This window comes from Streptomyces sp. NPDC107517, assembly GCF_055582645.1.
Genome location: NZ_JBVJPM010000001.1, coordinates 284,013 through 512,587, shown reverse-complemented (window position 1 = coordinate 512,587; position 228,575 = coordinate 284,013). Strand labels below are relative to the sequence as shown.

The window sequence follows — 228,575 nt, the reverse complement described above, 5'->3', positions numbered from 1 at the left end:
GTGAGGGTGATGATCAGGTAGCCGACGGCGATCCAGAAGAAGGTCCAGATGATGTTGTAGCCCAGCTCGCTGAGAGTCTTGTAGGTGCCGAGCAACTCGTTGACGCTGAACGCGCCGGCGATCGCCGAGTTCTTGGCGAGGGCGATGAGGGTCGAGCCGACGGGCGGGATGACGGACCGGAAGGCCTGCGGGAGCACCACCATCGACAGCGTCTGGCCGAACGTCATGCCGAGGCTGCGGGCCGCCTCGCCCTGCCCCCTCGGGACGGTGTTGATGCCGGAGCGCAGCGCCTCGCAGATGAACGCGGAGGTGTAGCAGCCGAGCGCGAGGATCGCGAACACCTGGAAGGGCAGCACGAGTCCGAAGCGCGGCAGGCCCAGCAGCACAGCGAAGAACAGCAGGGTCAGCGGGGTGTTGCGCAGGACCGTGACCCAGACCGTGCCGAAGGCCCGGAGGGATCCGACGGGCGCGACCCGGAACGACGCCATCACGAAGCCGAGGACGAGCGCGAGGATCGAGGCGTAGACGGTCAGTTCGACCGTCCCGAGGAACCCCTTGGCGAAGGTGGAGAAATTGCTGGTCAGTACGTCCACGAGGCCTCCTCAGCTCGCCGGGTAGCGGTCGATGGGGGGCGGGGTGGGCGCGGGCACGCCGGATTGGCCGAGCGTCGCCTCGAAGGCCCTCTTCCAGTCGCCGTTCTTCTCGCGGGCCTCCAGAGCGTCGTTGAGCGCCATCCGCAGCGCGTTGTCGCTGCGCCGCACACCGATGCCGTACGGCTCCTCGGAGAACGGCTCGCCCACGACCCTGAGTTGGTCGGGCACCTTCGCCGCGAAGCCGATCAGGATCGCGTCGTCGGTGGTGACGGCGTCGACCTGGTAGGTGAGCAGGTTGTCGACGCAGACCGAGTACGTGTCGTACGCGACGAGCGTCGCCTTCGGGTAGTCGGTCTTGATGCGCTGGTAGGGGGTCGAACCGCTCGCCGAGCAGACGCGTTTGCCGGCCAGGTCCTGCGGGCCGTGGATGTCGTTCTCGTCCTTGCGTACCAACAGGTCCTGACCTGCCAGGAAGTACGGGCCCGCGAAGCCGACGAGCTTCTTGCGCATGGCGTTGATCGTGTAGGTGCCGACGTAGTAGTCAATCTGACCGTTCTGCAGGGCGGTTTCGCGGTTGGCCGAGGCGATCGTCTTGAAGTGGATGGTCTTCGGGGGGAAGCCGAGCGAGGCGGACATCATCCTGGCGATCTCGATGTCGAAGCCTGAGAAGAGGCCGGTCGCCGGGTCCCTCTCCCCCAGGTACGGCTGGTCCTCCTTGGCGCCGACGATGAGGTAGCCGCGTTTCTCGGCGCGCTCCCAGGTGGGCGAGGAGGGCAGTCGGAAGTCTTTCGCCACTTGGTAGGTGGGCAGCTTGTCGGGGGCCGGGCCCTTGGTCGGCGGGCTGCCCTCCTTGCCGCAGGCCGCCGCGGCCAGGGCGGTGAGGGCGAGGGCGGCGACGGCGCGGAACACACGTGTCTTGCGCAGCATGGATCGGTCCACCCCCGTCAGTGCTTGAGGATCTTGGAAAGGAAGTCCTTGGCCCGCTCGCTGCGCGGGTTGGTGAAGAAGTCCTCGGGGGTGCGGTCCTCGACGATGCGGCCGTCGGCCATGAACACGACGCGGTTGGCGGCGGAGCGGGCGAAGCCCATCTCGTGGGTGACCACGACCATGGTCATGCCCTCGCGGGCGAGCTGCTGCATCACCTCCAGGACCTCGTTGATCATCTCCGGGTCGAGGGCCGAGGTCGGCTCGTCGAAGAGGAGGGCCTTGGGGTCCATGGCGAGGGCGCGGGCGATGGCCACGCGCTGCTGCTGGCCGCCGGAGAGCTGGGCGGGGAACTTGGCCGCCTGTGAGGCGAGCCCCACCCGGTCCAGGAGTTCACGGGAGCGCTTGTCGGCCTCGTCCCTCTTGCGGCCCCTGACCTTTATCTGGGCGAGGGACACGTTCTGCAGGACCGTCTTGTGCGCGAAGAGGTTGAAGGACTGGAAGACCATCCCCACCTCGGCCCTCAGATGGGCGAGGGCCTTGCCCTCCTCCGGAAGCGGTTGCCCGTCGAGTCGGATGTTGCCCGACTGGATCGTCTCGAGCCTGTTGATCGTCCGGCAGAGCGTCGACTTCCCCGACCCCGAGGGGCCGATGACCACCACCACCTCCCCCTTGCCGACGGTGAGGTTGACGTCCTGGAGGACATGCAGCTCCCCGTAGTACTTGTTGACGTCGCGCAGCTCGATCAAAGGATCGACGGCCATGGCAAGACCTGCCCACTCTCAGCTGTGTCGGTCCGCGCAAACTACCCACGTCAATTTGGGACTTGACCGGCGACACGCACGTATGGCCATTAACCGTATTTGCGCTCCTACGTCTCCGAGGCCTCGGCGTAGAACTGCGACAGCTCGGGCGCCCCGCTGATCGCCCATTCGTGGCCCGCGGCGACGACGTCGACCTCGCGGCCGGAGGGGAGCCGTACCACCGGCTGCCCGTTGGGCCAGATCGCCCAGGTCGCCCCCGATACCTGGCGGACGAGGACCGTACCGAGGTACAGGCCCGCGTCGTTGCCGAGCCACGGCAGCGCTTCCTCGTCCTCGCGCCAGCGCGGCACCAGTTGGTCGAGCGCCTCCAACGACGCGACGGTGTCGTCCAGTTCGACCCCGGCCTCGTGCGCCTGCGAGCGCAGCAGCTCGCACTCGGAGAGAAGTTCGGCGATCCCCTCGGCCCCGCCGTCACCCTCGGTGAAGACGGCCACGCCGAAGGCGGAGCCGTGCTTCCTGCGCCAGTTGTCCAAGAAAGGGATGTTCATACCACTCACCCTGACATCCCCGCAGGCTGTCGCACCACAGGGCGCGCTGAGCTCCATTACGGAGAGTTCGGGCCACATGCGCACGCGGCTCATTGACGCGAACCTGTCTGCTCTTTAGCTTCATGGCTCACCTGTCACGTCTCACCCACAAGTGGAGGGAGTCGGTCGTGCGCCGACGCGTCTGGGGAACGGCAGCTGTACTGGCGCTCTTTACGGGCCTCGCCCCGACCGCCGTCGCGCAGGCCGCTCCGCACAGACCCGGGCCGCTCCCCCTGGAGCGGCTCTTCGACAACAGGGCGGTCAGCCCCGACGACCGGGCCGGGGAGGCCGACTTCGACGGCTCGGGCAGCTCGCTGTCCGCAGGTGACCTGTCGGCGGCCGGCTGGACTCCCGGGCGCGCCCTGGGTGTTGAGGGCGCCCGCCTCACCTGGCCGCGCACGGCGGGGACCGGGCCCGACAACGTGCGAGCCGACGGCCAGCCCGTCCGCGTGCACGGCCGGGGCGACGCGCTCGCCTTCCTGGTGGCCGGAACGGGCGGCGACGCGGCCGGTGGCGGCACCGTGCGTTACCGGGACGGCTCGCGCTCCACGTACCGCCTCACCGCGCCCGACTGGCGCACGGGCCCGCTCGCCACCAAGTCCGTGGCGCTCCCCCACCGCAACACGCCCGGCGGCCAACTCGCCGAACGGACACGGCTGTACGTCGTCACGGTGCCGGTCGCCAAGGGCCGCGAGATCGCCTCCGTGGACCTGCCCCGGGACCCGGGCACCCCCGATCTGCATGTCTTCGCCCTGTCGGTGCGCTCGCCCGCGCCGGGGTGGACCGGCACCTGGTCGGCGTCCACCGCCGGATACGCGGCCGTCGGCCCCTGGGCGGACCGCACGGTGCGGCTCGTCGTGCACACCAGCGCGGGCGGGCCGCGCGTGCGGATCCGGCTCGACAACACGTTCGCGTCGGCGCCGGTGCGGGTCGGGAGCGCGACGGTGGCCGTGCAGGACACGGGCGCCGGGGCCAAGGGCGAGCCGGTGGCGCTGAGGTTCCGCGGCGCGGCGGGTACGACGATCCCCGCGGGGGCGCAGGCGTTCAGCGACCCGGTGGGCTTCGAGGTGCCGGCCGGGGCGAATCTGCTGGTCAGCTTCCATCTTCCGGAGGCGGTCGCCACGGCGCCGGTGCACAGCCAGGCGATCCAGCGTTCGTACGTGAGCCTGCCGGGCGATCACGCGGCGGAGGCGTCAGCGGCCTCGTACACGTCGACGATCACGTACTGGCCGCTGCTCACCGGTGTCGACGTGAGCGGCGGGCCCGGGTCGGTCGTTCTGCTCGGCGACTCCATCACGGACGGCGTGAAGTCGACGCCCGACGCGAACCACCGCTGGCCCGACGTGCTCTCCACCCGGCTGCGCGAGCAGGACGCGGTGCCGCACTACGGCGTCCTGAACCAGGGGATCTCGGCGAACCGGGTGACGGGCGACCGCTATCCGGGGGACGGCGTCTCCACGGACACGGGCGGCGTGAGCGCGCTGCACCGCCTCGACCGCGACGCGCTGTCCCAGACGTCGGCGCGCACGGTCGTCGTCTTCCAGGGCGTCAACGACGTACGGGCCGGCTTCAGCGGGGCCCAAGTCGTGGCCGGGCTACGGGAGATCGCGGCGCGCGCCCACGCGCGGGGCCTGCGCGTGGTCGGGGCGACGGTCACTCCGTGCGAGGGCGAGACCCTGTGCACAGCCACGGCGGACCGGGAGCGGGAGATCGTCAACGCGTATGTGCGGGACAGCGGGGGCGACTTCGACGCGGTGGTCGACTTCGACGCCGTGGTGCGCGATCCGGCGCATCCCGCGCGGATGCGGCCCGAGTACGACAGCGGGGATCATCTGCACCCGGGCGACGCGGGGCTCGACGCGATGGCCCGGGCGGTGGATCTGGGGGCGCTGGAGCCGTAGAGCTCCGGCCCAGCCCCCCTCGGATCGCAGAGGGCCTAGACCTCCAGGTCAACGACCACCGGGGCGTGGTCCGAGGCGCCCTTGCCCTTGCGCTCCTCGCGGTCCACGTACGAGTCCTTCACGGCCCCCGCGAACGCCGCGTTCCCGTAGACGAGGTCGATGCGCATGCCGCGGTTCTTGGGGAAGCCGAGCTGGCGGTAGTCCCAGTACGTGAAGGGGTGGTCGTACTTCAGGGGCCGCGGGACCACGTCGGACAGGCCCGTCTCACGGAGCGCGGCGAGCGCGGCGCGCTCCGCCGGGGTGACGTGCGTGGCGCCGTCGAAGAGGGAGATGTCCCAGACGTCGTCGTCCGTCGGCGCCACGTTGTAGTCGCCCATCACGGCGAAGGGGCGGGAGCCCGCCGCGTCGCCCGCGACGGCCGCCTTGAGCGCCTCGAACCACTGGAGCTTGTAAGCGTAGTGCGGGTGGTCCACCTCGCGGCCGTTCGGCACGTACACCGACCAGACGCGCGCCGGGCCGCACGTGGCGGAGATCGCGCGGGGCTCGTGGGCGCCTTCGTAACCGGGGTCGCCGGGCAGGCCGGTCACGACGTCCTCCAGGCCGACGCGGGAGATCAGCGCCACGCCGTTCCACCGCCCGGTCGCGTTCACCGCGGACTCGTAGCCCAGCTCGCGCAGCTCGTCCGCGGGGAACTGCTCGGCCGTGCACTTGGTCTCCTGGACGCACAGCACGTCCGTCCCGGTGTTCTCCAGCCAGGCGAGGAGCCTGGGCAGCCGGGCGGTGATCGAGTTCACATTCCAGGTAGCAATCCGCATGCCCACAACCTACCGGGCGGGTACGACAACGCCCGCCGAACCCGGGGCGGCCACCGGCGGGGCGCGATGGGCAGCAGGCGGCGGCATCAGACAATGGGCGCTATAGGCAGGTTACCTTGCAAGTTTCCCTGTTTGAAAGTTAGCCTGTCGAAGCATCTCCCCCGGATCCGCAAGGAGCACCCCCCATGCCCGCCACCACCCTCGACGACCGCACCGCCCTCGTCCTCATCGACCTCCAGAACGGCATCCTCGGCCTGCCGACCGTCCACCCCGCCGACGCCGTCCTGAAGAACGGGGCCGCGCTCGCGGACGCCTTCCGCACCAAGGGCCTGCCCGTCGTGCGGGTCCGCGTCGCCTGGTCCCCCGACGGCGGTGACCTGCCGGTGAGCCGGTCCGCCGCCCCCGGGCTCACCCAGGCGCCGCCCGCCGCGTTCTCCGAGTTCCCGGACGAGCTGGGCCCGCTCGGCGACGACATCGTGATCACCAAGCGGCACTGGGGCGCGTTCACGGGGACGGAGCTGGACCTCCAGCTGCGCCGCCGCGGAGTGACGCAGATCGTGCTCGCGGGGATCTCGACCTCGATCGGCGTCGAGTCCACCGCCCGCTCCGCCTTCGAGCTGAGCTACCACCTCACGGTGGTCGAGGACGCGACGACCGACACGGACGCCGCGTCCCACGAGCACAGCTTCGGCAAGATCTTCCCGCGGATCGCGGAACTCGCCACGACCGAAGAGATCATCGAACTCCTCGGCCGGTAAAGGGAGTTCACCGGGAGTCGACAGCCCGCGGGGGCGCTCAGAGCGTCGCGTACTCCTCCGGCGTCAGCCGCAGGTGGTCCGTCCCGCCGAGCGCCCCGATCTGCCCTTCGTAGATGGGCCAGGCCAGGTCGGTCAGCAGCGCGTCATGGATGTCGTACGCGCGCTGCGGGCCGACCTCGCGGAGGTAGTCGATGACCTCGGCGATCTTGTTCCAGGGGGCCATCACGGGCACCAGGAGCGTCTCGACCGGCTGGTCGGGGACGGTGAACGCGTCGCCGGGGTGGAAGACGCGGCCGTGGTCGATCAGATAGCCGACGTTCGTGATGCGGGGGATGTCCGGGTGGATGACGGCGTGCAGTTCGCCGTGGACCTGGATGTCGAAACCGGCCGCCTCGAACGTGTCGCCGTGCCCGACCGTGTGCACCCGGCCCGGGAACGCCGTCGAGATCTTGTCGGCCACGGACTTCAGGGTCCAGATCTCGGTGGCCGGGTCGGCTTCGAGGGCCACCCGCAGCCGGACCTCGTCGAAGTGGTCGGGGTGCTCGTGCGTCACGAGGATCGCCTCGGCGCCGACTGCCGCGTCCTGTTCGCAGAAGCCGCCCGGGTCGATGACGAGCGTCCGCCCGTCCTTCTCCAGGCGGACGCAGGCATGGATCTTCTTCGTGAGCTTCATAGGAACCATCCTGCGCTCCCGGCCCGCGTCCGGCCCGTCCCGGCACCCGGTCGTCTACTCCTGCGGCGTGGTCTCCTCCCGGATCACGGCCTGGGCCACCTTGAACGCCGAGTTCGCCGCGGGCACGCCGCAGTACACGGCGGCCTGGAGCAGCACTTCCTTGATCTCGTCGGCGGTGAGGCCGTTGCGCAGGGCGGCGCGGGTGTGGAAGGCCAGCTCTTCGAGGTGACCGCCCGCGACGAGCGCGGTGAGCGTGACGCAGCTGCGCATGCGGCGGTCGAGGCCGGGCCGGCTCCAGATCTCTCCCCACGCGTACCGGGTGAGGAACTCCTGGAAGTCGCCGGAGAAGGCATCCGCCGAGGCCAGCGCCCGGTCGACGTGCGCGTCGCCGAGCACCTCGCGGCGCACCTTGAGACCGATGTCGTGCCGGTCGGTCCGGACCTCCGCCTCGGGCTGGGCCTCCATGGGCCCGATCTCCGCCACGGGGGCGACCGGCGGGGGCGGCGGCGCGAGGACGGGCTTGACGGGGGCGGCGGGGATCGCGTGCTGCCCGGTCTCGTACGCGGGCTGCCAGGCGGTGGAGAAGTGCCGTACGAGGAGGTCGGTGACGGCGGCGGGCTGCTCGACCGGCGCGAGGTGCGAGGCGGCGGGTACGACGGCGAGCCGCGCGTCCGGTATGCCGGCGACGAGTGTGCGCGCCTGGGCGGGGCCCGTCACCTGGTCGTCGGAGCCGACGAGGACGAGCGTCGGGACGCCGATGGAGCCGAGCTCGGCCCGTACGTCGAAGGACGCGAGCGCCTCGCAGGCGGCGATGTAGCAGCCCGGGTCCGTGGTGCGCACCATCTGCACGGCCCAGTCGGTGATCGCGGGCTGGGCGGCCGCGAAGCCACTGGTGAACCAGTGCTCCGGGGACGTGCGGGCGATGGGGTCGAGGCCGTTGCTGCGGACGATCACGCCGCGCTGGCGGAACTCGTCGGCGGTGCCGAAGCGGGGCGAGGCCGCGATCAGCGCGAGGGAGGCCACGCGCTGCGGGTGGCGCAGCGCCAGCTCCGCGCCGATGGCGCCGCCCAGGGAGCAGCCCGCGTAACCGAAGCGCTGCACGCCGAGTTCGTCGAGCGTGGCCAGGAGCCGCGCGGCGAGGTCGGCGACGGAACCGGCCGGGTGGGCGGGGGCGCCGCCGTGTCCGGGCAGGTCGAAACGGAACACCCGCCACTGCCGGGCGAGCTCGGGTACCTGCCGGTCCCACATGTGCCAGGTGGTACCCAGTGAGGGACCCAAGATCAGGACTGGGGCGTCTTCTGGCCCGTCAAAGCGGTATTGCAGGGTGTTCTTCGGTGTCTCACTCACGCCCTGCACGGTCTCACATCTCGCAATTTCTCACACGACCGGGTGGACACCCCGTGCAGGCCGTCCCACGTTGTGGAGGCTTCGCGAAGATCCTCCGCGTCCGGCTTGACTACCACCGCGCGGCGGTCGGCACGGGGGCCACCACGGCTGGTGAAAGACCATCGGACGGAGCCGACCGGCACCCTTGGTTGACCTTCACCTTGGGGGAGGCCACAGCATCGGTGGAGCCGGGCGATGTGCTCGGCATGAGTGAGGAGTGGGCATGGGGTTGCTGACCATCGGGGCGTTCGCGAAGGCGTCGCGGCTGTCACCGAAGGCGCTGCGTCTTTACGACGAGCTCGGTCTGCTGCCCCCCGCCCACGTCGACCCGGTGACCGGCTACCGCCTCTACGCGCCTGAGCAACTGGACCGGGCTCGACTGGTCGCCTGGCTCCGGCGTCTGGGGATGTCCCTGGCCCGCATCCAGCACGTCTGCACGCTGGAGGCGGGCCCGGCGGCCCAGGAGGTCCGCGCGTTCTGGGCCCAGGTCGAGGCCGACACCGCCGCACGGCGGGACCTGGCCACCTTCCTCATCAACCACCTGTCCGGGAAGGACCCTGCCATGTCCCCGACCACCAAGCCCCTGGGAATCCGCTACGCCGCACTGTCCGACACGGGCCTCGTCCGTGAGAGCAACCAGGACACGGCCTACGCCGGGTCCCGCCTGCTCGCCGTCGCCGACGGCTACGGCAGCCAGGGAGCCCCCGCGAGCGCGGCCGCCGTCGACGCACTCAAGCACCTCGAAACCGACAGCGTCCCGGCGGGCGATCTCCTCAACGTCCTTGAAGACGCCGTCGAACAGGCCGAACGGGCCGTGCACGGCGTCGCCGGGACCGGTTCCTCACCCGAGGAGGCCGGCACGACACTCACCGCGATGCTCTGGACCGGATCACAGCTGGCCCTCGTCCACATCGGCGACTCCCGCGTCCACCTGCTGCGCGACGGAGAGCTGTTCCAGATCACGCATGACCACACCATGGTGCAGTCGATGGTCGACGAGGGCCGCCTCAGCCCGGAAGAGGCCGCCTCCCACCCCCAGCGGTCGCTGCTGGTACGAGCCCTGGGCCGAGGAGCCGACGCCACCCCCGAGCTGCGCCTCCACGACGCCCGGCGGGGAGACCGATACCTGCTCTGCTCCGACGGTCTGTCGGCCGTCGTGCCGACGGCAGAGATCCACCGGGTTCTCTCCGAGACCAGGGAGCCCGAGCAGGCGACCCGCGAACTCGTCGCCCTCGCCAACGGCTCCGGCGGTCCCGACAACGCCAGCTGCGTGGTCGCCGACGTCATCGAGCTCCCGCAGTAGGAGCGTGCGGCATGCGCGTCGAGTCGCGCCGGATCCGCTCTCAGCAGCTCATCGGTGACGCCGACAGACACCGACTCGCCCGCCTGTTGCGGGAGGGAGAGCGGCACAGCCGGCCGGTGGCGGCACAGCGTGCGGGGCTCACCGTGTTCGCGCCGCTCGTGGTGGGCGGTACGTGGTGGATCACGCGCTCGCCGGCGCCCCCTACCCGCGGGGAGGGGGCGCCGCCGAGCGCGGCCCGCGCTACGGCGTCGTCGTCGACACCACGTACACGAAGGGCTTCGCGGGGTTCTCCTGGTTCACCACGACGTCCAGGGTCGGCTCGGGGTTCTTCTGCTTGTGGGTGAGGCTCCCGTACGGGCCGGGGCCGTCGAAGACCCAGCCGACGACCTTCTGGTTGCGCGGGCTGATGGTGACCTCGTCCGCCTTCAGCTCGGACGAGCTGGTCCCGATGGTCTTCAGGAACTTGTCGAGGCCCGAGTCCGTGGTGCGGAAGCGGACGTAGAGGCGGCTCGTCCGGAGGTTGTTCGTCTCGTAGTACGCGACGCCCTTGGCGGAGGAGACCGGTATCGGCACCTGGTACAGCCGGCGCTGGACCTTGGAGGGCCAGCCGATGGTGAGGCCTGTCGCGGAGTACTTGGCCTCCTTGTCCTTGCCGCTGTTCCGGCTCTGGTTCGCGGAGATCACCAGATAGCCGGCGGGCACGCCGATGAGCAGCACGATCGTGAGCAGCGTCAGCGCGCGGCGGCGGATGACCCTCCGGCGGTTCCCAGGGGGGCGCTGCCCTTCGTCGGGGGACGAGGGCTGGCGTGGCACGGTCATTACTTGGGTCCCTGGGTCTCGCCGGCGGCGCTCGCCGGGCTTTGCTGGCCGAGGCCGAAGCCCTTGCCCTGGTGGTAACGCTCGTAGCGCTCGTACCGTTCCACGCGCCGGCGCTTGGCGCGGCGGAAGCGACGGGCGACGAGCCGCGCGAGGTCGGCGGCGCCGACCATACCGGCCTCGGGGCCGAGCTGGGCGCGGGCGATGCGAGCCTCGGGGCGGTAGCCACGGCCGGTGAGGTGGCGCTTGAAGGCGTCGCGGGCCGGGCCGATCAGCAGGTCGTCGGCCGCGGAGACGCCGCCGCCGATGACGAAGCAGGACGGGTCGAGGGCGGCCGCGAGGTTCGCGATGCCGACGCCGAGCCACTGGCCGATGTCCTGGAGCAGCTCGATGCACATGGCGTCGCCCTCGCGGGCGAGTTCGGTGATGAGCGGGCCCGTGATGTCGGAGACGTTGCCCTTGACGCGCTCGATGAGCCCGTACGCGACCGGGGAGTCCGCGGCGGCGAGCTCGCGGGCCTCGCGCACGAGGGCGTTGCCGGAGCTGTACTGCTCCCAGCAGCCGCGGTTTCCGCACGGGCAGCGGTGGCCGCCGGGGACGACCTGCATGTGTCCGAACTCACCGGCGACTCCGAACTTGCCCCGCTTGACCTGGCCGTCCTCCAGGATCGCGCCGCCGATGCCGGTGCCCAGCGTGATCATGACCAGGTGGTCCTCGCCACGGCCCGCGCCGAAGCGCCACTCGGCCCAGGCGGCCGTGTTCGCGTCGTTGTCGACGAGTACGGGGACGGAGAGGCGGCTGGAGATCCGGTCCCGGAGCGGCTCGTTGCGCCACGACAGGTGGGGCGCGAACAGGATGCGGTTGCGCTCCGCGTCGACCCAGCCGGCCGCGCCGATGCCGACGGCGTGCACGTCGTGCCGGTCGGAGAGGTCGAGCACCAGCTCCGTGATCGTGTCCTCGACGACCTTGGGGCTCTTGGACTTGTCCGGAGTCTCCGTGCGCAGGGTCTCCAGGATGTTGCCGTCGGCGTCGACGACACCCGCCATCACCTTCGTACCGCCGATGTCGATACCGACGGTCGGGACGCGCGGAGCCGTCAGGTGGGAACGGCGCTCACGCGTGCCGACGGTCCGCAGGACGGTGGCTCGTGCGGAGCCGCGGTGGGCGAGGTCGCGGTAGGTGCTCATCGCGCCGATTGTGCCATTTCGCTGGCCGCCGTGGCTCATCCGCCGGGCGCCGGTGACCGTGACCTGGGGGGGACGTGGCGCTACCGCAGGTCCCTCTCCGTCCGCGGGGCCGATGTCGCCGGCTCCGCCCCGGGGCGGAGCCGCAAAATGTCACAGCCCCGCACCCGTAGCGGCGCCCGGCCTACGGAGCGTCCAGTCCTACGGAGCGTCCCGGCCCTCCAGCTCGTGGCGCAGGTCGTCCAGTTCGCTGCCGCCTGCCATCTGGCGGGTCAGTTCGTCGAGGGTGATCTCGTCGCGGTCGTAGCTGCCGAACATCGTGCCCCTCTTCAGAAGGACGAAGCGGTTGCCCACGAGGTACGCGTGATGCGGGTTGTGCGTGATCAGGACCACTCCGAGGCCTGCGTCCCGCGCGGCGGCGACGTACTTCAGGACGACGCCGGACTGCTTGACGCCGAGGGCGGCGGTCGGCTCGTCGAGTACGAGGACCTTGGCGCCGAAGTAGACGGCGCGGGCGATCGCCACGCACTGGCGTTCACCGCCCGAGAGCGTGCCGATGGGCTGGTCGACGTCGCGCAGGTCGATGCCCATGCGGAGCAGCTCCGCGTGGGTCGTCCGGCGCATCAGGTCGACGTCCAGGCGCTTGAAGGGACCGGAGCCCTTCGTCGGCTCGGAGCCGAGGAAGAAGTTCCGCCAGACCGGCATCAGCGGGACGACGGCGAGGTCCTGGTAGACCGTGGCGATACCGCGGTCGAGGGACTCGCGCGGACTGGCGAGCCGGGTCTCCTCGCCCTCGATGCTGAAGGAGCCGGAGTCGTGCTTGTGCAGGCCCGCGATGATCTTGATGAGGGTCGACTTGCCCGCGCCGTTGTCACCGAGGACGCAGGAGATCTCACCCGCGTGCACGACCAGGGAGACGTCTTCCAGGGCCCGGATGTTGCCGTAGTACTTACTGACGCCGTCGAGCTCGACCAGCGCCGTACGCTCTGCGGTCTCGGTCATTTCGTCGCCTCCGCGCGCTTGCGGACCCACGCGTTGAGCAGGGTCGCGAGGAGCAGCATCGCCCCGAGGAAGAACTTGAACCAGTCCGGGTTCCACTCGGCGAACACGATGCCCTTGCTCGTCATGCCGAAGATCAGGGCGCCGATCGCGGCGCCGACCGCGGAACCGTAGCCGCCGGTGATCAGACAGCCGCCGATGACGGCCGCGATGATGTAGATCAGCTCGTTGCCGACACCCTCGCCGGACTGCACGACGTCGAACGAGAACAGCAGGTGCTGCCCCGAGATCCAGGCGCCGAACGCGACGCCCATGTAGAGGCCGATCTTGGTCTTGTTGACCGGGACGCCGACGGCGCGCGCCGCGTCCTCCCCGCCGCCGACCGCGTAGATCCAGTTGCCGACGCGCGTGCGCAGCAGGATCCAGGTGGCGACGACGATCAGGGCGAGCCACCACAGGATGGTGATCTTGTAGTCGACGCCGCCGATGGTGAGCGTGGAGGCGAAGACGTCCTTGGCGGAGGAGAAGCCCTCCATGTCGGAGATCGACTTGGTGGAGACGGTGCCGCTGATCAGCTTGGTGAAGCCGAGGTTCATGCCCGTCAGCATCAGGAAGGTGCCGAGCGTGATGATGAAGCTCGGTGGGTCCGTGCGGGTCAGCATGACGCCGTTGAACACGCCGATGGCGAGCGTGACCAGGAGCGAGACCCCGACCCCGACCCAGACGTTCGCCGTCATCTGGTAGCTGAACATCGACGAGACCAGCGCGGACGTGGTGACCATGACACCGGCGGAGAGGTCGAACTCGCCGCCGATCATCAGCAGGGCCACGGGTACGGCCATGATGCCGATCGTCGACGACGCGTACAGGACCGTGGCGAGGCTGGAGGCCCGCAGGAAGCTGTCCGCGAAGACCGCGAAGAAGAGGAAGACGGCGACGGCGCCGACGACCGAGCCCAGTTCGGGCCGGCCCATGAGCTTGCGCAGCGGTGACGTCCTCAGGAGCCGCTCGTCCGTCAGCGGCGGGGTCTTCGGTGCGGCGGCGCTCATCGGGTCCCCCGCTTCGTGTATTCCTCGAGCTTCGCGGCCTGGTCCTTGGTGATGATCTGCGGTCCGGTCAGGACCGGCTTGCCGCCGCCGAGGACGTCCGCGTTGTAGCGGTAGAGCCACAGCAGGTCCACGGCCTCGTAGCCCTGGAGGTAGGGCTGCTGGTCGACGGCGAAGCCGAGCGTGCCGTCCTTCAGGCCGCCGGCGACCTTCTCGTTGAGGTCGAAGGTGTCGATCTCGGCCTTGCTGCCCGCGTCCTGCTTGGCCTTCACGGCGGTGGCGGCGAAGGGCGCGCCGAGGGTGACGACGGAGTCGATCGACTTGTCGGCCTGGAGCTTGGCGCCGATGGAGGACTGGACGTCGGGCATGTTGGTGCCCTCGACGTACAGGTTCTGCATCTGGCCCTTGAAGGTCTCCTTGGCGCCGGCGCAGCGCTGCTCGTGGCCGACGTTGCCCTGCTCGTGCAGGACGCACAGGGCCTTCTTGCGGCCGCGCTTGTTCAGCTCCTCGCCGACGGCCCGGCCCGCGATCGTCTCGTCCTGGCCGATGTGCGTGAGCGCGCCGAACTTCTTGGACTCCTCGGAGCCGGAGTTCACGGTGATCACGGGGATGCCGGCCTTCTCGGCCCGGGCGACGGCGGCCTTCATGGCGTCGGGCTTGGCGAGCGTGACGATCAGGCCGTCGACCTTCTTGTCCACGGCCGCGTCGACGAGCTGGGCCTGCTGCTGTGCCTCGTCGCTGTGCGAGTACAGGAAGTTGATGTTGTCCTTGATCGCGGCCTGCTTGGCGCCGCTCTGGACGATGTCCCAGAAGGTGTCGCCGTCGCCCGAATGGGTCACCATCGCGACGGTCCAGCGCGGGGTGTTCACCGCGGCCCTGCCCTGGGCCGAGGCCGCCTTCCTGGCGTCCTCCGCCCGCTTGCCACCGGTGCTGCTGCACCCCGCGAGAGTGAGACCGACTGCCCCTGCGAGGGCGATGCTCACCCAGCTCCGAAACCGTGCCACGAGGCCGTGCCCTTCTTCTTCTGGACCCTGGTTCTGCGGGGCCGGCGGACCTGCCCCGGGGGCTTGATGACCGGCCCCAAACGTCCAAGTATCAGGCACTGGGATCATGCATCCGTTCACCGGGTACCGCGCGCGGTGTACTTCTCGAGCTTCGGCACGTCCTTCTCGGTCACGATCGCGGGGCCCGTCAGGACCGGCTTTCCGCCGCCGATGACGTTGGCGTTGGTGCGGTAGAGCCACAGTTCGTCGACGGCGAGATAGCCCTGGAGGTAGGGCTGCTGGTCGACGGCGAAGCCCACGTCCTTGGCCTTGAGGCTCTTCACCACGGCCGCGTTCAGGTCGAAGGTGTCGATCTCCGCCTCGCTGCCCGCGTCCTGCTTCGCCTTGACGGCGACGGCCGCGACGGGGGCGCCGAGCGCGACGACCGCGTCGATGTCCTTGGCCGCCTGGAGCTTGGCCTCGATGGACGACTGGGACGCGGGCGCGTTGGTGCCCTCGACGTTGAGGTTCTCGACGGTGCCCTTGAAGGTCTTCTTGACACCGGCGCACCGCTGCTCGAGGGAGACGTTGCCCTGTTCGTGGATGACGCAGAGCGCCTTCTTCCTGCCCCGCGCGTTGAGTTCGCTGCCGACGGCCTCGCCGGCCACGGACTCGTCCTGCCCGATGTGGGTGAGCGCGCCGAACGCCTGCGAGAACTCGCCGCCCGAGTTGATCGTGACGACCGGTATCCCGGCGTCCTTCGCCTTGGCGAGCACGGCCTTCATGGCCTCGGGCTTGGCGAGGGTGACGACGATCCCGTCGACCTTCTTGTCGATCGCCGACTGGACCAGCTCGGCCTGGCCCTTGGCCTCTTTGTCGTTCGAGTAGAGGAACTGGACGTTGTCCTTGGCGGCGGCCTGCTCGGCGCCGCTCTGGACGATGTCCCAGAAGGTGTCGCCCTCGCCGGAGTGGGTGACCATCGCGATCTTCAGGCGGGGCGTGCCGGCGGGCTTGCCGCCTCCTGAGTCGTCGGCCTTGTCCTCGGAGGTCTTGCCTCCGGAGCTGCTGCATCCGGCCGCGAGCGCGACGACCGCCATGAGGGTTGCTGCCGTGCGGGCTGTGCGCATGGTGTGCCACCTCTCTCCTCGCCGCCCGTGTGCGGCTGGAGGAGTTCTAGCGGTGGGTACCCGGCACCGTCAATGACTTTGTCATAACATTCTTACGGCCGGACGTCCGCGGCACTCGGGCGGAGCTTCTACGGCCGTACGAGGAGCTGGAACTCGAAGGAGTAGCGGGACGCCCGGTACGTGTGCGACCCGAACTCGACGGGTCGGCCGGTGTCGTCGAACGTGGTGCGCTGCATCGTCAGGAGCGGGGCGCCCGCGGGCTCGGCGAGCCGCTCGCCCTCCTCGGCCGTGGCGGCGCGGGCGCCGACGGACTGGCGGGCGCTGTGCAGGGTTATCCCCGCGGCGCGCATCAGCCGGTAGAGCCCGGTCGCCTCCAGCCGCTCCGTGTCGAGCGGGAGCAGCCCGGTGGGCAGGTGGTTGCAGAGGTACGCGACCGGGTCGCCGTGGGTCAGCCGCAGCCGCTCGACCCGGTGCACCTCGTCGCCCTCCGCCACCCCGAGCGCGGCCGCGACCTCGGCGGACGCGGGCACGAGGGTGTTGGCCAGAACGCGCGTCTCGGGCTTCTGGCCCGCCGCCTCCAGGTCGTCGTAGAGGCTGCTGAGCTCCAGGGGGCGCTTGACCTGGCTGTGGACGACCTGGGTGCCGACGCCCCGGCGGCGGACGAGGAGGCCCTTGTCGACGAGGGACTGAATGGCCTGGCGCACGGTGGGCCGGGACAGGCCGAGCCGGCCCGCGAGCTCGATCTCGTTGCCGAGCAGGCTGCCGGGGGTCAGGGAGCCGCGCTCGATCGCCGCCTCCAGCTGCTGGGAGAGCTGGAAATAGAGCGGGACCGGACTGCTGCGGTCCACGCTGAGCTGGAGCGACACGGTCGGGTCGACTACTGGTTTGGCCACGGGCCGAGCGTAGTCGCAAGGAATGTTGACGGGAAGTCGTGAAGTTCGGTTGTCAGGACAAACCGTTGACAGCGGGTTCGCCGGGCGGCACCTTGACTGCATGCGCATCGGACTTATCGGGACGGGCCGTATCGGCACCTTTCACGCAGCAGTTCTGGAGCGATACCGCGAGGTCGGCTCGCTCGTCGTCACGGACGCGGACCCGGAGCGGGCCGTCGCGCTCGCGGACCGGATCGGCGCGACCGCGGCACCCACGGTGGACGAGATCTTCTCCTGGGGCGTGGACGCGGTGGTCATCACGGCGGCGACGTCCGCACACGGCGAGCTGATCGGGCGGGCGGCGCGGGCCGGGCTCCCGGTGTTCTGCGAGAAGCCCATCGCCCTCGACCTGCCGGGCACGCTGGCCGCGCTCGACGAGGTGGAGCGGGCCGGGACCGTGCTCCAGCTGGGCTTCCAGCGCCGCTTCGACGCGGGGTACACGGCGGCGCGCGAGGCGGTGCGCTCGGGCCGCCTCGGCCGGCTCCACACCGTACGGGCCATGACGAGCGACCCGGCGCCGCCGCCGGCCGCCTATCTGCCGCTGTCCGGCGGGCTCTACCGGGACTGCCTGGTCCATGACTTCGACATCCTGCGCTGGGTGACCGGCCGCGAGGTGACGGAGGTGTACGCGACCGGGTCCGACGCCGGGCCCGCGATGTTCCGCGAGGCCGGGGACGTGGACACGGCGGCCTCCGTCCTCACGCTGGACGACGGCGCGCTGGTCACGGCGACGGCGACGCGCTGCAACGGCGCGGGCTACGACGTACGCATGGAACTCTCCGGCGAACTGGACACCGTCGTCGTCGGCCTCGACGACCGCACGCCCTTCGCCTCCACCGAGCCCAAGGGACCGCCTGCCGCGTCCAAGCCCTGGCCCGGCTTCCTGGAACGCTTCGCCCCCGCCTACGAGGCGGAGCTCGTCGCGTTCGTCGACGTGGTGCGCGGCGAACGCGAGAACCCGTGCGACGGCCGCGAGGCCCTGCACGCGCTGCGGATCGCGGAGGCCTGCGAACTGTCGCGCCGGGAGCGGCGGTTGGTGCGGATGGAGGAGATCCCGGGGGGCTGATTCTCCGGCCTTGTACGCGCGCCGCTCAGTCTGTGCGCCCGCTCAGCCCTGCGCGACCGGCAGGATCGTGCCCTGGGCCACGGCGCACAGCTTCTCCGTGCCGTCCTCGTCCACGGTCGACAGGTCGCAGCGGACGACGGCCTGGCGCCGGCCGCTGTGGACGACCTGGGCGCGGGCGATCAGGGTGCGGCCCGTGGCGGGGCGGACGTACTGGATGGAGAAGCCGCCGGTGAGCACGGCCGCTCCGAGGACCGTGCCGCCCGCGAACGTCAGCGCGTTGTCGGCGGCGTAGGACAGGACCCCGCCGTGCAGGAACCCGTTCTGCTGGTGCAGCTCCGGCCTGATGTCGATCTCGATGGTGGCCGCGCCGTCGCCGAACCTGGTGATCCGGGCGCCCACGAGACGGCTGAACGGCTGGGCGTCCAGGAGCTTCGCGGCCAGGGCGAGGTCGGGCTCGTGGGGGTTGTCGCGCTCGCGGGGTGCGGTCATGAGGTCCTCCGGGCAGGTCGGCGGTTGCGGCGCGCCGGTCGCGCCGCGCGGTGGCGTCACGTCACCCCGGACCACGACACCACCGGACCGGCGGACTTCGGACGCCGCGTATCAGCATGCCGGGCAGCCCGTCCGCCGTGCCGTCGGGGGCAGGCGTGAGGACGCGGTCCGGTCGGGCGCCGGCGCCTGCGGGCTCTAACCCGCCCCGCTGACGATCGGGTCGCGTGAGGTGATCGCCCCGCCGCCCTCGTCCAGGAAACGCGCGAGCGGCAGGGTCGCCGCGCCCACCGTCACCGCGTCGGGTCCGAGGCGCCCGAGTTCGATCGTGGTCTGCGCGTACGGGTGGCGCAGGGCGTACGCCGCGGCCGCCCGCCGGACCGGTTCGAGGAGGCGGGGGCCGAGGAGCAGCCCGGCCCAGCCGCCGACGACGATGCGCTCCGGGTTGAAGAGGTTGACGAGGTCGGCGATGCCCGCGCCGAGGAACTCGGCCGTCTCGTCGAGGAGTTCAGCGGCCTCGGGGTCGGCGAGGAGTTCGGCGAGCGCTCCCTCCTCGTCGGCCGAGGTCCAGTGGCCGCCGCTCTCCCGCCACCGTTCGAGCAGCGCCTCGGCGCCCACGTACGCCTCCAGGCAGCCGCGCGCCCCGCACCGGCAGCGCCGCCCACCCACCTGGAGCGTGGTGTGCCCCCACTCCCCCGCGCTGCCGGACGAGCCCTGGTAGGGGACGCCGTCGGCGATGACGCAGGCGCCGACGCCGGATCCGATGAGGGTGACGACGGCGTTGCGGGCGCCGCGGCCCGCGCCGAACCACATCTCGGCCAGACCCAGTGTCCTGGCTCCGTTGTCGACGAACAGCGGGAGTTCGGAAGGGAGTTCACGGCGCTTGCGGAGCATCGCCTCGAGGGGGACGGCGTCCCAGCCGATGGCCTGACCGTGCACGACGGCTCCGACGGCGCCGCCCGCACCGGAGGCGTCGACGATGCCGGGCACACCGATGCCGACGCCGATGAGGGCGTCCGGTGCGGCCTTCGCCTCGGCGAGCACCCGCGCGAGGCCGGCCGCGACGATCCCTACGACGTCCCGCGCGTCATGGTGTCCGTCGGGCAACGGGGTGTCCACGCGCGCGAGTTCGTTCAAGGTGAAGTCGAAGAGCTCCACGCGTACGCGGGTCTCGCCGATGTCGACGCCGGCGAGATGGCCGCAGTGGGGGGCGACGCGCAGGAGTGTGCGTGGCCTGCCGCCGTCGGAGTCGACCGATCCCGCCTCCTCCAGGAGGCCGTCGGCCACGAGTTCGGAGACGACGTTGCTGATCGACCCCGAGCTGAGCGCCGTGAGAGGGCCCAGCTCCTGCCGGCTGAGCGGCCCGTCGAAGTAGAGCTTGCGCAGCACCGTGGCGCGGTTGCTGCGTCTGAGGTCACGCACCGTGCGCCGGCGTGGTCCGGCCATCGTCATCCTCCCCCGTGCTGCGGACCCTGAGCGCCGTTCGCCCGCGCCCGGATCACGCTCTGTGAATCTACCCGTGCCGCCGCGGTCAGTCGTCGAGCAGTCCCGCGTCGTGGGTCAGGAGGGCGATCTGGACGCGGTTGTTCAGGCCGAGCTTCGCGAGGATGCGGGAGACGTGCGCCTTGACGGTCGCGACGCTCATGTAGAGCTCGCCGGCGATCTCCGCGTTGGACGCGCCGCGGCCCACGGCGACGGCCACCTCCCTTTCGCGGTCGGCCAGTTCGGCGAGGCGCTCACGCGCGCGTGCCCTGCGGTCCTGCTGCGGGTCGGGGCCGGTGGCCCGCGTGATGAGCTGCCGGGTCACGGTCGGCGACAGGACGGGAGCTCCGGAGGCGACCCGGCGGACCGCCTCCACGATCTCGGCGGGCGCGGTGTCCTTGAGGACGAATCCCGCGGCCCCGGCGCGCAGCGCCCGCAGTACCTGTTCGTCGGCGTGGAACGTGGTGAGGACGATGACCTCGGGTGCGTCGGGCCGCGCCCGCAGCGCCTCGGTCGCGGCGAGACCGTCCACGTCCGGCATGCGGATGTCCATGAGGACGACGTCGGGCCGGGTCTCGGCGACAAGGGCGGGGACCTCCGAGCCGTCGCCCGCCTGGCCGACGATCTCGATGTCGGACGCGCCCCCGAGCATGAAGGACAGGCCCGCGCGCACCAGCGGGTCGTCGTCGACGAGGAGCACCCTGATCGGTTCCACCGAATTCACCCAGTCCCGCCTTCGCGCCGTCGCACCGCACCGTCACCGTCGTCGCCGCCACCGTCCCGGGGCCACCGTAGCGAGCCGGTGATCACGTGGTCCAGGGAGTGCCGGCCGTGGGCGGGAGTCACCCGGGCCACGGCAACCAGGCCTCGATCGCGAAACCTCCGTCGTCGGCGGGTCCGTGGCCGAGGCTGCCGCCGGCCAGGGTGGCGCGTTCCGTGAGGCCGATCAGGCCCTGGCCCGAGCCGGGCACGTGCGGGACCTCGCCGGGGGGCGGCGGGTTGCGGACCGAGACGGTGACCCCGTCTCCCGGAGCCCCGGACACGAGGACCTCGACCTCGGCGCCGGGGGCGTGCTTGCGGGCGTTGGTCAGTCCCTCCTGGACGATGCGGTAGGCGGTGCGGCCGACGGACGCGGGGACGGCGTCCGGGTCGGTGACCTGGTGGTCGAGGACGATCTTCATGCCCGCCTCGCGGGACTCGGCGACGAGGGCGTCGAGTCCGGCGAGCGTCGGCTGTGGCCGCCCCGACTCCTCGCCGTGGTCGTCGGCCCGCAGGACGCCGATGATCTCGCGCAGGTCCTGGAGCGCCTCGTGGGCGCTCTCGCGGATGACGCCGGCCGCCCGGGCGACCTCCTGCCGGGGTGCGTCGGGCCGGAACTCCAGGGCGCCCGCGTGCACGCTGAGCAGGGTGAGCCGATGGGCGAGCACGTCGTGCATCTCGCGGGCGATGGCCTCGCGGGCGAGGCGCTGCGCCTGCTCGGCCCGCAGTCCGGCCTCGGTCTCGGCGCGCCTCGCCCGGTCGCGCAGCGACAGCAGGAGCTGGCGCCGGGAGCGTACGAACATGCCCCAGCCGACGACGGTGACCGTGAGGACGATCGTGAAGGCGACGGAGACGACGTACGGCGAGTCCGGGTCAGGACGGACCCAGAAGAAGAACGGGATCAGCGCGCAGGAGGCGCCGGCGACCCAGGCGACGTAGCGGAAGGGGCGGTGCACGGCGAGGGTGAAGATGGCGACCAGGGTGGCGCCGCCCGCGCTGTTGGACACCATGCTGACGGCCGACAGCGCGACGGCCAGGCCCAGAGGCCACCGTCGGCGCAGCCACACGGCGGCGCAGGCGAGTGCACCGAGCCACTGGTCCAGGGCCGCGAGGGCGTCGGAGGTGTTCGGGTCGTTCGAGACGGAGTGGGCGCCGAGCAGGCCGATGCCCACGGCGGCGAAGAAGCAGGTGAAGTCGACGACCCAGTCGCGCAGGGTGCGGCGCCTGCGGCCGGGGCGGCCGTCCGGGTCCAGGTCGAGCTCGTCGGCGACGGCCGAGGGCAGCATCCTGCGCCGCCATCGGTACCGCTCCCCCGGTGGGGTCGTCCCTGTCCGCTCCTGAACCTCCATGGTCGACAAATCTACGCACCCGTGACGCCCGGGACCGCCTCGTGGAGCGGACCGTGGACGAAAGTCGCGGCGGCCGGTACTTCGGTAGGCCCGCCCCGCCGCAAGTCGCGTCTTGCGGCGGGATGCGCCTCGCCCCGCGGCCGATGTGTGTGGGAGGTCCGCGGGGCGAGGTTGTCACCCATGAAGAAGGTTCTGGAGTTCATCGGCGCGATCGCGCTCATTCAGGGCGTGGTCGGCCTGCTGCACGAGTTCACCGGGTGGCTGAGCTGGGGCGTCATCCAGCATCTCGGCTTCCTCGACGGCTACGAGGTGTACGGGAGCATCGCGCTGATCGTGCTCGCGTTCGCCCTGTTCGCCGCGTCGGAGAGCCTCAAGAGCTGACGGCGCCGCTCACCGGGGTCGTTCAGCAGCCGTGGTCGACGAGGTCGAACGTCGCGTAGTGATCGCCGGTGTAGTAGTCCTCCTGGGACTGCTCACCGGTGACGATGCGGCGGGCGCCACGGGTCGGGGAGCCGGGGGTGATGACCGTGTACTCGTGGTAGTAGCCGGTGGACTGCGCGGGCAGGACGCCCTCCCGGTTCTGGAAGACGGTGCCGTCCTGGTCGTACGGGTAGGGGCCGCCCTGCTCGATGAGGTCGAGCGTGTCGTGGGCCTGGGAGGGCAGCGCCGAGTAGCAGATGTCGCCGACGGCTGTCACGGAGTACGTGACGGGGGCCGGGGCCGCGGTGGCCGGGCCGGCGAGGACGGGGCCGCCGATGAGCAGGGCGGCGGCGAGGGCAGTGACACTGGCGATTCGTGGGGGGATTCGCATGGCCCCTAGTGTGACGCGCGTAGAGCATGACGTGTCAACGTCAAGTCGGGGGAGTTTTCCGGAAGTTAACCAATCCCAGGCGCTGCTTCAGGTGCGCGCGGGGCGCGTTCGGGGCCGGTTCGAGGTACGACTCAGGAGGTGGCGCGGCGCCCCCATGCCGTCCCTGCCAGCACGAACACGGCCCCCAACAGGCCCAGCGGCCCCAGGCGTTCACCGCCGACGGCGATGCCGGCCGCCGCGGCCCACAGCGGCTCGGTGCCGAGAAGCAGGCTCACCCGGGACGGTGACGTCCGGTGGACCGCCCACATCTGTACGAAGAAGGCGAAGAGCGTGCAGAAGACGGACAGGAAGACGAGCCCCGCCCACGCGCGCGGGCCGAAGTCCGCGGCCGCCTCCCACGGCGCGGCACCCGTCCCCGGCACCCCGCACAGGAGCGCGAACACCATGACGGACGCGCTCAGTTGGACTGTCGTCAGGGGCAGCGCGTCCGCGCCCCGCACGGACTTCGTCCTCGCCATGGCGAGGACGTGGACGGTGCGGGCGAGTGCCGCGAGCAGCATCAGGAGGTCGCCGGCGGACGGGGCCGTGAAGCCGCCGCTCTGGGTGAGCAGGACGACGCCGGCCACGGAGACGGCGGCCGCGGCGAGGAAGGTGCGGGACGGCCTGGTCCGGGTCACCGCGGCCTCGGCCAGCGGCGTGAAGATCATGGTGAGGCTGATGATGAGGCCCGCGTTCGTCGCGGAGGTGTGGACGACGCCGTAGGTCTCCAGGAGGAAGATCCCGCTGAGGATCAGCCCGAGGAGGCCCGCCCCGCGCCACTGCGCGGCGCTCAGCCCGCGCAGCGCTCCCCACCCGGCAACGGCGAGCACCGGCAGGACGGCGCCGAACCGGAGCACGAGAACCGCGAGGACGGTGGCCTGTGTGGTGATGCCCTTGGCCGCGAGATAGCTGGCTCCCCAGACGACGGCCACGAGGAGGACGGGCAGGTCGGTGAGCCAGGTGCGGCGGGGCGCGGTGACGGTGAGCGTGGTCAAGGTGCGGTCTCCGGCGGCGTACGGCGGCGTGGAGACGACGGCGGCTCGCACGGGGGCGGGCTCACGGTACCGGCGGCAAGATCATCAGGGCCACCGCTTTCCGCCCACCGGACCCGCCCGGCAGCTCACCGCCGCGGGCAGGGGCATCGGCGTCCGTTTGCCGCCAGCATCGGCGGCCGCCCGTCCATTTACTTGAAGTCATAACAACCGATGGCCTCAGGAGGACCCATGAACGGCAAGGCAGCACTCGTCACCGGTGGCAGTCGCGGGATCGGCGCGGCGACCGCGCTGCGGCTGGCCCGTGAGGGCGCGGATGTGGCGGTCACCTACGTGAACGGCAAGGAGGCGGCCGAGGAGGTCGTGCGCCGCGTCGAGGCACTGGGCCGGCGTGGTCTCGCACTGCGCGCCGACTCGGCGGACGCGCACGAGGCGGCGGGGGCGGTGGATCGGGCGGCGGACGCGTTCGACGGGCTCGACGTGCTGGTGAACAACGTGGGCGTGGGGGTGCTCGGGCCGCTGGAGGGCTTCTCGCTCGCCGAGATCGACCACGCGCTCGCGGTGAACGTGCGCGGTGTCCTGCTGGCGTCGCAGGCGGCCGCGACGCGGCTGTCCGACGGCGGCAGGATCGTCACCGTCGGCACCTGCATGGCGAAGCGCGTACCGGGCCCCGGCGGGACCGTGTACGCGACGACCAAGGCGGCCCTGATCGGCCTGACGAAGGCGCTGGCACGTGAGTTGGGCGGCCGCGGCATCACGGCGAACATCGTCCACCCGGGTCCGATCGACACGGACATGAACCCGGCGGACGGACCGTACGCCCCGGGCCAGACCGTGTCCGTCGCGCTGGACCGGTTCGGCACGGCCGACGAGGTGGCGTCGATGGTCGCCTATCTCGCCGGCCCCGAGGCCACGTATGTCACGGGCGCGGAGTTCGCCGTGGACGGCGGGCACGCGGCGTGACGTATGCGGCGCGGAGTTCGCCGTGGACGGCGGGCACGCGGCGTGACGTATGCGCGCGGGGGCGTGCCGGTGCTGTCAGGCCGGTACACCCCCGCGCGGGTCCGGTGCCCGGGTCAGCCGCCGAGCTCCTGGTGGCGGGCCGTCAGGCGGGCCGTGCCCTCGTCCGTCAGCGAGCCGAACAGGCGCAGGCGGGAGATGCCGCCGTCCGGGTAGATGTCCACGCGCGCGTGGGTACCGACCGCAGGGGCGTCGAGGACGAAGCGGTGGTTGGTGTCGGGCTGGAGGCGGGTGCGGGGCAGGACCTCCACCCACGCGCCGTCGTCGCCGTCGCGCACGGAAACCGACGCCCAGCCGGCCGAGTTGCCCTTGAGGTAGGCGGTGTCGATCTCCAGGGCACGGATCTGCGACTGGGCGGCCAGGCCGTAGCTGATCCAGTCGTTGCCCTGGTCGCGGCGGCGGCGGGTCTCCCAGCCGTCGTCCATCTTGCGGGAGCGGCCCGGCTGGATGGTGTTGCTCGCGGGCGAGTAGAAGAGGTTGGAGGCGTCCTCGGCGCGGCCGCCGTTCTCCAGGGCGACGACGTCGAACGTGCCGAGCGTGGCGAGCCACTTGGGATCGGGCACGACCTCGCCGTGGACCCGCAGGCGGGCGATGCCGCCGTCGGGGTGCTGGTTGACGCGCAGGTGCGTGAAGCGCTGCTCCACGTCGACGGCGAAGCCGTTGGCCGCGTGGCCGCCGACCGCCGTGCGCGGTACGAGCGTCGTCCACTTGACGTCGCCCGAGAGCAGCTCCTCCGGGGTGGGCGCACCTTCCACGGACACGGCCTCGACGGAGACCGCTTGCGGGTAGTTGCCGCGGAAGTGGGCGGTGTCGACGATGATGCCGCGGATCACGCCGGGGGCGCCGAGCCGGACGAGCGCCCAGTCGTGGTCCTCGGCGGTCGGCCACGGGTGGTCCGCGCCGGTGCCGCGGCGACGGCGGGTCTCCCAGCCGTCCATGATCTTGCCCTTGTGCCCGAAGTGCTCGGGGTCGAACTCGGCGCGCTCGGGCACGAGGAGGTTCTCGCGCTGGGCGAAGAACTCGTCGTTGGCGGCGATGACACCGGCGCCGAGCTGGCGGGCGGCGAGGTCGGCGTACTGCGTGAACGGGAAGTCGGCGGTGCGGTAGTCGGCGTAGGGGTCGCCGCCGCCGTAGGGGTTCGCGTCGCCGGTGAAGCTGGGGATCGCCGTCACAGTGATCAGTTGTTCCTTTCGAGGAGCTTGCCTGCCGGTGCGGTGAACTCGCCCTCGGCGACGATGCGTTCACCGCGCAGCCAGGTCGACTTCACGACGCCGTGCAGCGTCTTGCCCGCGTAGGCGGTGACGCGGTTGCGGTGCTGCAGCTCGGCCGGGTCGACGGTGAACGTCTCCTCGGGGGCGAGGACCGCGAAGTCGGCGTCGCGGCCGGCGGCGATGGCGCCCTTGCGGTCGTCGAGGCCGACCAGCTCCGAGGTGCGCGAGGACATCCAGCGCACCACGTCGTCGAGGGAGTGGCCGCGCCTGCGGGCCTCGGTCCAGATGGCGGAGAGGCTCAGCTGGAGGCCGGAGATGCCGCCCCACGCGGTGGCGAAGTCGTCGGTCTTCAGGTCGGCGGTCGACGGCGAGTGATCGGTGACGACGCAGTCGATGGTGCCGTCGGCGAGCGCCTGCCACAGCAGGTCCTGGTTCGCGGCCTCGCGAATGGGCGGGCAGCACTTGAACTCGCTCGCGCCGTCCGGGACTTCCTCCGCGGTGAGCGTGAGGTAGTGCGGGCAGGTCTCGACGGTGAGCTTGACGCCCTCGGCCTTGGCCTCGGCGATCAGCGGCAGCGCGTCGGAGGAGGACAGGTGCAGGATGTGGACGCGGGCGCCGATCCGCTTGGCGGTGTCGATGAGCCCCTTGATCGCGACGTCCTCGGAGATCCGCGGCCGGGTCGCGAGGTAGTCGTCGTACTTCGGGCCGCTGTTGTGCGGGGCGACGTCCAGCTCGTGCGGGTCCTCGGCGTGCACGATGAGCAGGCCGCCGAACCCGGCGATCTCGGCCATGGAGGCGGTGAGCTGGTCACCGTTCAGGTGCGGGAACTCGTCCACGCCGGACGGCGAGAGGAAGCACTTGAAGCCGAAGACGCCGGCGTCGTGCAGCGGACGCAGGTCCTTGACGTTGTCGGGCAGCGCGCCGCCCCAGAAGCCGACGTCGATGTGCGCCTTGGCGGCGGCGACGTCCTGCTTGGTGCGCAGGTTGGCCGCGGTCGTCGTCGGCGGCAGCGAGTTGAGCGGCATGTCGACGATCGTGGTGATGCCGCCGGCCGCCGCGGCGCGGGTGGCCGTCCAGAAGCCCTCCCACTCCGTGCGCCCCGGGTCGTTCACGTGGACATGGGTGTCCACGAGTCCGGGCATGAGGACATCGTCACCGAAGTCCTCGAGCCGGGCGCCTGCCGGTACGTCCGCGTCGTGCGGAAGTACGGCGGCGATCTTTCCCCCGGCGACGGCGACCGACGCGGGCCGCGTGCCTTCGGGGGTGATGACGCGGGTCGAGCGCAGCACCAGTTCGACGTCGGACACCCGAGCCCCTCTCAGTAAATTCAACGTTCTGTTGAAGGAGTTTTCACTCCGGTCCAGGGTCCGTCAAGACCCGTCTCGTACGGGACTACGCCGAAGAACGCCGTCCTGGACGTTTCCACAAAGTGGAATTAGAATTCCGTAAACCAGAACGTAGCTATCTACGACGACACCGTCAAGAGACCACAGGTACGGCCCGGCGACACCCGGACAAAGGCCCCCTGACCGGCCGGAACAACCCGGGCCGTGCCACACCCCGCTCGGTGACCGCCGGGTAGGCTGCTGCCTTGCCCTTCCGCCCCGAAAGGAACGCGCCCGTGCCGACGTCAAGCGCCAGCACCAAGTCCTCTGGCCCTTCCGCCCCGACCGGCGGAGTCCAGTCCCTCGAGCGCGCCTTCGACCTCCTCGAGCGGATGGCCGACGCCGGGGGCGAGGTGGGTCTCAGCGAGCTCTCCGCGAGCAGCGGCCTTCCCCTGCCGACGATCCACCGCCTGATGCGCACCCTGGTCGCCTGCGGCTATGTGCGCCAGCAGGCCAACAGGCGCTACTCGCTCGGCCCCCGTCTGATCCGCCTCGGCGAGTCCGCCTCCCGCCTCCTCGGCACCTGGGCCCGCCCCTACCTCGCCCGCCTCGTCGAGGTGACCGGCGAGACGGCGAACATGGCGCTGCTCGACGGGGACGAGATCGTCTACGTCGCTCAGGTGCCGTCCAAGCACTCGATGCGGATGTTCACCGAGGTGGGCCGGCGCGTCCTGCCGCACTCGACGGGCGTGGGCAAGGCCCTGCTCGCCGACACCCCGGCCGACGAGGTGCGCGCGCTGCTCGCGCGGACCGGCATGCCGGCCGCCACGGAGAAGACGATCACGACGCCCGAGGGCTTCCTCGACGCGCTGGCCGAGGTGCGCAGCGCCGGATACGCGGTCGACGACAACGAGCAGGAGATCGGCGTGCGCTGCCTCGCCGTCACCGTGCCCAACTCCCCCACGGCCGCCGCGATCTCGATCTCGGGCCCGGCCGGACGCGTCACCGACGCCGCGACCGAGAAGATCGTGCCGGTGCTTCAGCAGGTCGCCGAGGAACTGTCGGTGGCGCTGTCGAGCTCCGGGGTGGGCGTGTAGCGGGCACCGCCCGCAGCGTCACGGGACGGGCCGGCCTTCGTGAGCCGCCCGTCCACCATTTCGCACACCTCGTCCGCCACCGCGAGATGCGCGCGGTCGTGTGTGACCAGGACCGTCGCGGTGCCGCGCTCTCTGGTGAGCCGGGCGAGCAGATCCAGTACGGCCGCCCCGCGCTCGTGGTCGAGGGCGCTCGTCGGCTCGTCCACGAGCAGGACCGACGGCTCGTTCATCAGGGCGCGGGCGATGTTGACGCGCTGGCGCTGGCCGCCGGAGAGCTGGTGGGGGCGGCGGCGCGCCTGGTCCGTGAGCCCGACCGCCGCCAGCAGCTCCCCTGCCCGCTCCCGTACTTCGCGCGGCTTGCGGCCGTCGAGGTGGGCCATGACCTGGAGCTGTTCGAGGGCGGTCAGGGACGGCAGCAGGTTGGGCTGCTGGAAGACGATGCCCAGGGAGCGGCGGCGCAGCTCGGCGCGTTCGGCGGGGCCGATCGAGGCCGTCGGCGTACCGCCCACGGTCACGGTGCCGCTGTCGGGCGTGACCAGCGTCGCCGCGACCGCGAGGAGGCTGGACTTGCCCGACCCGGACGGGCCGACGACCGCGGTGACCGTGCCGGCCGGGACGTGCAGCGTGACGCTGTCGAGCGCCGTGATGCGTCCGTCGCCGTCCGGGTAGGTGAGGGTGATCTCGTCGAGGTCGAGGCTCATCGGGCGCTCCCGAGTGCGGTGAGGGGGTCTACGGCGGTGATGCGCCGGATGGACAGGGCGGCGCCGGCCGCGCCGAGTACGGTCATGACGGCGGCCGGGCCGAGCGTGGTGAGCGGCTCCATGACGAACGGCACGCTGTCGGGCACGAACGCCCCGATGAGCGCCGCGAGCGCCGTCCCGAGGGCCGTACCGCCGACGAGCATGACCACGGCCTGCCCGAGCGCGTCCTTCAGCAGATAGGGCGTCGAGGAGCCGAGGGCCTTGAGGACCGCGATGTCGCCGCTGCGCTGGATCGTCCACACGGTGAAGAACGCGCCGATGACCATCGCCGAGATGACGAAGAGGAAGCCCCGCATCAGCTGGAGCGAGCCGTTCTCGGCCTGGTAGGACCCTATGGCCTCGAGGGCCCCGGCGACGGTCCGTGTCTCGGTGCCCGCCGCACGGTCCGCGGCGCCGAGGTCGGCGCCGTCCCCGGTGCGCAGGGCGATCACGGTGGCCCGCTCCCCTGTGCGCTGCCCGCCCGGCGCCACGTTCTGCCAGTCGCCGAGGTCGATCCAGACGACGGGTGTGTGGCTGTACGAGGCGTCGCCCGCGACCGCGCTCACCGTGAGGGACGTGCTGGACAGGGCGATACGGTCACCGGGCCCCGCACCCAGATCGTCCGCTGCCTGCTGGGACAGGACGGCGGTGCCGGGTGCCGTCGCGTCGGGCGCGAGCCCCGAGCCGGGCCGCACGCCGAACGCGGACACGGCCGCCGTGTGGTGACCCGCCTCGGCGTTGACGGTGCTGATGCCGAGCGGCTGCGCGCTCTCGATCCCCGGCCGCGCGGCCAGCGCCCGCCACTGCCCGGGGCCGACCGTCGAACCGGTGAACGACACCGCCTGGCCGTCCGCGGGCCGGGCGAACGCCAGGTGGTCGGCGGACAGCCCGGTCAGCGCCGAGGTGTTGTCCCGGGCCAGGCCCGCGGTCAGGGCGGACAGCAGGCCGACGAGCAGCGTGATCAGCACGACCACGCTGCCCATCAGCGCGAACCGGCCCTTGGCGAACCGTAGATCTCTCCATGCGACGAACATGGTGCCCAGCCTGCGGCCGGGCGCCCGCCCCAGGCATCGCGCCACAGCACGCTTCACCCGAATCGAAGGAAGGAGCCGCCTTTCAAACTTTCGGTTGACCGTCTTCGACGTTCTTCTGCCTACGCTGGTGACGGTATGGATCCACGTTCTCTGACCCCCGTTCTGCGCGTCCTGCGCCTGTGCCTGCATCTGCTGACGGCCGGACTGCTCCTGCTGGTCGCCGGCCGTGCGCTGGCGGGGGACTCGACGGGGGCGGGCGCCGTGGTGGCCGCCGCGGTCGTGATGACCGTCGTGTACGGGGCGGGCCCGCTGATCCCGGCCGTACGGGACACGCGGGCCGGGGCGGCGCTCTGGCTCGGGGCGCTGTGCGCGGTGTGGCTGGTGCTGCTCGTCCTCACCCCCGACGGGCTGTGGCTGGCGTTCCCGCTGTACTTCCTCCAGTTGCATCTGCTGCCCGCCCGCTGGGGCGTCCCCGCCGTGGCGCTCACCGCGTGCGCCGCCATCGCCTCGTACGTACGCCATGGGCAGGAGCTCAACCCGGGGGCCTTCATAGGGCCGCTCCTCGGTGCGGCCGTGGCCGTGGCGACCGTCATGGGCTACCAGACGCTGTACCGCGAGAGCGAGCGCAGACGGCGCCTGATCGAGGAGCTGATCGCGACGCGCGCCGAACTCGCCGCCGCGGAGCGCACGGCGGGCACCCTCGCCGAGCGGGAGCGCCTGGCGCGCGAGATCCACGACACCCTCGCCCAGGGGCTGTCCTCGATCCAGCTCCTGCTGCGCGCGGCCCAGCGCGCACTGCCGCCGCAGTCACCGGCCGCCCCGCACATCGAACAGGCGCGCGCGGCAGCCCAGGACAACCTGGCCGAGGCCCGCCGCTTCGTGCGGGCCCTGTCGCCGCCGGACCTGGAGAGCGGATCGCTCGCGGGGGCCCTGGAGCGGCTGTGCGCGACGGCTCCCGGACTCACCGCCCGCTTCACGGAGAGCGGCACTCCGTCCGGGCTGCCGACCCCGTACGAGGTAGCCCTGCTGCGGATCGCGCAGTCGGCGCTCGCGAACACCGTGCGCCACGCGGAGGCCCGCCGCGCCGAGATCACCCTCAGCTTCATGGACACGGCCGTGGCCCTCGACATCGTGGACGACGGCCGCGGCTTCGACCCCGCGTCGGCCCCGTCCGGCGACGGCGGGTTCGGCCTGCCCGCGATGCGCTCACGCGCGCAGTCCCTCGGGGGCACGTTCACGGTGGAGTCGGCGCCGGGCCAGGGCACGGCGGTCGCGATCACTCTCCCTCTCCCCGTGGAAGGCGCGTCATGACCATCCGGCTCCTGCTCGCCGACGACCACCCCGTCGTACGCGCCGGGCTCCGCGCCGTCCTCGACGCCGAACCCGACTTCGAGATCGCCGCGGAGGCCGCCACGGCGGAGCGGGCCGTGGAGCTCGCCGCGGCCGGCGGGGTCGACGTCGTCCTCATGGACCTCCAGTTCGGCACCGGAATGCACGGCTCGGAGGCGACGGCGGCCATCGCGGCGAGGCCCGGCGCGCCGCGCGTCCTCGTCCTGACCACGTACGACACGGACGCGGACATTCTCGCCGCGGTGGAGGCGGGCGCGTCGGGCTATCTGCTCAAGGACGCGCCGCCGGAGGAGCTCGCGGCGGCGGTCCGTACGGCGGCCTCAGGCCAGTCCGCGCTCGCGCCCGCCATCGCACACCGCCTGATGGACCGCATGCGGGCCCCCGCCGAGGCGCTCAGCCGCCGCGAGCTGGAGGTGCTCCAGCTCGTCAGGGACGGCCTGTCGAACCAGCGGATCAGCAAGGAACTGTTCCTCAGCCAGGCGACGGTGAAGTCCCATCTGGTGCACATCTACGCCAAGTTGGGCGTCGACTCGCGCACAGCGGCGGTCGCCACGGCCACCGCACGCGGCCTGATGCGACGCTGACCCACCATTCAGCCGTCCGGCCCCGCGCTTCGGCCCGCAGAGCTCACCGCCACGAAGACGCGTGCGGTCGCCCGGCGCAGTTCGTGGCGCGCCCGGCGGCGGAGCCGGCACGTCAGGACCGGGCGGCCGGCGTGCGCCCGTCGGCCCCCCGCTCACCCCGTCGGCCCAACCGCCGCGAAGTCGGCCGCGGTCGCCCGGCGCAGTGCGCGCACCTCCTGCCGTGCCAGCGGCGGGGCCGGCACGGTCAGGACCGGGCAGCCGGCGTGGGCGACCACGTGCCGGTGGATCCGCCCGCGCCACATGCGGCGTGCGTGGACACCGATGACGAGCAGGTCGTCCGGGCCCGTCACCGCCTCGCACAGGGCCCGGCCCGGCCGGGCCCTGACCACGCGGCGTACCAGGTCCACGTCCTGGGGTGGCCCGCCGAGCGCCTCGGCGAACGCGCGGTCGAGGCGGGCGCGGGCCTCGCCGTGCCAGTGCCGGGCCCACCGCGGGTCGGGGCGGCGGACGTACAGGCCCTCGCCCTCGGGCGGCTCCCACGCGAGGAGGGCCACGAGGACCCGGCCCGAGCGGCGCGCCTGTTCGGCGGCCGCACGCAGCGCCGCGAGCCCGCCGAGCGAGTCGCTCACCCCGACGACGACCTGACCCACCGTTCCCCCGGGCCGTCGGGCCTCGACGGCCCTCACGGCTCCCTTCCCTCGCGCCGCTTCCCGTTCACCAGCGCGCGGACCCAGGCGCCCGCCGGCCGCGTGGCGCGCGCCTCCGCGCGGCGCTGCATCTCCCGCTCGAAACGGTCCGTGACACAGCCCGCCCCGTACCCGTCCATGGCATGCCTCCTCAGCCGGCTCCCCAGGCCAAAACCCCTGACCGCTCTCCAGTCTGTAGGCTGATTGGCCTGGACAGCAGGGCCAATAGCGGGGAGTTGGCATGGCAGGCAATCGAGTGGTCCACGCCTTGAACACGCCGGGCACGGACAACACGAACGGGTCCCTGGGCAGCCGGCGCCTCGCCGGTCTTCTGGCGGCCACCGCCGGGGAGAGGCCCGGCTACCGCGCCCTGGCCGAGGGCGTACGCACCCTGTTGCTCGACGGGCGCATCCCGCTGCACACCCGGCTGCCCGCCGAACGCGAGCTGGCCACGGCGCTCGGCGTCAGCCGCGCCACGGTCACCGCCGCCTACGACCTGCTCCGCGAGGGCGCCTACGCACGCAGCAGGCGCGGCGCGGGGACGTGGACCGAGCTGCCCGAGGGACAGCGGCCCGCCAGCGTGGCCGTCTTCCCCACGGGCGACGACGTGATCGACCTCGCCATCGCTGCGCCCGGCGCACCCGAGGCGGAGCTCGCCGACGCGCTCGCCGCCGCCGGCGCCCTGCTGCCGCGGCACGCGTCGACGCCCGGCTACCACCCGTACGGGCTTCCCGACCTACGGGCCGCGGTCGCCGAGCGGTTCACGCGGCGCGGCCTGCCGACGCTCCCCGAGCAGATCCTCATCACCTCGGGCGCCCAGCAGGCGGTGTCGCTCACCCTGGGGCTCCTCGCCCGGGCGGGCGACCGCGTCCTGGTCGAGAACCCGTCGTACCCCAACGCCCTGGACGCGCTGAACAGGGGCGGGATGCGGGCCACGCCGGTGCCGGTCACGGACGGCGGCTGGGACACGGACCTGTTCGAGTCGGCGCTGCGGCAGACCGCGCCGCGGCTCGCCTATCTGATCCCGGACTTCCACAACCCGACCGGACGGCTGATGCCGCGCGAGCAGCGCGTGCGGCTCCTCGAAGCGGCGCGGGCGACCGGGACCTGGCTGGTCGTGGACGAGACGGTCGCCGACATCGCGCTCGACGTACCGCCGCCCGCGCCGTTCGCCTCACTCGCGGCGCACGGCGCGGGCGAACAGGTCGTCACCGTGGGCTCGTTGAGCAAGTCGCACTGGGGCGGACTGCGCATCGGCTGGGTCAGGGCCGGATCGCGGCTCATCACCGAACTGGCGACGGCACGGGTGCCGTTCGACATGTCGGGTTCCGTGCTCGACCAGCTCGTCGCGCTGCGGCTGCTCGACCGGATGGACGAGGTCCTGAGCGAGCGCCTGCCGCGGATGCGGGCCCAGCGGGACGCTCTCGCCGAAGACCTGGCGCGTGAACTACCGGAGTGGCGCTGGCAGTTGCCGCCCGGCGGCCTGTCGCTCTGGATCGATCTGGGCCGCCCGATCGCCTCGGCGCTCGCCCGGGCCGCGCTGCGGCACGGGGTGCGCATCGAGGGCGGCTCCCGCTTCGGCGCGGACCCGGGCACGCACGAGCACCGGCTGCGCTTCCCGTACACCCAGCCGCCCGAGGTCGCCAGGGAGGCGGTGCGTCGCCTGGCGCAGACCCTCGCGGACGGCCTCGGCCCGGCGGGCGAGGAGCCGGGACGGCCGCACTGGGTGGCGTGAGGCGGCGCAAGACCGGATTGACGAGTCGTCAATTTCCGTACCGCATCAGCGCAGTGGCGGCCCGCCGAACAGTTCCACCGCGTTCCGTACGTCCCCAAGACCCTTCGCCAGGGCGCTGACCGAGCCGATCGCGCCCGCGATGAGCAGCAGGGAGCGGCGCAGGCGCGGGATCTCGGGGAGGCCGCCGGCGGCCATCGCGTCCAGGGCGGCCAGTTCGTCCTCCGCGACGGCCCGGTCGGGGAACTCGGACGGATGGGCCGCCAGTTCACGGCGCAGCCTGGACACCGCGGCGCGCAACTCCGTCACCCGCGGATCCTCTTCGCTGACCGCCACCCGTTTCTGCCCCACGCTCCGCAACACAGCTCTCCCCCCTCGCACACCTTTGTGCGACCGCACACGTGCGCGTTCACACGTGGTACGCCTTCCGCGGCCCCGCCGGGGCGTGGGTCGGACGCGCCACATCGGGGTCGCGGCCAGTAAACGCCACTTTCTGCCGCGTCCGCCACTGTGCCGACCGATTTCCGGCCTCACGAGTGTCCCCGGGGGTCGGCGCGCGGGCCGCCCGGTGAGGTATCCAGGCTTCATGACACACGCAACGGATGACGCTCCGGTGACGGGACTGCTGCTCGCGGCGGGCGGTGGGCGCCGGCTCGGCGGGCGGCCGAAGGCGCTCCTGACGCACCGCGGGCGCCCCCTGGTGGAGCACGCGGTGGCGGTGCTGCGCGCGGGCGGCTGCGAGCGCGTCCACGTCGTGCTGGGCGCGGCGGCGGACGACGTACGGGCGCGGGCGGACCTGGCGGGGTGCGTGCTCGTGGAGAACCCGGCATGGGAGGAGGGCATGGGGTCGTCGCTGCGGGCGGGGCTCGGCTCGCTCGCCGGGACGGGGGCGTCGGCCGCGCTCGTACTCCTGGTGGACCAACCGGGGATCGGGGCTCCGGCGGTGGCGCGCGTGCGGGCCGCGTACCGGTCGGCGGGGTCGCTGGCGGCTGCCGCGTACGACGGGGAGCGCGGGCATCCGGTCCTGTTCGGGGCGGAGCACTGGCCGGGGATCGTGGCGAGCGCGGCCGGGGACCGCGGGGCGCGCGCCTACCTGAAGGAGCACACGTCGGAGCTCACTCTCGTGGAGTGCGGCGATGTGGCCGATGACTACGACATCGACACCGAAGCCGACCTCAAGCACCTTGACTGAGTGGCGGGTGAGGGGCATGAACGGGGCGTGAGGAGCCTGGCACCGAGCGCCACGTTATGTCGACCCGGAGAATCTCGACATCAACAAACCATTGAACTTCCACAATGAGGAAACTAGTATCCACTGCTCAGAAGGGCCGGTCCCCCCGCGCGGGGTCCGCAGTCGTATTCCGGCGCCCACGGCACTCGGTGCCGCCCGCGCCCGTTCGCTGAAGGAAGTGACAGCTCATGTCCGCACCAGCGCCGTCCCCGCTGGCCATCGTCGACGCAGAGCCCCTGCCCAGGCAGGAAGAGGTGCTCACGGACGCGGCCCTCGCCTTCGTGGCCGAGCTGCACCGGCTGTTCACGCCCCGGCGTGACGAGCTCCTCACCCGCCGCGCGGAGCGTCGCGCCGAGATCGCCCGCACCTCCACGCTCGACTTCCTCCCGGAGACCGCTCACATCCGCGAGGACACCACCTGGCGCGTCGCGCCCGCCCCGGCCGCGCTGAACGACCGCCGCGTCGAGATCACCGGCCCCACCGACCGCAAGATGACCATCAACGCCCTGAACTCGGGCGCCAAGGTCTGGCTCGCGGACTTCGAGGACGCCTCGGCCCCCACCTGGGAGAACGTCGTCCTGGGCCAGGTCAACCTGATGGACGCCTACACGCGCAACATCGACTTCACGGACGAGCGCACCGGCAAGTCGTACGCCCTCAAGGGCAACGACGAGCTCGCGACCGTCGTGATGCGCCCGCGCGGCTGGCACCTGGACGAGCGCCACCTGAAGGACGAGGCCGGCCGGCCCGTCCCCGGCGCGCTCGTCGACTTCGGCCTGTACTTCTTCCACAACGCCAAGCGCCTGATCGAGCTCGGCAAGGGCCCGTACTTCTACCTCCCGAAGACGGAGTCGCACCTGGAGGCCCGCCTCTGGAACGAGATCTTCGTCTTCGCACAGGACTACGTCGGGATCCCCCAGGGCACCGTCCGCGCGACCGTCCTGATCGAGACGATCACGGCCGCGTACGAGATGGACGAGATCCTCTACGAGCTCCGCGACCACGCCGCCGGGCTGAACGCGGGCCGCTGGGACTACCTGTTCTCCATCGTCAAGAACTTCCGTGACGGCGGCGCCAAGTTCGTCCTGCCGGACCGCAACCTGGTCACGATGACGGCCCCGTTCATGCGCGCCTACACCGAACTCCTCGTCCGCACCTGCCACAAGCGGGGCGCGCACGCGATCGGCGGCATGGCGGCGTTCATCCCGTCGCGGCGCGACGCCGAGGTCAACAAGGTCGCGTTCGAGAAGGTCAAGAACGACAAGGACCGCGAGGCCGGCGACGGCTTCGACGGCTCGTGGGTCGCCCACCCCGACCTGGTCCCGATCGCGATGGCGTCCTTCGACGCGGTCCTCGGTGACAAGCCGAACCAGAAGGAGCGCCTGCGCGAGGACGTGTCCGTCGCGCCCGGCGACCTGATCGCGATCGACTCCCTCGACGCCCGGCCCACCTACGACGGCCTGGTCAACGCCGTCCAGGTCGGCATCCGCTACATCGAGGCGTGGCTGCGCGGTCTCGGCGCCGTCGCCATCTTCAACCTGATGGAGGACGCGGCCACCGCCGAGATCTCCCGCTCGCAGATCTGGCAGTGGATCAACGCCGGCGTCGTCTTCGAGGGCGGCGAGCACTCCGGCACGACGGTCACGGCCGACCTGGCCCGCGAGGTCGCGGCCCAGGAACTCGCGAACGTCAAGGCCGAGATCGGCGAGGAGGCCTTCGCGGCCGGCAAGTGGCAGCAGGCCCACGACCTCCTCCTCCAGGTCTCCCTGGACGCGGACTACGCGGACTTCCTGACGCTGCCCGCGTACGAGCAGCTCGCCGGCTGAGTCCGGCCCCGCACCACCCGAGCCCTCGGCACCGCACAGCGCCGGGGGTTCGGTCGTGTCCGGGGTCAGCCCTTGTCACCGAGGTGGACGGACCAGTCCTGTCGGGCGGCCGGTTTGCCGTGCAGGTCGGGGACGCGCTTGAGCCAGTCGGGGCGGCCCTTCTCCGTGTCGGCCGCGCGGCGCGCGTCGGCGGCCGCCAGCTGGTCGCGCGACGGGAAGTCCGTGGGCAGCCAGGCGGCGGACGTACGGGCGCGGGCCGCGAGATAGGAGACGTACGCGTCGCGGACCTCGTCCGGCGCGCGGAAGCCCGGCTCGTCGGTCAGCCACGCGTCGGGGACGAGCGCGGTGATCTCGCGGAGCATCTCCTCGGTGACGAGGGGCGCCAGCTCCGCGTCGGCGGCCTGCGTGTCGGGCCCGTAGGCGCCGAGGGCGTGATGGCGGAAGTCGTACGCCTTGTCGGGCGCGGACGCGTCCCAGCGGTGGTGGAAGATCAGGGCGGCACCGTGGTCGATCAGCCACAGCTTCGGCTGCTGGATGCCGAAGGTGGGCCAGATCATCAGGTTCGAGCTGTGGATCGTGCGGTCCACGTTGACGGTGAGGGCGTCGAGCCACACGATCTTCCCGGCTTCCAGCGGGTCCACCGTGAAGGCGGCGGCGACCTCGGGCGTGAAGTCCTTCGCGCCGGGCAGGAAGTCCATCCCGAGGTTGAGCCCGTCGCTCGCGCGCAGCAGGTCCTGGACCTCCTGGTGCGGCTCGTGTGCGGCCACCTCGGGGTCGAAATGGGTCAGGACCAGCTCGGGGAAGCGCAGGCCGAGGCGGCGCGCCAGCTCACCGACGACGATCTCCGCGACGAGCGCCTTGCGGCCCTGCGCGGAGCCGGTGAACTTCACGACGTAGGTCCCCAGGTCGTCGGCCTCGACGACCCCCGGCACGGAGCCGCCGGTCCGCAGGGGGGTCAGATACCGGACGGCCGTCACTTCTCGCAGCACACCGGCCAGCCTAACGGGCGGTGCCCGCGGCCGAAGGATGGCTGGGATCGCACCGTCCGGGCCCGGGATCCGCGCGGTGCCCGGCGAGTGCCGGTACCGTCGTCCCGGCCGCGGAGATCTCCTTGCGCCATCTCCCTTGCGCGGGACCGAGGACGGGGACGGGTACGCATGGTGAACAGTGGCCGGGTCGCGGTCGTGGGCGGGAGCATCGCGGGCTGCGCGGCGGCTCTCGCGGCCCATCGCGGGGGCGCGGACGAGATCGTCGTGTACGAGCGGGCCGCGGGCTCCCTCGCGGAACGCGGCGTGGGCCTCGCGGTGCACGACGCGCGGTACGCCGAGCTGGAGTCGGCCGGGTACATGGACGCGGGCATGCCGTGGGTGGGCCTGGTGCGCCGCCGCTGGTACGTGCGCGCCGGGAACGGCGGGGCCGCGAGGGACACCGTGCTCGGCCGCGAGATCGCCACCATGCCGTTCCCGTTCCGTACGTACAACTGGGGGCCGCTCTGGCGCGATCTGCGCCGGGCGGTGCCCGAGGGCGTCGAGTTCCGTACGGGTGCGGCGGTGGCGCGGGTCGAGGCGACGGCGGGCGGGGCCCGCGTGCACTGCGCGACCGGCGGCGCCGAGGAGTTCGGCCTCGTCATCGGCGCGGACGGCTACCGCTCGGCGGTCAGGGCCTGCGCGTTCCCCGACGTACAGCCACGGTACGCGGGATATCTGGCGTGGCGGGGCGCGTTCCCCGCACAGCGCCTCGCCGAGCCCGGACTGTGGGCCGAGGAGGACTGCGCGTACGTCGTGTTCCCCGGCGGGCACCTCATCGTCTACCGGATCCCCGACGGCGGCCCGGCCGGCGGCCACCGCGTGAACTGGGTTCTCTACACGGCTCCCCCGGCGGGTGTCGACGCGGCGCTGCGCGTCGACCTGCCGACGAGCCTGCCGCCCGGCACCCTCACCGACGAGCTGCGCTCCCATCTCGCTCACGTGGCCGAGGAGTTGCTGCCGCCGTACTGGGGCGACCTGGTCCGCCTCACCGCCCCGGACGAGCTCGCGCTCCAGCCCCTGTACGACTTCACTGCCCCGCGGTACGCGACGGGCCGGTTCGTGCTGGCCGGGGACGCGGCGACGGTCGCGCGCCCGCACACCGGGGCGGGCGCGGTGAAGGCCCTCCAGGACGGCGCCGCCCTCGAATCCGCGTTCCGCTCCGCGTCGGACTTCGACGAGGCGCTCGCCGCGTACGACGACTCCCGCACGGCGGCCGGCGGTGCGCTGGTCGGGCTCGGCCGGAGCCTGGGCAGGGCGCTCGTGCAGGAGACCCCGGACTGGCGGGAGTTGGACCAGGCCGGGCTCGAGGCGTGGTGGAGCCAAGCGGACGGAACCGGGGTGTTCGGCGGGAAACAGCTGGATTCCGGCACCGGCCCGCATCCCCGCTGAGCAGTCGTTTTGTTGTGCGCGTACGTTGATCCATAAGATCCGGCGATGATCATAAGAAGACGGCTGGCGGCGGGAACGTGTGTCCTGTTCGCCGCCCTGACCCTGGGGCTGACGCCCGTCGGCGCCTTTGCGGCGGACAACCCTGACGGGCAGCCCACGGCCGCCCCGAAGGTCGAGCTCGTGCTCGACGTGAGCGGTTCCATGCGGGCGCGCGACATCGACGGCGGAAGTCGCATGGCCGCCGCGAAGCAGGCGTTCAACGAGGTGCTCGACGCGACGCCGAAGGAGGTCGAGCTCGGCATCCGTACGCTGGGCGCCAACTACCGCGGCGAGGACCGGAAGGTGGGCTGCAAGGACACCGCACAGCTCTACCCGGTCGGGCCGCTCGACCGCACCGAGGCGAAGACCGCGGTCGCCACCCTCTCGCCCACCGGCTGGACGCCGATCGGCCCCGCGCTCCTGAAGGCGGCCGACGACCTGAACGGCGGCGACGGATCGCGCCGCATCGTCCTCATCAGCGACGGCGAGGACACCTGTCAGCCGCTCGACCCGTGCGAGGTCGCCCGCGACATCGCCGCCAAGGGCATCAACCTCACCATCGACACGCTCGGCCTGGTCCCTGACGCCAAGACACGTGACCAGCTCAGCTGCATCGCCGAGGCCACCGGCGGGACGTACACCTCCGTGCGGCACACCGACGAACTCACCGACCGCGTCGGCCAGTTGGTCGACCGGGCCGCCGACCCCGTGGTCAACCCCGTGGCCGTCGAGGGCGCCGAGGAGTGCACCGGAGCGCCGGAGATCAAGCCGGGCCTGTACACGGACCGCGAGACGTTCGGCGAGCACCGCTTCTACCGCGTGGCCGTCGCTCCCGGGCAGGAGCTGCGCGCCTCGGTGAGCGTGGCCGCGGACCGCGAGGTCGACAAGGACTACGGCGTGCTGCTGCGCGCGGTCACCGAGCACGGCCGTGAGATCGTCCGGGGCTCGGAGGCGGGCGACGGTCGTACGGACGTGATCTCGACCGGTCTGCGCTACCCGAAGCCCGAGCAGGACGACGACGAGGCGGCGGCCGAGACCGTCTGCCTCCAGGTGTCGAACTCCTACTCGGCCCCCGCGTCGGTCAAGACGACGCCGGGCCTCCCGGTCGAGCTGACCGTCGACGTCGTGGACGCGCCGAGCGCCGCGTCCGACGTGGCCGCGTTCGGCCTCGGCCGCGGCTGGTGGCTGCTCGGCGCCCTCGTGCTCACCGGCTTCGTGGCGGGAGTGCTGTGGGGCTGGATCTCGCGCTGGCGGGTCGCGGTCTGGAGGACCAACTGATGCGTACGACCAAGCTGTTGGTGACGGCGGGACTCCTCGGCGCGAGCGCGCTGACCGCACTGCTCGGGGCCGGCACGGCGTTCGCCGGCTCCGGCGACTCGGGCGCCTCCGGCGACGACAAGGCCCCCACCGAGGCGGGCACGTCGTTCCGCACGGCGCAGGAGGTGGCACCGGGACAGCGGGCCACCGCGGGCGCCTCCACAGGTGACTACCTGTACTGGTCGTTCCCGGCGGACGCCGGGCAGCGGCCCACGGTCAAGGCGACGGTGAAGCTGCCGGACGCGGCGGCGCGGCCCTCGGGCGCGACCTGGCGGATCGACGTGTACGACGGGCTGAGGCGCCGTCAGTCCTGCATGTACGGAACGCAGTCGAGGGCGGCGGCGCAGGGTGCGTCGTCGGTCGACCTGTCCTGCACGCTGCGCACGGTGCGGGCCTGGTCGGAGCAGTGGGCGAACGACCCGCTGCCCGGCACCTACTACGTCCGGCTCACGGCGGCCACGCTGACACCTTCGGACCAGGGGCTGCCCGTCTCGGCCGAGGTCGAGGTGACCTCCAAGAAGGTCGGCGGCTCGGCGGCGGTGGACGGCTCGCTGGCGGCCCCGCTCGTGCCGGGCTCGACGACGGACGAGGCCGCTGCCGACGACACCTCCGACGAGGAGAACGGCTCGTCGGCGAGCCAGGCGCTCGCGACGGGTGAGCCCGAGGACGGCTGGTCCTCCGGCTGGTGGTCGGACCGCTGGGTCTGGACGGCGGCGGGCGGCATCCTGGCCGCGCTCGCCGGCATCGGCGGCTACGCCCTGACGCGCGGCACGGGCCGCCCGTCCCGGGTACCGCCGGGCATGTGACCCGCCCGTCCATGGCGCCCGCGCACCTCAAGTGCCGGGCGCCATGGACGAGTTGCCCTCCGCTTCACACCTCTCGCAGCGCCTTCGCCAGGGCGCCGTCCCCGGACACGGCGACACGGCCCGCGCGCGCCGCCTCCTCCAGCGTCAGCTCGCCCCGCACCACGGCGACACAGGTCTCCGTGCCGAGGACGAGCCGCGCGTCGGGCTCGCCACCCACGGCCCCCTCGGCATAGACAGGCCCGCCCGCGCCCGAGCCGCCGACCCGCACATGGAACTCCCCCTCGTCGAGGCGGACTTCCACCACGCCCTCGCCGCCCAGCCGCTCCAGATGGCTCAGGAGAGGCAGGGCGAACCAGTGCGCGCGCACCGCGTCCGTGGGCCCGCGCTCCTCAAGCGCCGGCGCGCCCCACTCACCCAGCGCCTGGAGCACCGCCAGCAACTGCCGTCCTCGCGAGGTCAGTTCATACACGTACGCCGAGACGGGCGCGGGCAGCCTGCGGCGCTCGGCGACGCCCTCGCGCTCCATGTCCTTCAAACGCGAGGCGAGCACGTCCGTGCTGACGCCGGGCAGGTCGGCGTGCAGATCGGTGTAGCGGCGCGGTCCCGCGAGGAGCTCACGGACGATCAGGAGCGTCCAACGGTCCCCGACGGCGTCGAGGGCGCGGGCGGCGGCGCAGTACTGGTCGTAGCTTCGGCGTGGCATGGCTCGCAGTCTATGCAACTTGTTGGACTTTCCAAGCAGTCACTTGGTAAAACCAAGTCACACACGTCACGGGCAGTCCGGGAGGGCACCACATGGAGTTCCGGCAGTCGAGCAAGCTCAGCGAGGTCTGCTACGAGATCCGCGGCCCGGTGATCGAGCACGCCGACGCCCTTGAGGAGGCGGGCCACAGCGTCCTGCGCCTCAACACCGGCAACCCCGCGCTCTTCGGCTTCGAGGCGCCCGAGGAGATCGTCCAGGACATGATCCGGATGCTCCCCCAGGCCCACGGCTACACCGACTCACGGGGCGTCCTGTCCGCCCGCCGCGCCGTCGCCCAGCGCTACCAGGCGCTCGGCCTCGACGTCGGCGTCGACGACGTGTTCCTCGGTAACGGCGTCTCCGAGCTGGTCTCCATGGCCGTACAGGCGCTCCTGGAGGACGGCGACGAAGTCCTCATCCCCGCCCCGGACTTCCCGCTGTGGACGGCCGTCACGACGCTCTCCGGCGGCAAGGCCGTGCACTACGTCTGCGACGAGTCGGCCGACTGGTACCCCGACCTCGACGACATGGCCGCGAAGATCACCGACCGCACCAAGGCCGTCGTCATCATCAACCCCAACAACCCCACGGGCGCCGTCTACCCCAAGGAGATCATCGAGGGCATCCTCGACCTCGCCCGCCGGCACGGCCTGATGGTGCTCGCCGACGAGATCTACGACCAGATCCTGTACGACGACGCGGTCCACCACAGCGCCGCCTCCCTCGCCCCCGACCTGGTCGTCCTCACCTTCTGCGGCCTCTCCAAGACGTACCGCGTCGCGGGCTTCCGCTCCGGCTGGCTGGTCGTCACGGGACCGCAGCAGCACGCCCGCAACTACCTGGAGGGCCTGACGATGCTCGCCTCCATGAGGCTGTGCGCCAACGCCCCCGCCCAGTACGCCATCCAGGCCGCGCTCGGCGGCCGCCAGTCCATCCGCGAACTGACCGCGCCGGGCGGCCGCCTCCTCGAACAGCGCGACAAGGCCTGGGAGAAGCTCAACGAGATCCCGGGCGTCTCCTGCGTGAAGCCCAAGGGCGCCCTGTACGCGTTCCCGCGCATCGACCCCAAGGTCCACCCCATCGTCGACGACGAGAAGTTCGTCCTCGACCTCCTGCTGCGCGAGAAGATCCAGGTCGTCCAGGGCACCGGCTTCAACTGGCCACGCCCGGACCACTTCCGCATCCTCACCCTCCCGTACGCTGACGATCTCGACGCCGCGATCAGCCGGATCGGCCGCTTCCTGAGTGGATACCGCCAGTGACGTTCTGCACCACCTGCGCCCTGCCGAGCATGACGCAGTTCGCCTCGCCCGAGCTTGTCGAGGCGATCGTGGAGGGCGGCCACGACCGCGCCGACGACCCCGCGTGGGAGACGTCGGGCGCGGCCACGGTGGAGGACTACGCGCTGTGGTGCGGCCATCTGTGCGGCATGACGTGCCTGCGGATGGCCCTCGGCCCGGACGCACCCAGCCTTTTCGACCTGCGCGACGGAGCACTCAAGTACGGCGCGTACACGGTGGACACGGAGGGCGGCATCCACGGCCTGATCTACGCCCCGTTCGCCGAGTACGCCCGCGAGGAACTCGGCCTGGACGCGACCGTCCACCGCACACTGACGGTCGACGAGATCGCCGGGCTGCTCGATGAGGGCCGTACGGTGATGGCCTCGGTCCACTACGGGATCCGCCGTCCTCAGCGACCCGCGCCCGGCCGGGGCGGACACCTGGTCCTGCTCACGGCCCGCGACGGCGACCGCTTCCACTTCCACAACCCGTCGGGGATCAGCCCCGAGACCCGTTGCGCGGACCTGCCGTCGGCGACGTTCGAGACGTTCTTCGCGGGGCGAGGGGTCTCGTTGGGTGCCGGACATGGAGCGGGTCCGAGGGCGTAGCCGGCCCCCGGACCCCATGAATGCCACTCACATCACACGCCGACACGCTTGAGGACCCGGGTCAGTGTCAATGCCCTGCGTCCTGCCTTTGGACTACCGCCCATCGAGCTGGGCGGGCCGGATTCGAACCGGCAATTCGGGGCCTGGGGCCCGGGTCCGATCGATTCGGCGATGAGCGGCGAATACTGAGTCTGGAGCAAGAGTCTGAGATTGATGGCGGTCCGCGTGTGCTGTGCGGACCGCACCGTCACGACAAGCTTCAGCTTCAGCTTTGCGCTCCTCGCGCACCCCGGCCGCCGGCTGAGCGGCGCCCGGGGAGTCTTGAATGTGCCCCTGGATCAGCCGAAGAGATAGCTGAACACGGGGTCACCCGCCCGCTGGTCGGCGACCTCCGCCGCGTTCGCCTCCTCGCGGGCGAACTTGACGGCCTGCTGGAGCCTCTCGATCCGCTCCAGCAGCTCGTTCACCCTGCGCGCGGGCAGTGCGCCGGAGAACTTCACGGTCGTCCAGTACCCGACGGGCACGTCCTCGTAGTACACCTCGACCTGCGCCGGGTGCTTCTCGGTCGCCTCGGCCTTCACGTGGTTGCGCGGCACCTTCTTGGTGCGCAGCGTCCGCACCGGCTCCGTCTTCCAGTCGTCGGTCGACGGGTCCAGCGTCCACGCCTCGGAGGCGTCGAGCACGGGCAGCTTGCGCACGAAGGTGTTGAGGTCGACGAGCTGCTTCTCCAGGAAGAGCAGATACGCGACCGGCACCTGGCTCAGGACGGCCCGTCCGTCGACGGTGACATCGGCCCGCGCCTCGCAGTTCGCCCAGTCCTTGGTGGCGGTCACATCGAACAGCCGGGTGAGCGTCTTCGCGGTGTCCCGCAGCACGTGCTCGGCCCTCACCTGGACCCGCGTCGACTCGGGCGGCAGCTGCTCGCCCTCCTCGTCCTTGGGCTGGTAGGTACGCGAGATCCCGGCCAGGAGCGCCGGCTTCTGAAGCCCGTGATGGGCCGCCGTCAGGTCCTGGTGTGCCTTGGACTTGACGCCCTTCTCGACTGCGATGATCTGATTGAGTTTCGTTGCCACGCGAGAACGGTAGTCAGGCACCGCACTCCGAATCGAATGGTTTTTCCCCGGCCCACGAGGAGCAACTCACCATGGATGCGGCGCTGATAGCCGTGCTCGGCACCCTGCTCGGTTCCGTCGTCACCCACTTCTTCCAGGCGCGGTCCACGGAGCGGGTCGCCGGGCTCGCCCGTGCCGAGCAGCTGCGTCAGGAGCGGATCTCCAGTTACAGCGCGTTCGCCGGAGCCCTGTTCGACTACCGGCGCAGTCAGAACGACCGCTGGTTCCGGGCCCATGAGGTGCCGGGTTCCACACAGGCGGAGGAGGCTCGCTTCGCCTCGTACGAGGCACGGATCAGCGCGCGGCAGGCGCTGGCGCGGCTCCAGTTGGTCTGCGACCGGGCCGACACCCGTCAACTGGCGGAGTCCGCATTCGAGTTGGCGAACTGTCTGCACGAGTCGGTGGACGAGGAGGACCGGGACCGGCGGTCGCGGCGGTGCAAGGACGCCCTGACGAGGTTCATCGAGTCGGCCGCCCCGAGCGTGCGCTGACCGTGCGTCCGACGCCGGAATGAGCGATCACCGGCCCATATGGGCAACAACTGTGCATGACAGACAGGCCGCTGCTCCTCCTCGACGTCGACGGGCCCCTCAACCCGTACGCCGCACGCCTCCCCCGACTGCGCGGTTACGCCGCTCACCGCGTCCACCCGGCGAACTGGCTCTCGCGCCAGACACCCGGCTCCCGCCGGCACCGCCGCGGGTTACGGGTCGTGCTCAACCCGTCCCACGGCCGGCGCCTGGTCGGCCTGCCCTTCGAACTGGCCTGGGCGACCACGTGGATGCACGAGGCGAACGAGATGATCGGCCCGGCGATCGGACTGCCCGCCACGCTCCCGGTGATCGAGTGGCCCGAGCTGTTCGCCCGGGATCCCGACGGCCTCTACTGGAAGACCCGCCCTCTGCTCGACTGGGCGGCCGGGCGGCCCTTCGCCTGGGTCGACGACATGATCACGGACCTGGACTCCCGCCATGTCACCGCGCACCACGACGCTCCGGCGCTGCTCCTGCGCATCCATCCGCGCCACGGGCTGCGCGGGAGGGACTTCACGACGCTGACGCGGTGGGCCGAGGCGCTGTGAAGGCCCGCACCGGACATGAGCCGGAGCCGTGAGTCGCGTGCCGTGCGCCTTGCCCGGGCGGGCTCGTCACGGCCCGCCGGCACGACCCGTCACCGGCCGAGCAGTGCCGTGAGCGCCCCCACCGGATCCGTGTCGGGGGTGCCTCTCGGCCACCAGTCCTCGCGACCGGGTTCCGACTCGTAGCCGTACCAGAGCCCTTCGCGGCCGAGGCGGAGCTGGAGGTTGTCGGTCGAGAGCCTGTTGCGGTGGGGGCGGAAGTGGGGGAAGTCCGCGGCGATGAGGGCCGGGCGGGCGCGGTCGAAGGGGCCGGCCGGCGGGTCCCACTCCTCTTCGAGGACGCCCAGGCCCGCGAGTCCGCCCTGGCGCCAGGCGGCGACGGCGCGGGCCAGGTCGGTGGCCGTGCGTCCGGTGCCCTGGGCGAGGGACTTGTAGAGCGCGCGCGTGGACGCCGCGAGGCCGGAGCCGGGGTGGGCGGCGGCGAGCCGGACCGCGTCCTGCCAGGGGGTGAGACCGGCGATCGGGTCGATGCCCCGGGTGAGGAACGTGTGGGCGCGGGCCGCGGCCTCCGTGGCGAGGAGGTCGAGGGCGAGTGGGTCGGGGGCGCCGGACGCGTGCGGGTAGACGGGCGGGCGGCCCGGGTGCGCGGGGGCCCGGAAGGGCGGGGGCAGAAGCGGCAGGGTGCGGGGCGCGAGGGCTTCGCGGGCCTCGACCGAGGGCAGCGCGGGGGCCGTGGCGGAGCGCTCGCCGGCGGCCCGCGCCGCGTTGCGCCGGGTGAGCTCGGCGAGGAGCTCCTGTTCGCCGCGGCCGCGCAGCAGGAAGAGGACGAACGGGTCCTCGTCGAGCAGGCGTGCCGTCTGGTAGCAGAGCGCGGCCGCGTGCTTGCAGGGGTGACCGTCGTCCGGGCAGGAGCAGTCGGGGATCAGGTCGCCGACGGCGGGCAGGAGGTCGGCGACGGCGGCCAGCGCGTGCGGCACGTCCTTGTCGAGGAGCGCGGCCATGTGGTCGGGGCGGGCGGCCGCCGTGTCCAGGATGCGCTCCCAGTCGTCGTCGTGGAGGGTGCGCAGGCGGATCTCCGTGCGGTACGGGCGGGGGCGTGAGCCGTGGACGTAGGCCATGACGCGGCCGGGGGTCGCGGTGATGGCGTCGACGTGTCCCCGGTCGGCGTAGGCGCGGCCCCGGGTGAGGCGGGCCGTGTCGAGCGCCGTGTCCACGAGGGCGTCCACCCAAGCGTTCCCCCACCAGGTCAGGGCGAAGTCGTCGGCCGTGCGGGTGCGGGGCGGCAGGGGCGGGAAGGTGCGGCGGCGGTCGTCGACGCGGGCGCGGGCCTGGGCGTGCGCGCCGGCGCGGCCCGGCGTGTGGGGTGTCATGCCGTCCTCCGTGTCATGCCGTCCTCCTGAGGGAGACGAGGTCGGCGAGCTCCCGGTCGGTCAGCTCGGTCAGGGCGGCTTCGCCGGAGCCGAGCACGGCGTCCGCGAGGGCCTTCTTGGCGGCGAGCATCTCGGCGATGCGGTCCTCGACCGTGCCCTCGGTGATGAGGCGGTGGACCTGGACCGGCTGGGTCTGGCCGATGCGGTAGGCGCGGTCGGTGGCCTGCTCCTCGACGGCCGGGTTCCACCAGCGGTCGAAGTGGACGACGTGGCCCGCGCGGGTGAGGTTCAGGCCGGTGCCTGCGGCCTTCAGGGAGAGCAGGAAGACGGGGATCTCGCCGGACTGGAAGCGGTCGACCATGCGCTCGCGTTCGGCCACGGGCGTTCCGCCGTGCAGGAGTTGGGAGGGGATCGCACGGGCGGCGAGATGGGTCGCGAGGAGGCGGGCCATGGACACGTACTGCGTGAAGACGAGGACGGAGCCGTCCTCCGCGAGGATCGTGTCGAGGAGTTCGTCGAGCAGGGCGAGCTTGCCGGAGCGGCCGGTGAGGCGGGCGCGGGGGCCTTCCGCCTCCTTGAGGAACTGCGCCGGGTGGTTGCAGATCTGCTTGAGCGACGTCAGAAGCTTCATGATCAGACCGCGGCGTGCGATGCCTTCGGCGGCCTCGATCTCGGCCATCGCCTCGCGGACGACCGCCTCGTAGAGCGAGGCCTGTTCGCGGGTGAGGGGGGCCGGGTGGTCCGACTCGGTCTTCGGCGGCAGCTCGGGGACGATGCCGGGGTCGGACTTCTTGCGGCGGAGCAGGAACGGCCGCACGAGGCGGGCCAGGCGCTCGACGGCCTCGGCGTCCTCGCCGGTCTCGACGGCGCGCGCGTGCCGTGCGCGGAAGGACTTGAGCGGGCCGAGCAGCCCGGGGGTCGTCCAGTCGAGCAGGGCCCACAGCTCGGAGAGGTTGTTCTCCACGGGGGTGCCGGTGAGGGCGACGCGGGCGGGCGACGGGATCGTGCGCAGCGCCTTGGCGGTGGCGGAGAAGGGGTTCTTGATGTGCTGCGCCTCGTCGGCGACGACCATGCCCCAGGTGTGCCCGGCCAGTTCGGCGGCGCGGGTGCGCAGGGTGCCGTACGTGGTGAGGACGAAGCCGCCCTCGAGGCCGGCGAGAGTGCGGTCCGTGCCGTGGAAGCGGCGGACGGGGACACCGGGGGCGAAGCGGGTGATCTCCCGCTGCCAGTTCCCGAGGAGGGACGCCGGGCAGACGACGAGGGTGGGCGCCGCCTTGTTCCTGCGCAGGTGGAGCGCGATGAGGGTGACCGTCTTGCCGAGGCCCATGTCGTCGGCGAGGCAGCCGCCGAGGCCGAGCGAGGTCATGAGGTCGAGCCAGGCCAGGCCCCGCAGCTGGTAGTCGCGGAGCGTGGCGTGCAGGCCCGCGGGCTGGGTGACGGCGGCGGGGCCTTCGACGAGGCGGTCGCGGAGGTGGGCGAGGACGCCCGTGGGGACGGCCTCGACGCGCTCGCCGTCGATGTCGGCCTCGCCGGTGAGGGCCACGGCGAGGGCGTCGACGGGCTGGAGCAGCCCCAGCTCGCGTTTGCGGGCCTTGCGTACGAGGTCGGGGTCGACGACGACCCACTGGTCGCGCAGCCGGACGACGGGCCGGTGGGACTCGGCGAGTTCGTCCATCTCGCGCTCGGAGAGGGGGTCGCCGTCGAGCGCCAGCTGCCAGTTGAACTTGAGGAGTTCCTCCCCGTCGAAGAACGGGGTGCCGTCGGTGGCGGAGCCGGGCGCGGCGGCGCGCACCACGGCGGTGGCGGTGAGGGCGCGGGCCAGGTCCCTGGGCCAGTGGACCTCGACGCCCGCGTCCGCGAGGCGGGCCGCGGCCGGGCCGAGCAGGTCGAGCAGCTCGCCCTCGGAGAGTGCGAGGACGTCGGGCACGTCACGCTCCAGGACGCGGCCGAGCGGGGGCCAGACGCGGGCGGCGCGGCGCAGGGCGAGGACGGCGTCGATCCTGGCGCGCGGCCCGAAGTGCGCGTCGCCGTCACCGGCCCAGAGCCGCGCCGCGTCGACGACCTGCGTGGGGTCGGCGAGGCTGTGCACCTGTACGAGGGCGGCCCCGGCCCGCCGCCGCTCCTCGGCGCCCGGGCCTCCCGGGCGGTCCTCGCCGGCGGAGGCGGGGACGGTGGCCTCGACGGCGGCGTCCGTGTCGAAGAGCATGAAGTTCGAGAGGTCGAGGCGCAGGGACACTCGTACGCCCGCGTCCATACCGGCGGCCGCCTCGACCGCCCAGGCACGCGCGCGGGGCAGGTGCTGCGGCGCGAAGGAGGCGAAGGGCGCCCCGGCCGCGAAGGGGGCGGCGGGGCTGCGCGGCAGGGAGTCGGCGACCGCGTCGAGGAACGCGCGCACAAGGGCCTCCGGCTCGGGCAGCCGCAGCGGCTTCGAGCCCTCGACGGGCACGGCATGGGCCTCGTACGGCATGGCGGCGGCGATGGCGCGCAGCTGTGCGATGTCCTCCGCGTCGAGGGGGCCCGCGCGCCACGCGTCGTGGTCGGAGGGGGTGAGGCCGGGCAGGAGACGGCCGCGGCCCACGAGGTGCAGGGCGTGCAGGGCGGCGGCGCCCCAGCAGGCCGCGGCGGGGTGGGCGCCAGGGGTGTGGCGGGCCCGGACGAGCAGGGGCAGGGCGTCGGTGACGGGCAGCCGGACCGCGGGCACGGTCCGGGTGCGGGCGCCCGCGCCGTGCGGCCGGACGACGGTGAGCGGGGTGGCGTCCGGCAGGTCCGTGCCGTCCGGGTGCCAGAACGCGACGCTGCTCTCGCGCGGCAGGGGCGCGGGAAGGAACACGGCGGCCGCGGCGACGGTGATGCCCCTGTGGTCGGTCTGCTCCGTCATGGCCGGGCTCCTTTCCCTGGTCGGCCGGCATGGGTACGCCCTGATCGGTACGGCGTGCGTCGCCCTCGTCCGGCGGGAGCGGCGACGTCTACGACCTTACGGGCGGGGTCTGACAACCGAGGCCGGGCGTCCCTCCCGCACCGCGTGTACGGTTCGAACGACGGGTCCGGGAAGATCGCCGGGCCCGACCGACGGCAGCCTCGGAGAGAACAGGACAGTCGCATGGGTGACCTGCTGCTGGTCCGGCACGGCGAGACCGAGTGGGCCCTGTCCGGGCAGCACACGAGCTGGACCGACGTCCCGCTGACGGAGAACGGCCGCGAGCAGGCCCGTAAGCTCGCCCCGCTCGTCGGCAGCTATCACGTCGGTGCCGTCTTCTCCAGCCCGATGGTGCGTGCGCACGAGACCGCGAAGCTCGCGGGGCTCGGGAACGTACGGGTCGACGCCGACCTCTGCGAGTGGGACTACGGCGCCTACGAGGGCGTCACGACGCTCGAGATCCAGCGCACCCGGCCCAACTGGTTCCTGTTCACGGACGGGGTCGCGCCAGGGCCTCCCGAGCACCCCGGCGAGAGCCCCGAAGAGGTGGGGGCGCGGGCCGACCGCATGATCGCGAAGGTGGACGCCGCGCTCGCGGAGAACGAGGGCAGCGTCGTCCTCGTCGGCCACGGCCACTTCCTGCGGGTCCTCACGGCACGCAGGCTGGGCCTGACCCCGGCGGACGGGGCGCACTTCCTGCTGGCGACGGGCACGGTCAGCAGGCTGAGCACGGAACACAACCGCCCGGTCGTCGCCGGGTGGAACCTGCGGCCCTGATACGCCACCGGACCGGCCGTTGTCAGACCCGTGCTGCACCATCGGAACGTACGGAGCACGTACCGGCCGAGGGACGGAATCAGGGGGCGCCATGACCAGGCCGCTGTCCGCCGCGCAGCGGCGCATCGTCGACGAGGCCGACCCGGTCACCGGGCGGCTGAAGGGCGGTGACGCCCAGCTCGCGCGCCTCGTCCTGATGAAGCTCGCGTTCCGGCACCCGCGACCTCCCCACGACCACTTCCTGACACCGGCCGGACACCGGATACGGGAGGCGGGGGACGAACCGGAGCGCGCCGGGCAGCCCCCGCCGCCGGACCCTTCGGGCGGCGGCCCGTTCGCGGCGCGGGTGGGCGGAGAGGCGCCGGTGCCGGGCAGTCCGGCGCGGGCGCGCGAGGTGCGCAGTGCCTGGCAGGGGCTCGTGGAGATGCGCCGGATGACCAATCCGGGCGGCGTCACCGACCGCCCGTGCGCCTGGGAGCGCGGGCATCTGGTGCAGGCCGCCGCCCTCGCCCTGGAGGCGGCCGGCTGCCGTCCGGCGGAGGGTGACACCGGGGACGGCTACCGTGTCGGCGGCACACCGCAGCCGGAGGCGGTGGCCGTACGGGGGCGCGGGCCGGACGGAATCGCGGGCTGCGCCACCGCGTTGGAGCGGGCAGGGTGGCAGGTCAGCGAGCACGCCGAACCCCGCACCGGGGGGCGGTACTTGCTGGCGTCACCGCGTAGATCATGACGATCGGGCAGCAGACGCAGCACCCGAAGCAGAAGCCGTAGTCGCTGTACTGGCCGCGGTGGCCGAAGTAGTCGAAGTAGTCGAAGTAGTCGTCGAAGGGGAAATCGTGGCCGAGCCGTTCACCGTGCGCATCCAAGTGCGCGGGTACGAGACCGACTCGCAGGGGCACCTCAATCAGAGCGTGTATCTGCAGTACGCGGAGCACGCGCGATGGGTGCTGCTCCAGCACGGCGGGATCCGGCAGGCCGACCTGCTGGCGAAGGGGGTCGGCCCGGTCGCCCTGGAGACGACCATCCGCTACCGCCGAGAGCTGCGCGCGGGCGACGAGGTGGACGTGAGCTGCACGTTCGTGTGGACGGAGGGCAAGACGTTCCGGATCGAGCAGTCGATACGCAAGACCGACGGCACGCTCGCGGCGGAACTGACGAGTGCGGGCGGCCTGATGGACCTCAAGGAGCGCAGGCTCGTGGCGGATCCGCGTGAGTACTTCCGGGCACTCGCGTCGGATCCACGCGCCTTCGGCCTCTGACTCCCGACGGCCCTGGACGAACACCGCCCTGGACGAACGCCGCCTCAGACGAACGCCCCCTTGTGCTCTTCGGCCCACATGGCGAAGGTGCGGGGCGGGCGTCCGAGGATCCTCTCGACGTCGTCCGTGACGATCGCGTTGTGGCCGGCGCGGACGTAGGCGAACCCTTCGAGGACGCTGTCCACGGACTCCTCGGCGATGCCCGCGGCACGCACGTAGTCGCGGGCGGACTCCAGGGGCACCTCTACGGTCTCGACGGGGTGCCCGACCGCCGCGGCGACGGCGGCCGCCTGGTCGGGCAGGGTGAGGAGTTCGGGTCCGGTGAGGGTGTAGACGCGGCCGGCGTGCCCGTCGGCGAGGAGGGTCTCCACGGCGGCCTCGGCGATGTCGCGCGGGTCGATCACGCCCTGGGCACCGTCCGCGAACTGGTTGGGGACGGGCCGCCCGGCCCGGATCTCCGGTGCCGACCACAGGAAGTTCGACGCGAACGTCGTGGGACGCAGTACGGTCCACTCCAAGTCGCCCGCCCGGAGTGCCTCTTCGCCCGGGACGTGCCACGTCCCGAAACGTCCGGCGCCCGGCTCGCCCGTGCCGATCGCCGAGAGCTTCACGACCCTGCGCACGCCGGCCGCCCGCGCCGCGTCCAGCAGGGCCTTGTCCTGCGCGCCGGGCCCGGATCCGGAGCCGGGCAGGGTCACCATGAAGACGGCCGTCGCGCCGGCCACCGCCGCGCCGAGGGTCTCCGGGTCGTCGAGGTCCCCTCGGACGACCTCGGTGGCGGGGCCGAACGCGGCACGCTCCGGATCACGGGTCAGGGCGCGGTGCCGGACGCCACGCGCGGCCAGGAGGCGGGTCACTTCACTGCCGATGGTGCCGGTGGCACCGGTGATGAGGATCATGGCTGCAACGCTGCCGGTCAACGGGCCGCCGCAGCTAGGAAATTCCGGCACAGCCGGCGGCCCCCGGACGGCGCACCCCCCGGTTAACGTGGAGAGGTGACCATGTTGCGGGACGGGACGGCGGAACAGGCGGGGGCGCCGGACCACACCGGCACCCCCGGGCGGTACGGCACCCCTCTCGCGCCGCCCGGGGCACTGCGGCCCTGGATCACCGAGATCGACTCGATCAGCTCCGTCGGCTCTTCGGACTTCGGGCAGGGCGGCACAAGGTCGATCACCCACGTCCCGGACGCGGCGACGCGCCTGGTGTTCCGTGTGCTGCCGGACGGCGGCACCGACGTGGTCGCCGTCGGTCCCCGCACCAAGGCCTCGTACTACGAGGAGAAGCGGCTCCCGATGTGTCTGCAGCTGCGGTTCCGGCCGGGGGCCGCGCGCCCGCTGCTCGGGGTGTCCGCACGCGAACTCGTCGGCCGCGCCGAGCCGTTGGAGTCGCTGCCGGGCGACGCGGGCCGGCGGCTCGCGCGCGGACTCGCGGACCTCGGGCCCGCCCCGGACCCGGACGCCGTACTCGCGCGCATGACGGAGCTGCTGCCGGACGGCCTCACGCCGCGCGACCGTGGCGAGCGCGCCCGCGACGGCCTGGTGCGGGCGGCGGTAGAGGCGCTGTCGACGGCCCCGGGGCGCGAGCGGCCGGGGACGGTCACCGAGGTGGCCCGGCAACTCGCCGTGAGCGAAAGGCAGTTGCGCACCCTCTTCGCGGACGGCGTCGGCCTGTCCCCCAAGCACTTCGCGCGGATCGACCGGGTGCGCCAGGTGCTCGCCGGCGCGGGCGCCGGGGGGAACCCGCGGTGGGCCGGTCTCGCGCACGCCACCGGTTACTACGACCAGTCGCACATGACGGCGGAGTTCCGCGCACTGCTCGGCGTACCGCCTACGGCGTTCGTCACGGGACGCCTCCCGGCCCCGCGCCCCTGCGGCCCGGACCGCTGACCCCACCGGCACCTCACCCACCCCCTCTCCACCCGCAGAACCGCCGTTCACGTGCAGGAACGGCCTGCGCGAGCACCTCGCCCCCGCTCCACACCCCCACTCCCCTCCGTTTGACGGGTATACGTCACCCGGATTCTCTGGTAGGAAACCTTCCTAACAGTTCGCGGAAGAACGAGCTCCCCCATGGAGGTCCCGTGCACACCCCCCACATACGCACGTCGCGCCGCACCCTGCTCGCCCTGATCGGCGCCTCGGTCGTCGCGGCCCCGCTCCTCACGACCCAGCTCGCGACGGCCACGCCCGTCACCGCGAGCGGGCTCGACGACCCGGCGAAGAAGGAGATCGCCATGAAGCTGGTGTCGAGCGCGGAGAACTCCTCGCTCGACTGGAAGGCCCAGTACGGCTACATCGAGGACATCGGCGACGGCCGCGGCTACACCGCCGGGATCATCGGCTTCTGTTCCGGCACCGGCGACATGCTCGACCTCGTGGAGCTGTACACGCAGCGCAAGCCGGGCAACGTCCTCGCGAAGTACCTGCCCGCCCTGCGCGAGGTGGACGGCACCGACTCGCACGACGGCCTCGACCCCGATTACCCGCGCGACTGGGAGAAGGCGGCCGAGGACTCCGCGTTCCAGCAGGCCCAGAACGACGAGCGCGACCGCGTGTACTTCAACCCGGCGGTCTCACAGGGCAAGGCGGACGGCATCGGCACGCTCGGCCAGTTCGCGTACTACGACGCCATCGTGATGCACGGCGACGGCGACGACGCGACGAGCTTCCGCAACATCCGCAAGCGCGCTCTCGCCCAGGCCGAGCCGCCGGCGCAGGGCGGCGACGAGGTCGCGTACCTGAACGCGTTCCTCGACGCCCGGGTGTGGGCCATGAAGCAGGAGGAGGCGCACAGCGACACGAGCCGCGTCGACACCGCGCAGCGCGTCTTCCTCAGGAACGGCAATCTGAACCTGGACCCGCCGCTCGACTGGAAGGTGTACGGGGACAGCTACCACATCGGCTGACAACTCCCTTCCCCAGGCGGCGCGTTCGGCCTTCGTGCGAGCCGGGCGCGCCGCTTGCGGGTACGCGGAACGGCCCCTCCACCCCCTTCCTGCCGGGGTGGTTGACGAGGAGGTTCAGGCTGACTTCCGGGACGCGTCGGGATACCCGAACCGAGGACGAGGACCGGTCCCGTCGCCCCGTGGCTCACACGGGACCGGCGATCGGTTCAACTGCACGGCGACTTCCGCCCTGCGGCCGACGGCGTCACGCCCGGCGCGTCAGTGCACCCCTGCCGCGGAAGACCCTGCCGACGCCGAGGACCCGGCGACCGTACGCGTCGAGGCGATCTCACCGCCCGGTTCCATCGGGGCCGTCACGTCGTCCGCCTCGCCGCCGCGGCCGAGGTGGTTGAAGAGCAGGTTGAGGATCACCGCGGCCACACAGCCCGTGGAGATGCCCGAATCCAAGATGATCTTCGCGGTCTCCGGGAACGCGTGGTAGAACTCCGGCGCCGCGATCGGGATGAGCCCGACGGCCAGCGAGACGGCCACGATCAGAACGTTGTTGTCCCGCTCCAGGTTCGCCTTGACCAGGGTCTGGATGCCGCTCGCCGCGACCGAGCCGAAGAGCACGACGCCCGCGCCGCCGAGAACGGGCCGCGGCACGACCGCGATCAGCGAGGCCGCCATCGGGCACAGGCCCATCAGGACGAGGAATCCGCCGCCCGTGGCGACGACGTACCGGCTGCGGATCCTCGTCATCGCGACGAGGCCGATGTTCTGGGCGAACGCGCTGCACATGAAGCCGTTGAACAACGGGCTGAGCGCCGAGCCGAGCGTGTCGGCCCGCAGACCGGCCGCGATGGTCTTCTCGTCGGCGGGACGCTCCACGATCTCACCGAGCGCCAGCATGTCGGCCGTGGACTCCGTCATCGAGACGACCATGACGACGCACAGGGAGACGATCGCCGCGGCGGCGAACTGCGGGGCACCGAAGTGGAACGGCGTCGGGAAGCCGATGACGTCCGCGTCGCCGATCGGGCTGAAGTCCGTGACGCCGAAGGGGATCGCGACGAGGGTGCCGATGATCAGGCCGAGGAGTACGGCGATCTGCTTGACGAAGCCCGTGGTGAACCGGCGCAGCAGCAGCACGATGACGAGGGTGATGCCCGCGAGCGTGAGATAGGTCGTCGAACCGTAGTCCTTCGCCGCGGGGTTGGGGCCCTGGGCCCAGCCGAACGCGACGGGCATCAGCGAGACGCCGATGAGGGTGATGACCGTGCCGGTCACGACCGGCGGGAAGAAGCGCACGAGCTTGCTGAAGAAGGGGGCGGCGACGAAGCCGAGAACGCCGGCGACGATGACCGCCCCGAAGATGACGGGCAGCGCGTCCTTCTTGTCGTCGGTCGAGTTGACGACGGCGATCATGGGGGCGACACCGGCGAAGGTGACGCCGTTGACGAACGGCAGACGGGCGCCGATCTTCCAGATGCCGAGCGTCTGGAGGAACGTCGCGAGTCCCGCGGTGAACAGGCAGGCGCCGGTCAGGAAGGTGAGTTCCTTGGGCGACAGGCCTACGGCGGCGCCCACGATGAGCGGCGGCGCGACGACGCCCGCGTACATGGCGGCGACGTGCTGGAGGCCGGTCGTCGCCATCTTCAGCGGCGGCAGCTTCTCGTCCACCGGGTGCTTGCCCGCCGGATGTTCGGTGTGCCCCTCGGATATCTCCTCGGGGGTGGTGCCTTGCTTGGTGAACCTGGGCTTGATGGCCACAGCGGCTCCTCCGGTTGTTTTCCAGTGCCTGGGCGGCACTCGCTTCTGGGAGGTGGTACGACGTGCAAGGACTTGCCGGTATTCGGTTGTGGGTACTGCGCCCAGGTAGTGCTGACCGCCCCGGGATCGTGAAGTGTTGGGCCACGATCCGGGGCGGCACTTGAGCAGCCCGCTCGGCAGCTCAAGTCCGGTCGGGGGCCGTCCCCCCCGACCGGAGTTCTAGGGTTGTCAGGCCTCGGCGGTGATCCGCGCGAGGCGCTGTGCCTCCTGACGCGCATCGCGGGCGATGGCGTCCTCGTCGGCGTGCAGCAGGCGTCCGTCCTCGACGACCGGCTTCCCGTTGACGAGGGAGAGCGTGACCGGGGCCGCCGCGCCGAAGACGATGGCGGTGACCGGGTCGGCGATCGAGGAGTGCCCGATGCCGTCGATCTTCCACAGGACCAGGTCGGCGAGCTTGCCCGCCTCCAGGGAGCCGATCTCGGCGGCGCGGCCCAGGACCCGGGCGCCGCCGGCGGTGCCGAGCCGGAGCGCCTGACGGGCGTTCAGGGCGGCCTCGCGGTGGGCTCCGAGACGGTTGATGAGCAGGGCGTTGCGCAGCTCGGTGTGCAGCTCGCCCGACTCGTTGGACGCGGTGCCGTCGACGCCGAGACCAACGGGGACGCCGGCCTTGAGCATGTCCGGGACGCGGGCGATTCCGGCCGCCAGACGGGCGTTGGACGACGGGCAGTGCGCGACACCCGTGCCCGTACGGGCGAAGGCGGCGATGTCCGAGTCGTTCATGTGGACGCAGTGCGCCATCCACACGTCCTCACCGAGCCAGCCCGTCGACTCGAAGTAGTCGGTCGGGCCCATGCCGAAGAGCTCGTGGCAGAACTTCTCCTCCTCGACCGTCTCGCTGCCGTGGGTGTGCAGGCGTACCCCGAGGCGGCGCGCCAGCTCGGCGCCCTGCTTCATGAGTTCGGTGGACACGGAGAACGGCGAGCAGGGGGCGACGGCCACCTGGGTCATCGCGCCGAAGGAGGCGTCGTGGTGCTTGTCGACGGTCTCCTCGGTGGCCGCGAGCGCGCCTTCGAGGGTCTCGACCGCGAAGTCCGGCGGCAGGCCGCCGTCCTTCTCGGAGCGGTCCATGGAGCCACGGGCCAGCGTGAAGCGGACGCCCATGTCGGAGGCGGCGCCGATGATCGCGCCGGACAGGTCGCCGGAGCCCTTCGGGTACACGTAGTGGTGGTCCATCGCGGTGGTCACACCGCCACGGGCCATCATCGCCAGGGAGCCCTGCGCGGCGACACGGGCCATCTGCTCGTCGATGCGCGCCCACGTCGGGTACAGCGCGACCAGCCAGTTGAACAGGTTGTGGTCCGTGGCGAGGCCGCGGGTGATCCACTGGTAGAAGTGGTGGTGCGTGTTGATCAGGCCGGGCGTGACGAGGTGGCCGGTGCCGTCGACGCGGCGCACGACGTTCTCCAGGCCCGCGGGGGCCCGACCGGCACCGATGGACTCGATCTTGTTGTCGGCGACGACCACGTAGCCCGAGGCGTACTCGGTGTCGTGGGCGTCGACGGTCGCAATGGCCGCGTTCTCGATGACGATGCGGGAAGGGGCTGCCGAAGGTGCCATGGTGCTTCCTTCATGGGTGAGGGCGAGTGGGCACGGCAGGACCCTAGGAGGATTTGAGTGCCGCGGCGGCGGTGGCGCGGCCGCGGGTGCCGAGATGGTGAAAGAACAGGTTCAGCGCTACGGCCACCAGGGCGCCCGCGCTGATGCCGGAGCCGAGCACGGTCTGTGCCCAGGCCGGGAAATCGGCGTAGAAGGTGGGCGCGGCGAGCGGGATGATGCCCGCGCCGAGCGAGACGGCGACCAGAATGATGTTCGAGCTGTCGTCGAGGCCGGCCTCCGACAGCGTACGGATGCCGCTGACGGCGATGGAGCCGAAGAGGACGATGCCCGCGCCGCCGAGGACCGGCATCGGCACCGTGGAGACCACCGCGCCGAGCACCGGGAAGGCGCCGAGGACCAGGAGCGCGCCTCCGGCGGCGGCGACGACGTAGCGGCTGCGCACCTTGGTCAGCGAGACGACGCCGACGTTCTGGGCGAAGGCCGAGGTGGGGAAGCCGCCGAAGACGGGGCCGAGGAGAGTGGCGAGGCCGTCGGTGCGCAGGCCGCGGGTGATGGTCCTGCCGCTGGTCTCTCGGTCGCAGATCTCGCCGATGGCGAGCATTCCGGCGCTGGACTCCGTCATCAGGACGAGCATCACCAGGCAGAGCGAGAGGATCGCGGCGGGCTGGAACTCGGGGGTGCCGAACGCGAAGGGTGTGGGCAGCGCGGCGACCGGCGCCGACTTGAGGGCGCCGAAGTCCGCCATGCCGAACGGGATCGCGGCCACCGTGCCGATCAACAGGCCCAGCAGCAGGGCGACCTGCTTGACGAAGCCGCGGCCGAAGCGCTGGATCATCAGGATGACGACCAGCGTGAAGGCGGCGAGTGCCAGGTACTTCATGTCGCCGAAGTCGGCGGCCGTCTTGTCGCCGCCCTGCGCCCAGGCGACCGGGACAGGCATCAGGGTCACCCCGATGAGGGTGATGACGACGCCCGTGACGAGCGGCGGGAAGAAGCGCAGGAGCCTGCCGAAGAACGGGCCGATCGCGAGACAGAAGACTCCGGCGACCATCACCGCACCGTAGATGGCGGGGAGTTGGTCGCCCCGGGCGTTGGTCTCGGCGATGGCGAGCATCGGTGCGATGCCGGCCGAGGAGGCGGCGTTGACGAAGGGCAGCCGGTTGCCGACGAGGCCCTTGACGCCGAGGGTCTGCAGGAGGGTGGCCACGCCCGCGATGAGCAGGCTGGCGGCGATGAGCCGGGTCTGGCCCGCCGTGTCGAGACGGACGGCCTGACCGATGATGAGCGGGGGCGTGACCACGCCCGCGTACATCGCGGCGATGTGCTGGAGAGCGGCGGGGACGAGCCGCGAGGGGTGGAGCTTTTCGTCCACCGGGTGGACCTCTGGTCCGGCCGGTGGGGTGGAACAAGGGCCTTCTGCCGGCCTCTTTGCAGGCGTTGCCATAGCTAGCTGTTCCCTCCGGTGTGGCGCACCCCCCGCCCGACTGCGGGCGGGGGGTGCGCGCCCCGCGTCAGAGGTTGGTCATGTCGACCGGGATGTGCGGCTCGCAGCCGTCGCGCAGGATGGTGGCCTCGATCAGGCCGTAGGGGCGGTCGGCCGCGTAGTACACGGCGCCGTCCTTGGCGTCGTTCTCCAGACCGAAGGCGGAGAGGTCCTGCCGGAAGTGGTGCTTGTTGGGCGCGGAGAAGCGGATCTCGTCGATCTCGCTGCGGTTGTTGATGACCCGCGAACCCATTTGGTACAGCGTCTGCTGGAGGGAGAGCGAGTACGTCTCCACGAACGCCTGGAGGATGTGCTTCTTGGACTGCTCGTAGGACTTCTCCCACTGCGGCATGCGCTGCTCGTCGGACGTCCAGTTGTGCCGCCACCACGTCGACAGGGACGTGGCGAGGATGCGGTCGTAGTCCTCCTGGAGCGTCGTGTACTTGTCCTTGATGTAGCCCCAGAACTCGGAGTTCGTGGAGTTCATCACGGTCAGGTCCTTGAGCCCGGACAGGACTTCGAACTTCTCGCCGTCGTACGTGATCTGCGCGAGGCGCGTCTCCTGGCCCTTGCGGACGAAGGAGTGCTTGACCTCGTCGGCGCCGATGAACTTGGAGTTGCCGTCGGAGCCGGCGATGCGCTCCCAGGAGTACTCCTCGATGCGGATGCGCGCGCGGTGGATGGACGGCTGGCTGTCCACGAAGTGCCGGGCGAGGTGGATGCCGTACTGCTCGGCCGACTCGATGCCGTGTTCCTTGGCGAACGCGAAGCAGGTGTTCTTCGTCGTGTCCGTCGGAAGGCAGTTGGCGTTCGAGCCGTTGTAGTGGACGTCGTCGAGGTCGCCGGAGAGGGCGACGGAGACGTTCAGGTCCTTGATGTGGTGGGTGTCGCCGTCCCGCGTGATCTTGACGACGCGGTTCTCTGCTTTGCCGTACTGGTTCTGGCCGAGAATCGTGGGCATGTCTGCTAGCTCCCTCGGTAAACGGAGTAGCCGAACGGGTTGAGCAGCAGCGGTACGTGATAGTGCTCGCCCGGCTTGACGGCGAACGTGATCGCCACCTCCGGGAAGAACGCACCGCTGTCCCTTACGCGGGGGGCGTCCTGCTGCGCCTCGGCTTGCTTCTTTTCGAAGTACGTCTCGACGGCGAAGTCGAGCCGTACGTGGGTGGTGCCCTCCGGCAGCGCCGGCAGGTCCTTGCAGCGCCCGTCCGCGTCGGTCGCGGAGCCGCCGAGCGTCACCCACTCGGCGTCGCTGCCCGAGCGGGCGGCGAGCGAGATGGCGACGCCCTCGGCGGGGCGTCCGATGCTGGTGTCGAGAATGTGCGTCGACACCGACGCGGTGGTCGCGGTGCTCATCAGTCCTTGTCCTCTTCCACTTCTACGTCTTCTTCGGCGAGGCGGGTCAGGCGGATACGGTTGATCTTCCCCAGTTCGGTGCGCACGATCTCGCGCTCCGTACCGGCGTCGTTCCCGATCCTGGCCTTCATCGCGTCGCGCATCTGCTCGCCGGTCGCCCCGGTGGCGCAGATCAGGAAGACATGACCGAACCGGTCCTGGTAGGCCAGGTTCAGTTCGAGCATCTCGGCCTTGAGCTCCTCGGAGGCGCCGGCCATGCCCCGCTGCTCGCGGGACGAGGTCGGGTCGCCCGGCTTCGGGCGGCCGATCGGGGGGTGCCCCGCCATCGCCTCGGCGAGATCTTCGGCGCTGAGCTCGGCCATGGCGGCGTCGCTCGCGGCGAAGAGTTCCTCCGCGGTGGTGAAGGGGCGCCGGGCGAGGAGCTTGCTCCCCCACGCCGAGCTGGCACACACCTCGTGGAGCGCGGCACCGGCCGCGTTCTCCTGAAGTGCGTTGAACCGGGAAAGCCCCGGCATCGGACGTGAAGTCACGGGAAGCCTCCGTGGCCTTGAGCTGGACGGGCTGCGGATAGCTAACGCCCTCCGAAACACCACGTCAACACTTTGTTGAAAACTCGGAGTTACAAAAACCGCCGCCCGGTATCCGGACGGCGGCTGGTTCGACACCTTGGCGTGGTACTGCGGAGGCTACTCCCCCTTGGCGGCGTTTTCCCTGTTCAGGTAGTTGTAGACGGTGAAGCGGCTCACGCCGAGCGCACCGGCCACGGTCTCCACTCCGTGCCGCACGGAGAAGGCACCGCGTGCCTCCAGTATCCGTACGACCTCCTGCTTGGCCTTGCGGTCGAGGGCCGACAGGGGCATGCCCTGCGCGCGCTCCATGGCCACCAGGATGTGATCCAGGGAGTCGGCCAGCTGGGGCAGCCGTACGGCGATGACCTCGCGGCCCTCCCAGTGCAGGACGACGTCGTCCTTGCCCGCCTCCTGCGGCGGCAGCATCTCGCCCCCCATGGCGTCCACCAGCGGCTTCACCGCGGTGACGAAGGGGACGTCTCCTGTAGCGGTCACTTATCGCCCTCCCCCATCACATTGACCTGGAGCGAGACGCGGGTGGCGCCGGCCGCCAGGGCCTGGCGCAGCAGCGCGTCCACCGCACCGAGCACGGCGTCCGCGTCCCCCTCGGCGGTGTTGCCGAAGGGTCCGACATCCACCGCGTCCAGTTCGGCCTTCTGGATGACGTCGCGGGCGACGACCGCATGGGGCGGCGCCTCGTCCAGGTCGAAGGGCTCGGTCGTGAACTCCACTCTCAATCGCACGGGCTCAACCTACTGCCGCGACCGGTTTTTCCGGCAGCCCCTCTTGACAAGAGCGAAGCATCCCCGGCAGTCTTCCATCAAGCAGAAACGAACTTCCGCTATACGGAACTCGACACCGAGTGCCGTACGGATCTCGATACGGAAGGGAGCGCCGACCCCCATGCCAGGCTTCTCAGAGGACACACGCGCAGCCCAGCGCTTCAACGTCAACCTGTCGATCCTCTTCACGGAACTCCCGCTCCTGGAGCGCCCCGCGGCCGCCGCCGCGGCGGGCTTCACCGCGGTCGAGCTGTGGTGGCCCTGGGTCGACGCCCCCACCCCCGAGCGGTCCGAGCTCGACGCCCTCAAGAAGGCGATCGAGGACGCGGGCGTACAGCTCACCGGACTCAACTTCTACGCCGGACAGCTGCCGGGCCCCGACCGCGGCGCCCTGTCCGTCCCCGGCGAGGAGAGCGACAAGTTCCGCGCGAACATCGACATCGCGGCGGACTTCGCCCTCTCCCTCGGCTGCAAGGCGCTCAACGCGCTGTACGGCAACCGCGTCGACGGCGTGGACCCGGCGGTCCAGGACGAGCTCGCCCTGGAGAACCTGGTGCTCGCGGCCCGCGCCGCCGACTGCGTCGGCGCGATCCTCCTGATCGAGGCGCTGAACAAGCCCGAGTCGCCGCTGTGCCCGATCGTGAGCGCCCCCAGGGCGATCGAGATCGTGGACAAGGTGAACGCGGCCACGGGCCTCGGCAACGCCAAGTTCCTGATGGACCTGTACCACCTGTCGATGAACGGCGAGGACCTGCCCGCGGTGATCGAGCAGTACGCCGCGAAGACCGGCCATGTGCAGATCGCCGACAACCCGGGCCGCGGCGCCCCCGGCACCGGTTCGCTGCCGCTCGACGAGCTGCTCGACCAGCTGGCGAAGACGGGCTACGAGGGCTATGTCGGCCTGGAGTACAAGCCCGGCGACAAGCCGAGCGCCGAGGCCTTCGACTGGCTGCCCGCGGCGGCCCGCGCCGCGCGCTGAGCATCGCGACGCGCGCCAACTCACCTACGTACGACCGCAGTTAGAGAGGCACCCTCATGAGCAACCTCGCCGCTTCTTCCCACCCGGCCCGCCCGGCGATTGCGTGGATCGGACTCGGCATCATGGGCTCCCCCATGTCCGAGAACCTGATCAAGGCTGGTTACTCGGTGACCGGCTTCACCCTCGAGCAGGACAAGCTGGAGCGGCTCGCGGCCGCCGGCGGCACCGCGGCCGGCTCGATCGCCGAGGCCGTCAAGGACGCCGACGTCATCGTCACGATGGTGCCCGCCTCTCCGCAGGTCGAGGCCATCGCCTACGGCGAGAACGGCATCCTCGAGAACGCGAAGTCCGGCGCCCTGATCATCGACATGTCGTCGATCACCCCGCAGACCTCCGTGGACCTCGCGAAGGCCGCCAAGGACAAGGGCATCCGCGTCATCGACGCCCCCGTCTCCGGTGGCGAGGCCGGCGCGATCGAGGCCGTCCTGTCGATCATGGTCGGCGGCGAGCAGGCCGACTTCGACGAGGCCAAGCCGCTCCTCGACGCCCTCGGCAAGACCATCGTGCTGTGCGGTCCGCACGGCTCGGGCCAGACCGTGAAGGCCGCCAACCAGCTGATCGTCGCCGTGAACATCCAGGCGTGCGCCGAGGCCGTGGTCTTCCTGGAGAAGTCCGGCGTGGACCTGACGGCCGCGCTCGACGTCCTCAACGGCGGCCTGGCCGGCTCGACCGTCCTGACCCGCAAGAAGGACAACTTCCTGAACCGGGACTTCAAGCCCGGCTTCCGGATCGACCTGCACCACAAGGACATGGGCATCGTCACCGACGCCGCCCGCAACGTGGGCGCCGCCCTGCCCGTCGGCGGTGTGGTCGCCCAGCTCGTCGCCTCCCTGCGCGCCCAGGGCGACGGCGGCCTCGACCACTCCGCGCTGCTGCGCGGCGTCGAGCGCCTCTCCGGTCAGCAGGTCTGACCCCCCGCACTTCCGGGCCGTGGCGGCGCTGACACCTGTCCTGTCGCGCCCAGGCGTCGCCACGGCCCGGAACCATGCCCTTCACTTCAACAAACTGTTGACCATAACTTCAACAAACTGTTGACGTAGCTGTTCAGAGCCTCTTACGCTCCGGTTCACCGTCAGCAGTCCCAGCAGTTCCGTACGGAAGGTCACCCTCGCCACCATGTCGAAGCGTGTGCTCACGACCGAGTCCGGCGCTCCTGTCGCCGACAACCAGAATTCCGCCACCGCCGGCGTCGGTGGCCCGCTTCTCCTCCAGGACCAGCACCTCCTCGAGAAGCTCGCTCGCTTCAACCGCGAGCGCATCCCGGAGCGTGTCGTCCACGCGCGCGGTTCCGGCGCGTACGGCTACTTCGAGGTGACGGACGACGTCACCGGCTTCACCCACGCCGACTTCCTCAACACGGTCGGCAAGCGCACCGAGACGTTCATCCGCTTCTCCACCGTCGCGGACAACCTCGGCGGCGCGGACGCGGTCCGCGACCCGCGCGGCTTCGCGCTGAAGTTCTACACCGAAGAGGGCAACTACGACCTCGTCGGCAACAACACCCCGGTGTTCTTCATCAAGGACCCGATCAAGTTCCCCGACTTCATCCACTCCCAGAAGCGCGACCCCTTCACGGGCAAGCAGGAGGCGGACAACGTCTGGGACTTCTGGGCGCACGCCCCCGAGGCCACGCACCAGATCACCTGGCTCATGGGCGACCGCGGCATCCCGGCCTCGTACCGCCACATGAACGGCTACGGCTCGCACACCTACCAGTGGACGAACGCCGAGGGCGAGGCCTTCTTCGTCAAGTACCACTTCAAGACGAACCAGGGCATCCGCTCCCTCTCCGGCGAGCAGGCCGCCGAGATCGCGGGCAAGGACCCCAACTCGCACCAGACGGACCTGCTCCAGGCCATCGAGCGCGGCGTCAACCCGTCCTGGACCCTGTACGTGCAGCTCATGCCGGTCGCCGAGGCGGACGACTACCGCTTCAACCCCTTCGACCTCACGAAGGTGTGGCCGCACAAGGACTACCCGCTGCAGCGCGTGGGCCGTCTGGTCCTCGACCGCAACCCGGACAACGTCTTCGCCGAGGTCGAGCAGGCCGCGTTCTCCCCGAACAACTTCGTGCCCGGCATCGGCCCCTCCCCGGACAAGATGCTCCAGGGCCGCCTGTTCGCCTACGCGGACGCGCACCGCTACCGCCTCGGCGTCAACCACACCCAGCTCGCGGTGAACGCCCCCAAGGCGACCAGCGCCGACAACTACGGCCGCGACGGCCTGATGGCGTCCAACGCCTACGGCCGTGACCGCAAGAACTACGAGCCCAACTCGTACGACGGGCCCGCCGAGACCGGCCGCCCGCTGTCGGCCCCGCTCGCCGTCGCCGGCTACACCGGCACGCACGAGGCGCCCGCCCACACCAAGGACGACGACTTCTTCCAGGCGGGCGAGCTGTTCCGCCTGATGTCGGACGACGAGAAGTCCCGTCTGATCGCCAACATCGCCGGCGGCCTCTCGCAGGTTTCCCGCGACGACGTGATCGAGAAGAACCTGGCTCACTTCCACGCCGCCGACGCCGAGTACGGCAGGCGCGTGGAGGAAGCGGTCCGCGCCCTGCGCGAGGACTAGCACCCGAGCTGCGTCCGGGGTCCGACGGGAGGTCGGGCCCTGGGCGCAATGCCCGCGCCACTGTGCAGACCCGGATGAGGGGTGGTCACACGGCGACGCGGGCGGTCCGCCCCAGGCGGACAGGCACGGTCCGCGGCGGCTCTGCGAGCCAGTGCGGTGGTCAAGATCCTGACGGCCCCTTCTCGACCTGAGGGGAGGGCAGCCGCCGGGGTTCATCCCAGGCCGCCGCGGTACCGGCCACACCACGGAATCCGCCCGGCGGCACGCATGCATGTTCCGCCAGTCGCGTGCCTTCGGGCGGCACCAACTCCCTTCGGGGAAAGCCCTCTTCGGGGAATGCTCATTTCAGGAGAGGCGAGCTTCGGGGGAAGCACAGAACGCCGAGTACGGACGGTCCCGTACTCGGCGTTCTTGCGTTGTCCCCGCGTCGCTCGGCCGACGGTGCTCAGGAGTTGCCGCTGCCCGCCTGTGCGATCAGCTTCTCGCGCAGCACCGTCCACTGCGCCGTCATGTCGTGCACCAGATACAGGTCGCGCCGCCGCGTCCAGGCCTGGCCGGACTCGGGGTCGTACGTGCCGGGCATCTCGAAGCCGGCGGGCGCGTACGCCGTCATGCCGCGGTCGTTCGTGGTCTGCACGCAGCGCTTGACGTGGTCGCGGAAGCCGATGACGCCCGCCGTGCCGATGCCCTCCGGCAGCTTCTTGCGGGCCGCCACGACCTGGGCGGCAACGCCGTCCGTGCTCAGGTACGTGAGGGTGCCGTCCGGCGCGACGACCGGCTCGATCGATGTCACGCCGGTCATGCGGTACTTGGACTTCAGGAAGCGCGCGATCTCCCACTGCGCGTACACCGGTACGTCCCTGCGGGCGCGCACACGGGCGACGGTGTCCGCCAGCTCCTCGTTGACCGGGCCCGGCTCGTACATGACCTTCGTGGGGTCGCCGCCACCGGCCGGCGGCCGGTTCCCGAAGCCGTACGCGACGAGGAAGTCGATCCGGCCCAGGGCAGCCGTCGGCGGGTGCCAGTCGAAGCCGATGTCGTGGATGTGGGGCTCGACGGCGCGGGCGGCGGCCCGGTCGTCGAGTTCGTCGCCGAGCGCGGCCCGCATGGCCCTCCTCAGCCGGTCGTCGCCGTACGAGGGGGCGGGGGCCGCGCCGAGCAGAGCGGGGGCGGCGGCCGCTGCCGCGATGCCCGCGGCGAATCTACGTCGTTCCATGACCGGATCGTCGCCTTCCAGGACGGCAGGCCGGTCGACACCGGGCAGCGGGCGGGTGTCGGCAGGGTGTCATACGCAGGTTCCGGTGACATGCCGAAAGGGCGGCCCACCCCCCATCGGGTGGACCGCCCCCGGTCGGACCGGCAGGCGTCTGATCAGGCGGTGAGCGGCCGGATCGCGGTCGGCGCGTGGCCGGGCTCGGTGGCGAGCTCCTCGAACTCCTTGACGGCGCTGATGTCGGCCGTCGGGCTCATCGAGATGTTCGTGATGCGCTCCAGGATCGCCTCGACGACGACCGGCACGCGGTACTGCGCGGCGAGCTTCTTGGCCTCCTCGAAGGCCGGCAGGAGCTGGTCCGGCTCGGTGACGCGGATCGCCTTGCAGCCGAGGCCCTCGGCGACCTTGACGTGGTCGACGCCGTAGACGCCGAGCTCGGGGCTGTTCTGGTTCTCGAACTCCAGGTTGACCTGGAAGTTGATGTCGAGACCGATCTGCGCCTGGCGGATCAGGCCCAGGTAGGCGTTGTTGACCAGGACGTGGACGTACGGGATGCGGTGCTGCGCGCCGACCGCCAGCTCCTCGATCATGAACTGGAAGTCGTAGTCGCCGGAGAGCGCGACGACCTGGGTGTCCGGGTCGGCGGTGGCGACACCGAGCGCGGCCGGGATGGTCCAGCCGAGCGGGCCCGCCTGGCCGCAGTTGATCCAGTGGCGCGGCTTGTAGACGTGCAGCATCTGCGCGCCGGCGATCTGGGAGAGGCCGATGGTGGTGACGTAGCGGGTGTCGGGCCCGAACGCCTTGTTCATCTCCTCGTAGACGCGCTGGGGCTTCATCGGCACGTTGTCGAAGTGCGTACGGCGGTGCAGCGTGCCCTTGCGCTCCAGGTGGGAGGCGACCCACGCGGAACGGTCGGGGAGCTTGCCCGCGGCCTTGAGCTCGCGCGCGACCTCGACGAACAGTTCGAGCGCGGCCTTGGCGTCGGAGGCGATCCCGTAGTCCGGGGCGAAGATCTTGCCGATCTGGGTCGGCTCGATGTCGACGTGGACGAACTTGCGGCCCTCGCGGTACACGTCCAGCTTGTAGCCGGTGTGACGGTTGGCCCAGCGGTTGCCGATACCGAGGACGAAGTCCGACTCCAGGAACGTGGCGTTGCCGTAGCGGTGGCCCGTCTGCTGGCCGACCATGCCCGCGTTCAGGTCGTGGTCGTCCGGGATGGTGCCCCAGCCCATGAGGGTCGGGACGACCGGCGTGTCGGTGAGCTCGGCGAACTCGACCAGGAGGTCGGAGGCGTCCGCGTTGATGATGCCGCCGCCGGCGACGATCAGGGGGCGCTCGGACTCCAGGAGGAAGGAGATCGCCTTCTCGATCTGGGCACGGGTCGCGGCCGGCTTGTAGACGGGCAGCGGCTCGTACGTCTCCGGGTCGAAGTCGATCTCGGTCTGCTGGACGTCGATCGGCAGGTCGATGAGGACCGGGCCCGGACGGCCGGAGCGCATCAGGTGGAACGCCTGCTGGAAGACGCCGGGCACCTGGGCCGCTTCGAGGACCGTGACGGCCATCTTGGTGACGGGCTTCGCGATCGATGCGATGTCGACGGCCTGGAAGTCCTCCTTGTGCAGGAGGTGGCTGGGCGCCTGGCCCGTGATGCACAGGATCGGGATGGAGTCACCGGTGGCCGAGTACAGGCCGGTGATCATGTCGGTGCCGGCCGGGCCCGAGGTGCCGATGCAGACCCCGATGTTGCCCGGGTTCGTACGCGTGTAGCCCTCGGCCATGTGCGAGGCGCCCTCGACGTGGCGGGCCAGCGTGTGGCTGATGCCGCCGACCTCCTTGAGGGACTTGTAGAAGGGGTTGATGGCGGCACCCGGCACGCCGAACGCGTTCGTGACGCCTTCGCGCTTGAGGATCTCAACTGCCGCGCTGGCAGCGGTCATACGAGCCATTGAGTTCTCCTGCTTCGGCTGTCGGATTCGCGCTCCCGTCGCGCCCCCGCGGCGAGCTGTGAGTCCGTGTTGTCTTCGTACTGTCTTCAGCTACCGGTTTCCACATTGCGGAAACTAGGTTCTGCTATATGGAAGCAATGTAGGCGGCGACCTCCCTAGCGTCAAGGGACGGCCTCTCGCCGACGGATCAGGAGGCATCTCGCCCGACTGCCTGCCGCGGCCGGGGAGTTTGGAGGACGATGGGCCCCGAGGGCGGGAAGCCATCACGTGAGCCCGGGTGCGGAGCCCCGGGCGGATGCCGGGAGTGGGTCATGGCTCAGAACGTGCCGGTGCGGTGCCCCGCCTGCCGGCGTGAACAGGTGTATGCGCCACCGGTCTACCCGTGCTCGTGCGGGGCGCCGGTCGTCCCCCCGCTGCGGCGCGGGGCGCCCGCGGAGCCGGTCACGCACCGCACCTGGCTCGACGACTGGGTGACCGTGCGGTGCGCGGCCTGCGGGCGCCGGGACCGGTGGCCGCGCCCGGAGCTCGGCTGCGCCTGCGGCACGGTGCTGCGGATCCCGGTCGAGGGCGACCCGGCGCCGAGCCACGACGCGTCGCCGGACTCCGACGCGGCGGGCGGCGCGACATGGCCGGGGCCCGCGGACCCGACCACGACCGACAGCCCTGACCAGGCCGGTCCCGTGCGGCCGGGCCCCGCCCACATTCCGCTGCCGCCCACGGCTCCCGTCCCGCGCCCCGCGTTCCAGCCGGTGGCCATCCGCACGGCGCGCGACGCGGTCACCGCCGTCGCCCTCTATCTGCGCTGGCTCGGCTACCGGGACATCCGCCGCGCCGACCAGCGCCCCTCGTCCGGCATCGGCCTCGCGGCGCGCGGCGTCGTCGCCCAGGTCGAGCCCTCGGTACGGCCCGCCACCCTGCGGGACGTGGAGTGCCTGTGGCTGACCGGCATGACGGAGTCGGCGGTCTGCGTCTACTTCTCACTCGCGGGCTACGACGAGGACGCGCGCCTTCGCGCCGACGCACTCGACGTCCCACTCTTCGTCCTCGACCTGGCGGGCATGCCCCAGCCGGTCAACAATCCGGCGGACGAACTGATAGCGGCGGGGGCGTAGACCCGGCCGGTCCGGCCGGAGGCACGGGGCGGGGCCCCACCCGGGCCGATCGCGCCCGGACGAGGCCCCGCAGAAGAACTCGCACTCCTCAGCCGGCGTCGGCCCCGTACCCCTCCCGCAGCTCGATCTTGCGGACCTTGCCGCTCACCGTCATCGGGAACGCGTCGAGGATGCGCAGCCGGGCCGGCGTCTTGTAGTGGGCCAGCCGGTCGCGGCAGTACGCGCGCAGTTCCTCCAGGGTGAGCGTGTCCTGCGGGTCACGGAGGATCACGCAGGCCAGGACCTCCTCCCCGTACCGCTCGTCGGGCACCCCCACGACCTGGACGTCCGCGATCTTCGGGTGGGCGTAGAGGAACTCCTCGATCTCGCGAGGGTAGACGTTCTCACCGCCCCTGATGATCATGTCCTTGATGCGGCCGACGATCTGGACGTAGCCGTCCTCGCGCAGGACCGCGAGGTCGCCGGTGTGCATCCACCGTCCCGGGTCGATGACCTCGGCCGTCTTCTCCAGCTCGTCCCAGTAGCCGAGCATCACGCTGTAGCCGCGTGTGCACAGCTCGCCCGGCTCGCCGCGCGGCAGCGTCACGCCGCTGACCGGGTCGACCACCTTGACCTCGATGTGCGGCAGGACGCGGCCGACCGTGCCGGTGCGGCGCTCAAGATCGTCGTCGCGGCGGGTCTGCGTGGAGACGGGCGAGGTCTCTGTCATGCCGTAGCAGATGGACACCTCCGCCATGTGCATCTCGGCGACGACCCGCTTCATGACCTCGACGGGGCACGGCGAGCCCGCCATGATGCCGGTCCGCAGCGACGACAGGTCGTAGGTCGCGAAGTCGGCGAGGTTCAGCTCGGCGATGAACATCGTCGGGACACCGTACAGCGACGTGCACCGCTCGCGCTCGACCGCGTGGAGCGTGGCGACGGGGTCGAAGGACGGGGCGGGGATGACGATGCAGGCACCGTGGGACGTCGCTCCCAAATTGCCCATGACCATCCCAAAACAATGGTAGAAGGGCACGGGCAGACAGACCCGGTCCTGCTCGGTGTAGCCGACCGTCTCGCCCACCCAGAATCCGTTGTTGAGGATGTTGTGGTGGGAGAGCGTGGCGCCCTTCGGGAAGCCGGTCGTACCCGAGGTGTACTGGATGTTGACCGGGTCGTCACAGCTCAACTCGGCCTGTCTGGCGTCGAGTTGCTCCACCGTGACCGCTGCCGCGCCCGCCGTCAGAGCGTCCCATCCGGCCTCACCGATGAAGACCGTCTCGCGCAGCTCGGGGCACCGCTCCCGCACCTGCCGCACGAGCGCCCGGTAGTCGCTGCCCTTGTGTTCGGCCGAGGCGACAAGGATCGAGACGCCCGCCTGCTTGAGCACGAACTCCAGCTCGTGGGCGCGGTATGCGGGGTTGATGTTCACCATGACCGCGCCGATGCGCGCGGTCGCGTACTGCACGAGGACCCACTCGGGGCAGTTGACCGCCCAGATCCCGACCCGGTCACCCTTGAGCACACCTCGGGCGAGCAGCCCGCGCGCCAACTCGTCGACGTCCGCGCCGAACCGGGCGTAGGTCCAACGCCGTCCGGACGGCACGTCGACCAGTGCGTCACGGTCGGGGTACGCGGCCACGGCCCGGTCGAGGTTGCGGCCGATCGTGTCGCCGAGGAGCGGCGCGGGGTCGGTCCCGTGCGCGTACGAGAGGGGCGGGGGCTCGGTTGTCGTGGGGGGTTCGCCTGTCATCGGAAGTCCTCCTCGCGGTACTCGGCCGTGGAACCCTGCGCCGTGCGCTCGCGCAGTTCGATCCGGCGGATCTTGCCGGAGACCGTCTTGGGCAGCTCGGCGAACTCCAGGCGCCGCACGCGCTTGTACGGCGCGAGTACCTCCCGCGAGTGCTCGAACAGCAGCTTCGCGGTGCCGGGCCCGGGTTCGTACCCCTCGGCGAGGACGACGTACGCCTTGGGGACGGCGAGCCGCACCTCGTCGGGGGCGGGCACCACGGCCGCCTCGGCGACCGCCTCGTGCTCCAGGAGCGCGCTCTCCAGCTCGAACGGGCTGATCTTGTAGTCGGAGGCCTTGAAGACGTCGCCTTCATTCTTGAAGACGTCGCCTTGATCACTGACAACATCTTCGTCGATGAAGAGTCGCGGGTCCACGAGGCCGTCCACGCGGATCGAGGGCAGCACAATGGGCTCCCGAACCAACGCGCCCGGGAAGGGCTCCAGAGCGGCCATCAGGCGCCCCCAGTACCCCCGCTGGACCCAGCGATGCCAGATGCTCGACACATTGCCGTACGGCAGCTCCATCCATGGGCAGCCGGTCCGCGCTTTCTGAAGCATCGAGTCCAAGAGCGCACGCGGATCTTTGGGGCGCCTTCCGCGTCTGTACATCTCGGAAACGACAGGCTGCACGGCAGCCCAGGCCTCGTCGGTCAGTTCCGGGACCACTCGATCCCGCTCTCGGAACCATGCGCTGATGCCATCGTCGGATCGCGTTCGCCTGACCGTCGGGCCAAGAATCGTAACTTTCAGCTTGAGCAGATCGACGACGCCTTCACGCTCCCGAGCGGTCATCGCGTGCAGGTTCTCGCGAGAAATATCCGAGAGACCCTTGAGGTCGCGTGCACGGACCTTGTCGCGCTGAACTTCGTCGTGCCATTGCTGCGCTTCGTGCCTCAGCTTGACGAGGTCATCCAGATCGTCATGAAGAGCCGCCGCAGCCCGTTCAATTGCAGCCTGGGTAGCCTCCTTGTCGAGCTTACGCTCAGCGGCCCGGAGTGCTGCCGCAGCGGAGGCGCCATCGATTGCTGCTTCCACAGCCTCGATTTGGCTATCGAGGTTTTCAATGCGTTCCTCGTAATTGACGTCCCTGCCCTTGATGACATCAATCCAGTCCTGAGCCAGGCCAGTAAGACGCTGAGGGCTTTCCAGGAGCTGGCAGATCTCGACCCAGACGCGTGCCTCCAGTGCTTCCGCGTTGATTTGGGAGCAGCCGCAGGTGCAGGCGGTTTCAGTGTCGCGCTTCTTGATGGTTCCCGCGCAGCGGTAGACCCGGGCGTTGTCGCGGCCCGTATTGCTGGTGCCGGTGTAGTGGCAGCCGCAATGGCAGAAGATGTGCTCGCTGAGGGGGTGGATGCTGGGTCCGCCGGAGGTTCTTGGGCCGCGTGCGGTGCGCGCTAGTGCCGTGTTGAGGAGCGCGAGTTCCGTGTCGCTGAAGACGCGGTCGTACGGGATGACGACAGGCTCTCCGAATAGTGGCTGTCCCTGGTCGTCGAGGCGGATCTTGGCGCCTCTCGGGTCCCGGTACCTGCGGACGCCCTCTTGGACGGCGGTGGAGGTGAGGACGTGCCGTACCGAGCCCTGTTTCCAGCCGTCGCCCGACGGGCCGGGGTGGCGCTCGGAGTTGAGGAGGTCTTCTACTTCGGAGGGGCTGTGGCCCTCCTTGACGATGAGCGTCCACATGAGGCGCAGTGTGGGGAGGCCTTCATTGTCGGCGCCCTCGTCGAGGACGATGCGGCTCTCACCCTTTTTGCCTTGGTTCTCGATGCGGTAGCCGTAGGGGGCGACGCCGCCGGGATGTCCCCCGAACTCGGCCTTCTCCTGGACACCGCCTTGGGTGCGGTCGCGGATGATGATGCGCTCGTCTTCGGCCCGACCCTGCTCCTTGCGCATTTTGGAGCGTCCGGCTTCGCTGGTGTTGTCGTAGTCGCCGCGGACGACTGCGACGAAGATGCCGATGTCTTCCAGGGCCCATACCCAGGGCCAGAAGGCGCGGTCGCGTCGGCCGATGGCGCGTTCTTCGGTCACTACGACGACATCGAAGGGGCGGGGGCTCTGGTGGGCGAGCTCCATCAGGCGCTTGAGGTCGGGGCGCTGGGTGTGGTCGAGGCTGCCGCTGCAGCCCTCGTCCTTGAAGGTCTCGACGTGTGTCCAGCCCTTCTTCTCGATGTGGCGCAACCCCTTCTTCACGCTGGAGGCGATGCCGAAGCCCTTCTTCTGCTCCTCCGTGGAGACTCGGGCATAGATGACGGCTCGAAGAGTGAGCGTGTGCTGGCGTGCGACGTCGATGGCTGATGTGAGAGTTTGGGTCATGTCAGTCTCGTCTCTGAAGGGTCAGACTGGCGGGCCCCGGCAGCGTTGCCTCGCTGTCGGGGCCACTTGACGTCTGGGATCTTATCCGCCAACTCTGCGTGGATCTACGGGCGTTAGGCAGCTTCGCCTGGTCGATGCCTCGCGACGTAAAGAGGATCTTGAAGAGGCGTCGATAGGCACCCTCGTCCTCTAGAACTGTCCGCTCCCACCGCGTCTCCGCGTCCGGCTGCTGGGGCTTGCTTTTCCCAAAAAAGAGGCGCCGGCTCCGCCGCGTTCCGGACGTGGGGCTAGCGCCGCACGAGGTGGATGTCCTCGCGTGGGTGGCCACCGGCGCGACGAACGCGGCCACGGCCGAACGCCTCGGCCTGCGGCCCGAGACCGTGAAGGGCTATCTGCGGTCGGCCATGCGGAAGTTGGGCGCGCACACGCGCCTGGAGGCGGTGGTGGCGGCCCGGAGGGCGGGGCTGTTGCCGTAGCTGCCGTCTTAGGCGGCCCGCGTCTGCGGCAGGAGCGATTCCTCAAGCGGACCGTGGACGACGAAGTGGGTTGAGGGACATGCTGGGGACATGGTGTCCACCGACCGGTATCTGGCGTTCGCGGCGATGTCGCTCCTGGTGATCGTGATCCCCGGGCCGAGCGTGCTGTTCGTGATCGGGCGCGCACTCGCGCACGGCCGGCGGACGGCGGTCGCGACAGCGCTCGGCAATGTCATCGGCTCGTACGTGCTCGTGGTGGGCGTGGCGCTCGGGATCGGCTCCCTGGTGGAGCGCTCGGCCGCGGTGTTCATGGCGGTGAAGCTGGCGGGAGCCGCGTATCTGGTCCTCCTCGGCGTGCAGGCGTTCCGGCACCGCAAGGAGATGCGGGCCGAGGACATCCGGGGGCCCCAGGGCCCGCCGCGCGGCGATCTGCGAACGGTTGCGGACGGCGCGCTCGTCGGGGTGACCAACCCCAAGGGCATCGTCTTCTTCGCGGCGGTTCTGCCCCAGTTCGTGGATCACTCGGTCGGTCACGTACCCGCGCAGATGCTCCTGTTGGGGCTGATGCCGATCTCGATCGGCCTGATCACGGACACGCTCTGGGGCCTGACGGCGTCCGCCGCCCGTACGTGGTTCGCCCGGTCCGACCGGCGCCTGTCGCTGATCGGCGGCACGGGAGGCTTCGCGATGATCGGCCTGGGAGTGACGGTCGCGGCGACGGGCCGCGCCGACTGATCCCGGCGCGCTCCGGCTGCCGCTACTGCGGCCGTACGGTCCCGAACCGGATGTCGCACGGGTCCTTGACCCCCAGCGTGCGCACGGTGGTCTCCGCCTCGTCCGTGAGGGCGTCGCGCTGCTGTGCGGTGAGCTTCCCGAAGGGCTGGAGGGTGAGCGCGGCGGAGGCGCCCTTGGCCTCGTCGAGCTTCCAGAGCCCGGCGAGCAGGCCGTCGACGAGGAACGTGGGATAGGCGATGTTCCCCTTCCACATGCGGTCCTTGTACGCGAGCGGCACGACGCGGGTGCGGTCGGCGTGCGAGAGCAGCAGGTTGTCGAACTCGGGGAGGAGGCGCGGCGGGGCGGGGGTGTCCTCGTCGGGGCGAGGCGCGTCGGGCAGGTCGAAGAGCTCGACGCCGTGCGGGTCACGGAAGGTGGCCAACCGCGGCCGCAGCCGCTCGAAGACCTCCGTCATGCGGGTCAGGCCCGCCCACTGCTGCATGTCCTTGACGGAGGCGGGCCCGAACGCGGCCAGATAGCGCAGGACGGTGCCGTCCGGGGCGGGGGCCGGGTCGGCGGCGCGGTCGAGCCAGTGCTCGGCGGTGGTCAGGGCGACCTGGCCGCTGCGCTTCCACAGGCCGCGCGGTGTGGCCTGTACGAGCGGCAGCCGGCAGCGGACGGCGATCGTGAGGGCGAGGGGGTCGGCGTCGGGCCACTCGGCGAGGAGCAGTTCCCGGATCCGCTTGGGGGTGCGCGGCTCCTGCTCGACGTAGGTCTTGGCGAGCGCGGCGAGCCGACCGAGGTCGACACCCGTGAGGCTCTTCGTGAAATTCTTCAACTCCCGCTCCAGCACGGGCTGGACGAGCGGCCGCAGGCTCATGCAGTCGTCGGCGCTGTGGAGGTGGACGGTCGAGCGCATGGTGGCGATGCGGACGACCTCGCGGTCCTCGAGGAGCCGGGAGAGCTCGGCGGGGTCGAAGCCGTCGAGCCGGGCGGCGAGCGCGCCGTAGGGCGGCTTCACGTTCTGCGCCTGGAGCCCCAGCAGGTGCTCCACGGCGGTCTTCACGGTGACCGGCGAGCGCCGCAGCAGGAGCTGACGATCGAGCGTGGCACGCCCCAGGGCCCGGGCCGACAGGGTCGGGGTAGCCGCATTGCTCACACTTGCCTCGGCCGTGCTCCGCTTGGTGGTCATGGTCGGCACGCTATCGGGACTTGCGGACAGCTACTGGCCTCAAGCCAGCGCCCGGCCGGCCGGCCACGTCCCCCCCGACCTGCCGGCCGCCCCCTGACGATCACTCCCCCACCGGCCGTATTGGGGCCATATATCCTGCACAGTGGCCGAAGTGACAGCCGTTTCGACACGCAAGGCGGAGACATGGCAGAGCGGCGGACCCGCCCCGGAGCCGAACCGAAGAAGTACATGTGGCGCCGCGCCGCAGGACAGTCGCCGGTGAAGCCCGAGCCGAGTACCGCGCCGCTCCCGTCCGCCACACCCACGGACCCCGCGTCCGAGACGGCCAGCGTGGTGCAGGCGGCGCTGTACCGGGACGGGGTACGGGTGTCGTCGCCCGCGACGCTCGCCGAGACGTTCCGCGAGCTGCGCGAACAGCAGGACGGTATGGCGTGGATCGGGCTGGCCCGCCCGACCGAGTCCGAACTCCTCTCCCTGGCAGCCGAATTCGACCTGCACCCGCTCGCGGTCGAGGACGCTCTGGAGGCACATCAGCGGCCGAAGCTGGAGCGGTACGGGGACACGCTGTTCGTCGTCCTGCGCGCCGCCCGCTACCTGGACGCACCCGAGGAGGTCGAGTTCGGGGAGCTGCACGTGTTCGTCGGAGCGGACTTCGTCATCACGGTCCGGCACGGCGCGGCGCCCGACCTGTCCGGTGTGCGCCGCCGCATGGAGGACTCCCCCGAGCTGCTGAAACTCGGCCCCGAGGCGGTGCTCTACGCGATTCTCGACGCGGTGGTGGACGGCTACGCCCCGGTCGTCGCCGGGGTCCAGACAGACATCGACGAGATCGAGACGGAGGTCTTCTCCGGAGCGCCCGAGGTGTCCCGGCGCATCTACGAACTCTCGCGCGAGATGGTCGAGTTCCAGCGGGCGACCCGCCCCCTGGTCGGCATGCTGCACGCCCTGATGGCGGGCTTCGCCAAGTACCGCACGGACGAGGAACTCCAGCGCTACCTGCGCGACGTGGCCGACCACGTCACGCACACGAGCGAACGCGTGGACGGCTTCCGCCAGGCCCTCGCGGACATCCTGACGGTGAACGCGACGCAGGTCACCCAGCAGCAGAACGCGGAGATGCGGGCACTGGCCGAAGCGGGCTTCGAACAGAACGAGGAAATCAAGAAGATCTCGTCGTGGGCGGCCATCCTGTTCGCCCCGACCCTGGTCGGCACGATCTACGGCATGAACTTCGACCACATGCCGGAGCTGCACTGGGTGGGCGGATACCCGTTCGCGATCGTGCTGATGGCAGTGGTGTGCACGAGCCTGTACGTCATTTTCAAGAAGCGGGACTGGCTGTAGAAGGTCCCGGTCCGGGCGCTGTCCCGTACACGTACCGCTGAAGCGCCGTGCCCCGCTCCGAGCGGCGGGCCCGAGCACCGGGCCTGGTTCCGGCCTGGTTCACGGATGAACTCCTCGGGCACTTCGGCCGGCGGGCGGATCGAGGTCGAGGCCACGGCACCACGCGCGTCCGTCCGGCGATGCGGGGGAGGTGTCGGCCGCGCCGCGGTGACGGCCGCGTTCGCCGCCCGTCAGGCGCGGGTCTGACCGTCGGTGGTCCGCTCGGTACGGCGGAAGGCGAGGTCGATGATCCGTCGCCAGTTCACAGGCGGCTCGGGTACGACGACGCCGGGGCGGTCACGTGGCAGCAGGACCCGCAGCGCGCCCGGGCGCAGCGTGCAGACCACCGGGGTGGGCATCCGAAGTGCCTCGCCGTCGACCGCGACGGGGATCTCGTCCGCGCCGGTCGTCACCTCGACGCGGTGTGCGGTCATGACGGTCAGGCCGGTGGACTGCGAGCCCCGCAGGGCCAGGTCGGCGGCCTGCGCCGCGTCCTCCACGCGGATCCCGAGCACCCCCAGTTCACCGTCGTCCAGCCGGGGCCTGCGGCCGCCGCCGGTGAGTTCGTCGGGTGACGTGTACGGGTTGTTGCTGACCAGCAGTGCCTGCTGGGAGGAGAGGGCGGTGCCGTCGGCCTGTGCGTCGAGCCGTCGCACCCCTTCCCCGAGCAGCAGGTCCGGCATGAGCGTCAGCGCCGTGCCCGCCTTGTCGTCGCGGTACTCGGGCCGCTGCACGACGTCGGCGTACACCCCGAAGGACACGGTGTTGACGAAGGCCCGGCCCTCGATGTCGCCGAGGTCGACCCGGACCTCCTCGCCGGCCGTGAGCGCGTCGAGGCAGCGGGACGGGTCGGAGCGGTCGAGGCCCAGGTCCATGGCGAAGTGGTTGCGGGTGCCGGCGCAGACCACGAGGAACGGCAGGTCGTGCTCGGCGGCGACCGCCGCGACCAGGGCCTGGGTGCCGTCGCCGCCGGCGACGCCGAGCAGGTCCGCGCCTTCGGCCACGGCCTGCCGGGCCAGCGCGGCGACGTCGGCCGGGGCGGACGGATCGAGCAGGACCACCCGCGCACCGAGTTCCTCCGCCCGCTCGACCAGCCCGAAACGGCCGACCTTCCCGCCCCCGGACTTCGGATTCATGATCAGGACCGGCCGCTTCGGCCGGGCAGCGGCCCTCGTCCGCATCGGCCGCTGCGGGCGCGACATACGCAGCGCCGTCCTCGCGCAGGCCAGGGCCACGCCCCAGCACAGGCAGAGGACCAGAGCCGTCAGCCACAGGCCGCCGTGCGCGTAGAGCACCAGGACGGCGACGGGGGCCACGACCGTGAGGAGCGCTCCGCCCAGCCGCACCAGTCCGCGGTGCGCCACGAACCACCAGACGCCGACCGCGCAGACGATCAGCCCCAGGAGCCCGGCACCGACGACGAGCAGGCCGCCCTCCCCCAGCGCGAGCCCGAGCACGACCAGCGAACCCGCCACCGCGAGCACGGCCAGACGTGCCAACAGCCGCGCGGCCCCGCTCCCGCCGGGGGCCGTCGCGCGCGTCCTGCCCATGGCGTCCTCTCCACAGCCCTGTCCGGCCGAGTGATGTCTCGGGCCATGGGGACATCCTGGCAGGGTCGAATCCGGCGTTCGCCTCCGTCGAGCGCGTTTCGTCCCCGGCTCCGGCCGCGAGTGAAGGCCGATGTGTGCACTGGCGAGGTACCTCGCAACCTCGTTCTCCGGGGGCCTGGACAACCATGCTGACCCGGCGCCCGATACCTGACGCCTGACGCCACGCGAAGACAGCCGGAGCTACGTTCAGGCCGGGCGCCCCGTGGTGCGACCCGTTCACGCGCCCGGCACGGAGTCGTGCCGGTCGAGGGCCAGCCAGACGCGGTCCCGGGTCACCGGCATCTCGGTGAAGCGGACGCCGGTGGCGTCGCGCAGCGCGTTGGCGAAGGCGGGGGCGACCGGGTTGAAGGGGCTCTCGCTCATCGACTTGGCGCCGAGCGGGCCGATGGCGTCGGTGGTCTCCATGAAGTGGACCTCGGTGCGCGGGACATCGGCGTACTGCGGGAGGCGGTAGCGGCGGAAGGCGGCGGTGGTGACCTCGCCGCGGTCGTCGACACGTACCGTCTCGAAGAGCGTCGCGCCCAGCGCCTGGGCCACGCCTCCCTCGACCTGGCCGCGGCACTGCATCGGGTTCATGACCTTGCCCGCGTCGGCGGCGTGGACGCTGCGCAGGATGCGGATCTCGCCGGTGCCGGGGTCGACGGCGAGGCGGAACCACTGGGCGTTGAAGGCGACGGAGCGGGGGGAGCCGCCCCAGTGGCCGTCGGCGGCCACCTCGTCCATGGCGCCCTTCGCCTCGGCCGCCTCGTACAACTCCTTCAGCGTCACCACCCGGCCCGCGCAGTCGACGGCCTCGGCCCCGAGTACGCACAGGTGGCGGGCGACGCCGGTGTGCCGGGCGGCGAAGGTCCGCAGCCGTTCGGCGAGGGAGCCGGCGGCGAGAAGGACGGCCTTTCCGGCCACCACCGTGCCCGCGGAGCCGAAGGCGCCGGTGTCGTGGCGGACGACGTCCGTGTCGGACTGCCGGATCGTGAGGCGGTCCTCGGTGGTGTTGAGGGCCCCGGCGGTGATCTGCTTGTGGACGGTGGTGGTGCCGTTGCCGAACTCGGCCGTCCCGACGGCGATGTCGTACGTCCCGTCGGACAGGAGCGACACGCGGGCGTCGGCGTAGTGCCCGCCGGGCGGGCCGGTGGCGATCATCGCCATCGCCGTGCCCTGCCCGACCAGCCATCCCTCGGGCGCCTGCTCGGCGCTGGTGTCCTCGGCGATCGCCTTGCGCACGACGCCCAGGCACTGGTCGAGGCCGTAGGAAGCGATGTGGAGGTCCTCCTCCTCGCCGATCGGGCTGAGCATGTGCTCGCCGGGGCCGATGATGTTCTTCTCGCGGAAGACCAGGGGGTCCATGCCGAGTCGGCGGGCCAGTTCGTCCATGACCGATTCGACGGCGAAGGTGACCTGGCCGAGGCCGTAGCCGCGGAAGGCGCCCGCCGGGACCACGTTCGTGTAGACGGAGAACGCGTCGACCTTCTTGTGCGGGGCTCGGTAGACGGCGAACGACTCGCCGACGCTGTGGAACATGACGGCGGGGCCGTGGTTGCCGTAGGCGCCGGTGTTGGAGACGACACGCATCTGGATCGCGGTCAGCGTGCCGTCGGTGCGGGCGCCGACCTTGATGCCGATGGTGAAGGGGTGGCGGGTGGTCGCTCCGTAGAACTGCTCCGCGCGCGTGTACTCCAGCTTCACCGGCCGCCGCAGCTTCAGTGCCGCCAGCGTGACGATGTCCTCCGTCAGCATCTCCTGCTTGCCGCCGAAGCCGCCGCCCACACGTCCCGCGACGACACGGACCTCGTCCTCGGGCAGGCCGTACAGGGCGCACAGCGCGCGGCGCGTCAGGAACGGGGTCTGGGTGGAGGACCGGACGGTGAGGCGCTCGCCGGTGCCGTCCTCCTTGGGCTCGAAGTAGGCGACACAGCCGTGGGTCTCCAGGCTTGCGTGCTGGACGCGCTGGGTGCGGAAGGTCTCCTCGTAGACGACATCTGCGTCGGCGAAGCCGTCCTCGACGGAGCCGATCTCACCGTGCACCTCACCGGCGACGTTGTTCTCCACGCGGGAGATCCGTACCTCGGGGCCCTTGCCCTCGTGGATGACGGGGGCGCCGGGGGCCATCGCCTTCTCGGGGTCGGTGACGTACGGGAGTTGGTCGTAGACCACCTCGATCCGCCGGCAGCCCTCCTCGGCGGCCTGTTCGCTGTCGGCCACCACGGCGGCGACGCGCTGGCCGACGTAGCGGACGGTGTCGTCGAGGACGCGCGTGTCGTCGGGGTCCTCGGTGGGGTGCTCGTGCCGGGCCGAGGAGTACAGGGTCGCGGGGGCGTCCTCGTGGGTGAGGACGGCGTGCACGCCGGGCACGCGCAGGGCGTCCGCGGTGTCGATGGAGACGATGCGGGCGTGCGGGTGCGGGGAGCGCAGCAGCTTCATGTGGAGGAGGCCGGGGACTTCGACGTCGAAGGTGTAGCGGGCGGTGCCGGTCACGACCTGGGGGCCCGCGGGCGCGCCGAGGCTCTTGCCGACCGCCTTGCCCGCACAGGGACGTTCGGTGTGCTGCACGCCTCGCACGGCGTCCTCGATGGCGCGGTATCCGGTGCACCGGCAGATGTTGCCCTTGAAGGCGCGGGGCAGGTCGTCCAGTTTGCCGTCGTCGTGCTCGGTGCCCTGCTCGGCTTCGAGGGCGGCCGTCGTCATCAGGAATCCGGCGGTGCAGAAGCCGCACTGGAACCCCTGGGCGCCGAGGAACTTCTGCTGGACGGGGTGGAGTTCACCCTCCGCGGAGGCGAGGCCCTCGACGGTCGTCACGGTGCGGCCCTGTGCCCGTACGGCCGGGTACAGACAGCTGTGGACCGGCTCCCCGTCCACATGGACGGTGCAGGCGCCGCAGTCGCCCGCGTCGCAGCCCTTCTTCACCCCGAACCAGCCGCGCTCGCGCAGATAGGTGCGCAGACACTGGCCGGCCCGCGGTTCGGTGTCGAAGTGCCGGTCGTTGACCTCGATGTCGAAGCTCATCGTGCACCGTCCTGGGAGAGCTGGGTCAGTTCGTGGCGGACTTCCTCGGCGAGGCGCAGTCCCATGTGCCGCCGCCACTCGGGCAGTCCGTGGATGTCGTCGAACCAGTCGTCCTCGCCGACGGCCGCCTCGATGGCCCGCCGGAGCTCGCCCTTGTCCGGCGGCAGGGGGAACCAGAGGCGGAAGGGCCGTACGGTCGCCGCGCTGATCGTCACCGCCATCGACCCGTCCACGGGATCGAGCGTTGCGATGACCAGCGCTCCCGAGCGGCCGAGCCCGTACAGCGACGCCTGGCGGAAGGCCGTCCGGCAGCCGAGTGCCCGCGCGGGCAGGGTGACCGAGCGGAGCAGCTCGCCCGCGCCGAGGTCCTTGCGGCCCGCGCCGGTGATGAAGTCGGCGACCTTCACGGTCCGTCTCACTCCGGCCTGCGACTGGAGGAGACAGGTGCCGTCGAGCGCGGCGGTCAGCGAGATCATCGGCCCGGCAGGCAGCCCGTTGCACAGGTTCCCGCCCACGGTCGCCATGTTCCAGATCTTGAACGAGGCGAGAAAGGCACGGCAGCACTGCTCGATCAACGGCGCCGCCGCGGCCTCGAACTTCCGCCCGAAGCGGGAGAGTTGGGCGATGGTGCACGTCGCCGCGATCTCCAGCGTCCCGTCCGCGCCGAGGGTGAGCGGCTCCCAGCCCATGCGGCTCAGATCCACCAGGCGCCGCAGATGAGGCTGCGGCTCGGAGAACAGGTACGTGCCCCCGCCCAGCCACGCGTCGCCCGGTTGCCAGGGCTCCCGCAACCGGCCGTCACGCACGTCCTTCACCGTGTTCAGATCCATGTCTCCCACGCCCCTCAGCTGCTGCCTCACAGCCAGTGAAGCCGGGAGCAGGGCCGGAAACGACTGGTGCACCACACGGAAAACGTCACCCCGATGCGGTGGGCATTGGTTGAACGACCAAGCAGCTTTTGCCTTCGGCGCACCGGGGTCGCGGACCGTATCTGTCCGCGAGAGGTGCCAGGGTGATGCGAGGGCCGCGGACGCACTCCGCCGCGGACCCGCTGCCCGCACCGACGCACCGCGCCACGAACGGAGCACCCCGTGAGCCGCCACATCCAGGTCACCTTCGATGCCCACGACCCGCGGGCACTGTCGTCCTTCTGGCGCGACGTACTGGGCTACGTCCACCCCGGCCCGCCCGGCGTCGACGTGCCCGAGGGCGCCGACCCACTGGCCGCGTGGGACGACTTCCTCGCGCGGATCGGCGTACCGGAGGAACAGCGCAACACGCGGTCGGCCGTCGAGGACCCGGAAGGGCAGGGCCCGCGGCTGTTCTTCCAGCAGGTACCGGAGGACAAGGCCGCCAAGAACCGTGTCCACCTCGACGTCCGTGCGGCACCCGGACTGGAGGGCCAGGAGCGCATGGCGGCGCTCGAGGCCGAGTGCGCCCGGCTCGTCGCGCTCGGCGCCTCGCGGGTACGGCGCGATGAGCCCGCTCCCCCGCTGAGCACGGGCTACATCGTGATGACCGACCCGGAGGGGAACGAGTTCTGCCTCGACTGACGTGGTGCGGCGCGTAGGCGCGGCAACCTACCTGCGTCCGGGGCGCAGGGCGTGCTGGGCGGCGAGGCGGACGGGGGCGTTCTGGGCGCCGTAACCGCGGTATCCGCCGTCGCGCTGGACCAGTTCGAAGAAGACCCGGCCGACCGTCTCCGTGTAGAAGTGGCGGAAGGTGCCGTGCTCGTCGCGGTCGTAGAGGATGCCGAGCTCCCGGTACGTCTCCGCCTCGCCCGGTTCGAACTCGAAGCGCGCCGCCAAGTCGTCGTAGTAGTTGGGCGGTACGGGCAGCGGCCGGCCGCCCGCGTCCTGGAAGGCTCGGGCGGCGGCCACCACGTCGTCCGTCGCCAGGGCGATGTGCTGGACGCGGTCGGCGTCGTCGGCGGGGCCCGCGCCGATGCCGAGCGCGATCCGCACCCTGCCGTCGTCGTTCGTGACGGCACGGCTGCGCAGCAGCCCGTAGGGGTCGGCGACGTCGACGCTCTCCTGCGGCCGGAGTCCGAGCACCGTGCGGTGGAAGAGCGCGGCCTCGTCGAACTGGTGCCAGGGCTGGGTGAGGGCCAGGTGGTCGATCCGCAGGACGGCGCCCCGCCGTTCCCGGTCAGGGTCGCCGTCACGGGCGCCGGGCAGCTGCGCGAAGTCCTCCCGCCAGTTCGGCAGGCCTTCCCGGTCCGTCGCGCAGAAGAAGATCTCCACGCCGTCGGGCGCGGCCACCGCGTCCAGCGGGGCGTCCTCGGGTGCCCGGCGGCGGGGCAGTACGGGGGCGAGGAGCGAGTCTGCGCGGGCGGTCGCGGCGGCCGGGTCCGGGGACTCCAGGCCGAGCGCGGCGAGGGCGAGTCCGTCGCGGTGGCGGACGGGATCCGTGGTGACGAGGATGCGGGCCTCGCCGCGCTGCCACAGTTCGACGGGCTTGCCGCGGTGCCTGGCGGCCCTGGCCAGGCCGAGGGCGCCGAGGAGCGCGGACACGGCACCGGCGTCCGGGGTGGTGAGCTCCGCGAAGGCGAAACCGGTGGGCTGGACCGGTGCGGGCGGCGCCGTGAGGCCGGCTGCTTCCTGGAGGAGCATCAGGGAGCGCCGGGCGTCGACGGCGGTGGGGCCCGCGTCGGCCTGCCGGAAGACGTCGTTGAACACTTCGAGCGACAGCGGGCCCTGGTAACCGGCGTTGATCACGTGCCGGACGAGTCCGGTCACGTCCAGGCCGCCCTGCCCGGGGAAACAGCGGTAGTGGCGACTCCACTGGAGGACGTCCATCGCCATCAGCGGGGCGTCGGCGAGCTGGAGGAAGAAGATCTTCTCGCCGGGGATGTCCTCGATGCCCTTGGGGTCACAGCCGCGGGCGAGGATGTGGAAACTGTCCAGGCAGGTGCCGAGCGCCGGGTGCCCCGCCGCCTCGACGATGCGCCAGGCGTGGTCGTACGTGCTGACGTGACGGCCCCAGGCGAGTGCTTCGTAGGCGACGCGTACGCCGTGTTCCTGCGCCGACTGCGCGAGCCTGTGCAGGTGTTCGGCGGCGAGCGCGTCGTCGTCGACGGCGAGGGGCGAGACGCTGGAGCACACCAGGACGGTGTCCGTGCCGAGCCGGTTCATCAGCCGGAACTTGTGCTCGGCGCGGCGCAGGTTCCGCTCGAACTCCTGCGGCGGCACCGCCTCGATGTCCCGCATCGGCTGGTAGAGGTCGATGGTGAGGCCGAGGTCCGCGGTGCGGGCCCGGATCTCCTCGGGGGTGAGCGGACTCGCGAGGAGATCGTTCTCGAAGATCTCCACCCCGTCGAACCCGGCGGAGGCGGCGGCGGTCAGCTTCTCGGTGAGGGATCCGCTGAGCGAGACGGTGGCGATCGAGGTACGCACGACGGTGCTCCTTGAGACGGAGGAGGGGGTCGGTGTGGGGGTCGGTGCCGGGGGCCGGGGTCAGCCTCGGGCCGCCGCCGCACCCGCGAGTTCGGCGATGTCCGCGAGCATCCGTGTGACGTCCGGCTCGCGGCGCGTGAAGAGCCGGAACGCGTCCGCGGCCTGGAACACCGCCATGCCTGCGCCGTCGAGCGTGGCGCACCCCAACTCCCGTGCAGTGCGCAGGAGTTCCGTCTCCAGCGGGCGGTAGACGACTTCCGCCACCCAGAGGGACGGGCGCAGCAGGCGGGCGGGGAGCGGGAGTCCCGGGTGGGCGGCCATGCCGGTGGGTGTGGCGTGGACGAGGCCGTCGGCGCGGGCGAGAGGCTCTTCGATGCGGTCCGGGGTCCCGGCGGACGCGCGGCCCTCGCCGAAGTGCCGGTTCAGCGACGCGGCCAGGTCCGCGGCGCGCTCGGGCAGGGCGTCCACGACGGTGAGGTGGCCGCCGCCCAGGGTGAGCACGGCGTGCGCGACCGCCGCGCCCGCGCCGCCCGCGCCGAGCTGCACGACCCGGTCGAGCGGGGCGTCGGGCAGGCCGCGGGCGAAGGAGGCCGCGAATCCGGTGACGTCGGTGTTGTGGCCGACGGCGCGCCCGCCCTCGAACACGACGGTGTTCACGGCGCCGAGCGCCTCCGCCTGGGGGGCGAGCTCATCGAGGTGCTCAATGACGAGCTGCTTGCAGGGGTGGGTGATGTTCAGGCCGTCGTAGCCCACGGCCCGCGCCGCCCGCACCAGGTCGCCGACCCGGTCGGGGGCGACACCCAGGGCGTCGATGTCGATCAGCCGGTAGAGATGGCGCAGGCCCTGACGGTCGGCCTCCCGCTCATGGAGCGCGGGGCTCAGCGAGGGGCCGATGCCCGAACCGATCAGACCGACGAGACAGGAGTCCTGGGACACCGCGCGCTCCTCCTAATGTACGAACTGGTTCGTTAGTAATACCAGGAAGGCGGCATCCTGGAAAGGGCAGCCGGTCACCGGCCCCGGCGCTGCTTCTACAATCACCAGCACCGAACCGACCCGGAGGAACGCATGGCCACAGTCGAAGAGCCGACGCGACCCGCCGGACGGATCCGCGACGCCGCCCGCACCCGGGCCGAGATCCTCGACGTCGCCACCCAGGAGTTCGCCCGCGCCGGTTACACGGGCGCCCGCGTCGACGAGATCGCGGCCCGTACCCGCACCACGAAGCGGATGATCTACTACTACTTCGGCGGCAAGGAACAGCTGTTCACGGCGGTTCTGGAGCACGCGTACTCGGCGATCCGGCAGGCCGAGCAGGAGGTCGACGTCGACCACCTGGACCCGGTCGCGGCCATCCGCCGGCTCGCCGAGCTCACCTTCGACCACCACGAGGCGCACCCCGACTTCATCCGCCTCGTCTCGATCGAGAACATCCACGAGGCGGAGCACATCGCGGCCTCCGAACAGCTCGGCGCGCTCAACTCGCCCGCGATCGAGGTGATCCGCCGCATCCTCGACGCCGGACGCACATCGGGCCTGTTCACCGCCGACATCGACGCCGTCGACCTGCACGCGATGATCAGCTCGTTCTGCTTCTTCCGGGTCTCGAACCGGCACACGTTCGGCGCGCTCTTCGGCCGTGACCTGGTGGCGGAGGACCGGCGCGAGCACTACCGGACCATGCTCGGCGACATGGTCATCGCCTATCTGACGGCGGACCGCACCGAGGACTAGTCCGTACGGATCAGGCCGGATCGCGAGCCCGGCCCGATCCGTACGAGAGGCAATGGGAACGGGTGCCGGGAGGGCACCTCGTGCGGAAGTTTTCGCGGCCCACCTCTTGACACGCGGGTAACGCCAGCGCAACATCCGTAGCCATCCACTACTAACTACCCAGTGGGTTAATTAACCGCTCGCCCCTGCCCCAGGGCCGGAGAAAGACACCGCGACACCACCCCGCACCCCTCCGCTCGCTTCATCGCCGAAGCGTCCCCCTAGGAGTACGCCGTGACCGTCCCCTCCCCCGGCGCCGCCGCGCCGCCTCGCGCCCCCGAGGCCCAGCCGCGCAAGGCAGCGCTCGCGGCCTGGACCGGCAGCGCCCTGGAGTACTACGACTTCTTCATCTACGGCAGCGCCGCGGCCCTGATCTTCCCCAAGGTCTTCTTCGACGAGTCCGACCCCGCGAACGCGACGCTGCTCTCCCTCGCCACCTTCGGCGTCGCCTACGCCGCCCGTCCCGTCGGCGCGCTCTTCCTCGGCCACATCGGCGACCGGCTCGGCCGCAAGAAGATCATGGTCTTCACGCTGATCCTGATGGGCCTGTCCACCTTCCTCATCGGCTGCCTGCCGAGCCGCGCCCAGGTCGGCTCGCTCGCCCCCGTGCTGCTCGTGCTGTGCCGCGTGCTCCAGGGCATCTCCGCCGCGGGCGAGCAGGCCAGCGCCAGCTCGATGACACTGGAGCACGCGCCGCCGGGCCGACGCGGCTTCTTCACCAGTTTCACCCTCAGCGGCACGCAGGCGGGCCAGCTCATCGCCACCCTCGTCTTCATCCCGGTCGCGGCCCTGCCCGAGGACCAGCTGCTCTCGTGGGGCTGGCGCGTCCCGTTCTGGCTGAGCGTCGCCGTCGCCGTCGTCGGGTACGCGATCCGGCGCTCCCTGGAGGAGACCCCGGCCTTCGCCCGGCAGGCGGCTACGGAGGGCGTCGTGAAACTGCCGCTGGCCGTACTGCTGCGCGACCACTGGGCCGACGTCCTGCGCGTCGTCGCCGGATCCCTGATCGCCTCCGTGAGCACGATCTTCACCGTCTGGGCCCTGTCGTACGCGACGAGCGACTCGGTGGGCATGGACCGGACCGGGATGCTGTGGGTGGGCGCCCTCGCCAACGTGGCGGCCCTCGGCGCGATCCCGCTCTGGGCGAAGCTCTCGGACCGTATCGGCCGCAAGCCGGTCTACCTCGTGGGCGCCGTCGGCAGCGCCGTGCTCATGGCCTGCTATCTGTGGGCGATCTCCACGGGCTCGTACCCGCTGGTCCTCGTCCTCGGCATCCTCACCTTCGGCGTCGTGTACAGCGCGGCCAACGGTGTCTGGCCGTCCTTCTACGGCGAGATGTTCTCGACCCGCGTGCGGCTCTCCGGTGTGGCGATCGGTACGCAGATCGGCTTCGCGGTCGCCGGGTTCGCGGTGACGTTCGCGGCGCAGCTCGCGGGTCCGAACGGTGACGACTGGTCCACGGTCGCCCTGTTCACCGCGGCGCTCTGCGTACCGCCGGTCGTCGCGGCCCTCACCGCGCGCGAGACGCACCGGGTGCCCGCGGACCGGCTCGGCCTGCGCCAGGAGGCCGGGGACCCCGGCCGCGTACCCGCCGAGGTCTGACCCCGCAACCGCCGCACGACGGCCGAACTGCCCTGCGCCGCCCCGCACTTCACCACCGGAATTCATTGCGCGCCGAACCGGAGCCGGCGGCGGGGCCGCGCCGTAGGCTTGATCTCCCGGCCACAGATGGGGGATGGCATGCAGCGCTACGAACGGCTCCGGCAGATCCGGCGGCTCGACCCGGACCGGGACTGGCTGACGATCTACCGGCTGACCGCGACCTACGAATTCCCGTGGGACCTCACGCGGGCACTGGAGCTGGCGCTCTACCGCACCTATGCCGTGCCGAGCATCGGCCGACTGCTGGCCGAGACTGCGGAACTGACGGAGCGTTCGCAGAAGCGGTACGACGACACCTCGCTGCTGCTGGACACCGTCGTCGAGCACGGCTTCGACAGCATCCAGGGGCGCACGGCGATCCGCCGCATCAACCAGATGCACCGCAGCTACGACATCAGCAACGACGACATGCGCTACGTCCTGTGCACGTTCGTCGTCGTGCCCAGACGCTGGATCGACACCTACGGCTGGCGCCGCCTCTCACGCCACGAGGTGACCGCCTCGGCGCACTACTACCGCGCGCTGGGCCGGCACATGGGGATCCAGGACATCCCGGAGTCCTACGAGGAGTTCGAGACCTGCCTCGATACGTACGAGGCCGAGCACTTCGGCCGGGACGAGGCCGGACGACGGGTCTCGGACGCGACGCTCACGCTCATGGCATCGTGGTATCCGGGCGTCCTGGAACCGGTGCTGAAGAAGGCGACGGTCGCGCTGCTCGACGAGCCGCTCCTGCGCGCCTTCGACTACGAGCCACCGAGCCCCCTCACGCGCACGCTCGTCCGGAGCGCCGTCCGCCTGCGCGGCCGTGCGGTACGTCTGCTGCCGCCCCGCCGCGCACCGCACCAGGCGCGCCAGAACCGGGAGATCAAGGGCTATCCGAACGGCTACCAGGTCGGTGAGCTCGGCACGTTCCCGACGCCGGGCCTGCGCGGCTGCCCCGTCCCGCACGCGGCGCCGCCCGGCGAGGGTTCAGGGGATCACAGGCCGCCGCCGCGCACGACGTAACTGCACTGCGTGTACGAGTATCCCGGCCTGATCTCGCTTCCGGCGGCACGGTCGGAGACGGCCGCCGTCGTGTCCCCGCTGTGCTTGTGGAGGAAGTGATAACTCCCGGCGGGCAGCCTGATCGTGGCCTTCGGGTACTTCCTGTCCGCCTTGCAGGCCTTGCTCCTGCCGGCCGACTCGCTGGAATACATCGTGCACGAGCCGCAGGCGGCCAGCTTGACGCTGCCGGTGACGGGGCCCGTGTAGAGGACCTCGACGGGGCCGGGGCCGTCGTTGGTGACGACGAGCGTCATCCGTGCGCCGCCCGGACTCCCGGCGGGCGGAAGGCGGTCACCGGCGGCGGGACGCAGCCCGGCGATCTCCGCGGCGATGGCGATGTCCTCGGCCCTGGCCCTGTTCCTGCTGTTCTTGTACGTGTCCGCGAAGTCGGCCAGCGTCTTGCGGGCGTCACCGAACTTCTTGTCCTTGAACTCGTCGACGCCGCAGGCGTACACGCCCTTCTCGACGCCCTTGTCGACGTCGTCCGCCACGCCTGCTCCCGCACCGTCGGGGAGCGCGCCGGCGGTCTCGCCGATGCTGCGCAGTTCGTCCGTGGCCGTGCAGGGTTCGGCGCCGCCGAGGCCGCGGTCACGGGCGGCGACGGCGTCGCGCAGGGCGCCTGCGACCTGTCCCGCCTGCTCCGACTTCGGGAATGTACTCAGGAGTCGACCCAGTTCACCGCCTTCGGATCCGGCTGACTCGGTGCCGAGCCTGCCGGTGCCGCAGGCGTAGAGGGAGGCGGCGAGCGGCTTGTCGGGCCAGGTGGCGAGGGAGCCGAGCACGTCGCGGTCCATGCCCTTGCCGGGCACGGTCCGCAGATAGGTGAGCGGCTCGATCGCGTCGCAGTCCTTCTTGTCCGTGTACGGCTTGGCGACGGCCTTGTAGTAGGCGCCGAGCCGGTCGGGCACGAGCCCGGCGGCCTTGGATCCTGCGTGGTCGTGGGCGAGTTCGCGGTAGCGGGCGAGCGCGGTCGTGTAATCGCCCCGGCCCTCGGCGAACGAAGTCCGGGCGGCGGCCTTCGCGACGAGCGCGTCGGCGTCGAGGAGGCGGCCGAGCAGCATCTCCTCCACGGCGTCGTCGCGCGCGGCGTCGTACGCGACGACGCCTCCGGCGGGCACGGCGAGCAGCACGATCCCGAGAGCCGTCGCCACAACCGGGCTGCGCACTGGGGTGGTTGAGGCTCGCCGGGCCGCGTCCAGGGCGGCGACGAGCAGCAGGAGCCCGTATCCGACGAGCAGCCCGGCCGGTACGCCTTCAGGTTCGGCGGGGAGCGCGAGTACGAGCAGCGCGGCGGTGGCGGCGAGGCAGCCCGCGGCCAGGAGCCAGCGCCTCAGCAGGAGGTAACCGGCCCCCAGTCCACTGAGGTTGAGCAGGCCGGCGGCCACGGCCCGCACAGGATCGACCGGGGCCTTGGGTGCGTGGGCCACGGGCGGCGGTGGCGGAGGCGGCCCGAAGCTGGGCGCACAGGCGGGCGGGGGCGGTGCGGCCGGGTACGCCTGCGGCGGTGTGCGGCTCGGCAGTCGGGGTGCGGCCGGCCCTGACGCCGATCCCGTCGTGACGGGCGCCCCGGAGCCCGGAGGTCCGAAACCCGGCGCGGAACCCGGACCGGGGTCAGGGGCAGGGGCGCCGGGCGCCGGGCCGATCGGGCCCGTCTCCTGATCCGCCGCCGGCTCCCGCGTCACCGCATCCCGGGGAATCGAGTCCCCCGGCACCGCGTCCTGCGGCTCCCGCTCCTCTGATCCCGCCCTCGCGCGCCCGTCCCCCACACCCATCTCGGTCCCCCAACCGTCAGGCGTCGCGCCAGAGGGACACCATCCGCAACGGCGCACGCGCTGTCAATCGTGCGCGCACGCCACGGTAGGGCCCCGCTTTCCGGGCCACGAGGCGCATCAGCACGCCACCACCGGCATCTCCACAGGCCGGAGAGCTCTGCACAGCGTCTATACATCCCGTGTATACACGCTATGTATAGTCCTCGCATGCCTACCGCGAATCAGAAGATGAGGAAATCCAGGGCCGCGTTCCACGCCGCCGCCGCGCTCTTCACTGCCGGTGCCCTGGCCTTGGGCCTGAGCGGCTGCACGACGTACGACACGACCGCCCCGAGCGGGGCCAGGGCCGACAGGAGTCGCACCGACGCCAAGAACGCGCCGGCCTCGCTGGGGACCGTCGACTGCCGCAGGGCGAAGTGCGTGGCGCTCACGTTCGACGCGGGGCCGAGCGAGCACAGCGCGCGGCTGCTCGACATCCTGAAGGAGAGACACGTCCCCGCGACGTTCTTCCTGCTCGGCAAGAACCACATCGCGAAGTACCCGGAGCTGGTCACACGCATGGAGCGCGAGGGTCACGAGGTCGCGAGCCACACCTGGGACCACCAGATCCTCACCGACATCGACGACGCGCAGATACGGGAGGAGTTCGAGCGGCCGGACGACGCGATAGAGCGGCTGACGGGGAAGCGGCCGACCTTGATGCGGCCGCCGCAGGGCCGCACGAACAACCACGTCAGCGAGCTCGCCAGGAAGGAGGGGCTCGCCCAGATCCTGTGGAGCGTGACGGCGAAGGACTACACGACGAACGACTCGGCCCTGATCAGGAAGCGCGTCGTCGACCAGACGAAGCGCGACGGCATCATCCTGCTGCACGACATCTACCAGGGCACCGTGCCCGCGGTGCCCGGCATCATCGACGACCTCAAGGCGAAGGGCTACGTGTTCGTGACCGTGCCGCAACTCTTCGCGCCGGGGAAGGCCGAGCCGGGCAAGATCTACAGGCCCTGACCCGCCTCCCCCCGCATCAGCCGGGCCCCTACAGCGTGACCTTCAACTCGCCGTAGCCGAAGCCGATGAACGACTCCACGTGAGGAGCCGCGCCCTCGCTCGTGTCGAGGGCTAGGCCGGGGAAGCGCTCGAACAGAGCGGGCAGCGCGATCGCCGCTTCGAGCCGGGCGAGCGGCGCGCCGACGCAGTAGTGGACCCCGTACCCGAAGGCGAGGTGCTCCTTGTCGACGCGCGTGACGTCGAAGGATCCCGCGTCCTCGCCGTGGCGCAGCGGGTCGCGCCCGGCCGAGGCGTACGTCGCGAGGATCGCGTCGCCCTGCGGGATCCTGACGCCGTCGGGCAGCTCGATGTCCTCGACGGCGTACCGCAGCGGCAGGTTGGCGATCGAGGGGGCCCAGCGCAGGGTCTCCTCGATCACGTCGTTCCAGGGGATCTCACCCGCGAGGACGCGGGCCAGTTGGTCGGGGTGGCTGAGCAGAGCGTGCACGGCGTTGCCGATGAGGTTGACGGTCGTCTCGTGGCCGGCGCCGATGACGAGCAGCAGCGTGTCGATGAGCTCCTGCTCGGTGAGGCCCGAGCCGTCCTCGTCGTCCCGGGTGGTGATCAGGACGCTGGTGAGGTCGTCGGCGGGCGTCTCGCGCTTGAGGGTGACCAGGCCCCCGAGGAGCTCCTGCACCTCCTGCCAGATGGCCATGGCCTGTTCGGGGGTGACGGTGGTGTCCATGATGCCCGCGACGAGGCGCGCGGCGTCGGCCTGCCGTTCTCCGGGCAGCCCGAACAGTTCGCAGATGACCTGCATGGGCAGCGGGTGGGCGTACGCGGCCCGCAGGTCGACGCGGCCGTCGGGCGCCTCGGCCATCAGGTCGAGGAGGCCCACGGTGAGCTCCTCGATGCGGGGGCGCAGGCCGTCGGTGCGGCGCTTGGTGAACGCGGGCGAGATCAGCTTGCGCAGGCGCCGGTGGTTGCTGCCGTACGCGGTGAACATGTTGGTCACGCCCACCCACGAGTTGACCCAGGTCTCGCGGAACTCGCCGTTGATCCAGGCGGGCCAGTGCTGGTTGGGGTCCTTGGAGACGCGGTCGTCGGCGAGGAGCTGCTTGAGGATCGTGTACCGGGTCGGGGCCCAGGCGCGTATGCCGCCCGGGAGTTCGACGAGTGCGGCGGTGCCGCGCGTGCGCAGCAGGTCGGCCTCCGCGTGGAGGCCGCGTCCCGCGGGGTCGATGACGTGGGGGGCGTGTGCCATGGGGAGCTCCAGCCGGCGTGGGGGGGTTCATGATCAAATGGGCACAACAGATCGTAGGGTCTTAGGAGTTAGGAAGCACGCAGTTCCGGCGCGCGCCGGGCAGCGCCGCGAAGGGCGCCCGCGGTTCTAGGATCCGGGCGTGGCCTTCTTCCGCATCACCCGTGAATCGTCGCTTTCCGCCGCCGAGGCGTGGCGCCGCATGACGGACTGGGAGCGGCACGGGGACGTCGTCCCCCTCACCCGCGTCAGGCTCGCGACCCCGCCTCCGACCGGCGAGGGCACCGTCTTCGTGCCGCGGACCGGCGTCGGGCGCTACACCTTCGACGACCCCATGGAGGTCGTCGACTGGGCGCCCCCGTACGGCGACTCGGCCGGGCGGTGCCGCCTGGAGAAGCGCGGCACGTTCGTCACCGGCTGGGCCGAGATCGAGGTGGCTCCGTACGGCGCCGGGTCCCTCGTCGCGTGGCACGAGGAGATCCGGGTCCGCCCGCTCCCGCGCTGGTGCGACCCGCTGCTCGCGAGGGCGGGCCGCCTGATGTTCACGCGGGCGGTCAAGAAGCTCCTGCAGTACGGAGGTTGAGCCTCCGGATCATTCACCCTCTTCCGATGACGCGCCTGGCGCCCGCGAGGACCGCCGTCGCCAGGGTCCAGCCGGAGACCACGAGGAAGACGGCGACGGCCTTGCCCACGCCCTGCGGATCCCAGGAGCCGCGGTAGCCGAGGCTCGCCACGGGGATGAGCAGGTCGACGCTGTAGAGGACCGGGTCCCAGGCCCGCTGCCCGGAGCCGCCCACCGCGCGCGGCTCGTGGTGGGCGAACCACAGGGAGCCCGCGGCGGCCAGGGAGAGCAGCCACACGAGCGCCCGGCGCGGGGCGTAGCCGTAGCCGAACAGGAGGTCCTGGACCAGGCCCCAGGCACGCCCCGACAGCCGGTCGAGGCGGCGCACATGGCGCTCCCTCGCGTGCCGCACGGTGCGCGCGGACCGCTCGTCGCCCACGCTCTCGTAACTCGTCGCCAGCTGCTCGAAGGAGCCCGCGCCCGCGTTCGGGTCACGGGTCAGCCAGCCGATGCGGGCGCGGACGTCGACCGGTCCGGCGGTTTCCAGGCGCTTGTACGTGAAGCCCTCCAGGTTGAGCCGGCCCGGGGCGGCCCACGTGGCGGCCGAGTCCACGAGCACGTCGACGGCCGCGTCCTGGAGAACCACGGCGCCGGCCGGCGGTTCGCGCAGATCGAGACGGAGCCGTGGCGACCGGAGCCGGCTCAGAAGCAGGGCGCCCGCGGGCGCCTCGATGACACTGTCGTGGAACGTGACCACGCCCTCGATCACGGCGGCGCGCAGCAGCACCTGCCCGGCGCTGCGGAAGCCCCAGTCGGCGTAGAGGCCACGGCCGCAGGCGAGTCCGGTGCCGTCGAGGCCGCCCACGTCCGCACCGTTGAGGTTGAGGGCGTACGCGATCTGGGCGTCTCTCAGATACAGGGCGCCGGAGGCGGTGAGGCCGCGCGCGTGGACCGAGCCCGACACGTTCAGCCGGGGGGCGAGCAGGGACCAGGGGCCGGAGTCGGCGACCGTGAGCTCTTCGACGACGAGGTTGCCGTCTATGCGCGCGTCGGCCAGTTCCAGTACGGCCGACGTGGAGTCCTCCGGCAGGCGGCGCGGAACCCGCGGGCCGTCACCGGACGCGGCCGGGGCGGTCAGCGGCTGAGGTACGGGCGTTCCGCCGCCGAGCGTGGCTCCGGACAGCCGCAGGTCGCCGCCGACGGTGATCCGGTTCGCATGCATGGCGGGTGCTCGGGAACCCGACAAGTTCAGGGCGCCAATGGTGAGTTCGGCTAGTCGCAGCGGCTCGTCGAAGACGCAGTCGACCAGTTCGAGGACGGCGTCGACGCGGCAGCGGGACAGGTCGAGCCGCCCGCGCACGCGCAGCCCCTCGAATCTGAGCGGGCCACGGGTGCCGTCCTCGTGTCCGGTGACCTCCTCGCGCAGCCGGGCCGCGTCGACCGTGTCACCCCGCGCCGGGCGCCACCTCGGACGCCTGCTCCCCCTGAGACGTGCCATCGTCGCTCCCTCTTCGCTTCCTCCTCGCAGGAGATATCACGCGAGGGCGAACACGCGCGCGGTCCTTGCGGTGATACTGAATTGATGGACCGCTCCTCCCAGTTCGCGCCGTTCGGTACGCGCGCTGCCGCGCTGCTCGGACAGTGGCAGAAGCAGAACCACCGCCCGCTGACCGCCCTGGCCTGGCTCGACACCGGCGGCAGCGGTGCGTCCCTGGCGTCCGTGTTCGTCCGGGACAGCGATCCGGGGCGCACCAAGCGCCGGATGATCATCAAACTCTGTTCCCCGGACGGCGACTCCTCGATGGAACCGGGGCGGCTCGTCGCCGCGAGGCGCTCCCTGCCCAACGGCGATCTCTCGTTCCCGCGCGATCATCTCGTGGAGCAGCTCTACGATCCGATGCCGGTGGACGACGCCTGGCTGATGTTCCAGGGCTTCGCGGGCAACGACGAGACCATGGTGACGCTCAGCACGATCCTGCGGCAACGGCGCATGCCCGGCGTCGCCGCGCAGATCACGCGGTCCCTGCTGGCCGACTGGAATCCGGACGAGGACTCGGACGGGCAGATGTCCGCGGCCTCGTTCGTCTCCGAACTCCTCGACCGACGGCTCGAACCGGCGGAACCCCTGGCCGTCTGGGTCCGCGACGAACTGGGCCTCGACCTCGAAACCGCGTGGATCAGACTGGACCGCACGAACGCCACGCCGGTCCCCAACCCCGTATACCTGACGGGAAGTTGCCCGCTCGCGGCACGCACCGTCGACTACCCGATGCGCGGCCGGGCGCACGGCGATCTGCACCCCGGCAACATCATGGTGCCCAGGGAGCCCGACGCGGACATCGGCCGCTACGTCCTGATCGACCTGTCGCGCTTCGACGAGCGGGCGCTGCTCGCCCGTGACCCCGTGCATCTGCTGCTCTGCCTGGTGGCCGACTTCCTGCCGCACCTTTCCGACGACGCCCGCGCCGAGCTCCTCGACCTGCTCGTCGGCCGGGACACCCCGGGTCTGCTGATCCCGCAGGGTCTGGCCCGTACCGTCGACGAGATGCACAAGGCACCGGGCGGCTGGCTGCACCAGCGCACCATCTCAGGCCAGTGGACCGGTCAGTGGCTCCTGTCGATGCAGGCGTGCGCGCTGATGTTCACGGCCCGCGTCCGGTACGACGCGCGGGACCGGTGGTGGTTCTTCCGGCTCGCGGCGGAGGCGGCTGGCGCATATCTGGGGCCGGCCGAAGCGTACGGGCCGGGTGAGGTGACGTGTGTGCCGGGGCCACGGGCGGCCGAACCGAAGGTGGTGGTGCCCGAGGCGCCGAAGGTGCCGAAGCAGGTGAGGCCGCCCGAAGAGAAGCCCGAGGGGGCACGCGGTCCCGTACGTGTCCGCGCACCTGCCCCCGCACCCGTACAGGAGTCAGCCCCCGAGACTCCCCCGGAGGCGCTCCCGGACACGCTCCCGGCGCTCCTCCTGGACCTCGGCAACGCCTTCGGGACCGGGCTCGAAGAGCTCAGGCGGCAGGAGGCCGGGTCGGTCGTCGCCAAAACGCTCGGCTTTGTCAGGGAGCGGGCCCACCGAGGGCAGACCGATCTCTCGGCGCTGCTCGACGCCGCTGACGGCACCCTCGGCGAGGAGGACCGGTCGCGCCTGCACGAGGTCCGCGGGCACCTCGCCGGTGTCACCGAGGCGGCGGACGAACCGGGGTTCTCGTACCAGCAGCCGTTGTTCGTGCGGGACTTGGCCCATCGGGTCCTCGTCATGAGGATCGACCAGCTGCTCGTGTCCGCGCGAGCGGCGGCGCTCGGCCTTCGGGCCGGTCGGGCCGGTCGGCCCGGTAGGACCGATCAGGCCACGGACCCGATCGGGACGGAGGGTGCCCGCGCTCCGTCGGGGTGAATCGGCGTGTGGGCGCCGGTCAGCGCGACTCCACTGCCGCCGCGCCGGTTGGCGACGATCTCCGCGGCGATGGACAGGGCCGTCTCCTCGGGGGTGCGGGCGCCCAGGTCGAGGCCGATCGGCGAGCGCAGGCGCGCCAGTTCGAGTTCGGTGACGCCGACGTCGCGCAGGCGGTCGTTGCGGTCGAAGTGGGTGCGGCGAGAGCCCATGGCGCCGACGTAGGCGACGGGCAGGCGCAGCGCGAGCTGGAGGAGCGGGACGTCGAACTTGGCGTCGTGGGTGAGGACGCACAGGACGGTGCGTCCGTCCGTCCGCGTGCGCTCCAGGTACTTGTGGGGCCATTCCACGACGATGTCGTCGGCGTCGGGGAAGCGGGCCGGCGTGGCGAAGACGGGGCGCGCGTCGCACACCGTCACGTGGTAGCCGAGGAACTTGCCGATCCTGACGAGCGCCGCCGCGAAGTCGATGGCCCCGAAGACGATCATGCGCGGCGGGGGGACGGACGACTCGACGAGGAGGGTGAGGGGCTGCCCGCAGCGCGAGCCGCTCTCGCCGATCTCCACGGTGGCGGTGCGTCCGGCGTCGAGGAGCGCGCGGGCCTCGCCGGCCGCGGTGCGGTCCAGTTCGGGGTGTCCGCCGAGGCTGCCCTCGTAACCGCCTGTGAAGCCGCTCCCGGGGTCGCTGTCGGGGTCGCTGTCGTCGCGTACGAGGATGGCGCGGCCCATGAGTTCGGCCGGGCCCTGGGTGATGCGCGCGACCGCCGCCGCCCGGCCTCGGGCGGCGGCGGACAGCGCCGCCGCGAGCACCTCCCGTCCCGGGGTGTCCGCGCGAACCGGGGTGACCAGGATGTCGATGATCCCGCCGCAGGTGAGGCCCACGGCGAAGGCGTCGTCGTCGCTGTAACCGAAGCGTTCGAGGACGGTCTCGCCGTCCTGGAGCGCCTGTTGGCACAGTTCGTAGACGGCGCCCTCCACGCAGCCGCCGGAGACCGAGCCGATCGCTGTGCCGTCGCTGTCGACGGCGAGTGCGGCGCCCGGCTGCCGGGGCGCGCTCCCGCCGACGGCCACCACGGTGGCCACGGCGAAGTCGCGTCCCTGCTCGACCCACCGGTGCAGCTCTTCGGCGATGTCCAGCATCTCTAGGTCTCCTTGTCGGTTGCGTGGAGGGCGCGGGGCCCTCACGGGCCGGGCGTCAGTGGACGCCCAGCCATCCTTCGATCGGGTTGAGGGCGAAGTACACCAGGAAGATCACCGTGAGGCCCCACATGAAGGCCCCGATCTCCCGGGCCTTGCCCTGGGCGACCTTGATGGCGACCCAGGAGATGACGCCCGCGGCCACACCGGTGGTGATGGTGTACGTGAAGGGCATCAGGACCACGGTCAGGAAGACCGGGATCGCGGTGGCACGGTCCGCCCAGTCGACGTGCCGGGCGTTCATCATCATCATCGCGCCGATGACGACGAGCGCGGCGGAGGCGACCTCCTGGGGCACGATCGCGGTGAGCGGGGTGAAGAACAGACAGGCCGCGAAGAACAGGCCGGTCACGGCGGACGCGAGGCCGGTACGGGCTCCCTCGCCGACACCGGTCGCGGACTCGACGAACACGGTCTGACCCGAGCCGCCGGCGACACCGCCGATGGCGCCGCCCGCTCCGTCGATGAACAGGGCCTTGGACAGGCCCGGCATGCGGCCCTTGTCGTCGGCGAGCTTGGCCTCGGTGCCGACGCCGATGATGGTGGCCATCGCGTCGAAGAAGCCGGCGAGGACCAGGGTGAAGACGATCATGCCGACGGTCATCGCGCCGACCTTGCCCCAGCCGCCGAACTCGACATGGCCGAAGAGCGAGAAGTCGGGCGTCGAGACCGCGCTGCCGTGCAGCTCGGGGGCTCCGTTGGCCCACTGCTTGGGGTTGATCACGTCGAGCGCGTTGAGGATCATCGCGACGACGGTGCCGGTGACGATGCCGATCAGGATGGCACCGGGCGTGTTGCGGGCCTGGAGCATGAAGATCAGGAGCAGGGTGCCCGCGAAGAGCAGGACGGGCCAGCCGGTGAGTTCTCCGGTGGCGCCGAGCGTGAGCGGGGTGGCCTTGCCGACCTGTACGAAGCCGGACTTGTAGAGGCCGATCAGGGCGATGAAGAGGCCGATGCCCATCGTGATGCCGTGCTTGAGCGCGAGAGGAATCGCGTTCATGATCATTTCACGGAGGCCGGTGACGACCAGGAGCATGATCACCACGCCGTACATCACGCACATGCCCATGGCCTGCGGCCACGTCATCTCGGGGGCGACCTGCGAAGAGATCACACCTGAGACGGAGAGGCCGGCGGCGAGCGCGAGCGGCACCTTGCCGACGAAGCCCATGAGGAGCGTGGTGAACGCCGCGGCGAAGGCGGTGGCGGTGATGAGGGCCTTCTGGCCCATCACGTCGCCCGCCACGTCCTTGCCGGACAGGATCAGGGGGTTGAGCAGCAGGATGTACGCCATGGCCATGAAGGTCGTGACGCCGCCGCGCACCTCACGCGCGACCGTCGATCCTCGTTCGGATATGTGGAAGTACCGGTCGAGCCAAGACCTGCCGGCCGACGGACGCGAGCCTGCGCCCGCGTCTTCGGCGGTGGTCTTCGGCTCCAGAGACTGCTGGGTCATGGTGCCTACTCCCAAGGTTCACAGGGACACCCGCACAAACGTGGTTGGAGATTGCGGGATTTGGGATGGTGCGTGGGCTGCACGACCCGGGGGACGGCCCGAGACGAACGGGGTAATGCGCAGCTGTGCTGCGCAAGAAACCGTGCTGCTGGTGTTGGTGCTGGTGGTGCCTTTGGTACTGGTGGCGCTGGAAAGAACCGCGAGCGGTGCGGTACTTGAAGGCTCCGGACGGTGCGGGCTGGGAAGTGTGACGTTCCTGGGAGGCACGCACCGTCCGGAGAGCTCTGTCAGGCCGGGCCCGTTCCCGTGAGGTGCTCGGGGCGTACCGGGGTCCGGTCGAGCTCCAGGCCCGTCGCGTTGCGGATCGCCGCGAGGACGGCCGGCGTGGACGACAGGGTCGGAGCCTCACCGATGCCGCGCAGCCCGTACGGGGCGTGGTCGTCGGCGAGTTCGAGCACGTCGACAGGGATGGTCGGCGTGTCGAGAATCGTGGGGAGCAGATAGTCCGTGAAGGACGGGTTCCTGACCTTCGCGGTCTTGGGGTCGACGACGATCTCCTCCATCACCGCGATGCCCATGCCCTGGAGGGTGCCGCCCTGGATCTGCCCGACGACGGACAGCGGGTTGAGCGCCTTGCCGACGTCCTGGGCGCAGGCCAGCTCGATGACCTTGACCAGGCCGAGCTCGGTGTCGACCTCGACGACGGCGCGGTGCGCGGCGAACGAGTACTGCACGTGACCGTTGCCCTGGCCGGTGACCAGGTCGAAGGGGACGGTGGGCCGGTGGCGCCACTCCTCCTCCACCTCGACGACGTCGCCCTCCAGGACGTCGACGAGATCGGCGAGGACCTCGCCTCCGTCGGTGACGACCTTGCCGTCCTCCAGGAGGAGTTCGGCCGTCGCCCACGCCGGGTGGTAGGTGCCCTTCTTGCGGCGCCCGATCTCCAGGACCTTCTCGCGCACCAGCTCGCAGGCGTTCTTGACGGCGCCGCCGGTCACGTACGTCTGACGCGACGCGGACGTGGAGCCGGCCGAGCCGACCTGCGTGTCGGCGGGGTGGATGGTCACCTGCCCGACGCCCAGCTCGGTGCGGGCGATCTGCGCGTGGACGGTGATGCCGCCCTGGCCGACCTCCGCCATGGCGGTGTGCACGGTGGCGACGGCCTCGCCGTTGATGACCTCCATGCGCACCTTGGCCGTGGAGTAGTCGTCGAAGCCCTCGGAGAAGCCGACGTTCTTGATGCCGACCGCGTAACCCACACCCCGGACGACACCTTCGCCGTGCGTGGTGTTGGACAGACCGCCGGGCAGCTGGCGCACGTCGGAGCCCTCGCTGGACTCCCACTGGCGCTCCAACGGCAGCGGCATCGCCTGGACGCGGCGCAGCAGCTCGGCGACCGGGGCCGGCGAGTCGACCGGCTGGCCCGTCGGCAGGAGCGTGCCCTGTTCCATGGCGTTGAGCTGGCGGAACGCGACCCGGTCCATGCCCACCTTGTCGGCGAGCTTGTCCATCTGGGCCTCGTACGCGAAACACGCCTGGACCGCGCCGAAGCCGCGCATGGCGCCGCACGGCGGGTTGTTCGAGTAGAGCGCGATCGCCTCGATGTCCACGTCGTCGATCACGTACGGACCGACGGAGAGCGACGAGGCGTTGCCGACGACCGCCGGCGAGGCGGAGGCGTAGGCGCCGCCGTCGAGGACGATCTTGCACTTCATGTGCGTGAGCTTGCCGTCCTTGGTCGCCCCGTGCTCGTAGTAGAGCCGCGCGGGGTGGCGGTGGACGTGCCCGAAGAACGACTCGAAGCGGTTGTAGACGATCTTGACCGGCTTGCCCGTGCGCAGCGCCAGGAGGCAGGCGTGGATCTGCATCGACAGGTCCTCGCGGCCGCCGAAGGCGCCGCCGACGCCGGAGAGCGTCATGCGGACCTTGTCCTCGGGCAGACCGAGGACGGGGGCGATCTGCTGGAGGTCCGAGTGCAGCCACTGGGTGGCGACGTACAGGTCGACGCCGCCGTCCTCGGACGGCACGGCCAGACCCGACTCGGGGCCGAGGAACGCCTGGTCCTGCATGCCGAAGTAGTACTCGCCCTTGACGATGAAGTCGGCCCTCTCGGCGGCCTCTTCGGCGTTGCCGCGGACGATCGGCTGGCGGTGCACGATGTTCGGGTGCGGGACGTGGCCGATGTGGTGGTCGTCGCGGCCTTCGTGGACGAGGATCGCGTCCGGCGCGGTCGCGCTCGCCTCGTCGGTGATGACGGGGAGTTCGCGGTAGTCGACCTTGATCTTGGCGGCGGCGCGGCGCGCCGTCTCCGGGTGGTCGGCCGCCACGATGGCGACGGGCTCGCCGTGGTGGCGGACCTTGCCGTGGGCGAGGACCGGGGTGTCCTGGATCTCCAGGCCGTAGTTCTTCACGTCGGTCGGCAGGTCGTCGTACGTGAGTACCGCGTAGACGCCGGGAGTTGCGAGGGCCTCGCCCGTGTCGATGGAGAGGATCTCGGCGTGCGCGACCGGGGAGCGCAGGATCTGGCCCCACAGCATGTCCTCGTGCCACATGTCGGACGAGTACGCGAACTCGCCGGTGACCTTGAGGGTGCCGTCCGGGCGGAGCGTGGACTCGCCGATGCCGCCCTTGGTCTTGGAGCCCTGCGTGACGTTGAACGGGATGCCGGTGGTACGTGTGTCGGCCATGGCGTCAGGCTCCCTGGCTCGGAACAGTTGCGGACTGGCGCGCGGCGGCGAGCCGTACCGCGTCCATGATCTTCTCGTAGCCCGTGCAGCGGCACAGGTTGCCCGACAGGCCCTCGCGGATGTCCGCGTCGGACGGGTCCGGGTTGCGTTCGAGCATCTCGTCCGCGGCGACCAGGAGACCCGGTGTGCAGAAGCCGCACTGGACGGCGCCGGCGTCGATGAACGCCTGCTGGATCGGGGAGAGTTCATCGCCCTCGCCGGTCTGCGAGTCGCTCGGCTTGGACTGCCACTGCTGGGCGTCCTGGAGCGAGGTGCCCGCCTTGCCGGCCCGGCCGGCGTCGTCGCCGCAGGCGCCGCTCGCGCAGCCCTCGTGCTGCGCCCGCTGCCGGGCGAAGTCGGCGAGGCCCTCGACGGTGACGACGTCGCGGCCCTCGACCTGGCCGGCCGCGACCAGGCACGAACAGACCGGTACGCCGTCGAGACGGACGGTGCAGGAGCCGCACTCGCCCTGCTCGCAGGCGTTCTTGGAGCCGGGCAGCCCCATGCGCTCACGCAGGACGTACAGGAGGCTCTCGCCCTCCCACACGTCGTCGGCTTCCTGCTGACGGCCGTTGACCGTGAAATTGACGCGCATTACGCGACTCCCTCCGTGCTTGCGGCGGTGCCGCGGTAGGACTCCCAGGCCCACGTCAGGGTGCGGCGGGCCATGATGCCGACGGCGTGCCGGCGGTAGCTCGCGGTGCCCCGGACGTCGTCGATCGGGTTGCAGGCGGCCGAGCAGAGGTCCGCGAACTGCTTGGCGACCGAAGGGGTGATGATCTTGCCGTTGTCCCAGAAGCCGCCCTCTTCGAGCGCGGCGTTCAGGAACTCCTCAGCGGCCTTGGCGCGGACCGGGGTCGGCGCGGCGGAGCCGATGCCGGTGCGGACCGTACGGGTCTCGGGGTGCAGCGCCAGGCCGAAGGCGCACACGGCGATGACCATCGCGTTGCGGGTGCCGACCTTGGAGTACTGCTGCGGGCCGTCGGCCTTCTTGATGTGGACGGCCCGGATGAGCTCGTCGGCGGCGAGCGCGTTGCGCTTCACGCCGGTGTAGAACGCGTCGATCGGGATACGGCGCGAGCCGCGTACGGACTCCACCTCGACCTCGCAGTCGGCGGCGAGGAGCGCGGGGTGGGCGTCACCGGCGGGCGACGCGGTGCCGAGGTTGCCTCCGACGCCGCCGCGGTTGCGGATCTGCGGCGAGGCCACCGTGTGCGAGGCCAGGGCCAGGCCCGGCAGCTCGGCGCGCAGGTTCTCCATGATCTTGGTGTAGGGGACGGAGGCGCCGAGGCGGACGGTGTCCTGCCCGACCTCCCATTCGCCGAGCTCTCCGATGCGGTTCAGGTCAAGGAGGTACTCGGGGCGCCGGTGGTCGAAGTTGATCTCGACCATCACATCGGTGCCACCCGCGAGCGGCACAGCGGTGGGGTGCTCGGCCTTGGCGGCGAGCGCCTCCTCCCAGCTGGCGGGGCGAAGGAAGTCCATGAGCGGCTCTCTTCTTCGTTGATCTCGTGGTCGGTCGTTCGAACGGATCGAGCCACGGGATGTGCGGACCTCGAAGGCTCGTTCATGTGCTGTTTACGTGGAGTGGGCCCAGTACACAGCGCGGCACTCCGCCGTGGTCAGTCACGGAAACCATGAAGGAGTTGGCTGGCCAACCGGGACGTCTTGTAGATTCATATAAACGGCGGGCATCGGGAACCTCACCGCTTTCCCCTGGAAGCGCGGAACCACGCGCAACACGGGCACGGTGCCCGGGAAGCGGCCCCGGCCGCCTCACCGTCAGGCAAGCACAATCTTCGAGACAGATCGGCGGCAATGAGATGCGGCTGCGCGCCCTACTTGATACAGAGGCGCTGGGCCTCAGGCTGCTCGGCGGCGAGGACGAACTGGACCGCACCGTGCGCGGTGTGATGACCACGGACCTGCGGGACCCCAGCCGCTACCTCTCCGGCGGCGAGCTGGTCCTCACCGGGCTCGCGTGGCGCCGGGACGCGGCGGACTCCGAACCGTTCGTCCGCATCCTCGCGACGGCCGGTGTGGCCGCGCTCGCGGCCGGTGAGGCCGAGCTCGGGGACATCCCCGACGACATCGTCGAGGCATGCGCCCGCCACCGGCTCCCGCTGTTCGCGGTGAACGAGTCCGTCGCCTTCGCGACGGTCACCGAGCACGTCGTGCGCCAGGTCTCGGGCGAGCGGGCCGGCGACCTGGCCGCCGTCGTCGACCGGCACCGGCGCCTCATGACGTCCGGCCCCGCGGGCGGCGGCCCCGACGTGGTCCTCGACCTGCTCGGCACCGACCTCGACCTGCGCGCCTGGGTGCTCTCCCCCGCGGGCCGGGCCATCGCCGGGTCGAGCGCGGCGGGCCCCGAGCTGCCCGCCGGCGTCTGCGCCCGCCTCGCGGCCGAGCACCTGGCGGCCACCCGCACGGGGCGGCGCGGGCCGCACCGGGTGACGATCGAGGGGGGCGGCGCGAAGCGACTCGATGAGGGGCGGCGGCCGGGCGACGGGTCGGGGGGCACGACGTACTCGCTCTTCCCGATCCGCAGCGCGGGCCGCGGCGCGACGCCCGCCTCCCGTGACGTGCGCGAGACGGTCCTGTCCGACTGGCTGCTCGCCGTCGAGGCGGACGCGAGCGACTGGCCCGAGGAGCGGCTCGACCTGCTCCAGGGCGTGACCCAGCTGATCGCCGTCGAGCGCGACCGCCGCGACGCGGCGCGCACCGTGCGCCGCCGGCTCGCGCAGGAGGTCCTCGAACTGGTCCAGACGGGCGCCGCCCCCGCCGAGATCGCCGCACGCCTGCGCGTCGCCGCGCCCGTGCTGCTCCCCGGCCTCGGCGCCGCCCCGCACTGGCAGGTCATCGTGGCGAAGGTCGAGTGGGACGGCGGCGACATCGAGGGCGGCCCGGTCGCCCAGTCGCTCCTGGAGGAGATCCTCGTCGACCCCCTGTCGGCGGGGCCCGAGCCCTCCGACCGCATCGCCGTCGCCCACAACGGCGACGAGGCCATCGCCCTGGTGCCGCTGCCCGCCGTGCCGGACGAGCACGACGGGGTGCAGGCGGGGCTGCACGCGGACGCGCTCCTGGACTCCGTACGCGATCCGCTGACGGCGGGCCTCGCGGACGACGGACGGCTCACGCTGGGCGTCAGCGCCGCCGTGCACTCGGCGGAGGGGCTGCGCGGGGCCCTGGAGGAGGCACGGCACGCCCGCCGCGTCGCCGCGGCCCGTACGGGGCGCGTGTGCGCCGCGGGTCACCAGGAGCTGGCCTCGCACGTCCTGCTGCTGCCGTTCGTCCCGGACGACGTGCGCCGCGCCTTCACGGCCCGCCTCCTCGACCCGCTGCGCGACTACGACCGCAAGCACCGCGCCGAGCTCATTCCGACCCTGGAGGCGTTCCTCGACTGCGACGGTTCGTGGACGCGCTGCGCGAGCCGTCTGCACCTCCACGTCAACACGCTGCGCTACCGCGTCGGGCGGATCGAACAGCTCACCAACCGCGATCTCTCGCGGCTCGAGGACAAGCTGGACTTCTTCCTGGCCCTGCGTATGAGCTGAACTCGGGCCGCCCGAGGGGTGTTTCGAACCCCGTCCGCCACCCCATGCGATTGTGAAATCTTTCACCCACCCCCTTGGCCGAGTGCGCCCATCCGTGCTGAGATGCGCGCACGACAGCTCGGCTCAATGGTGTGCTCGGGGAGGGCAACGTGGCGCATACCGCCATGTCTGGTTCCGGAACGACTGCAGGGGACGATCCACTCCAGACCGCGGTATGGCGGCTGCGCTCACGCGCCTGCTGGACCGACGCGGCCGCGCTGCTCGAGCGGCTCGCCGCGACGGACGCGCGGGCCGCGCTCCAGCGGGCCGCTCTGCTCGGGGAGCGCTGCCTCTACACGGAGCAGGGCTGGGCAGCCGCGGAGGATGCGCTGCGCGCCGCGGAGGCACTGGCCCACGACGACGCCGAACGCGGCGCCGCGGCCTGCGAGCGCGGTCAACTCGCCTACTCCGCAACGCTGTTGGGGGTACGGGACCGGGCCGACGAGGCGCGCTCCGCGCTCGGCAGGGCCGCCGCCCTGCTCCCGCCCGGCGCCCCGGGACGCGCCCTGCTGGACTTCCGGCGCGGCCTGATGGCGGAGAACCTGTCCGACTCGCCGCAGGCGGCCAGGGCCGCGTACCGCAGGGCCCACGCGGGTGCGACGGCGCACCCCGATCCGCTGCTGCTGTCCTTCACCTGGCGCCATCTGGCCGGACTCGCCCTGCGCGAAGGCGAGTTGACGGAGGCGCGGCACGGTTTCGCCGAGTCGCTGCGCATCCGCGAGGAACTCGGCTACCTGATCGGCACGGCACCGGCGCTCGCTTCCCTCGCGGAGGCGGAACCCGACCCGGAGGCGGCGGCCCGCTTGCGTGCGGAGGCGTCCCGCCTGTTCCGCCTCCTCGGCGGCGTCCCCACCTGGCTGGCGGAGCACTTGCCGACGGCGGCCTGACGGTCAGGCGTGGACCGATGGCGGCGCCGTCAGTCCGCCGCCCCGGCGAAGTGCTCCCGCACCAGCGCCTGCACCACCGTGAGGTCCTGGGCCTCCAGGGCCGCGAGGAGTGCCATGTGTTCCGCGGCGTCGGCCAGCAGGTCGGCGCGGCGGGACAGCGGTCCGCCGCCGGGCAGCGGCCACTGCGAGCGGCGGTGCAGGTCGTCCGCGACCCGTACGAGCTGTTCGTTGCCGCCGAGGGCGAGCATCGCGCGGTGGAAGGCGCGGTCCGTCTCCGCGTAGTGCGCACGGTCGCCGCCGGCGGCCGCGACGGCCGTCGCGTCGGCGAGGGGCCGCAGCTCGGCCCAGCGCGCCACCGGCACCGTACGGGCGAGTCGCAGCACCACAGGCACCTCGATCAGGGCCCGCACCTCGGCCAGCTCGGCGAGCTCGCGGGCGCTGCGCTCGGTGACGCGGAAGCCGCGGTTCGGCACGACCTCGACGGCGCCTTCGCGGGCCAGCTGCTGCATCGCCTCACGGACGGGCGTCGCCGAGACACCGAGGCCGTCCCCGAGGGCGGGCGCGGAGTAGACCTCGCCGGGCACGAGGTCGCCGTCGACGAGCGCGGTGCGCAGCGCGTCGAGCACCTGCCCGCGCACGGAGGTCCGCTCGACGCGGGGCCGCGGCAGCGGCGTCTCGCTGTGAGTGTGCTCGCCCCGGGTCTGCTCGGGCACCTGGTGCCACTCGACGGTGCCCCGCCGCTCGGGAACGCCCGCGGGCAGCCCTGAGGCGGTGCTGTCGGCGCGCGTTCTGGCCTGCTCCACCCCGGTCCTCCCCGGTCGTCGGTATTCCGTGCGATTCGTCCAACGCAGAACCATAGGCCGCCCGGCCCTCAGTTCAAACCCCCGACAGTTCGGGTAAGGTAAGGCTTACCTGCAAACGATCGCGATTCGGTGGTCCCCTGCATGCCTTTTCCCGCATCGGTCCCCGTGGCCACCAGCGCGCTCACGCCCGCGTACACCCGGCTGACCGAGGTGTTCGCGGGTCTGCGGATCACGGAGCTCGCCGACACCGAGCAGCCCCCTCAGGGCGGCGGCTGGGTCGGCGCCGCCCGGCTCGCGGAGGGCGGACCCGCCCTGGACGCGTTCCTCGCGTGGGACAACGCGCAGGTGCTCAAGGACTACGGGCAGCAGGCCCGCCCGGACGTCGTGGCCAGCTTCGGCCTGCACCGCTACGCCTGGCCCGCCTGCCTGCTGGTCACGGTGCCGTGGTTCCTGGACCGCCGGGTCCCACGCTTCCCCGTGACGAATGTCGCCTTCCAGCGCACCCTGGGCCGCATGGCCGTACGCGTCACCGACTTCGCCTGCCTGCCGGGCGACCCGGCCGCCGCCCTGCCCGGCGCCCACGTCGTGCCGGACGAGGAGGCGCTGCGGGCCGAGGTGCGCGCGGCCGTCGCCGACCACCTCGGCCCGGTGCTCACCGGATTCGGGCCGCGGATGCGGCGCGGCCCGCGCGCCCTGTGGGGCATGGCGACCGACGAGATCGTCGAGGGCCTCTGGTGCATCGCCCATCTGCTCGGCGAGGAGCACCGCGCGATGCGGGAGCTCGAACTGCTGCTGCCCGGCACGACGAAGCCGTACGTCGGCAAGGCCGCGTTCCGTGAACTCACCGGCCCCGAGGGGCAGTCGCTGCCGACCCGCGACCGGGCGAGCTGCTGCCTCTTCTACACGCTGCGTCCCGAGGACACCTGCGTGACGTGCCCCCGCACCTGCGACGCGGACCGTGTGGCGAGGCTGAGCGCAACCGTCTGAGCGCGATGACGGAATCCCCTTCTCCGTGAACCACCCTTTCGGGTGACGCGATTCGAACTCAACTTCCCTCATCCTCAAGCGAGTTCGAGCGCATGCCCGCTTCTTACGCCCCCTCGCACTCCAATGGCGTTCTCTTGTCCCGAAACTCCTTGCGGGCCAGTGGCCTTGAGCCAATATGGCGGCCGAAAAGCCCTACCGCGACGCAAGGGACCCCAGATGAGACTGACCGACATATCGCTGGACTGGCTGCTTCCCGGCGCCGTGCTGCTCCTGGGCCTGCTGGCGGCGGTGGCGGTCCTCGCGCGCGGCAGGCGCGCCGGGGAGAAGGCGGCCGCATCGACCGAGGACTCGTGGGAGCGCAGCGAGGAACGCCGCAGGCGCAAGGAGGCCGTCTACGGCACCGCGTCCTACCTGCTCCTGTTCTGCTGCGCCGCCGTGGCCGCCGCGCTCTCCTTCCACGGGCTTGTCGGCTTCGGCCAGCAGAACCTGAACCTGTCCGGGGGCTGGGAGTACCTCGTCCCGTTCGGCCTCGACGGCGCGGCCATGTTCTGCTCCGTGCTGGCGGTGCGCGAGGCGAGCCACGGCGACGCGGCGCTCGGCTCCCGGATACTCGTGTGGACCTTCGCGGGCGCCGCCGCCTGGTTCAACTGGGTGCACGCGCCGCGCGGCATCAGCCACGCGGGCGCCCCGCACTTCTTCGCCGGCATGTCCCTGTCCGCCGCGGTCCTCTTCGACCGCGCGCTGAAGCAGACGCGCCGCGCGGCCCTGCGTGAACAGGGCCTGGTGCCGAGGCCGTTGCCGCAGATCCGGATCGTGCGGTGGCTGCGCGCCCCCCGCGAGACGTACGGCGCCTGGTCGCTGATGCTGCTCGAAGGGGTGCGCACCCTGGACGAGGCGGTGGAGGAGGTGCGCGAGGACAAGCGCGAGAAGGAGCAGAACCGGCTGCGCAGGCGCGAGCACGAGAAGCTGGAGCGGGCTCAGCTCAAGGCGATCAGCCGGGGCCACCGCGCGCTCGGCGGGCGCGGAGGGCGCCAGGTGGACGTGCAGGCCGCCGTCTCCGCGGGGGCCGGCGCGGGGCAGGTCGGCGCGGATCCTGCCATATCGGAGGACTCGCCGCCCTCACCGCAGGAACAGCTCCCGCTGCGCGCGCGTCCCTCCCTCCAGGCCGTCAAGAGCGGCCATGAAGCCGGCAAGCCCGTCACGGTCGACCTCACGGCGGAGGACGACACCCAGGCCCTGCCGCGGCTCGACTCACTGGAGCAGAAGCTCAAGGACCTCGAGCAGCAATTCGGCTAGGGCCTTTCGTTCGGATCAGGCCGGACCAGGCCCCCGCGAGCCCGGCGTGATCCGGACGAGAGACCCTACGGCCTGGCGTCCGAAGGGAGTAAGGCCCGGCGGGCGTGCCGTTGGGGGCGGTGGTCCCGCGGTGTCACGCGGGACCGCCGTCCAGTTCGAACCAGACCACCTTGCCCACTCCCAGGGCCCGTACGCCCCAGGCGTCCGCGAGGGACTGCACCAGGACGAGACCCCGGCCGTTCGTACCGTCGTCGGCGACCGGTGCGCGCAGCCTCGGCCTGCGCCCCACGAAGTCCCTGACCTCCACCCGGAGCCGCTTGGGCCCTACGGTGGCCGTCAGGACGGCGTCGTGGTCGGTATGCACCAGGGCGTTCGTCACCAGTTCGCTGGTGAGCAGCTCCGCGGTCTGCGACCTCTCCGGCGGGCCCCACTCCTCGAGGAGTTCCCGCAGTGCGCGCCTCGCCTCGGGAACCGCCCGCAGGTCCGACCGCCCCAGCGTCCGCCTGAGCTTCGCGCCGCCGTCCGTCGTGCCCTCTGCCGCCGCCCCGTCGCCGCCCGGCGCTTCCTCCGTCGGGGAGCGTCCGGCCACCGTGGTGGGACCTCGCCTTCGTACCAGCCGTTTCATGACCCCCGCCCGCACGCCGATGACCTTGCCCCTTCTCCTGCGACCACGCTCGAACGCGTACATGGGAATGCATGCCCCGCACGCATGTCCGCACTCCTGTGGATTCATCCACCAACGAACTCGTGGCCCGGCAGGCGCCGGCAGGGCGGCACATGCCGGCTACGGACGCGGCACGTTGCGGATGTTGGAGCGGGCCATCTGCACCATGCGGCCGACGCCGCCGTCCAGGACGATCTTGGAAGCGGAGAGCGCGAAGCCCGTCACCATCTCGGCGCTGATCCTCGGCGGGATCGACAGGGCGTTGGGGTCGGTGACGATGTCGACGAGGGCGGGGCCCTTGTGCCTGAAGGCGTCCTTGAGCGCCCCGGCGAGCTGCTTCGGCTTCTCGACACGCACCCCGTACGCGCCGCACGCGCGCGCGACGGCAGCGAAGTCAGGGTTCTTGTTCGTCGTCCCGTACGACGGGAGCCCCGCCACGAGCATCTCCAACTCGACCATGGAGAGGGACGAGTTGTCGAAGAGGACGACCTTGACCGGCAGGTCGTGCTGGACGAGGGTCAGGAAGTCGCCCATCAGCATGGAGAACCCGCCGTCGCCCGACATCGAGACGACCTGACGGTTCCGGTCGACGAACTGGGCGCCGATCGCCATCGGCAGCGCGTTGGCCATGGAGCCGTGCGAGAACGAACCGATCACCCGGCGGCGCCCGTTGGGCGAGATGTAGCGCGCCGCCCACACGTTGCACATGCCGGTGTCGACCGTGAACACCGCGTCTTCGGCGGCGAGTTCGTCCAGTACGGAGGCGACGTACTCGGGGTGGATCGGGACGTGCTTCTCGACCTTCTTGGTGTACGCCTTGATGACACCTTCGAGCGTGTCCGCGTGCTTCTTCAGCATCTTGTCGAGGAAGCGCCGGTTCGTCTTCGGCTGCACGCGCGGGGTCAGACAGCGCAGCGTCTCGCGTACGTCGCCCCACACGGCGAGGTCCAGCTTCGAGCGCCGGCCGAGGTGCTCGGGCCTGACATCGACCTGGACGATCTTCACGTCCTTCTGCGGCAGGAACGCGTTGTACGGGAAGTCCGTGCCGAGCAGGATCAGCAGATCGCACTCGTGCGTCGCCTCGTACGCGGCGCCGTACCCGAGGAGCCCGCTCATCCCGACGTCGAACGGGTTGTCGTACTGAATCCATTCCTTGCCGCGCAGGGCGTGCCCGACGGGCGACTTGACCTTCTCGGCGAACTCCATGACCTCGGCGTGCGCGCCCGCGGTGCCGCTGCCGCAGAAGAGGGTGACCTTGGCGGCCTCGTCGATCATCTCGACGAGCCGGTCGATCTCCGTGTCACCCGGGCGGATGGTCGGCCGGGACGTGACGATCGCCGTCTCGATGGACTTCTCGGGGGCGGGCCGGTCGGCGATGTCGCCGGGCAGCGTGACGACGCTGACGCCCGACTGGCCGACCGCGTGCTGGATCGCCGTCTGCAGGACGCGCGGCATCTGCTGCGGGCTGGAGATCATCTCGCTGTAGTGCGAGCACTCCTGGAAGAGCCGGTCGGGGTGGGTCTCCTGGAAGTAGCCGAGGCCGATCTCGCTCGACGGGATGTGCGAGGCGAGGGCCAGGACCGGGGCCATGGAGCGGTGGGCGTCGTAGAGCCCGTTGATGAGGTGCAGATTGCCGGGGCCGCAGGAGCCGGCGCAGGACGTCAGCTTCCCCGTGATCTGTGCCTCCGCCCCGGCGGCGAACGCCGCGGTCTCCTCGTGCCGTACGTGGATCCAGTCGATCGCGGAGTTGCGGCGGATCGCGTCGACGACCGGGTTCAGGCTGTCACCGACGACGCCGTACATGCGCTTGACGCCCGCCCGGACGAGGATGTCGACGAACTGCTCGGCGACGTTCTGCTTGGCCATGACTCACGCGCCCCTTCACGAACCGGGTACCGAGGACACTCCTTTCCCCATGAATTCACAGCGCGCGGGGTTACGCCTCCCAAACTGCGGCGGCCGTGCGGTCGTCCGCGTATCCCTTGACCCGTACCTGGGTGTCGGCGAGGAAGGCGGTGAGGCCGGGCGGTCCGCTCCCGTTCCAGCGGCGTGTGAGATGCCCGGACAGCTCGGGCTCACCACGCAGGGGCTCGGCGAGGCCCGCCGTGCAGAGCAGGAGTGCGTCACCCGGGCGGGCGACGGAGGCGCGGAATCGGAACGGGTCGCGCGGCTGCTCGGGGGCCGGCTCGTACGGGCTCGGGGGCGTGGTGATCCCGAGGTCCATGGTCAGGCGGTCGCCGTCGGGGGTCTCCGGCGGCGGTGAGCCGTAGCCGACGACGGGGGCGCCCGACACCTCGGAGACCTGCGGCTCGATGTCCTGCCACTCGCCGTCGCGCAGCCGGAACAGGCCGCCTCCGCCGACGCCGAAGAACACGCGGGTGCGGCAGTCGGGGTCCGCGGGCAGCAGGAGGCAGCGCAGGCTCGCCGTGTACTCCTCCGGTTCGAGGCCCTGCTCGGCGGCGCTGGCCCTGAGCTTGCCGAGGCTGCGGTCGGTCAGGCGGTGCAGGCCCGACTTGAGGTCGCCCCGGTGGGCGGCGCGGATGTCCTCGGCGAGACGGGCGTGGCTGCGGCCGACGGCGCGGCCGATCCAGTCGCAGGCCTCGGCCGCCGCGCGGTGCGCTCCGGGTGCGGCGCGGGCGCCGGTGGCCATGGCGACCAGGATCAGCGCGCCGGGCCCCGTGCCGAACCGGGCGGTGAGCAGGCAGTCGCGGCGGGGCTCGCCCCGGTAGCGCGCGGAGTCGCCGCGCACGGACACCGCGCGCAGGGTGGATCTCCCGTATCTGGCGCCGTCGAGGACGGTGTCGGCGACGAGGTCGAAGAGGGTGTCGGGGTCGGCGGGCGGGAGCGCGGTGGGCTCGGCGTCGTAGGTGGGCGGGCCGTCGCCCACGTAGGGGACCACGAGGGGTGTGGGGCGGGGCTCGGGTTCGCCGGCGACGGGCGCGTCCTGGCCGGGGGGGACGTCGGGGGCCGCGTCTGCGGCGGGCGCGTCGGCGTCGGCGGTGCGGAGGTCCGGCGCGGCTGCGGGAGGGGGTGGCGGTGGTGATGACCGGTGGCCGGGCGGCGGTGGCCCGGGCGGGAAATTCTGGGGGCGCCCCGGGGCGTGTGCCGGAGGTTCCCAGGGGGCGCGCGGGGTGCCCGGATCCGGCGGCGGGTCCACGGGTGGGGCAGGCGCGGGCAGCGGTGGTGAGGGTGGCGGTGGTGATGGTGGCGGTGGCACCCTCCGCTGTTCCGGGACGGGCGCCTGTTCCGGGACGGGCGCGCGCTCCGGGACCGGCACCCGCTCATCGGCCGGATCGGGCCCCGGCGGCGAGACCGTCCCCGATGCCGAGGCGAAGCGGTCGTCGAGGGTGTCCGGGGCCGGGGTCGGACCCGTGTCGTCGGTGGAGTCGTCGTACAACTGCCCCCACCAGTCGTCGCCTTGACCGTGTCGGCCGGAGTGCCTCTCCCCCTGCTGGCTCATGCCCCTATTGTCCACCTCACGGGCCGTACGAAAACGGGACACTCGAAAACGACCAGAAATGGCCCGAAAAGACCAGGATCGACGCGAAAAAGGTCCGCCGGACGACCCCACCCCCCACGGGAAGGACGCCCGGCGGACCGCCTCGTTCGGTGATCAGCGCACGTCGTAGGCGCGCGTCACCGTCTGTTCGACCGAGTTGCCCTTGGAATCGGTCAGTTGGGCCTTCAGGGTGACCTGCTTGCCGGATGCACCCGCGTGGTTCACGGTCGCGCTCCACTTGCCGCCGCTCTCGGCCGTCTTCGCCTCGGTCCAGGTCGCGCCGCCGTCGTACGAGTACGCGAGGGCCACCTTGGTGAGGTCACCGGGCGCGTATCCGGCGTGCCCGGTCGCGGTCAGGCCGATCCGCTGACCGTCCTGCGCGGCGAGGGTCTTGAGACCGTCCTCGGGCAGGGTCAGGTGCGGGAAGAGCAGCGGGATGCCCTGCGAGTAGACGTTCTCCTCGAGGTGCGAGCGGAACGACCACGTGGTGAGGGTCCCGGTGGAGCGGTTCCAGACCTTGGAGCCGATCTTGTGGGTTTCCAGGGTGAGCTCGTACGCGGAGTCGTCGGCCGGGACGGTGAACACTCCGGACGGCCAGCCGCTGGAGCCGATCAGCTCGCCGTCACGCTTGAGCGACATCCCGCCGATGTCTCCGAAACTGCCCTGGATCCCCTGGTGTCCGGCGTCTCCCCAGAAGCCGGGCGCGACACCGATGAGGTTGCCCTGGCGCTCGGCGGCGAGCACCTGCTGCCCGCCGTCGTCGAGCGGGCTCGTCGGCGCGAGGACGCCGCCGTACCACTCCTCGGTGCGCTGCTCGCCCTTCTGGTACGTCCGCACGGGGTCGATCATGAACTCGCCCCACGGGAAGCTGCTGGAGACCTGATGGCCCCAGCCGGTGGTGCCCGCCGAGTAATACTCGGTGCGCTGCGAGGGCGCGGCGACGGTGTCGAGGTCGCCGTTGTACGCGACGAGACCGGAGGGCCGGGCGGCGGAGGGCAGGTCGAGGTAGTCGGTGGCCGTGCCCATCGCGCGGTAGGTGGCCTTGTTCGCGGCGAGGTCCTTGTCGTGGACCCGGTAGGTGCGGTCCGAGCCGATGGGGCCGGTCTCCGGGAAGGCCAGGTTGTAGAGGTACGGGCTCTTCGCCGTGGCCTTCCAGCGCAGCGTGACCTCGCCGGAGGCGAGCTTGCCGAGCAGGGCCGTGGCCTCGTCGGTGGGCAGGCCGAGGACGGGCAGGGCACCGCCCACGTAGCCGGTGGACGGGTACCAGCGGCCCGCTGCCTCGCGGTAGCCGATGACCGCGACGGCCCCGGCGGCCCTGGCGTTCGACGCGACCGCGGAGGCGGCTCCGGTGTCCGGCAGCTTCACGAGCGCGATCTTGCCCTTGACCCCGGCGGCCGTCAGATCCTCGGGCGTGCCGGCCTTGGCGTCGACGATCTGCGCCTGTCCGGTGCCGTCCAGGTTGTTGGAGCTGGTGTTGGCGGTCACCGGGTGCAGCTTCTGCCCGCCGACGACGGCGAGTTCGGAGATCTGCGGGGCCGATGCGCGCCAGAAGCTGTCGAACTCGAAGGTGCCGTCGGTGGCGCGGCCCTCGACGTCGGCGTAGTAGCCCTTGATGCTCCGGCCGCCCGCCGCGGTGCCCGCGTGCAGCCAGGTGTCGTCCCAGCTGCGCGCGAACCCGAGGGTGGCGCCCCGCACTTCGGACGCCTTGTCGGTCTCCACGCTCAGCCGGCCGGCCTTGCGCGCGTCGAGGACGACGGTGGTGTCCTTCTTGACGTCGAGCTGCGGGCGGGCCAGGTAGGAAAGGGAGTTGATGAGGGTGCCCTCGTTGTCGGGCGTGGCGACGAAGCTGGAGAGGAAGTAGCGGCCCGGACGCACCTGGTACGTCTGGTCGGCGGCGCCCTCGTTGAAGCGGCGCTCACCGCTGGCGTCGTCGGTGCCGATCAGGTCGACGGACGACTGCCCGGCGGCGGGCTTGCCGGCGCGGTCGACGAGCTTGACGCGCAGGGTGACCGTCTCGGGCTGCACATACAGCGAGAAGGGCGTGGAGACGCCTACGCCGTCAGCGGTGGCGAGCACGCGGCCGGTGACGTCGCCGTACTGGGCGGCTTCGAGCGAGGCCGTGGGGTCGATCTTCAGGGGGACCTCGACGGTCGCCCCCGCCGGGACGGTGACCGTGCGCTCGCCGAGCCTCGCGACCGAGGAGCGGACGGCGGAGCCGTCGTTGCCGGTGACGCCCTTGACGGTCAGGCTCAACCGCACCGGCTTGTCAGTGGTGTTGGTGTAGGGCACGTCGACGGTGGTGCGGTCGCTGCTGTCCTGCGGCCAGTTGAAACTGCCGCCCTGGACGGCGCTCGCGCCGAGCACCTTCTCGTCGATCGCGGCCTTCACGTCGAGGCGCCCGCCACCGGTCTCGCGCACGTCGCCCGGGATGTCCGCGTCCGCGGAGGACACGAGGGCCGCCTTGATCTGCTGGGCGCTCCAGTCGGGGTGGCGCTGCTTGACGATGGCGGCGGCGCCCGCGACGTGCGGGGTCGCCATCGACGTACCGCTCATGGACTGGTACGCGTAGATGCCCCGGCCGCCCGCGGCGGCGGCCGAGATGGCGACGCCGGGCGCGGTGATCTCGGGCTTGAGGGTGTGCGAGCCGTAGGCGGGGCCGCGGCTGGAGAAGTTCGCGGTGGAGTCGTCGCCGTCGACGGCGCCGACGGTCAGGACGCTCGGGGCGCAGCCGGGCGAGGAGACCGTGTTGTTCGCCGGGCCGGTGTTGCCCGCCGCGATGACGAAGAGGGTGTTCTTCGAGGACTGCGCGAGTTCCTCGGTGGCGGTGGCCATCGGGTCGGTGCAGTCGGTCTGCGCGGGGTTGCCGAGGCTCATGGAGACGACGTCGGCGCCCTGGTCGACGGCCCACTGCATACCGGCGATGATCCACGAAGTGGCGCCGGAGCCCGAGTCGTTGAGGACCTTGCCGTTGAGGAGCGTGGTGCCGGGGGCGACGCCGCGCTGCTTGCCGTCGCTCGCCGCGCCGGTACCGCCGACGGTGGACGTGGTGTGGGTGCCGTGGCCCTGGTGGTCGTCCGCGTCGTCGGAGTCGGTGAAGTTCTTCGACTCGGCGACGCGCCCCTTGAGGTCGGGGTGGTCGGTGTCGACACCGGTGTCGAGGACGGCGACCTTGGTGCCCTTGCCGTCGTAGCCCGCGGCCCACGCCTCGGGGGCGTGCACCTGCTTCGTCGACCGGTCGAGGCTGGCCTGCATCTTCTCGTCGAGCCAGAGCTTCTTGAGGGAGCCGGCGGCACGGGAGCGGGGGTTGGTGACGTCCGCCCAGAAGTCGGCGGCCTTCTTCTTGTCGGCCTTCAGCGCCACACCGTCGACGGGGTCGAGCACGAGGCCGCGCTCGGCGCCGCGCGGGGCGGCGGGCGCGCTGCGTGCGACGTCGACGGACTTGTCGTAGACCGCGATGAGCGGCAGCGACTTGCTGTGCGCGTCGTCGTAGCCCTGGCGGACGAGGCCCGTGACGTTGAAGAGCTCCTCGTCGACACGGCCGTCGGCGATCGCCGTGACGGCGCCCGCCGGGTAGACGTAGAGGTCCTTGCCCGACGTCCGCGTCTGCACGAGCGGGGCGGTGCCGTCCTCGCCGGGGAGCGCGGTCGCCGCGCTGCGGCCCGAGCCGTCCTTGGTCACGAGGATCCGGTCGCCCGTGACGAGGGTGACGACGGAGCCCGCCCCCTCCTTCGCGGCGGCCTCGCTGCCGACGAGCGGTCTCTCGGCGTCCCCCCGTGGCTCGGCCACGGTAGGCAGGGCCGCGGTGACGGCCAGGACGACGGCGGTCGCCGCCACCGAGGCCGTACGCGATATCGCGCGCATCGCTCTCCCTCTCCCCAGGTGAAAGCGCAGGTAAATACGGCGCAAAGGCCCTATTCCCGGCGGATGTTGGTGCTGCGGTGGCGCCACATTGGCAGAGAGAGCGGTGGTACGGGGAAGATGGGGCGCGGCGGGTTTGCGCCGTGGCCGTTTCCCGCCACGGTGCCGCCGGAACCGAGGCTCGGGGAGGGGCATCGCCGCATGCTGGGTGCGATAGGTCTGGACGAGATGCACGAGAGCGCCTACCGCGCGCTCGTGTCGCTGGGCGCGGCCGACGTGCCCGATCTCGCGGGGCGGCTCGCCCTCGCCGAGTACGAGACCGAGCACGCGCTGCGCAGGCTGGAGCGGCACGGGCTCGCTGCACAGTCGTCCGCGCGGCCGGGGCGCTGGGTCGCGGCTCCGCCGGGCGTCGCGCTCGGCGCGCTCCTGACGCAGCAGCGGCACGAGCTGGAGAAGGCGGAGCTGGCGGCGGCGCTGCTCGCGGAGGAGTACCGCGCGCAGGCCGCCGAGCCCGCCGTGCACGATCTGGTCGAGGTCGTCACGGGCGCGGCGGCGGTCTCGCAGCGGTTCCTCCAGCTGCAGCTGGGTGCGGCGGACGAGGTGTGCGCGCTGGTCACCGGCAATCCGGTCGTCGTCTCGGGGATGGACAACGAGGCGGAGGAGCAGGCCAGCGGCCGGGGCGTCGCGTACCGGGTCGTGGTGGAGCGCGAGGTGCTGTCGATGCCGACGGGGCTGACCGAGCTGTCGGCCGCGATCGGGCGGGACGAGCAGGTACGGGTCGTGGACCGGGTGCCGACGAAGCTGGTCATCGCCGACGGGGCGCTGGCGATGGTGCCGCTGACCTCGCGCACGGCGGAGCCGGCGGCCCTCGTCGTCCACGCGAGCGGACTCCTGGAGTCACTGTCCGGCCTGTTCGAGGCGGTCTGGCGGGACGCACTGCCGCTTCGGCTCGGCGAGAGCAGTCGCGCGATCACGGAGCAGGAGCCGGACGGCCCCGACGGCACGGACCTGGAGATCCTCTCCCTTCTTCTGGCCGGACTCACGGACGCGAGCGTCGCCAAGCAGCTCGACCTGGGCCTTCGCACGGTCCAGCGGCGGGTGAAGCGCCTGATGGAACTGGCCGGGGTGACGACGCGGCTCCAGCTGGGGTGGCACGCGTACGAGCGGGGCTGGGTGTCACGGGACGTGCCGGGGCTGGACCGAAGCGGGGAGCGGACTCAGGAGCGGGCCCAGGACCGGATTCAGGAGCGGATTCAGGAGCGGGCCGGGGAGCACGTCGCGGAGGGCTGAATTCCGCGGCTGGAAGCCATCGGTGGTGGCGGAGCGTGAAGCTCTGCGATCTGCACGTTCCCCTGTTGTCCGGCACTCTTGGCAGATGGGCGCCTGGGAACTCCTGCTGGTGGGAGTGGTGATGCTGCTCGGCCTGTGCGGGGTGCTCGTGCCCGGGGTGCCGGGGTCGTGGCTCGTGTGGGCCGGGGCCCTCGTCTGGTCGCTCCAGGACCCGAACGGGCTGGCCTGGGGTGTTCTGGTCGGAGCCACGGCCGTCCTGCTCGCCGCCCAGGTGCTTCGCTGGCAGCTTCCGCCGCGCCGGCTGCGCGAGAGCGGCGCCACCCGCCGCACCGCGATATGGGCGGGGACCGGAGCCCTGGTGGGTTTCTGCGTGATCCCGGTGATCGGGTCGATCCCGGGGTTCATCGGAGGTATCTACCTCTGCGAGCGGCTGCGTCTGGGCCGGCACGGCGACGCCGTCGCCTCGACCCGGACCGCGATGCGCGCCGGCGGCTCAAGCATCCTGGTCGAACTCTTCGCCTGCCTGCTCATCGTGGGCGCCTGGATCGGGGCTGTGATCTGGGGCTAGACGCTCCGGTTCACATATACGTACAGCATCCACGTAGTGCGAGTCACATCGGATCTCTCCCGGCATATTGACGAGCTCTCGTCACATCTCTAGCTTTCCGCGAGGGATAGCTCCGATGAATCGACGTCAGCTTCGACACGTGGAGGCCGCGCCATGCCAAGACCGTCCAGAAGGACCGTGCTCGCCACCGGTTCCACCCTCGCCGGGGCCGCGCTGGCGGGCGGGCTGCCGTCACAGGCCACTGCCGCCACCCCCGGCGCGACCCCCGCCGCAGCCGCGAGCGCTCCCTCCGAGGACGCCTGGCGCACCGTCCTCGACGACGCCGACCTCGTCTGGCAGAAGATGCCGAAGACCTGGTACGAGGGCCCGTATCTGGGCAACGGCCTCCTCGGCTCCGGGATCTACCAGGAGCCGGGGAAGAACGCGATCCGCTTCAACGTCCAGCACTCCGAGGTCCAGGACCACCGCCCGGAGTTCGGCTCCCTGTTCGGTCTGGCGCGGCTGCCCATCGGCTACTTCACGCTGGAACCCGTCGGCGCCATCACCGGCCTCGACTGGCGCCTGCGCCTGCGCGACGCGGAGCTGACCGGCACCCTCACCACCGACAAGGGCACGCTCACGATCCGCGCCCAGGTCACCAACGGGCTCTCCGTCCTCGCCGTCGAGGTCACCCCGTCCGAGGGCGAGCGCGGCTTCGCGTGGGTCTTCCACCCCGCCCGGTCGATCAGCCCGCGCGCCGCGTTCCAGCCGATCCCGGCCGGCTACGAGGGCAACCCGCCCGCCGAGTCCGGTGAGTACGACGGCGTCTCCGCCTCCGTCCAGCCGCTCCTGTCGGGCGGCCAGTACGTCACCGCCTGGCGCGAGCGCACCCGTGGCGAGCGGCGGACGCTGTACGTGAACGTGGCGCACTCCTTCCCGAAGTCCACCGCCCGCGACCGGGCCGTCTCGACGGTGCGGGCCGCGGCCGTGCTCCCCTACGACGCCCTCGCCGCGACGCATCGCGCCTGGTGGCACGCGTACTACCGGAAAAGCTTCCTGTCCGTCCCCGACGCGCGCATCCAGCGCTTCTACTGGATCCAGCTCTACAAGACGGCGTCCGCCGCCCGCCGGGACACGCCCGTGATGGCGACCAGCGGCCCCTGGCTCGAGCCGACGCCGTGGCCCGCGACCTGGTGGAACCTCAACGTGCAGCTGGAGTACTGGCTGATCCACGGCTCGAACCACCTCGAACTCGACGCCGTCACAAGGGCGTTGGGCGAGTTCCGGGACAACCTCACCGCCGAGATGGCCGCCCCGTACCGCGCCGACTCGCTCGGCATCCCGCGCACCACGGACATGCACCTCGTCAACGGCGGCGCGACGAGCAACGCGCAGGGCTACGGCGTCGGCATCCCCGGCCAGGACACTCCGACGCCCGAGGTCGGCAACCTCACCTGGGCCCTGCACAACGTGTGGCTGAGCTACCGGCACACCATGGACGAGAAGATCCTGCGCGACGTCCTCTTCCCCCTGCTGCGCAAGGCGATCAACTACTACCTGCACTTCCTGGAGCCGGGGGCAGACGGCAAGCTGCACCTGCCCGCGACCTTCTCGCCCGAGTACGGCGGCAACACCCGCGACTGCAACTACGACCTGATGCTTCTGACGTGGGGCTGCCGCACCCTGCTGGATTCGGCCGAACTCCTCGGCATCGACGACGAGTTGGCGCCGCGCTGGCGAGAGGTCCTCGCCAGGCGCACGCCGTACCCCACCGACGCCAACGGGTTCATGATCGGCGCGGACATCCCCTTCGCGAAGTCGCACCGCCACTACTCGCACATGCTCGCGGTGTACCCGCTGTACGAGCTGACCGGCCGCACACCCGACGAACTCGCCCTGATCGAGAAGTCGCTGGCCCACTGGGTCGGCTTCGAAGGGGCGCTCCAGGGCTATACGTTCACGGGCGCGGCCTCGATGTCGGCGCTGCTCGGCAAGGGCGAGGACGCGCTGAAGTACCTGGGCGAGCTGATGTCCCGCTTCATCCAGGCCAACACCATGTACAAGGAGTCCGGCCCGGTCATCGAGACGCCGCTGTCGGCCGCGCAGTCCCTGCACGACATGGTGTGCCAGTCCTGGGGCGGCCTGATCCGTGTCTTCCCGGCCCTGCCCGCCGCGTGGAAGGACCTCTCCGTCCACAACTTCCGTACGCAGGGCGCCTTTCTGCTGAGCGCGGTGCGCGAGGGCGGCACGACGCGCTGGGTGCGGCTGGTGAGCGAGGCGGGCGCGCCGTGCGTGGTGCGGCACGGCATCGCGGGCGCGGTCGACGTACGCGACGGCCGGGGCAGGCCGCTCCGCCACGAGGACGCGGGCGACGGCGCGATCCGGATCACCCTGCGCAAGGGTGACTCGGCGCTCGTCACGGCGCAGGGCGACCGCCCCGACCTGAGCGTCGGGCCGGTCACGGCGAACGCACCGGCGGAGCGCTGGGGACTGCCCGCCTGACACCGACGCGTATCCCCCGCCCGGGTCTGCCCGCCTCCCGGCAGGCCCGGGCCGCACGCTGCCGTCAGTAACGAGATCACAAACCCTTGCCCTACCCCTAGGAGATACCGACTGGACGGTATTAGCCTCCCCGACCATGCACGCGCTGGCGTGTGTCTCGACAGCAGGGAGGCATGATGTCGGTTTCGTCACCGGCGGACACGGCGCGGCGCGCCGGCCGGCCGTTCCCCTCACCCCTGAGCCGCCTCGGCGGCAGACGGCTCGACCACTACCCCGAAAGTGGTCCCCGCTACTGGTACCTGGGCATCGTCGTGCTCGCCACGATCGTTCTCTACTACCAGCTGTACATCCAGTACGCGGTGTCGACAGCCATCATCAGCCACTACCACATGACGTTCCTGTACTTCGTCTACATATCGGTGGCCGCCAACGCGGTGGGCGCCTTCTCGTCCCTGGTGGCCGGTCTCGCCGACCGCTGGGGCCGGGCGAACATCGTGGTCTACGGCCTGCTGGTGGTCGGCCTGCTCACCACGTTCGCCCTGCCCAACGCGCCGGGCAAGGTGAGCTATCTGCTCGTCTACACGGCCGTGTCACTCGTCGAGGGGATGATCCTGGTCGCCACCCCGGCACTCATCAGGGACTTCTCTCCGCAGCTCGGCCGGGCCTCGGCGATGGGCTACTGGACGATGGGGCCGATCATCGGCAGCCTCGTCGTCACCGCCGTCACCTCCCGCACCTTCAGCGGCTCCACCACCTGGCAGGACGAGATCCGCTTCGCGGGCATCAGCGGCCTCGTCATGTTCGCCGTCGCCCTGTTCGGACTGCGCGAGCTGGCCCCGGCGCTGCGCGACCAGATCATGGTGACCCTGCGCGACCGCGCGCTGATCGAGGCACGGGCCAAGGGGATGGACACCGAGACGGCGCTGGGCGGTCAGTGGCGCCAGCTGCTCCGCCTCGACGTCATCGGGTCCGCCGTCGCCATCAGCGTCTACCTCCTGCTGTACTTCGCCGCCGTCGGCAACTTCGTGCTCTACTTCGCCACCACCTTCGGGTACACCCCGCAGCGCGCCAACGCCCTGCTGAACTGGTACTGGGGAGCGAACGCGATCTCGCTGGTCCTGGCCGGCCTGTTCTCCGACCGCCTGCGCGTGCGCAAGCCCTTCATGCTGCTCGGCGCGCTCGGGTCCATAGGCTTCACGCTGGCGTTCACCCTGCACGCCACCCAACCGCACACCGGCTACTACACGTTCGCGTTCATCGTGGCGGGCATCGGCGTCACCAGCGGTATCGCGTACTCGCCGTGGATGGCGAGCTTCACGGAGACGGTCGAGCGGCACAACCCGGCGGCCACCGCCACGGGTCTCGCCGTGTGGGGCTGGATCATCCGGATCACCGTCGCCCTGTCCGCCGCCTTCGTGCCTCTCGTGGTGAGCACGGTGACTCCGCTCATCGAGCACGGCGCGGAGGTCAAGGCCGCGTCGGTACAGGCGGCCCCGGCCCTCGCCATCACGAAGGCCCACCCGAAGCTCTTCGCCGAACTCGGCTCCTACGCACCGGACAAGGTGCCCGCCCCGCTGCTCGCCCAGGCGCGGAAGGAGGTCGGCGCCGAAGGGCTCAAGACCGTGCAGAAGGCGGCGCCGCAACTGAAAATCCTGCGCGAGCACGGGCCCGAGGTGCAGCGGGCGAGCGCGGACAACGCGCACGCGTGGCAGACCTGGTGGTGGGTGTGCCTCGGCGGGCAGGTGCTGTTCCTGCCGTTCATCTTCGTGATGACCGGCAGGTGGCGGCCGCGCGACGCCCGCCGCGACGTCGAGGAGCACGAGGAGCTGGTGGCCCGGCAGGTCGCCGAACTGAAGGAGAGCACCGCATGACCGCGCCGACTCGGCTGCACGCACTCGGCGCGCTCGAACAGGCGGCCGCCGTCCGCAAGGGCGAGGTCGGCCCGGTGGAACTCGTACGGCATCACCTGGACCGGGTGGAGCGCCACGACGAGCAGTTCGGCGCCTTCGTGACGGTGACGGCCGACGCCGCTCTGGCCGAGGCGGCGGCCGCGCAGGAGCGGCGCGCGGACGGGGACCTGCCGCCGCTGTTCGGCGTGCCGACGGCCGTCAAAGACCTGGCAGACACGGCCGGCGTGCGCACGACGTACGGGTCCAAGGCCTTCGGCAGCCATGTCCCGGAGGCCGACGCCTACAGCGTGACCCGGCTGCGCGAGGCCGGCACGATCAGCCTCGGCAAGACCAACACCCCTGAATTCGGCTGCTGTTGCTACACCGACAACGATGTGGCGGGTCCCGCCCGCAATCCGTGGGACCCGGCCCTGTCCGCCGGAGGATCCAGCGGCGGGGCGGCGGTGGCCGTGGCGCTCGGCCTCGTACCGGTCGCCCATGCCAGCGACGGGGGCGGCTCCATCCGGATCCCGGCGAGCATCTGCGGCCTGTTCGGCATCAAGCCGTCGCGGGGCCGGGTCAGTTCGGGTCCCGGCGGGATCGAGGTCAACGGCCTGTCCGTGCAAGGGCCGTTGGCGCGCAGTGTGCGTGACGCGGCGGCGCTGCTCGACGCGCTGGCGGGGCCCGAGCGGGGCGACCCGCACTGGGCGCCGCCGCTCCCGCCGGGCGAGACGTTCCTCTCGTATGCCGAGCGCTCCCCCGGGCGGCTGCGCATCGGCCGGTACGCGCGGCCCGCCGCCGACGGCGTGACGGTGAACCCGGTATGCCTGGCGGCCTGGGAGCACGCCTCGCAGCTGCTCGAGGACCTCGGGCACATCGTGGAGGACATCCCGACGCCGTTCGGTCCCGAGATCAGCGGCCACTTCGTGACGGCGTGGGGAGTGCAGTCGCTCGGACACACCCTCGACGCCGGGGCGGAGGAGCTGCTGCGGCCGGTGACCCGGGCCTGGCGCGAGTTCGGCCGTGGCATCAGCGGCGAGCAGCTCGCGGCGGCGATCACCGGGATGCAGCGCGCCGCACGCCGTGCGGTACGGGCGACGTCCGGCTACGACGCCGTGCTCACCCCGACGCTTGCCACGCTGCCGCAACCGCTCGCGTTCTTCGACGAGTCCGGCGACCCGCTCGACAACCTGCGCCGGCAGAGCGCGTTCAGCGCCTTCACCAGCCCGTACAACATGACGGGCCAGCCGGCGGTCAACGTCCCGCTGTACTGGACTCCGCAGGGCGGCATCCCCGTGGGTGTCTCCCTGGTGGGCCGCCCCGCCGACGAGGCCACCCTGATCGCCCTGAGCGCGCAACTGGAGGAGGCGCACCCCTGGCACGACAGGTACGCACGCCTCCTCGCCTGACCTGCGCCACGCATACGGCCCCGGTCCTAGGGCCGGGGTCCGATGCATGGCGCAGGCGACCGTGTTTGGCTGAGGTATGACCGAATTCAGCGAGACCGAACTCGACTACCTGCGCTCCCAGCGCCTCGGCCGGCTCGCCACGGTGGACCCCAAGGGCCAGCCTCAGGCGAACCCGGTGGGGTTCTTCCTGCAGGACGACGGCACGATCCTGGTCGGCGGGCTGGCGCTCGGGAAGACGAAGAAGTGGCGCAATCTCCAGGCGAACCCGAAGGTCGCGCTGGTCGTCGACGACATCCTCAGCGTCACGCCGTGGAAGGTGCGGGGCGTCGACATCAGAGGCGAGGCGGAACTCCTCACCGGCCCGCACCACCTGGGCGCGCACTTCAGCGAGGAGCTCATCCGGATCCACCCGCACAAGATCCACAGCTGGGGGCTCGACGCCTAGGGTCTCGCGTTCGGATCGGGCGAGCCCGGCATGATCCGGACGAATGACCCTAGTGGTCCTGGAGGACTCCCTCCAGGACCAGCAGCTTCTGCTTGCGCTCCAGGCCGCCCGCGTACCCGGTGAGGGAGCCGTCCGCGCCGATCACGCGGTGGCAGGGGCGGACGATGAGGAGCGGGTTCGCCCCGATCGCGCCGCCGATGGCGCGGACCGCGGCGCGTGACGCGCCGATGCTCGCGGCGACGGCGCCGTACGTGGTGGTCGCGCCGTACGGCACGGCGTCGAGCGCCGCCCACACCTTCTCGCGGAATTCGGTCCCTTCCGTGCTGAACTCCAGCTGGAATTCCTTGAGTTCACCCCTGAAGTAGGCGGCGAGCTGCGTCTCGGCGGCGGCGAAGCGCTCGGGTGCGCGCCGCCACCCGGGCTGCACCGTGCGGCCCCCCTTCTGCCCGGGCACGGACAGGGAGGTGAGGGCGCCCGACTCGTCGCCGGTGAGCAGGAGTTCACCGATGGGGCTGTCGAGCACGGTGTAGTAGGTGGTCATGACTGCTGCTCCAACTGTCGCTGTGTCCAGAGGTGTTGCTGTGCGTACGCGCGCCAGGGGCGCCAGGTGTCCGGTGCGGGTTCCTGGCCCGGCTCTTCGGGGAGGGCCACGTCCGGGTCGGCCAGGGACCGCATGCGGATGAGGGCGGCGGTGCGGGTGTCGACGCCGGGCAGAGCGCGCAGCGCGGCCTCGGCGTCGTCGCGGTCGGCGCCCGGGTCCAGGCGCAGGGCGCCGTCGGCGAGGGCCGTGGCCAGCACGCCGACAGGTCCCGGCTCCCCGGCGAGGTCGTCGGGTGAGGGGAAGACGTGGGTGAGGGTGCCGCAGGGCGCGTCGACGGCCTTCGCGTAGCGCTCCACGAGCCGCGCCGCCTCCTCCCGCCCCGCGAGCACCCGTACGGCCAGCTCGTCGGGGTCGGCGGCGCCCGGTGCGCGCAGGCCGGGCCGCGCGGCGACGAGCGGCGCGAGGCGCGGGTCGGCGCCGAGGCGCTCGTCGATCGCGTACGGGTCGCTGTCCAGGTCGAACAGGCGCCGCAGGCGTCCCACGGCCGTCGTGAGATCGCGCAGGTCCGTGAGGTGGATGCGGGCGTCGAGCCAGCCGCCGTGGTGCGCGGCGCGGCTCGCGGGCGTGGACCTGGTGCGCTCGTCGACGGAGACGACGCCGGTGCCGTACGGCAGGCGCAGGGTGCGGCGGTAGGTGCGGGTGCCGGGGGTGCCGGTCATCTCCTCGACGCCGTCGAGCGCCTCGCGCGCGAGGGTGTCGAAGAGGGGGCGGGCCTGGTAGGGCCCGCGATGGGCGAGGCGCAGGGGGATACCGGCCGCCGTGGCGGTGGCGCGCGTGGCGGGGGCCTCGGCGCGCAGCTGCGTGGGCGTACGGGCGTAGACCGCGCGGATCGTGTCGTTGAACTGGCGCACGCTCGCGAAGCCCGCGGCGAACGCGATCTCCGTGATCGGCAGGCCGGTCGTCTGGAGCAGGACGCGCGCGGTGTGGGCGCGCTGGGCGCGGGCCAGGGCGACCGGTCCGGCGCCCACCTCGGCGGTGAGCTGGCGCTGCACCTGGCGGGCGCTGTACCCGAGGCGCACGGCGAGCCCGGCGACGCCCTCGCGGTCGACGACACCGTCACCGATCATGCGCATGGCGCGGCCCACCACGTCGGCGCGTACGTTCCAGTCGGCCGAGCCCGGCACGGCGTCGGGGCGGCAGCGCCGGCAGGCGCGGAAACCGGATCCCTGTGCCGCGGCGGCGGTGGCGTAGTAGCGGACGTTCTTCCGCCTGGGGGTGACCGCGGGGCAGCTGGGGCGGCAGTAGATGCCGGTCGTCTCGACGGCGAAGAAGAACTCCCCGTCGAAGCGCGCGTCACGGCTGCGCACCGCTTCGTACCGCGTGTCCTCATCGATCATCACGCCCTCCAGTGTGCGCCTGCGCGGCGCCGGGGGCTGGCGGGATTCGGACAGGGCACTGCCCGGGGAGTGCCGCGGCCCCCGCGCCCCGTACGGGAGGGCGGGGGCCGCGCGGGGCCGCCTCAGCCGAGGCGTCCCCGCTTCGCCTCCATCGCGGCGCGGCCCTGGGCACCGCGCATCTTCCAGACGCGCCGCATCTCGTCCCGCAGGCGGGCGTCGGTGCGGGCGGCGAGCCGCCGGTTCTCGCGCAGCAGCTTGCGGTAGCTGTCGAGGCGGCGCGGGGGCAGCGTCCCGTCGTCGAGTGCGGCCAGCACGGCGCAGCCCGGCTCGGCGTCGTGGGCGCAGTCATGGAACCTGCACCCCTCGGCCAGGGCCTCGATCTCCGAGAAGACCTGCCCGACGCCGGACTCCGCGTCGAAGAGCCCGACGCCACGCAGCCCGGGGGTGTCGATCAGGACCCCGCCGGTCGGCAGGACCAGCAGGTTCCGGGTGGTCGTGGTGTGCCGGCCCTTGCCGTCGACGTCGCGTACGGCGTGCACGTCCATGACGTCGGCGCCGAGCAGGGCGTTGGCGAGCGTCGACTTGCCCGCTCCGGACTGGCCGAGCAGCACGGACGTCCCGTCGAGGAGCGCGCCGAGCACGTCGATGCCCTGTCCCTCCTCCGCGCTGACCGCGAGGACGTCCACGCCGGGCGCCGCCGTCTCCACGTCGGAGACGAGGTGCGCGACGGTCGCGGCGTCCGGTACGAGGTCGGCCTTGGTGAGGACGACGACGGGCTGGGCGCCGGACTCCCACGCCAGGGCGAGGAACCGCTCGATACGGCCGAGGTCGAGCTCCGCGGCGAGCGATACGGCGATCACCGCGTGGTCGACGTTGGCCGCGAGGATCTGGCCCTCCGACCGCTTCGACGAGGTCGACCGCACGAAGGACGTACGGCGCGGCAGATACGTGCGGACGTAGCGGGGATCGCCGCCGTCCGGGTCGACGACCGCCCAGTCGCCGGTGCAGAGGACCCGCAGCGGGTCGTGCGGGGTGACGAACTCCGTGTCGGCACGCACGGGTCCTTCGGGGGTGACGAGGTCGCACTGGCCGCGGTCGACGCGGACCACGCGGCCGGGCACGAAGCCCTGCGCGGCGTACGGGGCGAACGCGACGGCCCAGTCGTCGTCCCAGCCGAAGTCGGCGAGGGGATGCCGGGAAGTCTCGGTGGAGAAAGGGGAGTTCAAGGGGTGACCCTTCACAAGGGTGGCCCCGGCGCGCGCTCGTCGGCGCGAGAGAGTGGTTGGTCAGCCGGTGGCCACGGAGGTGGGATGAACGGGCTTGTGGACGCGGGCGGCGCCCTGCGTGACGGCATTCATCGAAGTCCACCTCCTGGCTTCTCGTGTGTGCGCACACCACTGCGTGGCGGGCGTCGCCGAGCGTACGGGAGGGGACGCCCCGCGCGCCATGGATTAATTCCGGCGGGCCGCCCGGACCACGGCCGCGGTGCGGGCCGGTGGGATCGGAACAGCCCTCTTCCAGTGCTTCCCGCGAGTATTTACCGACCAGTAATGTTGCCGGCGACAGGCTCCCGATCCTCCCTGGAGGCCCCGTGCCCCGATCACCTGCCGGACCCGACCCCGACTCCGGTTCCCGCTCCGGCCCAGCGCCCTGTTCCGAGCCCCGTTCCGCGTCGACGCGCAAGGCGCTCGCGCTGACCGGGCTGCTCGCCGGCGCCGGGGTGACGCACTTCGTCGCCCCGAAGCCCTACGACGCCACGGTGCCCCGCGTGCTGCCGGGCTCCGCGCGCGCGTGGACGTACGCGAGCGGCGCCGTCGAGCTCGCGCTCGCGGCCGGCATCGCGCTGCCGTGGACGCGCCGCAGGGCCGCACGGGCCACGGCCGCGTTCTTCGTGGGCGTCTTCCCCGCCAATGTGCAGATGGCGGTCGACTGGCGCGACAAGCCCGCGCCGCTGAGGACCGCGGCCCTCGTGCGGCTTCCCCTTCAGTTGCCGCTCGTCCTGTGGGCGCGCGGCGTGGCCAGGGCCCAGGAGGCCGGATCATGAGCAAGCGCGTCGAAGTGGGCGACACCGTCGAGGACTTCACCCTGCCGGACGAGAGCGGCGCCCCGACGCGGCTGTCGGAGCTGCTGGGCGAGGGTCCCGTCGTCCTGTTCTTCTACCCGGCGGCCATGACGCCCGGGTGCACGGCCGAGGCCTGTCACTTCCGGGATCTCGCGGCCGAGTTCGCGGCCGTCGGCGCACGGCCCGTGGGCGTCAGTTCCGATCCGGTGGAGCGCCAGGCGGAGTTCGCCGGGAAGCACACGCTCGGCTTCCCGCTGCTCTCGGACGCGGAGGGCGAGGTGCGCGAGCGGTTCGGGGTCGCGCGCGGCTTCTCGATCGCGCCGACCAAGCGGGCCACGTTCGTGCTCGGCCAGGACCGCGTCGTCCTCGAAGTGGTCCGCAGCGAGTTCCGGATGAGCGCCCACGCGGACCGCGCCCTCGCGGTGCTGCGCGAGCGGGCGGCCTGAACACAGGCGGACCGGGCGGGTGTCGGGCCGACACCACGCCCGGCTCCCGCCACTAGCCGGCCGGGGCCGGCTCCGGCGCGAGGCTGTCCATGAACGAGCTGACGGAGAACACGGCGCGGCCGGCGCCCGCGGGGCCGTAGCCGGGGGGCGAGGAGAGGCCGTACTCCTCCATCGTGGAGCGGTAGGCCTCCAGGAGCCTGATGTGGTACTCCAGCGGCGCGCCCTGCGGGTTGGCCTTGCCGAGCGGGGTCGTCGGCTCGGGGCACCACGTGGTGAAGCGGGGCGTGATGCCGTGCGACATGAAGAAGCGCAGGCCCTCGGTGGTGGAGGCGATGGCCTCGTCGACGGTGGCGAAGCCGGAGGGCTCGGCCATCTCGACGCCGGCCACGAAGTTCGGGATCACGTTGCGCGCGCCGAAGACGTCCGCCGAGTCGAGGATGCGCTTGTGCCACTCGTCGCGGCCGACGTAGCGCTCCTTGCCGGGGCAGTACAGCTCGAACAGACGGCGGTCCCACACCTCGTAGTTGGGGTGGTAGATCTGCACGCCGTAGTCCTTGAAGCGCTGCACGTCGTCCTTGGGCAGCGCCTGGGCGACGACCTTGCCGATCCAGCGGCCGGGGAAGTGCTCCTCGATGGCCTTGGCGTACAGGCCGTAGAAGTCGGCCTCGTCGCGGCCCTGGAGCTTGGAGGTGATCGCGCCGCCGGTGAGCGTGTAGGCGGTGGACGCCTTCGTGGTGTCGTACTTGTCGATGATCTGGAGGGCTTCGAGGACCTCGTCGACGTCCTTGACGCCGGTATACGGGCGGCCGGCCGCCTTGTGCTGGCGCCAGTTGTGGTTGATGTCGCAGTACTGGCACTCCTCCTTGGCGCCGAAGTACTGGCAGACGCGGAAGACGGTCAGATAGATCAGGTAGCCCCACTGGATGGTGGGGGCCACCTCCATGACGGACTTTCCGTTGGAGAGCTTGTGCCGGTAGTACTCCGGCATCGGCGGGACGCCGACGTCCGAGATCCGCTTCCCGTCGAGGTAGAGCCCGAGCATCCCGCCCTCGTCGGCCGCGACCCGGTAGGGCGACGAGGGGTTCACGCGGACCGAGACGACCGTGCGCCGCAGGTCGTACGGACCGCCGGTGAGGATGATCTCCTCCGGGGGGCGGCGCAGCGCGGCCTCGCCGAGCTCGGGCAGCGTGCCGTGGTCGAAGGAGAAGATGAAGTACGACTTCGGCTTGACGTCACCGGACTCGTTGTCGCTGAGCGCGGACTTGTCGAACGCCACGCCGCCGCGCAGCAGGTCCTCCTTGAACACCGCTTCCCGCGGTACGTGCGGGAAGCGCTCCATCAGGTCCTCGACCAGTGCCGTGCGGCTCTGCATCCCGTACTCCTCGCTCCCAGAACCAGTGCTCGAGAACTCACGGTATGCCCCCGCTTGCGGGTCAGCCCTGCCGGGTCCCCGCGCGCGCCACGATGTGTGCCGGGGCGGTGATGCCGGTCGGCAGCAGCGGATCGGCGGTGGGCGCGCCCCAGCGGGAGGTCAGGGGCAGGGTGCCGGCCCACAGGCCGAGGGCCGCGTCGGGCCCGTCGCCGTCGTCGGGGGCGCCCGTACGGATCTTGACGGAGGCCTCGTCGAGAGACAGGACCAGGAGGGTGGTGGCGGCCAGTTCCTTGCGGCTCGGCTGCCTGGCGTACGTCCACTGGCCGGGGGTCGCGTGCTCCGTGAGGCGGCGCAGGCCCTCCAGCTTCTCGTCGGGGTCGGTGACCGTGCGCGGTACGCCGTGGATCATCGCGCTGCGGTAGTTCACGCCGTGCTCGAAGACGGAGCGGGCGAGGACCAGGCCGTCGACGTGGGTGACGGTCACGCATATCGGCCCGTCGGGTTCGGCGGCCAGGCTGCGGCTCGCCACCGATCCGTGCAGGTAGAGCCGGGTGTCATCGCGGCCGTAGACCGTGGGGACGACGACGGGGCGGCCGTCGACGAGCACGCCGAGATGACAGACGAACCCCGCGTCGAGGATCGCCTCGAGGTCGGAGCGTTCGAGGCCGGCCTGCTCGCGGAGCCTGCTGTGGCGGGTGCGGTCGGTCTGCGGGAGCGTGCGCGACAGCGTTGTCGCGATGTCGGTCTGGGTCATGCGGTCGGACGCTACTCCGTGGTCCCCGTCCCCCCGCGGGCGGGGACTTCCGACAACCCCTTTTCAAACCCCTTGTCGAAAGCGTGCGGGCGGCCGTAGCGTCGAAGGGGCCCAGGAGTGGAGGGGACACGGTGAAGCGCACATCCCGCGACATCAGGACGGCGAACCGGTACGCGGTGCTGCGCCATCTCATCGCCAAGTCCCCCGCTTCCCGGGGCGAGCTGACGGCGGGGACCGGGCTCAGCCAGGCGACGGTCGCCACGCTCGTGGGTGAGCTCACCGCACTCGGCCTGCTCGTCGAGGTCGGCTTCGAGGAGTCCGCGGGCGGGCGTCCGCGCTCACTGGTCGCGGTGGACGCGGCCGGCGGCGCCCTCATCGGCGTCGACGTGGCCGAGACGTACGTGCACGCGGAGCTCTTCGATCTCGCCCTGGGCGTCGTGGCGCGCGCACAGGAGGAGCTGCGGCCCGGCGAGTCCGCCCCGGAACAGGTCGTCGGCCGGATCGCCGCGGCGGTCGGGGCCGTGGTCGCCGCCGCGGGGCCGCGCCGCCCGCCCCGCGTGCTCGGGGTGGGCGTCACGATGCCGGGGCAGGTCGACCGCGAGCGCGGTGTCGCCGTGCGCGCCGCGAACTGGGGCTGGCGCGACGTGCCCCTGACCGCGCTGCTCGCCGAGCGCTTCCCCTACCCGGTCCATCTCGACAACCCGCTGCGGGCGGCCACGCTCGCGGAGCTGTGGTTCGGCGCCGCGCGGGGCCGCGACGACGCCGTGGTGATCAACCTCGGTACGGGCGTCGGCGCGGGCCTCGCGCTCGGTGGCTCCCTGCACCGCGGTGTCACGAACAGCGCCGGCGAGTGGGGTCACACCACGCTCGTCCTGGACGGGCGGCCGTGCCGCTGCGGCGACAGGGGGTGCGTGGAGGCCTACGCGGGCGCACCCGCCATCATGCGGACGCTGCGTGAACTCGCCCCGGAAAGCGCCCTGTTGACCGAGGACGACCAGACCGCGACGATCGGCGCGCTCGGCCGCGCGGCGGCCGGTGGCGATCCGGTGGCGCTGCGGGTCGTCCGGGAGACCGCCCGCCATCTCGGCGCCGCCGTCGCGGATCTGGTGAACCTGCTCAACCCCGAAGTGATCGTGCTCAGCAGCTGGGTGGCGGCGGCGCTCGGTACGCCCCTGCTGACCGAAGTGCGCGAGGCCGTCGCGCGGCACGCCCTGGGCAGCCCGTTCGCGGCCACCGAGATCGTCCTGTCCCCGATACCGACCGACCCCGTGAGCCTGGGCGCGGCGACCTTCGCGCTGGAAGGCGTGCTGTCGTCGCCGGGCCTGACCGGCACCACCCTCACCCCGCACACGACCTGACCGTCAAGGAGAACGATGTCCCTCCCCGAGGTGTCCCTCCCTGAGGAATCCGCACTCCCCTACTACGAGCAGGTGTCCCCCGGGACCGGCGGTGTCGCGCCGCGCTCCTGGTACGCCGCTTCCGACGCCAAGTCCCTTTCTCTCGACGGCCCGTGGCGCTTCCGCCTCACTGCGACGGCCGACGGCCACGACGAGTCCTTCGCCCGCCCCGGCTACGACACCTCCGACTGGGCGGATCTGACAGTGCCGGGGCACTGGGTGCTCCAGGGCGACGGGGCCTACGGGTCACCCGCGTACACGAACACTCTCTACCCGTTCCCCGTCGACCCGCCGCGCGTCCCGACCGAGAACCCGACCGGCGACCATCTGCGCGTCTTCGACCTGCCGGTCGACTGGCCCGCGTCGGGAGCGACCGTGCTGCGCTTCGAGGGGGTCGAGTCGTGTGCGCGGGTCTGGCTGAACGGCGAGGAGCTGGGCGAGTTCAAGGGCTCGCGGCTGCCGCACGAGTTCGCCGTCGAGGGGCTGCTGCGCGCGGAGGGGAACGTCCTGGCGGTACGTGTCCACCAGTGGTCGTCCGGCTCCTATCTGGAGGACCAGGACCAGTGGTGGCTGCCCGGCATCTTCCGTGAGGTCACGCTGCTGCACCGGCCCGACGGCGCGGACGCCGACTTCTTCGTGCACACCGCGTACGACCACCGCACCGGGCAGGGCACGCTCCGGGTCGAGGCGAGCGCGGGCGGGCGCGTGACGGTGCCCGAACTCGGCGTGGATGTCGGGGCGGGTGAGCCGGTGACGCTGCCGGTGGAGCCGTGGACGGCCGAGACGCCGCGCCTGTACGCGGGCGAACTGGCCACGCCGGGCGGGGAGATCATCCCCTTCCGCGCCGGATTCCGTACGGTCGTCGTGGAGGACGGCGTCCTCAAGGTCAACGGGAAGCGGATCCTCTTCCGCGGCGTCAACCGGCACGAGTTCCACCCGGAGCACGGCCGCGCCGTGGACGAGGAGACGATGCGCCACGACGTCCTCCTCATGAAGCGGCACAACATCAACGCCGTGCGGACCTCGCACTACCCGCCCCACCCCGCCTTCCTCGACCTGTGCGACGAGTTCGGCCTGTGGGTGATCGACGAGTGCGACCTGGAGACACACGGCTTCACCCACGAGCGGTGGAACGGCAATCCGGTCGCCGACGAGCGCTGGACCCCGGCGCTCGTCGACCGGGCCGCCCGCATGGTGGAGCGCGACAAGAACCACGCGTCGGTGATCATCTGGTCGCTCGGCAACGAGTGCGGCACGGGCGCGGGCCTGAGCGCGATGGCCGCCTCGATCCGCGAGCGTGACCCGTCCCGCCCGCTGCACTACGAGGGCGACGCGTCGTGCGCCGACACCGACGTCTACTCGCGGATGTACGCGGACCACGCCGAGGTCGAACGCATCGGACGTCACGAGGACGAGGGACCCGAGGCGCGCCGCGAACTCCCCTTCATCCTGTGCGAGTACGCGCACGCGATGGGCAACGGACCCGGCGGACTCTCCGAGTACCAGCGCCTCTTCGAGACGTACGACCGGCTCCAGGGCGGTTTCGTCTGGGAGTGGATCGACCACGGCCTCGCCAGCGAGCGGTACGGGTACGCGTACGGCGGTGACTTCGGCGAGGAGCTGCACGACGGCAACTTCGTCTGCGACGGTCTCCTCTTCCCCGACCGCACGCCCTCGCCCGGGCTCGTCGAGTACAAGAAGGTGATCGAGCCTGTCCTGATCGAGGGCGACGGGACGGCCGGCACGGTCCGCGTCACGAACCGCCACGACTTCGCGGACCTCGCCGCGCTGGCGTTCACCTGGTCGTACGAGGTGGACGGTGCGCCGGTGGAGTCGGGCCCGCTCTCCGTGCCGGCGCTCGCGCCCGGTGAGAGCGCTGACGTCAAGCTGCCCGCCCCGCCGGACGCGGCGCGGGGCGCGGAGACGCAGTGGTCGGTACGTGCGGCGCTGGCCGACGACACCGCGTGGGCGGACCGGGGTCATGTGGTGGCGTGGGGCCGACTCCCCGTCTCGGGGCGGCAGTCGGTCGTTCCGGCGAGCGGGGCGTCGCCGGTGCGGGACGCGGACGTCATCACGCTCGGCCCGGCCGCCTTCGACGCGCGTACGGGCGAGCTGCGGAGCGTCGGACAGGTGCCGGTCACTGGGGTGCGCCTGGACGTGTGGCGGGCGCCGACCGACAACGACAACGGCGCCGACTGGCAGGCGGACCGCCGGTTCGGCGTCCTGTGGCGCGCGGCCGGACTGCACCGCATGCGGCACCGCCTCGACCACGTCGCCCTGGAACCAGGCGCGTTGACGGTACGGACCCGGGTGGCGCCCGCGGCCGGGCAGTTCGCGCTCGGCACGGAGTACCGCTGGACGGCGGACGAAGGGGGCCGTCTGACCCTCACGGTCTCGGTGACCCCCGAGGGCGACTGGACGGTGCCGCTCCCCCGCCTGGGCGTCCGCCTCGGCCTCCCGTCGTCCGCGACGCACGCGCGCTGGTTCGGCGGCGGCCCCGGCGAGGCCTATCCGGACACGCGGGCCGCGTCGCGGCTCGGCCTGTGGGAGGCGTCCGTGGACGAGCTCCAGACGCCGTACGTGCGTCCGCAGGAGAACGGCGCGCGGGCGGATGTCCGCCGGGCGGAGATCGGCGGCCTGCGGATCGACGGCGAGCCGGAGTTCTGGTTCACGGCCCGCCGCTGGACGAGCGAACACCTCGACGCGGCCGCACACCGCACGGACCTGGTGGCCGGGGACACGGTGTGGGTGAACCTGGACCACGCCCAGCACGGCATCGGCTCCCAGTCCTGCGGCCCGGGCCCGCTGCCGCAGTACGTGCGCGAGGTGGCCCCGGCCGCGTTCGCCTTCACGTTCTCGGCGGCGGGGTGAGCCACGGCGGACACAACGGTCCGTGAGACGGCCAAGGCCTGTCCCGTACCCGGAAGTTGACGGTACGGGCGGGCCGGAGTCGATCACGAACACATGCCCGTAGGGGCTAGGTTGTTGTCCTGACCACGACCAGCTACGAGGGATGGCCTTCATGGGCGACGACGCTCCCCAGCACGACTCCGCCGAGCAGCTGCACCTGCGGATCGACAGCTCCAAGGCGCACCCGGCGCGGGTGTACGACGTCTTCCTCGGCGGCAAGGACAACTACGCGGCGGACCGGGACGCGGCGGCCGCCGCCCTCGCGGCGAACCCGCGCGGCTACCTGGACGTGCGGCACAACCGCGACTTCATGCGGCGCTCGGTGAACTACCTGACGCGCGAGGCGGGCCTGCGCCAGTTCCTCGACATCGGCACGGGCCTGCCGACGCAGGAGAACGTGCACCAGGTCGCCCAGCGCATCGCCCCCGAGGCGCGGATCGTCTACGTCGACAACGACCCCGTCGTCCTCGCGCACGCCCGCGCCCTCCTGGCGAGCGGCCCGCAGGGTGCGACGGCCTACATCGACGCGGACCTGCGCGACCCGGCGAAGATCCTCCAGGGCGCGGCGAGCACCATCGACCTGGACGCGCCGATCGCGCTCGGTCTCGTGGCGATCCTGCACTTCATCGAGGATGCGGACGCGTACGACATCGTGCGCACGCTGGTGGACGCGCTGCCTTCGGGCAGTGCGCTATTCCTGAGCCACCTCACCTCCGACCTGAACGCCGAGAAGATCGCCAAGGTGGCCGAGACGTACCACGAGCGCGGCTTCACGTTCGTGCTCCGCTCGACGGACGAGGTGCGCCGGTTCTTCACGGAGAACGGTCTGGAGATCGTCGAGCCGGGCATCGTGCCCGCCCATCACTGGCGGCCCGACCACGTCGCCGACCACGACGGGGGCGCCGGCCACGACGAGGCGTACGTGGCGAGCCTCGACCCGATCGAGCAGACCATGTACCGCGACATCAACGACGTCACCGACGACGACATCAACGTGTACGCGGCAGTGGCCTTCAAGCGCTGATCCCGTCCGGGGTCCGACAGAGTTAGCGTCGTCGTATGACGTCACCTCCTCTTGCCGAGGCCCTCGCCGCGGGAGCGGTCGTCCTGGACGGCGGGCTCTCCAACCAGCTGGAGTCCGCCGGGTACGACCTGAGCGACGCGTTGTGGTCGGCGCGGCTGCTCGCCGAGCGGCCCGAGGCGATCGTGGCCGCGCATCTCGCGTACTACGAGGCGGGGGCCTCGGTGGCGACCACGTCGAGCTACCAGGCGACGTTCGAGGGGTTCGCGCGGCGCGGGGTCTCCCGCGAGCGGGTGGCCGAGCTGCTCACCCTGAGCGTCGAGTCGGCGCGAGAGGCGGCTCGGCGCGCACAGGCGAAGGGGGTGCCCGGTCCACTGTGGGTGGCCGCGTCGGCGGGCCCGTACGGGGCGATGCTGGCCGACGGTTCGGAGTACCGGGGCCGCTACGGCCTGACGGTGGCCGAGCTGGACGCCTTCCACCGGCCCCGGCTCGAAGTCCTCGCCGCGGCCGGGCCCGACCTGCTCGCCCTGGAGACGGTGCCGGACACCGACGAGGCGCGCGCGCTGCTGCGGGCCGTGCGGGGGCTCGGCGTCCCGGCCTGGCTGTCGTACAGCGTCGCCGGTGACCGCACCCGCGCCGGTCAGCCCCTGGAGGAGGCGTTCGCGCTCGCCGCCGGCGCGGACGAGATCGTCGCGGTGGGCGTCAACTGCTGCGCCCCCGAGGACGTCGGACCCGCGGTGGCACTGGCCGCGCGCGTCACCGGGAAGCCGGTGGTGGCCTATCCGAACAGTGGCGAGTCCTGGGACGCGCAGGCGCGCGGCTGGCGGGGCGCGGCCACGTTCACCGTGGACCGCGTGGCCGGCTGGGAGCGGGCGGGGGCGCGGCTGATCGGGGGCTGCTGCCGGGTCGGCCCGGACCGGATCGCCGCGCTCGCCGCGGCGATACGTCACTGAGCGCGGGTGGCCTCCCGGCCGGCCCACGCATGGTCCCCTACGGTGGCGCGGGCCACCACGTCCGGCGACTGAGCGGGGTGTCCGATTCCTTCAAGACCGGCGCCGGGGCGGGTGCCTACGGTGGGGCCATGACCGAGATCACCGCACGACTGGACGCCGTCGGCGTCGTCGTCTCCGACATGGCCGCCGCCGTCACGTTCTACCGCCGCCTCGGCCTCGCGTTCCCCGAGGGGGCCGAGGAGCAGCCGCACGCGGAGGCCGTCCTGCCCGGCGGGCTTCGCGTGCTGCTCGACACCGAGGAGACCGTGAAGTCGTTCCACCCGTCCTGGCGGGCGCCGGCCCGTGGCGCGTCCCGGCACGCGCTCGCCTTCCACTGCGGCGACGCGGCCGGGGTGGACGCCGTCCACGAGGAGCTGGTGGCCGCCGGGTACGACGGCGAGCTCGAGCCGTGGGACGCGTTCTGGGGCCAGCGGTACGCCGTGGTCCTGGACCCGGACGGGAACGGGGTCGACCTCTTCGCACCGCTGACCACCACCACGTGAGAGGCGTCCGCCGGCTAGGACGCGTTCGCCCGGCGCTTGCGCACCCCGTCGAGCAGCCGGCCGCGCTGCGCCTCGGACGTGGCGAGGTCGACGCCGACGAGGGCGAGGGCCGTCGCCCCGTCGAGCACCGCGCGATCGGCGCCCGGGGTCTTGCCGTGGGCGGTGAACTCGGGGGTGTGCTGCTTGGCGCCGCCCGTGTCGTAGCCGACCGTGGGGTGGATCGTGGGGATGCGCTGCGAGACGTTGCCCATGTCGGTCGACGCCATCGTCTCGCCGTGCAGCGAGGTGACGGTACGGCCCAGCTCGCCGGCGGCCCTCGCGTAGGACCGGGTCATCTCCTCGTCCTGGCGCAGGTCGGCGAAGTCCCTTCCGTGCGCGCTCACTTCGAGCTCGGCGCCGGTGGCGAGCGCGCCCGCCTCGAAGCATGCCCTGACGCGCTGCCAGGCCTCGGCGAGCTGCTCCACGGTGCGCGCCCTGACCTCGTAGCGGGCGGCGGTGCGGGCGGGGATGACGTTCACGGCCTGGCCGCCGTCGGTGACGATGCCGTGCACGACGACGCCGGGCGGCAGCTGCTGGCGCAGCAGGCCGACGGCGGTCTGGGCGACGGTCATGGCGTCGAGCGCGTTGACGCCCTCCCAGGGGGCGAGCGCGGCGTGCGAGGGCCTGCCCCGGTAGGCGAGGTCCCAGGCGCCGATGGCCAGAGAGGAGGCGCCCACGGTGTCTTCGGGGGCGGCGTGCACCATCATCGCGGCGGCGACGTCGTCGAAGATCCCGGCGTCCATCAGGAGCACCTTGCCGCCGATGTCCTCCTCGGCGGGCGTGCCGATCAGCTTGACCGTGACGCCGAGCTCGTCGGCGACGGCGGCGAGGCCGAGGGCGGCGCCGACGGACGCGGCGCCGTTGACGTTGTGCCCGCAGGCGTGGCCGATGCCGGGCAGGGCGTCGTACTCGGCGCAGAACGCGATGACGAGGTCGCCGGTGCCGTAGGTGGCGAGCACCGCGGTGGGGAGGTCGCCTGCGCCGCGGGTGACGGTGAATCCGGCGCTCTCCATGAGGTCGGCGATCCGGGCCGCCGCGCGGTGTTCCTCAAGGGCGGTCTCGGGGTCGTCGTGCAGAGCGTGGCTGAGCCCCACGACCTGCTCGCGCCGGTTTCGTACGGCGGCGGTCACGGCCTTGCGCGCGGTCAGGGCGTCGGTCATGCGAGGTCTCCGCTCGGGGCGAGGTGCTGTACGGGGGTGGCGGCGTCGGATTGCGGCGCGCGGTAGCGCAGGGCGAGGGCCGTACCGACGAGGGCGGCGCAGGCGCACGCCCCCCAGCCCCACAGGTAGCCGGACTCCGCGATGCGCGTGGTGCCGGGCACGGCGTGGGAGGTGAAGAAGCCGCCGATGACGGCGGCGCCGATGGCCGCGCCGAGGGAGAGGGCGAGTTCGTTGAGGCCGACGGCGAGCGCGGTCTCGTGCTCCTCGACGACCTCCGCCGACAGGGTCCGCGTGATCGACTCGAAGAGCCCGGTCGCCAGGCCCACGACGAGGGCCGACGCCACGTACTGGGCGAGGCTGTCGTGGAAGAGGGCCATGCCGACGAAGCCGAGCGCGATGAGGACGCCGCCCGTGGCGAGCACGGCGCGGTCGCCGATGCGCCGGGCGAGGCGCGGGGTCAGCGTGGATCCGGCGAATCCGGCGACGACCATGGCGAGCGAGACGGTGGCGATCGCCTGTGGGCCCATGTCCATGCCGTAGCCGTTCTCGGACCGCGAGGAGCCGAGGAAGAGGGCGTTGGCGCCGAGGAAGCCGATCGTGCCGAACGCGGCGCAGAAGGTGTGGCCGCTGACCACAGCGAGCCGCGGGTTGCTCAGCATGCGGACGCTGACCAGCGGGTTCTCGGACCGGCGTTCGACGGCCACCCAGGCCGCGAGGAGGGCGGCGGCCACGACGGCGAGCCCGATCGTGCGCGTCGAGCCCCAGCCCCACGTGCTGCCCTGCGCGAGGACGAGGACGAGCGCGATGAGGCCCGCGGTGAGCAGCGCCGCCGCGCCGTAGTGGAAGCGCCCGCCCTTCGGGATGTCGCTGTCCGGCAGTACGAGACCGGCGACGACGGCGAGCACGGCGACGGGGACCGCGGTCCACAGACCCGCCTGCGCGTGCCCCTCGCTGAGCGCGCCGGCCACGAGACCGCCGACGCCGATCGAGATGAGCAGGACGCCCACGAGGAGGGAGATGCCGGTGCGGTTCTGCTCGGGGGCGCGGGAGCGGAGGATGCCCACGAGGAGGGGGAAGAAGCCGACGAGGGCGCCCTGGAGGGTGACGCCGACGGCGAGGGTCACGGCGGACGGCCACGCGGCGATCAGGAGCGAGCCGCCCGCCACCATCGCGAGCGCCACCCGCAGCAGCCTGCGGTGTCCGTGCAGGTCACCGAGCCGGGACAGCAGCGGCGTCAGCACGGCACAGGCGAGCTGGAAGAGCAGGTAGATGTTGTTCTGCCCGACGGTGCCGATGTGCAGGCTCCGGCCGACCTCGGGGAGGAGCGGGGTCAGATAGCCCTGGACGATGCCGCTGAACAGGACGACGACAGCCATCGTCGCGACCATGGCCGGGCCGGAGCTGACCGCTCTCGGCCCCCGTCCCGTTCCCGTCATGTGTGTGGACACAGCTTCACCTCTGATTCTTCTGGTGGCCGGAACCGAATGTGGTGGCTACTGTGCGGGCCGAGGCACGGGCGGCCCCGAATATTCATGGATTCGTACGTACGGAGTGCTTGTGATGCGAGAAACGGTCACCGCCAGCGAGCTCGACCTCGCTCTGGTGAACGCCCTCCAGCTGCGGCCCCGGGCGTCCTGGTCGGAGCTCTCCCCGCTGCTCGGCGTGACGGCGGGCACGCTGGCGCGGCGGTGGGACCGGCTGACGCGGGCGGGGCTCGCCTGGGTGTACGCGGCGCCGGGCCGCGAGTTCACCCGCAACCGCTGCACGGCGTTCGTGCTGCTGCGCTGCCTGCCGCAGGAGCGCTCGCGGCTGCTCGCCCGGCTGAGCGCGCTCCCGGAGGCGGTGACGATCGAGGTGACCGCGCCGGGCAGCTGTGACCTGCTGCTCGACGTGCTCGCTCCCGACCTGCCCTCGCTCAGCCGGTTCCTCACCCGGGAGCTGGACCAGCTGCCGGGGATCGTGTCGGTCGGCGCCCTGTTCGCCACGTCGCTCTACGTCGAGGGCAGCCGTTGGCGGCTGCGCTCGCTCGACCCCTCGCAGATGACGGCGCTCGGCAGTGCCACGGCGGCGCAGGAGCCGGCGCGCGGGCTCGAACTCGACCCCGTGGACCGGGCCCTGCTCGGCGAACTCGTCCGGGACGGGCGGCTCGGCCTCGCCGAACTCGCCGAGCGCACCGGCACCAGCCCGCCCACCGTCCGCCGCAGGCTGCGCCGCCTCACGGACTCGGCGGTCCTGACGTTCCGCTGCGACATCGCGTCCGCGCTCGCCGGGCATCCGGTCCCGGTGTCACTGCTCGGCCAGGTCCCCGCGCGCGACATCGGCACCGTCCACCGCACGCTCGCCGCGCTGCCGGAGTGCCGGCTCGTCGCGGCCGTCACGGGTCCCGCGAACATCTTCGCCACGCTGTGGGTGCACGACCTGGGTGACATCCAGCGCCGCGAGACCGCGCTGTGCGCCCGGCTGCCCACGCTCACGGTGACGGACCGCATCGTCGGCCTGCACACGGTCAAGCGCATGGGTCATCTGCTCGACGAGGAGGGGCGCCGGGTCGGGATCGAGCCGATCTCGCCCTGGTAGCGGCGGCGGCTTCGTCAACGAGGCGGGTCGGCGGTACGCCCGCCAGCTCCCGTACGTCGCGTGCCAGATGGGCCTGGTCGGCGTAGCCCGCGCGGGCGGCCGTCTCGGCGAGCGGCACTCCCCCGCGGGCCAGCGCGAGGGCGCGTTGCAGACGCAGGACGCGGGCCAGGGTCTTGGGTCCGTAGCCGAACGCGGCGAGGGAGCGCCGGTGCAGGCTGCGGGCGCCGAGCCCCGCGCTGTCGGCGGTCTCGGCGACGGTGCGGCCCGCGCCGAGCGACGTCACGATGTGCGCGAGGACGGAATCAGGCGGCGCGGCTCCCCGTTCGAGGGCGACGGCTTCGAGGGCGGCGGCCTGGTCCTGTGCCGCGTCGACGCGTTCGGTCAGGCGCCGCACCTGGTCCGACGGCCACAGGTCGGCGAGGTCGACGCGCCGGTCGCGCAGTTCGTGGGCCGGGACGCCGAGGACGGCGGGCGCCGTGCCGGGAAAGAAGCGGATGCCCGCGATCCGGGTGGCACCGCTGATGCCGGAACGGTAGGCGTGCGTGTCCGGTCCGGCGACGAAGAGGCGTCCCTCGGTCCACAGCAGGTCCATGCAGCCGTCGGGCAGGACGTCCGCCCCGGGGCGGGGACCGTCGCCCTCGGGGGTGACGGTCCGGGTCCACAGGACCGCGCCCGCCACGCTCGGTGCCGCCCGCTCCCGGTACACGTCAGCCACGTCTTCGAGGCTACGCCGCGCGCGGGCCGCCGTCGGCCGGTCAGTCGTGGTCGTGGCGGTCGTGGTCGCGACGGCCGGTGTCCTGCGGATGGTCACCGTTCTTGCGCACGTGCGTGCGCAGGCGGGACGACACGTCGTCCGGGGGCAGGAACTTCGACCAGCGCTCGGGGAACTCGGACGGCATGTCGGGGTCGTCCGCGTCGTCGATGCCGCCGTGCGCCGCGCGGGCGGCGGAGCGCGCGACGTACTCCGCGGCCTGCTTGGTCCGCCACCGCTCGTTGGCGGCACGGGCGACCGAGGTCGCGACGGACGGCCAGACCCGGTCGATCGCCGCGTTCACCGCGGCGCCGACGAGCACCGCGAACGCGGATACACCGATCCACAGGAGCACGGCGACGGGCGCGGCCAGGGACCCGTAGATGGTGGGGCCCTCGATGGCGCTGGTGATGTAGAGGCGGAGCAGGAAGCTGCCCGGCACCCACATCGCGAGGGCCACGAGGGCGCCGGGGACGTCCTCGATCCACGGCGAACGCACGGGCACGGACACGTGGTAGAGCGTCGTCAGGAAGACCACGGACAGGAGGAGGACGACAGGCCAGTACAGGACCTGGACCACGGTCTCCGACCACGGGACCAGGGCGATCACCGCGTCCGGGCCCGCGATCATCAGCGGCAGCGCGACCGAGCCGACGATCAGCGCGATGAGGAACAGCAGGAAGGCGAGCAGGCGGGTCTTGACGATGCCGCGCACACCGTCGAGCCCGTACATGACCGTCACCGTGTCGACGAACGTGGACACCGCGCGCGACCCCGACCACAGCGAGAACAGGAAGCCGATGGAGATGACGTCGGGGCGGCCCTTCATCGCGTCGTCGAGGATCGGCCGGGCGATCTCCTTCACGCCCTGGTCGCTCAGGACGGTGCGCGACGCCTCCAGGATGTTGTCGCGAACGCCGGCGATCGTGTGGGCGCCGGTCCAGGTGTCGACGTAGGCGAGCAGCCCGATGAGGGAGAGCAGCAGCGGTGGCACGGACAGGAGCGTGAAGAACGCCGCCTCGGCAGCGAGCCCCAGGATGCGGTACTCCATGCACGAGTTGACGGTGTCCTTGAGCAGCAGCCAGGCGGTCCTGCGCTTCGAGACGTTGCGATAGAGAGCGCGGGCCCGGTGGAGTCGGCCTCTGCGTGGCCGATCGGGTGTTTCTTTTGCCTGGTGCACGTCCTTACCGTATCTGTCATGGCAGCCACCACCCACGCAGTGACCAACCAGGCTCCGCCCCTGGTGGGATATGACGTTTTTGCCGCGGACAGGGCCCTCACCGAAGGGGTCGAACGGCATCTGGAGCCCTCTCTCACGGACGAGGCCCGCGAGGAACTCGGCGGCCTCGGCCGGGCCGCCGGTTCCGCCCAGGCACAGGAGTGGGGCGCGCTCGCGAACGGTAATCCGCCGACGCTGCACACCCACGACCGCTACGGGCACCGCGTCGACGAGGTCGAGTTCCATCCGGCCTGGCACCGGCTCATGGGCAAGGGCGTCTCGGCCGGACTCACGTCGGCCTGGTCGCGGTCCGGCGGCCATCTGCGGCGCGCGGCCGCGTTCCTGGTGTGGAGCCAGGTCGAGGCGGGCCACACCTGCCCCCTGTCGATGACGCACGCGGCGGTGCCCGCGCTGCGGGCCGACCCCGCGCTGGCCGCCGAGTGGGAGCCCAGGCTGACGTCGACGGTGTACGACGCGGGGCTGCGGCCCGCCGCTCAGAAGGCGGGCGTCGTGTTCGGGATGGGCATGACGGAGAAGCAGGGCGGCAGCGACGTCCGGGCGAACACGACGCGGGCGACGCCGCTCTCCGAGGACGGCACGTACGAGCTGACCGGGCACAAGTGGTTCTGTTCGGCGCCCATGTCGGACGGGTTCCTCGTCCTGGCGCAGGCGCCCGGGGGACTCACGTGTTTCCTGCTGCCGCGCGTCCTGGAGGACGGCACGCGCAACGCGTTCGCGATCCAGCGGCTCAAGGACAAGCTGGGCAACCGGTCGAACGCGTCGGCCGAGGTCGAGTTCGACGGGACGTGGGCGCGCCGGGTCGGTGACGAGGGGAGCGGCGTGCGCACCATCATCGAGATGGTCGCCGCCACGCGCCTGGACTGCGTGCTCGGTTCGGCCGCGATCATGCGCCAGGCCGTCGCGCAGGCGATCCACCACTGCACGTACCGCGAGGCGTTCGGCGGGCGGCTCATCGACAAGCCGCTGATGCGCAACGTACTGGCCGACCTGGCGCTGGAGTCGGAGGCGGCGACGACGCTGGCGCTGCGGCTCGCGGCGGCCCAGGACGCCGTCCAGGACACCGGGTCCGAGCAGGAGCGCGCGTTCCTGCGCATCGCGGTGCCGGCCGCCAAGTACTGGGTGACGAAGCGCTGTACGCCCGTGGCGGCGGAGGCCCTGGAGTGCCTGGGCGGGAACGGCTACGTGGAGGAGTCCGGCATGCCGCGGCTGCTGCGCGAGTCGCCGCTCAACTCGATCTGGGAGGGGTCGGGCAATGTGCAGGCCCTCGACGTGCTGCGGGCGTTGCAGCGCGAGCCACAGGCGCTCAACGCGTTCCTCCAGGAGGTGGGCAGGGCGCGCGGCGCCGATCACCGTCTCGACGGCGCCATCAAGGGCCTGCTGACCGAACTCGCCGATCTGGAGGGCATCGAGGCACGGGCGCGCCGGGTCGTGGAGCGGATCGCTCTCGTGCTCCAGGGTTCGCTGCTGGTGCGTCACGCGCCGCCGGAAGTCGCGGACGCCTTCTGCGCCTCGCGGCTCGGCGGGGACTGGGGTTCGGCGTTCGGCACGCTGCCGCACAGTCTGGACCTGCGGTCGGTCGTCGAGCGGGCGCGCCCGGTGAGCTGAACGACCCGGCGAAGTCTCGCGGTGGCGACCGAGGTCACAGATCTTGACGACTCAGGTCACGGGGGTGATGCTGCGCCGACACGGCATCACCCCCGCCCTTAGGCCCCTTGAGGAGCTCCCGCGCCGCCGGAGCGGCACGGTTTCAGCTTCGACCGGCGTACGGCTGTTCGCCAGAGTTGCAGAGGGTTGCAACCGTCGTGCCCTCCTTTCGGCCCCACGAAGGCCGGAGAAGCGGCACGATGAGCACACGTCCGCACGCACCGGTCTGTTCCAGGAGGACCTGTGACGCAGAAGAACTCGATCGTCGATCTGGGCCGGCTGTCCACGATGGACGTCTCGCTGGCCGCGCGGCTCCTGAAGGGCGTCCGCGCCGCGACCCTGTCGGGGCAGCGGCCGCGGATCCTGCCGCGCCCGGTGATCGGCGAGTCGTGGAACCGCATGCTGCGCAGTGGTGTCGACCCGGACCGTGACGTGCGGTCGGGCCTGTTGAACCTCGAGGAGATCGAGGAGCGCCGGCAGGCGTCCGGCCTCACGGAGATCCTGCCGGTGCTGCGCGAGGCACTGGTCACCGTCGCGGACGCGGCGCAGCACATCATGGTCGTGTCCGACGCGGACGGGCGCATCCTGTGGCGCGAGGGCAGCGCCGCGGTGCTGCACAAGGCCGACCGGCTCGGCTTCGAACTGGGCGCGGACTGGGCCGAGGAGACGGTCGGCACGAACGGGGTGGGCACGCCGCTCGTGACGCGGAGCCCGGTGCAGGTGTTCTCCGCCGAGCACTTCGTGGTGTCGCAGCACGCGTGGACGTGCACGGGGGCGCCGATCACGGACCCGCGCGACGGGCAGCTGCTGGGCGTCGTCGATGTGAGCGGCCCGATGGAGACGATGCACCCGGCGACGCTCTCGCTCGTCGGGGCGGTGGCGCAGCTCGCGGAGGCGCGGCTGCGGGAGCGTCATGCGGTGGCCCTGGACCGCTTGCGGGCCGTCGCGGCGCCGGTCCTCGCGCGGATCGGCGGACGGGCGGTCGCGGTGGACGTCCAGGGCTGGACGGCGGCGGTGACCGGGATGCAGCCGGTGGACCGGATCGCGCTGCCCAAGTCGCTGTCCGAACTCTCCGAACTGTCGGAAGGACGGGCCTGGGTTCCGACCCTGGGGATGTGCGCGGTGGCGCCGCTGCCCGGCGGCTGGCTGCTGCGGCCCGACGGCCCGGGCGGGGCGGCCGAACCGCTCGGCGGCACCCGCGTCGTCCTGGACCTGAGCGGGCCCCGGCACTGGTCGGTCACGGTGACGGACGGCACGCGGTCCTGGTCGCACGAGCTGAGCCCGCGCCACGCGGAACTGCTCTATCTGCTGGCCCTGCACCGCGGCGGGCGCAGCGCGTCCGGCCTCGCACAGGACATGTTCGGCGACCCGACGCGCACGGTGACGGTCCGCGCCGAGATGTCGCGGATACGGCGCTATCTCGGCAGCCTGCTCGGGCACCGCCCGTACCGCTTCCACGAGGAGGCGGAGCTGGAGGTGGTGCTCCCGCAGAGCCCGTCGGACCTGCTGCCGCACTCGGTGGCGCCCGGGGTGCTGAGGTCGCGGTCGGCGCCGCCGCACTGACACCGCCCCCGCAACAGCGGTGCTGTCACGCGCAGTTGACCGGCGCGCGAAGCTCTCAGACCCGGGCGAGGATCACCGAGCGCGTGAGGTGGCGGGGCCGGTCCGGGTCGCGGCCGCCGGCCACCGCGACCGCCACCGCGAGGCGCTGGGTCCGCACCAGTTCGGCCAGCGGGTCGAGGCCGCCGGCCACCCACATGCCGCCGGTGGCGTGCACCTCGTCGGCGAGACCGGCGGGCGCGTCGCCGAGCATCCAGGTGGCCGTGCCGCGGGTCGAGACGCTGATCGGGCCGTGCCGGTACTCCAGGGCCGGATAGGCGCCCGCCCAGGGGAGTTGACTCTCGCGCATCTTGTGGGCCGCCTCGCCGGCGAGCCCCACGGTCCAGCCCCGGCCGAGGAACGTGAACTGCGTGCAGCCGACGAGCCACGGGGGCAGCGGCTCGGCGAGCGCGTCGTGCGCGTCGTCCACGACCTCCTGCGAGTGCAGCCCGAAGTGGGCGCGCAGCAGGGTGAGGGCCGAGGTGGGGAAGCGCGTCTGCACGACGGACTTCTCGTCGGCGAAGCCGAGGACGAGCACGTCGTCGGCGGCGGACGCCACGGGGGTCGCGGCGTCGGTCGTGATCACGGTGGTCCTGACGCGTCCGCGCAGCCCGGCGAGGAGGCGGAGCACCTCGGTGGTGGCGCCCGAGCGGGTCAGGGCGACGACCCGGTCGTAGGGGCGTCCGGCCGGGAACTCAGAGGCCGCGTGGGCGTGTGTCTCGCCGTGACCGGCGTTCTCGCGCAGCGCGGCCGCGGCCTGCGCCATGAAGAGCGAGGTGCCGCAGCCGACGATCGCGACGCGTTCGCCCGGCTCGGGCAGCAACGCGGCCCGCTCCAGGGCCAGTTCGGCCGCCCGGTCCCAGCACTCGGGCTGGCTGTGCAGCTCGTTCTCGATATGGCTCATGGCGCCCCCTCACATCCCAGCGCATGCTTGGTTGTGCAATTTATAGCGCGTTTTCAAGCATTTGAGATCAGCCGGACCCGTCGAAGTCCGCCTGGAGTCCATGTGCGCGTTCCAGAAGTCCATGCCCTGGCCCACCCGCCACGGCCCCTGCCTTGTCGGGCAGGGCCCTACGGGCGCCCGGTCACACGCAGATGACGTCGATGCCCTGCGCCGTGATCTCCTCGACGAGCGCCTCGGGGGCATCCTTGTCCGTCACCAGGATCGACACCGCGTTCAGCGCGCACACCTGGGCGAACGCCCGGCGGCCCAGCTTCGAGGAGTCGGCCACCACGATGACCGTGCCCGCGCGTTCGGCGAGCGAGCGGTTCGCGCTGGCCTCCGACTCGTCGTGGGTGGCCGCGCCGAGGTGCGGGTGGACCGCGTCCACACCGAGGATCGTGTAGTCGAGGGCGAGGCTCTGCAGGACGGACGTGACGAGCGGGCCGACGAGTTCGTACGAGCTCGGCCGGGCCACGCCGCCCGTGACGACGATCTTCACATGGGGGCGGATCGCCAGCTCGTTGGCTATGTTGATCGCGTTGGTGACGACGGTCAGCGCGACGCCGCCGGACGTGCCGCCCGGGTCGGTGCGGACGGCCAGTTCCCTGGCCACCTCGGAGGTCGTGGTGCCGCCGTTGATGCCGACGACGGAGCCCGACGGGACGAGTTCGGCGACCGCCTTCGCGATGCGCTGCTTCTCGTCCGCCTTGCGGGCCGTCTTGTAGCGCAGCGGCAGGTCGTAGGCGACGGAGCTCACCACGGCCCCGCCGCGCGTGCGGGTCAGCAGAGACTGCCGGGCCAGTTCGTCCATGTCGCGCCGGATCGTGGCGGAGGAGCAGCCCAGTCGCCCGGCCGCCTCCGTGACATCGAGATGACCCTCATTGCCGAGTATTTCGAGCAGTTGGGTCCATCGGGCGTGTGCGCCCACTTGTTCCTCCTCGCGACGCGCGTAGCGTAACGCGCGCCGTTCTCCGCATCCAGACGTGATCATCCGCGCACGTGCACATGACCGTCCGTGTGCGCACAGGCGTGGGCGGACCCGCCCCCTCCGACGGGCCCGCCCACGCCTGCGCCGTGGCTGCTACTCCCCTGCTTCGCGCGTCAGTTGCCCGCCGTCGAAGTACGCGAGAAGCTCCGGCTCGAGCTCCGGGACGTCGTACGGCACGCCTCCCTCGCGCAGCGAGCGGGTGGCCAGCGCGCCCGCGGCGACGCTCATCCGGGCCGCGACGGGCGAGGTGTCGGTGAGGCCGCCCTCGCGCGCGAAGCGGCAGAACTCGTCGATGATGCGCTCGTCGGCGCCGCCGTGCGAGCCCGTCGCCTCGGGCACGCGGTACACGATGTCGGCGTCCTTGCGGTAGCCGGTCGGCCCCGTGTTCCAGACCCTGACCTCGTCGCCGGGGCTGTCCCCGAAGTTCTCGAGGCGGCCCTCGGTACCGATGACCGTGTAGTTGCGGAAGTAGTCGGGGCTGAAGTGGCACTGCTGGTAGGCGGCGATGACGCCGTTGTCCAGCTGCATGTTCATCACCGACACGTCCTCGACGTCCACGACGTGGTGCAGGTCGTGGCGCGCGGTCGGCGGCCAGTCGAACTCCTTCAGCCAGCCGTCGGGACGCGGGGTGTCCGGCTCACGGCGCGGCAGGTCCCCGTAGACCATGAGATCGCCGAGGGCGTTGACGCGCTTGGTGTAGCCGCCGGCCAGCCAGTGCACCACGTCGAGGTCGTGCGCGGCCTTCTGGAGGAGGAGACCCGTGGTGCGGGTGCGGTCGGCGTGCCAGTCCTTGAAGTAGTAGTCGCCGCCGTACGAGACGAAGTGCCGTACCCACACGGTCTTCGGCTCGCCGATCTCGCCGCGCGCGATGATGTCGCGCATGAGGCGCACGACGCCCATGTGGCGCATGTTGTGGCCGACATAGAGGCGGGTGCCGGTCTTGTACGCGGTGCGCAGGATGGTGTCGCACTGCTCGACCGAGATGCCGAGCGGCTTCTCGACGTAGACCGGCTTGCCCGCTTCGAGCGCCTCGCAGGCGATGGCTTCATGGGTGTCGTCGGGGGTGGCGACGATGACGGCGTCGATCGAGGGGTCTTCGAGGAGCCTTCGGTGGTCGTCGACGGCGACCGCGCCCTCGTACAACTCCGGTACCTTCGCCCGGATCTGCGGGTCGAGGTCGGCCACCGCCGCCACGACCGACCCCTTGCCGGGGCGGTGCGCGGCGGTCGCCAGGTTCCGTCGCAGTCCGAGCCCGATGACTCCGATGCGCAGGTCTTCCACGTGCGGGTGTCCTGTTCTGTGTGCGAAACGCCTAATGGTGCGGGGTCCTGCCGGGCGGTGCTACTTGCTGTCGGCGATGGCCTTCTCGAACTCGTCGCGCATCGCGTTGCCCGCCTCGCGCTGCCAGGTCGGCAGGATGTCCTTCTTGAAGGAGGAGAGCGGGGTGCGGCCGGCGACGATGTCCTTGACGGCCTGGTACACGGTGTCCGTGGAGGACGCGCCCTTGTTGGCGTAGGTGTCCGAGAAGAAGCCCGTGGTCGGGTTGATCTTGGCGAGCTTCATCAGCTCGACCTGGGCCCCATGGATGCCGCGGGTGATGTCGGGCTTGCCCGGCAGGTACAGCGTCTCGGGGGCGTTGCCGAAGAAGTTGATGGCCTGGCGGGTGGTGATGACCTCGGCGTTGCCCTTCTTGTTGAGGAGCACGTCGCCGTCCTTGGACCGGGTGTGGTGCGTGCCCTCGATGCCGTTGTCCAGGAAGAGCCGCTCCTCGCTGCCGAAGGGCGCGCTGAGGTAGTTCATGACCTGGAGCAGCGTCTCGATGCGGTCCTTGCTCACGGCCTTGTTGATGGCCGTGAAGCCGACCGATCCGTAGCCGTAGCCCCAGGTGGGGGTCATCCCCTTCTCCGCGGCGAACGGGACGACGACCTTCTCCGGCCAGTCGTACTGGTTGCTGTCACTGAGGAAGCCGGGGAAGGACTGGACGTGCAGTCCGAGGAACCCGCCCTCCATCTTCTCCAGGGTCGTCGGCAGGTTCGGGTCCGGCCAGAACAGCTGCGCCTTCTGGCACTTGAGGGCGAACTCGAGGCCGGCGTGGAACTCGTCGGTCTCGAAGTAGTGGGTGAGCTTCCCGCCCTCCGTGCGCCAGCCGTTGGGCGCGCCGTGCCAGTACGCGAACTGCAGGATGTGGTTCACGTACGCCGGCTCGAGGACGTACTTCTTGCGCTTGACGTCGAGGAGTTCCTTCGCCTTGTCGAAGAAGTCCTGGGCGCTGTCGAACTGCACGCCGCCGACCGGCTTCCAGAAGTCCTCGTTCGCGACGTAGACCTGGCCCATGCGGCCGTACGGGACCGCCATGCCCCAGATCTTGCCGTTGAAGACGGCCGTCTTCCATGCGAACCCGGGGATGTTGGCGAGGTTCGGGTACTTCTTGACCGCGTCGCCCGACAGGTACTCGGTGAGGTCGTGGAACTTCGCCTCGAGCAGCGCGGGGACGTTCTTGAGGCCCTGGTTCGGCGGGAACCACATGAGGTCGGGCATGTCGCCGCCGGCGATGATGGCGTTGAACTTCGCGCGGTAGACGTCGTCGGCGCCGAGGCCGTTGACGATCGTCATCTTCAGCTCGGAACCCAGGCGCTTGTTCAGCTCCTGCCAGTACTGGTTGCGGTTCATCGCGGGGGCCGCGGTCGTGAAGGTCTCGGTCAGGGCCGTGACCGGCTTGCCGTCGCCCGGCTTCTTGGTGACGCTGCGGGTCAGGTTCTTGGGGTAGCGCAGGTACGCCGGGTCGAGACCCGCCGCGTTGCCCGGCAGGTCGGGCGCCGGGACGTTCGCGGGGACGTACGTCGGCAGCTTCAGCTTGGCCGACGCCTTGGCGCCGCCACCACCCGAGGCCGCGCCGGAACCACAGGCCGTGAGGGAACCGGCACCGGCGACGGTGAGGCCGGCGACGGTCGCGGCACCGAGGAACCCGCGGCGGTTGAAGTCTCTGGACATGACTCTCCTAAGGGGCGAGGAGCGGTTGAGGGTGGTGGCTCAGGGGGTGAGGGGGTGACTCAGGCCTTGATGGCGCCGGTGAGAACGCCCTTGACGAAGTACTTCTGGAGGAACGGGTAGACCGCGATGATCGGCAGGACCGCGAGGATGAGCACGGCCATCGACAGGGCGGTGCTGGCGGGCAGCACGCTCACGCCGAGCGCCTTCGCGTTGAAGGTGTCGCCCTGGAGGACGTAGCTGCGCAGCACCACCTGGAGCGGCAGCTTGTCCGGGTCGTTGATGTAGAGCATCGCGTTGAAGAAGCTGTTCCAGTACGTCACCGCGTAGAACATGCCGACCACGGCGATGACGGCCTTCGACAGGGGGAGCACGATCCGGCACAGGATGGTGAGTTCACCGGCGCCGTCGAGACGGGCCGCCTCGTGCAGCTCGTCGGGAATGCCCTGGAAGAACGCCCGGACCACGATGATGTTGAACGCGTTGAGCAGGATCGGCGCGATCATCGCCCCGTAGGTGTCGAGGAGTCCCAGTTCCTGGACCACCAGGTAGTTGGGGATGATGCCCGGCGTGAACAGGAACGTGCCCACGACGATCAGGAGCAGCGGCTTGCCCGCGAAGGTCCGCGGCCGGGAGAGGCCGTAGGCGAGCGCGATCGTGCAGAGCAGGCTGAGCGCCGTGCCGACGACCGTGACACCGATGCTGACGACGGCGGCGCGGGTGATGACACCGCCGGACAGGACCACCCGGTACGCCTCGAGCGTGGGGTGCGACGGGAACAGCACGTAGCCGCCGTTCGCGGCGAGTTCGGCCTTGGAGGAGAGGCTGGTGCCGATGGCGAGCAGGAACGGGTAGCCGACCGCCACGATCATCGCGACGATCACGATGAACTTCAGCGTCTGGGCCGCCGGGTTGGGCTGTTCCATCCAGGCGGGACGCTCGGCGGAGCCGCGGCGCTTCCTGCTGCCGGTGCGGCCTTTTCGGCTCTCCCGGCTCTCCTGGCTCTCGGGCCGCAGGGTGGTGGAGATGGGCGCGGTGCTCACTGGTAGACCCCCTGCTCGCCGAGGCGGTGCGCGAACTTGTTGGCGAGGACGATCATGACGAAGCCGATGACGCCCTTCATCAGGCCGGCGGCGGTGGACATGCCCCAGTCGCCGTCGACGACGCCGTGGAAGTAGACGTAGGTGTCGAGGACTTCGGAGGCGTCCCGGCCGACGTTGTCGCGCTGGAGCAGGATCTGCTCGAAGCCGACCGACAGGATGTCGCCGAGGCGCAGGATCAAGAGCATGATCATCACGGGCCTGATGCCGGGCAGCGTGATGTGCCACATGCGGCGCAGCCAGCCCGCTCCGTCCATCGCCGCCGACTCGTAGAGCGAGGTGTCGATGGAGGCCATCGCGGCGAGGAAGATGATCGCTCCCCAGCCGGCGTCCTTCCAGACGCTCTGGGAGGTGATCAGGTAGATGAACGTGTCGGGGTTGTTCATGATGTTCCCGACATGCACGCCGTGCTCGTTCAGGTAACTCGTGACCGTGCCGGCGCCGCCGAAGACCTGCTGGAACATGCCGACGACGACGACCCACGACAGGAAGTGCGGCAGGTAGACGACCGTCTGCATGAGGCGGCGGGTCTTGTTGCTGATCAGCGAGTTGAGGAAGAGCGCGAGGGCGATCGGCGCGGGGAAGTAGAGGATCAGCTGGACGGCGCTGATCTTCAGCGTGTTCCAGACGGCCGTCCAGAACTCCGGCTGTTCGAGCAGGGCCTTGAAGTTGTCCCAGCCGACCAGCGGGCTGCCCTTGAAGCCGAGGTAGGGCTGGTAGTCCTGGAACGCGATGCTGTTGCCCGCGAGCGGGAGGTAGAAGAACACCGCGAAATAGAGGATGCCCGGCACGCACAGCAGGAGCAGGGTGCGGTCCTGCCTCAGCCGCTCCCGCAGGCTCCGCCGGCCGGCGGGCCTGCGCCCCTTCCCGCCCGGAGTCCCCTTCGTGCCGGACGCCTTCTTCCTGCCCGACGTTCCGGGTGCCTCGTGCGGTAGGTCGGGCGGGTTTTGCGATGTGGGCGTGGGCGATGCGGACGCAGCGGCCGACACATTCACCTCCTGCGTCGAGTGGCGAGCGAGGGTTGGTTTCACAGGGCCCTCGCGGGGGCTGCGGCCCGGCGCGCGAGGTACCGGAATCTTGCGTCAGCCCGCCAACAGATGACAAGACTTGATTGGTAACTATTTAGATCTTGCAGCTTCACGCATGAAACGCGCAGACAACGAACACAGCCACCGCAGGTTCACTCACCGTCCCCGACCTGGGCGAAGTCGCCCTTCTGCGTTCGGCCCAACGCCCGCCGGTGTTTGGACTCTGGTGGAAATTGCTTCCCGGGGTCCGACTGCTCGGCAGTACGAGGCGGACGGCAAGAAGCACCGGGACCCCGAAGCCGAAGGCGTCGGAGAGCAGGTACCGGCCGGACGCCGATGCCCTTGCCCCGCGCCGCCCGATGGCGCAAGATGTGGCCGCCGCGCGCGATCATGCTCTAAGTGAGAGATCTTCAATCACCTTCGCGCACACAGCGCGGCGCAGCCCGACACACTCCCTCCACGCATCCACCTCCATCACAGGCAGGGTTTTCGATGACTGGACGCTTCACCCGTTCCCTCAGGCGGCGGTCCGTGCCGCTCCTCGCGGCGCTCGGCCTCGCCGCCGGGGCCGGCCTGGCCTCGGCCCCCGCGGCGAACGCGGACGACACGATCGGCACGACCCCGGGGACGTACACGTACTACTCGTTCCCGTCGGCGGCCGACGGGCTCAGCGAGGTCACCTGGTCCACGACGGTCGAGAAGGACCCCGGTTACAACGCGAACACCTTCTGGAGCCATCAGTTCGGCTTCAACGTCGGCAACGGCGCGTACATCGGGATGCAGCGCAACGGCGGCGACAAGCCGACGTTCCTGTTCTCGGTGTGGGACAGCTTCGAGCGCAAGCCCGGCTCCGAGGGCAGCTACTGCCTCCAGTTCGGCGGCGAGGGCGAAGGCTCCAGCTGCCGCATGAACCACGACTGGGAGGAGGGGCACACCTACACCTCCACGGTCGCCTACGAGGGCGACGGCTGGTTCGGCGCCACCATCCACGACACGACCACGGGCGAGTCGTTCAAGCTCGGCAGCGTGCAGACGCCGGCCACCGCCATCAAGTCCACGGGCCTGATCGACTGGGTCGAGTACTTCGAGTGGAACAACCCGCGGGCCACCTGTTACGACCAGCCGTACTCGGACGCCCACTTCGGCCTGCCCACCGGCACCGCCGTCGGCGCCGGTGCGACCGTCAGCTCGGTGACCAGGACGAAGAGCAACCCGCCGTGCGCCGCCGCCGTGGACGCGCGTCCCGACGGAAGCACCAATCAGCGTCTGGCGCTGGGCAATTCGAAGCGCGCCGAGATCTCCGCGCCCGGCGACAAGTGCCTCGCCCCGAGCGGCGCCGCCGAGGACGGCGCGGAGCTCACGCTCGCCGCGTGCAAGGACAACGGTCCCGGCGCCTTCGAGCAGTCATGGGTCCTCGCGGCCGACGGCACGGTGCGGCTGCCGTCGGACTACTGCCTGACCGCGAGCGACAAGAAGAGCGTGCGCATCGCCGACTGCGCGGGCGACATCGCCACCGGCGGCAAGGTCACCGATCCGGCCAAGCTGTGGACGTACAACCCGGTCAGGAAGACCCTGGTGAACCAGGCGACCGGGCGCTCTCTCGCCCACGCCGGCTCCGGCGTGAAGCTCGCGCCGGCCGGACCGGACACGCAGGGCTGGCACGCGCCGGTGCCGGTCGGCGCCCCGTAGGGCGCCCCGACCAGGATCAGGGCGCCCCGCCGATCGTCACCGGTCGGATGAACTCCCGTTCCACGCACCGATGTTGGGCGCCGCTCCCGGCACCACCGGGTTGCCCGCGAAGTCGCGGGTGCCCGCGTCGGCGAGCGGCGCCCCCGTTCCGAGGGCGGGTGATCCGGCGCGCAGGGCGTAGGCGGCCGCGGCGTCCCTGTGACCCGTGGCCGTCCCCGGACGGGCGAGCAGCGGGTCGGCGGTGGTGCCGCCGGGGTTCGCGGGCGCCGCCCCGATCCCGTACAGCGCGTTGTGGGACGCGGTGACGCCGCCGGAGCGCAGGGTGAAGGCCGCCGCGCCGGCGCCTTCCTTCACGACGAGGTTGTTGTCGAAGGCGATCTCGTGCCGACTGCTGGTGTTCTCGTTGACGACCGTCTGGCCGACGCCGTCACCCACGTAGATCGTGTTGTGCAGGAAGCGGACCCCGGAGAACGAGCCGCGGCAGGTCTCGATGCCCCTGAAGTGGTCGTTCTGGCTGATGTTGAAGCGGATCACGGCGTCGCCGAGGGTGCCGTCGGCGCTGCAGACGAGGAAGAACCCGCCCGCGTTGTCGTGGCTGTAGTTGTACTGGAAGACGGTGCCGAAGGAGCCCTCGTCGACGTCGTACGCCATGCCGTCGCGGGTCGTCTCGCCGCCGGACGTCTCGTTGTACTGGAAGACGGTGCCGTCCGCGTTCCACGGCCACATGCCCGCGTTGTATCCGGCCGAGCGCCGCTGGAAGCCGTGCAGGGTGTTGTGCTCGACCAGGGCGTTCTTGGTGGCGGTCATGACGATGCCGTCGCCGCCGAGGTCGTCGAGGGTGTTGCCGCGCACGACGACGCCGGTGGACGGGACCCAGTGCGGGCCGTTCGGGTCGTAGCCGCTGATGGCGGGCCGCTGGTTCCAGCTGGACGCGAAGAAGATGCCCTCGCGGTCGACCGTCCTGAGGGTGTTGTGCTCGACGCGTACGTCGTCGTAGCGCGTCTCCTTCGCGGACCCGGTGACGGAGAAGAGGATGCCCGCGGAGCCGTCGTTGTCCTTGGTGTCGTCCCCGCGGATGTCGTGGATGTCGAGGCCCGTGAGGCGGTAGTGCCTGCCGGTGCCGTAGTCGCTAAGGACGACGCGCACGCCGCGCCGCTTCGTGCCCGGGTTCGCCGCGTTGGTGATCTCCAGGTCGGAGACCTCGATCCACTGCGTGTTCCGCAGGAGGACGGTGTCGGGCGCGCCCGCGCCGTCGATCACCGGCTTCGCGCCGGTGCCGTAGGCCGCGATGCGGACGGGGCTGCCGGGAGCGCCCGCGCCGTTCGGGGTGAGCGTGCCCGTGCAGCGGGTGCCGCGCTCGAGGAGTACCTGGTCGCCGGGGCCGAGGCGCTGGGCGTTGACGGCGGCGAGGGTGCGCCAGGGCGCTGCCCGCGTGCCCTTCTGGGGGCCGGCACCGCTGCGGCAGTCGACGTAGTGGGTGCGGGACTTGAGCGGGGAGGCGGCCGTGGCGGCGGGGGCGGCCGCGAGGGCCGTGACGCCGGCGGTCGCGGCGGCGCAGAAGGCGACGAGCGAGGTGCTGACGCGGCTGCGTCTCATGACGTACCTCCGTGAGTGGTTGCGGATGCCGGAGGGGATGGGGTCTCCCGGCGGGACGGCTCAGAGCGTGCCGCCCGTCCGGGCCCGACTCCATGGACTTACGGAGGGGGTTCGTGGACATCCGCCCGGCCGGGACCGGCCGCGGCCGGTCTGCTCGTATCGCGGCCGGTCGGCTCGTATCGCGGACCGCCTTGGACGGCGCGCGGGCCCCGTGATTGCCTGACGTGCATGAGCAACATCGCTGTGACCACCTGGTCCCTGGAGCAGACCGCTCCGTCCGACCTCCGGCCGGCCCCCGCACCCGAGGGCGACGACCTCCGTGTCGTCCGCGCCGAGGTGCCCTCGCCGGAGTTCAGCCGCTTCCTGTACGCGTCCGTCGGGGGCGACATCCTCTGGACCGACCGGCTGGGCTGGACGTACGCGCGGTGGCAGGAATTCCTGGCGCGCCCGGGCACCGAGACGTGGGTGGCGTACGAGAAGGGGACCCCGGCCGGTTACGTCGAACTGGAGGCACAGGACGACGGCGTCGTCGAGATCGTGTACTTCGGCCTGATCCCCGCCTTCCGGGGCCGCCGCATCGGCGGTCACCTCCTCTCCTACGGCGTCGCGCGTGCCTGGGACCTGGCCGAGCGGTGGCCGGACCGGGCGCCGACGAAGCGGGTCTGGCTGCACACCTGCAGCAAGGACGGCGAGCACGCGATGGCCAACTACGAGCGGCGCGGGTTCCGCCTCTTCGACACGAAGGTCGAGGAGGAGCCCGAGGTGGCGACGCCGGGGCCGTGGCCCGGGGCGTAGCCGGGGCGACAGGAGCGAGAGAGAGACAAGGGGTCAAGGGGCGCCGTGGGACACCGCGGCGCCCCTTCCCGTACCCTCCAGTCACACTCCAGCGGCCACACCCGGGTTCCATTCCCGCAGCGTCCAGTGACGCGCGACACATCTGCCCACGATGCGAGACAGTCATGTCCACCTTCTGGACAGTGGTGGACTGGGCCGAAAGTCCCATGACACGCTTCCGTCATGGATCGAGCTGGAATTGCCTTGGTGAGTCGGCGGCACGTCGACCTCGGCCGCATGTCCAGCGCCATGTGTCCGGTGAGCTGACTCCACCAGCACCGCCGCACTTTCTCCCGTTACAGCACTCTGCGCACCGCCGCGCCCTCGCGCGAAGTGTGCTGGTCAAAGCTGTCAGAGCCTCCGCCCGCCCGAAGGACGTACACCCATGGCTGCCACCCCTGAAAAGCCCACGACCGCCGCGCCGCGCCGCAAGGTGAGCCGTCACCGCGGCGAGGGCCAGTGGGCCGTGGGCCACTTCACGCCGCTCAACGGCAACGAGCAGTTCAAGAAGGACGACGACGGTCTCAACGTGCGGACACGCATTGAGACGATCTACTCGAAGCGCGGCTTCGACTCCATCGACCCCAACGACCTCCGGGGCCGCATGCGCTGGTGGGGGCTCTACACCCAGCGCAAGCCCGGGATCGACGGCGGCAAGACCGCGATCCTGGAGCCGGAGGAGCTGGACGACGAGTACTTCATGCTCCGCGTCCGCATCGACGGCGGCCGGCTGACCACCGAGCAGCTGCGCGTCATCGGCGAGATCTCGCAGGAGTTCGCGCGCGGCACCGCCGACATCACCGACCGTCAGAACATCCAGTACCACTGGATCCGCATCGAGGACGTGCCGGAGATCTGGCGACGCCTCGAAGCGGTCGGGCTCTCCACCACCGAAGCCTGCGGTGACACGCCCCGCGTCATCCTCGGCTCGCCCGTCGCCGGGGTCGCCGCCGACGAGATCATCGACGGCACGCCCGCCATCGACGAGATCCAGCGGCGCTTCATCGGCAACCCGGAGTTCTCGAACCTGCCGCGCAAGTTCAAGACCGCGATCTCCGGCTCCCCGCAGCTCGACGTGGCGCACGAGATCAACGACATCGCGTTCGTCGGCGTGAACCACCCCGAGCACGGCCCCGGCTTCGACCTCTGGGTCGGCGGCGGCCTGTCCACCAACCCCAAGCTGGGCCAGCGCCTCAGCGCGTGGGTGCCGCTCGACGAGGTGCCGGACGTCTACGGCGGCGTCATCGGCATCTTCCGTGACTACGGTTACCGCCGCCTGCGCACCCGCGCCCGCCTCAAGTTCCTGCTCGCCGACTGGGGCACCGAGAAGTTCCGGCAGGTCCTGGAGGACGAGTACCTCCAGAGGAAGCTGGTCGACGGCCCCGCGCCCGAGCAGCCCGCCGGCACCTGGCGCGACCACCTCGGCGTGCACCGCCAGAAGGACGGCCTCTTCTACGTCGGCTTCGCGCCCCGTGTCGGCCGCGTGGACGGCACGACCCTCACCAAGATCGCCGAGGTCGCGGGCGCCCACGGCTCCGGCCGGCTGCGCACCACCGCCGAGCAGAAGATGATCGTGCTCGACGTGGCCGAGGACCAGGTCGAGTCGCTGGTGGCCGAGCTGGAGGCGCTGGACCTGAAGGTCAACGCGTCCCCCTTCCGGCGCGGCACCATGGCCTGCACCGGCATCGAGTTCTGCAAGCTCGCCATCGTCGAGACGAAGGCGCGCGGCGCCTCGCTGATCGACGAACTGGAGCGCCGCGTGCCGGAGTTCGACGAGCCCCTCACCATCAACATCAACGGCTGCCCGAACGCCTGCGCCCGTATCCAGGTCGCGGACATCGGTCTCAAGGGCCAGCTGATGCTGGACGCGGACGGCAACCAGGTCGAGGGCTACCAGGTGCACCTGGGCGGCGCGCTCGGTCTCGAGGCCGGGTTCGGCCGCAAGGTCCGCGGCCTGAAGGTCACCGCGGCCGAGCTGCCCGACTACGTCGAGCGGGTCCTCAAGCGCTTCCAGGCGGAGCGCGAGGACGGCGAGCGCTTTGCCACGTGGACCGCGCGCGCCTCCGAGGAGGCCCTGTCGTGAGCGAGCGGGCCGCCCCCTTCTACTGCCCCTACTGCGGTGACGAGGACCTGCGTCCGAACGAGACCGGTCACGGCGCGTGGGAATGCGCGGCGTGCAACCGGGCCTTCCAGTTGAAGTTCCTCGGTCTGCTGACCCGGGGAGTTCAGCGCAACGACGGTGGAGGGGAAGACATATGACGACCACTCGGACCACCCAGGTCCCTGACCGGACCGAGCCCGACCTGCGGGAGCTCGCGGAGCGGGCCGGGCGCGACCTGGAGGACGCTTCCGCCCTGGAGATCCTCACCTGGGCGGTCGACACGTTCGGCAAGCGCTTCTGCGTGACCTCCTCCATGGAGGACGCGGTCGTCGCCCACCTCGCCTCGCGCGCCAGGCCCGGCGTGGACGTCGTCTTCCTCGACACCGGCTACCACTTCGAGGAGACCATCGGCACCCGGGACGCCGTCGAGGCCGTGATGGACGTGAACGTCATCACGCTCACGCCCCGCCGGACCGTCGCCGAGCAGGACGCCGAGTTCGGGCCGAAGCTGCACGACCGCGACCCCGACCTGTGCTGCGCCATGCGGAAGGTCAAGCCCCTTGAGGACGGCCTGAGTTCGTACACGGCATGGGCCACGGGACTGCGCCGCGACGAGTCCCCGACGCGGGCGAACACACCGGTCGTCGGCTGGGACGAGAAGCGCCGCAAGGTGAAGGTCTCGCCGATCGCCCGCTGGACGCAGGACGACGTCGAGGCGTATGTCGCCGAGCACGGCGTGCTGACCAACCCCCTCCTCATGGACGGCTACGGCTCCGTGGGCTGCGCCCCCTGCACCCGGCGCCTCCTCGAGGGCGAGGACGCACGGGCCGGCCGCTGGGCCGGAAGCAACAAGACCGAGTGCGGGATCCACGGCTGATGCCCGGGACCACAGAGACTTTGGAGAAGCAAGTGACCGGAGCCACCGTCTGGCTCACGGGTCTGCCGAGCGCGGGCAAGACCACCATCGCCAACGAGCTCGCCGGGCGGCTGCGCGCCGAAGGCCGCCGCGTCGAGGTGCTCGACGGCGACGAGATCCGCGAGTTCCTCTCGGCGGGCCTCGGCTTCAGCCGCGCGGACCGCGACACCAACGTGCAGCGCATCGGCTTCCTCGCCGAACTCCTCGCCCGCAACGGCGTGTTGACGCTCGTCCCGGTGATCGCACCCTTCTCGGACAGCCGGGAGGCGGTACGCAAGCGCCACCAGGCCGGCGGCACCGGTTACCTCGAGGTGCACGTGGCCACGCCCGTCGAGGTGTGCTCCGTGCGCGACGTGAAGGGCCTGTACGCGAAGCAGGCGGCCGGCGAGATCTCCGGGCTCACCGGGGTCGACGACCCGTACGAGGCACCCGAATCGCCCGACCTGCGCATCGAGTCGCACACCCAGACCGTGCAGGAGTCCGCGGCGGCGCTCTACGCGCTGCTCACCGAGAGGGGTCTCTCATGACGACCGTCGCACCCACCACAGGCGAAGAGACCGACAGCCCGTACGCGCTCTCGCACCTGGACGCCCTCGAGTCCGAGGCCGTGCACATCTTCCGTGAGGTCGCGGGCGAGTTCGAGCGGCCGGTGATCCTCTTCTCCGGCGGCAAGGACTCCATCGTGATGCTGCACCTGGCGCTGAAGGCGTTCGCGCCGGCGCCGGTGCCGTTCACGCTGCTGCACGTCGACACCGGGCACAACTTCCCCGAGGTCCTCGAGTACCGCGACCGCGTCGTCGCCGAGCACGGCCTGCGGCTGCACGTCGCGTCCGTGCAGGAGTACATCGACCGCGGCGCCCTCAAGGAGCGCCCGGACGGGACCCGCAACCCGCTGCAGACGGTGCCGCTGACGGAGAAGATCCAGGCGGAGCGCTTCGACGCGGTCTTCGGCGGCGGGCGCCGCGACGAGGAGAAGGCGCGCGCCAAGGAGCGCGTGTTCTCCCTGCGCGACGAGTTCTCCCAGTGGGACCCGCGCCGCCAGCGCCCCGAGCTGTGGCAGCTCTACAACGGACGCCACGCCCCCGGCGAGCACGTGCGCGTCTTCCCGCTGTCCAACTGGACCGAGCTCGACGTGTGGCAGTACATCGCCCGCGAGGGCATCGAACTGCCGGAGATCTACTTCGCCCACGAGCGGGACGTCTTCAAGCGCTCCGGCATGTGGCTGACCGCCGGAGAGTGGGGCGGCCCCAAGGACGGCGAGAACGTCGAGAAGCGCCTCGTCCGCTACCGCACGGTCGGCGACATGTCGTGCACGGGCGCCGTCGACTCCGACGCGACGACGCTGGACGCCGTGATCGCCGAGATCGCCGCCTCCCGGCTCACCGAGCGGGGCGCGACCCGTGCCGACGACAAGATGTCCGAGGCCGCGATGGAAGACCGCAAGCGCGAGGGGTATTTCTAAATGACCACCACCACAGAGCAGTTGGCCGACCTGTCGGCCACCACCCTGCTGCGGTTCGCCACCGCCGGTTCCGTCGACGACGGCAAGTCCACGCTCGTGGGCCGCCTGCTCCACGACTCCAAGTCGGTCCTCACGGACCAGCTGGAGGCCGTCGAGCACGCGTCCCGCAACCGCGGTCAGGAGACGCCCGACCTGGCGCTGCTCACCGACGGCCTGCGCGCCGAGCGCGAGCAGGGCATCACCATCGACGTCGCCTACCGCTACTTCGCCACGGCCCGGCGCCGGTTCATCCTGGCCGACACCCCGGGCCATGTGCAGTACACCCGGAACATGGTGACCGGCGCGTCCACCGCCGACCTCGCCGTCGTCCTCGTCGACGCCCGCAACGGCGTCATCGAGCAGACCCGCCGGCACGCCGCCGTCGCCGCGCTCCTGCGCGTGCCGCACGTCGTGCTCGCGGTGAACAAGATGGACCTCGTCGACTACGCGGAACCCGTCTTCGCGAAGATCGCCGAGGAGTTCACGGCGTACGCGTCCGACCTGGGCGTTCCCGAGATCACCGCGATCCCGATCTCGGCGCTCGCCGGTGACAACGTCGTGGAGCCGTCCGCGAACATGGACTGGTACGGCGGCCCGACCGTGCTCGAGCACCTGGAGACGGTCCCGGTCAGCCACGACCTGACAAGCTGCCACGCGCGGCTGCCCGTCCAGGTCGTCATCCGCCCGCAGACCGCCGAGCACCCCGACTACCGCGGCTACGCGGGCCAGATCGCGGCCGGCACGTTCCGCGTCGGCGAGTCCGTCACCGTACTGCCGTCGGGCCGCACGTCGAAGGTCTCCGGGATCGACCTGCTGGGCAAGGCCGTCGACGTGGCGTGGACGCCGCAGTCGGTGACCCTCCTCCTGGAGGACGACATCGACATCTCGCGCGGCGACCTGATCGTGCCGAGCGGCGACGCGCCCGCGACCTCGCAGGACGTCGAGGCGACCGTCTGCCACGTGGCCGACCAGCCGCTCGCCGTCGGCCAGCGCGTGCTGCTCAAGCACACGACGCGCACGGTCAAGGCGATCGTCAAGGAGATCCCCTCGCGGCTCACCCTGGACGACCTGTCCCAGCACCCCGAGCCGGGGCAGCTGGTCGCCAACGACATCGGCCGCGTCAAGGTCCGTACCGCCGAGCCGATCGCGCTCGACGACTACGCCGACTCGCGCCGTACCGGTTCGTTCCTCCTCATCGACCCGGCGGACGGCACGACGCTCGCCGCGGGCATGGCGGGCGAGGCGTTCGCCGGCACGCAGCAGGCGGCTCACGCGGAAGAGGCCGCGCAGGCCACGGACGACGACGGCTGGGACTTCTAGTCATGACGTCCATCGACGTCTATGCGACGTTCGCGAAGGAGGGCGGCCGTGTCGGCAGCGGCGCCCTCGGCGCGGGCCAGGGCGGGGTCGGGCGATGTCGCGGCGTGACGCTCTCAGCGGGGAAGGGAAGCGCGCACCGCTTGCGCGCCCGCTCGCCCCGCGGCCTGTCCGTACGAAGACGAAGCCCTGCCGACCTCCCGGCCACGCCCTGAGAGCGTGACCGCCGGGCCAACGAGAGGACCACCTCCCGTGCCTGCCAACTCCGCCTCCTGGCGCCGCGGTCTCGCCGCCGTCGCCGCCCTGCCGCTCCTCGCGCTCGCCGCGACGGCCTGCGGCTACGGCTCACAGTCCAAGGACGACACGTCCGACAAGACGAACGTCGCCGCCCAGGGCAAGAAGCTCTCCGCCGACACCGTGAAGATCGGTTACTTCGGCAACCTGACACACGGAACCGCCCTCGTGGGCAACCAGAAGGGCTTCTTCCAGGAGGAGCTCCAGGGCACGCAGGCCAAGTACCAGATCTTCAACGCGGGGCCGTCCGAGATCGAGGCGCTCAACGGCGGCTCCATCGACATCGGCTGGATCGGCCCCTCGCCGTCGATCAACGGCTTCACCAAGTCCCAGGGCAAGAGCCTGCGCATCATCGGCGGTTCGGCGTCCGGCGGGGTGAAGCTCGTGGTGAACCCGAAGAAGATCAAGTCCCTGGACGACGTCAAGGGCAAGAAGATCGCCACCCCGCAGCTCGGCAACACGCAGGACGTCGCGTTCCTCAACTGGATCGCCGCGAAGGGCTGGAAGGTCGACGCCAACAGCGGCAAGGGCGACGTCTCCGTGGTCCGCACGGACAACAAGATCACCCCGGACGCCTACAAGTCCGGCTCCATCGACGGCGCCTGGGTGCCGGAGCCGACGGCGTCCAAGATCGTGGCCGAGGGCGGCAAGGTCCTCCTCGACGAGTCCGACCTGTGGCCCGGCAAGAAGTTCGTGATCACGAACATCATCGTGTCGCAGAAGTTCCTCAAGGAGCACCCGGACGTCGTCGAGGCCGTGCTGCGCGGCTCGGTGAAGACGAACGCCTGGATCAACGCCCACCCGGACGAGGCGAAGGCCGCGGCCAACAAGCAGCTGGCGGCCGACTCCGGCAAGGCGCTGCCGACGGACGTGCTCGACCCGGCGTGGAAGTCGATCCAGTTCACCGACGACCCGCTGGCCTCGACCCTCGACAGCGAGGCGGCGCACGCGGTGAAGGCGGGCCTGCTGGAGAAGCCCGACCTCAAGGGCATCTACGACCTCGCGCCGCTGAACAAGGTCCTCGAGGCCGAGGGCAAGGGCGCGGTCGCCGACGCCGGCCTCGGCGTCAAGTAACCGCTTCGGCAATGCCCGTAATCGCTTGAGTTCCCAGGAGGTGACGACCATGGCAACGACCCTCGTCAAGGCCGCGGACGGCGGCACGCGGACCACCGGCCCCGCCGCGCGGATCGAGCACGTCTCGAAGTCCTTCGCCACGCCCGCCGGGCAGCAGCTCGTCCTGGACGACATCAGCCTCGATGTCGCTCCGGGCGAGTTCGTCACCCTCCTGGGAGCCTCGGGCTGCGGGAAGTCGACGCTGCTCAATCTGGTCGCGGGCCTCGACCGGCCCTCGTCCGGCGAGATCAGCACGCAGGGCCGGCCGGCCCTGATGTTCCAGGAGCACGCCCTCTTCCCGTGGCTGACCGCGGGCAAGAACATCGAACTGGCCCTGAAGCTGCGCGGCGTTCCGAAGGCGGACCGCCGCACGCGGGCGGAGGAGCTCCTGGAGCTCGTCCGTCTGAACGGCGCGTACGGCAAGCGGGTGCACGAGCTGTCGGGCGGTATGCGCCAGCGCGTGGCGATGGCCCGCGCGCTCGCCCAGGACAGCCAACTGCTGCTGATGGACGAGCCGTTCGCCGCGCTCGACGCCATCACCCGCGACGTGCTGCACGACGAGCTGACCCGCATCTGGCGCGAGACGAACGTCTCCGTCCTGTTCGTCACCCACAACGTCCGTGAAGCGGTGCGCCTCGCGGAGCGGGTCGTGCTGCTCTCGTCGCGGCCGGGCCGGGTGGCGCACGAGTGGCGGGTCGGCATTCCGCAGCCCCGCCGCATCGAGGACACCGCCGTGGCGGAACTGTCCGTCGAGATCACCGAACAACTGCGTGGGGAGATCCGCCGCCATGGCCAGCACTGAGACGACGACCGCGGACAAGGACACGGGCGCCGTCAAGGACTCGGTCCCCGGGCAGGACCTGGCCGGTCTCGAAGCGGGGCTCGACGCCCTGGAGACCGTGCAGACCGCCCGTACCCCGCTGCGCCAGACGCTGGTCCAGAAGGTGCTGCCGCCGCTGACGGCGGTGCTCCTGGTCCTGGTGGTGTGGCAGGGACTGGTCTCGTTCAAGATCGTCGACGACCCGAGCAAGCTGCCCTCGCCGTCCGCGGTGTGGGGCGAGGTGTCCGACGCGTGGCTGCAGGGGACGCTCCTCGACTACATCTGGACGAGCGTGTCGCGCGGCCTGCTCGGCTTCCTGCTGGCACTCGTGATCGGCACCCCGCTCGGCCTGGTCGTCGCCCGGGTCCGCTTCATCCGGTCCGCGATCGGACCGATCCTGTCCGGCCTCCAGTCGCTGCCCTCGGTCGCCTGGGTCCCGCCGGCCGTGATCTGGCTGGGCCTCGACAACAAGATGATGTACGCCGTGATCCTGCTCGGCGCGGTCCCCTCGATCGCCAACGGCCTGGTGTCGGGCGTCGACCAGGTGCCGCCGCTGTTCCTGCGGGCCGGCCGCACCCTCGGCGCGACGGGCCTGCGGCACACCTGGCACATCGTGCTGCCGGCCGCGCTGCCCGGCTATCTCGCGGGCCTGAAGCAGGGCTGGGCGTTCTCGTGGCGCTCGCTGATGGCCGCGGAGATCATCGCCTCGTCGCCGGACCTGGGCATCGGACTCGGCCAGCTCCTGGAGAACGGCCGCAACGCCAGCTCCATGTCCATGGTCTTCCTCGCCATCTTCCTGATCCTGATCGTCGGCATCGCCATCGACCTGCTGATCTTCAGTCCCCTGGAGCGGCGCGTCCTGCGCAGCCGCGGCCTCCTGGTGAGGAGCTGACCCCGCCATGCACCAGCGCCCCGCCCGCCCGGTCCTGCTCGTGATCGCTCACGGCAGCCGCGATCCGCGCCATGCCGCGACGGTCCACGCGCTCGTACGCGAAGTACGGGCGCTGCGGCCGGGGCTGCGCGTGGAGACGGGGTTCCTGGACTTCAACGTTCCCTCGGTGAACGGCGTCCTGGAGTCCCTGGCGGCCGAGGGTGTACGTGACGTGGTCGCGCTCCCCCTGCTCCTGACGCGCGCGTTCCACGCGAAGGCGGACATCCCGGCGGTCCTGCGGCAGGCCCCGGCCCGGCTGCGGATCCGCCAGGCGGAGGTGCTCGGCCCCTCGCCGCTCCTGACGGCGGCGCTCGAACGCCGTCTGTACGAGGCCGGGCTCACCCCGGCCGACAAGCCCACGACCGGGGTCGTCCTGGCCTCGGCGGGCTCCACGGACCCGGAGGCCATCGCAGTGATCGCTGAAATCGCGCGGGAGTGGCGGCACACCGGTTGGTGCGCCGTGCGACCTGCGTTCGCCTCCGCATCTCTGCCCCGCACGGAGGACGCCGTGGCGCAACTGCGCGCCGAGGGTGTCCACCGGGTGGCGGTGGCCCCCTATGTCCTGGCCCCCGGCCACCTCCCGGACCGCATCGCCCGCGGCGCCCTCGAAGCGGACGTCCTCGCGGACGTACTGGGCCCGGCACCGGAGGTGGCGCGGCTGCTCGTGCGGCGGTACGAGGCGGCGACGGTACGGGAGTTGGCGGCGATGGGCGCGTGAGGCGCGCCGCGCGGGCCGAGGACTGAGGACCGAGGGCCGAGTACGCGTTCGGCGGCGACCGGCCCCCAGCTCCAGCGGTTCGAGGAGCCGGGCGTCGGCGCGCGCACCCTCAAGACGCCCGTCGTCGGGCGCCGGCGCGCTCTGGGCGGCGCGCAACCGCTCCACGCGCGACGTCCGTTCGTTCATGCTCCCGAAGGCAGTGGCGGGGTCTGACAACCCGGTCCGGACGAACTCGGCTCGGGTCCCGTCGCCCCCACGGTCCCGAGCACAACCCATGTCGCCCGACGGCCCGTTCGAGCTGTACCGCGTCCGCGGTGCAGTCGGTCTCTCTGCCCGAGGCGTTTCGCGCAGGGGCCGGCGGTGGCGCGAAGGGACGCGACGGCTAGCGGGGCGCCGCGGCGGCCTGCGAGACGAGTTCCGTGATCGGCATGGATCCGGCCGGGCGGCGCTCGCGGGCGAAGCGGTCCGCGACCGACTGGAGGGCGTCGTTGACCGGGGTCGGCACGCCGTGCAGCCGTCCGAGCAGGCCCATCTCGCCGTTGAGGTAGTCGGACTCGATGGTGCCCGTGCCGCGGCTGAGGGACTGCCACGACGAGCCGCCGCTGCGCTCCGAGCCGTCGAAGGGCTCGAAGCGGATCTTGTCGCCGCGGGACTGCTTCTCCTCCTCCTTGGAAGCGAAGGCGATGCCCGCCGCGGTGAGCACTGCCTCGCCCTCCGCGCGGGCGCGCCCGTAGAGGGCGAAGCCCTCATCGGTGGTCATCACCCCGGACACGGCCTCGATCGCGTTGGCCAGGTTGCCGAGGAGCTTGGCGTACTTCCAGCGCATCACGTCGGGCACGACGGGCGACTCGAAGGAGGACTTCTCCAGGTCGGCGGAGATGCGGTGAGCCGTCTCGTCGGTGCCTCCGGGGAACCGGCCGATGTGCAGGATGCCGGTGAGCGGGGTGCCCGCGGCGGACACGACGCCGGGCTCCACGAACGTGGCGGGCAGCCAGACGCACATGCCGTACACGCGCCGGAAGAGCCGCAGCGCGAGGCGCTCGCTCTCCACTCCGTTCTGCGCGCAGACCAGCGGCAGCCGCTCGGCCGCGGTGCCGCCTCCGGCGACCGGCCGGCCCGCCCACGCCTCGAGCGCGGCGACGCTGTCCTGGGTCTTCACGGCGAGCACGAGCACGTCGTCCGGGCTCAGTTCGCCCAGCTCCACGGGCCCGGCGACGACCGGGAGACGGTGGACGTGCGGGCCGTCGGCGGTGACGAGCCGCAGCCCGTGGTCCCGCAGTGCCTCGTACTGCTTGCCGCGGGCGACGAGGACGACGTCGTGCCCGGCCTGTGCGAGCCGGCCGCCGATGGCGCCGCCGACCGCTCCTGCTCCGATGATGAGGTAGCGCATGCCAACGAGCCTTTCACAGACGGCTGTAGGGGCCATCCACGATCGGGCAAACTCTCGCGCTCTTCGTACGCCGGCGTGCGAACCTGCTCCCCGTGCGCACCCGCGTGGCCCTCTGGGGGACCGGACTCCTCTGTCTGCTCGTGGCCGTCATGGGCGGCTGCTCCGCCTCCCGTCAGTGGCGGCAGGCGGAGCTGATCGACGCGGCTCCGGTCCGCGTCACCGGCGTCGTCACCGCTGTCGAGCACGTGCCGAAGAGCGGCGACGAGCAGGTGATCGCGTACGAGGTCCAGGGTCACCGGCACACCGTCAGGAGAGCGCTGGGCACGGGCCCCGGCAGTCCCGGGGTCGGTCACCGGGTATGTCTGGAGGCCGACCGGGATCACCCCGGCGTGGTGCGGCTCTGCGGTGAGCGGTACCCGTCGGGCGACGACATGTATCCCACGTACGTCCTGGTCACGGTCGCCGGAGCCATCGGAGCCTGTGTCGTCGCGGGTCTCGCGGTCGGGGTCCGCCGCCGCTCCCGCTCGGAGCCGGCGCGCTGACGTCTGCGCGCCGAGCTCAGTCCCGGCCGAACGGCGTCCCCTGGTGGAAGTAGAGGAGCCAGCCCTCGTCGCCCTGCCGCCACAGTGAACTGCGGTGTGCGCAGGCGCCGTTGCGGTCGGTGTCGAAGGTCAGATGGACGAGCCCGGGGCCGAGCCGCACGCCCTTCATCCGCGAGACGGTGAGGGGCCGCACGCTCGGTTCGGGCGTGGCGGAGAGCTCGGCGATGATCGCGGCGCGGTCCCTGCGGCGGCCCGACTCGCCGAACTCGACGTAGTCGGGGTGCAGCAGCGCGCCGAGCAGTTCCGGGGAGCGGCGCACGGCCGGGTCGAGCAGCCGCAGCTCACCCTCGATGGCGGCGTCGACGGCGTCGTCGAGCTCAGACACCGGTCATCTCCACGAGCTTGACGACGGTGTTCCAGTTGCGGGAGGTGGCGATGAGGCCCTTGTTCAGGGCCGGCCGGGAGAGCACGGCGCCGAGCTTCGAGCGGCCGAGGCCCTCGGGGGCGTAGAGGTACAGCTCGCGCGGGCCGAGCCGGAAGTCCTCGGGGGCGAACTCGGCCGGGTCGACGGAGGCGAACCGCTCGGGGTCGACGGGCCCGGAGAAGTAGGTGACGTGCAGCTGCTTGCCTTCGAGCGAGGCGGCGGGGAAGGGGCACGCGTCCACGACCGACGCGAGGTAGGCGTGCTCGCGCACGATCACGTCCACGCCGAAGCCGAACTCCTTCTCGATGGCCGCGCTCAGCTCGGCCGCCAGGGCCTCCTCGTCGCCGTGGTCGCTGGTGAACGTCGCGTTGCCGCTCTGCAGATACGTCCGTACGTCGCCGTGCCCGAGCCCTTCGACCAGGGGGCGAAGCCGCGCCATCGGGACCTTTCTGCTGCCGCCCACATTGATCCCGCGGAGCAGTGCCGCGTACGCCTTTGTCGCCATGGGGACACGATAGGCGGCCGCCGCGCCCCGTGGGGGAGGGCACGGCGGCCGCCGGTCAGGGGTGCTGCCGGTGCTACTCGACGATCTTGAGGAGCTTGTTCGGCGTGCCCTCGCTCGCGTTGGAGATCTTGTCGGGGGTCGCGCCGTCGGTCAGCGCCTTGGAGACGTCCGCGGGCGTCGCGTCCGGGTGGCCGCTCAGGTAGACGGCGGCGGCGCCCACGACGTGGGGGGTCGCCATCGACGTACCGGAGATGGTGTTGGTGGCGTCGTCGCCGGTGTTCCAGTCGGAGGTGATGTCCGAGCCGGGGGCGTAGATGTCCACGACGGAGCCGTAGTTGGAGAAGTCGGACTGCTCGTCGTCCTTGGTGGAGGAGGCGACGGTGATGGCCTCCTTGACGCGGGCCGGGGACCCGGCGGACGCGTCGGTCGACTCGTTGCCCGCGGCGACCGCGAAGGTGACGCCGGAGGCGATGGCCTTCTGGACGGCCGCGTCGAGCGCCTCGTCGGCGCCGCCGCCGAGGGACATGTTGGCGACGGACGGGCCCTGGTGGTTCTTGGTGACCCAGTCGATGCCCGCGACGACCTGCTCGGTGGTGCCCGAGCCCTCGTTGTCGAGGACGCGGACGGCGACGATCTTCGCCTTCTTGGCGACGCCGTGCGCCTCACCGGCGATGGTCCCGGCGACGTGTGTGCCGTGGCCGTTGCCGTCGTCGGCGTTGTCGTCGTTGTCGATGGCGTCGAAGCCGGAGGTGGCGCGGCCTCCGAAGTCCTTGTGGCTGACGCGGACGCCGGTGTCGATGACGTACGCGGTCACGCCCTCACCGGCGCTGTCCGGGTAGGTGTACTTCTTGTCGCCCGCGGTGTCCGCCTGGTCGATGCGGTCCAGGCCCCATGACGGCGGGTTGTCCTGGGTGGCGTCGATGTGGAACTTCTTGTTCTGGACGACCTTGGCGACCGACGAGTCGGCGGCGAGGCGCTTGGCCTCGGTCTCCGAAAGGCCGTTCACGGAGAATCCGTTGACGGCGGAGGAGTAGGCGCGCTTCAGCTTGCCGCCGTACTCCTTGGCGAGGTCCTGCTTGGCGTCCGTGTTCGCCTTCTGGTCCAGCAGCACGATGTAACTGCCGGAGACGGCGCCCTTGGCGTCGAGCCCGTAGACCTTGCCCTCGGCGGGGGTCGAGGCGCCGGCCAGGGAGCCCGCGAAGACGGTCACTCCGACCGCGGTGGCAGCGGTGGCTATCGCCGCGGCGAGTTTCATCGTGCTGCGGGCACGCTTGTGAGTTGCCATGAAGAGGGGTCTCCTCGTGGTTTCTGTGGGGGGTTTGTGGGGGGTTTACTGATGGATCTCAACGATCCCCCGGCAATCTCCGGAAGATCTCCGGGGGTTGGCACGAAACACTGTCCGATTGACGCGGGCAGATCAAGACCTACATACAGCTGTGACTTGTTCAACAAGCCTTCGTAATAACAATTCGGGCTTCGACCGACACTTCGGACTCCGGGAATTCCCCATGGGCGCAGGGGACTTGAGTTTTCCCGAGCAGGGCGCGCACCCCGCCCGCAAGGAGGAGATCGCCGAGGAGAGGGTGGGGGGCGTGAGGACGGCGCAGGCCGAGGTACGCGTCGGGGGCGCCCCGCCGGACCGTCAGGTCCGGCGGGGCGCCCCCTCGTGTTCGAGCACCCGCAGGTTCAGGCCGCGGCGGGTCGCCGGCTGCGCTCCGCGAACGAGTCGATCGTGCGCGTGAAGTCGCGGGTCGACAGCAACAGCTTGTAGATGATGGCGAGTTCGAAGAGGAGCAGGAGCGCTCCGGACACGATCGTCGCCCACAGGACCTGGTCGATCAGCGGGCCGATCATGAAGACGCCCATCTGGAACTCGATCCCGCTGATCAGATGGGTACGGATGCGGTGCCGGAGAAGGAACGAGCGCAACCGCAGGTATACGGGGAAGCGGCTCCTGAACTCCTGGTGCAGGTCGACCACTTGGGGCGCCGGCCGCGGCGCGGCCTCCGCGATCCCCTGAGCCGACCGCGCCTTCTGGAGGTCCTGCTCGATGTCCGCTTCGGGGTTGTCGCGCAGGAGGTCCTCCATGAAGGCGAGCTCGGCCTCGTTCTCGGCGCGCCGCGCCTCCTTGACCCGCTCCTTGATCTGCTTGCGCATGGAGTGGCGGATCTTGAAGATCTCGAGGGAGTTGATGTAGCGCAGGGTGTCGAGGCCGACGACGGCCAGAGCGAGCCAGATGTAGAGCTCGTCACCGGTGCGTTCGTACTGGCCCGCCATGAGCGCGACCCCGCACACCATGACGCGGATGCGGTCGAAGACGAAGTCCAGCCAGGCGCCGAAGACCGACCCCTGGCCGGTGAGCCGGGCGACCTTGCCGTCCATGCAGTCGAGGATGAAGGACAGGTGGTAGACGACGGCGCCGGCGATGAGCCAGCGCCAGTCGCCCAGCCAGAAGCAGACGGCGGAGCCGAGGCCCAGGACGAAGGCGGCCCAGGTGATCTGGTTCGGCGTGATCCTCGTGCGCATCGCCGTCAGCCGCACGAGCGGCGTGGCGACCGGATCGACGAGCAGAACGGTCCACCACGCGTCCCGCTTCTTCTGCGTGATGCGGCGTACCTCGTCGAGGGGCGGTATGTCTCGGCGCATGGCTGGTCAACTTCCTGGCGTTCGAGGTGAGTTCATCTCACGCTAGAAAGCCCTTCACGCAAGGTTCAAGTAGCACAGAGCGCAACCTTTGGCCGGGGGTAACGGTCGAACTCCATGGCCAGGTCGACGACTTCGCCACGAACCACCTGCGTTACCCGAGCGTTATGAAATGACCTGACTGTTACCCAAAAAGCGCGATCGCTTCACGCCTCCCGTGGAACCAGTACGCCGATCCGCTCGACGAGGTCGGCGGCGCGCCGCGTACCGCCCTCACCCGCCATCTCCGCCCGGACCTCCTGGAGGCGGCGCGCCACCTCCGCGTCGGACACCAGGGCGAGCACCGTCTCCCTGAGCTTCTCGGGCGTGGCCTCCTCCATCGGTACGTGGCGCGCGACGCCGAGCCCCTGGAGCATGTCGGCGTTGCCGAACTGGTCGACGGCCTGCGGGACCGCGACCATCGGCGTCGCGGTGGCCAGGCCCTCCTGGCTGCCGCCCGCGCCCGCGTGCGTGATGAAGGCGTCGGCCTGCCTGAGGATCGCCAGCTGCGGCACCCAGTGGTGCACCTCGACGTTCGCCGGGATCTCACCGAGCTCCTCCTCGTCGACGAACTTGCCGATCTGGAGCACCACATGCCAGCCGGGCAGGTCGCCGAAGGCCTCGATGCAGGCGCGGTAGAAGCCGGGCTGCTTGGTGAAGGACGAACCGAGCGAGACGAGGAGGACGCTCTCCGCACCGGCCGGGCGCTGCCACTCGCCCTGCGCCGCCCGCTCGCCCTGACAGGCGCCGACGAAGGTGTAGCGGCTCTCGTCCACCCGGTCCGCGTTCGGCTGGAGCGCCTTGGGGATGAGGACGAGGCAGCGGTCGGGGCGGCCCATGAAGTCCTCGACGGAGCCGTCGATCCCGTTCGACCTGATCCAGCTCTCGAAGTTCTCGTAGAACGCCTTGCCGCGCGGCGTCTGCTTCAGCGGCTCGAACATCGGCTTGCCGACCTCTTCCTCGTACCCCTCCCAGGCCACGAGGTTCGGCGAGAACTGCACGATCGGGACGTTCCAGCGGTGGGCCAGGACGCGGGCGGGGTAGGCGGTGATGTCGTAGAGGACGAGGTCCGGCTCGTCGTCCTCGTAGAGATCGATGAGCTGCGGCAGCGCCTGGATCGCGTCGGTGAGGAAGGGTTCGAGGTGGTCGATCAGCTCCGTGCCCCACGCTTCCGGGTCGTCGTCGGTGGGCAATGTCGAGTGCCAGATCTTCGGCTCGGCCCCGGCCTCGGCGACCTTCTCGGCGAACTGCGGCGGGATCGCGTACGTCACGCGGTGCCCGCGGGCGACGAGCTCCCTGATCACCTCGATGCTCGGGTTCACGTGCCCGTGGGCGGCGATGGAGAACATGGCGATATGGGCGTTCCTGGGGACGGTCATGACGCCACCGTAAGTGAGACGAGACGTCTCGTACAACTTATATTCGGCCGCCGCTACGCATAGAACCGCGAGACGCTCTGCAGGACACAGGCAGGCTTTGTCGCTCCCTCGATCTCGACGGTGCCGTCGACCGTGATCTGCACGCCGCCCGGCACGTCCTCGACGCCTGCGAGGCGTGCGGCCAGGCGGATGCGGGAGCCCGCCGGCACGGGGGCGGGGAAACGGACCTTGTCGAGGCCGTAGTTGACCTTGGTGGTGACGCCTTCCACGTCGAGGAGCTCGGTGAACATCGGGATGAAGAGGGAGAGCGTGAGGTAGCCGTGCGCGATGGGCGCGCCGAAGGGGCCTTCCTTGGCACGCTCGGGGTCGGTGTGGATCCACTGGTGGTCGCCGGTGGCGTCGGCGAAGGTGCCGATCCGCTCCTGCGTGACGTCGGTCCATTCACTGGAACCCAGGTCGCTTCCGGCGAGCTTCTTGAGTTCGTCCAGGCCGTTGACGGTGATGCCCATGAGGGGCCCCTTCACTGTGTGCTGATGCGTTCGGTGGTCATGAAGTGCCGTGCAGGCGGCGGACGTCGGCCTTGACGAGCTTTCCCGACGCGGTGCGGGGCAGGGCGTCCACGACGACGGCCGACCTGGGGATCTTGTAGGGGGCCAGGCGCCCGGACAGCGACGCGAGGACCTCGTGCGGGTCGGGCGCGCGGCCTTCGCGGGCGACGAGGACCGCCCTGCCGACCTCGCCCCACTTCTCGTCGGGTACGCCGATGACCGCGCACTCGGCGATGTCCGCGTGGGCGAGCAGGGCGTCCTCGACCTCGGCGGGGTAGATGTTCTCGCCCCCCGAAATGATCATGTCCTTGAAGCGGTCGACGATGGTGACGTAGCCGTCCGCGTCGATCCGGGCGGCGTCCCCCGTCCGGAACCATCCGTCGGCGAACGCCGCGGCGCTCTCGTCGGGCAGACCCCAGTAGCCGGGCATGACATGGGGCCCGCGCACCAGGACCTCGCCCGTCTCGCCCGGCTCCACCGGCACGAGATCGGGGCGCGCCACGCGTACGTCGCTGAAGAAGTGCGGCACTCCCGCCGTGCCTGCCTTGCTGACGGCGTGCTCGGCGTCGAGGAAGAGGGTGCCGGGCGCCGCCTCGGTCATCCCGTAGCCCTGCAGGAAGGTGAGTCCGCGGTCCTGGTAGGCCGCGATGAGCGGGGTCGGGACGGGCGAGCCGCCGCAGCTGAGCATCCGCAGCGACGACAGGTCGGCGTCCGGCCAGCCCGGTTGCCGGGCGAGCCGGTCGAACATCGTCGGGACGCCGAACATGAACGTGACCCGGTGGCGCTCGACGAGTTCCAGGGTCGCCGCCGCGTCGAACGAGCCCACCAGGACACAGCTGCCGCCCTTGAGCAGCACCGGCAGGGTGAGCATGTTCAGGCCGGCCGTGTGGAAGAGCGGCGCCACCACGAGCGCGACCTCGTCGGCGATCAGGTCCTGGTCGACCAGGACGTTCACGGCGTTCCAGGTGAGGTTCCCGTGCGTGAGCATGGCGCCCTTGGGACGTCCCGTCGTCCCGGAGGTGTACATGATGACGCCTACGTCGTCGGGGCCGACCCGCACGTCGATGGCGAGGGCCGGGGCGGCGGCCAGCAGTTCCTCGTACGCCGGTCCGTCCGCCTCGACAGCGGTGCGGACGCCCGGCAGGTCACCGCCCCGCGCGGCGGCGTGCAGCAGCACCGTGGCTCCGGAATCCCTTATCTGGAAGGCCAGTTCGGGCTCGGCGAGCCGGGTGTTGAGCGGCACGAAGACCGCGCCGAGGAGCCCGGCGGCGAACAGGGCCTCCAGGAACGAGGGGTGGTTGGGGCCGAGGTAGGCGACCCGGTCGCCGCGCCGGACGCCGAGCGCCCGCAGGGCGTGGGCGAGCCGGGTGGTGCGCTCGTGCAGTGCGGCGTAGGTGACGGCTGCGCCGGCGTGGATCAGTGCGGTGCGGTGCGGGGTCTTGCGGGCCCGGCGTGCGGGCCACGACCCCAGTCCCTCGTTGCGCATGTCCGGCCCCTTCACGGTGTTGTCAGCCCGAGCAGCCGGGCGGCGTTCTCCTTGAGGATCTTCGGCCTGACCTCCTCCTTGACCGGCAGCTTCGCGAAGTCGGCGAGCCAGCGGTCGGGGGTGAGGACGGGGTAGTCCGAGCCGAAAAGGACCTTGTCCTTCAGCAGGGTGTTGGCGTACTGGACCAGCTGCTGCGGAAAGTACTTCGGTGACCAGCCCGAGAGGTCGATGTGCACCCCGGGCTTGTGGGTGGCCACGGCGAGCGCCTCGTCCTGCCAGGGGAACGACGGGTGCGCGAGGATGATCTTCAGATGGGGGAAGTCCGCGGCGACGTCGTCCACGTGCATCGGGTTGGAGTACTTCAGGCGGATGCCTCCCCCGCCGGGCACGCCCGCACCGATGCCGGTCTGGCCGGTGTGGAAGAGCGCGACGGCGCCGGTCTCCTCGATCACCTCGTAAAGCCCGTACGCCATACGGTCGTTGGGGAAGAATCCCTGGATGCTGGGGTGGAACTTGAAGCCGCGCACGCCGTACTCCTCGACCAGGCGCCGGGCCCGGCGGATCCCGGCGCGGCCCCGGAACGGGTCGATGCTCGCGAACGGGATCAGCACGTCGGGGTTGGCGTGCGCGGCCTCGGCGACCTCCTCGTTGGGGACGGGTTCGGTGCCTGTGGCGGACTCGGCGTCGACGGTGAAGATCACGGCGGCCATCCGCCGCTCGCGGTAGTAGGCGGCGGTCTCCTGGAGGGTGGGCTTCCGGTTCCCCTCGACCTTGAAGTAGGTGCTGGACGCGGCGTTCAGCTCCTCGTCGAGCGAGGCCCGCCCCTCGGACGACACCTCGGCGTGCGTGTGGACGTCGATCGCGGTGAGTGCCGCCACGTCGATACCGCTCATGCCGGGATCACGCCCTCGGGAACCTCGGGGAGGCGTGGCGCGGGGATGCCGACGGTCTGCGGTTCGCGCCCGACCGACGTGTGCCAGGTCTCCGCGATGGTCCGCGGACTCCAGCCGCCGTCCGCGTAGGCGACGGACACCTCCTGCGGGTGCGACCACAGGGCGAGCTTGTCACCGCCGATGCCGATGCACTGGCCCGTGACGTCCCGGGCCGCTTCGGAGGCGAGGAAGGGCACGAGCGCGGCGCAGTCCTCCGGCGTGCCGAAGCCCTCACCTCTACGCAGGAACCCGGGCAGCGGCTCGCCGCCGCGCAGGGCGTCGACGTACGGGGCGAAAGCGGGGATGGTCTCGGTCATCGCGGTGGCGGCGACCGGTACGACGGCGTTCACGGTGACGCCCGCGCGGGCCAGCTCCATGGACCAGGTGCGCACCATCGCCGCGATCCCGGCCTTGGCCGCCGCGTAGTTGGTCTGCCCGAAGTTGCCGCGCTGGCCCGCCGGGGAGGCGACGAGCACCAGGCTGCCGCCCTCGCCCTGTTCGCGCATGCGTACGGCGGCGGCACGTGCGCAGGTGAAGGTGCCCCTGAGATGGGTGGTGACAACGGCGTCGAAGTCGTCGTCGGTCATCTTCCACAGCACCCTGTCGCGCAGGATTCCGGCGTTGGTGACCATGACGTCCAGCCGGCCGAACTCCGAGACGGCCCGGCCGACCAGGCGCTCGGCGGCCTCGGTGGTGCCCACGGGGACGACCTCGGCGACGGCCCGGCCGCCGGCCGCGGTGATCGCCTCGACGGCCTGCCCGGCGACGTCCGCGTCGATGTCGTTGACGACGACGCTCGCCCCGGACCGGGCGAGGGCGGTGGCGTAGGCGAGGCCGAGTCCGCGGCCGCTTCCGGTGACGACGGCGACCTTTCCGTCCAGGGAGGTCGAGGGTTCTGATGACACGTCAGACATTGCGGCTGTGCCCTTCCGGTGGCGTGAACAGGTACGTGAAGGAGGAAGGCGGCCGAGGAGATCCGATCCGCTCAATCCGTACCGGCCGACGAGAAGGACGCTAGGACCAATCATTGTTGTCGTCAATAGTTGCCGTAAACCTTTAAGTCCTTCATGCTGGAGCCGACCTCTCGCACCCCCGTGCCCGCACGGACCGACCCCGGAGCCCGACATCGCTGACGAAGATGCGCCCTGGATGCGCGCGCTGCACGCCGACACCGGCTATCTCCTCTACCGGCTCGGGCTGCACTCGGGCCGGCTGTTCAACGCCACGCTCGAAGAGTTCGGTCTGCGGCTGCGGCACTACGCGCTGCTGCGCTACCTCGCCACCGTGGAGGGCGCCCTGCAACGCGAGCTGAGCGACCGGCTGGGCTACGACCCGAGCGCCATCGTGAGCCTCGTGGACGATCTGCAGGACCTCGGCCTGGTGGAGCGGGGACCCGCGCCGGGCGACCGGCGCAGCCGCATCGTCGCCCTCACGGACCGGGGCAAGGACGTCCTGCGCGACACCGACAAGGGCAGCCGGCGCGTCACCGACGAACTGCTCGCCCCCCTCGACCCCGGTGAACGGGCCACGTTGCAGGCCCTGTTGGCGCGGGTCGCGGAAGCGGACCGGGGCTGACCCGGCGGACATGACAGGGCCGTCGGAGGACTCCGCGGACGCGGCGCGCAGCCGTTCCGCTGCACAGCGGCTGCTGGCGGTGCTCGGCGCGTTCGACCACCGCAGACCCGCGCTGTCGCTCACCGAGATAGGCCGCCGGGCCGGGCTGCCGCTGGCCACCGCCCACCGCCTGGTGGGCGAGCTCACCGCGTGGGGCGCCCTCGAACGCGACGCGGCGGGCAACTACCACATAGGGCTGCGGATCTGGGAACTGGCGGCGCTGGCCCCGCGCGGCCCCGCCCTGCGTGAGGCCGCGCTGCCCTTCCTCGAGGACCTCTACGAGTCGACCCACGAGAACGTGCATCTCGCGGTGCGCGACGGCATCGACGTCGTCTACATCGAGCGGCTGTCCGGCCGTCACGCGGTCGGCGTGCGCAGCCGCGTCGGGGCGCGCTGGCCGCTGCACGCGACGGGCGTCGGACTCGTCCTTCTCGCCCACAGCGCCAGGGCCTTCCAGGACCAGGTCTGCGAGCAGCCGCTCGCCGCCTTCACCCCGCACACCCTGTCCGACCCCGTCCTGCTGCGCCGCGTCCTGGCCGAGGTGCGGCGCACCGGCTGCGCGGTGGCCGACCGTCAGATCACGGACGACGCGGTCTCGGTGGCCGCGCCCGTGCGCGGGCCGCGGGGCGACGTCGTGGCCGCGGTCTCGCTCGTGGTCCCCTCGGCCGGGACACAGCCGCAGTCGCTGGTCCCGGCCGTACGGCTCGCGGGGCGCGGTATCTCGCGCGCCCTCGGCTGGCGGCCCTGAGGAGTCAGGGGGAGACCGTTGCGGCCGGTGTCCCTGCAAGTGACGTGCACGGACAGCGGATCGCGGGAACGGCACGGCCCACGAGGCCACGGTGGATGTGGTGATCCTGCGGGGGATCCGCCACAGCAGCAGCTGCGACGGATCCCCCGCAGGTCCACGTCCCATGGAGGTCCTCGGCCCGGTGAGGATCAGGCCGAAGAAGAGAACAGCGCCGTCACTCTCCCCACGGCGTGATCCCCCAGCGGACGGTGTGCTGCTCGCCGGGACCGAGGCTGACGAGCCCGGTGCCGCTGCGGAAGGCGTCCGGAGGGCAGGTCATCGGCTCGATGGCGACCGCTCGACGGCGCTCCTCCGGCGGCAAGGTGTCACCCGTGTAGAGCTGTACGTGATCGGCGCCCTCACCCAGCCACACATCCGTACCGAACGCACCCGACGGGTGGGCCAGGCGCACCACGGCCCGGCCGTCCGCGTCCCGGTCGAGGTCACCGAAAGGGGTGTCCAGCCGGAGCGCACCGACAGCTCGTGGCGTTCGCAGGTCGTACTCGGTCCCGGCGACCGGCTCGGCGGCCACCGGCAGGCCGCGCTCGTCGGTGCGCAGCCGTGTCCGTGCGGGGACGGTCAGCACCGCCTGGTCGACGACCGCGGTGCCCGGGGCGATGTAGGGATGCTGGCCGAAGCCGTAGGGCGCGGCGCTCGCGTCGAGGTTGCGCGCGGTGACGGCGACTTCGAGCCCGCTCTCGCCCAGTGCGTACTCGGCGCGGACGTGGAGGTGGAACGGGTAGCCCGGCTGCGGCCACAGCGGAACCTCCAGGACGGCGCGGCTGCCGCTCGCCTCCACGACCCGCCACGCGACCCACCGGAGCAGCCCGTGGATGGCGTTGCCGCCGGCCGGCTCGGTGAGCGGCAGCTGCAGATCCTGCCCGTTCCAGGGGTACCGGCCGTCACGGATCCGGTTGGGCCACGGCACCAGGATCTGGCCGCGCCCGCCGGTGATCCGGTCCTGTTCGCCGAACCCGTCGATCACGGTGCGTCCACCGGCCGTGTAGGAGCGAACGGCCGCTCCCAGCTCTACGACGACGGCACGGTGCGTGCCGCGGCAGAGGGTCAGTTGCCGTCCGGTGCGGCTTTGCTGCACGCGTGGCCTCCTCGGTCCCCCTGTCGGTGCCGTCGGGCGCCGACGTGGTGGTGGCCTGCGGCGCCGGCCCTTCCCTCGGGAGCGTGCGGCCCCGCATCGACCCGGTCAAGCGCAACACGTTCCTGCCGGTGCGTCGCCGGGTCTGTTCGCCCGGCTCACCGGCCGGACGTCAATCATCTCCGCGCACCGCCTCCGCCGCCCGTCCGACGGACCCACAAAGGCGCCACGATGCCCCAGCGCCGGACCCCCTCCCCTGCGATCGACCGACTCCGGCCGTCGTCTCGCCGGCCGGCACGGGCGAGCGGTCGTCGACCGCTTCGACGCGCATGGGCAACCCGAGTGGCAGATAGTGGGAGCCAGGGGCTCTTTCGAGACGTCGGAGCAGTCATGGACCGCTACCCTCCCATCGCCGAACACGGCCTGGTGGGCGACCTGCAGACTGCCGCGCTCGTCTCGTCGCAGGGTGTCGTGGACTGGTTCGCCGCTCCCCGGTTCGACTCGCCCAGCATCTTCGCCGCCCTGCTCGACCACGACGGCGGTGGGTACATGCGGCTGGCCCCCGAGCACCCCGACACGACCTGCAAGCAGCTCTACTACCCCGACACGGCCATTCTGGTGACGCGGTTCATGTCACCGGACGGGGTGGGCGAGGTGGTCGACTTCATGCCTCCGGAGCAGACCCGCACCGCCACCGACCGCCACACCCTGGTACGCGTCGTACGGGCCGTGCGGGGGACCGTCGTCTTCACGCTCGAGTGCCGCCCGCGCTTCGACTACGGCCGGGCCGAGCACCAGCTGGAGCTCGGCGAGAACACCGGCCGTTTCCGCTCCCCGGGGATGGACGCGCACCTGCAGGCCTCCTTCCCGCTGGAGCGGGACGGCCAGGACGTACGCGGCAGGGTGACGCTGAGCGCCGGCGAGTCGGGCGGTGTCGTGTTCACCGTCTGCGCGCCCGGCGGCGAGGCACCCGCGCCCCTCACGGTCGACGGGATCACCGCACAGCGCAACCACACCGCCCAGTTCTGGCAGGCGTGGTTGCGCCAGTCCCGCTACCGGGGCCGCTGGCCCGAGCTGGTGCACCGTTCGGTCATCACCCTCAAGCTCCTCACCTACGCCCCCACCGGCGCCCTCGTCGCGGCGGCCACCATGGGCCTGCCCGAGCAGGTCGGCGGAGAACGCAACTGGGACTACCGGTTCACCTGGGTACGTGACAGCGCGCTGTCCGTGCGCGCGATGCTGGACCTCGGCTTCGCCGAGGAGGCCACCGCCTTCCTCCACTGGCTGGTCGACAAACTGCAGGAGCGCGAGGGCAAGGAAGAGCCGCTCCGGACGATGTACCGGGTCGACGGCAACCCCGACCTGCCCGAGGAGACACTCGAGCACTTCGAGGGCTACCGCGGCTCCTCCCCCGTCCGCATCGGCAACGGGGCCGCCGACCAGCTCCAGCTGGACATCTACGGTGAGGCCCTCTACGCGTTGTCCCAGGGCCGCGAGATCGCGCAGCAGGCCACCTACCGGGGATGGAAGGCTCTGACCAGGACGCTGGACTGGTTCGCCGGGGCATGGGACCGGCCGGACGAGGGCATCTGGGAGACCCGCGGCGGCCGTCAGGACTTCACGTACAGCCGGGTGATGTCCTGGGCCGCCTTCGACCAAGGGCTGCGCCTGGCCGACCACTTCCGCAGGCCCGCCGACGTGGAGAAGTGGCGCAACGCGAGGGACGCCGTCCTGGAGCAGGTCATGGAACGCGGCTGGAGCGAACGGGAGGGCGCCTTCGTCCAGCATTACGGCGGCGACGTCCTGGACGCTTCGCTGCTGCTCATGCCGAGGGTCCAGTTCATCGCCCCCCGGGACCCGGCCTGGCTCGCCACCCTCGACGCGATGGACCGCAAGCTCGTCTCCGACAGCCTCGTCTACCGCTACGACCCGGCGGCATCGCCGGACGGGCTGCGCGGCTCGGAGGGCACCTTCAGCCTGTGCACGTTCCTCTATGTCGACGCGCTGGCCCGGGCGGGGCGGCTGCCCCAGGCCCGCTACGTCTTCGAGAAGATGCAGACCCACGCCAACCACATCGGGCTCTTCGCCGAGGAGATCGGTCCGAGCGGGGAGCAACTGGGCAACTTCCCGCAGGCGTTCACGCATCTGTCGCTCATCATGGCGGCCACCACCCTCGACGAGGCGCTCGACGCGGAGAGCGGGCGCTGACCCATGGTCTCTCATGCCCGTCCGGCAGGACCGCCACGGCTGACCGCCGACGAGTTCGGCGTGCTGTACCGGGACCTGCGCTCGCGCAGCGCCTGGGCCGCGGGTGACCGGGGCACTCTGGCCGCGCTGACTTCCGGCCGGGTGCTGGCCGCGACCCGCGAGGTGCGGACCGGCCGGACGGTCACGCTCGCCGCGCCGGTGGACACGCTGGCCGGCCCGGACAATCCCGAGCCCGCCGAGCACCGGATGTACAGGCAGCCGGGGGAAGACACCTCCAGCGGGCTCCACTTCGCGAGGGACAGCTTCGCGATGAACGTGCACGGCGACGCCGACAGCCACATCGACGCCCTCTGCCACGTGATCTACGACGGCACACTGCACGGCGGTGTGCCCTCGAGCAGCGTCACGGCGGGCGGGGCGACGAGGCTCACCATCGAGGCGGCGCGTGACGGGATCGTCGGACGTGGCGTCCTGTTGGACATCCCGCGGCTGCGCGGCGTGCCCTGGCTCGAGCCGGGTGATCACGTGACCGTCGACGACCTCGCCGCGGCCGAGACCGCCCAGAATCTCCGCGTGGCAGAAGGCGACCTGCTCTTCGTCCGCGTCGGCCACCGCCGGCGCCGCGCCGAACTCGGGCCGTGGGACGTGGCACATGAGCGCGCCGGTCTCCACCCGTACGCGCTGGAGTTCCTCGCGGACCGGCGGGTCGCCGTGCTCGGCGGCGACGGGAACAACGACACCGCCCCGAGTTCCACCGAGGGCGTCCACTTCCCCGTGCATGTGCTGGCGATCCACGCCATGGGCCTTCACCTGCTGGACTACCTGCAGTTCGAGTACCTGGCACCGCTCTGCGAGGCGGAGGGGCGCTGGACGTTCCTCTGCGTGATCGCCCCGCTGAGACTGCCGCACGCCACCGGCTCGCCGGTCAACCCGATCGCCGTCCTGTGACCCCGGTGCCGACGGTCGTGGTGGTCATGGGCGTCTCGGGATCGGGCAAGTCCACCGTGGGACGCCTGCTCGCGCAGCGGCTGAAGGCGCCGTTCCTGGAGGCGGACGACGTGCACCCGGCCGCGAACCGCGCCAAGATGGCCGCGGGTCACCCGCTCGACGAGGAGGATCGCCGGCCGTGGCTGCTGTCCGTCGCCGCATGGATCCGGAAGGTATCCGACGCCGGACAGGGCGGGGTGGTGGCGTGCTCGGCCCTCAAGCGCGAGTACCGGGATCTGTTCCGTGGGGCGGGCGCAGGCGTGTGGTTCCTGTATCTGGCGCTCGACCGCGGGAGCGCCGGTCGACGGGTCGCGGGCCGTGCGGACCATTTCATGCCCGGCGGGCTGGTGGACTCCCAGTACGCCGCCCTCGAACCGCTGCGGCCGGACGAGCCCGGCCTGACCGTCGACGCGGTGGCCGACCCGCAGACCATCGTCGACCAGGCGGTGCGCGCCGTCCGGGAATTGAGGTGACCGCCGCCTGTACGACTCCGCCGGGTCGCCGCCACCCGAACCGCCCGATAGTTTATAAATGGCATTAAATATCCCCATTGCGCGAGCGTCTGCACGGAACAGCGCAGCTCACAGACCCCGACGGGCGCCACGGCCTGGACAGCCGACGACTCCGAGAACGGGACCCTCTCATGGCCGACGATCAGCACTACGACGTCATCATCATCGGTACGGGGGCGGGGGGCGGTACGCTCGCCCACCGGCTGGCCCCCACCGGAAAACGGGTCCTGCTCCTGGAACGCGGCGGCTACCTGCCACGGGAGCGGGACAACTGGGACTCCACGGCCGTCTTCGTCAAGGGCAAGTACCGCGCCCCGGAGTTCTGGTACGACAAGCACGGCAAGCAATTCCCCCCGGAGGTCAATTACTACGTCGGGGGCAACACCAAGTTCTACGGCGCCGCGCTCTTCCGGCTCCGGCCCGAGGACTTCGGCGAACTGCGCCACCACGACGGCGTCTCCCCGGCGTGGCCGATCCGCTACGAGGACCTGGAGCCCTACTACACCCAGGCCGAACACCTCTACCTGGTGCACGGGCGGCACGGTGAGGACCCCACCGAAGGACCGGCCGGCGCGCAGTACGCCTACCCGCCGGTCGAACACGAGCCGCGCATCCAGCAACTCAGTGACGATCTGGGGAAGGCAGGCCTGCACCCGTTCCACCTGCCGATCGGCGTGAACCTCACCCAGGACGAGAACGGCCGGGCCACCCATGACAGCGTCTGCATCCGCTGCGACCGGGTCGACGGCTTCCCCTGCCTGGTGGGTGCGAAGTCCGACGCACAGGTGATCTGCGTCGACCCGGCACTGACGTACGACAACGTCACGATGGTGACGGAAGCCGATGTGAGGCGCCTGGAGACCGACCCGAGCGGACGCACCGTCACCAGGGTCGTCGCCGAACTCGGAAACGGAGCGACCGAGGCGTTCAGCGCCGACATCGTGGTGGTCGCGGCGGGCGCGGTCAACTCCGCCGTCCTGTTGCTGCGTTCGGCCAACGACAGGCACCCCGGCGGGCTCGCCAACAGCTCGGACGTGGTGGGACGCCACTACATGCGTCACAACAACCTGGCGCTGATGGCGGTGTCGAAGGAACCGAACCCGACCAGATTCCAGAAGACCCTGGCGCTGAACGACTGGTACCTGGGCGCGGACGACTGGGAGTATCCGCTCGGCGGCATCCAGATGCTCGGCAAGTCGGACGCCGACCAGATCCATGGTGAGGCACCGCGCTGGGCCGGTGCCGTCATGCCCGGCATGCCCTTCGAGGTGCTGGCGCACCATGCCGTCGACTTCTGGCTGTGCGGAGAGGACCTTCCGCTGCCCGAGAGCCGAGTCACCCTCGACAAGGACGACGCCATCCACCTGGCTCTCGACGAGGACAACAACACCGCCGGGTTGAAGCGCCTCCAGGACAAGCTGCGGGGAATGCTCGGGCACCTGGGCATGCACGAGCACCACCTCTTGGATCACAGCATCTACCTGCACAAGGGCATGCCGATCGGCGCCACCGCGCACCAGGCCGGCACCGTGCGGTTCGGCGAGGACCCGAAGAGTTCTGCCCTCGACGTCAACTGCAAGGCCCACGACCTCGACAACCTCTACGTCGTGGACACCAGCTTCTTCCCCAGCATCGGCGCGGTGAACCCGTCCCTGACTGCCATCGCCAACGCCCTGCGGGTCGGCGATCACATCGCCGCCCGCCTGCGCTGACGGGGGCTCCGTGAACCGGCCGGGCACCGCTACAGGTTGTCGCCGGGCGTTCCGGCAGCCCGTGTGTCGGCGTCGGTGAGCTCCTCCAGCTCACCCATCGTGTCGAGCCGGTACAGCAGCACCAGCGCCGGACCGACCAGCAGGATCGCGATGGCGGTGACGATCATCAGCCAGCGCAAGGTGTGAGCGGCGCCGGCCGCCTCGGCCACCGTCAGCGAGGTGGGCAGCACGTACGGCCGCTGCGCGAAGCCCCAGGCGCCGATGACCAGGGCGACGCTCGCCACCGAGGTCCAGCGGGACCAGCCGTAGGAGCGGCGCCACACGAGCAGGACCGTGGCCTGGGGAATCCTGAGGCCGCCGGAGACCGTCCCGTCGGGATGCAGGCGCCCGAACATGTACTCCGGTACATGGGTGTCGGTCTTCCAGACGACCTCCGTGGCGGCGAACTTGATCGGCTGCTTGTGGAAGACGGCGCGAGCGGCGGAGTCACCGAGCACGAACTGGACCGGAGTGAGGATCGCGGCGACCGTGAACGGCACGGTGAAGCCGAGCCGGTGGTAGCGGTCACGGCGCCCGCGCAGCCGGCCGACCGCGTACACACCGGCGACCACGTAGCCGGCGGTCAGGAGCATCGCGACCACGAAGTGCCAGTACTCCGGGCCGGACATCGGTGTGAAGATCGCCTGCCGTACATCGACGGCGAGGGGATTGCCCTGGGCGTCCAGGCGGAAACCCTGCGGGGTGTTCGTCCAGGAGTTGACCGCGATGATGCCGAACGCCCCCATCAGGGCGGCCAGGGGCAGCGGTACGGCGAGCCAGAAGTGGGTCCAGGGCTTGAGCCGGCGCCAGCCGTAGAGGTAGATCGCGATCAGGACGGCCTCCAGGAAGAACGCCCACGCCTCGATGCCGAACCCGAGGCCGAAGACATCGCCCCAGCGACGCATCATGCCGGGCCACAGCAGACCGAACTCGAAGGACAGGACGGTGCCGGTGACGACGCCGACGGCGACGGCGACGGCGACGGCGACGGCGAACTGAACGGCCATCACCGCCGACCAGCGCCGGGCGAGCGTGAGGGCGACGGGGTCGTTGCGGCGAAGCGCGCGGTGGTGCATGAGCAAGGTGATGAACGGCAGGGCCACGCCGAACGGGACCAGCAGGATGTGCGAGGCCAGGGTGAAGGCCATCACCTCTCGGGCCGGCAGGAGCTGGGCCGGTGTGCTGTTCGCCAGCAGGGCAGCGGTGCTGAGCATGTGAGCCTCGATGGTCTGCCCTGCGCAGGTGGCGGGGCTGCGGAGGGACAGGTCGCAGAGGGTGCCCGCAGAAGGCCGGCCGCAGCCGGCCTCAGTCAGGCTCAGGCGCCCTCGGCCCGGCCGCACGGGCCGCCGTCACGTCGGTGTCGGGCATGGTGAAGGCGCGTTCGCGGCGCGAGCCGGTGGCGAAGACGACGGACCAGCTGAGCACCGCTCCCAGTCTGCTGCGGAAGCCGGTGAGAAAGGCCAGGTGGATGAAGAGCCAGGCGAGCCAGCCGGTGAAGCCCGACAGATGCAGCGGGCCGGCCTTGACGACAGCCCGGCCGCGGGCGATGTAGGCGGCACTGCCGAGATCGACGTACTTGAAGGGCTTCGGCTTCTTCGTCCTGCCTTCGACGGCGTGGCGCACACTCCGGCCCGCGTACGCACCCGCCTGCATGGCGACCTCCGCCAGTCCCGGCAGCCGGTTCAGGCTCATCACGTCGCCCGTGACGCGGATCTCCGGATGGCCGGGGACGGTGAGGTCGGGTTCGACGAGGATGCGTCCGGCCCGGTCCTGTTCGGCACCGGTCGCGCGGGCCAGCGCGGCCGCGATCGGCGGCGCCTCGACGCCCGCCGTCCACAGCACGGTGCGTGCGTCGAACCGGGTCGTCCTGCCGTCGTGGTCTCGTACCGTCAGGCCGTCCGCGCGAACGTCGGTGACCCTGGTGCCCAGGTGGAGCTCCACTCCGAGACTCCGCAGGGTGCGGGCCGCACGGTGGGCCAGTCGCGGGCCGAACGCACCCAGCACCGCGTCGGACCCCTCGAAAAGCAGCACCCGGGCCTTGGCGGAATCAATGTTCTGAAACTCCCGGTCGAGCGTGTGGCCGGCGATCTCCCGGATCTGGCCCGCGAGTTCGACACCGGTCGGCCCGCCGCCCACGAGGGCGAAGGTGAGCCATTGCTGCCGTTCCCGCTCGTCCGCCGCCGTTTCGGCCATCTCGAATGCCCGGTAGATCCGCCGGCGGATCTCGTGCGCGTCGTCCAGGGTCTTCATGCCGGGGGCGTGCTCGGCGAACTCGTCGTGCCCGAAGTAGGACTGACGCATGCCCACCGCGACGATCAGATCGTCGTAGGGCAGCACGACGTCTCCGCCCTCGGGTCGCCGGGCGTGGACCAGCCGGGCGTCGGCATCCACGTCGGTGGCTTCGGCAAGCACGCAGCGCACGTTGTGATGGCGCCGCAGGACCCCGCGGAGCGGTTGTGCGATCTGCCCCTCGGACAGGATCCCCGAAGCACACTGGTACAGCAGCGGCTGGAAGAGGTGGTGGGCGCGGCGGTCGACCACGGTCACCGCGACCGGTGACTTCCGCAGGGCACGGGCGGCGAACAGCCCCGCGAATCCTCCGCCGAGGATCACCACCCGGCGGGGCGTGACGTGATCCCGCATCGGAGATCAGCCTCCGGTGGCGAAGCCGGGGAAGAGCGTCATTCCGCCGTCGACGTAGAGGGTGGTGCCGACGACGTAGTCGAGCAGGTCGGACGCCACGGCGACGACGGCGTTGGCGATGTCGTCCGGGTCGCCCACGCGGTGGTACGGGATCAGGCGCAGGAGGTCGGCCTCGGCCTCGGGGGTGGACCAGGCGTCGCGGTTGATCGGCGTGCGGATGGCGCCGGGTGCGATCGCGTTGACCCTGATCCGCTTGGGCGCGAGCTCCTGGGCGAGGGTCTGCATCAGCATGCCCACACCGCCCTTGGAGGAGGCGTAGTTCACGTGCCCCGACCACGGGATGATCTGGTGGACCGAACTCATGCAGATGATCTTCCCCGCCGAACGGGAGACCTCCTCCACCACGCCGCGCCGGATGAACTCCTTGGCGGCCTCACGCGCGCACAGGAACTGGCCCGTCAGGTTGACGGCGATGACCTTCTCCCACTGGGCGAGGGACATCTCGGTGACGGCCGCGTCCCGCTGGAGGCCCGCGTTGGCCACCATGATGTCGATGGTGCCGAACTCCTCGACCATCCGCGCGACCATGGCGGTCACTTGGTCCTCGTGGGACACGTCGGCCTGGTAGGAGTAGGCGCGGACACCGAAGCCCTCGATCTCCTTGACGACCTTGTCCGCCTCTTCCGCACCCACGACGTAGTTCACCACCACGTCCGCTCCGGCCCGGCCCAGGGCGATGGCGGTCGCCCGGCCGATGCCCGAGTTGGCACCGGTCACGAGCGCCTTCTGGCCCTTGAGGAGCTGCGCGGACACCGTCCCGCGGCTCTCGTTGGAGTTTCCTGCCACCAGTTCTCTCCTTCTGCCTTTTCGACGGACGCCCTCGAGGACCGCACGACGCGCAGGAGGAAGACGGAACGTCGGCCGGCCCGTCAGGCAGACACAGGAGCCGTCGCACACCCGGCCCCCAGACGAAAGCACCCCGCACCGCGATGGGGCAGACCGGCACGCAAAACAGCCGGACTTCAGCCGGGCGCGTCACACAGTCGGGCTACGGCCACCCCCGGACCCCGCCCGGGCCGGTGTCACGCGGACCTCCGAGGGGCCGAGGGGCACACCGAGCCCGCTGGACTGCGGCGGCAGAGCTCCTGAACCGCCGGAACACGGCGGTCGAGTCGTCACGGAATCCGGGGGTCTCCCGATACCTCTCCTGGATCCGAACCCCGCTCTGACCAGGTCATACATAAAGGCGCTTCCGTGAGACGGAAGCCGTATTGCACCCCCCTGACGCCCTGTCGGACGATGCGACCACCATCAGAGACGGGAGCCGCATCCATGCCTCACACGACCGCCTTCGCCAGGAACCAGTGGTATGTCGCGGCCTACGGGACGGAGGTCGGGCGGGAACTCCTGGCCCGCACCGTCCTCGGCGAGCCGATCGCCTTCTACCGGACCGAGGACACGGGTGAGGTCGTCGCTCTGGCCGACCGCTGCGTGCACCGCCGCTTCCCGCTCTCGCAGAGCCGGCTCGACGGCGACAAGGTGGTCTGCGGCTACCACGGCTTCACCTACGACACGACCGGCACCTGCGTGTACGTCCCCGGGCAGAAGCGCATCCCCCGTACCGCCAGGGTGAGTTCGTACCCCGTGGCCGAGCTGGACTCCTTCGTGTGGGTGTGGATCGGCGACCCGGCGCTGGCCGACCCGACGACGATCCCGCGGGCCCCGCACCTGGCCGACTCCGCGCACTGGACGACGGTCGGCGGGATGGAGCCCATCGACGCCGCCTACGGCCTGCTGGTCGACAACCTCATGGACCTCTCCCACGAGACGTATCTGCACGGCGGCTACATCGGCACGCCCGAGGTCGCCGACACCCCCATGACGACCGAGGTCGACGAGGGCGCCGGCATCGTCCGCGTCAGCCGGCACATGGACGACGCCGAGTGTCCGCCGTTCTACGCCAACTCCACCGGCATCAAGGGCCGCATCACCCGCTGGCAGGACATCGAGTACCACGCCCCCTGCCTGTACCTGCTGCACAGCCGCATCGCCCCCCAGGGCGTCCTGCCGAACCCGGACGGCACCGACCCGGACGCCTTCCACGTGGAGATCACCTACGCGATCACACCGTCCACGCAGAACCAGGTCTACGACTTCTGGGCCGTCTCCCGCGACTTCGGCCACGGCGACGAGGAGATGTCGACGTTCCTGCGCGACTTCAACCACGAGGTCGTCATGCAGGACGTGAACGCGCTGAACCTGCTCCAGAAGGCCCTGGACACCGAGCCCGCCGGCTACCAGGAACTCAGCATCAACATCGACACGGGCGGCCTCGCCGCCCGCCGGATCCTCGCCCGCCTCGCCGCCGGGGACGACCGGTCCGCGACCCCCGACACCGTCGCGCGATGAGCCGCCCGCCCACCGCCGAGGTGTACCGCGTCGACTGGGTCCCCGGCACCGACGAACTGCACGGCATCTGCCACTGCGGGGCCGAGCACGACACACAGGACCCCGTGGCGATGTGGCAGTGGATGCTGTCCCACCCCGATCACCTGGAGGACGACCGGTGACCCCGCCCTACGAAGCCGACCTCGTCGTCGCCGCGCGCACCGAAGAGGCCACCGGCGTCATCTCCTTGACACTCCGTCACCCCGGGGCCGAGCCGCTGCCCGCCTGGGAGCCGGGTGCCCACGTGGACCTGGTCCTCGCGGACGACCTGGTCCGCCCGTACTCGCTGTGCGGCGACCCCGCCGACCGCACCGCCTGGACCGTCGCGGTCCTCCACGAACCGTGCGGACGCGGCGGATCGGCCTACGTGCACGAGAAGCTGACCCCGGGCGTGGTCGTCCGCGTCCGGGGACCGCGCAACCACTTCCCGCTCCACGAGGCGCCGGGCTACCGCTTCGTGGCGGGCGGCATCGGGATCACCCCGATCCTCCCGATGGTGGCCGCCGCCGAAGAGGCGGGAGCCGAGTGGAGCCTGCTGTACGGCGGGCGGTCGCGCGACTCGATGGCGTTCCTCGATCGACTCTCCGCCTACGGCGCGAAGGTGCGCGTCGCGCCGGAGGACGAGACGGGGCTCCTCGACCTCGACGGATATCTCGGCCCGCCGGACACGGGCGGCGACGGCACCCTGGTCTACTGCTGCGGCCCGGGACCGCTCCTCGACGCCGTCGAGGCCCGGGGCGCCGCGCACACCGAGCGTTTCCGTCCCGCGCAGGACGGACCGGACGGCGCCGACGGCACGGACCATGCCTTCGAGGTGGAGCTGCGGCGCTCCGGCCGCACCCTGACCGTGCCGCCCGGCCGGAGCATCCTGCACACGGTGCGGGAGGCGGGGGTCGAGGTGCTGTACTCCTGCGCGGAAGGCACCTGCGGGACCTGCGAGACCGACATCGTGGAGGGTACGGCGGACCACCGGGACTCCGTGCTCAGCGCCGAGGAGCGGGCGGCGGGCGAGACGCTGATGATCTGTGTCTCGCGCTGCCGGGGCCCACGCCTCGTCCTCGACATGTGACCCCCTTCCGGGTTTCGCCCTACCTCTGATATCTCGCGAGCACCAGATTCCCGTCCTTCACCAGCCGGTCGCGCAGTTCGCCGAGGCCGATCGAGCCGCTGTAGTACTCCTGGAGCGCGGGCGTCGCCACCTTGTCCTTCCACTCCGCGTAGCCGCGCACCGACTGCGCCGGGGCCGAGCGGAGGTCACCGGCGAGGGCCGTGCCGGTCGCCCAGTCGTTCTTCTCCGTGTGCAGGGCCGGGTCCTTCAGCGCCTCGGTTCCGGTGGGCAGCATCCAGTCACCGAGCGCGAGGCGCACCATGTTCGGCGGCTGCAGGAGGAAATCGATGAACTGCGCCGCCTCCTTCTTGTGCGGGCTGTCCTCGGCGACGGACAGGGTCTGCGGGGACACTCCCTGGGCCAGGCCGTCACGTCCCGCCGGCGCCGGGAGCACCTGCCAGTCGAAGCCCTTCGGCGCCTGCTGGACGATCTGCTGCCGATAGGAGAAGCCGAGCGGGACCATCGCGTACTTGCCCGCGAAGAAGCCGGGGAGCGTGTCGGAGCCGCCCATGCCGAGCGTCGCGCCCGAGGCGCTGCCGTCGGTGCCGACCTGGTCGTGGACCGTACGGGGCAGGACCTGGTCCGCGGCGTCGAAGCGGACCGTCACCTTGCCGTCCGCGCCGCGGTGGAACATGCGCCCGCCGGCCGAGAGGGAGAGGTTGAGGGTCGCCGAGACGGGCTCCTTCAGCGGCCACGCGACGCCGAACTTCTTGTCGCCGCTCAGCTTCTTCGCAATGGCCCTGAACTCCTCCCAGGACCAGGGATCCGCGGGTGTCGGGATGCGGACGCCCGCCGCCTCGAGGATCTTCGCGTTGGCGACGAGGACCCGCGGCTCCTGGAGGAACGGCACGCCGTAGACGCCGTCACCGAAGGTCGTTGTCTCCCAACTGTGCTGCGGGATGTCGGACTTGAGGCGGGCGGGCAGCAGGTCCCGCAGGTCCGCGAGGTAGCCGCCGTACGCGAAGTCCGCGAGGTCGTCCGAGGCGTCATGGATCACGTCCGGCGCCTCCCCTCCCTCGAAGGAGGTGAGCAGCTGGTCGTGGACGCTGTCCCAGCTGCCCTGGACGTACTTGACCTGGATGTCCGGGTGCGCCGCGTTCCACTCCTTCACGAGTTGCTTGTTGGCGTCGACGGACTCCTTCTGCCAGGCGAGGGACTGGAATTCGAGAGTGACCTTGCCGTCGTCGGCCGTTTTGCCCGAGGAGCAGCCGGTGACCAGCAGGGCAACGGCCGCGGCGACGGCGGCCAGCCGGCGTACGCGCCTCATGACTTCACCGCCCCGGCCAGCATCCCGCCGGTCAGTCGGCGCTGGATGAGCGCGAAGATCACCAGTGAGGGCAGGGTCGCGAGGAACGCGGCGGCGGCCAGCGGCCCGAGGTCGGCGACGCCTTCCGCGCCGAGGAAGTGCGTCAGGATCACGGGCAGCGTCTGCCTCTCGGGGGTCTTCATCAGGACGAGCGCGAAGAAGAACTCGTTCCACGCGGTGATGAACGCGAACAGCGCCGTCGCCACCAGGCCCGGCGCGAGCAGCGGCGCCGTGACGAAGACGAGCGTGCGCAGCTTTCCGGCTCCGTCGACGGCGGCCGCCTCCTCCAGTTCGGGCGGCACGGCCCGGACGTAGCCGACCAGCATCCACAGCGCGAAGGGCAGCGACCACACGACGTAGACCATGGTCAGGCCGGGCAGCGAGTTGATCAGGTGCAGGTTCTTCAGGATCAGGAAGAGCGGGATGATCAGCAGGACGAACGGGAACGCCTGGCTCACCACCACCCAGCCCGTCGCCGCGCGGGACAGCAGCGAGCGGTGGCGGGCCATCACGTAGGCCATCGGGGTCGCGATGACGACGGCGATCAGAGCCGCGCAGAGCGCCACGAGCACGGAGTTGGCGGCGGCCCTCAGGAGGGGCTGCTCGTCGAAGGCCTGACGGAAGTTGGCGAGCGTCGGGTCCTTGGGTATCCACGTGGGGTGCAGGCTCGCGAGTTCGCGGGGCGGCTTGAACGCCGTAGAGATCAGCCACAGGAACGGGAACGCGAGGAAGACGAGGTAGGCGAGCAGCGCGAGGTACTGGCCCGCGCGCGCCGGCCTGCTCGGCCGGATGCCTGTACGGGTACGGCTCACTGCTCGTCGCCTCCCTTGAGCCGGCCCACGAGGTAGAAGGCGAGGATGACCGAGATGACCGCGACCATCACGCATCCCATCGCCGCCGCGTAGCCGAACTGGCCGTAGCGGAAGGCCTCTTCGTAGGCGAAGAGCATGGGCAGGCGGGTCCGGCCGCCCGGGCCGCCGTTGGTCAGGACGTAGACCAGGGCGAACGAGTTGAAGTTCCAGATGAAGTTGAGCGCGGTGATGGCGAGCGCGACCGGCTTGAGCGCGGGCCAGGTCACCGCGCGGAAGCGGCCCCAGGCGCCCGCGCCGTCGAGCGCGGCGGCCTCGTGGAGTTCGGGCGAGGTGTTCTGGAGCCCGGCGAGCAGGGCGACGGTGGTCTGCGGCATGCCCGCCCAGATGCCGACGACGATCACGGCGGGCAGCGCTGTCGCCAGGCCGGTGAGCCAGTCGCGCCCGTCACCGAGGCCGAGGTCGCGGAGGGTCTCGTTGAGGATGCCCGCGTCGGGGTTGTAGACGAGGCGCCACATGATGCCGACGACCACCTCGGGCATGGCCCAGGGAATGATCGCGAGCGCCCGCGCCAGCCAGCGGAAGCGGAGGTTCTGGTTGAGCAGGAGCGCGAGGCCCAGCGCGAGCAGGAACTGAGGGACGGTCACCCCGACCGCCCACAGCAGGCCGATCCGGAACGAGTCCCAGAACAGCGTGTCGTGCAGCAGGTCCTGGAAGTTGAGCGCGCCCACCCACTGGGTCGGCGCCGTGCGGCCGGCCTGCGAGTCGGTGAACGCCAGCGCGATGCCGTAGAGGAGGGGCCCGACGCTGAGCACGAGGATGGGGATGAGGGCGGGCAGGACCAGGAACCAGGCGGCGCCGCGGTCCGCCGGACGCCCCCGCTCGGGTGGCCCGGACGCACGCTTCACCGGCCGCGTCGTCGCGGTCGTCAAGGTCACGGATTCGGCTCCTTCGGGCGGCGGGTGGGGGCTCCGGCCGCCCCAGGGCCCGTCCGGCGGGTCATGGCGGGGCGCGAGGTCCGGCACGCCGTCCCTTCACGAGCGCGGCCACTCGGCTTCGGCATGATCCAAGCGAAAGGCCCTGGCGGCCCCCGTCATCGTGCTGAGGGACCCGTGCCCCGTCAAGCCGCTGCGCACGACGTTGTCCGTTACGGCGCCGACCGGGGCGTATGCGCACGTGAAACGGGTGCGAGACTGGGCCCGGACCATGGGATCGGCTGGAGGCACGTGATGGATGAGGCGCAGGCACGGAAGGTGCTCGCGGCGGCGGGGCTCCCCGGGGGACAGCACGGCGACGGACAGCGGGACGGCGGGCCGGAGGGCGGCGGGCCGGCGGCCGAGCTGCTCGCGCTCGGCGAGAACGCCGTGTTCGCGCTCGGCGACCTGGTGGTCAAGGTGGGCCGCGACCCCGAGCTCCTGGAGCGGGCCCGGCGCGAGCTCGCCGTCGCGGGCTGGCTCGCCGGCCAGGGCGTGCCGGCCGTACGGGCCGCCGAGCCCGAGCCGCTCCTCGTGGACGGTCACCCGGTGACGCTGTGGCACCGCGTTCCGGCCGCGCTGCGCCCCGCCGAGCCGCGCGACCTGGCCGAGCTGCTCCGCCACGTGCACTCCCTGCCCGCCCCGCCCATCGCGCTGCCGCGCCGCGAGCTGCTCGGCGGCGTCGAGCGGTGGCTGCGGCTCGCCGGCGACGCGATCGACCCCGCCGACGCCGCGTATCTGCGCGAACGGCGCGACGGCTTCGCGGACGCGGCGGCGGCGCTCGTCCCCCACCTGACGCCGGGCCCGATCCATGGGGACGCGCTGCCGCGCAATGTGCACATCGGCCCCGACGGACCCGTCCTCGTCGACCTGGAGACGTTCTCCTGCGACCTGCGCGAGCACGACCTGGTCGTCATGGCGCTCTCCCGCGACCGGTACGGGCTCGACCCCGAGGCGTACGACGCGTTCACGCGGACGTACGGCTGGGACGTGCGGGAGTGGGACGGGTGCGCCGTGCTGCGCGGCGCGCGCGAGACGGCGAGCTGCGCGTGGGTCGCCCAGCACGCGCCGACCAACCCCAAGGCGCTCGCGGAGTTCGAGCGCAGGGTGGCATCTCTGCGGGACGGGGATCCGACGGTGCGCTGGTACCCGTTCTGACGGCTTCCTTCGGGGCGCGCGGCTGAACTTCCGCCCGTGCACGGGCATTTGGACTCCCGCGCAGGAATTGTTGGACTTTCGCGCCGAATTCATCCGATCTCTTCCCCGTGGCGAGGTCCTGGAGCAAGGTACGGCGGAGTTCGCCGACCCTTGCCTGGAGGACCTGATGCCCGTGCACCCCGAACCCGGCTCCGCCGTCTCCCGCCGCTCCGTCCTCAAATACGGCTCAGCCATCGGATCTCTCCTGGCCCTGAGCCAAGTGCCCGCCTTCACGGCACAGGCAGCCCCGAGACCCGGCGGGCGCCCGGCCGCGCCACACCTCGTACCCGAGGCCGACGCGGTCGCGCTGCGCTACGGGTCCCCGGCGGCGGAGGACCTGCTAATGCGGGAGGGGCTGCCCATCGGCAACGGCCGCCTCGGGGCCGTCGTCTCCGGCCACCCGTCCCGCGAGGTCCTGTCCGTCTCGGACGTCACCCTGTGGACGGGCGGAGCGAACGACGCGCTCGAGTCCGACGGTCAGTTCCCTTACGACACCGCCCACTTCGGCTCGTACGGCGTCCTCACCAAGGCGTATCTGGAGGTGCCGGGGCACGACCCGTCCGCCGTGAGCGGCTACCGGCGCCGCCTCGACCTCAGCAACGGCCTGACGACGGTGGAGTACGAGGTCGGCGGCACCCGCTTCCGGCGCGAGATCTACTGCAGCCACCCCGACGACGTGATCGTCGTCCGGCTCACCCGCGACGGCGGCGGCACCTGGCGCGGACGCCTCACCCTGACCGGGACGCGCGGCGAGCCGATCACCGTGGACCCCGCCACGGCGTCAGCGGGCTTCGCCGCGAAACTCGACAACGGCCTCGCCTACGCCGCCGTCGCGCGGGCGGCGACGCACCGCGGCGGCACGGTCGGCGCGAGCGGCTCCTCGGTCACCTTCGAGGACTGCGACGAGGTGCTCCTCGTCCTGAGCGGCGGCACCTCCTACTCCCCCGACGCCGACGGCTTCATCGACCGCGACGCCGACCCGCGCGCCACCGCCGCCCTGCGGACCGCCGCCGCGGCGAAGGCCGGCGCGACCCGTCTCCTCGCCGCCCATGTCGCCGACCACCGCGCCCTGTTCGACACCATGAGCGTCGACCTGGGCGCGTCCACCGAAGCGCAACGGGCTCTGGACACCGACAAGCGCCTCCTGGCCCGGCAGGCCTCCGGCGGTCGCCCCGACCCCGAACTCGAGGCGTCGTACGTCCAGTTCGGCCGCTACCTCACCGTGTGCGGCTCGCGCTCCTCGCTGCCGCTCAACCTCCAGGGCCTGTGGATCGACCGGAACGACCCGGCGTGGATGGCGGACTACCACACCGACATCAACCTCCAGATGAACTACTGGCCCACCGACAGGACCGGCCTGCCCGACTGCTTCGACGCTCTCGCCGACTACTGTCTCGCCCAGGTCCCGCACTGGGAGAAGACCACCCGCGAGCTGTTCAACGACCCGCGCAACGGCTTCCGCAACACGAGCGGTGAGATCGCCGGCTGGACCACCGCGATCTCCACCAACACGATGGGCGGCCCCGGCTGGTGGTGGCACCCGGCGGGCAACGCCTGGCTGTGCAACTCCCTTTACGAGCACTACGAGTTCACCCTCGACCGGCGCTATCTGGCGAAGATCCTGCCGCTCCTGGAGGGCGCCTGCGCGTTCTGGGAGAAGCGGCTCGTCACGGCGACGGTGAAGGACCCGAAGACCGGGGCCGATGCCGAGGTCCTCGTCGACGACCACGACTGGTCGCCCGAGCACGGCCCGACCGACGCGCGCGGCATCACGTACGCCCAGGAGCTGGTCTGGCAGCTCTTCGAGAACTTCCGCACCGCCGCGGCGGCCCTCGGCACCTCCAAGGCGTACGCACGCCGCGTCGCCGCCCTCCAGAACAGGCTGTACCTGCCGCGCGTCAGCCCCGCCACCGGGTGGCTGGAGGAGTGGATGGGCGGCGCGAACCTCGGCGAGACGCAGCACCGGCACCTCTCCCACCTCGTCGGCCTGTTCCCCGGCGACCGCGTCAGCCGCGACCGCAGCCCGCACGACGTCCTCGTCGGCGTCGACAAGGGCCTCACGGCCCGTGGCATGGACACCTACGGCTGGGGCTGCGCGTGGCGCGCCCTGTGCTGGGCGCGGATGAAGGACGCCGAGAAGGCGTACCAGCTCGTCGGCACGGTGCTGCGGCCCTCCGTGAACCACAGCAACGGCACCGCGCCCAACTTCTTCGACATGTACCAGCTGGGCGGCGACAGCTCGGTGTTCCAGATCGACGCCAACTTCGGCACGACGGCCGCCGTCATCGAGATGCTGCTCTACTCCCGCCCGGGCCTCGTCGAGCTCCTGCCCGCGCTGCCGGTCGCGTGGGGTGCGTCGGGCAAGGTCACCGGCATCGGCGTGCGCGGCGGGTTCACGGCCGACCTGGAGTGGAAGGACGGCGTGGCGACGAGGCTCCGGCTCACCTCGACCGGCGGCCGCACCACCCGCGTGCGCGCCGGCTCCTGGACGAAGGACGTGAGCCTGAAGCCGGGCGCGAGCATCACCCTGACCCCCTCGTACGCGTCGCAGCGCTACGTTCTCGTCAACCGGGCCGACAGCGGCATGGCGGTCGAGGTGTCCGGGACCGCCGAGTCCGCGCCGCTGGTCCTGGGCACGCGCACGGGCGGCGCGTCGCAGCAGTGGAAGTTCGCGGAGTCCCTGGACGGCGGCCACCGCCTCACCAATGTGCACTCCGGCCTGACGGCGGACGTCAGCGGCGGCCAGGCCACGGAGAACGCCCCGATCGTCCAGTACCGGGCCACCGGCGCCGACAACCAGCACTGGCGCACGGAGTCCACCGATGGCGGCCATGTCCGGCTGGTGTGTGTCCGCACGGGCAAGGTCCTCGGCACGGCGGGCGGTTCCACGGCGACGGGCACGGCGGTCGTCCAGCAGACGTACACGGGTGCGGCGTCGCAGCAGTGGAGGCGGATGGCCGTGTAGGGCGGCCCGGTGACGGCGGGATCTTCACGGCTTCACCGGCCCCGGGCCGGTGTCTCCGTGCGGCCCCGCCCCACCCCACTCAGACCCCGGGCCCCGTCAGCTCCCGCATCGGCCACGCCGCCTCGACCACTGCCTGTGCGTCGCCCTTGCGGCGCAGGAAGGACTGGAAGTCCGCCGCCCACTGCGCGTACCACTCGATCTGGGACTCGTGGAGCCGGGCCGGTCCGAGGGAGGCGACCTTCGGGTGGCGGCCGGCTATCGCGGCGGCCAGCTGCGCGGCGGCGAGGGCGTCGGCGGAGGCGTCGTGAGCGGACTCGAGCGTCACGCCGTACTCCGCGCACACCGCCTCGAGGTTCCGCTTGCCCTTGCGGTAGCGGTCCACCGAGCGGTCGATCGTGTACGGGTCGATGACGGGAGCCGGGTCCATGCCGCCGAGCCGCTCCCGCAGCGACGGCAGGCCGTGGCGGCGCAGCTCGGCGGAGAGCAGGGTCAGGTCGAACGCGGCGTTGTACGCGACGACGGGCACGCCCGTGCGCCAGTACCCGACGAGCGTCTCGGCCATGGAGTCCGCGACCCGGTCGGCCGGCTCGCCGTCGGACGCCGCTCTCTCATTGCTGATCCCGTGCACGGCGACCGCGTCGGCGGGGATCTCGACCCCCGGGTCCGCGAGCCACTGCCGGTGCCCCAGCGGCCTCGCGTCCTTGACCTCTATCACCGCGCCCGTGACGATGCGCGCCTCGCGCGGATCCGTCCCCGTGGTCTCCAGGTCGAAGCCGACCAGCAGCTCCTGGTGCCATCCCATCGCGGCCCCCTTCTTCATGGTGCGTCCCCGTGTCTCCCCAGTGGCCACCACGATGACATGCGGCACTGACAACGGGCCGGGGGCGTGCTGCTTCCCGGGGCGTCCTCGCCGTGCGGCGGGGTCAGGACACGGGCCGGGCGTCCGCCCAGGCCAGCTCGAATTCTTCGCGGTACGTGGAGAAAAGTCCGGCTTCCTCCCCTTCGCGGGGACTGTTCGCCTTCACCACGCGTCCGGGCCCGCGCAGCACGAGGACCGGCGCCTCCATGCCCCTGGCCCGGCGCAGATACGACTGGACGACCCCGACGCCGTCCGACCCGTCGCCGTCGACCAGATATGCGGTGAACCGTGGCGTCTCGTCGTAGACCTGGATCTCGAACGCACCCGGGTCGCGCAGCCGGGCCCGCACCCGGCGCATGTGCAGGATGTTCATCTCGACGGCGCGGCTCAGCTCGCCGCGCTTGAGGCCCAGCTCGCGCTCCCTGCGCTTGACGGCGCTGGAGGCGGGGTTGAGGAAGAGCAGCCGCACCCGGCAGCCGGACTCGGCGAGCCGGACGAGGCGGCGGCCCGAGAAGTTCTGCACCAGCATGTTCAGGCCTATGCCGATGGCGTCGAGGCGGCGCGCGCCGCCGAAGATGTCCTCGGCCGGGAACTGGCGCAGCAGCCGCACCCGGTCCGGGTGCACGCCCACGACGTCGGCGTACCGGTCGGCGACGAGCTCCTCGACGGCGTCGACGGGGAGCCTGCGGGCGGACGGCACGTCGGAGCCCGCGCCGAGCATCTCCAGGAGCCGCCCGGAGGCGCGCTCGGCCTGGGCGAGGACGGCCTCGGACAGGGCGCGGTTGCGCGAGACGACGTTCCGCGTCACCTCGAGCTCGTCGAGGGCGAGTTCGACGTCGCGGCGGTCGTCGAAGTACGGCTCGAAGCAGGGCCAGTGCTGCACCATCAGCTCGCGCAGCTGCGGCAGGGTGAGGAAGCTGAGGACGTTGTCGTCGGCCGGGTCGAGCAGATAGCCCTTGCGGCGGCTCACCTCGCGCACGGCGACGGCCCGCTGGACCCACTCCTGCCCGGCGGGCCCTGCGGCGGCCACGACCCAGTCGTCGCCGTGGACGGGTTCGTAGATGGGGCGCAGCACCGCGGCCACGACGGCCCGCAGCCGCTGTTCGACCAGGTTCAGCCAGATGTAGGCGCGGCCGGCCCGCTGCGCGCGCGTACGGACCTCGCTCCAGGCATCGGCGCCCCAGGCGAACTCCGACTCCGGTCCGATCTGGGATCCCATGTCCATCGGCCGCGCCAAGGACACCGCTCCGGGCGGGACGTCAGCGGAGCTCCCCTCGTGACCTCCGTCACCAGGGGGCAGCTCCAGCCCACCCGAGCTCACCCGCGCACCGCCTTCCGCTCCCCCGAGCACTCCCCAGCAACGATCAAGGAAGGGTACTCCGGTAGCGGTCGGCGGTGCAGCCGGATGGGCAGGGTAGTTTCTCAACTGCCGTTTCTGGGCACGCCGTTCTGGTCCGCGAGGTCGGCGGGAGTGAGCGGATTCATAGCGGTCACGTCCCTGGGGGCCAGTGAGAAGCCCTGCCAGTGGACCGGCATCGGCTGCTGGTCCTCGTCCCGGGCGATGTGGTGGAACCCGATGTTGACCCAGGTGATCGGGTGCGTGAGCGTCTGTCCGCCGACCCACTTGTCGACGCTGGCGCCTCCGCAGTTCCCGGCCGGGTTGTCGCTCGCGTACTGCTCGCACTTCTTGTACTCGGTGAAGTACACGTCGTGCTTGGTGAACGAGCGGCCGGGGAACTTGCTGGAGCGGCCGGGCACGAACTCGTAGGACCTGGGGTGGCCGTCCTTGTTCTTGCCCGCGGTGCTGACGACCCGCCACCAGCGCATGTCCTTCGCGTCACCGGCGAGTTCCTTGGTGACGGGGGTGCGGGTGGTCTTCGTGGTGGGGCTGCCGCTGCCGGTCGGCGCGGTGACCTTGGAGTCGTACTGTTCGACCTTGGTCTTGGGGGAGCCGTCGAGGCCGAAGTTGAGCCGCCAGAAGACGTTGTGGGCGTGGCTCTCGGCATAGGCCCGGGCACCCTTGCCGATCGGCCAGCCCTTGCCGTCCGTGCCGTTGTAGTCGTACGGGGAGATGCTGCCGGTCGCACCGACGTTCGACGTGATCGTCCCGTCCGAGGAGAACCGCCACTCGGTGATGTACTCGTACCAGGACGCCTTGTTGACCGTGTAGACGAGGAGGTCCTTGCCCTGGGCGGTGTAGACCTTGCCGCTGCCGCCGGTGCTCTCGTCGTCGTTGAGCCGGTACGCGTGCCCACGCGCGCGCGTGGTCGTGCACAGGCCCTGCACGTTGCCCCGGTCGGGCACCTTGACGGTCTTGATGGTGCCGCCGGGGCACTCGCCGGGCTTCAGGTTCTGCAGGGCGTACCCGAAGTCGGTGCCGGTGACGTCGTCGTACTCGTTCTCACCGTCGTCGTAGGGGACATGGACCTGCGCGAGGCGGGCGCTGGTGAGGACGGCGATCGGCTTGGGCTCGTCCCTGGGCTGGTAGCTGACGTCGTCGAGAACGAGCCCGGACAGCGTGTTGTAGTGCCAGCACATGCGCCAGGTCGTGCCCCCGTCGAGGACCTGCTCGATCTTGTACGCGGCGCTGCAGGCCGGGGCCGCGGCGGCGGGCGCCTGCGGGGCGGCCGTGGCGGGGCCCGCGGCGCTGACGGCGGTGCCGAGCAGCGCGAGGGACGTGAGGGACGTGAGGGCGACGGCGGCCCGGGCGCGGGCGCGCCGAAGTCTGTTGGCGTGCATACGGAATGACTCCTTCAAGCAGGAGGAGAGGCGGGCGTGAGGGACTCAGCCGAGGCGGCCGACGGTGCGCGCGCTGAGGTCGACGACCAGGGCGCGCGTGTCGATCCACGGCCCGTTCCTGACCTTGGTGACGACACGCAGGCACCGGTGCTCGCCGCAGGCGGTGAGGCCGGACGGGACGTGGGCGACGGTCTCCTTGCGGAAGACCATGCCGCTCAGCTCCAGCTGGTTCGTGCCCGTGAGCTGCTTGCCGGTGGCGTCCTTGTAGTCCTTCTTCAGGCCGGCGCCGAGCGGGTCCGCGATGAGGAGCTGGGTGGCCTCACGCAGCTCGCCGGGGCTCGGCGGCGGCTGCACGCCGTGCGCCGTGTCGGTGTTCTCGACCTTGCCGCTGTCGAGGTTCACGGTCCTGGTCACGACCGTGTCGGCCTTGTAGTCGTAGTAGACGACCTCGGCGCGGCGCTCCGCCGCCCGCGGGCCGCTCTGCGTGGGGTCCACCTCGCTGAGGTTCGTGGACAGGTGCTGCGGCCCCCGGTCGCCCTCGACGTCCCGCGCGCTCCTGCGCAGTCCGTTGCCCGCGACGGCGAGCTGTTCGGCGCGCTTGATCTCGTCGTCGGTGAGCGGGTCCCTGCCGACGCCCTTCTCGCCCTCCTTCGGCGCGGCCTCCATCACGCCGTCCTTCGGGACCGCGTCCTGCTGGGCGGAGCCGGCCTCGGCCTGGTCACCCGCGCCCGCCTCCCCCGGCAGGATCACGCCCAGCAGCACGGCGGTCGCCGCGGCCGCGACGGCCGCTCCCGCCATCATTTTCCCCAGATGGCGTCTTGCGAGCTCTCGCACATCTTCCCCCTGTTGTCCCCGCGGCCCCACCTGTGGGCGACGGGTATGCGTGGTCTTCCAGTAAGAGGGGCCCAATTCCTAGGTGGTTCCGTCACTTTCGGGAAGACTCTCGCCGAAGTCGCCCGGGGCATCCGGGCCGGAAGTGGAAGAGTCGTACCCATGCAGGTCTGGCCTGGACAGGCGTATCCACTCGGTGCCACTTACGACGGCGCCGGCACCAACTTCGCGGTCTTCTCGGAGGCCGCCCGGCGCATAGAGCTGTGTCTGCTGCACGACGACGGGTCGGAGACCGCGGTGGAGCTGCGGGAGACCGACGCCTTTGTGCGGCACGCCTATCTGCCCGGCATCATGCCGGGCCAGCGGTACGGCTTCCGCGCGCACGGCCCGTACACCCCGGAGCGGGGCCAGCGGTGCAACTCCTCGAAGCTTCTCCTCGACCCGTACGCGCGTGCGATCAGTGGCCGGATCGACTGGGGCGAGGCGGTGTACGGGTATCCCTTCGGGTCGCCCGACAAGCGCAACGACCTGGACTCGGCGCCGCACACGATGACGTCGGTCGTGGTCAACCCCTACTTCGACTGGGGCGACGACCGCCCGCCGCGCACCGAGTACCACCGCACTGTGATCTACGAGGCCCATGTGAAGGGCCTCACGATGACGCACCCGGCCCTCCCGGACGAGCTGCGCGGCACCTACGCGGCGCTCGCCCACCCGGCGATCCTGGACCACCTCACGGAACTGGGCGTGACGGCGCTCGAACTGATGCCGGTCCATCAGTTCGTCAACGACCACCGCCTGGTGGAGATGGGCCTGAACAACTACTGGGGCTACAACACCATCGGCTTCTTCGCCCCCCACAACGCCTACGCCTCCTGGGGCGACCGCGGCCAGCAGGTCCTGGAGTTCAAGTCGGCCGTACGGGCACTGCACGAGGCCGGGATCGAGGTCATCCTCGACGTCGTCTACAACCACACCGCGGAGGGCAACCACCTGGGCCCGACGCTGTCCTTCAGGGGCCTGGACAACGCCTCGTACTACCGTCTGGCGGACGACCGCCGCTACTACATGGACACGACGGGCACCGGGAACTCGCTGCTCATGCGGTCGCCGCACGTCCTGCAGATGATCATGGACTCGCTGCGCTACTGGGTCACCGAGATGCACGTCGACGGGTTCCGCTTCGACCTGGCGGCGACGCTGGCGCGGCAGTTCCACGAGGTGGACCGGCTGTCGTCGTTCTTCGACCTGGTGCAGCAGGACCCGGTGGTCTCCCAGGTGAAGCTGATCGCCGAGCCGTGGGACGTCGGCGAGGGCGGCTACCAGGTGGGCAACTTCCCGCCGCTGTGGACGGAGTGGAACGGCAAGTACCGGGACACCGTCCGGGACCTGTGGCGGGGCGAGCCGCGCACCCTCGCCGAGTTCGCCGGGCGGCTGACCGGCTCGTCCGACCTCTACCAGGACGACGGCCGCCGCCCGCTCGCCTCCATCAACTTCGTCACGTGCCACGACGGCTTCACCCTGCGCGACCTGGTCTCGTACAACGAGAAGCACAACGAGGCGAACGGCGAGGGCAACCGCGACGGGGAGAGCCACAACCGGTCGTGGAACTGCGGCACGGAGGGCGACAGCGACGACCCCGGGGTGCTCGGCCTGCGGGAACGTCAGACCCGTAACTTCATCGCGACGCTGATGCTCTCCCAGGGCGTGCCGATGCTCAGCCACGGCGACGAGCTGCGGCGCACGCAGAACGGCAACAACAACGCCTACTGCCAGGACAGCGAGCTGGCCTGGGTGCGCTGGCCCGAGGACGGCGAGCAGGACTCGCTGCTGGCCTTCACGCGCGCGATGGCGCGGCTGCGGCGTGACCACCCGGTGTTCCGCAGGCGCCGCTTCTTCCACGGGCGGCCGGTCGAGGGCACCCACGACGAGCTGACCGACATCGCCTGGTTCACGCCGGAGGGCAAGGAGATGACGCGGGACGACTGGGGCGCGGCACAGGCGCGGGCCCTGTCGGTGTTCCTGAACGGGCACGCGATCTCGGAGCCGGGCCCGCGGGGCGAGCGCATCTCGGACGACTCGTTCCTGCTGCTGTTCAACGCCTCGCCCGACGCGTTGGAGTTCCTCGTGCCGGTCAATCACGGGCGCCAGTGGGAGGTCGTCGTGGACACGGCGCTGCCCGAAGGCGTGCCGCTCGGGACCGGTGCGAAGGTGCAGGCCGGCGACCGCCTCACGCTCCTCGACCGGAGCCTGACGGTGCTGCAGCGGCCGGCGTGACGCGTGGTTCCGCGGGAGCCCTGACGAGGAGTGCGACGCCGAACGCGAGGGCCGCGGCCACGCTGCCCACGGTGAAGGCCGCGGCGGGGCCGTGGGACTCGGCGAGGCGGCCCGCCACGGCGAGCGTGACCGCCTGCCCGCCGACGAAGGCACTCGCGGCGAACGTCATGCCTTCGGCGAGACGTTCGCCCGGCACGGCGCGCTCGGTGAGTCCGAAGCCGGTGATCAGGTTCGGCGCGAAGACGGCGCCGAACACGGTCACCGCCACGTAGAGGCCCGGCATGCTCTGCGTGCCGATCAGCAGCAGGGACAGGAGCGCGGCGGCCGCGGTGGCGACCCGCCAGCGCAGCGCGAGCCCGAAGCGCTCCGGCACGGCGGCCATGGACAGGCCGACGGCGGCGCTCATGACGCCCATGGCCGCGTAGACGAGGCCCGCCTGGTCCTCCTGGCCGAGCTTCTGGGTGAGCGCCGTGATCCCGGCCCCGCAGCCGCCGAGAAGGATGCCGAGGAGGACGAGGCCGAGGCGCACGAGCCGGACCTCGCGCGGCATCCGGGGCCGCCGGGCGCGCGGCTCCTTGGGGGTGGGTGCCCCCGCGGGCCGGACCGCCGTCGCCGTCGGGTGCAGCGCGAACGCCGTGCCGCAGGCGGCGACCAGGAGAGCGGCGGCCCCGAACGCGTACGCGGGGTGGCCGACGAAGGACGCGACGCCGATCAGTGCGGGCCCGAGGACGAACGACAGCTCGTCCATGGTGCTCTCCAGCGACAGCACGGTGTTCACGACGCGCTCGTCCGCACCCCCGCGGCGGACGAGCGCGACGCCCCGGGCCCTGGCCAGCGGGCCGATCCCCGGCACCGTGGCTCCGGCGAGCACGCCGAGCGCCACCAGGAGCGGGGTGGTCGCTCCCGCGAGGGCGCCGAGCGTGTAAGTGGCGATCGCGACGGCGTTCAGCAGCGAGCAGCACAGCACGACGCTCCGCTGACCGCGCCGGTCGGCGAGCCGGCCGACGACCGGCCCCATGGCCACCTGACCCAGCGCGAGCGCGCAGGCCACGGTCCCTCCGGTCGCGAGGGAACCGCTCGTCCTGGTGATCAGCAGGACGCTGCCGAACTGGATCACCGCCACCGGCAGCCGCCCGAGGAACGAGAGCACCGGCAGCAGCGCCCCGGTCGCCCCGAGCACCTCGCGGTATGTCGCCGACGTTCCCCCCGCTGCCTGTGCCATCGTTCGAAACTATCGACGGCGCCGGTGACATATGCATGCGGCGATGACACGAAAGACGCCGGGGCGGGTACGTAGGTTCGCATGACGCGCATGACACCGGACCATCACGAGGGCGAGGTCCCCGCCCCGCCCACGGCCACGTACCGGATGCAGCTCCAGCCGGCGTTCCCGTTCGCCGCCGCCGCCGGAGCCGTCCCGTATCTGGCCTCTTTGGGTGTCTCGCACCTGCATCTGTCGCCGGTCCTGGAGGCCGTACCCGGTTCCACGCACGGGTACGACGTCGTGGACCACGCGCGTGTGCGGGACGAGCTGGGCGGTGAGGCCGGGCTCCGGGCGCTCGCGCGGACGGCGCGGGAGCACGGGCTCGGCCTGATCGCCGACATCGTGCCCAACCACATGGCGTCGGCGGCCGGGCTCAACCGGCCCCTCCAGGAGGTGCTGCGGGACGGGCCGCACTCCCCGTACGCGCACTGGTTCGACATCGACTGGGAGGCGCAGGGCGGGCGGGTCCTGCTGCCCGTGCTCGGCCACCGGCTGAGCCACGAGCTGGACCGCCTGGAGGTGGACGGCCGTGTGCTGCGCTACTACGAGCACGCGTTCCCGCTGCGCGAGGGCACGGAGACGCTGCCCCTTCCCGAGCTGCTCGACGCGCAGTGGTACCGGCTGGGCTGGTGGCGTCTGGCCCGCACCGAACTCAACTACCGGCGCTTCTTCACCATTTCGGACCTCATCGGGGTGTGCGTGGAGAACCGTGAGGTGTTCGACGCCACCCACGAGAAGATCGTCCAGCTGCTGCGCGAGGGCGTCCTCGACGGGCTGCGCGTCGACCACCCCGACGGCCTCGCGGACCCGGGCGCGTATCTGAAGGACCTCGCCGACGCGGCCGGCGGGCGCTGGACCGTCGTCGAGAAGATCCTCGGCGAGGACGAACAGCTGCCCGCCGCCTGGCCGGTGGCAGGCACGACGGGCTACGACGCGCTGCGCCGGATCGACGGCCTGTTCACCGACCCGTCGGGCGCGGACGAACTGCGCTGCCTGTTCAGGCGCTTCACGGCGGCGCCCGCCGACCGGGGCGGCGACTGGGACGCCACGGCGCGCCGCGCGGCCTACCAGGTCGTCACGCACGAGCTGGCGGCCGAGGTGGACCGCCTCACGCGCGAGGCGGGCAGGCTGTGCGCCGCCGACGCGGCCCTGCGCGACCACGCCCCGTGGGCCCTGCGCGCCGCCGTGCGCGAACTCCTGGTGCGCCTCGACGTGTACCGGCCGTACGTGACCGGGGGCGCGGACCCCGAGAGCGTGCTCACGCCCGAGGACGCCGCGGACGCGAAGGGGGTGTTCACCGTCGCCGAGGAGGCCGAGGCGGTGGACACCGTGCGGGATCTGGCGCTCGGGAAGTGCGGGCCGGGGCCCGAACACGGCGCGTTCCGGGCGCGGTTCGCGCAGACGGCGTCCGCGCTGCGGGCCAAGGCCGTCGAGGACACGGCGTTCTACCGGCACGCGCCCCTGCTGTCCGCGACGGAGGTCGGCGGTACGCCGCAGAGCCCCGCCGTGGACCCGGAGTCGTTCCACGCGTACTGCGCGCGCGTGCAGCGCGACTGGCCGTACACGGGCACCGTGCTTTCGACGCACGACACCAAGCGGAGCGCCGACGTGCGGGCGGGGATCTCCGTGCTCACGCAGTGTCCCGGGCTTTGGGCCGATCTGCTCGCGGAGGTCACCGGGCGGACCGCGCGCGAGGGCGGCGTGACCTCGTCCGATGCCCAACTCGCGTGGGCTGCCTGGCAGACGGCGGTCGGGTTCGGCCACCAGGACGGCGAGCGGCTCCAGGGCGCGATGCTCAAGCATGTGCGCGAGGCGGGGCTGCACACGAGCTGGACCGAGCCGGACGCGGACTACGAGAAGGCGGTACGCGACTTCGTGGCGGCGGGCCCGTGCGGGCCGCCCGGGGAGCTCCTCACCGCGTTCGCGGACGCGTTGCGGCCCCACGTGCGGGCGAACGTCCTGGGGGCCGCTCTCGCCCATCTGACGATGCCGGGGGTGCCGGACGTCTACCAGGGGACGGAGCGCGAGTACCGGGCACTGGTGGACCCGGACAACCGTGCGCCGGCCCGCTTCGACCTGAAGCTGCTGGACTCCGCCGAGGGATCCGTGCCCCCCGATCTGTCCGACGAGAAACTGGCGCTCACCGTCGCCGCGCTGCGACTGCGCCGGGCGCACCCCGAGTGGTTCGGCGGCGGGTCGACGTACGATCCGCTGCCCGCGCGGGGGTCGGGCGCCGCGCACTGTGTGGCGTTCGCACGCTCCGGGGAGGCCGTCGCCGCCGTGACCCGGCTGTCCCTGCGCCTCGCGGAGGCGGGCGGCTGGCGCGACACGGAACTGCCGCTCCCGGAGGGCCGCTGGGTCGACCTGCTCGCCCCAGGACGGGAGTTCACCGGCCACACACGCGTGGAGGAGCTGTTCCACCGGCTTCCGGTGGCGCTCCTGGTGCGGGCGCCGGTCGGCTGAGGAGGGCCTCCGGAGGAACTGCACGGGCGGCGCGCGCGTGCAGGAGGCGTTCAGCCGGGTTCCGGTGGCGCTCCTCCTGCGCGCACCCGTCACCTGACGCGTGCCCGGCAGCGTCTTCGGGCCGCGTGTGATCAGGCCGCTCTCCGAGGCCGTCGGCGCGGCGTTCCGCGCCCCGGCGGGCCCCGGGCCGCACCAGCGGGGAGGCATCCGATGCCGCCTTCTTGACAGGTGCCGCGCAGCATGGGGTACTGCGGGATGCGACGCGGGGAGCACCAACGGGGGTGAGTCACGTGACGGAGCAGCGCTACCCGAATGTGGCCGAACTGGTCCGGTCAGCACGGGAGCTGGCGACTCACCGACCCGACCTGTGCGTTCTGCGCCAGGTCGGGACCTCACGCGCGGGCCGGCCGCTGCACCTGTTGTCGGTGGGGCACGACCACCACGCGGTGCTCGTGGTCGCGGGCGCTCACGCGAACGAGCCGGCCGGCGGCGCCACTCTGCTGCGCTTGGCCGAACGAGCCCTGATGGAACGGGAGTTGCGCACCGACTGTTCCTGGCACTTCCTGCTCTGCGCCGACCCCGACGGCGCGGCTCTGCACCGCACCCCCTCGCCACGCACCCTGCTCGACTACCACCGGCACTTCTTCCGCCCCGCGGGCCCCGAGCAGCCCGAGTGGTCACCCTCCGTGCTGCCGCCCGACCGGCTGCCGCCCGAGACGCGGGCCCTGACCGGAGTCATCGACGAGCTGCGCCCCTTTCTCCAGGTGTCGCTGCACGGCACGGACCTGGGCGGCAGCTGGGTGCAGTTGACGCGCGACATACCGGGGCTCGCGGAGCCGTTCGCCAAGTCGGCGGCGGAGCTGCACATCCCGGTGGAGACTGGGGCGTCGGACGCGGCGGGCTGGCCCGCGACGGGCCCCGGCGTCCATGTGATGCCGGAGCCCGGCGCCGAAGCCGCGTTCCCCAGCCTGCCGGACGACGCCCGGCACAGCACCTGGCACCACGCCCACCGCTACGGAGGCCGCACGGCGATCGTCGAGGTCCCGATGTGGGCGAGCGACCTCGTGGACGACCCGGCGCCGCACCCCGCCCCGGACCGGGCGCTGCGACGCCTCGCGCAGCGGCTGAGCCGGGACACGCTCCTCGTGGAGGAGATCCTCCGCTCGGCGCTGCCGCGGCTCCCCGAGGTGGACGGGCCGCTGATGCGGGCGGCGCGCTGGGCCGTCGCGCTCGTGCCGGGTCTCGCGGACGACTGGCTGAAACCGCCGCCGCCGGACGCCACGATGGCGTACGTGGGGAGCATCGACGCGTTCTCCAGACGGCTGCCGCTGCGGGCGGCCGCGATGCTCCTGCGGGTCCTGAAGGAGGCCGACGACCCGGACGCGGAGCGTCTTGAGCAGCTGGTGACCCACTGGTGCGACGCGTTCGCGGAGCGGTTCAGCGCGCGCTGGGTGCCGCTGGAGCACCAGGTCGAGCACCAGTCGCGTACGACCGTGGCGGCGGTACGGCACACCCGCGCGGCGGGCGACTGAACGCGAATGCGCCCCGGCCCGACCGGAGTTGTCCGACAGCTAGTCGGCGGACAGCCGGAACGACATCCGTCCGAAGGCGACCTGGTCGCCGTCCTGGACGACCGCCGCGCCGACGACCCGCCGCCCGTTGACGGACGTGCCGTTGGTGGAGCCGAGGTCACGCAGCACCCACATGCCGGCCTGCCTGCTCAGTTCGGCGTGCACCCGGGAGACGGTCTCGTGGCTGAGGCGCAGTCCGTTGGCCGGGTCACGCCCGATGCGCAGCGGGTAGGGGTTGTTCGGCGACGGCAGCTGCAGCTTCGGGAGGCGCTCGCGCTGCCATGCCCCGCGCAGCCGCACCGTGAAGCCGGAGATCGCCGCCACGGTGCCGAAGACCGCCCGGGACCAGCGGCCCTCGGTGTGCAGATCGGCGGTGAGCGCGGCCAGTTCGTCGGGCCTGCGGGCGGCGAGGGCCAGCTCCATGCGCCGTACGAACGTGTCGTGCGACAGCCGGCCGAGTGCGGCGCCCTCACGGAGCTCCCGCAACGCCCTGTCGCGCTCGGCGTCGGACAGCCGCGCGGGGTACGTATGGTGCTCGAACGAGGAGGTCACGTACGTGATTGTCCGGCAGCGCGGCCGGGGTGTCCAGAAAACGACGAACTTCAGCCCGCCTCCGTACGGCCTTGACCAGCAAGGACGGTGACGGAACGCGGTGTGTGGAAAACCGGGCGCGCCCGTCCCGTGCCCGCTGCTACGTTCGACAGCTCGGACCGCCACCGGGCGCGTTCACGTGGACCAGGAGAATTCTTGACCGCTGCACCGCAAGGAAGCCCGCCCCCGACGCACGACGACGCGGAGCTGACCGTCCGCGCACTGACCGAGGAAGACGTTCCGCTTTTCCGTACGTTCGAGGATCCGGGCCTCGTGGGCCGCGTCATCACCGGCGTCGGCCATCGCACCGTCGCCGAGGGCGGCGACTACCGCCCGGAGTGGACCTGGGTCGCCCTGCGCGAGGGGCGCGTCGTCGCCCGGGCCGCCTGGTGGGGCGGCAAGGACGACACGGAACCGGTGAACCTGAACTGGTTCGACGTCCTTGAGGACGATGTCGAAGCGGGCGCCGAACTGCTGCGGCGGGCCCCGTTCGACGTCGAGTACGAGCTGATCCTGCCCGCCCGCTGGCGTGAGGACCCGCGGACGCGGGCGGCCGCCGAGGCGCGCATGGAGGCGGTCACGCGGGCCGGCAAGAAGCTGCTCGTGGAGCGGCTGCGCTACCGCTGGACGCCCGAGAACGGCCTGCCGGAGCGCCCCGGCCGCCTGGAGTTCCGGGCGGAACCCGACGACGAGGTGATCCTCGACGTGCTGCGCCGGGTCCACTCGGCGACGCTCGACGCGCACGCGCGGCACACCATCGAGGAGTCGGGCCTCGACACGGCCGCGCAGGAGGAGCTGGACTTCTTCCACTGGTGCCCGTCCCCGCGCGAGTGGTGGCAGCTTGCGTACACGCCGCAGGGCGAGCTGGCCGGCCTGCACATCCCCGCCCACAACCCCGGCGGTCCGTGCATCGGGTTCATCGGCGTGGTGCCGGAGCAGCGCGGTCACGGCTACGCGTACGACCTGTTGGTCGAGTCGACGCACTTCCTGGTGGAGCGCGGCGCCGAGTTCATCGCCGGGGCGACGGACGACGGGAACTTCCCGATGGCGGCCAACTTCACGAAGGCCGGGTACCCGGTCACGGAGAAGCGCATCCATTTCGTCTGAGGTTCACCGGCCGGTTCGGCCGGCGGGTCCGATCCGGCGAGGAATGCGCGGAACCCGCTGCGAATCCCAGCGGATCGATCTCCGCTGACGCAGGATGGACGGGTCGTCACTGTCGGCAGACAAGGGGGAACCGTCCGTGCAGTTCGAGGTGTGGGCACCACAGGCAGAGCGGGTCGCGCTCCACTGCGAGGGCACCACGCGCGCGTTGGAGCGCGATCCGGACCGCGAGGGGTGGTGGGCGGGCGAGGCCGACGCGCAGGACGGTTCGCGCTACGGCTTCGCGCTCGACGACGGGCCGGTGCTGCCCGACCCCCGCTCGCGCCGCCAGCCGGACGGGCCCGACGGGCTGAGCGCGGTCGTCGACCATGCGCGGTACACGTGGCGCTCGGAGTCGGGGCCGGGCAGCGGCCTCCCCGGCGCGGTCCTGTACGAGCTGCACGTGGGGACGTTCACGCGTGAGGGCACGCTCGACGCCGCGGCCGAACGCCTGGGCCACCTGGTCGAGTTGGGCATCACCCATGTGGCGCTGATGCCGCTGTGCCCGTTCCCCGGCCGGCACGGCTGGGGCTACGAGGGCGTCAGCCCGTGGGCGGTGCACGAGCCGTACGGGGGCCCCGAGGCGCTGAAGCGTTTTGTCGACATGGCGCACGGGCTCGGGCTCGGCGTCGTCCTCGACGTGGTCCACAACCACCTGGGCCCCTCGGGCAACCATCTGCCCGCGTTCGGGCCGTACTTCACCGACACCCATCACACGCCCTGGGGCGCCGCGGTCAATCTGGACGCCCCCGGTTCCGACGAGGTGCGCGCGTACTTCGCCGGCAGCGCGCTCGCCTGGCTGCGCGACTACCGGATCGACGGGCTGCGCCTCGACGCGGTGCACGCGCTGCGCGACACGCGCGCGGTCCACTTCCTGGAGGAGCTGTCCACGGCCGTCGACGCCCTCGCCGAGGAGCAGGGCAGGCCCCTGTTCCTGGTCGGCGAGTCGGACCTCGGCGACCCGCGCGTGATCACCCCGCGCAACCACGGCGGCCTCGGGCTCCAGGCGCAGTGGAGCGACGACTTCCACCACGCCCTGCACACGGCGGTGACGGGCGAGTCCCAGGGCTACTACGAGGACTTCGCGAAGGCGCCGATGGCCGCGCTCGCCAAGACCCTGAGCCGGGGCTACTTCCACGACGGCACGTACTCGACGTTCCGTGGCCGTCATCACGGCCGCCCCATCGACCGCACCCGCACCCCCGCGCACCGGCTGCTGGGCTACGCCCAGACCCACGACCAGATCGGCAACCGCGCGCAGGGCGACCGGCTCTCCGCGAGCCTGTCCCCCGGGCTCCTCGCGTGCGCGGCCACGCTCGTGCTGACGGGGCCGTTCACGCCGATGCTGTTCATGGGCGAGGAGTGGGCCGCCGGCACCCCGTGGCAGTTCTTCACCGACCACACCGACCCGGCGCTCGCCGACGCCGTACGCAAGGGCAGGCGACGGGAGTTCGCGTCGCACGGGTGGGCCGAGGACGACATTCCCGATCCGCAGGACCCGGCGACCCGGGAGCGCTCCTGCCTGGACTGGTCGGAGCCGGACAGCGACTCTCACGCGCGCGTGCTGGCCTGGTACCGCGAGCTGATCGCGCTGCGCCGTGTGCGGGCCGACCTGACGGACTCCGACCTGGCGGCCGTGCGCGTGGCGTACGACGAGGAGGCCCGCTGGATCGCGTACCGGCGGGGCGATCTGCGGGTGGCGGTGAACCTGTCGGACAAGCCGGCAGCGGTGCCGGTCGGCCGGAACGGCTACCGGGTGCTCGCCGCGTGGGAGCCGGTGGGGCTGCCCGGCAAGGACGGTCTGCTCACCGTCCCTCCGCAGTCGTGCGCGGTGCTCGTCGGGCCATGAGCCGGCCCGTCAGGGGCTTCAGCCGCTCTCCTGGTCCTTGTCGGCGAGTTCCGTCACGAGTTCGAGGAGGATCGCCTCCCACGCGCGCTCCAGCTGGGTGCGCAGCAGCGGCACGGGGCTGTCGTCCGTGCCGTGGAGGCGCTCGCCGAGGCGGACGAGAGTGTCGCAGCGGGCCAGCCACAGGCCGCGCAGGCTGGCGCGGGCGCCGTAACCGGCGAGGGTCGCCGCGCGGACGGCCGCGCGGGCGCCGACCGAGACGCACAGGCCCGCGATGTCCTCGGCCGGGTCGCCGATGAAGGCGTCGGTCCAGTCGAGGACGCCGCGCACCCGGCCGTCGGGGGTCACGTTGAGGTGCTCGCCCTTGAGGTCGTTGTGGACCACGACGGCGCCGGGCTGCGGGGCGAGCTGGGCGGCGGCCTGCTGGGTCAGCTGCCCGAGGCGCACGGCTTCGAACTCGCCGTCGCCGCCGAGGAGTTCGGCGGCCCGCGCCCCTTCCCGGCGCAGTACGTCGAGGGAGCGCGGCGCGGTCCTGGTGAGCCCGAGCGCCTCGGCCCGCGCGGTGGGCACCTCCCGGAGGCCGCCGAGCAGCCCCGCGAGGTCCTCCTCGCCGGCCGCGGTGACGTCGACGACCTCGCCCGACGCGCCCGGCAGCCGCGTATCGAGGGTGTACGTGCGTCCGGTCGCCCACTCGCCGGACGCGAGCGAGGCGGGCACGGCGATGCCGACGTGCTGGCGCACGAGGTCACGGAGCCTGATCTCGCGGCGCTGGCGCGCGGACGACGGCGCGTCGAGGGCGAGGCGCAGCACATAGCGGGTGCCGACCCACCAGGTGGAGTGCTCGCCGCCCTCGGCCACGGCGCTGACGTCGAGCCGCCCACTGTCGGGGAGGAGGGCGTCCAGCAGTTTTCGTACGGTGTCCTGAGTGGGCCGCGGGGCGTCGGACATGGCGTCTAGCTCACGATCGCCATGTCCCGCGACGTGCTGTTCAGCCGTCGTACGCCGTCCTCGGTGACCGTCACGATGTCCTCGATGCGCACCCCGAAGCGGCCCGGAAGGTAGATGCCCGGCTCCACGGAGAAGCACATTCCGGGGACGAGGGGCAGTTCCTCGCCCTCGATCATGTAGGGGGGTTCGTGGGTGGTGACGCCGATGCCGTGGCCGGTGCGGTGGATGAAGAACTGGCCGTAGCCGAACTCGGTGATCACGGCGCGGGCGGCGCGGTCGACGTCCTGGCAGGCGGCGCCCGGTTCGACCGCCGCGCAGCCCGCCGCCTGCGCCTCGCGCACGACGTCGTGGACGCGCTGCTCCTCGGCGGTGGGCTCGCCGACGTGCACGGTGCGGGAGGTGTCGGAGCCGTAGCCGTGCTTGAGGCCGCCGAAGTCGAGGACGACCATGTCGCCGTTCTCGATGACGCGTTCGCCCGCCTCGTGGTGCGGGTTGGCGCCGTTCGGGCCGGATCCGACGACGGTGAAGTCGACCTGCGAGTGCCCGAACTGCCGCAGCAGATCGGCGAGATCGCCCGCGACGTCCGTCTCCCTGCGGCCCGCGAAGGGCACCTTCTTGATCTCCTCGTACGTGGCGTCGGCCGCCTCGCCCGCCGCCGTCAGCCGTTCGAGTTCGGCCGCGTCCTTGACGGCGCGCATCATCGGCAGGGCCTCGGTGAGGGAGGCGTACGAGGTGTCGGGCAGTGTCTTCTGCAGCCCGATGAGGTGCATCGCCCACGCGTTGTCGCTGATGCCGAAGCGCCCGGAGGCGTCGAGGAGGGGTGCGGTCACCGCGTACGGGTCCTTGCCGTCGGTCCAGTCCCGCAGGGTGAGGGCGTCCGCTCCCACCGCCTTCGCGGCGTCCGGTGCCTCGAGCGTGGGGACCACGAGGACGGGGTCCTGGCCCGGGGCGAGGACGAGCATCGTGAGGCGCTCGGTGTCGGCGGTGGGCGAATAGCCGGTGAGCCAGACCATGTCGGGGCCGGGGGCGACGAGGACGCCGGCGAGCCCCGCGTCGGCCGCGGACCGGGCGGCGCGCTCCATCCGGGCCCTGTAGTCGTCGGCCGTGAACGGCGCGGGCGTGGCGGTCATCCGGTCCTCCGGGTGCTCCGAGCTGAACCTTGCTTCTCCGAACGGGACGTACGGGCAGCATCCTGCCCGCCCGCAGGGCCCGACGCGAGTCTGTTCCCGCATGCGCGCGCCGTCCGGCCGGGCCGCCATCTAACGCCTACCCATTGAGCAACCATTACAACTAATGGTTAGATCGGCGCTATCCGTTAAGACCCTTCGCCGGAGGACTACGACCATGCTTGTACTGGCCCAGATCAGCGACCTGCACCTCGACGGGTCCCCGCGCGCCACAGCGCGCGCCCGGCGCGCAATCGACCACCTGCGGGCGCTGCCGGGCCCCCTCGACGCCCTCCTGGTCACCGGCGACATCGCGGACCACGGCGCGGAGTCGGAGTACGAGGAGGCGGCGGAGCTGCTGGGGCTGCACGACGGCGGCGCACCCTTCCCCGTCCTGACCTGCCCCGGCAACCACGACAGCCGGACGCCCTACCGCAAGGCGCTGTTGCGCGAACCCCCGGCCGAGGGACCGGTGAACCGGGCCCACCACGTGGGCGGCGCCGTGGTCCTCATGTGCGACTCCAGCATCCCGGGCGCGGACGAGGGCCGGCTCGACGAGGAGACGTACGGCTGGCTGGAGGACACCCTCGACGAGATCGACGGCGAGACGCCCGTCCTGCTCGCGTTCCACCACCCGCCGGTGCCGCTGCACCACCCACTGCCCGACGCGTACCAGCTGGCCCGACCACGGGAGCTGGCCGCCCTCCTGGAGCGGCGGCCGGAGATCGCCGGGATCATCGCGGGGCACGCGCACACCCCGGCCGCCACCGTGTTCGGGGGCCGTCCGCTGGTGATCGGCCCCGGGGTGACCTGGACGCTGCGGCTGCCCTGGGAGGGCGAGGGTGTGGCGGACCGGGACGCCCCGGTGGGCCTGGCCTTCCACATCCTCGACGACGAACGGCGGCTGACGACACACTTCCGGGTGGTCTGATCTCCCCCATCGGGCGATCCCCTAGATCACCACTCCAGGAGTCACCGCCAGCACCTGGCGCACGCCCGACTCGTGCCGGACCGTCAGCGTGACCTGCCGGCCCGGACGCGCGGACTCCACCGCCCGGGCGAGGTCGCCCGCCGAGCCGATCCGCGTCCCGCCGAAGGCCGTCAGTACATCGCCCCGGACGAGACCGGCCGTATAGCCGGGACCGGGCACGTGCACGCCCACGAGCAGCGCCCCCGCCCCCTCGGGCGCGTCCACCGCCTCGACGCCGAGCGCCGCCCGCACGGGGCGCGCGGAGAGCGACGGCGAGGCGGAGGCGGTCGGCGGATGTGGCGGTGCGAGCGCGGACGGCCGCGGCGCCGCCCCCGCCTGCTGCTGCATCTCGGCCAGCTTGCTCATGCCTATGACGGCGGCGCCGACCGTGCCGAGGCCGACGCCCGACAGCACGAGCACCGCGCCGAACAGCAGGCCGAGCAGCAGGGTGACGAGGCGCTTGCCACGGCGCCGAGCCGCATGCGGGCGGCGGCCGCCCGAACCGTTCCCCCGGGCCGCCGCCTCACGGCGCGGGGCTCCGGGCATCGACTTGGGGCGCAACGCGGTCTGGTCCATGGCCCACCTCCGGCCAAAGCTCTACCCGTCCGCGTCCGGCGCGACGATCCTCGAACGAGTGAGACTGAACCGGGCATTTCTGGCATCCGGTCAGCCGCCGTGCCCACCCTGCCCCTCGCGCCCTCCATGCCCCGCGCCCCGCCCCGTGGTCGAACTTCATCGCCTCGGCGGGCATCACGACGAACGGCCGCATCATGCCCATGCCCTCGCGCTCCAGGAGATGGTCGGGCGCGAGCGGCGCGCGTGCCGCCGACCGTCGCGTCGAACCCCGACACGTCGTACGTGTCACGGCCGAGGCACCGCACCCCACGAGGGTTCCATGAATCCCTCATTACGGCCGAAAAGGTGCGGCAACTGCCCCGGTACGAAGCCATGCGCGCGCCGGGCCAGGTCGGCGGCTCCGTAACGGCGGCAGTCGCGGTGCCAGTTGAGGATTCCGGCCATCCAGTTCTGGAGCTCCACCACGTAGCCGTCCATGGCCGCCCGGGCCTTCGGCGACAGCTTGAAGTCGTCGTAGAGGACGGGGAATTCATGGGTGGCGACATGTTCGAACTGCTGCAGGCGCTGCGTCATCAGGTCGTGCACGACGCCGAGCGCGGTCGGGTAGTCGCAGCCGAAGAAGTTCTGCACGACGAGGATGCCGTTGTGGATCTCGCCCTCGTACTCGATCTCCTTCTGGTACGAGAACACGTCGTTCAGGAGCATCGCGTAGTCGACGGCCGCGTTCTCCAGGGAGCGGACGGGGCCGCTGCGGTAGACCTCCGGGGGCACGTCGGGGCCGTGGCCTAGGCGGCACAGGTTCATGGTGAGGTCGGCGCCGAACGTGGCGCGGCGCATCTCCAGATAGTCGACGGGGTCCGGGATGCGGTTCTGGAGCCGGTTGGACAGCTCCCACACCCAGCTCTCGGTCATGACGTCGACGGACGCCTTCAGGGTGCGCCGCTGCGCGGTCGTCATCCCGGCGGCGGTGCGGGCCCAGAGGTCGGCGAGACCGCGCTCCATCGCGTTCACGGGCGGCGGGAACTCGCCGCCCTCAATGGGCATGCACGCGGACAGCCGCTCGGTGCACAGCTTCGCCGCGGCGAGGTCGCGCCGGTTCCCGAAGACGAGCGGATAGTAGTCGTCCCCGTACGTCCCCCAGGCCAGCCAGTGCGCGCTCAGGTCCAGGGCGTCCTGGTCCCCGTCGGGGTCGATACCGGCCGAGCACAGGGGCAGGTCGTAGGCGGCGAGCTTGTCCTCGTCCCAGACACCCTCCTCCAGGATGCCCATGGCGTGCGCCCACGAGGTGATGCGGCGGCGGGCCAGTGCCAGGCCCGGGTTCAGCCGGAGCGTGAACGGCATGCAGAGGTCGGGGATCCGGGAGGGCCCGACCTTCTGGAACGGCACATGCGTGTAGGCGCGCAGCCGTTCGGCGCCCGCCGCGGCGAGCAGCGCGCCGATGTCCGCACCGGAGGTGCCGATCCCGGTGGGCCCCGCCAGCGGGTTGCTCCCGGTCGCCCCCTCGTTCATGTACCGGCTGGAGCGCAGATGCCATTCGTGGCCGCCGGACTGCCAGTCCTGCAGGCCCCTCGTGTAGGCGGCGACCGCGGCGGCCTCGGACGGTGTGAGCCCTTTCTCGACGGCGAGGACGGGCACTTCGGTGAGCGCGGTGTGCTCGAACTGGTGGAGGCGCGAGGTGAGGATGTCGTTGACGGTCTGCGCGGCCTCCTGCGTCGTACAGCCGAAGAAGGTCTCCAGGACGAGTACGCCGTTGCTCAGCTCGCCCTCGTCCTCGACCTCCCGCTGGTACGAGAAGAGGTCGTTGCGCAGGTGCACGGCGTCGGAGAACGTCTCCATCAGGACGCGCAGCGGCCTCGACCCGGCGACGGACGCGGGCACTTCGGAGGTCGCGTACTCGACGAGCCCCGCCGACCAGGGCGCACCGCCGACCTTGCGGCGCATCTCGATGTACTCGACGGGGTTGGAGATCCGCCCCTCGTCGATGTTGGACAGCTCCCACATCGACTCGTTGAGGAGGTGCTCGGTCGACTCGGCGAACCTGCCGCGCCAGTCCTCCGACATGGCGGGCACGGTGCGCGCCCAGAGGTCGGCGAGGCCGGCCTCGACCGGGTTCTGCGGCTCGGGCACGGGGGTCGCCAGGTCCATCGGCATGAACAGCGGCAGGCGGTCCAGATAGGCCTTGCCGCCCTCGCGGTCCATGGTCCGCTTGAACGTCTCCAGGAAGTGGTCGTCGAAGAAGAAGACCCACACGTACCAGTCGGTGACGAGGGACAGGGCGGGCCCGTCGCAGTCGGGGTGGGTGTACGCGCACAGCAGTCCGTAGTCGTGCGCGTCGAGGTCGCTCTGCTCCCAGATGCCCGACCCCTCCAGCATGCCCATCTCGCGGGCCCACTGCGTGGAGTGCGCCCGCGCCTCGTCGAGGTGTGGATTGAGCCGCGCCTGGTACGGCATGTAGAAGTGCGGCAGTTCGAACGGCTGCGTCATGGCCCGGCCCTACCCGTGGCCCCCGGCGGACATCCGGACGGCGGCACATGATCGCACCATCGCGTGAACCGGCGACTGATGAGCGTCCGGACGGGGAAAAGGGCGGTACCCGATCCCACCCGATCCCCAGCTGAGGAGTCTTCGGTGAGCCAGGCCACGGAGCCGTTGATCGTCGTCGGAGTCGACGGTTCGAAGCACTCGAAGGAAGCCCTCCACTGGGCCGTGCGACAGGCCACGCTCGTCGGCGGCCGGGTGCACGCCGTCATGAGCTGGGAGTGGTCCACGAATCCCTTCAGCCTCGGCGGGCCGGCCGACGGGGACACGGAGTTCGGCGGCCACGAGCTGCTCTCCCCCGAGGAGACCTCGCGCGTCAAACTCCTCGACATCGTCACGGAGACGGTCGGCGAGAGCCCGCCCGTCCCGGTGCACAGCCGCATCGTGCAGGGGCCCGCGGCGAAGGTCCTCGTCGAGGCGTCCGGGGCCGCCGAACTCCTCGTCGTCGGCACCCGCGGCTACGGCGGCTTCAAGGGCGCGCTGCTCGGCTCGGTGAGCCAGCAGGTGACGCAGCACGCGCACTGCTCGGTCGTGGTGGTGCGACACAAGTCCGACAGCTGACGCGAGCGCCGGCCCCGCCCCCGTCGCCCACCCGACGGGGTGTCAGCGGCGCGCGTGCCAGAGTGCCCCCATGGATGATGCCCGCGAGTTCCCACGCCAGTACGCCCGCACCCGCCGCTTCGCCCTGGGCGCGCCCAGCCGGTTCACGGTTTCGGCCGACGGCGAGCGCGTCCTGTTCCTGCGCACGGGCGGCGGCGCCGACCCCGTGAGCGCGCTGTGGCTCCACGAGGACGGTGAGGAGCGGGTCCTCGTGAACGTCTCGCGCACCGCGCGCGCGGGAGACGTGCCGGCCGCCGAGCGCGTGCGCAGGGAGCGGGCGCGAGAGAGCGCGGTCGGGCTCGTCTCGTACTCGGCCGACGCCGAGTGCCGCACCGTCGTGTACGCCCTGTCGGGAGCGCTCTGGGCCGTGCGTGTCGCGGACGGCGTCCCGTTCCCCGTGTCGGCGGCGGGCCCGGTCGTGGACCCGCGCCTGTCGCCCGACGGCCGTTCGGTCGCGTACGTCACCGGGGGCGCCCTGCACGTCGTCACCCTCGACGGCGAGGACCGGCTGCTCGCGGGGCCCGAAGGCCCTGACATCACCTACGGGTTGACCGACCACGCGTCCTCGGAGTCGATGGGCCGGGCCCGCGGACACTGGTGGGCGCCCGACGGCGGCGCGCTGCTCGCGGCGCGCGTGGACACGTCGCGTGTGCAGCGCTGGTATCTCTCCGACCCCGCCGACCCTTCGGCGCCGCCGCGCGCCGTGCGCTACCCGGCGGCGGGCACGGCCAACGCCGACGTGTCGCTCCATGTGCTGCACCTGGACGGCTCACGGGCCGAAGTGGACTGGGACCGCCAGGCGTTCGAGTACGTGCCCGTGGCCGGGTGGGACGCGCACGGCCCGTTCGCCGCGGTGCAGAGCCGCGACCAGCGGACGCTGCGCACGCTGGCCGTGGACCCCGCGACGGGCGCCACCCGCCTCCTGGACGAGCAGCTCGACGCGGCCTGGGTCGAGCTGGTCCCCGGCGCCCCGTGCCGCACGGCGTCCGGCGCGCTGGTGACCACCCGCGACGAACAGGACACCCGCCGCCTCGTCCTGGCCGGGAAGCCGGTGACCCCGGTGGGCCTCCAGGTCCGCCAAGTTCTGGGCGTACAGGGTGAGTCGGTGCTGTTCGAAGGCGGCGACGAGCCCACCGAGACCCATGTGTGGACCTGGGCGTCCGACGCGGGCTGCGTCAGGCTCACGGACACACCGGGCGTGCACACGGCCGTCTCGGCGGGAGGCACCACGGTCCTGGTGAGCCGCCGGGAGGACCGTACGACCGTGGAGGTGACGAACAAGGGCAACCCCGTAGGGGAGATCGCCTCGCTGGCCGAGCGCCCCGTCGTCCCCACGCGGCCCGTTCATCTGCGGCTCGGGGAGCGGGAGTTGCGCAGCCAGCTGTTCCTGCCGTCGTGGCACACACCGGGCAGCGGCACGCTCCCCGTCCTGGTGAACCCGTACGGGGGCCAGCACCTTCTGGTCGCCACGCGCGGCCTCGGCTGGCCCGCGCATCTGTCGCAGTGGTTCGCCGAGCAGGGCTTCGCGGTCCTGGTCACGGACGGGCGCGGCTCCCCGGGGCGCGGCCCCGCGTGGGAGAAGGAGATC

Annotated in this window: 198 protein-coding genes and 2 pseudogenes (2 of these 200 cut by a window edge); 92 read left to right on the top strand and 108 right to left on the bottom strand. The window is 71.5% G+C overall.

The genetic code is table 11. The annotated features are described in order from the left end of the window. From ACZ67T_RS02190 to ACZ67T_RS02175, 4 genes are all read right to left on the bottom strand, one after another. Positions 1-593: the 5' portion of an amino acid ABC transporter permease gene (locus ACZ67T_RS02190; protein WP_469981074.1), read on the bottom strand. Its footprint begins 52 nt before the window's first position; the window shows 593 of its 645 coding nt (coding positions 1-593); its start codon is at positions 591-593; the stop codon falls past the left edge of the window. Between the two features lie 9 nt (positions 594-602). Further along, positions 603-1,520, bottom strand: coding sequence for a glutamate ABC transporter substrate-binding protein (locus tag ACZ67T_RS02185; RefSeq protein ID WP_469981073.1), 918 nt, complete (start codon positions 1,518-1,520; stop codon positions 603-605). Positions 1,521-1,537: 17 nt separating this feature from the next. Continuing rightward, positions 1,538-2,281, bottom strand: a complete 744-nt coding sequence (locus ACZ67T_RS02180) for an amino acid ABC transporter ATP-binding protein (RefSeq protein WP_469981072.1) — start codon at positions 2,279-2,281, stop codon at positions 1,538-1,540. A gap of 107 nt (positions 2,282-2,388) precedes the next feature. Further along, a complete protein-coding gene (locus tag ACZ67T_RS02175) occupies positions 2,389-2,829 on the bottom strand; it encodes a DUF6278 family protein (RefSeq protein WP_469981071.1) in 441 nt (146 codons plus the stop codon). A gap of 122 nt (positions 2,830-2,951) precedes the next feature. Here ACZ67T_RS02175 and ACZ67T_RS02170 point away from each other — a divergent pair, with 122 nt between their 5' ends. After that, a complete protein-coding gene (locus ACZ67T_RS02170; protein ID WP_469981070.1) occupies positions 2,952-4,769 on the top strand; it encodes an SGNH/GDSL hydrolase family protein in 1,818 nt (605 codons plus the stop codon). 35 nt (positions 4,770-4,804) lie between these two features. Here ACZ67T_RS02170 and ACZ67T_RS02165 read toward each other — a convergent pair whose 3' ends face one another. Beyond that, positions 4,805-5,584 (bottom strand): exodeoxyribonuclease III, encoded by a 780-nt coding sequence (locus ACZ67T_RS02165; protein ID WP_469981069.1) that lies wholly within the window; start codon positions 5,582-5,584, stop codon positions 4,805-4,807. Positions 5,585-5,769: 185 nt separating this feature from the next. Here ACZ67T_RS02165 and ACZ67T_RS02160 point away from each other — a divergent pair, with 185 nt between their 5' ends. Beyond that, the gene (locus tag ACZ67T_RS02160) at positions 5,770-6,342 is read left to right on the top strand and encodes an isochorismatase family protein (RefSeq protein WP_469981068.1); all 573 of its coding nucleotides are present in this window, start codon (positions 5,770-5,772) and stop codon (positions 6,340-6,342) included. A gap of 37 nt (positions 6,343-6,379) precedes the next feature. Here ACZ67T_RS02160 and ACZ67T_RS02155 read toward each other — a convergent pair whose 3' ends face one another. Further along, positions 6,380-7,015 carry an MBL fold metallo-hydrolase gene (locus ACZ67T_RS02155; RefSeq protein ID WP_469981067.1) on the bottom strand — a complete coding sequence of 212 codons (636 nt, stop codon included), beginning with the start codon at positions 7,013-7,015 and terminating at the stop codon, positions 6,380-6,382. Positions 7,016-7,069: 54 nt separating this feature from the next. Next, positions 7,070-8,362, bottom strand: a complete 1,293-nt coding sequence (pcaDC, locus tag ACZ67T_RS02150) for a bifunctional 3-oxoadipate enol-lactonase/4-carboxymuconolactone decarboxylase PcaDC (protein ID WP_469981066.1) — start codon at positions 8,360-8,362, stop codon at positions 7,070-7,072. A 262-nt stretch (positions 8,363-8,624) separates the two neighbouring features. On the opposite strand from pcaDC, the gene ACZ67T_RS02145 reads away from it, so the two are divergent. After that, positions 8,625-9,704 carry a MerR family transcriptional regulator gene (locus ACZ67T_RS02145; RefSeq protein ID WP_469981065.1) on the top strand — a complete coding sequence of 360 codons (1,080 nt, stop codon included), beginning with the start codon at positions 8,625-8,627 and terminating at the stop codon, positions 9,702-9,704. A gap of 240 nt (positions 9,705-9,944) precedes the next feature. On the opposite strand, the gene ACZ67T_RS02140 is transcribed toward ACZ67T_RS02145, so the two are convergent. The 7 genes from ACZ67T_RS02140 to ACZ67T_RS02110 form a co-directional block, all read right to left on the bottom strand. After that, entirely contained in the window at positions 9,945-10,523 is a 579-nt protein-coding gene (locus tag ACZ67T_RS02140; RefSeq protein ID WP_469981064.1) for a sugar kinase, read from the bottom strand. Continuing rightward, positions 10,523-11,707 (bottom strand): ROK family glucokinase, encoded by a 1,185-nt coding sequence (locus tag ACZ67T_RS02135; RefSeq protein WP_469981063.1) that lies wholly within the window; start codon positions 11,705-11,707, stop codon positions 10,523-10,525. The genes ACZ67T_RS02140 and ACZ67T_RS02135 overlap by 1 nt, the downstream gene beginning before the upstream one ends. Positions 11,708-11,905: 198 nt before the next feature. Then, entirely contained in the window at positions 11,906-12,706 is an 801-nt protein-coding gene (locus ACZ67T_RS02130) for an ATP-binding cassette domain-containing protein (protein WP_469981062.1), read from the bottom strand. Beyond that, the gene (locus ACZ67T_RS02125) at positions 12,703-13,752 is read right to left on the bottom strand and encodes an ABC transporter permease (RefSeq protein ID WP_469981061.1); all 1,050 of its coding nucleotides are present in this window, start codon (positions 13,750-13,752) and stop codon (positions 12,703-12,705) included. Before ACZ67T_RS02125 ends, ACZ67T_RS02130 begins: the two co-directional genes overlap by 4 nt. Then, entirely contained in the window at positions 13,749-14,753 is a 1,005-nt protein-coding gene (locus ACZ67T_RS02120) for a sugar ABC transporter substrate-binding protein (protein WP_469981060.1), read from the bottom strand. The genes ACZ67T_RS02125 and ACZ67T_RS02120 overlap by 4 nt, the downstream gene beginning before the upstream one ends. Before the next feature lie 116 nt (positions 14,754-14,869). Continuing rightward, positions 14,870-15,859: a substrate-binding domain-containing protein gene (locus ACZ67T_RS02115; RefSeq protein ID WP_469981059.1), complete on the bottom strand. Its 990-nt coding sequence runs from the start codon at positions 15,857-15,859 to the stop codon at positions 14,870-14,872. A 128-nt stretch (positions 15,860-15,987) separates the two neighbouring features. Further along, positions 15,988-16,725 (bottom strand): GntR family transcriptional regulator, encoded by a 738-nt coding sequence (locus ACZ67T_RS02110; RefSeq protein WP_384248647.1) that lies wholly within the window; start codon positions 16,723-16,725, stop codon positions 15,988-15,990. 127 nt (positions 16,726-16,852) lie between these two features. On the opposite strand from ACZ67T_RS02110, the gene ACZ67T_RS02105 reads away from it, so the two are divergent. Then, on the top strand, positions 16,853-17,857 hold the full coding sequence (locus tag ACZ67T_RS02105; RefSeq protein ID WP_469981058.1) for a Gfo/Idh/MocA family protein: 1,005 nt from the start codon (positions 16,853-16,855) through the stop codon (positions 17,855-17,857). A gap of 42 nt (positions 17,858-17,899) precedes the next feature. On the opposite strand, the gene ACZ67T_RS02100 is transcribed toward ACZ67T_RS02105, so the two are convergent. From ACZ67T_RS02100 to ACZ67T_RS02085, 4 genes are all read right to left on the bottom strand, one after another. Next, positions 17,900-18,346: a PaaI family thioesterase gene (locus ACZ67T_RS02100; protein WP_469981057.1), complete on the bottom strand. Its 447-nt coding sequence runs from the start codon at positions 18,344-18,346 to the stop codon at positions 17,900-17,902. Positions 18,347-18,541: 195 nt separating this feature from the next. Further along, positions 18,542-19,789: an ROK family protein gene (locus ACZ67T_RS02095; RefSeq protein WP_469981056.1), complete on the bottom strand. Its 1,248-nt coding sequence runs from the start codon at positions 19,787-19,789 to the stop codon at positions 18,542-18,544. An 85-nt stretch (positions 19,790-19,874) separates the two neighbouring features. Continuing rightward, positions 19,875-20,540 carry a response regulator transcription factor gene (locus ACZ67T_RS02090; RefSeq protein WP_469981055.1) on the bottom strand — a complete coding sequence of 222 codons (666 nt, stop codon included), beginning with the start codon at positions 20,538-20,540 and terminating at the stop codon, positions 19,875-19,877. A 127-nt stretch (positions 20,541-20,667) separates the two neighbouring features. Continuing rightward, complete coding sequence (locus ACZ67T_RS02085) at positions 20,668-21,933, bottom strand: histidine kinase (RefSeq protein ID WP_469981054.1); 1,266 nt, start codon at positions 21,931-21,933, stop codon at positions 20,668-20,670. A 180-nt stretch (positions 21,934-22,113) separates the two neighbouring features. Between ACZ67T_RS02085 and ACZ67T_RS02080 the strand changes: the two genes are divergently transcribed. Then, positions 22,114-22,314 carry a hypothetical protein gene (locus ACZ67T_RS02080; RefSeq protein ID WP_469981053.1) on the top strand — a complete coding sequence of 67 codons (201 nt, stop codon included), beginning with the start codon at positions 22,114-22,116 and terminating at the stop codon, positions 22,312-22,314. Between the two features lie 22 nt (positions 22,315-22,336). On the opposite strand, the gene ACZ67T_RS02075 is transcribed toward ACZ67T_RS02080, so the two are convergent. Beyond that, positions 22,337-22,744, bottom strand: coding sequence for a guanyl-specific ribonuclease (locus ACZ67T_RS02075; protein ID WP_469981052.1), 408 nt, complete (start codon positions 22,742-22,744; stop codon positions 22,337-22,339). A gap of 131 nt (positions 22,745-22,875) precedes the next feature. After that, positions 22,876-23,778 (bottom strand): DMT family transporter, encoded by a 903-nt coding sequence (locus tag ACZ67T_RS02070; protein WP_469981365.1) that lies wholly within the window; start codon positions 23,776-23,778, stop codon positions 22,876-22,878. Between the two features lie 228 nt (positions 23,779-24,006). Between ACZ67T_RS02070 and ACZ67T_RS02065 the strand changes: the two genes are divergently transcribed. After that, entirely contained in the window at positions 24,007-24,738 is a 732-nt protein-coding gene (locus ACZ67T_RS02065) for an SDR family oxidoreductase (protein WP_469981051.1), read from the top strand. Positions 24,739-24,851: 113 nt separating this feature from the next. On the opposite strand, the gene alc is transcribed toward ACZ67T_RS02065, so the two are convergent. Both alc and allB read right to left on the bottom strand, forming a co-directional pair. Further along, positions 24,852-25,967: an allantoicase gene (gene alc, locus ACZ67T_RS02060; protein WP_469981050.1), complete on the bottom strand. Its 1,116-nt coding sequence runs from the start codon at positions 25,965-25,967 to the stop codon at positions 24,852-24,854. A gap of 5 nt (positions 25,968-25,972) precedes the next feature. Continuing rightward, on the bottom strand, positions 25,973-27,313 hold the full coding sequence (gene allB / locus ACZ67T_RS02055; RefSeq protein ID WP_469981049.1) for an allantoinase AllB: 1,341 nt from the start codon (positions 27,311-27,313) through the stop codon (positions 25,973-25,975). Positions 27,314-27,627: 314 nt separating this feature from the next. On the opposite strand from allB, the gene ACZ67T_RS02050 reads away from it, so the two are divergent. Beyond that, positions 27,628-28,428 (top strand): IclR family transcriptional regulator, encoded by an 801-nt coding sequence (locus tag ACZ67T_RS02050; protein ID WP_469981048.1) that lies wholly within the window; start codon positions 27,628-27,630, stop codon positions 28,426-28,428. Here the strand turns inward: ACZ67T_RS02050 and ACZ67T_RS02045 are convergent. Together ACZ67T_RS02045 and ACZ67T_RS02040 are read right to left on the bottom strand one after the other, a co-directional pair. Continuing rightward, complete coding sequence (locus ACZ67T_RS02045; protein ID WP_469981047.1) at positions 28,371-29,129, bottom strand: ABC transporter ATP-binding protein; 759 nt, start codon at positions 29,127-29,129, stop codon at positions 28,371-28,373. The genes ACZ67T_RS02050 and ACZ67T_RS02045 overlap by 58 nt on opposite strands. Then, positions 29,126-30,202 (bottom strand): ABC transporter permease, encoded by a 1,077-nt coding sequence (locus ACZ67T_RS02040; RefSeq protein ID WP_469981046.1) that lies wholly within the window; start codon positions 30,200-30,202, stop codon positions 29,126-29,128. The genes ACZ67T_RS02045 and ACZ67T_RS02040 overlap by 4 nt, the downstream gene beginning before the upstream one ends. Before the next feature lie 135 nt (positions 30,203-30,337). On the opposite strand from ACZ67T_RS02040, the gene ACZ67T_RS02035 reads away from it, so the two are divergent. Then, positions 30,338-31,513, top strand: coding sequence for a sensor histidine kinase (locus ACZ67T_RS02035; protein ID WP_469981045.1), 1,176 nt, complete (start codon positions 30,338-30,340; stop codon positions 31,511-31,513). Then, the gene (locus ACZ67T_RS02030; protein WP_469981044.1) at positions 31,510-32,136 is read left to right on the top strand and encodes a response regulator; all 627 of its coding nucleotides are present in this window, start codon (positions 31,510-31,512) and stop codon (positions 32,134-32,136) included. The genes ACZ67T_RS02035 and ACZ67T_RS02030 overlap by 4 nt, the downstream gene beginning before the upstream one ends. A gap of 152 nt (positions 32,137-32,288) precedes the next feature. Here the strand turns inward: ACZ67T_RS02030 and ACZ67T_RS02025 are convergent, their stop codons facing one another. Both ACZ67T_RS02025 and ACZ67T_RS02020 read right to left on the bottom strand, forming a co-directional pair. Continuing rightward, the gene (locus ACZ67T_RS02025) at positions 32,289-32,822 is read right to left on the bottom strand and encodes a universal stress protein (RefSeq protein WP_469981043.1); all 534 of its coding nucleotides are present in this window, start codon (positions 32,820-32,822) and stop codon (positions 32,289-32,291) included. Further along, positions 32,819-32,962, bottom strand: coding sequence for a hypothetical protein (locus ACZ67T_RS02020; protein ID WP_469981042.1), 144 nt, complete (start codon positions 32,960-32,962; stop codon positions 32,819-32,821). Before ACZ67T_RS02020 ends, ACZ67T_RS02025 begins: the two co-directional genes overlap by 4 nt. Before the next feature lie 101 nt (positions 32,963-33,063). Between ACZ67T_RS02020 and yczR the strand changes: the two genes are divergently transcribed. Beyond that, entirely contained in the window at positions 33,064-34,557 is a 1,494-nt protein-coding gene (gene yczR / locus ACZ67T_RS02015; RefSeq protein WP_469981041.1) for a MocR-like transcription factor YczR, read from the top strand. Between the two features lie 45 nt (positions 34,558-34,602). Here yczR and ACZ67T_RS02010 read toward each other — a convergent pair whose 3' ends face one another. Beyond that, on the bottom strand, positions 34,603-34,917 hold the full coding sequence (locus ACZ67T_RS02010; protein WP_469981040.1) for a DUF5955 family protein: 315 nt from the start codon (positions 34,915-34,917) through the stop codon (positions 34,603-34,605). A 223-nt stretch (positions 34,918-35,140) separates the two neighbouring features. Between ACZ67T_RS02010 and ACZ67T_RS02005 the strand changes: the two genes are divergently transcribed. Then, positions 35,141-35,746, top strand: a complete 606-nt coding sequence (locus tag ACZ67T_RS02005; protein ID WP_469981039.1) for a nucleotidyltransferase family protein — start codon at positions 35,141-35,143, stop codon at positions 35,744-35,746. Between the two features lie 227 nt (positions 35,747-35,973). Then, on the top strand, positions 35,974-37,611 hold the full coding sequence (gene aceB, locus ACZ67T_RS02000; protein ID WP_469981038.1) for a malate synthase A: 1,638 nt from the start codon (positions 35,974-35,976) through the stop codon (positions 37,609-37,611). Between the two features lie 65 nt (positions 37,612-37,676). Here aceB and ACZ67T_RS01995 read toward each other — a convergent pair whose 3' ends face one another. Continuing rightward, positions 37,677-38,600: a HipA family kinase gene (locus ACZ67T_RS01995; protein ID WP_469981037.1), complete on the bottom strand. Its 924-nt coding sequence runs from the start codon at positions 38,598-38,600 to the stop codon at positions 37,677-37,679. Between the two features lie 171 nt (positions 38,601-38,771). Here ACZ67T_RS01995 and ACZ67T_RS01990 point away from each other — a divergent pair, with 171 nt between their 5' ends. Genes ACZ67T_RS01990 through ACZ67T_RS01980 form a run of 3 tightly spaced genes read left to right on the top strand, consistent with a single transcriptional unit; the run spans position 38,772 to position 42,190 of the window. Continuing rightward, a complete protein-coding gene (locus ACZ67T_RS01990) occupies positions 38,772-40,028 on the top strand; it encodes an FAD binding domain-containing protein (protein WP_469981364.1) in 1,257 nt (418 codons plus the stop codon). A gap of 45 nt (positions 40,029-40,073) precedes the next feature. After that, on the top strand, positions 40,074-41,345 hold the full coding sequence (locus ACZ67T_RS01985; RefSeq protein ID WP_469981036.1) for a VWA domain-containing protein: 1,272 nt from the start codon (positions 40,074-40,076) through the stop codon (positions 41,343-41,345). Beyond that, complete coding sequence (locus tag ACZ67T_RS01980; protein WP_469981035.1) at positions 41,345-42,190, top strand: hypothetical protein; 846 nt, start codon at positions 41,345-41,347, stop codon at positions 42,188-42,190. The genes ACZ67T_RS01985 and ACZ67T_RS01980 overlap by 1 nt, the downstream gene beginning before the upstream one ends. 64 nt (positions 42,191-42,254) lie before the next feature. Here ACZ67T_RS01980 and ACZ67T_RS01975 read toward each other — a convergent pair whose 3' ends face one another. Next, on the bottom strand, positions 42,255-42,893 hold the full coding sequence (locus tag ACZ67T_RS01975; protein WP_469981034.1) for a winged helix-turn-helix transcriptional regulator: 639 nt from the start codon (positions 42,891-42,893) through the stop codon (positions 42,255-42,257). Positions 42,894-42,985: 92 nt separating this feature from the next. Here ACZ67T_RS01975 and ACZ67T_RS01970 point away from each other — a divergent pair, with 92 nt between their 5' ends. Further along, complete coding sequence (locus ACZ67T_RS01970; protein ID WP_469981033.1) at positions 42,986-44,194, top strand: pyridoxal phosphate-dependent aminotransferase; 1,209 nt, start codon at positions 42,986-42,988, stop codon at positions 44,192-44,194. Positions 44,195-44,223: 29 nt separating this feature from the next. After that, entirely contained in the window at positions 44,224-44,823 is a 600-nt protein-coding gene (locus ACZ67T_RS01965) for a cysteine peptidase family C39 domain-containing protein (protein ID WP_469981032.1), read from the top strand. Between the two features lie 338 nt (positions 44,824-45,161). On the opposite strand, the gene ACZ67T_RS01960 is transcribed toward ACZ67T_RS01965, so the two are convergent. Beyond that, complete coding sequence (locus ACZ67T_RS01960; RefSeq protein ID WP_469981031.1) at positions 45,162-45,896, bottom strand: DUF7873 family protein; 735 nt, start codon at positions 45,894-45,896, stop codon at positions 45,162-45,164. A gap of 71 nt (positions 45,897-45,967) precedes the next feature. Here ACZ67T_RS01960 and ACZ67T_RS01955 point away from each other — a divergent pair, with 71 nt between their 5' ends. Further along, the gene (locus ACZ67T_RS01955; protein ID WP_469981030.1) at positions 45,968-46,426 is read left to right on the top strand and encodes a hypothetical protein; all 459 of its coding nucleotides are present in this window, start codon (positions 45,968-45,970) and stop codon (positions 46,424-46,426) included. A gap of 56 nt (positions 46,427-46,482) precedes the next feature. Beyond that, a complete protein-coding gene (locus tag ACZ67T_RS01950) occupies positions 46,483-47,016 on the top strand; it encodes a hypothetical protein (RefSeq protein WP_469981029.1) in 534 nt (177 codons plus the stop codon). 89 nt (positions 47,017-47,105) lie between these two features. Here ACZ67T_RS01950 and ACZ67T_RS01945 read toward each other — a convergent pair whose 3' ends face one another. Together ACZ67T_RS01945 and ACZ67T_RS01940 are read right to left on the bottom strand one after the other, a co-directional pair. Continuing rightward, the gene (locus ACZ67T_RS01945; protein WP_469981028.1) at positions 47,106-48,383 is read right to left on the bottom strand and encodes an SWIM zinc finger family protein; all 1,278 of its coding nucleotides are present in this window, start codon (positions 48,381-48,383) and stop codon (positions 47,106-47,108) included. 13 nt (positions 48,384-48,396) lie between these two features. Next, the gene (locus ACZ67T_RS01940; protein WP_469981027.1) at positions 48,397-51,261 is read right to left on the bottom strand and encodes a DEAD/DEAH box helicase; all 2,865 of its coding nucleotides are present in this window, start codon (positions 51,259-51,261) and stop codon (positions 48,397-48,399) included. Positions 51,262-51,483: 222 nt separating this feature from the next. Between ACZ67T_RS01940 and ACZ67T_RS01935 the strand changes: the two genes are divergently transcribed. The 3 genes from ACZ67T_RS01935 to ACZ67T_RS01925 all read left to right on the top strand — a co-directional run bounded on the left by ACZ67T_RS01935 (position 51,484) and on the right by ACZ67T_RS01925 (position 53,336). Beyond that, positions 51,484-52,077, top strand: a complete 594-nt coding sequence (locus ACZ67T_RS01935; protein WP_469981026.1) for a histidine phosphatase family protein — start codon at positions 51,484-51,486, stop codon at positions 52,075-52,077. Positions 52,078-52,168: 91 nt separating this feature from the next. Beyond that, complete coding sequence (locus tag ACZ67T_RS01930) at positions 52,169-52,807, top strand: hypothetical protein (RefSeq protein WP_469981025.1); 639 nt, start codon at positions 52,169-52,171, stop codon at positions 52,805-52,807. Between the two features lie 106 nt (positions 52,808-52,913). Continuing rightward, positions 52,914-53,336: an acyl-CoA thioesterase gene (locus ACZ67T_RS01925; protein WP_469981363.1), complete on the top strand. Its 423-nt coding sequence runs from the start codon at positions 52,914-52,916 to the stop codon at positions 53,334-53,336. 44 nt (positions 53,337-53,380) lie between these two features. Here ACZ67T_RS01925 and ACZ67T_RS01920 read toward each other — a convergent pair whose 3' ends face one another. After that, positions 53,381-54,235: an NAD(P)H-binding protein gene (locus ACZ67T_RS01920; RefSeq protein WP_469981024.1), complete on the bottom strand. Its 855-nt coding sequence runs from the start codon at positions 54,233-54,235 to the stop codon at positions 53,381-53,383. Between the two features lie 102 nt (positions 54,236-54,337). On the opposite strand from ACZ67T_RS01920, the gene ACZ67T_RS01915 reads away from it, so the two are divergent. Together ACZ67T_RS01915 and ACZ67T_RS01910 are read left to right on the top strand one after the other, a co-directional pair. Continuing rightward, on the top strand, positions 54,338-55,225 hold the full coding sequence (locus ACZ67T_RS01915) for a helix-turn-helix domain-containing protein (protein WP_469981362.1): 888 nt from the start codon (positions 54,338-54,340) through the stop codon (positions 55,223-55,225). A 194-nt stretch (positions 55,226-55,419) separates the two neighbouring features. Beyond that, on the top strand, positions 55,420-56,244 hold the full coding sequence (locus ACZ67T_RS01910) for a chitosanase (protein ID WP_469981023.1): 825 nt from the start codon (positions 55,420-55,422) through the stop codon (positions 56,242-56,244). 258 nt (positions 56,245-56,502) lie between these two features. Here ACZ67T_RS01910 and ACZ67T_RS01905 read toward each other — a convergent pair whose 3' ends face one another. The 8 genes from ACZ67T_RS01905 to ACZ67T_RS01870 form a co-directional block, all read right to left on the bottom strand. Next, entirely contained in the window at positions 56,503-57,879 is a 1,377-nt protein-coding gene (locus tag ACZ67T_RS01905; protein WP_469981361.1) for a nucleobase:cation symporter-2 family protein, read from the bottom strand. Between the two features lie 345 nt (positions 57,880-58,224). Continuing rightward, positions 58,225-59,613: an 8-oxoguanine deaminase gene (locus tag ACZ67T_RS01900; RefSeq protein WP_469981022.1), complete on the bottom strand. Its 1,389-nt coding sequence runs from the start codon at positions 59,611-59,613 to the stop codon at positions 58,225-58,227. 43 nt (positions 59,614-59,656) lie between these two features. Continuing rightward, positions 59,657-61,057, bottom strand: coding sequence for a nucleobase:cation symporter-2 family protein (locus ACZ67T_RS01895; protein WP_469981021.1), 1,401 nt, complete (start codon positions 61,055-61,057; stop codon positions 59,657-59,659). Positions 61,058-61,124: 67 nt separating this feature from the next. Beyond that, positions 61,125-62,057 (bottom strand): factor-independent urate hydroxylase, encoded by a 933-nt coding sequence (gene pucL, locus ACZ67T_RS01890; RefSeq protein WP_266558451.1) that lies wholly within the window; start codon positions 62,055-62,057, stop codon positions 61,125-61,127. Between the two features lie 5 nt (positions 62,058-62,062). Then, on the bottom strand, positions 62,063-62,452 hold the full coding sequence (gene uraH, locus ACZ67T_RS01885) for a hydroxyisourate hydrolase (RefSeq protein WP_116508306.1): 390 nt from the start codon (positions 62,450-62,452) through the stop codon (positions 62,063-62,065). Beyond that, positions 62,452-62,967, bottom strand: coding sequence for a 2-oxo-4-hydroxy-4-carboxy-5-ureidoimidazoline decarboxylase (uraD, locus tag ACZ67T_RS01880; protein ID WP_469981360.1), 516 nt, complete (start codon positions 62,965-62,967; stop codon positions 62,452-62,454). Before uraD ends, uraH begins: the two co-directional genes overlap by 1 nt. A 171-nt stretch (positions 62,968-63,138) precedes the next feature. Further along, a complete protein-coding gene (locus ACZ67T_RS01875) occupies positions 63,139-63,516 on the bottom strand; it encodes a helix-turn-helix domain-containing protein (RefSeq protein WP_469981020.1) in 378 nt (125 codons plus the stop codon). Further along, complete coding sequence (locus ACZ67T_RS01870) at positions 63,513-63,764, bottom strand: YkoF family thiamine-binding protein (protein ID WP_383081287.1); 252 nt, start codon at positions 63,762-63,764, stop codon at positions 63,513-63,515. The genes ACZ67T_RS01875 and ACZ67T_RS01870 overlap by 4 nt, the downstream gene beginning before the upstream one ends. A 160-nt stretch (positions 63,765-63,924) precedes the next feature. On the opposite strand from ACZ67T_RS01870, the gene ACZ67T_RS01865 reads away from it, so the two are divergent. The 3 genes from ACZ67T_RS01865 (at position 63,925) to ACZ67T_RS01855 (ending at position 67,416) form a co-directional block, all read left to right on the top strand. Further along, positions 63,925-64,782, top strand: a complete 858-nt coding sequence (locus tag ACZ67T_RS01865; RefSeq protein WP_469981019.1) for a TIM barrel protein — start codon at positions 63,925-63,927, stop codon at positions 64,780-64,782. Positions 64,783-64,838: 56 nt separating this feature from the next. After that, positions 64,839-65,753: a 2-hydroxy-3-oxopropionate reductase gene (locus tag ACZ67T_RS01860; RefSeq protein WP_469981018.1), complete on the top strand. Its 915-nt coding sequence runs from the start codon at positions 64,839-64,841 to the stop codon at positions 65,751-65,753. 205 nt (positions 65,754-65,958) lie between these two features. Continuing rightward, complete coding sequence (locus ACZ67T_RS01855) at positions 65,959-67,416, top strand: catalase (protein ID WP_469981017.1); 1,458 nt, start codon at positions 65,959-65,961, stop codon at positions 67,414-67,416. A gap of 445 nt (positions 67,417-67,861) precedes the next feature. Here ACZ67T_RS01855 and ACZ67T_RS01850 read toward each other — a convergent pair whose 3' ends face one another. Beyond that, on the bottom strand, positions 67,862-68,632 hold the full coding sequence (locus tag ACZ67T_RS01850) for a hypothetical protein (RefSeq protein ID WP_469981015.1): 771 nt from the start codon (positions 68,630-68,632) through the stop codon (positions 67,862-67,864). 155 nt (positions 68,633-68,787) lie between these two features. Beyond that, positions 68,788-70,575, bottom strand: coding sequence for a glyoxylate carboligase (gene gcl / locus ACZ67T_RS01845; protein WP_469981013.1), 1,788 nt, complete (start codon positions 70,573-70,575; stop codon positions 68,788-68,790). A 311-nt stretch (positions 70,576-70,886) separates the two neighbouring features. Between gcl and ACZ67T_RS01840 the strand changes: the two genes are divergently transcribed. Next, entirely contained in the window at positions 70,887-71,687 is an 801-nt protein-coding gene (locus tag ACZ67T_RS01840) for a hypothetical protein (protein WP_469981012.1), read from the top strand. An 88-nt stretch (positions 71,688-71,775) separates the two neighbouring features. On the opposite strand, the gene ACZ67T_RS01835 is transcribed toward ACZ67T_RS01840, so the two are convergent. The 3 genes and pseudogenes from ACZ67T_RS01835 to ACZ67T_RS01825 form a co-directional block, all read right to left on the bottom strand. Continuing rightward, positions 71,776-73,422 (bottom strand): AMP-binding protein, encoded by a 1,647-nt coding sequence (locus ACZ67T_RS01835; protein ID WP_469981011.1) that lies wholly within the window; start codon positions 73,420-73,422, stop codon positions 71,776-71,778. Then, on the bottom strand, positions 73,419-74,252 hold the full coding sequence (locus ACZ67T_RS01830; protein ID WP_469981359.1) for a transposase: 834 nt from the start codon (positions 74,250-74,252) through the stop codon (positions 73,419-73,421). Before ACZ67T_RS01830 ends, ACZ67T_RS01835 begins: the two co-directional genes overlap by 4 nt. 378 nt (positions 74,253-74,630) lie before the next feature. Next, positions 74,631-75,770: pseudogene (locus ACZ67T_RS01825) on the bottom strand (recombinase family protein); the annotation flags it as partial. A gap of 278 nt (positions 75,771-76,048) precedes the next feature. Between ACZ67T_RS01825 and ACZ67T_RS01820 the strand changes: the two are divergent. Both ACZ67T_RS01820 and ACZ67T_RS01815 read left to right on the top strand, forming a co-directional pair. After that, positions 76,049-76,246 (top strand): annotated as a pseudogene (locus tag ACZ67T_RS01820) (LuxR C-terminal-related transcriptional regulator); the annotation flags it as partial. Positions 76,247-76,336: 90 nt separating this feature from the next. Next, positions 76,337-76,981 (top strand): LysE family translocator, encoded by a 645-nt coding sequence (locus ACZ67T_RS01815; protein WP_469981010.1) that lies wholly within the window; start codon positions 76,337-76,339, stop codon positions 76,979-76,981. 22 nt (positions 76,982-77,003) lie between these two features. Here the strand turns inward: ACZ67T_RS01815 and ACZ67T_RS01810 are convergent, their stop codons facing one another. Beyond that, a complete protein-coding gene (locus ACZ67T_RS01810) occupies positions 77,004-78,152 on the bottom strand; it encodes a winged helix DNA-binding domain-containing protein (RefSeq protein ID WP_469981008.1) in 1,149 nt (382 codons plus the stop codon). Positions 78,153-78,335: 183 nt separating this feature from the next. On the opposite strand from ACZ67T_RS01810, the gene ACZ67T_RS01805 reads away from it, so the two are divergent. Then, positions 78,336-79,496 carry a magnesium and cobalt transport protein CorA gene (locus tag ACZ67T_RS01805; RefSeq protein WP_469981007.1) on the top strand — a complete coding sequence of 387 codons (1,161 nt, stop codon included), beginning with the start codon at positions 78,336-78,338 and terminating at the stop codon, positions 79,494-79,496. Between the two features lie 230 nt (positions 79,497-79,726). Here the strand turns inward: ACZ67T_RS01805 and ACZ67T_RS01800 are convergent, their stop codons facing one another. The 3 genes from ACZ67T_RS01800 to ACZ67T_RS01790 form a co-directional block, all read right to left on the bottom strand. Then, positions 79,727-81,085 (bottom strand): diacylglycerol/lipid kinase family protein, encoded by a 1,359-nt coding sequence (locus tag ACZ67T_RS01800; RefSeq protein ID WP_469981005.1) that lies wholly within the window; start codon positions 81,083-81,085, stop codon positions 79,727-79,729. 276 nt (positions 81,086-81,361) lie between these two features. After that, a complete protein-coding gene (locus ACZ67T_RS01795; RefSeq protein WP_469981004.1) occupies positions 81,362-84,145 on the bottom strand; it encodes a molybdopterin-dependent oxidoreductase in 2,784 nt (927 codons plus the stop codon). Continuing rightward, complete coding sequence (locus ACZ67T_RS01790) at positions 84,142-84,975, bottom strand: FAD binding domain-containing protein (protein WP_469981002.1); 834 nt, start codon at positions 84,973-84,975, stop codon at positions 84,142-84,144. The genes ACZ67T_RS01795 and ACZ67T_RS01790 overlap by 4 nt, the downstream gene beginning before the upstream one ends. A 261-nt stretch (positions 84,976-85,236) precedes the next feature. On the opposite strand from ACZ67T_RS01790, the gene ACZ67T_RS01785 reads away from it, so the two are divergent. Beyond that, entirely contained in the window at positions 85,237-85,698 is a 462-nt protein-coding gene (locus tag ACZ67T_RS01785) for a VOC family protein (protein ID WP_469981000.1), read from the top strand. A gap of 27 nt (positions 85,699-85,725) precedes the next feature. Here ACZ67T_RS01785 and ACZ67T_RS01780 read toward each other — a convergent pair whose 3' ends face one another. Both ACZ67T_RS01780 and ACZ67T_RS01775 read right to left on the bottom strand, forming a co-directional pair. Next, complete coding sequence (locus ACZ67T_RS01780) at positions 85,726-87,540, bottom strand: bifunctional sugar phosphate isomerase/epimerase/4-hydroxyphenylpyruvate dioxygenase family protein (RefSeq protein ID WP_469980998.1); 1,815 nt, start codon at positions 87,538-87,540, stop codon at positions 85,726-85,728. Between the two features lie 60 nt (positions 87,541-87,600). After that, a complete protein-coding gene (locus ACZ67T_RS01775) occupies positions 87,601-88,476 on the bottom strand; it encodes a shikimate dehydrogenase (protein WP_469980997.1) in 876 nt (291 codons plus the stop codon). Positions 88,477-88,608: 132 nt separating this feature from the next. Here ACZ67T_RS01775 and ACZ67T_RS01770 point away from each other — a divergent pair, with 132 nt between their 5' ends. The 3 genes from ACZ67T_RS01770 (at position 88,609) to ACZ67T_RS01760 (ending at position 91,980) form a co-directional block, all read left to right on the top strand. Beyond that, on the top strand, positions 88,609-89,274 hold the full coding sequence (locus ACZ67T_RS01770; protein ID WP_469980995.1) for a TetR family transcriptional regulator: 666 nt from the start codon (positions 88,609-88,611) through the stop codon (positions 89,272-89,274). A gap of 273 nt (positions 89,275-89,547) precedes the next feature. Further along, on the top strand, positions 89,548-90,912 hold the full coding sequence (locus ACZ67T_RS01765) for an MFS transporter (RefSeq protein WP_469980993.1): 1,365 nt from the start codon (positions 89,548-89,550) through the stop codon (positions 90,910-90,912). A gap of 138 nt (positions 90,913-91,050) precedes the next feature. After that, on the top strand, positions 91,051-91,980 hold the full coding sequence (locus ACZ67T_RS01760) for an oxygenase MpaB family protein (protein WP_469980992.1): 930 nt from the start codon (positions 91,051-91,053) through the stop codon (positions 91,978-91,980). Here the strand turns inward: ACZ67T_RS01760 and ACZ67T_RS01755 are convergent. Then, positions 91,953-93,446, bottom strand: coding sequence for a hypothetical protein (locus ACZ67T_RS01755; protein ID WP_469980991.1), 1,494 nt, complete (start codon positions 93,444-93,446; stop codon positions 91,953-91,955). The genes ACZ67T_RS01760 and ACZ67T_RS01755 overlap by 28 nt on opposite strands. 573 nt (positions 93,447-94,019) lie before the next feature. On the opposite strand from ACZ67T_RS01755, the gene ACZ67T_RS01750 reads away from it, so the two are divergent. Further along, complete coding sequence (locus ACZ67T_RS01750) at positions 94,020-94,799, top strand: polysaccharide deacetylase family protein (protein ID WP_469981358.1); 780 nt, start codon at positions 94,020-94,022, stop codon at positions 94,797-94,799. Positions 94,800-94,827: 28 nt separating this feature from the next. Here the strand turns inward: ACZ67T_RS01750 and ACZ67T_RS01745 are convergent, their stop codons facing one another. Beyond that, positions 94,828-96,042 (bottom strand): cytochrome P450 family protein, encoded by a 1,215-nt coding sequence (locus ACZ67T_RS01745; RefSeq protein ID WP_469980989.1) that lies wholly within the window; start codon positions 96,040-96,042, stop codon positions 94,828-94,830. A gap of 139 nt (positions 96,043-96,181) precedes the next feature. Here ACZ67T_RS01745 and ACZ67T_RS01740 point away from each other — a divergent pair, with 139 nt between their 5' ends. Then, positions 96,182-96,622, top strand: a complete 441-nt coding sequence (locus tag ACZ67T_RS01740) for an SRPBCC family protein (RefSeq protein WP_469980987.1) — start codon at positions 96,182-96,184, stop codon at positions 96,620-96,622. A 13-nt stretch (positions 96,623-96,635) separates the two neighbouring features. Here ACZ67T_RS01740 and ACZ67T_RS01735 read toward each other — a convergent pair whose 3' ends face one another. Then, a complete protein-coding gene (locus ACZ67T_RS01735) occupies positions 96,636-98,099 on the bottom strand; it encodes a hypothetical protein (protein WP_469980985.1) in 1,464 nt (487 codons plus the stop codon). Between the two features lie 84 nt (positions 98,100-98,183). On the opposite strand from ACZ67T_RS01735, the gene ACZ67T_RS01730 reads away from it, so the two are divergent. Then, positions 98,184-99,989: a protein kinase family protein gene (locus ACZ67T_RS01730; protein ID WP_469980984.1), complete on the top strand. Its 1,806-nt coding sequence runs from the start codon at positions 98,184-98,186 to the stop codon at positions 99,987-99,989. On the opposite strand, the gene ACZ67T_RS01725 is transcribed toward ACZ67T_RS01730, so the two are convergent. From ACZ67T_RS01725 to ACZ67T_RS01705, 5 genes are all read right to left on the bottom strand, one after another. Next, on the bottom strand, positions 99,938-101,125 hold the full coding sequence (locus tag ACZ67T_RS01725) for an XdhC family protein (RefSeq protein ID WP_469980982.1): 1,188 nt from the start codon (positions 101,123-101,125) through the stop codon (positions 99,938-99,940). The genes ACZ67T_RS01730 and ACZ67T_RS01725 overlap by 52 nt on opposite strands. Before the next feature lie 55 nt (positions 101,126-101,180). Further along, positions 101,181-102,638, bottom strand: coding sequence for an NCS2 family permease (locus ACZ67T_RS01720; RefSeq protein ID WP_469980980.1), 1,458 nt, complete (start codon positions 102,636-102,638; stop codon positions 101,181-101,183). 287 nt (positions 102,639-102,925) lie between these two features. Then, a complete protein-coding gene (locus ACZ67T_RS01715; protein WP_469980979.1) occupies positions 102,926-105,325 on the bottom strand; it encodes a xanthine dehydrogenase family protein molybdopterin-binding subunit in 2,400 nt (799 codons plus the stop codon). 4 nt (positions 105,326-105,329) lie between these two features. Continuing rightward, positions 105,330-105,959, bottom strand: a complete 630-nt coding sequence (locus ACZ67T_RS01710; RefSeq protein ID WP_469980977.1) for a (2Fe-2S)-binding protein — start codon at positions 105,957-105,959, stop codon at positions 105,330-105,332. Further along, the gene (locus tag ACZ67T_RS01705; protein WP_469980975.1) at positions 105,959-106,849 is read right to left on the bottom strand and encodes an FAD binding domain-containing protein; all 891 of its coding nucleotides are present in this window, start codon (positions 106,847-106,849) and stop codon (positions 105,959-105,961) included. The genes ACZ67T_RS01710 and ACZ67T_RS01705 overlap by 1 nt, the downstream gene beginning before the upstream one ends. A gap of 338 nt (positions 106,850-107,187) precedes the next feature. On the opposite strand from ACZ67T_RS01705, the gene ACZ67T_RS01700 reads away from it, so the two are divergent. Continuing rightward, positions 107,188-108,918, top strand: coding sequence for a PucR family transcriptional regulator (locus ACZ67T_RS01700; RefSeq protein WP_469980973.1), 1,731 nt, complete (start codon positions 107,188-107,190; stop codon positions 108,916-108,918). Positions 108,919-109,082: 164 nt separating this feature from the next. Beyond that, positions 109,083-109,844, top strand: a complete 762-nt coding sequence (locus tag ACZ67T_RS01695; protein WP_469980971.1) for a hypothetical protein — start codon at positions 109,083-109,085, stop codon at positions 109,842-109,844. Positions 109,845-109,873: 29 nt separating this feature from the next. Here the strand turns inward: ACZ67T_RS01695 and ACZ67T_RS01690 are convergent, their stop codons facing one another. Further along, on the bottom strand, positions 109,874-110,647 hold the full coding sequence (locus ACZ67T_RS01690; RefSeq protein WP_469980969.1) for a GntR family transcriptional regulator: 774 nt from the start codon (positions 110,645-110,647) through the stop codon (positions 109,874-109,876). 141 nt (positions 110,648-110,788) lie between these two features. Here ACZ67T_RS01690 and ACZ67T_RS01685 point away from each other — a divergent pair, with 141 nt between their 5' ends. Continuing rightward, positions 110,789-111,634 (top strand): (2Fe-2S)-binding protein, encoded by an 846-nt coding sequence (locus ACZ67T_RS01685; protein WP_469980967.1) that lies wholly within the window; start codon positions 110,789-110,791, stop codon positions 111,632-111,634. A gap of 216 nt (positions 111,635-111,850) precedes the next feature. Then, positions 111,851-112,930, top strand: a complete 1,080-nt coding sequence (locus ACZ67T_RS01680; RefSeq protein WP_469980965.1) for a DUF2637 domain-containing protein — start codon at positions 111,851-111,853, stop codon at positions 112,928-112,930. 133 nt (positions 112,931-113,063) lie between these two features. Here the strand turns inward: ACZ67T_RS01680 and ACZ67T_RS01675 are convergent, their stop codons facing one another. The 4 genes from ACZ67T_RS01675 to ACZ67T_RS01660 all read right to left on the bottom strand — a co-directional run bounded on the left by ACZ67T_RS01675 (position 113,064) and on the right by ACZ67T_RS01660 (position 120,954). Further along, positions 113,064-113,555, bottom strand: coding sequence for an ATP-binding protein (locus ACZ67T_RS01675; protein ID WP_469980963.1), 492 nt, complete (start codon positions 113,553-113,555; stop codon positions 113,064-113,066). Between the two features lie 159 nt (positions 113,556-113,714). Next, a complete protein-coding gene (locus ACZ67T_RS01670; protein WP_469980962.1) occupies positions 113,715-115,460 on the bottom strand; it encodes a pyruvate dehydrogenase in 1,746 nt (581 codons plus the stop codon). A 70-nt stretch (positions 115,461-115,530) separates the two neighbouring features. Next, positions 115,531-117,054, bottom strand: coding sequence for a protein phosphatase 2C domain-containing protein (locus ACZ67T_RS01665; RefSeq protein ID WP_469980961.1), 1,524 nt, complete (start codon positions 117,052-117,054; stop codon positions 115,531-115,533). A 153-nt stretch (positions 117,055-117,207) separates the two neighbouring features. Beyond that, the gene (locus ACZ67T_RS01660) at positions 117,208-120,954 is read right to left on the bottom strand and encodes a S8 family peptidase (protein ID WP_469980960.1); all 3,747 of its coding nucleotides are present in this window, start codon (positions 120,952-120,954) and stop codon (positions 117,208-117,210) included. Between the two features lie 198 nt (positions 120,955-121,152). Here ACZ67T_RS01660 and ACZ67T_RS01655 point away from each other — a divergent pair, with 198 nt between their 5' ends. The 6 genes from ACZ67T_RS01655 (at position 121,153) to ACZ67T_RS01630 (ending at position 129,033) form a co-directional block, all read left to right on the top strand. Then, positions 121,153-122,241: a winged helix-turn-helix transcriptional regulator gene (locus ACZ67T_RS01655; RefSeq protein WP_469980958.1), complete on the top strand. Its 1,089-nt coding sequence runs from the start codon at positions 121,153-121,155 to the stop codon at positions 122,239-122,241. A gap of 85 nt (positions 122,242-122,326) precedes the next feature. Next, positions 122,327-122,809 (top strand): DUF456 domain-containing protein, encoded by a 483-nt coding sequence (locus tag ACZ67T_RS01650; RefSeq protein WP_469980956.1) that lies wholly within the window; start codon positions 122,327-122,329, stop codon positions 122,807-122,809. A gap of 153 nt (positions 122,810-122,962) precedes the next feature. Further along, entirely contained in the window at positions 122,963-125,290 is a 2,328-nt protein-coding gene (locus ACZ67T_RS01645; RefSeq protein WP_469980954.1) for a glycosyl hydrolase family 95 catalytic domain-containing protein, read from the top strand. A gap of 176 nt (positions 125,291-125,466) precedes the next feature. Continuing rightward, positions 125,467-127,161 carry an MFS transporter gene (locus tag ACZ67T_RS01640; RefSeq protein WP_469980953.1) on the top strand — a complete coding sequence of 565 codons (1,695 nt, stop codon included), beginning with the start codon at positions 125,467-125,469 and terminating at the stop codon, positions 127,159-127,161. Further along, on the top strand, positions 127,158-128,588 hold the full coding sequence (locus ACZ67T_RS01635) for an amidase (RefSeq protein WP_469980952.1): 1,431 nt from the start codon (positions 127,158-127,160) through the stop codon (positions 128,586-128,588). The genes ACZ67T_RS01640 and ACZ67T_RS01635 overlap by 4 nt, the downstream gene beginning before the upstream one ends. A gap of 76 nt (positions 128,589-128,664) precedes the next feature. After that, the gene (locus tag ACZ67T_RS01630; protein ID WP_469980951.1) at positions 128,665-129,033 is read left to right on the top strand and encodes a PPOX class F420-dependent oxidoreductase; all 369 of its coding nucleotides are present in this window, start codon (positions 128,665-128,667) and stop codon (positions 129,031-129,033) included. A 49-nt stretch (positions 129,034-129,082) separates the two neighbouring features. Here the strand turns inward: ACZ67T_RS01630 and ACZ67T_RS01625 are convergent, their stop codons facing one another. The 3 genes from ACZ67T_RS01625 to rsgA all read right to left on the bottom strand — a co-directional run bounded on the left by ACZ67T_RS01625 (position 129,083) and on the right by rsgA (position 132,197). Next, on the bottom strand, positions 129,083-129,574 hold the full coding sequence (locus ACZ67T_RS01625) for a methylated-DNA--[protein]-cysteine S-methyltransferase (protein WP_469980950.1): 492 nt from the start codon (positions 129,572-129,574) through the stop codon (positions 129,083-129,085). Continuing rightward, complete coding sequence (locus tag ACZ67T_RS01620; protein ID WP_469981357.1) at positions 129,571-130,971, bottom strand: DNA-3-methyladenine glycosylase 2 family protein; 1,401 nt, start codon at positions 130,969-130,971, stop codon at positions 129,571-129,573. The genes ACZ67T_RS01625 and ACZ67T_RS01620 overlap by 4 nt, the downstream gene beginning before the upstream one ends. A 122-nt stretch (positions 130,972-131,093) precedes the next feature. Next, positions 131,094-132,197 carry a ribosome small subunit-dependent GTPase A gene (rsgA, locus tag ACZ67T_RS01615; protein WP_469980949.1) on the bottom strand — a complete coding sequence of 368 codons (1,104 nt, stop codon included), beginning with the start codon at positions 132,195-132,197 and terminating at the stop codon, positions 131,094-131,096. Positions 132,198-132,664: 467 nt separating this feature from the next. Here rsgA and ACZ67T_RS01610 point away from each other — a divergent pair, with 467 nt between their 5' ends. After that, positions 132,665-133,015 carry a DoxX family protein gene (locus ACZ67T_RS01610; RefSeq protein ID WP_469981356.1) on the top strand — a complete coding sequence of 117 codons (351 nt, stop codon included), beginning with the start codon at positions 132,665-132,667 and terminating at the stop codon, positions 133,013-133,015. After that, entirely contained in the window at positions 133,012-133,479 is a 468-nt protein-coding gene (locus ACZ67T_RS01605) for a peroxiredoxin (RefSeq protein WP_469980947.1), read from the top strand. Before ACZ67T_RS01610 ends, ACZ67T_RS01605 begins: the two co-directional genes overlap by 4 nt. Before the next feature lie 52 nt (positions 133,480-133,531). On the opposite strand, the gene ACZ67T_RS01600 is transcribed toward ACZ67T_RS01605, so the two are convergent. After that, complete coding sequence (locus ACZ67T_RS01600; RefSeq protein WP_469980946.1) at positions 133,532-134,851, bottom strand: radical SAM protein; 1,320 nt, start codon at positions 134,849-134,851, stop codon at positions 133,532-133,534. 61 nt (positions 134,852-134,912) lie between these two features. Next, on the bottom strand, positions 134,913-135,605 hold the full coding sequence (locus ACZ67T_RS01595; RefSeq protein ID WP_469980945.1) for a pyridoxamine 5'-phosphate oxidase family protein: 693 nt from the start codon (positions 135,603-135,605) through the stop codon (positions 134,913-134,915). 131 nt (positions 135,606-135,736) lie between these two features. Here ACZ67T_RS01595 and ACZ67T_RS01590 point away from each other — a divergent pair, with 131 nt between their 5' ends. From ACZ67T_RS01590 to ACZ67T_RS01570, 5 genes are all read left to right on the top strand, one after another. Beyond that, positions 135,737-136,963 carry an ROK family transcriptional regulator gene (locus ACZ67T_RS01590; protein ID WP_469980943.1) on the top strand — a complete coding sequence of 409 codons (1,227 nt, stop codon included), beginning with the start codon at positions 135,737-135,739 and terminating at the stop codon, positions 136,961-136,963. Between the two features lie 15 nt (positions 136,964-136,978). Beyond that, complete coding sequence (locus ACZ67T_RS01585) at positions 136,979-139,873, top strand: glycoside hydrolase family 2 TIM barrel-domain containing protein (protein WP_469980941.1); 2,895 nt, start codon at positions 136,979-136,981, stop codon at positions 139,871-139,873. Positions 139,874-140,024: 151 nt separating this feature from the next. Further along, on the top strand, positions 140,025-140,936 hold the full coding sequence (locus ACZ67T_RS01580; RefSeq protein WP_469980940.1) for an SAM-dependent methyltransferase: 912 nt from the start codon (positions 140,025-140,027) through the stop codon (positions 140,934-140,936). Between the two features lie 35 nt (positions 140,937-140,971). Next, positions 140,972-141,886: a homocysteine S-methyltransferase gene (gene mmuM / locus ACZ67T_RS01575; RefSeq protein ID WP_469980938.1), complete on the top strand. Its 915-nt coding sequence runs from the start codon at positions 140,972-140,974 to the stop codon at positions 141,884-141,886. A 128-nt stretch (positions 141,887-142,014) separates the two neighbouring features. Next, positions 142,015-142,428: a VOC family protein gene (locus ACZ67T_RS01570; RefSeq protein ID WP_469980937.1), complete on the top strand. Its 414-nt coding sequence runs from the start codon at positions 142,015-142,017 to the stop codon at positions 142,426-142,428. Between the two features lie 14 nt (positions 142,429-142,442). Here ACZ67T_RS01570 and ACZ67T_RS01565 read toward each other — a convergent pair whose 3' ends face one another. Then, positions 142,443-143,627 (bottom strand): amidohydrolase, encoded by a 1,185-nt coding sequence (locus tag ACZ67T_RS01565; RefSeq protein WP_469980936.1) that lies wholly within the window; start codon positions 143,625-143,627, stop codon positions 142,443-142,445. Continuing rightward, positions 143,624-145,003 carry an MFS transporter gene (locus ACZ67T_RS01560; RefSeq protein ID WP_469980935.1) on the bottom strand — a complete coding sequence of 460 codons (1,380 nt, stop codon included), beginning with the start codon at positions 145,001-145,003 and terminating at the stop codon, positions 143,624-143,626. The genes ACZ67T_RS01565 and ACZ67T_RS01560 overlap by 4 nt, the downstream gene beginning before the upstream one ends. Before the next feature lie 184 nt (positions 145,004-145,187). Here ACZ67T_RS01560 and ACZ67T_RS01555 point away from each other — a divergent pair, with 184 nt between their 5' ends. Continuing rightward, entirely contained in the window at positions 145,188-146,204 is a 1,017-nt protein-coding gene (locus ACZ67T_RS01555) for an Lrp/AsnC family transcriptional regulator (protein WP_469980934.1), read from the top strand. On the opposite strand, the gene ACZ67T_RS01550 is transcribed toward ACZ67T_RS01555, so the two are convergent. Further along, a complete protein-coding gene (locus ACZ67T_RS01550; protein ID WP_469981355.1) occupies positions 146,134-146,910 on the bottom strand; it encodes a helix-turn-helix domain-containing protein in 777 nt (258 codons plus the stop codon). The two genes, ACZ67T_RS01555 and ACZ67T_RS01550, sit on opposite strands and share 71 nt — an antisense overlap. Positions 146,911-146,959: 49 nt before the next feature. Then, positions 146,960-148,135 (bottom strand): YihY/virulence factor BrkB family protein, encoded by a 1,176-nt coding sequence (locus tag ACZ67T_RS01545; RefSeq protein WP_469980932.1) that lies wholly within the window; start codon positions 148,133-148,135, stop codon positions 146,960-146,962. A gap of 18 nt (positions 148,136-148,153) precedes the next feature. Here ACZ67T_RS01545 and ACZ67T_RS01540 point away from each other — a divergent pair, with 18 nt between their 5' ends. Together ACZ67T_RS01540 and ACZ67T_RS01535 are read left to right on the top strand one after the other, a co-directional pair. Then, complete coding sequence (locus ACZ67T_RS01540; protein WP_469980930.1) at positions 148,154-149,800, top strand: acyl-CoA dehydrogenase family protein; 1,647 nt, start codon at positions 148,154-148,156, stop codon at positions 149,798-149,800. Positions 149,801-150,127: 327 nt separating this feature from the next. Continuing rightward, positions 150,128-151,402, top strand: coding sequence for a GAF domain-containing protein (locus tag ACZ67T_RS01535; protein WP_469981354.1), 1,275 nt, complete (start codon positions 150,128-150,130; stop codon positions 151,400-151,402). A gap of 55 nt (positions 151,403-151,457) precedes the next feature. Here ACZ67T_RS01535 and ACZ67T_RS01530 read toward each other — a convergent pair whose 3' ends face one another. The 6 genes from ACZ67T_RS01530 to ACZ67T_RS01505 form a co-directional block, all read right to left on the bottom strand. Continuing rightward, the gene (locus tag ACZ67T_RS01530; protein ID WP_469980928.1) at positions 151,458-152,342 is read right to left on the bottom strand and encodes an SIS domain-containing protein; all 885 of its coding nucleotides are present in this window, start codon (positions 152,340-152,342) and stop codon (positions 151,458-151,460) included. 181 nt (positions 152,343-152,523) lie between these two features. Beyond that, on the bottom strand, positions 152,524-153,309 hold the full coding sequence (locus ACZ67T_RS01525) for a DeoR/GlpR family DNA-binding transcription regulator (RefSeq protein ID WP_469980926.1): 786 nt from the start codon (positions 153,307-153,309) through the stop codon (positions 152,524-152,526). A 153-nt stretch (positions 153,310-153,462) separates the two neighbouring features. Next, positions 153,463-154,650 (bottom strand): Gfo/Idh/MocA family protein, encoded by a 1,188-nt coding sequence (locus ACZ67T_RS01520; protein WP_469980925.1) that lies wholly within the window; start codon positions 154,648-154,650, stop codon positions 153,463-153,465. Positions 154,651-154,710: 60 nt separating this feature from the next. Continuing rightward, positions 154,711-156,360 (bottom strand): type 2 periplasmic-binding domain-containing protein, encoded by a 1,650-nt coding sequence (locus tag ACZ67T_RS01515; protein WP_469980923.1) that lies wholly within the window; start codon positions 156,358-156,360, stop codon positions 154,711-154,713. A gap of 59 nt (positions 156,361-156,419) precedes the next feature. Continuing rightward, positions 156,420-157,283, bottom strand: coding sequence for a carbohydrate ABC transporter permease (locus tag ACZ67T_RS01510; RefSeq protein WP_469981353.1), 864 nt, complete (start codon positions 157,281-157,283; stop codon positions 156,420-156,422). Positions 157,284-157,396: 113 nt separating this feature from the next. Continuing rightward, positions 157,397-158,446, bottom strand: coding sequence for an ABC transporter permease (locus ACZ67T_RS01505; protein ID WP_469980921.1), 1,050 nt, complete (start codon positions 158,444-158,446; stop codon positions 157,397-157,399). 531 nt (positions 158,447-158,977) lie between these two features. Between ACZ67T_RS01505 and ACZ67T_RS01500 the strand changes: the two genes are divergently transcribed. Beyond that, positions 158,978-160,174 (top strand): DUF3472 domain-containing protein, encoded by a 1,197-nt coding sequence (locus ACZ67T_RS01500; RefSeq protein WP_469980919.1) that lies wholly within the window; start codon positions 158,978-158,980, stop codon positions 160,172-160,174. A 36-nt stretch (positions 160,175-160,210) separates the two neighbouring features. On the opposite strand, the gene ACZ67T_RS01495 is transcribed toward ACZ67T_RS01500, so the two are convergent. After that, the gene (locus ACZ67T_RS01495; RefSeq protein WP_469980918.1) at positions 160,211-161,770 is read right to left on the bottom strand and encodes a right-handed parallel beta-helix repeat-containing protein; all 1,560 of its coding nucleotides are present in this window, start codon (positions 161,768-161,770) and stop codon (positions 160,211-160,213) included. A gap of 228 nt (positions 161,771-161,998) precedes the next feature. Between ACZ67T_RS01495 and ACZ67T_RS01490 the strand changes: the two genes are divergently transcribed. The 13 genes from ACZ67T_RS01490 (at position 161,999) to ACZ67T_RS01430 (ending at position 172,315) form a co-directional block, all read left to right on the top strand. Next, positions 161,999-162,565 carry a GNAT family N-acetyltransferase gene (locus tag ACZ67T_RS01490; RefSeq protein ID WP_469980916.1) on the top strand — a complete coding sequence of 189 codons (567 nt, stop codon included), beginning with the start codon at positions 161,999-162,001 and terminating at the stop codon, positions 162,563-162,565. 222 nt (positions 162,566-162,787) lie between these two features. Next, positions 162,788-162,871 (top strand): putative leader peptide, encoded by an 84-nt coding sequence (locus tag ACZ67T_RS01485; RefSeq protein ID WP_324902501.1) that lies wholly within the window; start codon positions 162,788-162,790, stop codon positions 162,869-162,871. Positions 162,872-162,989: 118 nt separating this feature from the next. Continuing rightward, entirely contained in the window at positions 162,990-164,687 is a 1,698-nt protein-coding gene (locus ACZ67T_RS01480; RefSeq protein WP_469980915.1) for a nitrite/sulfite reductase, read from the top strand. Further along, entirely contained in the window at positions 164,684-164,863 is a 180-nt protein-coding gene (locus ACZ67T_RS01475) for a hypothetical protein (protein ID WP_100591340.1), read from the top strand. Before ACZ67T_RS01480 ends, ACZ67T_RS01475 begins: the two co-directional genes overlap by 4 nt. Next, entirely contained in the window at positions 164,860-165,582 is a 723-nt protein-coding gene (locus ACZ67T_RS01470; RefSeq protein ID WP_469980913.1) for a phosphoadenylyl-sulfate reductase, read from the top strand. Before ACZ67T_RS01475 ends, ACZ67T_RS01470 begins: the two co-directional genes overlap by 4 nt. After that, positions 165,582-166,148: an adenylyl-sulfate kinase gene (gene cysC / locus ACZ67T_RS01465; protein ID WP_469980911.1), complete on the top strand. Its 567-nt coding sequence runs from the start codon at positions 165,582-165,584 to the stop codon at positions 166,146-166,148. The genes ACZ67T_RS01470 and cysC overlap by 1 nt, the downstream gene beginning before the upstream one ends. Then, positions 166,145-167,083: a sulfate adenylyltransferase subunit CysD gene (gene cysD, locus ACZ67T_RS01460; RefSeq protein ID WP_469980909.1), complete on the top strand. Its 939-nt coding sequence runs from the start codon at positions 166,145-166,147 to the stop codon at positions 167,081-167,083. The genes cysC and cysD overlap by 4 nt, the downstream gene beginning before the upstream one ends. After that, positions 167,084-168,442 (top strand): sulfate adenylyltransferase subunit 1, encoded by a 1,359-nt coding sequence (locus ACZ67T_RS01455; RefSeq protein ID WP_469980907.1) that lies wholly within the window; start codon positions 167,084-167,086, stop codon positions 168,440-168,442. Between the two features lie 2 nt (positions 168,443-168,444). Next, the gene (locus tag ACZ67T_RS01450; RefSeq protein ID WP_469980905.1) at positions 168,445-168,654 is read left to right on the top strand and encodes a hypothetical protein; all 210 of its coding nucleotides are present in this window, start codon (positions 168,445-168,447) and stop codon (positions 168,652-168,654) included. Between the two features lie 37 nt (positions 168,655-168,691). Continuing rightward, positions 168,692-169,807 (top strand): aliphatic sulfonate ABC transporter substrate-binding protein, encoded by a 1,116-nt coding sequence (locus tag ACZ67T_RS01445; RefSeq protein WP_469980903.1) that lies wholly within the window; start codon positions 168,692-168,694, stop codon positions 169,805-169,807. Between the two features lie 49 nt (positions 169,808-169,856). Beyond that, on the top strand, positions 169,857-170,648 hold the full coding sequence (locus ACZ67T_RS01440; RefSeq protein ID WP_469980902.1) for an ABC transporter ATP-binding protein: 792 nt from the start codon (positions 169,857-169,859) through the stop codon (positions 170,646-170,648). Beyond that, positions 170,635-171,558, top strand: coding sequence for an ABC transporter permease (locus ACZ67T_RS01435; protein WP_469980900.1), 924 nt, complete (start codon positions 170,635-170,637; stop codon positions 171,556-171,558). The genes ACZ67T_RS01440 and ACZ67T_RS01435 overlap by 14 nt, the downstream gene beginning before the upstream one ends. 7 nt (positions 171,559-171,565) lie before the next feature. Beyond that, positions 171,566-172,315: a sirohydrochlorin chelatase gene (locus tag ACZ67T_RS01430; protein ID WP_469980899.1), complete on the top strand. Its 750-nt coding sequence runs from the start codon at positions 171,566-171,568 to the stop codon at positions 172,313-172,315. 382 nt (positions 172,316-172,697) lie between these two features. On the opposite strand, the gene ACZ67T_RS01425 is transcribed toward ACZ67T_RS01430, so the two are convergent. Beyond that, positions 172,698-173,705, bottom strand: coding sequence for a ketopantoate reductase family protein (locus ACZ67T_RS01425; protein ID WP_469980897.1), 1,008 nt, complete (start codon positions 173,703-173,705; stop codon positions 172,698-172,700). 92 nt (positions 173,706-173,797) lie between these two features. Between ACZ67T_RS01425 and ACZ67T_RS01420 the strand changes: the two genes are divergently transcribed. Next, the gene (locus tag ACZ67T_RS01420; RefSeq protein ID WP_469980896.1) at positions 173,798-174,247 is read left to right on the top strand and encodes a hypothetical protein; all 450 of its coding nucleotides are present in this window, start codon (positions 173,798-173,800) and stop codon (positions 174,245-174,247) included. Positions 174,248-174,263: 16 nt separating this feature from the next. Here ACZ67T_RS01420 and ACZ67T_RS01415 read toward each other — a convergent pair whose 3' ends face one another. The 9 genes from ACZ67T_RS01415 to ACZ67T_RS01375 form a co-directional block, all read right to left on the bottom strand. Further along, positions 174,264-174,632, bottom strand: a complete 369-nt coding sequence (locus ACZ67T_RS01415) for a nuclear transport factor 2 family protein (protein ID WP_469980895.1) — start codon at positions 174,630-174,632, stop codon at positions 174,264-174,266. Next, positions 174,625-175,176 (bottom strand): DUF1697 domain-containing protein, encoded by a 552-nt coding sequence (locus tag ACZ67T_RS01410; protein WP_469980894.1) that lies wholly within the window; start codon positions 175,174-175,176, stop codon positions 174,625-174,627. The genes ACZ67T_RS01415 and ACZ67T_RS01410 overlap by 8 nt, the downstream gene beginning before the upstream one ends. 73 nt (positions 175,177-175,249) lie before the next feature. Continuing rightward, on the bottom strand, positions 175,250-176,461 hold the full coding sequence (locus tag ACZ67T_RS01405) for a S8 family peptidase (RefSeq protein WP_469980893.1): 1,212 nt from the start codon (positions 176,459-176,461) through the stop codon (positions 175,250-175,252). 401 nt (positions 176,462-176,862) lie between these two features. Further along, positions 176,863-177,822, bottom strand: coding sequence for a CDP-alcohol phosphatidyltransferase family protein (locus ACZ67T_RS01400; RefSeq protein WP_469980892.1), 960 nt, complete (start codon positions 177,820-177,822; stop codon positions 176,863-176,865). 203 nt (positions 177,823-178,025) lie between these two features. After that, the gene (gene mgt / locus ACZ67T_RS01395; RefSeq protein WP_469980890.1) at positions 178,026-179,237 is read right to left on the bottom strand and encodes a macrolide-inactivating glycosyltransferase; all 1,212 of its coding nucleotides are present in this window, start codon (positions 179,235-179,237) and stop codon (positions 178,026-178,028) included. A 53-nt stretch (positions 179,238-179,290) separates the two neighbouring features. Further along, on the bottom strand, positions 179,291-179,746 hold the full coding sequence (locus ACZ67T_RS01390) for a MaoC family dehydratase (RefSeq protein WP_469980888.1): 456 nt from the start codon (positions 179,744-179,746) through the stop codon (positions 179,291-179,293). 37 nt (positions 179,747-179,783) lie between these two features. Next, positions 179,784-181,271 carry an acyl-CoA synthetase gene (locus ACZ67T_RS01385; RefSeq protein ID WP_469980886.1) on the bottom strand — a complete coding sequence of 496 codons (1,488 nt, stop codon included), beginning with the start codon at positions 181,269-181,271 and terminating at the stop codon, positions 179,784-179,786. 11 nt (positions 181,272-181,282) lie between these two features. After that, the gene (locus ACZ67T_RS01380; protein ID WP_469980884.1) at positions 181,283-182,164 is read right to left on the bottom strand and encodes an amidohydrolase family protein; all 882 of its coding nucleotides are present in this window, start codon (positions 182,162-182,164) and stop codon (positions 181,283-181,285) included. Beyond that, positions 182,161-183,108: an SDR family NAD(P)-dependent oxidoreductase gene (locus ACZ67T_RS01375; protein ID WP_469980882.1), complete on the bottom strand. Its 948-nt coding sequence runs from the start codon at positions 183,106-183,108 to the stop codon at positions 182,161-182,163. Before ACZ67T_RS01375 ends, ACZ67T_RS01380 begins: the two co-directional genes overlap by 4 nt. A 244-nt stretch (positions 183,109-183,352) precedes the next feature. Between ACZ67T_RS01375 and ACZ67T_RS01370 the strand changes: the two genes are divergently transcribed. Both ACZ67T_RS01370 and ACZ67T_RS01365 read left to right on the top strand, forming a co-directional pair. Continuing rightward, positions 183,353-183,778 carry a MarR family winged helix-turn-helix transcriptional regulator gene (locus tag ACZ67T_RS01370; protein WP_469980880.1) on the top strand — a complete coding sequence of 142 codons (426 nt, stop codon included), beginning with the start codon at positions 183,353-183,355 and terminating at the stop codon, positions 183,776-183,778. 10 nt (positions 183,779-183,788) lie between these two features. Next, complete coding sequence (locus ACZ67T_RS01365) at positions 183,789-184,565, top strand: IclR family transcriptional regulator (protein ID WP_469980878.1); 777 nt, start codon at positions 183,789-183,791, stop codon at positions 184,563-184,565. Positions 184,566-184,779: 214 nt separating this feature from the next. Here ACZ67T_RS01365 and ACZ67T_RS01360 read toward each other — a convergent pair whose 3' ends face one another. Beyond that, positions 184,780-185,700 carry an aldose 1-epimerase family protein gene (locus ACZ67T_RS01360; RefSeq protein WP_469980876.1) on the bottom strand — a complete coding sequence of 307 codons (921 nt, stop codon included), beginning with the start codon at positions 185,698-185,700 and terminating at the stop codon, positions 184,780-184,782. Between the two features lie 387 nt (positions 185,701-186,087). On the opposite strand from ACZ67T_RS01360, the gene ACZ67T_RS01355 reads away from it, so the two are divergent. The 4 genes from ACZ67T_RS01355 to ACZ67T_RS01340 all read left to right on the top strand — a co-directional run bounded on the left by ACZ67T_RS01355 (position 186,088) and on the right by ACZ67T_RS01340 (position 191,116). Then, complete coding sequence (locus tag ACZ67T_RS01355) at positions 186,088-187,905, top strand: glycoside hydrolase family 15 protein (protein WP_469980874.1); 1,818 nt, start codon at positions 186,088-186,090, stop codon at positions 187,903-187,905. 3 nt (positions 187,906-187,908) lie between these two features. Then, positions 187,909-188,853 carry a cyclase family protein gene (locus ACZ67T_RS01350; RefSeq protein WP_469980872.1) on the top strand — a complete coding sequence of 315 codons (945 nt, stop codon included), beginning with the start codon at positions 187,909-187,911 and terminating at the stop codon, positions 188,851-188,853. Next, entirely contained in the window at positions 188,850-189,365 is a 516-nt protein-coding gene (locus ACZ67T_RS01345) for a gluconokinase (protein WP_469980870.1), read from the top strand. The genes ACZ67T_RS01350 and ACZ67T_RS01345 overlap by 4 nt, the downstream gene beginning before the upstream one ends. Before the next feature lie 170 nt (positions 189,366-189,535). Further along, on the top strand, positions 189,536-191,116 hold the full coding sequence (locus tag ACZ67T_RS01340) for a GMC oxidoreductase (RefSeq protein WP_469980869.1): 1,581 nt from the start codon (positions 189,536-189,538) through the stop codon (positions 191,114-191,116). Positions 191,117-191,145: 29 nt separating this feature from the next. Here the strand turns inward: ACZ67T_RS01340 and ACZ67T_RS01335 are convergent, their stop codons facing one another. From ACZ67T_RS01335 to ACZ67T_RS01325, 3 genes are all read right to left on the bottom strand, one after another. Beyond that, positions 191,146-192,369, bottom strand: a complete 1,224-nt coding sequence (locus tag ACZ67T_RS01335) for a cytochrome ubiquinol oxidase subunit I (protein WP_469980868.1) — start codon at positions 192,367-192,369, stop codon at positions 191,146-191,148. Between the two features lie 91 nt (positions 192,370-192,460). Next, positions 192,461-193,798: an NAD(P)/FAD-dependent oxidoreductase gene (locus ACZ67T_RS01330; RefSeq protein ID WP_469980866.1), complete on the bottom strand. Its 1,338-nt coding sequence runs from the start codon at positions 193,796-193,798 to the stop codon at positions 192,461-192,463. A gap of 6 nt (positions 193,799-193,804) precedes the next feature. Further along, the gene (locus ACZ67T_RS01325; protein ID WP_469980864.1) at positions 193,805-194,644 is read right to left on the bottom strand and encodes an SDR family oxidoreductase; all 840 of its coding nucleotides are present in this window, start codon (positions 194,642-194,644) and stop codon (positions 193,805-193,807) included. Between the two features lie 486 nt (positions 194,645-195,130). On the opposite strand from ACZ67T_RS01325, the gene ACZ67T_RS01320 reads away from it, so the two are divergent. The 3 genes from ACZ67T_RS01320 to ACZ67T_RS01310 are packed head-to-tail and all read left to right on the top strand — an operon-like array spanning position 195,131 to position 197,315. Continuing rightward, the gene (locus tag ACZ67T_RS01320) at positions 195,131-196,207 is read left to right on the top strand and encodes a Rieske 2Fe-2S domain-containing protein (protein ID WP_469980862.1); all 1,077 of its coding nucleotides are present in this window, start codon (positions 195,131-195,133) and stop codon (positions 196,205-196,207) included. Further along, entirely contained in the window at positions 196,204-196,368 is a 165-nt protein-coding gene (locus ACZ67T_RS01315; protein WP_382477499.1) for a hypothetical protein, read from the top strand. Before ACZ67T_RS01320 ends, ACZ67T_RS01315 begins: the two co-directional genes overlap by 4 nt. Further along, the gene (locus tag ACZ67T_RS01310) at positions 196,365-197,315 is read left to right on the top strand and encodes a PDR/VanB family oxidoreductase (RefSeq protein WP_469980861.1); all 951 of its coding nucleotides are present in this window, start codon (positions 196,365-196,367) and stop codon (positions 197,313-197,315) included. The genes ACZ67T_RS01315 and ACZ67T_RS01310 overlap by 4 nt, the downstream gene beginning before the upstream one ends. 19 nt (positions 197,316-197,334) lie before the next feature. Here the strand turns inward: ACZ67T_RS01310 and ACZ67T_RS01305 are convergent, their stop codons facing one another. From ACZ67T_RS01305 to ACZ67T_RS01295, 3 genes are read right to left on the bottom strand one after another with little or no spacing between them, the layout of a single operon-like run. Further along, positions 197,335-198,621, bottom strand: a complete 1,287-nt coding sequence (locus ACZ67T_RS01305) for an ABC transporter substrate-binding protein (protein WP_469980858.1) — start codon at positions 198,619-198,621, stop codon at positions 197,335-197,337. Next, positions 198,618-199,451 carry a carbohydrate ABC transporter permease gene (locus ACZ67T_RS01300; protein ID WP_469981352.1) on the bottom strand — a complete coding sequence of 278 codons (834 nt, stop codon included), beginning with the start codon at positions 199,449-199,451 and terminating at the stop codon, positions 198,618-198,620. The genes ACZ67T_RS01305 and ACZ67T_RS01300 overlap by 4 nt, the downstream gene beginning before the upstream one ends. 17 nt (positions 199,452-199,468) lie before the next feature. Beyond that, a complete protein-coding gene (locus ACZ67T_RS01295) occupies positions 199,469-200,401 on the bottom strand; it encodes a carbohydrate ABC transporter permease (protein WP_469981351.1) in 933 nt (310 codons plus the stop codon). 297 nt (positions 200,402-200,698) lie between these two features. Here ACZ67T_RS01295 and ACZ67T_RS01290 point away from each other — a divergent pair, with 297 nt between their 5' ends. Further along, a complete protein-coding gene (locus ACZ67T_RS01290) occupies positions 200,699-201,601 on the top strand; it encodes a phosphotransferase enzyme family protein (RefSeq protein WP_469980857.1) in 903 nt (300 codons plus the stop codon). A 166-nt stretch (positions 201,602-201,767) separates the two neighbouring features. Continuing rightward, complete coding sequence (locus ACZ67T_RS01285; protein ID WP_469980856.1) at positions 201,768-204,605, top strand: glycosyl hydrolase family 95 catalytic domain-containing protein; 2,838 nt, start codon at positions 201,768-201,770, stop codon at positions 204,603-204,605. Between the two features lie 79 nt (positions 204,606-204,684). Here ACZ67T_RS01285 and ACZ67T_RS01280 read toward each other — a convergent pair whose 3' ends face one another. The 4 genes from ACZ67T_RS01280 to ACZ67T_RS01265 form a co-directional block, all read right to left on the bottom strand. Continuing rightward, on the bottom strand, positions 204,685-205,407 hold the full coding sequence (locus ACZ67T_RS01280) for an exonuclease domain-containing protein (RefSeq protein ID WP_469981350.1): 723 nt from the start codon (positions 205,405-205,407) through the stop codon (positions 204,685-204,687). A 121-nt stretch (positions 205,408-205,528) separates the two neighbouring features. After that, a complete protein-coding gene (locus tag ACZ67T_RS01275) occupies positions 205,529-206,785 on the bottom strand; it encodes an SAV2148 family HEPN domain-containing protein (RefSeq protein ID WP_469980854.1) in 1,257 nt (418 codons plus the stop codon). Between the two features lie 101 nt (positions 206,786-206,886). Continuing rightward, a complete protein-coding gene (locus tag ACZ67T_RS01270; protein WP_469980852.1) occupies positions 206,887-208,203 on the bottom strand; it encodes a copper amine oxidase in 1,317 nt (438 codons plus the stop codon). A 45-nt stretch (positions 208,204-208,248) separates the two neighbouring features. Then, positions 208,249-209,037 (bottom strand): Tat pathway signal sequence domain protein, encoded by a 789-nt coding sequence (locus ACZ67T_RS01265; RefSeq protein WP_469980850.1) that lies wholly within the window; start codon positions 209,035-209,037, stop codon positions 208,249-208,251. A 159-nt stretch (positions 209,038-209,196) separates the two neighbouring features. On the opposite strand from ACZ67T_RS01265, the gene glgX reads away from it, so the two are divergent. Then, on the top strand, positions 209,197-211,311 hold the full coding sequence (gene glgX / locus ACZ67T_RS01260) for a glycogen debranching protein GlgX (RefSeq protein WP_469980849.1): 2,115 nt from the start codon (positions 209,197-209,199) through the stop codon (positions 211,309-211,311). Here glgX and ACZ67T_RS01255 read toward each other — a convergent pair. Then, positions 211,265-212,533 carry an MFS transporter gene (locus tag ACZ67T_RS01255; protein WP_469980848.1) on the bottom strand — a complete coding sequence of 423 codons (1,269 nt, stop codon included), beginning with the start codon at positions 212,531-212,533 and terminating at the stop codon, positions 211,265-211,267. The genes glgX and ACZ67T_RS01255 overlap by 47 nt on opposite strands. A gap of 90 nt (positions 212,534-212,623) precedes the next feature. Between ACZ67T_RS01255 and treY the strand changes: the two genes are divergently transcribed. Then, positions 212,624-215,038 (top strand): malto-oligosyltrehalose synthase, encoded by a 2,415-nt coding sequence (treY, locus tag ACZ67T_RS01250; protein ID WP_469981349.1) that lies wholly within the window; start codon positions 212,624-212,626, stop codon positions 215,036-215,038. Between the two features lie 281 nt (positions 215,039-215,319). After that, positions 215,320-216,570 carry a M14 family zinc carboxypeptidase gene (locus ACZ67T_RS01245; protein WP_469980846.1) on the top strand — a complete coding sequence of 417 codons (1,251 nt, stop codon included), beginning with the start codon at positions 215,320-215,322 and terminating at the stop codon, positions 216,568-216,570. A 39-nt stretch (positions 216,571-216,609) separates the two neighbouring features. On the opposite strand, the gene ACZ67T_RS01240 is transcribed toward ACZ67T_RS01245, so the two are convergent. Further along, the gene (locus ACZ67T_RS01240; RefSeq protein ID WP_469980844.1) at positions 216,610-217,161 is read right to left on the bottom strand and encodes an FHA domain-containing protein; all 552 of its coding nucleotides are present in this window, start codon (positions 217,159-217,161) and stop codon (positions 216,610-216,612) included. A gap of 195 nt (positions 217,162-217,356) precedes the next feature. Here ACZ67T_RS01240 and ACZ67T_RS01235 point away from each other — a divergent pair, with 195 nt between their 5' ends. Both ACZ67T_RS01235 and treZ read left to right on the top strand, forming a co-directional pair. Continuing rightward, positions 217,357-218,307, top strand: a complete 951-nt coding sequence (locus tag ACZ67T_RS01235) for a GNAT family N-acetyltransferase (RefSeq protein WP_469980843.1) — start codon at positions 217,357-217,359, stop codon at positions 218,305-218,307. Between the two features lie 136 nt (positions 218,308-218,443). Beyond that, a complete protein-coding gene (gene treZ, locus ACZ67T_RS01230; protein ID WP_469980841.1) occupies positions 218,444-220,192 on the top strand; it encodes a malto-oligosyltrehalose trehalohydrolase in 1,749 nt (582 codons plus the stop codon). Positions 220,193-220,210: 18 nt separating this feature from the next. On the opposite strand, the gene ACZ67T_RS01225 is transcribed toward treZ, so the two are convergent. Beyond that, a complete protein-coding gene (locus ACZ67T_RS01225) occupies positions 220,211-221,137 on the bottom strand; it encodes an aminoglycoside phosphotransferase family protein (protein ID WP_469980840.1) in 927 nt (308 codons plus the stop codon). 5 nt (positions 221,138-221,142) lie between these two features. Then, positions 221,143-222,267 (bottom strand): M24 family metallopeptidase, encoded by a 1,125-nt coding sequence (locus tag ACZ67T_RS01220; RefSeq protein WP_469980839.1) that lies wholly within the window; start codon positions 222,265-222,267, stop codon positions 221,143-221,145. 214 nt (positions 222,268-222,481) lie between these two features. Here ACZ67T_RS01220 and ACZ67T_RS01215 point away from each other — a divergent pair, with 214 nt between their 5' ends. Further along, a complete protein-coding gene (locus ACZ67T_RS01215; RefSeq protein ID WP_469980837.1) occupies positions 222,482-223,234 on the top strand; it encodes a metallophosphoesterase in 753 nt (250 codons plus the stop codon). Positions 223,235-223,255: 21 nt separating this feature from the next. On the opposite strand, the gene ACZ67T_RS01210 is transcribed toward ACZ67T_RS01215, so the two are convergent. Both ACZ67T_RS01210 and cyc2 read right to left on the bottom strand, forming a co-directional pair. Next, entirely contained in the window at positions 223,256-223,849 is a 594-nt protein-coding gene (locus tag ACZ67T_RS01210) for a PDZ domain-containing protein (protein WP_469980836.1), read from the bottom strand. Between the two features lie 285 nt (positions 223,850-224,134). Beyond that, entirely contained in the window at positions 224,135-226,333 is a 2,199-nt protein-coding gene (cyc2, locus tag ACZ67T_RS01205; protein WP_469980835.1) for a germacradienol/geosmin synthase Cyc2, read from the bottom strand. 144 nt (positions 226,334-226,477) lie between these two features. On the opposite strand from cyc2, the gene ACZ67T_RS01200 reads away from it, so the two are divergent. Together ACZ67T_RS01200 and ACZ67T_RS01195 are read left to right on the top strand one after the other, a co-directional pair. Further along, on the top strand, positions 226,478-226,948 hold the full coding sequence (locus tag ACZ67T_RS01200) for a universal stress protein (RefSeq protein ID WP_469980833.1): 471 nt from the start codon (positions 226,478-226,480) through the stop codon (positions 226,946-226,948). 70 nt (positions 226,949-227,018) lie between these two features. Next, positions 227,019-228,575: the 5' portion of a prolyl oligopeptidase family serine peptidase gene (locus ACZ67T_RS01195; RefSeq protein WP_469980832.1), read on the top strand. The gene runs 525 nt beyond the window's last position; the window shows 1,557 of its 2,082 coding nt (coding positions 1-1,557); the start codon lies at positions 227,019-227,021; its stop codon lies off the right edge, out of view.

Coding starts and splice junctions, on each gene's coding strand:
- ACZ67T_RS01380 (WP_469980884.1), bottom strand. CDS start 182,164: ATGAGCGGTATCGACGTGGCGGCACTCACCGCGATCGACGTCCACACG.
- ACZ67T_RS01585 (WP_469980941.1), top strand. CDS start 136,979: ATGTCCCTCCCCGAGGTGTCCCTCCCTGAGGAATCCGCACTCCCCTAC.
- ACZ67T_RS01220 (WP_469980839.1), bottom strand. CDS start 222,267: ATGACCGCCACGCCCGCGCCGTTCACGGCCGACGACTACAGGGCCCGG.
- ACZ67T_RS01675 (WP_469980963.1), bottom strand. CDS start 113,555: ATGAAACGGCTGGTACGAAGGCGAGGTCCCACCACGGTGGCCGGACGC.
- ACZ67T_RS01455 (WP_469980907.1), top strand. CDS start 167,084: ATGACCACCACCACAGAGCAGTTGGCCGACCTGTCGGCCACCACCCTG.
- ACZ67T_RS01680 (WP_469980965.1), top strand. CDS start 111,851: ATGAGACTGACCGACATATCGCTGGACTGGCTGCTTCCCGGCGCCGTG.
- ACZ67T_RS01645 (WP_469980954.1), top strand. CDS start 122,963: ATGCCAAGACCGTCCAGAAGGACCGTGCTCGCCACCGGTTCCACCCTC.
- ACZ67T_RS01560 (WP_469980935.1), bottom strand. CDS start 145,003: ATGGCTGTCGTCGTCCTGTTCAGCGGCATCGTCCAGGGCTATCTGACC.
- ACZ67T_RS01350 (WP_469980872.1), top strand. CDS start 187,909: ATGGTCTCTCATGCCCGTCCGGCAGGACCGCCACGGCTGACCGCCGAC.
- ACZ67T_RS01840 (WP_469981012.1), top strand. CDS start 70,887: ATGGCTCAGAACGTGCCGGTGCGGTGCCCCGCCTGCCGGCGTGAACAG.
- ACZ67T_RS01285 (WP_469980856.1), top strand. CDS start 201,768: ATGCCCGTGCACCCCGAACCCGGCTCCGCCGTCTCCCGCCGCTCCGTC.
- ACZ67T_RS01950 (WP_469981029.1), top strand. CDS start 46,483: ATGACAGACAGGCCGCTGCTCCTCCTCGACGTCGACGGGCCCCTCAAC.
- ACZ67T_RS01635 (WP_469980952.1), top strand. CDS start 127,158: ATGACCGCGCCGACTCGGCTGCACGCACTCGGCGCGCTCGAACAGGCG.
- ACZ67T_RS01855 (WP_469981017.1), top strand. CDS start 65,959: ATGTCGAAGCGTGTGCTCACGACCGAGTCCGGCGCTCCTGTCGCCGAC.
- ACZ67T_RS01750 (WP_469981358.1), top strand. CDS start 94,020: ATGAGGAAATCCAGGGCCGCGTTCCACGCCGCCGCCGCGCTCTTCACT.
- ACZ67T_RS01535 (WP_469981354.1), top strand. CDS start 150,128: ATGGACGTCTCGCTGGCCGCGCGGCTCCTGAAGGGCGTCCGCGCCGCG.
- ACZ67T_RS01595 (WP_469980945.1), bottom strand. CDS start 135,605: ATGACCCAGACCGACATCGCGACAACGCTGTCGCGCACGCTCCCGCAG.
- ACZ67T_RS02030 (WP_469981044.1), top strand. CDS start 31,510: ATGACCATCCGGCTCCTGCTCGCCGACGACCACCCCGTCGTACGCGCC.
- ACZ67T_RS02160 (WP_469981068.1), top strand. CDS start 5,770: ATGCCCGCCACCACCCTCGACGACCGCACCGCCCTCGTCCTCATCGAC.
- ACZ67T_RS02125 (WP_469981061.1), bottom strand. CDS start 13,752: ATGAGCGCCGCCGCACCGAAGACCCCGCCGCTGACGGACGAGCGGCTC.
- ACZ67T_RS01425 (WP_469980897.1), bottom strand. CDS start 173,705: ATGCGCTACCTCATCATCGGAGCAGGAGCGGTCGGCGGCGCCATCGGC.
- ACZ67T_RS02020 (WP_469981042.1), bottom strand. CDS start 32,962: ATGGACGGGTACGGGGCGGGCTGTGTCACGGACCGTTTCGAGCGGGAG.
- ACZ67T_RS02185 (WP_469981073.1), bottom strand. CDS start 1,520: ATGCTGCGCAAGACACGTGTGTTCCGCGCCGTCGCCGCCCTCGCCCTC.
- ACZ67T_RS01390 (WP_469980888.1), bottom strand. CDS start 179,746: ATGGGCATCACCGTCAACGGCCTGGACGAACTCAAGAAGCTCGCCGGA.
- ACZ67T_RS01905 (WP_469981361.1), bottom strand. CDS start 57,879: ATGGCGACGACCGGCCTCCAGCACGTCGCCGCCATGTACGCGGGCGTC.
- ACZ67T_RS01770 (WP_469980995.1), top strand. CDS start 88,609: ATGGCCACAGTCGAAGAGCCGACGCGACCCGCCGGACGGATCCGCGAC.
- ACZ67T_RS01710 (WP_469980977.1), bottom strand. CDS start 105,959: ATGCGCGTCAATTTCACGGTCAACGGCCGTCAGCAGGAAGCCGACGAC.
- ACZ67T_RS02065 (WP_469981051.1), top strand. CDS start 24,007: ATGAACGGCAAGGCAGCACTCGTCACCGGTGGCAGTCGCGGGATCGGC.
- ACZ67T_RS01315 (WP_382477499.1), top strand. CDS start 196,204: ATGAGCCGCCCGCCCACCGCCGAGGTGTACCGCGTCGACTGGGTCCCC.
- ACZ67T_RS01500 (WP_469980919.1), top strand. CDS start 158,978: ATGACTGGACGCTTCACCCGTTCCCTCAGGCGGCGGTCCGTGCCGCTC.
- cysD (WP_469980909.1), top strand. CDS start 166,145: ATGACGACCGTCGCACCCACCACAGGCGAAGAGACCGACAGCCCGTAC.
- ACZ67T_RS01835 (WP_469981011.1), bottom strand. CDS start 73,422: ATGACAGGCGAACCCCCCACGACAACCGAGCCCCCGCCCCTCTCGTAC.
- ACZ67T_RS01320 (WP_469980862.1), top strand. CDS start 195,131: ATGCCTCACACGACCGCCTTCGCCAGGAACCAGTGGTATGTCGCGGCC.
- ACZ67T_RS01515 (WP_469980923.1), bottom strand. CDS start 156,360: ATGTCCAGAGACTTCAACCGCCGCGGGTTCCTCGGTGCCGCGACCGTC.
- ACZ67T_RS01255 (WP_469980848.1), bottom strand. CDS start 212,533: ATGGCACAGGCAGCGGGGGGAACGTCGGCGACATACCGCGAGGTGCTC.
- ACZ67T_RS01830 (WP_469981359.1), bottom strand. CDS start 74,252: ATGACCGCTCGGGAGCGTGAAGGCGTCGTCGATCTGCTCAAGCTGAAA.
- ACZ67T_RS01805 (WP_469981007.1), top strand. CDS start 78,336: ATGGCAGAGCGGCGGACCCGCCCCGGAGCCGAACCGAAGAAGTACATG.
- ACZ67T_RS01335 (WP_469980868.1), bottom strand. CDS start 192,369: ATGCTCAGCACCGCTGCCCTGCTGGCGAACAGCACACCGGCCCAGCTC.
- ACZ67T_RS01435 (WP_469980900.1), top strand. CDS start 170,635: ATGGCCAGCACTGAGACGACGACCGCGGACAAGGACACGGGCGCCGTC.
- yczR (WP_469981041.1), top strand. CDS start 33,064: ATGGCAGGCAATCGAGTGGTCCACGCCTTGAACACGCCGGGCACGGAC.
- mgt (WP_469980890.1), bottom strand. CDS start 179,237: ATGACCGTCCCCAGGAACGCCCATATCGCCATGTTCTCCATCGCCGCC.
- gcl (WP_469981013.1), bottom strand. CDS start 70,575: ATGGCTCGTATGACCGCTGCCAGCGCGGCAGTTGAGATCCTCAAGCGC.
- ACZ67T_RS02080 (WP_469981053.1), top strand. CDS start 22,114: ATGAAGAAGGTTCTGGAGTTCATCGGCGCGATCGCGCTCATTCAGGGC.
- ACZ67T_RS01940 (WP_469981027.1), bottom strand. CDS start 51,261: ATGACGGAGCAGACCGACCACAGGGGCATCACCGTCGCCGCGGCCGCC.
- ACZ67T_RS01565 (WP_469980936.1), bottom strand. CDS start 143,627: ATGACCGACGCCCTGACCGCGCGCAAGGCCGTGACCGCCGCCGTACGA.
- ACZ67T_RS01215 (WP_469980837.1), top strand. CDS start 222,482: ATGCTTGTACTGGCCCAGATCAGCGACCTGCACCTCGACGGGTCCCCG.
- ACZ67T_RS01705 (WP_469980975.1), bottom strand. CDS start 106,849: ATGGACTTCCTTCGCCCCGCCAGCTGGGAGGAGGCGCTCGCCGCCAAG.
- ACZ67T_RS01685 (WP_469980967.1), top strand. CDS start 110,789: ATGCCTTTTCCCGCATCGGTCCCCGTGGCCACCAGCGCGCTCACGCCC.
- ACZ67T_RS01920 (WP_469981024.1), bottom strand. CDS start 54,235: ATGATCCTCATCACCGGTGCCACCGGCACCATCGGCAGTGAAGTGACC.
- ACZ67T_RS01370 (WP_469980880.1), top strand. CDS start 183,353: ATGCGCGCGCTGCACGCCGACACCGGCTATCTCCTCTACCGGCTCGGG.
- ACZ67T_RS01930 (WP_469981025.1), top strand. CDS start 52,169: ATGACCAGGCCGCTGTCCGCCGCGCAGCGGCGCATCGTCGACGAGGCC.
- ACZ67T_RS02075 (WP_469981052.1), bottom strand. CDS start 22,744: ATGCGAATCCCCCCACGAATCGCCAGTGTCACTGCCCTCGCCGCCGCC.
- ACZ67T_RS01450 (WP_469980905.1), top strand. CDS start 168,445: ATGACGTCCATCGACGTCTATGCGACGTTCGCGAAGGAGGGCGGCCGT.
- ACZ67T_RS02040 (WP_469981046.1), bottom strand. CDS start 30,202: ATGTTCGTCGCATGGAGAGATCTACGGTTCGCCAAGGGCCGGTTCGCG.
- ACZ67T_RS01340 (WP_469980869.1), top strand. CDS start 189,536: ATGGCCGACGATCAGCACTACGACGTCATCATCATCGGTACGGGGGCG.
- ACZ67T_RS01640 (WP_469980953.1), top strand. CDS start 125,467: ATGTCGGTTTCGTCACCGGCGGACACGGCGCGGCGCGCCGGCCGGCCG.
- glgX (WP_469980849.1), top strand. CDS start 209,197: ATGCAGGTCTGGCCTGGACAGGCGTATCCACTCGGTGCCACTTACGAC.
- ACZ67T_RS01330 (WP_469980866.1), bottom strand. CDS start 193,798: ATGCGGGATCACGTCACGCCCCGCCGGGTGGTGATCCTCGGCGGAGGA.
- ACZ67T_RS01980 (WP_469981035.1), top strand. CDS start 41,345: ATGCGTACGACCAAGCTGTTGGTGACGGCGGGACTCCTCGGCGCGAGC.
- ACZ67T_RS01385 (WP_469980886.1), bottom strand. CDS start 181,271: ATGCGCAACGAGGGACTGGGGTCGTGGCCCGCACGCCGGGCCCGCAAG.
- ACZ67T_RS01955 (WP_469981030.1), top strand. CDS start 45,968: ATGGATGCGGCGCTGATAGCCGTGCTCGGCACCCTGCTCGGTTCCGTC.
- ACZ67T_RS01480 (WP_469980915.1), top strand. CDS start 162,990: ATGGCTGCCACCCCTGAAAAGCCCACGACCGCCGCGCCGCGCCGCAAG.
- ACZ67T_RS01305 (WP_469980858.1), bottom strand. CDS start 198,621: ATGAGGCGCGTACGCCGGCTGGCCGCCGTCGCCGCGGCCGTTGCCCTG.
- ACZ67T_RS01430 (WP_469980899.1), top strand. CDS start 171,566: ATGCACCAGCGCCCCGCCCGCCCGGTCCTGCTCGTGATCGCTCACGGC.
- ACZ67T_RS02165 (WP_469981069.1), bottom strand. CDS start 5,584: ATGCGGATTGCTACCTGGAATGTGAACTCGATCACCGCCCGGCTGCCC.
- ACZ67T_RS01695 (WP_469980971.1), top strand. CDS start 109,083: ATGTCTGGTTCCGGAACGACTGCAGGGGACGATCCACTCCAGACCGCG.
- ACZ67T_RS01270 (WP_469980852.1), bottom strand. CDS start 208,203: ATGCACGCCAACAGACTTCGGCGCGCCCGCGCCCGGGCCGCCGTCGCC.
- ACZ67T_RS01630 (WP_469980951.1), top strand. CDS start 128,665: ATGACCGAATTCAGCGAGACCGAACTCGACTACCTGCGCTCCCAGCGC.
- ACZ67T_RS01915 (WP_469981362.1), top strand. CDS start 54,338: ATGTTGCGGGACGGGACGGCGGAACAGGCGGGGGCGCCGGACCACACC.
- ACZ67T_RS01850 (WP_469981015.1), bottom strand. CDS start 68,632: ATGGAACGACGTAGATTCGCCGCGGGCATCGCGGCAGCGGCCGCCGCC.
- ACZ67T_RS01485 (WP_324902501.1), top strand. CDS start 162,788: ATGGATCGAGCTGGAATTGCCTTGGTGAGTCGGCGGCACGTCGACCTC.
- ACZ67T_RS01555 (WP_469980934.1), top strand. CDS start 145,188: ATGCGAGAAACGGTCACCGCCAGCGAGCTCGACCTCGCTCTGGTGAAC.
- cysC (WP_469980911.1), top strand. CDS start 165,582: ATGCCCGGGACCACAGAGACTTTGGAGAAGCAAGTGACCGGAGCCACC.
- ACZ67T_RS01470 (WP_469980913.1), top strand. CDS start 164,860: ATGACGACCACTCGGACCACCCAGGTCCCTGACCGGACCGAGCCCGAC.
- ACZ67T_RS01355 (WP_469980874.1), top strand. CDS start 186,088: ATGGACCGCTACCCTCCCATCGCCGAACACGGCCTGGTGGGCGACCTG.
- ACZ67T_RS02140 (WP_469981064.1), bottom strand. CDS start 10,523: ATGACCGTGCCACGCCAGCCCTCGTCCCCCGACGAAGGGCAGCGCCCC.
- ACZ67T_RS02130 (WP_469981062.1), bottom strand. CDS start 12,706: ATGACCGAGACCGCAGAGCGTACGGCGCTGGTCGAGCTCGACGGCGTC.
- ACZ67T_RS01670 (WP_469980962.1), bottom strand. CDS start 115,460: ATGGCCAAGCAGAACGTCGCCGAGCAGTTCGTCGACATCCTCGTCCGG.
- mmuM (WP_469980938.1), top strand. CDS start 140,972: ATGACGTCACCTCCTCTTGCCGAGGCCCTCGCCGCGGGAGCGGTCGTC.
- ACZ67T_RS01400 (WP_469980892.1), bottom strand. CDS start 177,822: ATGCGCCGAGACATACCGCCCCTCGACGAGGTACGCCGCATCACGCAG.
- ACZ67T_RS01540 (WP_469980930.1), top strand. CDS start 148,154: ATGGCAGCCACCACCCACGCAGTGACCAACCAGGCTCCGCCCCTGGTG.
- cyc2 (WP_469980835.1), bottom strand. CDS start 226,333: ATGACGCAGCCGTTCGAACTGCCGCACTTCTACATGCCGTACCAGGCG.
- ACZ67T_RS02035 (WP_469981045.1), top strand. CDS start 30,338: ATGGATCCACGTTCTCTGACCCCCGTTCTGCGCGTCCTGCGCCTGTGC.
- uraD (WP_469981360.1), bottom strand. CDS start 62,967: ATGCCGGGGCTTTCCCGGTTCAACGCACTTCAGGAGAACGCGGCCGGT.
- ACZ67T_RS01720 (WP_469980980.1), bottom strand. CDS start 102,638: ATGACCCAGCAGTCTCTGGAGCCGAAGACCACCGCCGAAGACGCGGGC.
- ACZ67T_RS01410 (WP_469980894.1), bottom strand. CDS start 175,176: ATGGCGACAAAGGCGTACGCGGCACTGCTCCGCGGGATCAATGTGGGC.
- ACZ67T_RS01700 (WP_469980973.1), top strand. CDS start 107,188: ATGCGGCTGCGCGCCCTACTTGATACAGAGGCGCTGGGCCTCAGGCTG.
- ACZ67T_RS01795 (WP_469981004.1), bottom strand. CDS start 84,145: ATGAGCTTCGACATCGAGGTCAACGACCGGCACTTCGACACCGAACCG.
- ACZ67T_RS02155 (WP_469981067.1), bottom strand. CDS start 7,015: ATGAAGCTCACGAAGAAGATCCATGCCTGCGTCCGCCTGGAGAAGGAC.
- ACZ67T_RS01495 (WP_469980918.1), bottom strand. CDS start 161,770: ATGAGACGCAGCCGCGTCAGCACCTCGCTCGTCGCCTTCTGCGCCGCC.
- ACZ67T_RS01655 (WP_469980958.1), top strand. CDS start 121,153: ATGCTGGGTGCGATAGGTCTGGACGAGATGCACGAGAGCGCCTACCGC.
- ACZ67T_RS01945 (WP_469981028.1), bottom strand. CDS start 48,383: ATGACACCCCACACGCCGGGCCGCGCCGGCGCGCACGCCCAGGCCCGC.
- ACZ67T_RS01620 (WP_469981357.1), bottom strand. CDS start 130,971: ATGATCGATGAGGACACGCGGTACGAAGCGGTGCGCAGCCGTGACGCG.
- treY (WP_469981349.1), top strand. CDS start 212,624: ATGACACCGGACCATCACGAGGGCGAGGTCCCCGCCCCGCCCACGGCC.
- ACZ67T_RS02170 (WP_469981070.1), top strand. CDS start 2,952: ATGGCTCACCTGTCACGTCTCACCCACAAGTGGAGGGAGTCGGTCGTG.
- ACZ67T_RS01225 (WP_469980840.1), bottom strand. CDS start 221,137: ATGTCCGACGCCCCGCGGCCCACTCAGGACACCGTACGAAAACTGCTG.
- ACZ67T_RS01790 (WP_469981002.1), bottom strand. CDS start 84,975: ATGGATCTGAACACGGTGAAGGACGTGCGTGACGGCCGGTTGCGGGAG.
- ACZ67T_RS01895 (WP_469981021.1), bottom strand. CDS start 61,057: ATGGCAACGCCTGCAAAGAGGCCGGCAGAAGGCCCTTGTTCCACCCCA.
- ACZ67T_RS01725 (WP_469980982.1), bottom strand. CDS start 101,125: ATGCTGGACATCGCCGAAGAGCTGCACCGGTGGGTCGAGCAGGGACGC.
- ACZ67T_RS01490 (WP_469980916.1), top strand. CDS start 161,999: ATGAGCAACATCGCTGTGACCACCTGGTCCCTGGAGCAGACCGCTCCG.
- ACZ67T_RS01580 (WP_469980940.1), top strand. CDS start 140,025: ATGGGCGACGACGCTCCCCAGCACGACTCCGCCGAGCAGCTGCACCTG.
- ACZ67T_RS01860 (WP_469981018.1), top strand. CDS start 64,839: ATGAGCAACCTCGCCGCTTCTTCCCACCCGGCCCGCCCGGCGATTGCG.
- ACZ67T_RS01280 (WP_469981350.1), bottom strand. CDS start 205,407: ATGGGATGGCACCAGGAGCTGCTGGTCGGCTTCGACCTGGAGACCACG.
- ACZ67T_RS01625 (WP_469980950.1), bottom strand. CDS start 129,574: ATGACCACCTACTACACCGTGCTCGACAGCCCCATCGGTGAACTCCTG.
- ACZ67T_RS01530 (WP_469980928.1), bottom strand. CDS start 152,342: ATGAGCCATATCGAGAACGAGCTGCACAGCCAGCCCGAGTGCTGGGAC.
- ACZ67T_RS02085 (WP_469981054.1), bottom strand. CDS start 21,933: ATGGAGGTTCAGGAGCGGACAGGGACGACCCCACCGGGGGAGCGGTAC.
- ACZ67T_RS02180 (WP_469981072.1), bottom strand. CDS start 2,281: ATGGCCGTCGATCCTTTGATCGAGCTGCGCGACGTCAACAAGTACTAC.
- ACZ67T_RS01970 (WP_469981033.1), top strand. CDS start 42,986: ATGGAGTTCCGGCAGTCGAGCAAGCTCAGCGAGGTCTGCTACGAGATC.
- ACZ67T_RS01650 (WP_469980956.1), top strand. CDS start 122,327: ATGGGCGCCTGGGAACTCCTGCTGGTGGGAGTGGTGATGCTGCTCGGC.
- ACZ67T_RS02095 (WP_469981056.1), bottom strand. CDS start 19,789: ATGGCCGGACCACGCCGGCGCACGGTGCGTGACCTCAGACGCAGCAAC.
- ACZ67T_RS01600 (WP_469980946.1), bottom strand. CDS start 134,851: ATGCAGAGCCGCACGGCACTGGTCGAGGACCTGATGGAGCGCTTCCCG.
- ACZ67T_RS01660 (WP_469980960.1), bottom strand. CDS start 120,954: ATGCGCGCGATATCGCGTACGGCCTCGGTGGCGGCGACCGCCGTCGTC.
- ACZ67T_RS01745 (WP_469980989.1), bottom strand. CDS start 96,042: ATGGCACACGCCCCCCACGTCATCGACCCCGCGGGACGCGGCCTCCAC.
- ACZ67T_RS01735 (WP_469980985.1), bottom strand. CDS start 98,099: ATGGCACGTCTCAGGGGGAGCAGGCGTCCGAGGTGGCGCCCGGCGCGG.
- ACZ67T_RS02175 (WP_469981071.1), bottom strand. CDS start 2,829: ATGAACATCCCTTTCTTGGACAACTGGCGCAGGAAGCACGGCTCCGCC.
- ACZ67T_RS02115 (WP_469981059.1), bottom strand. CDS start 15,859: ATGCGCACAGCCCGCACGGCAGCAACCCTCATGGCGGTCGTCGCGCTC.
- pucL (WP_266558451.1), bottom strand. CDS start 62,057: ATGCCCACGATTCTCGGCCAGAACCAGTACGGCAAAGCAGAGAACCGC.
- ACZ67T_RS01570 (WP_469980937.1), top strand. CDS start 142,015: ATGACCGAGATCACCGCACGACTGGACGCCGTCGGCGTCGTCGTCTCC.
- ACZ67T_RS01900 (WP_469981022.1), bottom strand. CDS start 59,613: ATGGCACCTTCGGCAGCCCCTTCCCGCATCGTCATCGAGAACGCGGCC.
- ACZ67T_RS01730 (WP_469980984.1), top strand. CDS start 98,184: ATGGACCGCTCCTCCCAGTTCGCGCCGTTCGGTACGCGCGCTGCCGCG.
- ACZ67T_RS02045 (WP_469981047.1), bottom strand. CDS start 29,129: ATGAGCCTCGACCTCGACGAGATCACCCTCACCTACCCGGACGGCGAC.
- ACZ67T_RS01440 (WP_469980902.1), top strand. CDS start 169,857: ATGGCAACGACCCTCGTCAAGGCCGCGGACGGCGGCACGCGGACCACC.
- ACZ67T_RS02005 (WP_469981039.1), top strand. CDS start 35,141: ATGACACACGCAACGGATGACGCTCCGGTGACGGGACTGCTGCTCGCG.
- ACZ67T_RS01810 (WP_469981008.1), bottom strand. CDS start 78,152: ATGACCACCAAGCGGAGCACGGCCGAGGCAAGTGTGAGCAATGCGGCT.
- ACZ67T_RS01365 (WP_469980878.1), top strand. CDS start 183,789: ATGACAGGGCCGTCGGAGGACTCCGCGGACGCGGCGCGCAGCCGTTCC.
- aceB (WP_469981038.1), top strand. CDS start 35,974: ATGTCCGCACCAGCGCCGTCCCCGCTGGCCATCGTCGACGCAGAGCCC.
- ACZ67T_RS01510 (WP_469981353.1), bottom strand. CDS start 157,283: ATGGAACAGCCCAACCCGGCGGCCCAGACGCTGAAGTTCATCGTGATC.
- ACZ67T_RS01665 (WP_469980961.1), bottom strand. CDS start 117,054: ATGAGCCAGCAGGGGGAGAGGCACTCCGGCCGACACGGTCAAGGCGAC.
- ACZ67T_RS01290 (WP_469980857.1), top strand. CDS start 200,699: ATGGATGAGGCGCAGGCACGGAAGGTGCTCGCGGCGGCGGGGCTCCCC.
- ACZ67T_RS01965 (WP_469981032.1), top strand. CDS start 44,224: ATGACGCAGTTCGCCTCGCCCGAGCTTGTCGAGGCGATCGTGGAGGGC.
- ACZ67T_RS01935 (WP_469981026.1), top strand. CDS start 51,484: ATGGGTGACCTGCTGCTGGTCCGGCACGGCGAGACCGAGTGGGCCCTG.
- ACZ67T_RS02100 (WP_469981057.1), bottom strand. CDS start 18,346: ATGACCGCACCCCGCGAGCGCGACAACCCCCACGAGCCCGACCTCGCC.
- ACZ67T_RS01760 (WP_469980992.1), top strand. CDS start 91,051: ATGCAGCGCTACGAACGGCTCCGGCAGATCCGGCGGCTCGACCCGGAC.
- ACZ67T_RS01605 (WP_469980947.1), top strand. CDS start 133,012: ATGAGCAAGCGCGTCGAAGTGGGCGACACCGTCGAGGACTTCACCCTG.
- ACZ67T_RS01715 (WP_469980979.1), bottom strand. CDS start 105,325: ATGGCCGACACACGTACCACCGGCATCCCGTTCAACGTCACGCAGGGC.
- ACZ67T_RS02135 (WP_469981063.1), bottom strand. CDS start 11,707: ATGAGCACCTACCGCGACCTCGCCCACCGCGGCTCCGCACGAGCCACC.
- ACZ67T_RS01800 (WP_469981005.1), bottom strand. CDS start 81,085: ATGGGCAGGACGCGCGCGACGGCCCCCGGCGGGAGCGGGGCCGCGCGG.
- ACZ67T_RS01865 (WP_469981019.1), top strand. CDS start 63,925: ATGCCAGGCTTCTCAGAGGACACACGCGCAGCCCAGCGCTTCAACGTC.
- ACZ67T_RS02105 (WP_469981058.1), top strand. CDS start 16,853: ATGCGCATCGGACTTATCGGGACGGGCCGTATCGGCACCTTTCACGCA.
- ACZ67T_RS01985 (WP_469981036.1), top strand. CDS start 40,074: ATGATCATAAGAAGACGGCTGGCGGCGGGAACGTGTGTCCTGTTCGCC.
- ACZ67T_RS01975 (WP_469981034.1), bottom strand. CDS start 42,893: ATGCCACGCCGAAGCTACGACCAGTACTGCGCCGCCGCCCGCGCCCTC.
- ACZ67T_RS01210 (WP_469980836.1), bottom strand. CDS start 223,849: ATGGACCAGACCGCGTTGCGCCCCAAGTCGATGCCCGGAGCCCCGCGC.
- uraH (WP_116508306.1), bottom strand. CDS start 62,452: ATGAGCACCGCGACCACCGCGTCGGTGTCGACGCACATTCTCGACACC.
- ACZ67T_RS01815 (WP_469981010.1), top strand. CDS start 76,337: ATGGTGTCCACCGACCGGTATCTGGCGTTCGCGGCGATGTCGCTCCTG.
- ACZ67T_RS02145 (WP_469981065.1), top strand. CDS start 8,625: ATGGGGTTGCTGACCATCGGGGCGTTCGCGAAGGCGTCGCGGCTGTCA.
- ACZ67T_RS01405 (WP_469980893.1), bottom strand. CDS start 176,461: ATGGCAACTCACAAGCGTGCCCGCAGCACGATGAAACTCGCCGCGGCG.